The 208536-nt window shown below is 61.6% G+C and carries 172 protein-coding genes, 1 tRNA gene, 6 pseudogenes and 1 riboswitch; of the genes and pseudogenes, 79 read left to right on the plus strand and 100 right to left on the minus strand.

Annotated features, from left to right (window positions below):
• From repC to J2858_RS19720, 6 genes are all read right to left on the minus strand, one after another.
• The coding region (gene repC, locus J2858_RS19695) for a plasmid replication protein RepC (RefSeq protein WP_210106570.1) at positions 1 to 844 on the minus strand (844 nt) is incomplete at its 3' end.
• Positions 845 to 995: 151 nt separating this feature from the next.
• Positions 996 to 1967 carry a plasmid partitioning protein RepB gene (repB, locus tag J2858_RS19700; RefSeq protein ID WP_210106571.1) on the minus strand — a complete coding sequence of 324 codons (972 nt, stop codon included), beginning with the start codon at positions 1965 to 1967 and terminating at the stop codon, positions 996 to 998.
• Between the two features lie 70 nt (positions 1968 to 2037).
• Positions 2038 to 3249 carry a plasmid partitioning protein RepA gene (repA, locus tag J2858_RS19705; protein WP_210106572.1) on the minus strand — a complete coding sequence of 404 codons (1212 nt, stop codon included), beginning with the start codon at positions 3247 to 3249 and terminating at the stop codon, positions 2038 to 2040.
• A gap of 379 nt (positions 3250 to 3628) precedes the next feature.
• Complete coding sequence (locus J2858_RS19710) at positions 3629 to 6715, minus strand: efflux RND transporter permease subunit (protein ID WP_210106573.1); 3087 nt, start codon at positions 6713 to 6715, stop codon at positions 3629 to 3631.
• Positions 6716 to 6725: 10 nt separating this feature from the next.
• Complete coding sequence (locus J2858_RS19715; RefSeq protein WP_210106574.1) at positions 6726 to 7850, minus strand: efflux RND transporter periplasmic adaptor subunit; 1125 nt, start codon at positions 7848 to 7850, stop codon at positions 6726 to 6728.
• Between the two features lie 39 nt (positions 7851 to 7889).
• Complete coding sequence (locus J2858_RS19720) at positions 7890 to 9443, minus strand: efflux transporter outer membrane subunit (protein ID WP_210106575.1); 1554 nt, start codon at positions 9441 to 9443, stop codon at positions 7890 to 7892.
• Between the two features lie 114 nt (positions 9444 to 9557).
• On the opposite strand from J2858_RS19720, the gene J2858_RS19725 reads away from it, so the two are divergent.
• Positions 9558 to 10247 carry a TetR/AcrR family transcriptional regulator gene (locus tag J2858_RS19725; protein WP_210106576.1) on the plus strand — a complete coding sequence of 230 codons (690 nt, stop codon included), beginning with the start codon at positions 9558 to 9560 and terminating at the stop codon, positions 10245 to 10247.
• A 146-nt stretch (positions 10248 to 10393) separates the two neighbouring features.
• Complete coding sequence (locus tag J2858_RS19730; protein ID WP_210106577.1) at positions 10394 to 10660, plus strand: WGR domain-containing protein; 267 nt, start codon at positions 10394 to 10396, stop codon at positions 10658 to 10660.
• A gap of 32 nt (positions 10661 to 10692) precedes the next feature.
• Here the strand turns inward: J2858_RS19730 and J2858_RS19735 are convergent, their stop codons facing one another.
• From J2858_RS19735 to J2858_RS19805, 15 genes are all read right to left on the minus strand, one after another.
• Positions 10693 to 11652, minus strand: coding sequence for a sugar kinase (locus J2858_RS19735; RefSeq protein WP_210106578.1), 960 nt, complete (start codon positions 11650 to 11652; stop codon positions 10693 to 10695).
• Between the two features lie 2 nt (positions 11653 to 11654).
• Positions 11655 to 12716, minus strand: coding sequence for an ABC transporter ATP-binding protein (locus J2858_RS19740; protein WP_210106579.1), 1062 nt, complete (start codon positions 12714 to 12716; stop codon positions 11655 to 11657).
• Between the two features lie 37 nt (positions 12717 to 12753).
• On the minus strand, positions 12754 to 13575 hold the full coding sequence (locus J2858_RS19745) for a carbohydrate ABC transporter permease (RefSeq protein WP_210106580.1): 822 nt from the start codon (positions 13573 to 13575) through the stop codon (positions 12754 to 12756).
• Entirely contained in the window at positions 13575 to 14513 is a 939-nt protein-coding gene (locus J2858_RS19750) for a carbohydrate ABC transporter permease (protein WP_210106581.1), read from the minus strand. The genes J2858_RS19745 and J2858_RS19750 overlap by 1 nt, the downstream gene beginning before the upstream one ends.
• A complete protein-coding gene (locus J2858_RS19755) occupies positions 14513 to 15844 on the minus strand; it encodes an ABC transporter substrate-binding protein (protein ID WP_210106582.1) in 1332 nt (443 codons plus the stop codon). Before J2858_RS19755 ends, J2858_RS19750 begins: the two co-directional genes overlap by 1 nt.
• Before the next feature lie 47 nt (positions 15845 to 15891).
• Entirely contained in the window at positions 15892 to 16551 is a 660-nt protein-coding gene (locus tag J2858_RS19760; RefSeq protein WP_210106583.1) for a GntR family transcriptional regulator, read from the minus strand.
• Between the two features lie 22 nt (positions 16552 to 16573).
• Entirely contained in the window at positions 16574 to 17458 is an 885-nt protein-coding gene (locus tag J2858_RS19765; protein ID WP_210106584.1) for a dihydrodipicolinate synthase family protein, read from the minus strand.
• 179 nt (positions 17459 to 17637) lie between these two features.
• Positions 17638 to 18420 carry an ABC transporter permease gene (locus J2858_RS19770; RefSeq protein WP_245366821.1) on the minus strand — a complete coding sequence of 261 codons (783 nt, stop codon included), beginning with the start codon at positions 18418 to 18420 and terminating at the stop codon, positions 17638 to 17640.
• Positions 18420 to 19277 (minus strand): ABC transporter permease, encoded by an 858-nt coding sequence (locus J2858_RS19775; RefSeq protein ID WP_210106586.1) that lies wholly within the window; start codon positions 19275 to 19277, stop codon positions 18420 to 18422. The genes J2858_RS19770 and J2858_RS19775 overlap by 1 nt, the downstream gene beginning before the upstream one ends.
• The gene (locus J2858_RS19780) at positions 19274 to 20332 is read right to left on the minus strand and encodes an ABC transporter ATP-binding protein (protein ID WP_210106587.1); all 1059 of its coding nucleotides are present in this window, start codon (positions 20330 to 20332) and stop codon (positions 19274 to 19276) included. The genes J2858_RS19775 and J2858_RS19780 overlap by 4 nt, the downstream gene beginning before the upstream one ends.
• A gap of 107 nt (positions 20333 to 20439) precedes the next feature.
• A complete protein-coding gene (locus J2858_RS19785) occupies positions 20440 to 21477 on the minus strand; it encodes an ABC transporter substrate-binding protein (protein ID WP_210106588.1) in 1038 nt (345 codons plus the stop codon).
• A gap of 71 nt (positions 21478 to 21548) precedes the next feature.
• A complete protein-coding gene (locus J2858_RS19790; protein WP_210106589.1) occupies positions 21549 to 22511 on the minus strand; it encodes an isopenicillin N synthase family dioxygenase in 963 nt (320 codons plus the stop codon).
• A gap of 48 nt (positions 22512 to 22559) precedes the next feature.
• On the minus strand, positions 22560 to 23381 hold the full coding sequence (locus J2858_RS19795) for an enoyl-CoA hydratase/isomerase family protein (RefSeq protein WP_210106590.1): 822 nt from the start codon (positions 23379 to 23381) through the stop codon (positions 22560 to 22562).
• Positions 23378 to 26887: an indolepyruvate ferredoxin oxidoreductase family protein gene (locus J2858_RS19800; RefSeq protein WP_210106591.1), complete on the minus strand. Its 3510-nt coding sequence runs from the start codon at positions 26885 to 26887 to the stop codon at positions 23378 to 23380. Before J2858_RS19800 ends, J2858_RS19795 begins: the two co-directional genes overlap by 4 nt.
• Entirely contained in the window at positions 26887 to 28302 is a 1416-nt protein-coding gene (locus J2858_RS19805) for an FAD-binding oxidoreductase (protein WP_210106592.1), read from the minus strand. Before J2858_RS19805 ends, J2858_RS19800 begins: the two co-directional genes overlap by 1 nt.
• A gap of 199 nt (positions 28303 to 28501) precedes the next feature.
• Between J2858_RS19805 and J2858_RS19810 the strand changes: the two genes are divergently transcribed.
• The 3 genes from J2858_RS19810 to J2858_RS19820 all read left to right on the plus strand — a co-directional run bounded on the left by J2858_RS19810 (position 28502) and on the right by J2858_RS19820 (position 31938).
• Positions 28502 to 29245: a FadR/GntR family transcriptional regulator gene (locus tag J2858_RS19810; RefSeq protein WP_210106593.1), complete on the plus strand. Its 744-nt coding sequence runs from the start codon at positions 28502 to 28504 to the stop codon at positions 29243 to 29245.
• A gap of 55 nt (positions 29246 to 29300) precedes the next feature.
• Complete coding sequence (locus J2858_RS19815) at positions 29301 to 30296, plus strand: MDR family oxidoreductase (RefSeq protein WP_210106594.1); 996 nt, start codon at positions 29301 to 29303, stop codon at positions 30294 to 30296.
• Positions 30297 to 31170: 874 nt separating this feature from the next.
• Entirely contained in the window at positions 31171 to 31938 is a 768-nt protein-coding gene (locus J2858_RS19820) for a GntR family transcriptional regulator (RefSeq protein ID WP_210106595.1), read from the plus strand.
• A 102-nt stretch (positions 31939 to 32040) separates the two neighbouring features.
• Here the strand turns inward: J2858_RS19820 and J2858_RS19825 are convergent, their stop codons facing one another.
• The 15 genes and pseudogenes from J2858_RS19825 to J2858_RS19890 form a co-directional block, all read right to left on the minus strand.
• Positions 32041 to 32817, minus strand: a complete 777-nt coding sequence (locus J2858_RS19825) for an aspartate/glutamate racemase family protein (protein WP_210106596.1) — start codon at positions 32815 to 32817, stop codon at positions 32041 to 32043.
• Positions 32814 to 33587 (minus strand): aspartate/glutamate racemase family protein, encoded by a 774-nt coding sequence (locus J2858_RS19830; RefSeq protein ID WP_210106597.1) that lies wholly within the window; start codon positions 33585 to 33587, stop codon positions 32814 to 32816. The genes J2858_RS19825 and J2858_RS19830 overlap by 4 nt, the downstream gene beginning before the upstream one ends.
• 47 nt (positions 33588 to 33634) lie before the next feature.
• Positions 33635 to 35038: an FAD-dependent oxidoreductase gene (locus J2858_RS19835; RefSeq protein WP_210106598.1), complete on the minus strand. Its 1404-nt coding sequence runs from the start codon at positions 35036 to 35038 to the stop codon at positions 33635 to 33637.
• A gap of 47 nt (positions 35039 to 35085) precedes the next feature.
• A complete protein-coding gene (locus J2858_RS19840; RefSeq protein WP_281067751.1) occupies positions 35086 to 35979 on the minus strand; it encodes an isocitrate lyase/PEP mutase family protein in 894 nt (297 codons plus the stop codon).
• A 61-nt stretch (positions 35980 to 36040) separates the two neighbouring features.
• Positions 36041 to 36742: an ABC transporter ATP-binding protein gene (locus tag J2858_RS19845; protein ID WP_210106600.1), complete on the minus strand. Its 702-nt coding sequence runs from the start codon at positions 36740 to 36742 to the stop codon at positions 36041 to 36043.
• A pseudogene (locus J2858_RS24360) lies at positions 36735 to 36908 on the minus strand (ABC transporter ATP-binding protein); the annotation flags it as partial. The gene J2858_RS19845 and the pseudogene J2858_RS24360, both read right to left, overlap by 8 nt.
• A 93-nt stretch (positions 36909 to 37001) precedes the next feature.
• Positions 37002 to 37574: pseudogene (locus J2858_RS24365) on the minus strand (ABC transporter ATP-binding protein); the annotation flags it as partial.
• On the minus strand, positions 37468 to 38448 hold the full coding sequence (locus J2858_RS19855) for a branched-chain amino acid ABC transporter permease (RefSeq protein ID WP_210106602.1): 981 nt from the start codon (positions 38446 to 38448) through the stop codon (positions 37468 to 37470). The gene J2858_RS19855 and the pseudogene J2858_RS24365, both read right to left, overlap by 107 nt.
• Positions 38448 to 39314, minus strand: a complete 867-nt coding sequence (locus J2858_RS19860) for a branched-chain amino acid ABC transporter permease (protein WP_210106603.1) — start codon at positions 39312 to 39314, stop codon at positions 38448 to 38450. The genes J2858_RS19855 and J2858_RS19860 overlap by 1 nt, the downstream gene beginning before the upstream one ends.
• A gap of 65 nt (positions 39315 to 39379) precedes the next feature.
• On the minus strand, positions 39380 to 40597 hold the full coding sequence (locus J2858_RS19865; RefSeq protein ID WP_210106604.1) for an ABC transporter substrate-binding protein: 1218 nt from the start codon (positions 40595 to 40597) through the stop codon (positions 39380 to 39382).
• A 55-nt stretch (positions 40598 to 40652) separates the two neighbouring features.
• Positions 40653 to 41267, minus strand: a complete 615-nt coding sequence (gene leuD / locus J2858_RS19870; RefSeq protein WP_210106605.1) for a 3-isopropylmalate dehydratase small subunit — start codon at positions 41265 to 41267, stop codon at positions 40653 to 40655.
• A gap of 11 nt (positions 41268 to 41278) precedes the next feature.
• The gene (gene leuC / locus J2858_RS19875; protein WP_210106606.1) at positions 41279 to 42685 is read right to left on the minus strand and encodes a 3-isopropylmalate dehydratase large subunit; all 1407 of its coding nucleotides are present in this window, start codon (positions 42683 to 42685) and stop codon (positions 41279 to 41281) included.
• Positions 42686 to 42752: 67 nt separating this feature from the next.
• Positions 42753 to 43685 carry a polysaccharide deacetylase family protein gene (locus J2858_RS19880; RefSeq protein ID WP_210106607.1) on the minus strand — a complete coding sequence of 311 codons (933 nt, stop codon included), beginning with the start codon at positions 43683 to 43685 and terminating at the stop codon, positions 42753 to 42755.
• Positions 43685 to 44626, minus strand: a complete 942-nt coding sequence (locus tag J2858_RS19885; protein WP_210106608.1) for a polysaccharide deacetylase family protein — start codon at positions 44624 to 44626, stop codon at positions 43685 to 43687. The genes J2858_RS19880 and J2858_RS19885 overlap by 1 nt, the downstream gene beginning before the upstream one ends.
• A 1-nt stretch (position 44627) precedes the next feature.
• Entirely contained in the window at positions 44628 to 45305 is a 678-nt protein-coding gene (locus J2858_RS19890) for an isochorismatase family protein (protein WP_210106609.1), read from the minus strand.
• A gap of 434 nt (positions 45306 to 45739) precedes the next feature.
• Here J2858_RS19890 and J2858_RS19895 point away from each other — a divergent pair, with 434 nt between their 5' ends.
• The gene (locus J2858_RS19895; protein ID WP_210106610.1) at positions 45740 to 46639 is read left to right on the plus strand and encodes a LysR family transcriptional regulator; all 900 of its coding nucleotides are present in this window, start codon (positions 45740 to 45742) and stop codon (positions 46637 to 46639) included.
• A 24-nt stretch (positions 46640 to 46663) separates the two neighbouring features.
• Here the strand turns inward: J2858_RS19895 and J2858_RS19900 are convergent, their stop codons facing one another.
• The 4 genes from J2858_RS19900 to J2858_RS19915 form a co-directional block, all read right to left on the minus strand.
• On the minus strand, positions 46664 to 48001 hold the full coding sequence (locus tag J2858_RS19900; RefSeq protein ID WP_210106611.1) for an amidase: 1338 nt from the start codon (positions 47999 to 48001) through the stop codon (positions 46664 to 46666).
• Positions 47998 to 49545 carry an amidase gene (locus J2858_RS19905; RefSeq protein ID WP_210106612.1) on the minus strand — a complete coding sequence of 516 codons (1548 nt, stop codon included), beginning with the start codon at positions 49543 to 49545 and terminating at the stop codon, positions 47998 to 48000. The genes J2858_RS19900 and J2858_RS19905 overlap by 4 nt, the downstream gene beginning before the upstream one ends.
• Positions 49546 to 49555: 10 nt before the next feature.
• On the minus strand, positions 49556 to 50638 hold the full coding sequence (gene rutA / locus J2858_RS19910; RefSeq protein WP_210106613.1) for a pyrimidine utilization protein A: 1083 nt from the start codon (positions 50636 to 50638) through the stop codon (positions 49556 to 49558).
• Between the two features lie 349 nt (positions 50639 to 50987).
• Positions 50988 to 51752, minus strand: coding sequence for a GntR family transcriptional regulator (locus tag J2858_RS19915; protein ID WP_210106614.1), 765 nt, complete (start codon positions 51750 to 51752; stop codon positions 50988 to 50990).
• 180 nt (positions 51753 to 51932) lie between these two features.
• On the opposite strand from J2858_RS19915, the gene J2858_RS19920 reads away from it, so the two are divergent.
• From J2858_RS19920 to J2858_RS19950, 7 genes are all read left to right on the plus strand, one after another.
• Complete coding sequence (locus tag J2858_RS19920) at positions 51933 to 53153, plus strand: MFS transporter (RefSeq protein ID WP_210106615.1); 1221 nt, start codon at positions 51933 to 51935, stop codon at positions 53151 to 53153.
• 102 nt (positions 53154 to 53255) lie between these two features.
• A complete protein-coding gene (locus tag J2858_RS19925) occupies positions 53256 to 54008 on the plus strand; it encodes a FadR/GntR family transcriptional regulator (RefSeq protein ID WP_210106616.1) in 753 nt (250 codons plus the stop codon).
• A 69-nt stretch (positions 54009 to 54077) separates the two neighbouring features.
• Positions 54078 to 54422: a cupin domain-containing protein gene (locus J2858_RS19930; protein WP_245366823.1), complete on the plus strand. Its 345-nt coding sequence runs from the start codon at positions 54078 to 54080 to the stop codon at positions 54420 to 54422.
• A 160-nt stretch (positions 54423 to 54582) separates the two neighbouring features.
• The gene (locus J2858_RS19935) at positions 54583 to 55605 is read left to right on the plus strand and encodes an ABC transporter permease (protein ID WP_210106617.1); all 1023 of its coding nucleotides are present in this window, start codon (positions 54583 to 54585) and stop codon (positions 55603 to 55605) included.
• A complete protein-coding gene (locus J2858_RS19940) occupies positions 55605 to 56489 on the plus strand; it encodes an ABC transporter permease (protein WP_210106618.1) in 885 nt (294 codons plus the stop codon). The genes J2858_RS19935 and J2858_RS19940 overlap by 1 nt, the downstream gene beginning before the upstream one ends.
• Before the next feature lie 4 nt (positions 56490 to 56493).
• Positions 56494 to 57330, plus strand: coding sequence for an ABC transporter ATP-binding protein (locus J2858_RS19945; RefSeq protein ID WP_210106619.1), 837 nt, complete (start codon positions 56494 to 56496; stop codon positions 57328 to 57330).
• Positions 57330 to 58091 (plus strand): ABC transporter ATP-binding protein, encoded by a 762-nt coding sequence (locus J2858_RS19950; protein WP_210106620.1) that lies wholly within the window; start codon positions 57330 to 57332, stop codon positions 58089 to 58091. The genes J2858_RS19945 and J2858_RS19950 overlap by 1 nt, the downstream gene beginning before the upstream one ends.
• A gap of 27 nt (positions 58092 to 58118) precedes the next feature.
• Here J2858_RS19950 and J2858_RS19955 read toward each other — a convergent pair whose 3' ends face one another.
• From J2858_RS19955 to J2858_RS19970, 4 genes are all read right to left on the minus strand, one after another.
• Entirely contained in the window at positions 58119 to 58649 is a 531-nt protein-coding gene (locus tag J2858_RS19955) for a hypothetical protein (protein WP_210106621.1), read from the minus strand.
• 160 nt (positions 58650 to 58809) lie between these two features.
• On the minus strand, positions 58810 to 60408 hold the full coding sequence (locus J2858_RS19960) for an ABC transporter substrate-binding protein (RefSeq protein ID WP_210106622.1): 1599 nt from the start codon (positions 60406 to 60408) through the stop codon (positions 58810 to 58812).
• An 83-nt stretch (positions 60409 to 60491) separates the two neighbouring features.
• Positions 60492 to 61121 (minus strand): SGNH/GDSL hydrolase family protein, encoded by a 630-nt coding sequence (locus J2858_RS19965; protein WP_210106728.1) that lies wholly within the window; start codon positions 61119 to 61121, stop codon positions 60492 to 60494.
• A gap of 5 nt (positions 61122 to 61126) precedes the next feature.
• Positions 61127 to 62275 carry a mandelate racemase family protein gene (locus tag J2858_RS19970; protein ID WP_210106623.1) on the minus strand — a complete coding sequence of 383 codons (1149 nt, stop codon included), beginning with the start codon at positions 62273 to 62275 and terminating at the stop codon, positions 61127 to 61129.
• A 253-nt stretch (positions 62276 to 62528) separates the two neighbouring features.
• Between J2858_RS19970 and J2858_RS19975 the strand changes: the two genes are divergently transcribed.
• The 4 genes from J2858_RS19975 to J2858_RS19990 all read left to right on the plus strand — a co-directional run bounded on the left by J2858_RS19975 (position 62529) and on the right by J2858_RS19990 (position 66591).
• Positions 62529 to 63221, plus strand: a complete 693-nt coding sequence (locus J2858_RS19975) for a hydrolase (protein WP_210106624.1) — start codon at positions 62529 to 62531, stop codon at positions 63219 to 63221.
• 60 nt (positions 63222 to 63281) lie between these two features.
• The gene (locus J2858_RS19980) at positions 63282 to 63575 is read left to right on the plus strand and encodes a XapX domain-containing protein (protein ID WP_210106625.1); all 294 of its coding nucleotides are present in this window, start codon (positions 63282 to 63284) and stop codon (positions 63573 to 63575) included.
• Between the two features lie 308 nt (positions 63576 to 63883).
• Positions 63884 to 65497 (plus strand): MFS transporter, encoded by a 1614-nt coding sequence (locus tag J2858_RS19985; RefSeq protein WP_210106626.1) that lies wholly within the window; start codon positions 63884 to 63886, stop codon positions 65495 to 65497.
• Positions 65498 to 65754: 257 nt separating this feature from the next.
• Positions 65755 to 66591: an alpha/beta fold hydrolase gene (locus tag J2858_RS19990; RefSeq protein ID WP_210106627.1), complete on the plus strand. Its 837-nt coding sequence runs from the start codon at positions 65755 to 65757 to the stop codon at positions 66589 to 66591.
• A 79-nt stretch (positions 66592 to 66670) separates the two neighbouring features.
• Here the strand turns inward: J2858_RS19990 and J2858_RS19995 are convergent, their stop codons facing one another.
• On the minus strand, positions 66671 to 67285 hold the full coding sequence (locus J2858_RS19995; RefSeq protein WP_210106628.1) for a hypothetical protein: 615 nt from the start codon (positions 67283 to 67285) through the stop codon (positions 66671 to 66673).
• Between the two features lie 281 nt (positions 67286 to 67566).
• On the opposite strand from J2858_RS19995, the gene J2858_RS20000 reads away from it, so the two are divergent.
• The 4 genes from J2858_RS20000 to J2858_RS20015 all read left to right on the plus strand — a co-directional run bounded on the left by J2858_RS20000 (position 67567) and on the right by J2858_RS20015 (position 76467).
• Positions 67567 to 68385 (plus strand): helix-turn-helix domain-containing protein, encoded by an 819-nt coding sequence (locus J2858_RS20000; RefSeq protein WP_432443382.1) that lies wholly within the window; start codon positions 67567 to 67569, stop codon positions 68383 to 68385.
• Positions 68386 to 68846: 461 nt separating this feature from the next.
• A complete protein-coding gene (locus J2858_RS20005) occupies positions 68847 to 70235 on the plus strand; it encodes an efflux RND transporter periplasmic adaptor subunit (RefSeq protein WP_210106629.1) in 1389 nt (462 codons plus the stop codon).
• Positions 70232 to 73351, plus strand: a complete 3120-nt coding sequence (locus J2858_RS20010) for an efflux RND transporter permease subunit (protein WP_245366825.1) — start codon at positions 70232 to 70234, stop codon at positions 73349 to 73351. The genes J2858_RS20005 and J2858_RS20010 overlap by 4 nt, the downstream gene beginning before the upstream one ends.
• Positions 73348 to 76467, plus strand: a complete 3120-nt coding sequence (locus J2858_RS20015) for an efflux RND transporter permease subunit (protein WP_210106630.1) — start codon at positions 73348 to 73350, stop codon at positions 76465 to 76467. The genes J2858_RS20010 and J2858_RS20015 overlap by 4 nt, the downstream gene beginning before the upstream one ends.
• 616 nt (positions 76468 to 77083) lie before the next feature.
• Here the strand turns inward: J2858_RS20015 and J2858_RS20020 are convergent.
• From J2858_RS20020 to J2858_RS20075, 12 genes are all read right to left on the minus strand, one after another.
• Positions 77084 to 77857 (minus strand): SDR family NAD(P)-dependent oxidoreductase, encoded by a 774-nt coding sequence (locus J2858_RS20020; RefSeq protein ID WP_210106631.1) that lies wholly within the window; start codon positions 77855 to 77857, stop codon positions 77084 to 77086.
• Complete coding sequence (gene hisD / locus J2858_RS20025) at positions 77854 to 79164, minus strand: histidinol dehydrogenase (RefSeq protein ID WP_210106632.1); 1311 nt, start codon at positions 79162 to 79164, stop codon at positions 77854 to 77856. The genes J2858_RS20020 and hisD overlap by 4 nt, the downstream gene beginning before the upstream one ends.
• A gap of 54 nt (positions 79165 to 79218) precedes the next feature.
• Positions 79219 to 80154, minus strand: coding sequence for a 3-hydroxyacyl-CoA dehydrogenase (locus J2858_RS20030; RefSeq protein WP_210106633.1), 936 nt, complete (start codon positions 80152 to 80154; stop codon positions 79219 to 79221).
• A 5-nt stretch (positions 80155 to 80159) separates the two neighbouring features.
• Complete coding sequence (locus tag J2858_RS20035) at positions 80160 to 81050, minus strand: N-acyl homoserine lactonase family protein (RefSeq protein ID WP_210106634.1); 891 nt, start codon at positions 81048 to 81050, stop codon at positions 80160 to 80162.
• Between the two features lie 50 nt (positions 81051 to 81100).
• Complete coding sequence (locus J2858_RS20040) at positions 81101 to 81646, minus strand: hypothetical protein (protein WP_210106635.1); 546 nt, start codon at positions 81644 to 81646, stop codon at positions 81101 to 81103.
• Positions 81646 to 82698, minus strand: a complete 1053-nt coding sequence (locus tag J2858_RS20045) for a LacI family DNA-binding transcriptional regulator (protein ID WP_210106636.1) — start codon at positions 82696 to 82698, stop codon at positions 81646 to 81648. The genes J2858_RS20040 and J2858_RS20045 overlap by 1 nt, the downstream gene beginning before the upstream one ends.
• Positions 82699 to 82801: 103 nt before the next feature.
• Positions 82802 to 84013 carry a sugar ABC transporter substrate-binding protein gene (locus tag J2858_RS20050; RefSeq protein ID WP_210106637.1) on the minus strand — a complete coding sequence of 404 codons (1212 nt, stop codon included), beginning with the start codon at positions 84011 to 84013 and terminating at the stop codon, positions 82802 to 82804.
• A gap of 42 nt (positions 84014 to 84055) precedes the next feature.
• Positions 84056 to 85072 carry an ABC transporter permease gene (locus J2858_RS20055; RefSeq protein ID WP_210106638.1) on the minus strand — a complete coding sequence of 339 codons (1017 nt, stop codon included), beginning with the start codon at positions 85070 to 85072 and terminating at the stop codon, positions 84056 to 84058.
• Positions 85073 to 85074: 2 nt separating this feature from the next.
• On the minus strand, positions 85075 to 86016 hold the full coding sequence (locus J2858_RS20060) for an ABC transporter permease (protein WP_210106639.1): 942 nt from the start codon (positions 86014 to 86016) through the stop codon (positions 85075 to 85077).
• Between the two features lie 59 nt (positions 86017 to 86075).
• Positions 86076 to 87632 (minus strand): sugar ABC transporter ATP-binding protein, encoded by a 1557-nt coding sequence (locus tag J2858_RS20065; RefSeq protein ID WP_245366826.1) that lies wholly within the window; start codon positions 87630 to 87632, stop codon positions 86076 to 86078.
• Between the two features lie 184 nt (positions 87633 to 87816).
• Positions 87817 to 88890, minus strand: a complete 1074-nt coding sequence (locus J2858_RS20070) for a four-carbon acid sugar kinase family protein (RefSeq protein ID WP_210106640.1) — start codon at positions 88888 to 88890, stop codon at positions 87817 to 87819.
• A complete protein-coding gene (locus J2858_RS20075) occupies positions 88883 to 89656 on the minus strand; it encodes a DeoR/GlpR family DNA-binding transcription regulator (RefSeq protein WP_210106641.1) in 774 nt (257 codons plus the stop codon). Before J2858_RS20075 ends, J2858_RS20070 begins: the two co-directional genes overlap by 8 nt.
• 151 nt (positions 89657 to 89807) lie before the next feature.
• Between J2858_RS20075 and pdxA the strand changes: the two genes are divergently transcribed.
• On the plus strand, positions 89808 to 90821 hold the full coding sequence (pdxA, locus tag J2858_RS20080) for a 4-hydroxythreonine-4-phosphate dehydrogenase PdxA (RefSeq protein WP_210106642.1): 1014 nt from the start codon (positions 89808 to 89810) through the stop codon (positions 90819 to 90821).
• Between the two features lie 92 nt (positions 90822 to 90913).
• On the opposite strand, the gene J2858_RS20085 is transcribed toward pdxA, so the two are convergent.
• The 16 genes from J2858_RS20085 to J2858_RS20160 all read right to left on the minus strand — a co-directional run bounded on the left by J2858_RS20085 (position 90914) and on the right by J2858_RS20160 (position 109836).
• Positions 90914 to 92146: an MFS transporter gene (locus J2858_RS20085; RefSeq protein WP_281067753.1), complete on the minus strand. Its 1233-nt coding sequence runs from the start codon at positions 92144 to 92146 to the stop codon at positions 90914 to 90916.
• Positions 92143 to 93762 (minus strand): GMC family oxidoreductase, encoded by a 1620-nt coding sequence (locus J2858_RS20090; protein ID WP_210106644.1) that lies wholly within the window; start codon positions 93760 to 93762, stop codon positions 92143 to 92145. The genes J2858_RS20085 and J2858_RS20090 overlap by 4 nt, the downstream gene beginning before the upstream one ends.
• A 4-nt stretch (positions 93763 to 93766) precedes the next feature.
• Positions 93767 to 94615 carry a fumarylacetoacetate hydrolase family protein gene (locus J2858_RS20095; RefSeq protein WP_210106645.1) on the minus strand — a complete coding sequence of 283 codons (849 nt, stop codon included), beginning with the start codon at positions 94613 to 94615 and terminating at the stop codon, positions 93767 to 93769.
• Complete coding sequence (locus tag J2858_RS20100) at positions 94612 to 95283, minus strand: DUF4286 family protein (RefSeq protein ID WP_210106646.1); 672 nt, start codon at positions 95281 to 95283, stop codon at positions 94612 to 94614. Before J2858_RS20100 ends, J2858_RS20095 begins: the two co-directional genes overlap by 4 nt.
• Before the next feature lie 35 nt (positions 95284 to 95318).
• Complete coding sequence (locus J2858_RS20105) at positions 95319 to 96089, minus strand: ABC transporter ATP-binding protein (protein ID WP_210106647.1); 771 nt, start codon at positions 96087 to 96089, stop codon at positions 95319 to 95321.
• Positions 96086 to 96865 (minus strand): ABC transporter permease, encoded by a 780-nt coding sequence (locus J2858_RS20110; protein ID WP_210106648.1) that lies wholly within the window; start codon positions 96863 to 96865, stop codon positions 96086 to 96088. Before J2858_RS20110 ends, J2858_RS20105 begins: the two co-directional genes overlap by 4 nt.
• 69 nt (positions 96866 to 96934) lie before the next feature.
• The gene (locus J2858_RS20115) at positions 96935 to 97933 is read right to left on the minus strand and encodes an ABC transporter substrate-binding protein (protein WP_210106649.1); all 999 of its coding nucleotides are present in this window, start codon (positions 97931 to 97933) and stop codon (positions 96935 to 96937) included.
• A gap of 73 nt (positions 97934 to 98006) precedes the next feature.
• On the minus strand, positions 98007 to 99050 hold the full coding sequence (locus J2858_RS20120) for an NAD-dependent epimerase/dehydratase family protein (RefSeq protein ID WP_245366827.1): 1044 nt from the start codon (positions 99048 to 99050) through the stop codon (positions 98007 to 98009).
• A gap of 71 nt (positions 99051 to 99121) precedes the next feature.
• On the minus strand, positions 99122 to 99778 hold the full coding sequence (locus tag J2858_RS20125; RefSeq protein ID WP_210106650.1) for a TetR/AcrR family transcriptional regulator: 657 nt from the start codon (positions 99776 to 99778) through the stop codon (positions 99122 to 99124).
• A 338-nt stretch (positions 99779 to 100116) separates the two neighbouring features.
• Positions 100117 to 100968 carry a 2-hydroxy-3-oxopropionate reductase gene (locus tag J2858_RS20130; RefSeq protein WP_210106651.1) on the minus strand — a complete coding sequence of 284 codons (852 nt, stop codon included), beginning with the start codon at positions 100966 to 100968 and terminating at the stop codon, positions 100117 to 100119.
• A 3-nt stretch (positions 100969 to 100971) separates the two neighbouring features.
• Positions 100972 to 101757, minus strand: a complete 786-nt coding sequence (gene otnI, locus J2858_RS20135) for a 2-oxo-tetronate isomerase (RefSeq protein ID WP_210106652.1) — start codon at positions 101755 to 101757, stop codon at positions 100972 to 100974.
• A gap of 11 nt (positions 101758 to 101768) precedes the next feature.
• On the minus strand, positions 101769 to 103481 hold the full coding sequence (locus tag J2858_RS20140) for an ABC transporter ATP-binding protein (protein WP_210106653.1): 1713 nt from the start codon (positions 103479 to 103481) through the stop codon (positions 101769 to 101771).
• Positions 103482 to 103489: 8 nt separating this feature from the next.
• Positions 103490 to 104665, minus strand: coding sequence for an ABC transporter permease (locus tag J2858_RS20145; RefSeq protein ID WP_210106654.1), 1176 nt, complete (start codon positions 104663 to 104665; stop codon positions 103490 to 103492).
• Positions 104666 to 104674: 9 nt separating this feature from the next.
• A complete protein-coding gene (locus J2858_RS20150; protein WP_210106655.1) occupies positions 104675 to 105661 on the minus strand; it encodes an ABC transporter permease in 987 nt (328 codons plus the stop codon).
• A gap of 28 nt (positions 105662 to 105689) precedes the next feature.
• On the minus strand, positions 105690 to 107804 hold the full coding sequence (locus tag J2858_RS20155) for a family 10 glycosylhydrolase (protein ID WP_210106656.1): 2115 nt from the start codon (positions 107802 to 107804) through the stop codon (positions 105690 to 105692).
• Between the two features lie 103 nt (positions 107805 to 107907).
• Positions 107908 to 109836, minus strand: a complete 1929-nt coding sequence (locus J2858_RS20160; protein WP_210106657.1) for an ABC transporter substrate-binding protein — start codon at positions 109834 to 109836, stop codon at positions 107908 to 107910.
• Positions 109837 to 110046: 210 nt separating this feature from the next.
• On the opposite strand from J2858_RS20160, the gene J2858_RS20165 reads away from it, so the two are divergent.
• Positions 110047 to 111063: a LacI family DNA-binding transcriptional regulator gene (locus tag J2858_RS20165; RefSeq protein WP_210106732.1), complete on the plus strand. Its 1017-nt coding sequence runs from the start codon at positions 110047 to 110049 to the stop codon at positions 111061 to 111063.
• A 342-nt stretch (positions 111064 to 111405) separates the two neighbouring features.
• Here the strand turns inward: J2858_RS20165 and J2858_RS20170 are convergent, their stop codons facing one another.
• The 4 genes from J2858_RS20170 to J2858_RS20185 are packed head-to-tail and all read right to left on the minus strand — an operon-like array spanning position 111406 to position 116600.
• The gene (locus J2858_RS20170) at positions 111406 to 113028 is read right to left on the minus strand and encodes an ABC transporter ATP-binding protein (protein WP_210106658.1); all 1623 of its coding nucleotides are present in this window, start codon (positions 113026 to 113028) and stop codon (positions 111406 to 111408) included.
• 11 nt (positions 113029 to 113039) lie between these two features.
• Positions 113040 to 114572, minus strand: coding sequence for a gamma-glutamyltransferase (ggt, locus tag J2858_RS20175; protein ID WP_210106733.1), 1533 nt, complete (start codon positions 114570 to 114572; stop codon positions 113040 to 113042).
• A 43-nt stretch (positions 114573 to 114615) separates the two neighbouring features.
• Positions 114616 to 115401, minus strand: a complete 786-nt coding sequence (gene nagB / locus J2858_RS20180) for a glucosamine-6-phosphate deaminase (RefSeq protein ID WP_348635512.1) — start codon at positions 115399 to 115401, stop codon at positions 114616 to 114618.
• Positions 115398 to 116600 carry an ROK family transcriptional regulator gene (locus tag J2858_RS20185; RefSeq protein ID WP_210106659.1) on the minus strand — a complete coding sequence of 401 codons (1203 nt, stop codon included), beginning with the start codon at positions 116598 to 116600 and terminating at the stop codon, positions 115398 to 115400. Before J2858_RS20185 ends, nagB begins: the two co-directional genes overlap by 4 nt.
• Positions 116601 to 116816: 216 nt before the next feature.
• Here J2858_RS20185 and J2858_RS20190 point away from each other — a divergent pair, with 216 nt between their 5' ends.
• The 3 genes from J2858_RS20190 to J2858_RS20200 all read left to right on the plus strand — a co-directional run bounded on the left by J2858_RS20190 (position 116817) and on the right by J2858_RS20200 (position 120220).
• A complete protein-coding gene (locus tag J2858_RS20190; RefSeq protein WP_210106660.1) occupies positions 116817 to 118322 on the plus strand; it encodes an ABC transporter substrate-binding protein in 1506 nt (501 codons plus the stop codon).
• Between the two features lie 81 nt (positions 118323 to 118403).
• Positions 118404 to 119345 carry an ABC transporter permease gene (locus J2858_RS20195; protein ID WP_210106661.1) on the plus strand — a complete coding sequence of 314 codons (942 nt, stop codon included), beginning with the start codon at positions 118404 to 118406 and terminating at the stop codon, positions 119343 to 119345.
• Between the two features lie 14 nt (positions 119346 to 119359).
• Positions 119360 to 120220 carry an ABC transporter permease gene (locus J2858_RS20200; protein WP_432443384.1) on the plus strand — a complete coding sequence of 287 codons (861 nt, stop codon included), beginning with the start codon at positions 119360 to 119362 and terminating at the stop codon, positions 120218 to 120220.
• A 385-nt stretch (positions 120221 to 120605) separates the two neighbouring features.
• On the opposite strand, the gene J2858_RS20205 is transcribed toward J2858_RS20200, so the two are convergent.
• The 4 genes from J2858_RS20205 to J2858_RS20220 all read right to left on the minus strand — a co-directional run bounded on the left by J2858_RS20205 (position 120606) and on the right by J2858_RS20220 (position 124213).
• Positions 120606 to 122438: an adenine deaminase gene (locus J2858_RS20205; RefSeq protein WP_210106663.1), complete on the minus strand. Its 1833-nt coding sequence runs from the start codon at positions 122436 to 122438 to the stop codon at positions 120606 to 120608.
• A gap of 67 nt (positions 122439 to 122505) precedes the next feature.
• The gene (locus J2858_RS20210) at positions 122506 to 123138 is read right to left on the minus strand and encodes a glutathione S-transferase family protein (protein ID WP_210106664.1); all 633 of its coding nucleotides are present in this window, start codon (positions 123136 to 123138) and stop codon (positions 122506 to 122508) included.
• On the minus strand, positions 123138 to 123836 hold the full coding sequence (locus tag J2858_RS20215; protein ID WP_210106665.1) for a Rieske (2Fe-2S) protein: 699 nt from the start codon (positions 123834 to 123836) through the stop codon (positions 123138 to 123140). The genes J2858_RS20210 and J2858_RS20215 overlap by 1 nt, the downstream gene beginning before the upstream one ends.
• Before the next feature lie 41 nt (positions 123837 to 123877).
• Positions 123878 to 124213: a hypothetical protein gene (locus J2858_RS20220; protein ID WP_245366828.1), complete on the minus strand. Its 336-nt coding sequence runs from the start codon at positions 124211 to 124213 to the stop codon at positions 123878 to 123880.
• Positions 124214 to 124451: 238 nt separating this feature from the next.
• Between J2858_RS20220 and J2858_RS20225 the strand changes: the two genes are divergently transcribed.
• Positions 124452 to 125306: an aromatic ring-hydroxylating oxygenase subunit alpha gene (locus tag J2858_RS20225; RefSeq protein WP_210106666.1), complete on the plus strand. Its 855-nt coding sequence runs from the start codon at positions 124452 to 124454 to the stop codon at positions 125304 to 125306.
• A 78-nt stretch (positions 125307 to 125384) separates the two neighbouring features.
• Here J2858_RS20225 and J2858_RS20230 read toward each other — a convergent pair whose 3' ends face one another.
• Entirely contained in the window at positions 125385 to 126416 is a 1032-nt protein-coding gene (locus tag J2858_RS20230; RefSeq protein ID WP_210106667.1) for an L-idonate 5-dehydrogenase, read from the minus strand.
• 182 nt (positions 126417 to 126598) lie between these two features.
• Between J2858_RS20230 and J2858_RS20235 the strand changes: the two genes are divergently transcribed.
• Positions 126599 to 127621, plus strand: a complete 1023-nt coding sequence (locus tag J2858_RS20235) for a LacI family DNA-binding transcriptional regulator (RefSeq protein WP_210106668.1) — start codon at positions 126599 to 126601, stop codon at positions 127619 to 127621.
• A gap of 731 nt (positions 127622 to 128352) precedes the next feature.
• Here the strand turns inward: J2858_RS20235 and repB (J2858_RS20240) are convergent.
• A complete protein-coding gene (repB, locus tag J2858_RS20240) occupies positions 128353 to 129369 on the minus strand; it encodes a plasmid partitioning protein RepB (protein ID WP_245366829.1) in 1017 nt (338 codons plus the stop codon).
• A gap of 29 nt (positions 129370 to 129398) precedes the next feature.
• A complete protein-coding gene (gene repA, locus J2858_RS20245; protein WP_210106670.1) occupies positions 129399 to 130610 on the minus strand; it encodes a plasmid partitioning protein RepA in 1212 nt (403 codons plus the stop codon).
• A 355-nt stretch (positions 130611 to 130965) separates the two neighbouring features.
• Between repA (J2858_RS20245) and J2858_RS20250 the strand changes: the two genes are divergently transcribed.
• The 5 genes from J2858_RS20250 (at position 130966) to J2858_RS20270 (ending at position 136220) form a co-directional block, all read left to right on the plus strand.
• On the plus strand, positions 130966 to 131943 hold the full coding sequence (locus tag J2858_RS20250) for an ABC transporter substrate-binding protein (RefSeq protein ID WP_432443385.1): 978 nt from the start codon (positions 130966 to 130968) through the stop codon (positions 131941 to 131943).
• Between the two features lie 187 nt (positions 131944 to 132130).
• Positions 132131 to 132958 carry an ABC transporter permease gene (locus J2858_RS20255; RefSeq protein ID WP_210106672.1) on the plus strand — a complete coding sequence of 276 codons (828 nt, stop codon included), beginning with the start codon at positions 132131 to 132133 and terminating at the stop codon, positions 132956 to 132958.
• A 3-nt stretch (positions 132959 to 132961) separates the two neighbouring features.
• The gene (locus J2858_RS20260) at positions 132962 to 133750 is read left to right on the plus strand and encodes an ABC transporter permease (RefSeq protein ID WP_210106673.1); all 789 of its coding nucleotides are present in this window, start codon (positions 132962 to 132964) and stop codon (positions 133748 to 133750) included.
• A 7-nt stretch (positions 133751 to 133757) separates the two neighbouring features.
• Positions 133758 to 134816 carry an ABC transporter ATP-binding protein gene (locus tag J2858_RS20265; protein ID WP_210106674.1) on the plus strand — a complete coding sequence of 353 codons (1059 nt, stop codon included), beginning with the start codon at positions 133758 to 133760 and terminating at the stop codon, positions 134814 to 134816.
• A 9-nt stretch (positions 134817 to 134825) separates the two neighbouring features.
• Positions 134826 to 136220 carry a dipeptidase gene (locus J2858_RS20270; RefSeq protein WP_210106675.1) on the plus strand — a complete coding sequence of 465 codons (1395 nt, stop codon included), beginning with the start codon at positions 134826 to 134828 and terminating at the stop codon, positions 136218 to 136220.
• Positions 136221 to 136281: 61 nt separating this feature from the next.
• On the opposite strand, the gene J2858_RS20275 is transcribed toward J2858_RS20270, so the two are convergent.
• The 4 genes from J2858_RS20275 to J2858_RS20290 all read right to left on the minus strand — a co-directional run bounded on the left by J2858_RS20275 (position 136282) and on the right by J2858_RS20290 (position 140899).
• Positions 136282 to 138150 (minus strand): adenine deaminase, encoded by a 1869-nt coding sequence (locus J2858_RS20275; protein WP_348635513.1) that lies wholly within the window; start codon positions 138148 to 138150, stop codon positions 136282 to 136284.
• Between the two features lie 128 nt (positions 138151 to 138278).
• Positions 138279 to 138935: an SMC-Scp complex subunit ScpB gene (scpB, locus tag J2858_RS20280; protein ID WP_210106677.1), complete on the minus strand. Its 657-nt coding sequence runs from the start codon at positions 138933 to 138935 to the stop codon at positions 138279 to 138281.
• Between the two features lie 2 nt (positions 138936 to 138937).
• A complete protein-coding gene (locus tag J2858_RS20285; RefSeq protein ID WP_210106678.1) occupies positions 138938 to 139888 on the minus strand; it encodes a DUF1403 family protein in 951 nt (316 codons plus the stop codon).
• Positions 139889 to 139951: 63 nt separating this feature from the next.
• Positions 139952 to 140899: a helix-turn-helix domain-containing protein gene (locus tag J2858_RS20290; protein WP_210106679.1), complete on the minus strand. Its 948-nt coding sequence runs from the start codon at positions 140897 to 140899 to the stop codon at positions 139952 to 139954.
• 332 nt (positions 140900 to 141231) lie between these two features.
• On the opposite strand from J2858_RS20290, the gene J2858_RS20295 reads away from it, so the two are divergent.
• From J2858_RS20295 to J2858_RS20330, 8 genes are all read left to right on the plus strand, one after another.
• Complete coding sequence (locus J2858_RS20295) at positions 141232 to 142116, plus strand: carbohydrate ABC transporter permease (RefSeq protein WP_210106680.1); 885 nt, start codon at positions 141232 to 141234, stop codon at positions 142114 to 142116.
• A 4-nt stretch (positions 142117 to 142120) separates the two neighbouring features.
• Entirely contained in the window at positions 142121 to 143029 is a 909-nt protein-coding gene (locus J2858_RS20300) for a carbohydrate ABC transporter permease (RefSeq protein WP_210106681.1), read from the plus strand.
• Between the two features lie 4 nt (positions 143030 to 143033).
• Positions 143034 to 144149, plus strand: a complete 1116-nt coding sequence (locus tag J2858_RS20305; RefSeq protein WP_210106682.1) for an ABC transporter ATP-binding protein — start codon at positions 143034 to 143036, stop codon at positions 144147 to 144149.
• 22 nt (positions 144150 to 144171) lie between these two features.
• Positions 144172 to 145431, plus strand: a complete 1260-nt coding sequence (locus J2858_RS20310) for an ABC transporter substrate-binding protein (protein WP_210106683.1) — start codon at positions 144172 to 144174, stop codon at positions 145429 to 145431.
• 80 nt (positions 145432 to 145511) lie between these two features.
• Entirely contained in the window at positions 145512 to 147023 is a 1512-nt protein-coding gene (locus J2858_RS20315) for a glycoside hydrolase family 28 protein (RefSeq protein WP_210106684.1), read from the plus strand.
• A complete protein-coding gene (locus J2858_RS20320) occupies positions 147020 to 148141 on the plus strand; it encodes a glycoside hydrolase family 88/105 protein (RefSeq protein WP_210106685.1) in 1122 nt (373 codons plus the stop codon). Before J2858_RS20315 ends, J2858_RS20320 begins: the two co-directional genes overlap by 4 nt.
• A gap of 79 nt (positions 148142 to 148220) precedes the next feature.
• On the plus strand, positions 148221 to 148469 hold the full coding sequence (locus J2858_RS20325; protein WP_210106686.1) for a type II toxin-antitoxin system VapB family antitoxin: 249 nt from the start codon (positions 148221 to 148223) through the stop codon (positions 148467 to 148469).
• On the plus strand, positions 148466 to 148879 hold the full coding sequence (locus J2858_RS20330) for a type II toxin-antitoxin system VapC family toxin (protein WP_210106687.1): 414 nt from the start codon (positions 148466 to 148468) through the stop codon (positions 148877 to 148879). Before J2858_RS20325 ends, J2858_RS20330 begins: the two co-directional genes overlap by 4 nt.
• A 17-nt stretch (positions 148880 to 148896) precedes the next feature.
• Here the strand turns inward: J2858_RS20330 and J2858_RS20335 are convergent, their stop codons facing one another.
• Together J2858_RS20335 and J2858_RS20340 are read right to left on the minus strand one after the other, a co-directional pair.
• A complete protein-coding gene (locus J2858_RS20335; RefSeq protein WP_210106688.1) occupies positions 148897 to 152367 on the minus strand; it encodes an ATP-binding protein in 3471 nt (1156 codons plus the stop codon).
• A complete protein-coding gene (locus J2858_RS20340) occupies positions 152367 to 153635 on the minus strand; it encodes a metallophosphoesterase family protein (protein ID WP_210106689.1) in 1269 nt (422 codons plus the stop codon). Before J2858_RS20340 ends, J2858_RS20335 begins: the two co-directional genes overlap by 1 nt.
• A 130-nt stretch (positions 153636 to 153765) precedes the next feature.
• A riboswitch (TPP riboswitch) is annotated at positions 153766 to 153868 on the plus strand.
• Positions 153869 to 154009: 141 nt separating this feature from the next.
• Between J2858_RS20340 and J2858_RS20345 the strand changes: the two genes are divergently transcribed.
• The 14 genes from J2858_RS20345 to J2858_RS20410 all read left to right on the plus strand — a co-directional run bounded on the left by J2858_RS20345 (position 154010) and on the right by J2858_RS20410 (position 171585).
• Positions 154010 to 154798 carry an ABC transporter permease gene (locus tag J2858_RS20345; RefSeq protein ID WP_210106690.1) on the plus strand — a complete coding sequence of 263 codons (789 nt, stop codon included), beginning with the start codon at positions 154010 to 154012 and terminating at the stop codon, positions 154796 to 154798.
• Positions 154795 to 155739, plus strand: coding sequence for an ABC transporter substrate-binding protein (locus J2858_RS20350; protein ID WP_210106691.1), 945 nt, complete (start codon positions 154795 to 154797; stop codon positions 155737 to 155739). The genes J2858_RS20345 and J2858_RS20350 overlap by 4 nt, the downstream gene beginning before the upstream one ends.
• Positions 155740 to 155744: 5 nt before the next feature.
• Positions 155745 to 156482, plus strand: coding sequence for a hydroxyethylthiazole kinase (locus tag J2858_RS20355; protein WP_210106692.1), 738 nt, complete (start codon positions 155745 to 155747; stop codon positions 156480 to 156482).
• Positions 156469 to 157131, plus strand: a complete 663-nt coding sequence (gene thiE, locus J2858_RS20360; protein ID WP_210106693.1) for a thiamine phosphate synthase — start codon at positions 156469 to 156471, stop codon at positions 157129 to 157131. The genes J2858_RS20355 and thiE overlap by 14 nt, the downstream gene beginning before the upstream one ends.
• Complete coding sequence (thiD, locus tag J2858_RS20365; RefSeq protein ID WP_210106694.1) at positions 157128 to 157928, plus strand: bifunctional hydroxymethylpyrimidine kinase/phosphomethylpyrimidine kinase; 801 nt, start codon at positions 157128 to 157130, stop codon at positions 157926 to 157928. The genes thiE and thiD overlap by 4 nt, the downstream gene beginning before the upstream one ends.
• Positions 157925 to 159727: a TRAP transporter large permease subunit gene (locus tag J2858_RS20370; protein ID WP_210106695.1), complete on the plus strand. Its 1803-nt coding sequence runs from the start codon at positions 157925 to 157927 to the stop codon at positions 159725 to 159727. The genes thiD and J2858_RS20370 overlap by 4 nt, the downstream gene beginning before the upstream one ends.
• Before the next feature lie 14 nt (positions 159728 to 159741).
• Positions 159742 to 160734, plus strand: coding sequence for a TRAP transporter substrate-binding protein (locus J2858_RS20375; RefSeq protein WP_210106696.1), 993 nt, complete (start codon positions 159742 to 159744; stop codon positions 160732 to 160734).
• 68 nt (positions 160735 to 160802) lie between these two features.
• Positions 160803 to 161402: a recombination regulator RecX gene (gene recX / locus J2858_RS20380; protein WP_210106697.1), complete on the plus strand. Its 600-nt coding sequence runs from the start codon at positions 160803 to 160805 to the stop codon at positions 161400 to 161402.
• Positions 161403 to 161716: 314 nt separating this feature from the next.
• On the plus strand, positions 161717 to 162700 hold the full coding sequence (bcsN, locus tag J2858_RS20385) for a cellulose biosynthesis protein BcsN (RefSeq protein WP_210106698.1): 984 nt from the start codon (positions 161717 to 161719) through the stop codon (positions 162698 to 162700).
• An 11-nt stretch (positions 162701 to 162711) separates the two neighbouring features.
• Positions 162712 to 164901 carry a UDP-forming cellulose synthase catalytic subunit gene (gene bcsA, locus J2858_RS20390; RefSeq protein ID WP_210106699.1) on the plus strand — a complete coding sequence of 730 codons (2190 nt, stop codon included), beginning with the start codon at positions 162712 to 162714 and terminating at the stop codon, positions 164899 to 164901.
• 326 nt (positions 164902 to 165227) lie between these two features.
• The gene (locus tag J2858_RS20395) at positions 165228 to 167372 is read left to right on the plus strand and encodes a cellulose biosynthesis cyclic di-GMP-binding regulatory protein BcsB (RefSeq protein ID WP_210106700.1); all 2145 of its coding nucleotides are present in this window, start codon (positions 165228 to 165230) and stop codon (positions 167370 to 167372) included.
• Entirely contained in the window at positions 167369 to 168412 is a 1044-nt protein-coding gene (locus J2858_RS20400) for a glycosyl hydrolase family 8 (RefSeq protein ID WP_210106701.1), read from the plus strand. Before J2858_RS20395 ends, J2858_RS20400 begins: the two co-directional genes overlap by 4 nt.
• Entirely contained in the window at positions 168403 to 170664 is a 2262-nt protein-coding gene (locus tag J2858_RS20405; protein WP_210106702.1) for a tetratricopeptide repeat protein, read from the plus strand. Before J2858_RS20400 ends, J2858_RS20405 begins: the two co-directional genes overlap by 10 nt.
• Before the next feature lie 747 nt (positions 170665 to 171411).
• Positions 171412 to 171585, plus strand: coding sequence for a DUF1328 domain-containing protein (locus J2858_RS20410; protein WP_210106703.1), 174 nt, complete (start codon positions 171412 to 171414; stop codon positions 171583 to 171585).
• Between the two features lie 212 nt (positions 171586 to 171797).
• Here the strand turns inward: J2858_RS20410 and J2858_RS20415 are convergent, their stop codons facing one another.
• Entirely contained in the window at positions 171798 to 172259 is a 462-nt protein-coding gene (locus J2858_RS20415; RefSeq protein ID WP_210106704.1) for an Lrp/AsnC family transcriptional regulator, read from the minus strand.
• A gap of 132 nt (positions 172260 to 172391) precedes the next feature.
• On the opposite strand from J2858_RS20415, the gene putA reads away from it, so the two are divergent.
• Together putA and J2858_RS20425 are read left to right on the plus strand one after the other, a co-directional pair.
• Positions 172392 to 176093 carry a trifunctional transcriptional regulator/proline dehydrogenase/L-glutamate gamma-semialdehyde dehydrogenase gene (gene putA / locus J2858_RS20420; RefSeq protein WP_210106705.1) on the plus strand — a complete coding sequence of 1234 codons (3702 nt, stop codon included), beginning with the start codon at positions 172392 to 172394 and terminating at the stop codon, positions 176091 to 176093.
• 130 nt (positions 176094 to 176223) lie between these two features.
• Positions 176224 to 176781, plus strand: coding sequence for a DUF922 domain-containing Zn-dependent protease (locus J2858_RS20425; protein WP_210106736.1), 558 nt, complete (start codon positions 176224 to 176226; stop codon positions 176779 to 176781).
• Between the two features lie 95 nt (positions 176782 to 176876).
• Here the strand turns inward: J2858_RS20425 and J2858_RS20430 are convergent, their stop codons facing one another.
• Complete coding sequence (locus tag J2858_RS20430; RefSeq protein WP_210106706.1) at positions 176877 to 178208, minus strand: dicarboxylate/amino acid:cation symporter; 1332 nt, start codon at positions 178206 to 178208, stop codon at positions 176877 to 176879.
• Between the two features lie 220 nt (positions 178209 to 178428).
• On the opposite strand from J2858_RS20430, the gene J2858_RS20435 reads away from it, so the two are divergent.
• Complete coding sequence (locus J2858_RS20435; protein ID WP_210106707.1) at positions 178429 to 180285, plus strand: sensor histidine kinase; 1857 nt, start codon at positions 178429 to 178431, stop codon at positions 180283 to 180285.
• Positions 180282 to 181643, plus strand: a complete 1362-nt coding sequence (locus J2858_RS20440) for a sigma-54-dependent transcriptional regulator (protein ID WP_210106708.1) — start codon at positions 180282 to 180284, stop codon at positions 181641 to 181643. Before J2858_RS20435 ends, J2858_RS20440 begins: the two co-directional genes overlap by 4 nt.
• Before the next feature lie 14 nt (positions 181644 to 181657).
• Here the strand turns inward: J2858_RS20440 and J2858_RS20445 are convergent, their stop codons facing one another.
• The 5 genes from J2858_RS20445 to J2858_RS20465 all read right to left on the minus strand — a co-directional run bounded on the left by J2858_RS20445 (position 181658) and on the right by J2858_RS20465 (position 189075).
• Entirely contained in the window at positions 181658 to 184579 is a 2922-nt protein-coding gene (locus J2858_RS20445) for a PAS domain-containing protein (protein WP_210106709.1), read from the minus strand.
• 132 nt (positions 184580 to 184711) lie between these two features.
• Complete coding sequence (locus J2858_RS20450) at positions 184712 to 185128, minus strand: response regulator (RefSeq protein ID WP_210106710.1); 417 nt, start codon at positions 185126 to 185128, stop codon at positions 184712 to 184714.
• Entirely contained in the window at positions 185125 to 186255 is a 1131-nt protein-coding gene (locus J2858_RS20455) for a PAS domain-containing protein (RefSeq protein WP_210106711.1), read from the minus strand. The genes J2858_RS20450 and J2858_RS20455 overlap by 4 nt, the downstream gene beginning before the upstream one ends.
• 98 nt (positions 186256 to 186353) lie before the next feature.
• Positions 186354 to 187763: a phosphomannomutase gene (locus tag J2858_RS20460; protein ID WP_210106737.1), complete on the minus strand. Its 1410-nt coding sequence runs from the start codon at positions 187761 to 187763 to the stop codon at positions 186354 to 186356.
• A 124-nt stretch (positions 187764 to 187887) separates the two neighbouring features.
• Positions 187888 to 189075 (minus strand): AGE family epimerase/isomerase, encoded by a 1188-nt coding sequence (locus J2858_RS20465; RefSeq protein ID WP_210106712.1) that lies wholly within the window; start codon positions 189073 to 189075, stop codon positions 187888 to 187890.
• 290 nt (positions 189076 to 189365) lie between these two features.
• Here J2858_RS20465 and J2858_RS20470 point away from each other — a divergent pair.
• A tRNA-Pro gene (locus J2858_RS20470) sits at positions 189366 to 189442 on the plus strand.
• Between the two features lie 189 nt (positions 189443 to 189631).
• Here the strand turns inward: J2858_RS20470 and J2858_RS24150 are convergent.
• A pseudogene (locus J2858_RS24150) lies at positions 189632 to 189775 on the minus strand (MarR family transcriptional regulator); the annotation flags it as partial.
• A gap of 843 nt (positions 189776 to 190618) precedes the next feature.
• Here J2858_RS24150 and J2858_RS20475 point away from each other — a divergent pair.
• The 12 genes and pseudogenes from J2858_RS20475 (at position 190619) to dinB (ending at position 199235) form a co-directional block, all read left to right on the plus strand.
• Complete coding sequence (locus J2858_RS20475) at positions 190619 to 190798, plus strand: hypothetical protein (protein WP_210106713.1); 180 nt, start codon at positions 190619 to 190621, stop codon at positions 190796 to 190798.
• A 174-nt stretch (positions 190799 to 190972) separates the two neighbouring features.
• On the plus strand, positions 190973 to 191176 hold the full coding sequence (locus J2858_RS20480; protein ID WP_210106714.1) for a hypothetical protein: 204 nt from the start codon (positions 190973 to 190975) through the stop codon (positions 191174 to 191176).
• Positions 191177 to 191504: 328 nt separating this feature from the next.
• Positions 191505 to 192332 carry a MetQ/NlpA family lipoprotein gene (locus J2858_RS20485; RefSeq protein WP_210106715.1) on the plus strand — a complete coding sequence of 276 codons (828 nt, stop codon included), beginning with the start codon at positions 191505 to 191507 and terminating at the stop codon, positions 192330 to 192332.
• 73 nt (positions 192333 to 192405) lie between these two features.
• Positions 192406 to 193473, plus strand: a complete 1068-nt coding sequence (locus J2858_RS20490; RefSeq protein ID WP_245366830.1) for a methionine ABC transporter ATP-binding protein — start codon at positions 192406 to 192408, stop codon at positions 193471 to 193473.
• A complete protein-coding gene (locus J2858_RS20495) occupies positions 193466 to 194131 on the plus strand; it encodes a methionine ABC transporter permease (protein WP_210106716.1) in 666 nt (221 codons plus the stop codon). The genes J2858_RS20490 and J2858_RS20495 overlap by 8 nt, the downstream gene beginning before the upstream one ends.
• 179 nt (positions 194132 to 194310) lie before the next feature.
• Positions 194311 to 194547: a hypothetical protein gene (locus tag J2858_RS20500; RefSeq protein ID WP_210106717.1), complete on the plus strand. Its 237-nt coding sequence runs from the start codon at positions 194311 to 194313 to the stop codon at positions 194545 to 194547.
• Between the two features lie 209 nt (positions 194548 to 194756).
• Entirely contained in the window at positions 194757 to 195776 is a 1020-nt protein-coding gene (locus J2858_RS20505) for an ABC transporter substrate-binding protein (RefSeq protein WP_210106718.1), read from the plus strand.
• Positions 195776 to 196651: an ABC transporter permease gene (locus J2858_RS20510; protein ID WP_210106719.1), complete on the plus strand. Its 876-nt coding sequence runs from the start codon at positions 195776 to 195778 to the stop codon at positions 196649 to 196651. The genes J2858_RS20505 and J2858_RS20510 overlap by 1 nt, the downstream gene beginning before the upstream one ends.
• 1 nt (position 196652) lies before the next feature.
• Positions 196653 to 197000 carry an ATP-binding cassette domain-containing protein gene (locus J2858_RS20515; RefSeq protein WP_348635514.1) on the plus strand — a complete coding sequence of 116 codons (348 nt, stop codon included), beginning with the start codon at positions 196653 to 196655 and terminating at the stop codon, positions 196998 to 197000.
• Positions 196967 to 197380 (plus strand): annotated as a pseudogene (locus J2858_RS20520) (3'-5' exonuclease); the annotation flags it as partial. The gene J2858_RS20515 and the pseudogene J2858_RS20520, both read left to right, overlap by 34 nt.
• A 12-nt stretch (positions 197381 to 197392) precedes the next feature.
• Positions 197393 to 198071: pseudogene (locus J2858_RS20525) on the plus strand (SOS response-associated peptidase).
• An 84-nt stretch (positions 198072 to 198155) separates the two neighbouring features.
• Positions 198156 to 199235: a DNA polymerase IV gene (gene dinB, locus J2858_RS20530; protein ID WP_210106720.1), complete on the plus strand. Its 1080-nt coding sequence runs from the start codon at positions 198156 to 198158 to the stop codon at positions 199233 to 199235.
• Between the two features lie 360 nt (positions 199236 to 199595).
• Here the strand turns inward: dinB and J2858_RS20535 are convergent, their stop codons facing one another.
• The gene (locus tag J2858_RS20535; RefSeq protein ID WP_210106721.1) at positions 199596 to 199742 is read right to left on the minus strand and encodes a DUF1127 domain-containing protein; all 147 of its coding nucleotides are present in this window, start codon (positions 199740 to 199742) and stop codon (positions 199596 to 199598) included.
• Between the two features lie 206 nt (positions 199743 to 199948).
• On the minus strand, positions 199949 to 201184 hold the full coding sequence (locus tag J2858_RS20540; RefSeq protein ID WP_210106722.1) for an ROK family transcriptional regulator: 1236 nt from the start codon (positions 201182 to 201184) through the stop codon (positions 199949 to 199951).
• 151 nt (positions 201185 to 201335) lie between these two features.
• On the opposite strand from J2858_RS20540, the gene J2858_RS20545 reads away from it, so the two are divergent.
• From J2858_RS20545 to J2858_RS20575, 7 genes and pseudogenes are all read left to right on the plus strand, one after another.
• Positions 201336 to 202940, plus strand: coding sequence for an FGGY-family carbohydrate kinase (locus tag J2858_RS20545; protein WP_245366837.1), 1605 nt, complete (start codon positions 201336 to 201338; stop codon positions 202938 to 202940).
• 103 nt (positions 202941 to 203043) lie between these two features.
• Positions 203044 to 204057, plus strand: a complete 1014-nt coding sequence (locus J2858_RS20550) for a substrate-binding domain-containing protein (RefSeq protein WP_210106723.1) — start codon at positions 203044 to 203046, stop codon at positions 204055 to 204057.
• A gap of 181 nt (positions 204058 to 204238) precedes the next feature.
• Positions 204239 to 205225, plus strand: coding sequence for an ABC transporter permease (locus J2858_RS20555; protein ID WP_210106724.1), 987 nt, complete (start codon positions 204239 to 204241; stop codon positions 205223 to 205225).
• 26 nt (positions 205226 to 205251) lie between these two features.
• Positions 205252 to 206019, plus strand: coding sequence for an ATP-binding cassette domain-containing protein (locus tag J2858_RS20560; protein WP_210106740.1), 768 nt, complete (start codon positions 205252 to 205254; stop codon positions 206017 to 206019).
• A gap of 51 nt (positions 206020 to 206070) precedes the next feature.
• Positions 206071 to 207102 carry a hypothetical protein gene (locus tag J2858_RS20565; protein ID WP_210106725.1) on the plus strand — a complete coding sequence of 344 codons (1032 nt, stop codon included), beginning with the start codon at positions 206071 to 206073 and terminating at the stop codon, positions 207100 to 207102.
• Entirely contained in the window at positions 207099 to 208142 is a 1044-nt protein-coding gene (locus J2858_RS20570) for a carbohydrate kinase family protein (RefSeq protein WP_210106726.1), read from the plus strand. Before J2858_RS20565 ends, J2858_RS20570 begins: the two co-directional genes overlap by 4 nt.
• Positions 208143 to 208224: 82 nt before the next feature.
• A pseudogene (locus J2858_RS20575) lies at positions 208225 to 208536 on the plus strand (hypothetical protein); the annotation flags it as partial.

A 208536-nucleotide genomic window follows, 5' to 3' on the forward strand; every position in this document is an offset into this window, starting at 1 on the left:
TTGGCGCCGAGATTTCGCCCTGCTTCTTTTCTGAAGCGGGTTCAAGTTCATTAAGGGATTCGGGTTTTGAATTCTGTATGTGATAGCCAGAATGGATGTCACTGGCGTCTGTTTTTTGTGTTTTTAGCTGAAGTTCCAGATGGTTGAGTACCTCCTCACGCAACAAAGCCATCTCGTCCAAGATTGTGGTGATGGTTTTGAGGTCGGCGCGGCGCGGCAGCCTAGATACAAGCGCTATATAATGGCTCTCGATCCGCTCCCAATTGCCGGCAGCGCCCTCCTCCATCGCTGCGGTGATGAGCTTGCGCACATCACGACGGCAGATGGTGAGTTCCTCTTTGGCGCGGCGCAAGCGCTGGCGTTCGGCGGCGATATTCTGGGCCAGGAGGGCGAGTTCCGCTGCGCGCACCATAAGCGGTGAAAGATCAAAACCGTAGGCCAGTTCGATCGCGCCATCCTTTGCGCGGTGAACGTAACGCTTGCCGTTCGGGCTATCGCGCCGCTGAATGAGGCCCGCATCGACCAGTGTTGCCAGATGACGTCGAAGCGTCGTGCCGGCAATGCCATGGGCGCGCACGGAAAGCTGCATGTTGGACGGGAAGACGACGAGATCCTGTTCGCCATCCAGTTCGTTCTGCGGATAAAAGCTCAGCAGGGCGTCCAGAACCGTCAGCGCTCGGTCGGGAAGACCCAGCCGTTCCCGCGCTTCGCAGGCATCCCGAAACACTTTCCACTTCTCAACCGGCCGCACCGGCCGTGTCTCTGCGGCCTGCATCTGCTCTTTCACCAGAGCAAGACGCACCGGCCGCCGCCCGAAGGGCGTCGTCACACTCTCTCTTTGCATCTTCTTTCACCTTCGATTGGCAAAAGAAATCCGCTCGCCGAAACGACGCCAAGACTCTTGACTATGATTCGTGGAAATGCGATTCTCAGAGTGCTTAGTTCAGAGAGAGGCTTCCACGGGCAACCGTTCGGGGGCCTTTTTCTTTTGTCGTTCAGTCTCCCTTGTTCGTTTCATCCAGAAACCGCTCATACAGAGCGTCGAGGTTTCGCGACAGAAAGTCGCCAAAACGCGTTGCGTTTCGCGCCTTCATCGACAGCGAAAATCCCTTGTTGTCGTTTTGCATCTCGATGACGACGCTTCCGTCCTCCGGCGCCCACTTGGCCTTGGTGGCAGGCGACGCCTTCTTCACCGCCCGCGACGACCGGTTCAAGCCGCTATGGATCGCCAGGAAGCGCTCGTCAGAGGCAAGTTCCGCAAAGTCATCCGCGGCCATGATCTGGTGCAGCCGCACAGCGTTCGACGCCTTGCCGACCAGCAGCGACAGCTCAACCCAGCGCTCCCGCCCAATCGACGGCGCATCGCCGATCGCCTGGATGATGTCGGCCGGGATACGCTGCGTCACCGACATCATCTTGGAAACGGCAGAGGCGTCGGCAGCAAGCGCTGCCATGATGACCTCGCGATCATAGCCGAGCGTCTCCAGGCGACTTGCAAACAGCGCGCGCTCGATGAACGTCAAATTGGCACGGGCGGAGTTTTCCTGGCCCTGCGCAATCACATGGGCCCGGTCATCGATGGACTTGACCACCGCTCTGACCTTGCGGCCCAGCTCACGGGCGGCCCTCAGGCGCCGGTGGCCGAAGACGACCTGGTACAGTCCTTCGCGCAGCGGATGCGGCCGCACCAAGATCGGCGTGTCCTGTCCGCGAAGCCTGATGGCGTCCACCAGATCGCGCACATCCTGATTGTCGCTGGCAAGGCGATCCTGCACGAAGGACGCCTCGACCAGGTCCGGCTCAATCTCCACGACCACTTCGCCTTCGAGATATTTGTCGGCCTGCTTTGCCAGTTCATCCAGCGAACGCACCAGCGATTTCCCCGCCCCGCGCATCGGATAGGACACGACGGCAGCCTGCTCCTCGTGAAGAGCCGTCAAGCCTTCGAGCAGGTTCTTTCTTGCCATCCTGTTGTCCCCTTTCATCTCTATCCCGCTGAATATTCTTCAGAAATTATCCATTTTGTCGCCCGACAAGTCATCGTCCCCAGGAGCGGTGGATGAGATCGGCGATCTCGCGGTTCACCGCATCCAGAGACTCGATCACCCGGTCATAGGTCGCCCGGTTCATGGAGGCACGCTCCACTTCATAAAGGGTCTGCTTGGTAATGCCGGCATCCGAAACCGCGGTCGATTTCACCATCTGGTTCTTCAGCATGAATTCGTGGAACATGGTCGACATGAAACCCACCATCTGCGCCTGGGGCACATCCGTCGGCTCATAGCGGGTAATCAGATACCGATACCAGGACAGGTTCACCTCGGCGCCGGCAGCCCGGATCGGCTTCAGGATGCCGCCGAGCATCAACAGGAACTGCCCCATCGACATCACGTCGAGCATCTGCGGATGAATGGTGATCAGGACGCTGGTTGCTGCGGTCAGTGCCGTGAGCGTCAGGTAGCCGAGCTGCGGGGGGCAATCGACGACGACGACGTCATAGGCGTCCTCGACCTGCGCAAGCGCGCGCGAAATGCGCGTAAAGAAGGTCTTGCCGTCATTGGACGTCTTGTCGGCCATCGCAAGCGGCGTATCGTATTCGTATTCCTGCAGATCCAGATTGGCCGGCACGATGTCGAGGCCGGGAAAATTGGTCGGCTTGATGATGTCCGCCAGAGGCTTCTTGTCGCCATCATAGCGGATCGCATCATAGATCGAAGCGACCTGGTCAAGCTCCGGCTGGAAGCCATGCAGCGACGACAACGAGGCCTGCGGATCGAGATCGACGGCCAGCACGCGATGGCCGGTCAGGGCAAGATGCTGGGCAAGATGGGCCGCCGTCGTGGTCTTGCCGGACCCGCCCTTGAAATTGACCACGGCCACGACCTGCAGTTTCTCGCCTTCGCGCCGGTGCGGCACGTACATGCGGCTTTCCGAGCGTCCGTGCTGATCGAGATAGCGCCGCAATTCCAGCATCTGCTCGGCCGTATAGGAACGGCGCCCTGACGACGAAGTCTGGGGCAAGGGCCCCTTGCCTTCCAGATGCAGCTTCTTCAATGTGCTCTGCGAGACGCCGACATAGCTTGCCACCTCGGCAAGCGTGAAGGGCCGCAGTGTCTTCTTGGCGTTCGGGGGAAACCGCTGAACGCTGAGCAGATGCAGCTTCTTCGAAATGAGATCGCCCTGTTCGAGGATCTGATCCTCGAAGTGCATGGCGCTCTCCTTTGGCAGGAAGCCTATATTAGCGTTCATGGACCCGATGCCCTGGATATAACGGTTTTGAGGCCTTTGTTGCCTCTTAAGCGTTATTATCTGCGATTCGGCAATTGGAACAAGGCGCTTACCGGCGATGGGGTGTTGATAGCGCCACAAGTTTTGCGCCGCCCCCCGGTGAATCGGCGTTTAAACGAACCTTACCAATGTGTTGACGGGATTTAGAAAATCGCGCCTTGGCGCGCTCTATCCACTGTCTGATTGAAGCAAGGACGGCAAAATCGCCTGCGTCGAGGGAAATGGGGCTCCCAAATGCTCTCATTTGCCCCGACTCACCCGTTGCCGATTCTGCGGATAACGGATCGGCGCGGCGCGCAGATGGCCCCCGAACATTTCTGTCCGGAGGCCATTGGCATCCTCAGGAAGGCTCGGGCACGGCGGCGGGCATTGTCTCCAGTTCGGTGCTGGCGACACCGCCCTTGGCAATCAGCACATAGGCTGCCGGCACGACGAAGAGCGTAAACAGCGTGCCGATGGACAGGCCCGAAGCAATGACGAGGCCCATGTTGAAGCGCGACGCAGCACCGGCGCCGGACGCCGTGATCAGTGGAATGACGCCGAGCACCATGGCAGCGGTGGTCATCAGGATCGGACGCAGGCGGATTTCAGCCGCTTCGACAATGGCCTGCCGCTTCGACTTGCCGGCATTGCGATGCTCGTTGGCCACTTCCACCATCAGGATGCCGTGCTTGCTGACGAGACCCATCAAGGTGACCAGCCCCACTTGCGTGTAGATGTTGACGCTGGCGCCACCGAGGCCAAGGCTGATGAAGATCAGCGCACCGGCAAGCGACATCGGCACTGAGACGAGGATCACGATCGGATCGCGGAAGCTGTTGAACAGGGCAGCCAGCGACAGGAAGATAATGACCAGCGCGAAGGCGAAGGTCGTGACGAAGCCGCCGCCTTCCTGCTCCAGCTGTCGCGACTGGCCGCCGTAATCCACCGAATAGCCGGGCGGCAGGGTGTCGGCCGCCAGTTGCTTCAACGTCTGCAGCGCATCGCCCATGGCCACGCCCGGCATGGCCACGCCGGAAATGGTGGCGGAGTTGACCTGCTGGAAGTGATTGTAGGACTGCGGCGAGACCTTGGTCTCGATATGGGCGATGGTCGAGAGCGGGATGCTGCTGCCGTCGCTTGCCTTGATATAATAGTTCAACACATCCTTGGCGTTGAGGCGGGACATCTGCTGAACCTGCGGGATCACCTTGTAGGACCGGCCGTCGAGGCTGAAATAACCCGTGTAGCCGCCGCCCAGCATGGTGGCGAGCGAGCTGCCGACATCCGACATGCTCAGACCAAGCTCGGATGCCTTCTCGCGGTCGAACACGACACGCGATTCCGGCTGGTCGAACTTCAGGTCATTGTCGAGAAAGATGAACTTGCCGGTCTTCAAAGCGGCCGCGATGAAGGCGCCGGAGACATCATTCAACTGCGGGAAATCGTTGGTGGTGGTCAGCACGAACTGGATCGGCAGGCCGTTGCTGCCGGGAAGCGGCGAGGTCTGGAAGGCGACGGTGCGCACGCCGCTGATCTGGTTGAACTCCTGCTGCACCTGTGGCTGCAGCACCTTGGTGGTCTTTTCCCGCTGATCCCACGGCTTCAGCACCCAGCCGAGAATGGACTGGCCCGGCGCATCGATCTGGAAGACCAGATTGGTTTCCGGTTTCGGCTTCAGCACGTCATAAACCTGCTGCGAGTAGAACTGCCTCTGCTTCAGCGTCGAGGTCGGGGATGCCGTGGTCAGGCCCAGAATAACGCCCTGGTCTTCTTCCGGCGCAAGCTCGCTGGTGGAGGAGGCATAGAGCCAGTAGATGCTGCCGAGCACGATGAGCGCAAAGACGACCACCACCGACAGCGTGTTCAACGTGCCCTCCAGCGCCCGGCGATAGCCGCGGCTCAACCTCTCCATGAAATGGTCGATGGCATGAACGATGCGCGCTTCCATCGTCGTGCCGTGCTTGGGAATAGGCTTCAGCAGGTTGGCGCAGGTCATCGGTGACAGCGTCAACGCAATAACGGCAGAGACGGTGACGGCACCGGCAAGCGTAAAGGCAAATTCGGTAAAGAGGGCGCCGGTGAGCCCACCCTGGAAGCCGACCGGGACGTAAACGGCAATCAGCACCACCGTCATGGCGATGATCGGGCTTGCCAGATCCCGGGCCGCCTGGAGCGCCGCATTGAAGGGCGACATCCCTTCTTCCATATGCCGGTTGACCCCTTCGACGACGATGATCGCATCATCGACCACCAGGCCGATGGCCAGAACCAGTGCCAGCAGCGTCAGAAGGTTGATCGAAAAGCCCATCAGCAGCATCAGGCCGAATGTCCCGATGAGCGACAGCGGAATGGCAACGATGGGAATGAGAACCGACCGCCAGGATCCGAGGAAGGCAAAGACCACGATGGTGACGATCACGCCCGCTTCGAGAAGCGTGTGGATCACCTCATCGATCGAGCTGTTGACGAAGGCGGTGGAGTCGTAAATCACCGTGCCCGTCAGACCGGCCGGCAGCTGCGCCTGAATATCGGGCAGCACCGCTTTCACGCCATTGATCACATCGAGAAGGTTGGCGGTCGGTGCAACCTGGATGCCGACATAGATGGCCGACTGGCCGTTGAAACTCGTGACGCTGTCGTAATCGTCGCTTCCGAGGGTAACATTGGCGACATCCTTCAGGCGGATGATGGCACTGTTGGTCTGCTTGACGACGAGGTTCTTGTACTCGTCGAGCGAATGCAGGTTGGTCGAGGAGGAAAGATTGACCTGAACGAGCTGCCCCTTGGTCGTGCCAAGACCGGAGATGTAGTCGTTGCTGGTCAGTGCCGTGGACACTTCGGAAGCACTGAGCCCATAGGCGGCGAGTTTCACCGGATCGATCCAGGCGCGCAGCGCAAACTTCTTGGCACCGAGCAGTTCGGCCGTCTGGACACCCTTCACCGATTGCAGCTTCGGCTGCACCACACGGGTCAGATAGTCGGTCACCTGGTTGGGCGCCAGCACATCGCTCTTGAAGCCGATATACATGGAATCGATGGTCTGCCCGACAGACAGCGTCAGCACCGGCTGCTGCGCATTGGCCGGCAGCTGGTTGATCACCGAATTGACCTTGGTGTTGATTTCCGTCAGCGCCTTGCCGGAATCATAGTTGAGGCGAAGGTTGACGGTAATCGTGCTCGTGCCGGTCTTGCTGGTCGACGTCATGTAGTCGATGCCGTTGGCCTGCGCGATGGCATTTTCCAGCGGTGTCGTGATGAAGCCAGCAATGATGTCGGCGTCGGCGCCCGAATAGGTGGTCGTCACCGTCACGGTGGCGTTCTGGGTGCGGGGATATTGCAGGATGGAAAGCGACGTCATCGACTTCAGGCCGAGGACGAGAATAAGCGCGCTCACCACCAGCGCCAGAACGGGCCGGCGCACGAAGATATCCGTGAAGCTTTTCATGGGAGCTGTCCTATTGATCCGTGATCGCAGGCGCGTCTTGGGCTGGCGGTACGTGGCTGTTGTCGACCTTGACGGGCGTTCCGTTTCGAAGCTTGATCTGCCCCGCGATGACCACGCTATCGCCCGGCTGCACGCCATCGACGACCGCGACATTGTCACCGCGCACACTGCCGGTTTTCACAAAAACCTGGCGGACGACATCCTGCGGCTGATCGCTCTTGCTCTTGTCGCCGACGATGAAGACGCTGTCGCCATAAGGGTTGTAGACGATGGAGGTTTGCGGCAGCGTGACAAGCTGCTGCAGCGAGCCCACGGCAATGGCAACACGGCTGAACATGCCGGGCAGAAGCGCGCCATCGGAATTCTGGATGGTGGCGCGAACAAGCACGTTGCGCGTCGTGGTGTCCACCTTCGGATTGATCGCCGAGATCTCGCCCTTGAAGACGCGGCCCGGATAGACGTCGACCGAGGTGTTGACCTCCTGGCCCACCTTCAGCTGGCTAAGCGCCTGCTGCGGCAGGTAGACGTCGACGTAGAGCGGGTCGAGCGACTGGAGGGTAACGACCGTGGTGCCGGCCGTCAGATACTGGCCAAGATCGACCGAGCGGATGCCGAGACGTCCGCCGAAGGGCGCCGTCAGCGTCTTCTGCGCCACCACGGCCTTCTGCTGGTCGACCAGCGCCTGGGCGTTGCGCACATTGGCCGTATCGCTGTCGACGGTGGCCTGGCTGACGGCCTTGATCAGCTGCTGCGCCTTGTCGCGCTGCAGGGTGATGACATAGTTATCCAGCGTTGCCTGAAGCGAGGCAAGCTTTGCAACGTCTTCCTCTGCCGCCAACTGCAGAAGCGTCTGCCCCGCGGTCACGGTATCGCCGGACTTGAAGCTGATATTCTTGACGATACCGGACACTTCCAGTGCCAGATCGGCACCATTGGCAGCCTTCAGCGTGCCGACGGCATCGAGTTCGTCCTGCCAGTCGGTGCGGGCGGCAATCGCGGTCGAGACGGTCTGCGGCGGATTGCTCATGCTCGCCATGACCTGCTTGATGATGCCGGACTTGAAGTTCTGGAACCAGTAGAGCCCGCCAAAGACAGCGCCGGTGGCAAGCAGCATGATCACCATTCGCTTGATCATCGCGTTTGGACCTTCTTGTTCTAAAATACTGTTGAACGATTATCGGGAGGAGATCTGGTCCGGCCCGGCAAACCGGCCCGGCTTGACGCGGGGTTGCGACTGCTCGGTCTCGTCCTGCCGGTTCCACCAGCCTCCACCCAGCGACTGGTAGAGCGCCACGGTATCGGTGTAGCGGGTGGCCTGGGCCTTCACGCGAGAGATCACCGCGTTCTGGTAGGTCTGCTGCGCGCTGGAGACGGTCGGATAATCGACGGCACCGGTCTTGTACTGTTCTTCGGCCATGGTGAGGCTTGCCTTGGCTGCCTTTTCCGCCTCCGTCTGGGCCTGCAGAGCGTTGGCGTCGTACTGGATCGCCCGCAAGCTGTTGGCGACATCCTGGAAGGCGGTGATGACCGTGCTCTTGTACTTGGCAAGATCCTGCTCGAAGGTCGCAACACTCGCTTCCTTTGTGTGGAACAGCGATCCACCATCAAGCAGCTTCTGGGTGACGGAGCCCGCGACACTCCAGGCAATCGAATTGGCCGAGAAGAGATCGGACGGTGTCGCAGCGCTCGACCCATAGCTGCCGCTGAGGCTGATCTGCGGCAGCATATTGGCAATCGAAACGCCAACGCTTGCGGTGGCTTCATGCAATGTGGCTTCCGCCGCCCGGATATCCGGCCGCTGGCGCACGAGCGCCGAGGGCAGGCTGACCGGAAGCGCCTGCGGCAGATGCAGATCGGCAAGCTTGATGCTTTCGCCGCGATCCTGGCTTGGCAGGCGGCCGAGATAGGCCATCAGTTCGTTGCGGGTCTGGGCACGCTGCTTCTGCAGCGAGGGCAGCGTCGCCTCCGTCTGGGCAAGCGTCGATTGCTGCGACAGAACGTCGGAGGCGGGCACGGCGCCGAGGTTGAACTGTTGCTGGATACGCTCCAGCTGTTCCCGCTGGAGCCGGACGATATCCTGGGTGGCTTCAATCTGTGAACTGAGCGAGGCATCGGTGAGCGCGGACGTCACGACATTGGCGGTAAGCGCCAGATAGGTCGCCTCCAGTTCAAAGCGCTGGTATTCCGCAGCCGCCCATTTGGCCTCGACCTGCCGGCGCGTGCCGCCAAAGACATCCAGCGCATAGGACACATCGACCGAAGCATTGTGCAGGGTATAGAGGGAGGCAGAGGCGTTGCCGCTGGCGGCCGTGCGTTCTCGCGTCGAAGACGCGCTGGCACTCACCTGGGGAAACAGCCCGCCTTGTTCAGCAAGTGCTGTTTCACGCGCCGCCCTTAGCGCGTATTGTGCTGCCGCGACATCGGGATGGTTGCGAACGGCCTCTTCCACAAAAGCGTTCAGCTGCTTTGACTTGAACAGTGTCCACCAGGCCGGGTTCACATCGGTTCCCACCGCGAAACGCTGCGACTGCCCGCCGGCGGCGGACGTCTGGCTGGTTTTGCCGAGATTGTCACGGGTATAGCCGGTAACGTCAGGCGCATAGGGTACGTAAAAATCGGGTCCGACTGTGCAACCGGAAAGGGCCAGAAGGGTTGAAACGGCAATGATGCGATGCGGAACCCACGCAAAGTGTGGGCTTGGCAGGGAAAGGACCGGGGGCTTGACCATGTGCTGCAACCAAATTGAACCGAACCGTTCAGTTCATTTGCGTCAGATTGCAGGCCCATATATCAAAGTCAAGAGTGAACCGAACCGTTCAGTTCGAACGGAAAGAAAGCAAGCATGAAAGCCGTCGCGGACAAGCAGGCCGAAGAGGCCGAAATCTCACCGAAAATCGGGAAAAAAAAGAATGCGAAAGTGCGCCTTATTCTACAGGCTGCGCGATCAAGTTTTCTCGATCAAGGCTATGATCTGACCAGCATGGACATGATTGCCCAGACGGCCGGCGTCTCGAAGGCGACCGTCTATGCGCATTTCGAGAGCAAGGAAGTCCTGCTTTACGGCCTCATGGCGGAGGAGTTCGAGACCCACAGGCCACCGCCCCTTTGGGACAGGGACCAGCCGGTGACGGATATCGAAGCCGCTTTGCGCGCCATCGCGCGACGGTTCACCGCGATCTTTCTCAGCGACAAGAAACTCGCCTTCCATCGCCTCATCATGACCAATGCCTCGCGCTTTCCAGCCATTACCGAGATCTTCATGAATGGCGGCCCAAGGCGGGAACAGGCGGAATTGCGCGCCTTCTTCGAAAAGGCCATTTCGGATGGATATTTCCGCATCGACAATATCGATCTTGCGGTGAAGCAGTTTTCGAGCCTCGTGAAGGCCGACCTGCCGTTGAACTGGGCATTGTCGATAAAGCCGCCATCGCAGGCCGAGTATGATGCCCTGATCGAAGCCGGTGTTGCCGTCTTTCTGGCCGCCTATGGCACCGGCCTTCGGCATCACAAGGAAGAGCCGGCACGGTTGTAAAACCGGGCACGGGATCGTGGCGTCGGCGGGCTCAGCCCGCAAAGCGTCGTCCGTCTGCAGAATACGTCACCTTTATGAATCGGTGAGGCGCAATCGATTCATAAGTCTCGTTGGACGTTACCGGCAGGATGTCCGACTCTTTCGGCATGAGCACACAAACCTACAGTCTTTACGTCGAACGACGGGACGGTGCCCGAAACATGGCACGTTACTACGCGCTGGATATCACCACGACCCTGTTTGGCGACATCTGTCTGATCCGGACCTGGGGGCGCATCGGAAAGAGGGGGCAGTCCAGGCACCACCATTTCGTAAGGGAAGAGGACGCCGTGGACCTGTTTCTCGATCTGGCCCGCCGAAAACGTGCACGGGGCTATCACCTGCCCCCTGGCGCAGAAGCGGCACGCGGTTGAGCCGCCGCAGGCCGTCAGGCCTGAGCACCCGCCTAGGCCCGCTCCTGCGCCTGCAGAAGCGCATTTGCCTCCAGACGACTCGGCGCGCCCAGGCGTCCGCCGAAAACGGTGCATTTGAGGGCAGCAGCGGCGGAAGAGAGGCGAATGGCTTTGCGGGAGGCCATGCCCTCGGCAATAGCAAGCGCAAACGTACCGTGGAAAATGTCGCCCGCCGCCAGCGTATCGACAGCCGTGATCGGAAATGCCGGTTCAAAGGCGATACCGGACACACCGGGTTCTGCCCAGTAACAGCCGGCCGGACCCGCCGTCACGGCGATGAAGGTTTGTGGGTACCGCGCCTGCAGCAGAGAGACCATGGTGGCAACATCTGCAGCTCCGGTCAGGCTTTTTGCGGCCGGCTCCGAAAAGACGATATGCGTTGCAGCCGGCGCCAGCTTCTCCAGCGTTTCCACTGGTGCAACGTCGCCGTCCAGAATGGCGGGCTTGCCCAGGTGGCGCGCCATGGTCAGCACATCGAGCGCCATGGCCGGCCAGCGCACGTCCACGAGCACCGCGTCGAAGGCGGCAAGGTCCTTTTCGGTGCAGGAACGTTTCGTTGCGTGCAGCTTCTGATCGTAAAAGGGCACGATCAGCCGTTCACCCGCCGCATCAACGAGGATCGTCGACAAGGCCGAGCGGGCGCCATCGACAACCGTCATGCCATCGGTGTCGATGCCGCTCTCGGCAAGCTCCCGCACAATGCGGTGACCTGTCTCGTCATTGCCGACCGCACCCCAGAGGCTCGCGCGACCGCCCATGCAGACCACGGCATAAGCGGCACTCGCCGCCATGCCTTCGGCAATCTGCTCCATGGCATAGGGCAGAACCTTGCCCTCGCCACGCGGCATCTCGTGCACTCGAAACAGCGTATCGAGCACGGCCGCGCCGACGCACAGCACGCGACCGGGCGGCTGGACCGCCCGGATGCCGACCGGCTCCACACCCTTCGTCATGATCAGAGACGCCTGCCGGTTTCTGCATCGAACAAATGCATGCTGTCCGGATCGATGGCTATCTGGATGGTATCGCCAAACCGCACGTCGAGCCTTTCGCGAAACAGGCAGGCGATCTCATCGCCGCGGCAGGCAAGCTTGGCATAGATTTCCGAGCCGGTGCCTTCGACCAGTTCCACCCGGCCCTCGATGCCGCCGGACGTCACCGCCCGGATATGTTCCGGCCGGATCCCGCAGACGAGCTCGCGACCGCCGAGCGTTGCAGGGTTTGCCGCAGCCGGCAGCGGCAATGTCAGACCGTTCAGCGTGCGGAACACGCCCTCCTCCACCCGGCCATGGATGAAATTCATCGCAGGCGAGCCGATGAAGCCGGCGACGAAGAGATTTGCTGGGCGATCGTAAAGGTCAAGCGGCGCCCCCACCTGTTCGATAACCCCGTCATGCAGCACCACGATCTTGTCGGCCATGGTCATGGCTTCCACCTGGTCATGGGTGACATAGATGGTGGTGGTGCCGATCCGCTGGTGCAGCGCCTTGATCTCGCCGCGCATCTGCACGCGAAGCTTGGCGTCAAGGTTGGACAGCGGCTCATCGAACAGGAAAACCTGGGGATCGCGCACCAATGCGCGGCCCATGGCGACACGCTGGCGCTGACCGCCCGAAAGCTGGCGCGGATAGCGGTCCATCAGGCTTTCAAGGCCGAGAATGGAGGCGGCGCGATCGACCTTGACCTTGGTTTCCTCGGCGCTGACCTTCTTCAGCTTCAGCGCAAAGCCCATATTGTCCTTGACGGTCATGTGCGGATAAAGCGCGTAGTTCTGAAAAACCATGGCGATATCGCGGTCACGCGCCGGCAGGTTGCTGACCTCCCGCGCACCGATGCGGATTTCGCCGTCGGTCAGTTCCTCAAGCCCTGCAATCATCCGCAGCAGCGTGGATTTACCGCAGCCCGACGGACCGACCAGGGCGACGAACTCGCCATCCTTGATGTCGATGTCGATGCCATGAATGACGTTGACTGCGCCAAAGCGCTTCTGGACGTTCGAAATATTGACTGGTGCCATTGTGATGATCCCGTAATGAGCCCTGTCGGGCTATGTGTCAGCCGCCCTTGACGGCGCCGGCGGTGAGCCCCGCGACAATCTGTTTCTGCGCAAACATGGTGAGCAAGAGCACCGGCAGCGTGACGATCAAAGCCGCCGCCGCAAGCGGTCCCCAGCTGACCTGTTCGAAGGACAGCATGTTGTAGACGGCAACCGGAAGCGTGCGCGTTTCGCGGCTGGCCAGCACGATGCCGAAGACAAAGTTGTTCCAGGAGAAGATCACCGCCAGGATGAAGGATACGACGATGCCGGGCTTGGCAATCGGCAGCGCCACGAGGCGAAACACCTGCCAGGACGAGGCGCCATCGATGCTGGCGGCTTCCTCCAGTTCCTTCGGCGTCGTCTCGAAATAGCCGATCATGATCCACACCACGATCGGAACCGTGACGACGAGATGGATGATGATCTGCGGCCAGAGCGTGCCGAGCATGTTCAGCCATTGGAACAGCAGGAACAGCGGAATGAGGAAGGAAAGGCCGGGCGTCATGCGGGCGATCATGATGATCACCGCCGATTTTTCGGCCTTCAGCCGGGCGATGCCGTAGCCGGCCGGAACGCCGATCACCAGCGCCAGAAGCGTGGCAGCACCGGTCACCAGGATCGAATTCCAGAAATAGAGGAAGAAATTGTTCTCCTCGAAAACCTTCACATAGTTCGACCAGGCAAACCGTTCCGGAATAAAGATCGGCGGATAGGCACCGTTGTCGATCTCGTATTTGAGCGACAGCGAGATCATCCAGAGAAAGAACAGGATGACCGGCGAAATCATCACGAGCGACACGAAGAACAAGCCGATCCGGTTAAGGGTCTTGCGTTTCATCAGCGTTCCTCCATCTCGGACCAGTTGGCCCTCTGGCGCACCATCAACAGCACGAAGGAAAGCGCGATGATGGCGATGAAGAAGACGACGGCCATGGCTGAGCCGTAACCGATGTCGTAATAGGCAAAGGACGTGTTGTAGAGGTAGATATTGATCGTCTCGGAAGCCGTCCCGGGCCCGCCTTGTGTCATCGCATAGATGATGTCGAAGCTTTTCACCGCATCGATGGAGCGGATGATCACCGCGATCATCAGGAAGGGCGCGATCATCGGCATGGTGAGATAGCGGAATTTCTGCCAGGCATTGGCGCCGTCGATCTCGGCGCTCTCGTAAGGCTCACGCGGCACGGCGGCGAGCCCCCCGAGAACGATCAGCATGACGAGCGGCGTCCACTGCCAGGTTTCCACCAGCACCAGCGAGGGGATCACGGTCGACTGGTTGTAGATCCATTCGAGCGGGCCGATGCCGATGAAGGAAAGCAGGTAGTTGAGGACGCCGAGCTGGGGATGAAACATCATCGTCCAGACAAGGGCGATGGCAACCGGCGTTGCCATCATCGGCATGACGAACACGCCGCGCAGGAAGCCGCGCATGGGAAACTCGGCATCGAACACCAGGGCTGCAAGCGTTCCCAGAAACAGCGGCGCCACCACGGACAACACGGTGTAGATCAGCGTGTGCCAGAGAGATTCCCAGAAGCGCCCATCGCCTGCCAGCCGGATATAGTTTTCCAGCCCGATGAAGCTCTGCTCCTGGCCGAGCGTCCAGCGATGCGCGCTCATCCACAGGGTAAAGACCCAGGGGAAGACGATCACGGCCGAAATGACGACCAGGGCCGGAATGACGAACGGCCAGTAGTTGGGAGCAAGCCGCGCGGGCTTGCTCCTCTTGGCGCCGCGCGTGCCGGCCGATGTGTTTTCCATGCTCACGGAGACCATTATCCCTCGCTTCGCGCCAGAACAGGTGCGAACTGTTCCGTCGCCTTCTTCAGTTCTGCCGCCGGATCGGCACCGCCGATCATGTTGGTGAGACCAACGCCGTAGGTGTCGCGGAATTCCGTCACCGGAATGATCACCGGCAGCGCCAGCTGCGACACCTTGCCGGAGCCCACGACGGCATCGAGCCAGGCCGCCGGCATTTTCACGCCCTCGCGCACCTTCTGGTCTTCCAGGATCGACTGGCGGAAGGGAACGCCGGCACCGGCCTGCAGCAGGCGGGCGCCCATGTCATGCGAGATCGCCCACTGGCAGAACAGATAGGCGGCTTCCTTCTTGGCGCTGGCTTCCACAACGCCGAGGCCATCGCCGAACGTGCCGGCCGCCTGGACGGCAGGCCCCTTCGGCATCACGCCATAGCCGACCTTGCCGACGACGCGTGATTTTTCCGGATTCTCGATCGGTGGCGCGAAACCGACGCCATCAAACCACATGCCGATCTTACCCTGCAGGAAGGCCGATTGCGCTTCTGCCCAGTTGAAGCCGGAGACGCCGGGAGGGGCAGCCTTCGTCATCAGGCGCTGGTAGAGCTTGGCGGCCTCCACGGCCTCCTTGCTGTCCGTTGACAGTTTCCCGTCGGCGCCGATCGGCTTTGCGCCGTATCCGAGCATCAACGAAGTCCAGACCGGCGTATTGGCATTTTTCAGGCCGCGGGCGACGAAACCATAGGTATTGGTCGATGGGTCGGTGATCTTTTCCGCCGCCGTGACCATCTCCTCGAAGGTCTGCGGGTATTTGAGGCCCTTGGCGTCAAACAGTTCCTTGTTCCAGTAGACGATCCAGTAATCCACCGAGAAGGGAAGCGAGCGCAGCACACCGGCTTGATCCTTGGCAAACTGCATCCCGGCTTCGGCAAAATCACTTTCGACGAGCGACGGATCGGTCAGCGAGGGATCCTTGAGGAAGCCACTGATATCGGCCAGCCACTTACCCTTTTCGAACTGGCGCTTCTGCACGTGGTAGCTCAGATGCACGACATCGAAGCTCGGCTTGCCGGACGACAGCTCGATCACCACCTTCTGGCGCTGCTGCTGCTCGGGAGTTGCCTCCGCGTTGACCTTGATGCCGGTCAGCGCCTCGAATTCGGGCAGATACTTGATCAGCGTCTCGCTGCGCGGGCTCTTGACCAGATTGACTTCCAGCGTGGTGCCGGCGTGCTTCTTCCAGTTGACGGCCGCCGATGCCGGGCGGATGCCCAGAAGGGCGCTGCCGCCGATGGCCGTGGTGCCGGCCAGGAACCCACGGCGCGTGGGGTTGAGCCATGAATGCGTCATTCGTTTCTCCTCCTTTGAACCGGGATCTCCTCCCCCGGCTTTGTTTCCTATACGGCCAGCGCCCTGTCCCTCGCATTGCGGATATGGGCCGACAGCCGTTCCACGGCCTCTTCCACCGAGCGTCGCTCGACGGCTTCGAGAATGGCCAGGTGTTCCTTCATTACCGAGGCCACGTGGCCGGCAATGCGGAAACGCTCCTGGTTGATGAGGCGCATCTTGATCGAATTGACCCGGTAGGCGTTCGAGATGATCGAATTGCCGAGCCGGTCGATGAAGGCGTCATGCATACCCCAGTCGACCGCCTGGGCATGTTCGTCGAGTTCCGGTGACACCTTGCCGCTGGCAGCCGCTTCGGCGATATCGCGGTGATCCTTCAGCAGTTTGGCAATTTCCTCATCCGACACCGAGAGGGTAAACAGCGCCAGCGCTTCCTTTTCCAGGAACATGCGGAACTGAAAGGCCTCGCGGATGAGATTGAGGTCGATATGGGCAACCTGAAGGCCTCTCTGCGGCACGGTCTTGATCAGCCCGTCCGCCTCGAGCCGCGGGATTGCCTCGCGGATTGCGCCGAGTGGCAGGCCCGTCAACTCGACGAGGCGGCGTTGGGAGATGAACTGGCCGGGGCGAACATCGCGCAACAGAAGATGCTGCGTAAAGCTTTCATACGCACGCTCCCGAAGGCTTGTCTGCTCGCCCGTCTCGTCCATGCTCCCTCTCTCCCAGGCGACCTCAGGCCGCCTTCTGGTGAAACAGCCTGTCGAAGGCCCCTTCGATCCGGCTTTGATCTTCCGCGGAAAGCGAAACCAGCGGCGCGCGCACGTCACGCCATACGGCTTCTCCCGTCGTATGGGATAGCAGCACCTTGACGGCAGGCGTTACCGGAAATTTCAAAAGCTCCACAACAAGATCCTCGACCCGCTTGTCGTCGCGTCCTTCGACGGCCATGGCGCGCACATCCTGCGTGAGGAAATTGGCCACGCCGGAGATCGCCCCCTGCCCGCCAAGCCGCACGCCGCGGGCGAGATCGCGCTCGTCACCAATGAGGATGACGAGGTCGCCATGCTCCTTCAGCAGACGCTCGGTATAGGTCCAGGTCCCACCGGAATCCTTGACGCCGGTCACGATGCCCGGGAAGGCCTTTCGCAGGCGCCCGACGAGTTCCACCGACAGCGCCACCATGGTAACGGACGGGATGTTATAGACGAGGATATCGCGCGCGCCGGCACCGATCTTGGCAAAGACCGCCGAGAACCAGGCAAACAGCCCGTCATCGCTGACATTCTTGAAGTAGGACGGCGGGGCGAGCAGAATGTTGCGCACGCCGGCGGACAGCGCCTGCGCCGCCTGGTCTGCGGCATCCTCGACGGAATCCACCAGCACGCCGACAACGATATCGGAGGGTGCAATTCCGGCCTCGATAAACGCAGAAAGGATGTCCTGGCGTTCACGGCTGCCGACCGAGCAGCCTTCGCCCGTGGTGCCGAACAGGGTCACGCTGTTGCAGCCGTTCGAAAGGCAGCGGCGGGCGTGCGGGATCAGGGCATCGACATCAACCGCACCGTCTGGCGTGAATGGGGTGGTCAGGGCGGCCGAAAGGCCAAATTTCTGTGTCACGTGTGCGGCTCCTCCAACATGGTTGATTGTTGATAGCGCACTGACATGTTAGCTGTAAATAGCTGGTTTTAATTTTTTACGAAGACGGGCCGGTCGCAGCAAGCGGCCGGCCCGTCAGGAGATGATGGAGGCTGTCCACCCGCACATGGCGGCCGGACAGCGGGCACGATTTCAGCCGATCAGAACCTGTGGATTCTTAGGCCCAAGACCTTTTCCGAGATGATCACGACGGCAAGCGTCAGAACGATCGACACCGTCGAGACGGCTGCCGCCTCCGGCGTGAAGTTGGTGCGCAGATAATCGTAAAGCTGGATAGGCAGGGTGGCCGTGCCGATATTCTTCAGCATGAAGGAGATCGTGAAGATATCGAAGGAGATGATGAAGGCGAACAGGCAGCCGCCGATGACGCCGGGCTTGATCAGCGGCAGCATGATCCGGCGAAAGCGCGTGAACGGACCGGCCCCGAGGCTTCTTGCCGCAAGGCTCCAGGAGGGGTCATAGGATTCCATCGCCGCCGAGACATTGATGAACACGAAAGGCAGCGTGATCAGCACATGGCCAATGATCATCGCGGCAATCGTTTTCGTGCCGATGCCGATCGAATAGACGAAGAACAGCAGCGATATGGCGGTCAAAACTTCCGGCAGGAGCAGCGGCAGCAGCATGGCAAGCCGGACGCTTTCCTTCCAGCGACCGGAATGCTGGATATAAAACATCGCCGCCATGGTGCCGATGACGCCCGAAATGATCGTCGACACGGCAGCCACCCACAGCGATGTCCGGATGGCCCGCATGAAGACGTCATTGTTGAAGAACACGACATACCACCGGAAGGACAGGCCCTGCGGCGGGAATGTCAGGAATGCGCCGGCATTGAACGACGCGCCGACGACGACGAGGATCGGCAGGAGGAGAAAGGCGTAAATGATCAGGCAGTAGCCCGTCAGCAGGGGTTTCGACATCAGTTCGCCTTCCATTTCATGCGCGTGAGGCGGGCAAAGATCAGCACGACGAGCGCGCCCGTCAGCGACAGCAGCAAGGCCATGGCCGAACCGAACGGCCACTGGAACGTGTCGATGAGGGCATCGACGACGCTGACGGCCATCGTCTTCACCCTGAGGCCGCCAATCAGCGAGGGTGTCACATAAGCGCTGAGCGACAGGACGAAAACCAGGATGCAGCCGGCCTGGATGCCAGGCATGGCAAGCGGCAGCACGATGCGCCGGAACGCCGTGACCCGGCCGGCGCCGAGCGAACGGGCCGCCGCCTCGATGGAGGGATCGATGCCCTGAATGGCGCTCATCAGCGGCAGGATCATGAACGGCAGGAAGACATGGACGAGCGCAATCACGATGCCCAACGAATTATACATGAGGGCAAGCGGCCGATCGATCAGCCCCATGTTGATCAGCGTGCGGTTGATCATGCCATTGTTGCCGAGAAGGATCGTCCAGCCATAGCTGCGGATCACGATGCCGACGAGAAGCGGCGACAACACGAGCCCGTAGGCGAGGCCGCGAAACCGCATCTGGCTTCTGGCAAGCTGCCAGGCCACGGGAAAACCGAGAACGAGGCAGGCAAGCGTCGTGATGGCGCCGATCATCAGCGTATTGCCGACCTGCACCAGATAGAAACTGTCGGAAAACAGCCGCAGATAATTGCCGGTGGTAAAGCCCGGAGCATAAGGGGAGCCGTTGCCCGGATTGCGGAAACTCATGATGCCGATATTGATATAGGGCAGCACCAGAAAGACGCCGAGCAGCACGGCGGCCGGTGCAATCAGCAGGAACGGTTTTGCGGAGCGGGCGCTGATCGTCATGCGGACGCCCCAAGTGGCCAGAAGCGGTCACCATCGACCTTGATCGTGACGCGGTCTCCGGCGCTCCAGCGATTGCGGGGAAAGGTCTGCACATTGATCGTCTGGCCATTGTCCAGCGTCAGGCGATAATCAACCAGGCTTCCCGAATAATAGCTGGCAGAGACGGTGGCCTGCGTGCCGTCAGTGCCCGGGCCGGCAAGCTCGACGGCTTCGGGACGCAGGGCAAGCGTGACGGTTCCGCTCGCAGCCGCCGGGATGCCGCGAACCGCAAACTGACCGAGAACCGTTTCGACTGCCATGCGATCGTCGGCAGCGGCGGAGACGACCCGGCCCTCCAGAATGTTGACCTGGCCAACGAACTGCGCCACCTCGCGGGTGACGGGACGTTCATAGATATCCGCCGGCGCGCCGTGCTGGGCAATGCGCCCGCCGAACATCACGACAACCCGGTCGGACATGGTCATGGCCTCGGCCTGATCATGCGTCACGTAGACGGTGGTAATGCCGACGCGCTTTTGCAGGTCGCGGATGAACACGCGCATTTCCTCGCGCAGCTTGGCATCGAGATTGGCAAGCGGCTCGTCGAGAAGCAGGATACGCGGCTCGATCACCAGCGCGCGGGCAAGCGCCACGCGCTGTTGTTGACCACCGGAAAGCTGGCGCGGGTAGCGGTCCGCGTAACCCGACAGCTGCACCATCTCGAGGACGCGGGCCGTGCGCGTGGCAATGTCGGATCGGGAGACGCGTCGCATTTCCAGGCCGAAGGCCAGGTTTTGCGCCACGGTCATATGGGGAAACAGCGCATAGTTCTGGAACACCATGCCGATGTCGCGCTTTTCGGCGGGCACGTTGACCACATCCTGACCGTCGAAGCGGATGGCTCCGGCCGTTGCCTCCTCAAAGCCGGCAATCATCTTCAGCGTCGTCGTCTTGCCGCAACCGGAGGGGCCGAGCAGGGAGATGAACTCGCCATCGGCAATTTTGACGGAAATTCCGTTGACCGCCAGAGAGCTTCCATAGTCCTTGGTCAGCCCTTCAATGCTCACCTCTGTCATGATCGATCTTCCAAATTCTGCCCGCGATGGTGTTGCGCGTGCCTATGCCGGGATGTCGGGCCGCTGCTGCGCGGCCCGACCAGGGTGGTTCCGGTTAACGCCGGCGATCAGCGCATGACCTTTGCCCAGGTCTCGGCAAAGGCCGCCTGCTTCTCGTTCATGAAGTTCCAGTCCCAGGTTAGAACCTTGTCCATCATAGCGCCGGAAATCGGCACGTCCTTCTTCAGCTCCTCGGGCACGATCACCTTGGAATTGGTGGGCGACACGAAGAACTGCTTCATCAGCGGCAGCTGGCCTTCGGGAGACAAGAGGAAGTTGGCATATTCATAAGCCAGTTCCTTTTCCGGCCCGTTGGCCAGGATGTTCAGCGTCTGGTCGAACATGATCAGACCTTCTTCCGGCACCACGACATCGATCGGCAGGCCTTGCGCGCGAAGGCGTGCGACTTCGCCGAAATCGAAGGGAGCCACGACAAATTCGCCAGACGCAATGCCGGTCGACAGGTTGAAATCGGCCTGGATGACGGGACCGAGCTTCTCAAGCGCCTTGAAGCCGGCATCGATATCGTACTGGTCCTTGCCGAAGATCTTGGACGCAAGCATCAGTTCCATTTTGCCGGCCGTGTTGGCAAAGTTGTAAAGACCGATGCGTCCCTTGAATTCCGGATTGTCCCAAAGATCCTTCCAGCTTTTCGGTGGCGTCTTCACCATGTCGGTGCGGTAGGCGAGCCCGATGGGCGACACCATGGCGACCGCGCCCCAACCATCGGTCTTCTTGGCCAGCGGATAGAGATCATTGTAGTTCGACAGTTTGGTCAGGTCGAGCTTCTCGAAAAACCCTTCCTTGCGAAGGCTTGACGCAAAAGCCTCGTTGGTCATCAGGATGGAATAGGGCGGGTTCTTGACGCCTGCCGCGCGCAGATTGGCGCTCCACACGCGGCCATTGCCGGCGTCCAGCGTAACGGCCGCACCGCTCTTGGCGGTGAAGGCCGGCGCAAGCGTCGTGCGCCAGAATTGCTCCCACGCGCCGCCAAGTGTCGGCACAACAAGCGTCTTGCCTTCGGCACGGGTGGGCATGCCCATCAGGCCGGCAGCGGCAAAGCCGCCCATTCCGGCAAGAACATGCCGTCTGTTCATGGTCATCATTTCAGTTCCCCTTATCGTTGCGGTGTCATGGGTCGGTGCAATGGGCGACGGGCGATCTTTCGCTTCCGTCGTCAGGATGGCTTGCTGAAGGCCTGGCTGGTCTTCAGCGCGATGTAATCTCCATAAGTGATGGGCTCATAGCGCGGTGCGGCCTTGGCCGCGAACGGCGGCAGGCATTCGATCACGGTGTCGCGCGAGGGATTGAGAAAGAACGGGATCGACTGGCGGCGCGTCGTGCCCTTGAAGGCGCCGGGCGGATTGGCGACCCGGTGCGGTGTCGACACCCACTCGTCATTCGACCAGCGCATGAAGGCATCGGCAATATTGACGACATAGGCGCCTTCGATGTTGGGCGCGTCCAACCATTCGCCGGCGCGGTTGCGCACCTGAAGCCCGCCGGGAGAGGCTTCCGAGCGCAGAATGGTCATGAAACCATAATCCGTGTGCACGCCGGCGCGCAGCTGGCCGGGAAGCGGGCTCTCGCTCTGTTCGGGATAGTTGATCACCCGCAAGGCAGACAGATGGTTTTCAAACGCCGGCTCGAAATAATCCGGCGCAAGCCCGATTGCCTGGCAGAACGCCCGGCGCAGGTGCCGTGACAGCGCTTCCATCTCGGCGAAATAGGCATGAAAGGCGGCCTGCAGTCCGGGCGGTGTGGAAGGCCATGTGTCGCCGCCGAGCCGGTGACCGAAATTCAGGCTTTCCTTGTAGTCGCCCGGCGTCTTGATGCCGAGTGTGGCGCTCAGCGCCTCGTCGGCGATCGGCGAAAACGACACGCCCCCTTCAAGCGCCGTGCCGCGACCCTGCTGCTTTTTCCATTCCTCCGGCTCATCGAAGAAGGCACGGGCGAGGTCATAAAGCTTAGCCGTCACCTCTTTGGACACGCCATGACCGGTGACGAGAAAAAAGCCGGTTTCGCGGCATGCCGCCTCGATCGCCTTCACGACGGAATCGCTGCCCTCGGCGCCTGCGATGAAAGGCGCAATATCGATCACGGGGATCGCCTCTGCGGTGGTCGTTGACGCTGTCTGCATGGGTCTGCCCTTTTCGTTCTGTTCTGCCCGTCGCTTCGAAGGGTGGGATCAATCAAGCCCCTTGAAGGGCGCGTCGCGGAATTCGAGATATTCCTTGAGCGACATCTTCTGCAGATTGCGCATCCATTCCTGGCCCTTGGTGCTGACGTGCAGAGCGGCAATGGCGTGGACGTTGTAGTCGAAGGACGTGTAAAGGCCCGCGGCAACCTGCTGGTTGTTGATGGAGGCCTTGGCGAACTTGATAGCCGGAACCGGCATGCGGGCCAGCTTGCGCGCGAGGTTCTCGGTCTTTTCCTTCAGCTGGTCTGCCGGCACGATCTTGTTGATCAGATGCATGCGCAGCGCTTCTTCGGCGTCCACCAGATCGCCCGTGTACATCAGCCAGCGCGTGTCGCGCGTCGAAAGCAGCCACGGCATGAACAGCGCCGGCGGACCGGAGTTATGCCGTACTTCCGGTTCGCCGAACTTCGCATTATCGGCCGCGATCGCCAGATCGCAGGACATCATCAGTTCCAGCGCACCGGCCAGCGCATAGCCGTTGATGGAGGCGATGACCGGGATCGGCGCCTTCCAGATATTGAGAAGCGCCTGGGCGTTCTCGGTCATATCCGCCTGCCAGGATTCGATATCGACATCGTAATCGGCGCCCTGGAGATCGTAGCCGGAAGAGAAGGCCCGCCCGGCACCGGTGATGACGAGGGCATTGACGTCCGGATCGGCGACCGCCATGGCAACGGCCCGGTCGATCTCGCGCACCGTCGTCTTGTTCATGGCGTTGAGTTTATCGGGGCGATTGAGGGTGATCGTCGCGAACTTGTCCGTGCCGTCCTTCTCGTAGAGGATGGTTTCGAACGGGGCGGTCGTGCTCATACGGTCTTCCTTCTTGCGGTCATGTCTGTGGGCGTGTCTGCGGAAATGGCTGGCTTTGCCAGAAGGTCGGCCTTGCTCTTCTCGAACCTTGCGATCGCTGCCATCTTGACCGGGCCGAAGCCACGGATCTGGTCGGGCAGGCCGGCAAGTGCGGTGGCATGCTCGATCGTGGCCTGCGACAGCGATGCCGCAAGCCCGTCGATCAGGCTAAAATAGTCGGCCACCAGCCGGCGCTCGGTGCGGCGCTCTTGCGTATAGCCAAAGACATCGAGGGGCGTCCCGCGAAGCACCTTCATCTTTTCGAGCGCGGCAAAGGCCGGCAAGATCAGCTTGCCTGGAATGGCGATCTTTGCCGGATTGCCGGTGCGCTTGTCGATCCTGCGGGAAAACAGCGGTGGCGCGAGATGGTGCTTCACCGAAAAATCGCCCTCGAACTGCGCGGCGATCTTGTCCTGAAAGCTCCGGTCACGGTGCAGGCGGGCAACCTCATACTCGTCCTTATAGGCCATGAGCTTGAAGGCATTGCGCGCCACCGCCTCTGCAAAGGCCTCTCCCCCGTCCAGCTCGGAGGCTGCGGAGCGAGCGGTCTCCACCAGACGGCGGTAACGGCGCGCATAGGCGGCGCTCTGGTAAGACGTGAGGAAGTCGACCCGCCGTGCGACGATATCCTCAAGGGTTTCCGCCGGCTTTTCCTCCACCGTTCCGACACCGGCCGCCGCGTTGACGGCATCCGGATCAATCGCGGAGCGGCGGCCCCAGCCGAAAGCCGCCCGGTTCATGGCAACCCCGGTGCCGTTGAGATCAATGGCGGTGAGGATTGCCTCAAGCGAGATCGGCACCAGGCCGCGCTGAAAGGCGTGGCCAAGCAGGAACATGTTGGCGGCAATCGCATCGCCCATCAGGGCCAGTCCGAGCTTGGTGGCGGCGACCAGATTGACCGCATCGGGACCGGCAGCCTTGCGCAAGGCGTTGAGCGTCGCTTCCTGGCGAAAATCGAGCGCGGTGTTCTGCACAAACGAGGCTGTCGGGGCAAAGTGGTTGTCGAGGACAGCCTGCGTGCGGCCCGCCTTGAAGGTCTGAAGCGCGCTTTTTGCCGCAGAAACCACGATGTCGAAGCCCAGCACCAGATCGCTTTCGCCCGACCCGATGCGGATCGAGGAAATGTGCTGCGGATTTTTGGCGACACGAAGATGGGACACCACCGCGCCGTTCTTCTGCGCCAGCCCCGTCTGGTCCAGCGTCTGGACCGCAAGGCCGTCGAGATGCGCTGCCATCGACAGGATGGCGCTGACGGTGATGACGCCGGTGCCGCCGATGCCAGCCAGGAGCATGTTGTAAGGGCGCTCCGAGAGGGTCCGCATCATCGGCAAAGGCAGGTCATCGAACGAGACCTTGGCCGCCTTGGGCGCCGGCTTGCGGATCGCCCCGCCTTCGATGGTCACGAAGCTCGGGCAGAACCCCTTGATGCAGGAAAGATCCGTGTTGCAGCTCGACTGGTTGATGCGGCGCTTGCGGCCGAACTCGGTTTCCTGCGGCTCGACAGATATGCAGTTCGACACGGCGGAACAATCGCCGCAACCCTCGCAGACCAGCTCGTTGATGAAGGCCCGCTTGTCGGAGACGGCAAGGGCGCCGCGCTTGCGACGGCGGCGCTTTTCCGCGGCACAGACCTGGTCGTAGATGAGGACGGTGACGCCCTCGATCTCGCGCAGCTGCCGCTGCACGTCGTCCAGTTCGTCGCGGTGATTGACGCTCACCCCCTTGGGCAGGTTGCCCTGCCAGACTTCCGGGCGTTCGGCGACAACGGCGACACGGGCGGCACCTTCCGCCAGCATCTGGCCGACAATGCCCGGAACCGTGACCTCGCCATCGTGCTTCTGGCCACCGGTCATCGCCACGGCGTCGTTGTAGAGGATCTTGTAGGTGGCGTTGACCTTGGCGGCGATCGCCGCGCGGATGGCAAGAACGCCGGAATGGAAATAGGTGCCGTCACCCATGTTGACGAAAATATGCTTTTCGTCGGTGAACTGCGACAGGCCGATCCAGGCGCCGCCCTCACCGCCCATCTGGGTGAATGTCGAGGTATTACGCTCCTCGAGCCCGACCACCATCATGTGACAGCCGATGCCGGTGGAAGCGCGGCTTCCTTCCGGCAGGCGGGTCGAGACACTGTGCGGACAGCCGGAACAGAAATAGGGATCGCGCTTCAGCGCCGGGGTCTCGATCGCGCTTGACGCAAGGGCGGCTTCGATGTCGCTGGCCCGGGCGGCCAAGCCAGGATCGCGGTCCTCAAGAAGCGACAGGATCGCACCGGCCACCGATACCGCGTCGATCTCGCCGGCTGCCGGCAGCAGGGGCCGGCCGTTGATGCCGGTCTTGCCGAAGACGCGCGGTCGCTGGTCGGCTGCCATGTTGAACAGCAGGGATTTGATCTGGTCCTCGATGATCGGCCGCTTTTCCTCGACCACCAGCAATTGCTCCACGCCCGACGCAAACCGCGACAGCCCTTCCGGTTCGAGGGGCCAGACAAGGCCCACCTTGTAAAGCCGGATGCCGAGCGAGAGCGCCCGCTGCTCATCGATGCCAAGGCTCAAGAGCGCGCCCTTCAGATCAAGCCAGGACTTGCCCGTGGAGACGATGCCGAGCCGTGCCTTGCCCGCCGGGATGGTCCAGGGCGAGCGATCGATGGCATTGGCGCGTGCAAAGGCATGCACGCCCTCTATCTTGTTTTCCAGCCGCCGCTCCATGGCATGCGGACCATCCGGCCAGCGCAGCGAAAAGCCGCCCGCTTCCGTCGGGTAAACAATGGTCGAAGCGTCCGGGTCAAGGGTGACGGTGGCGGTGCATTCCACCACTTCCGTCTGGCACTTGAAACCGATCCAGGCGCCGGAATAGCGGCTCATGGCCCAGCCCAGCAGGCCGTAATCGATATATTCGCCGACGCCGGCGGGCGACAGAAGCGGCACCATGGCCGAGATCAGGTTGTGCTCGCTCTGGTGCGGCAGGGTGGAGGACACCGCGCCGTGGTCATCGCCCACCAGGAGCAGCACGCCGCCCTTGGCATTGGTGCCGACCGCATTGGCGTGGCGGATGACATCCATGGTGCGATCGACGCCCGGCCCCTTGCCATACCACATGGAAAACACGCCATCGTAACGGGCGCCGGGAAACAGCGAGGTCTGTTGCGTTCCCCAGACGGCGGTGGCGGCCATGTCCTCGTTGAGGCCCGGCTGGAAGCGAATGTGGTGTTCGGCAAGATAGCGCTTGGCGCGGGCCATTTCCCGGTCGAAGCTTGCCAGCGGCGAACCGCGATAGCCCGATACGTAACCGGCCGTGTTCAATCCGCGCGCCAGATCGCGCTGGCGCTGCACCATCGGCAGGCGCACAAGCGCCTGCGTGCCGGAAACGAGAATGGCGCCACGCTCGAGCGTGTAGCGGTCATCAAGCCCGGGAACCCGTTCGGACGGCGTGGGATCGGATGCGGGGGCGGCGCGCGTGACAGACATTATACGTACTCTGCTACCGCAGGCTTCATATCGAAGATGCGGCCGGGATTGAGAATGTTGTGCGGGTCGAAGGCTGATTTGAGACGGCGCATGGCCGCCATTTCCCCAGGCTTTCTGACCCAGGGGAGCCAACGCTTCTTGTCGAGGCCGATGCCGTGTTCGGCGGAAACGGCTCCGCCATAACGGGCAACGGCGGCAAAGGCGGCATCCGCCACGCGCGCGTGCTCGCGGGTGCGGATGAGGTAATGCAGGTTTCCATCCCCGAGATGGCCGAAGATATAGAACTGAGCACCCGGATCGGCGCTCAGCACGTCTTGCGAAGCCGCATCGAGGAAAGCCTGCATGACCGGGATCGGCAGCCCGATATCGAAGCCGATCATGTGATCCATGCTGAAGATGAACTGGCTTGCCCCCTCGCGCAAAGCCCAGATCGCCGCATAGTCGCGCGCGGAGGTGGAGACGGCCACATCGCTTAAAAGGCCATCGTCATAGGCTGCCATCAGGGCTTCGGCAAACCGGGCCTCGTCATCGGCTTCCGACTGGCCCTGGATCTCGACCAGCACATACATGCCGGCATCGAGGGGCACCGGCGGCGTAGCGCTCAAGTGGGCGATCACGCCGGCATAGACGTCCGGGAAGATCACTTCGAACGCCGAGAGAAGCGGACCAAGCTGGCTGCGAAGACGCTCCAACAGGAGGATGGCCGCCTGAAGCGACGGCAGAGCACAAAAGGCATTGGCTTGCGCGCGCGGCTTCGGGTGGAGCTTGAGGCAGGCCCGCGTCACCACGCCCAGCGTCCCTTCCGTGCCGATGAAACAGTGGCCGAGATCGTAGCCGGAATTGTCTTTCGGCAGGCCCTTCAGATTGGAAAGGATCGTTCCATCGGCCAGCACCGCTTCAAGCCCCAGCACCTGGGCGCGGGACATGCCATAGCGCAAGACACGAATGCCGCCGGCATTGGTGGCGATATTGCCACCGATGGTGGCCGTTCCGCGTGCGCCGATATCGACGCCGAACATCAGATCATGGTGGCAAGCCTTCTCCTGCACGGACTGAAGCGTGGCGCCCGCTTCGGCAAGGAGGGTTCCGGCCGCCGTATCGACGGCAGAAAGGGATGTCATGCGCTCCAGAGACAGCGATACTTCGCCCGCCTGGGGCCGCGCGCCGCCGGACAGGCCGGTGCGCCCACCCTGAACCACCACGGGCTGGCCGGCCGCATTGCAGGCCGAGAGAATAGCGGCAACCTCTGCCGTGTTACGCGGACGAAACACCATGGCCGGCGTCGCACCCCGCTCGTCGGTGGCATCCCCGCAATAGGCCGCGCCCACCGCCGCACCGGCAAGGATGGCGTTTCTATCGAGGACGCGCGCAAGATCTGCAGCAAGCGCGTCAAGTCTGCCGACTGAAGCCGTCATGAACGGCTGCCGGTGCAATGGATGGTTCTCGGGCACAAGATGCCCCGGTGCAGCGATCCCACCATTTTTGTTCCCCTGGTTATCTGGATCTGCGGGCAGGTTATCGCCAATCCAATATTTGTCAAACCTATATTTAAATGGTAATGGCTTTCTTGCTCGAGCCATGCAATCAATGCGTTCAAGCGAAGGAAGAGGCGCCATGAATCTGAGATATGATGAGGTCGTGCGATCGGGGATTGCCAAGCAGGTGGCGGAGAACATCCGCTCGGCCATCATGGACGGGCGCCTGAAGATTGACGAGCGCCTGCCGACCGAGGATGATCTGGCAAGAAGTTTCGGCATCTCGCGCCCGACCGTGCGCGAAGCCCTAAAGAGACTGGCGGCGCAAAACCTCATCCATTCGAGGCGCGGCCCGCAGGGCGGCAATTTCGTCAAGCGGCCGGATCCCGAGGGCCTGTCCAAGGCCATAACCGGGGCTGCAACGCTGCTGGTGGGCGTCGGCGCCTTCGATATCGACGAGATCGTGACGGCGCGGCTGGAAACGGAAACCATCTGCTGCCGGCTGGCCTGCGAGAATCGCCAGGAAGAGGGCTTGCAGGCGATGGCCGCAGAGATCCTCGTGCAGCAGGATGCGTCGATCAGCGACGAGGAATTCTGCGCCTCGGACGTGCGTTTTCACCGGGCGCTGATCGATTCCAGCGGCAACGGCCCGCTGAAGCTGATGATGTACACCGTCATCGAAGCCTTTATTCCGATCACCAACATGATCGTTTTCCGGGTGCGCGAGCGCCGTCAGGTCGTGGCATACCACACGCAGATCATCGATGCCGTAAGAGCCCGGGATGCAGGCGCTGCAACCGCCGCACTTTCAGAGTTGTTGTCTTACGTGCGCACCAGCTACTCGGCAGCGCTGGACGCCCGCGGCAAGCGCGAAAAGACCTGAGACAATCAGGGCTTCATCCAACGAATCACACAATAAAATCATACAAGGGGACAGCATGACCGGTTCATTCACAGCGATGGTTATCGACACCGTGGACGGCAAGCCGAAGAGCGCTTTCAGGCAATTGTCAGTGTCGGATCTGCCGGATCACGATGTCCTGGTCGAAGTCGCCTTCTCGACGCTCAACTACAAGGATGGGCTGGCGATTTCCGGCAAGGGCCGCATCGCCCGCCGCACGCCTCTGGTCGCCGGCATCGATCTCGCCGGTACGGTGGTTGAATCGCGCTCGCCCGCCTGGAAGGCCGGCGACAAGGTCATCGTCAACGGCTATGGCCTGTCGGAAACCGAATGGGGTGGCTATAGCCGTTTCCAGCGCCTGAAGTCCGAATGGCTGATCGCGCTGCCGGAAGCTTTCTCCCTGGAACAGGCCATGGCGATCGGCACGGCCGGTTATACCGCCGCACTCTGCGTCAACGCGCTTGAGGACTGGGGCATGATCGCAAGTTCCGACCTGCCGGTTCTGGTGACCGGTGCAGCGGGCGGCGTGGGCTCCGTCGCCATCAGCCTTCTGGCTGCGAAAGGCTATTCAGTGACGGCCTCGACGGGTCGAGCCGAAACCCATGACTATCTCGCCTCGCTTGGCGCCACGAATTTCATCGACCGATCGAGCCTTGCCGAAAAGGCAGGCCCGCTGCAGAAGGAAGTCTGGTCCGGAGCTGTCGATTCCGTCGGGTCCACCACGCTTGCCAATGTGCTGGCACAGACCGTTTATGGCGGCGGCGTTGCTGCCTGCGGCCTCGCCGGCGGGGCGGATCTGCCAGCCACGGTACTGCCGCATATCCTCAGAAGCGTCGCACTTCTGGGCGTCGATTCCGTCATGGCTCCGATCGCCAAGCGCAAGCGCGCCTGGCAAACGCTCGCAGACACTCTCGATCACGGCAAGCTTGCGCAGATGACCCGGGTCGAACCCATGTCGGCGCTGCCGCAGCTGGCGCAGGATATCATCGACGGCAAGGTGCGCGGCCGCGTGGTAATCGACGTGACGGCATAGCCCGCACGCCGCAGCCGTCCACAACTTGTCGCGTAGAACCCGCGGGGATCTTTAGAGCACTCCCGCGGACCTTGCACGATCGCAAATTTGCGTCATGAGACTGGTCCTCCCCTTCCAGCTTCGCAAGAGGGCAGGATCGAGAGGCAATGGCATTGTCGAGACGCGGCGGGGTTGGGACCAGCCTCTCACGCGCTGCCTTTCCGGGGCGACCGAAAGAGAACCCCGGCATCCTTGAACATCGCTCCCCCGGACGCATGTCCACGGAGACGATCGGTTACGAAGACGCCCCGCCAGTTCGTCGGCTGAAGAGGTGCGGCGCAGCGTGCCCTGCTGCATCGGGTGTCCGGATGGTCCGACCTGTTCAGTCCTTCAAAGACTCCATGAACTGCTTCACCCTGGCGCACGCGTTGACCGCTGTCCCCGGCGCCATGCTTGCCTTGTCGTCTACACAGGCTGCAGGCGCACCGTTGATGTCGACGCAACGTCGTGGATACCAATGGTATAAAAGACATAACCTTATGATCTTTGGATTGACCGCCTGTATCGGGCTGTGAGATTGTAGTCGCTGCAACTGAGGCAGACGGCGGCGGGCCATGTGGGCGGTATCTGGAGCGAATGGGAGGACGATCGCAGCGGCGGGCAGCGACCGCATCGACAGCCCCCTTCCGGTCCCGTTCAACATGGAAATTGTGCCTGTGTGGCGCGCTGACCATCCGCGCGGGTTCAGCATGACGCAAGCCGAAACTATCCGTAACGACTCCTTGATGGTGCTGAGGCGACCGATTGAGGGACGGCAACCGTGATCATTTTCTGCGCAGGCGGCAGTTCCGCTATTGGACCATCCAATTACTTCTCGCCCAGGGTCACATTCTAAATGGCAGGAAGCTTTTCACCAACGCCGCTCTATCATCGCGTCTATGCGGTGATGCGGGAACGCATTACCAAAGGCTACTATCCGAGCGATGTGCCCGTGCCGAGCGAGGCTGAGCTATCCGAAAGCTTTTCGGTCAGCCGTATTACCGTGCGGCGCGCCATGGAAATGCTGACGGCGGAAGGCCTTGTGACGCGCACGCGCGGACGCGGCACCTTCGTCAATGATCGCAGCAGGGAAAACCAGTTCAACCGCGCAGTGGTCTCCAATATCAATGGCCTGTTCAGCTATCTGAATGCCGTGGGCCAAAGCACGCGGCTGAAGGTCGTGAGCCTCGATCTCGGGGAAGCCCCGCCGCGGATCTGCGCGCAAATGGGCGTGGCCCCGACAACGCCGCTTGTGCGGGCGGTCCGGGTCCGCTCTCTGGACAAGCGCCCCTATTCGCTCTCCATCGCCTACCTTCTCCCGGAGATCGGTGAGACGCTGAAGCGCCAGGATCTAGCGACGACCAACATGATCGATCTCGTGCAGCAGGCGGGCGCAAGCGTCGAGCAGGTGGAGCAGACGCTGACGGCAACCCTTGCCGACGACTATGCAGCCAAGCACCTGGAAATCCCGGTGGGAGCGCCGCTGATGCTGGTCAACCGGGTCTTCTTCAATGCGGATCTTAAGCCGTTTTACGTGGCGGAAATCTTCTACTGCGCAGACCGCTACGAATACCGCGTCTCGCTGAAGCGGGAAGACGGCAAGGATTTTTCGCTCGGAAGCTAGTGGCCGACCAGGAACCCCACGCCAACCCGCCGCCGAGACCACCGGATGGCGAGATAAAGCTGCGCCGACCGGTAAGCCGGCGCAGATGCGTAAACGTGCCGCTCAACCTTTTCCGGCGCGTTCTGCTGCAGCTCCCGCCATCATCATGGCGTTCAGCATGTCGAGGCGCGGCTCCACAGGGGCGGGATAGACATCGCGGCCGTGGGTGAGGCCGAGCGCCAGGAAGGTTTCCACCAGCTTGTAGGTGAGCGGACCGGGGTTGACGACCGGAACCGGCAGGTTCGCCGCCAGATATTCGCCCGCCTGATGCATGGTGGTGGAGCCGAGGCAAATGACGTCTGCGCCGTCTTCCTCGATGCAGCGCATGGCAACGTCGCGCATGCGCGGGAAGACGCTGTCTTCCTTGCCGTCGAGAAGATTGGAAAAATCCGGCGGCTGGTCGAAGCTGCGCACCGAGGCGCATTGCCGGTCAAAGCCGTATTCGCGGATGGCCTTGCGGTAGCGGGCAAGCGCCGGCTGCCATTGCGCCAGAACGGAAAAACGGGCACCGAGCGTCAGGGCATAGAGCATCGATGCCTTGCCGGCGCCAATGACGGGAATGGAGAGCACGGACCGCAGCATGACCATGCCGCTATCGGACATGGTGTCGATGCAGACCGCATCGAAGCCTTCGGCCTCTGCCTTGCAGCCGGCTTCGAAGATGGCGAGATCCATCAGCCCCCAGTCATGCGGCGACATGAAGGAGGTCGGCCCGCAGGTGACCGGGCGATAGGTCAGTTGCCAGCCCGCCGGCAGCGGCACATGGCGCGACTGCGCCTCGCGATTGCGCACGCCTTCCTCGTCCAGCGCGAAGGGAACGATCACCAGAATGCGCGTCATCGGCTTGCCTCCAGATAGTCTTGTCCCGCAGCGCCAATGGCGCGGATCATCTCGTGTTTGGGAGACAGCGGCGCGGGCCACGTCGTCTTGCTGTGCGTGAGGCCAAGGTCGAGCGCGATGGAGGCCAACTTGTATGTCAGCGGGCCGGGGTTGATGACCGGAACGCCAATACGCTCGGACAGCCAGGCATGGGCCTCATGCATGGTGGTGGAGCCGAGGATCAGAACCTGCGCTCCGTCCTCCTCCACACACCGGCGCGCGGCTTCAAGAAGCAGCGGGAAAACCTCGTCCTCCTTGCCGGAAAGCAGGCTCTTGTTATCCGGCGTCACGCCGATCGAGCGCATAGAGGCGCATTTGTGCTCCATGCCCAGTTCGCCGAGCGTCTTGGTATAAAGCATCTTCCATCGGTCCCACATCATCAGGATGGAGAACTTCTCGCCCAGCATCTGCGCCACCAGCATGGAATGCCGACCGGGCGCGATGACGGGGATCTTCAGCACGGAACGCAGCATGGCCATGCCGCTATCCGACATGGTGTCGATGCAGACCGCATCGAACCCCTGTATTTCCGCATCGAGACCGGCGTCGAGAATGGAGAAATCCGCCAGCGCCATATCGTGCTGGCTGGAGTAGTTTTTCGGGCCGACCCGCACCGGGCGGTAGTGAAATTCAATGCCGGGACCGAGATCGACGGCCTGCATCTGGGCCTGCCTGCGGGCGAGATCATCCTCTCCCATCGGAAATGGCACGATGACCAAAACCTTCTTCATCTGCTGCTCCTCCTGTTTCGCCGGGGGCTTGTGCTGTGGTGGATCTGTCAGTCGGCCGTCTCGGCAATACGAGCCGCGCTGATGCCGGCAAGCCTGCCGAAGGCCGTGGCGCTCAAAAGGCCATTGCCGGACAGGTAGCCATAGTTGGAGTGGCCGGAGAGACCGCGCGCGGCACCGCCCCCGGCCATCAGGTTCGGCAAGGGCGTTCCGTCTTCGCGCAAGACCCGCGCCTCGGCGTCAATCACCAGTCCGCCCTGGGTGTGAAACAGGGCGCCGTTCACCTTCACCGCCCGGTAAGGCGGCGTCAGCATGTCCTCGGTGGTGAAATACCGGCCGAAGCGGTCGGGTTCACCGGTCTTTGCAGCCTGCTCGATGGCCGACAGTTCCTGCCCGATGACCTCGAGGGGAAGCCCGGTGACGGCCGCTAGTTCTTCGATGCTGTCTGCAGACTTCACCACGCCGAGCTTTCTAAGTTCGCGGTAGTCGTGGAAGCCCATGGCTGCGTATTCGCCGGCCAGACCGAAAACATCCCAGGCGACATGGGCGGGCTGCGCCGCCACTTCCGCCGCATGCTCCGAATAGCCACGCATCTCGTTGGAGAAGCGCTTACCTTCCATGTTGAACAGCACGCCACCCTTGGTGATGACGGCCCAGGTCAGCGGAAGACCGTGCGGATGGGCAACGGACCCGTGGCCCTGATAGGCGCCCATGTCGGCCAGCCCCGCACCCAGAGCAGCCCCCCATTTCATCGCGTCTCCGGTGTTGGAGAGATGGCCGCAGCATTCCGCATCGGCAATCTCGGGAATATGCCGGCGCACCATGTCCGCATCGCCGGCAAAGCCGCAGCAGGCAAGAACCAGCGCCTTGCAGCCGAGCATTTCCCGGGCGCCATCCGGCCGCTTGAACCGCACGCCGGTCACCTGGCCGGATCCATCCACATAGAGATCCTCGACGGAGGCACCGGTGATGAGATCGATCCCGGCATTGGAGACGGCAGACAGCAGGTTTTGCTCCAGATCGGCGCCCGTGCGGCTTTTCGGCCCGTGCATGCGAAGGCGAGAATGGCCCGGGTAGAGAAAACCCGTGACCAGTTCAAACTCGATCTGATGCTTTTCCATCAGCCAGTCGATCATCGGGCCCGCCGCCCTCGCGGCCGCAAGCGCCTGATCATAGGGCGTGTGATCATGGGTCTTGGCCACCAGATCCCGGGCAAACAGTTCCGGGCTGTCGTCGATGCCCGCCTCCTTCTGCAGCCGCGTGCAGGGAGCGGGAATAAGCCCCGCCGAAAGCGAGGTGGAGCCGCTCGGGTTTTCGTCCCGCTCCAGCACAATCACCTCCTGGCCCTCATCATGGGCGGCAAGGGCGGCCACCAGACCGCAGGCCCCTGCCCCCACCACGACCACCGGCACCACGAAATCGAACTCGACGCCGTCAGCGGAAAGTACTGCCATGTTCATTCTCCTCCAGACAGAAAGCGGCGCGCCGTTTTAAGGCGCACTCAGTACGTCGTGCGATTTTCTTCCGGTGTGCCGTAGCGTGCTTCCAGTTCCTGGATTTCCGGCATGCGGGCCATGTCGAAGAACTGCTTGAAATTCATGACATTGGGCGCGATCGAAGCGATCGTCTCCTCAGTCTTCAGCACGTCCAGCGTCTTGCGCGCCGCCTCGCAGGCCGACAGCAGCAACCAGTTGGGATAGATGATGAGCTTGAAGCCCAGCGCCTCGATTTCCGTGCGGGTGAGGAAGGGCGTCTTTCCGGATGTCGCCATGTTGTAGAGCAACGGGATCCCCGGAAAGCGCGGTGCAATATGCGGCAGATCGTCGGGACCGGGGCTTTCGATGAAAATCACGTCCGCGCCGGCTTCACGGTACATTTCGGCGCGGTCGAAGGCGGCGTTGCGTCCCTGCAGGGCCAGCGCATCCGTGCGGGCGATGACGACGAAATTCTCGTCGATGCGGGCATCGACCGCAGCCTTCACCTTGGCCACCATGTCCTGCGCCGAAATCAGCTGCTTGCCGGCCAGATGGCCGCAACGCTTCGGCAGAACCTGATCTTCCAGATGCACGGCTGCCACGCCGCCGCGTTCGTAAAGCTGGATCGCGCGACGCACGTTCAAGGGGCCGCCAAAGCCGTTGTCGGCATCGGCGATCAGCGGCACGTCGGAGGCATCGGCAATGCGCGTGGCATTGTCGACCATTTCGGTCATCGTCAACAGGCCGACATCGGGATAGCCGAGACGGGTCGCAGACGTGCCGGCGCCGGTCATGTACATGGCCTGGAAACCGGCTTCCGCGACGAGGCGCGCATACATGGCGTCAACCACGCCTGGAGCCATGAGGGCTCGTTCACCTGCGAGAGCCTGTCGCAGGCGTTGGGTCCGGGTAAGAGACATCGTATTCTCCGTTTCTGCGTAAATTCGGGCACTTCCGGCCGGAGGACGGCCGGAGCGCTGTTCACATTCCGAGATAGGCCTGACGCAACTGCGGATCGGCGAGCAATTCTGCCGCCTCCCCCTGCATCACGAACCGTCCTTGCTCGATGACATAGGCGCGCTTGGCAACCGTGAGCGACTGCATGACGTTCTGCTCGACCAAAAGCACCGCCACACCTTCGCCATTGATCCTGGTAATCAGGCTGAACATTTCCTCGACCATCAGCGGCGAAAGCCCGAGCGACGGCTCGTCGAGGATGATCAGGTCCGGCTCCGACATCATGCCGCGACCAATCGCCAGCATCTGCTGCTCGCCGCCGGAGAGCGTTCCGGCCAGCTGGCCCAGCCTCTCCTTCAGCCGTGGAAAGATCGTGCAGATATGGTCGAAATTGCGCGCCCTGTTGGCCGAGGCCCGGCGAAAGGCGCCAAGCTTCAGGTTTTCGGCCACCGAGAGGTTCGGGAAAATCTTGCGGCCTTCCGGGACATGCGCGAGACCGAGCGCCACAATATCGCGCGGCTTCTTGCCGGAAAGCGGCACGCCCTTGAAGGATATGCTGCCGGCACTTGGCCGGATGAAGCCGGAGATGACATTGTTGAGCGTCGTCTTGCCGACACCATTGGAGCCGAGGAGCGCCACGATCTCACCGGCCTCGACGCGCATGTCGAGGCCTTGCAGCACGGCCATCGAGCCATAGCCTGCCTTGATGCCGGAAATCTCAAGCATGGTGTGCCTCCTGCAGGCGGGTGGCCGCACCGTGACCGAGATAGGCCTCCACGACGGAGGGATCCCGTACCAGCTCTCGCGGCGGTCCGTGGGCAATCATCTTGCCCTGGTTCAAAACATAGGCCGTCTCTGCAAGGCTCATCACGGCCTGCATCACGTGCTCGATCATCAGGAAGGTGTGTCCCTCGTCGCGGATCTGGCGAATGATGCCGACGATCTCGGAAATCTCCGAGGGGATCAGCCCCGCCATGACCTCGTCGAGCAGCAGGAGCTTTGCGCCGGTTGCAAGCGCGCGGGCAAGCTCCAGCCGCTTTCGCCCGGCAATCGTCAGCGACGAGGCGGGCCGGTCGAGCATGCCGCCCATGCCCAGCCGCTTACCGACATCGCGCGCCACCGACATGGCCTCATGACGGTTGTGATGATGCAGATAGGCGCCGACCGCAATGTTTTCCTGCACCGTCAACCCGGCAAAGGGCTGCACGATCTGGAAGGTGCGGATCATGCCGAGCGCGCAGATGCGATGCGGTGCAAGGCCGGTGATATCCTGCCCTTTGAAGCGCACGGAGCCTTCGTCCGGCTTGGTAAAGCCGGCAATCATCGTGAAGCAGGTCGTCTTGCCGGCACCGTTTGGTCCGAGAAGCCCGACGATCGAGCCTTCCGCCACATCGAGCGTGGCATCCGTCACCGCCTTCAGGCCACCGAAGCTTTTCGAGAGATTGCGAACCTCAAGCATCCCCGCTCTCCTTCTTCTTCTTGGAGGCACCGATTTTGCCGGCAAGTCCCACCAGCCCCTGCGGCAGGAAGCGCAGCGCGCAGATGAGCACGACCGCATACAGCACGAAGTTGAGACCCGGCGCGTTGGGAAGCAGATGCTTGGCGCCCTCGCCCAAGAGGTGCAGGCCGAGCGTGCCGAGCAGCGGCCCCCAAACCGTGCCGGCGCCGCCGATGATCGGACCGATCAGGGCCTCGATGGAAATCCCGCTGCCGTAGACGACGGTGCTGTCGATAAAGAGCCAGAGCTGCAGGTAGAGCACGCCGGCCAGACCGCCGAACGCCCCGGAAATCGCCATGGCCTGCACCTTGATGCGATAGGTATCGATGCCGAGCGCACGCGCCGCATCCTCGTTTTCGCGCACGGCAATCAGATAGGCGCCGAAGCGGGAATATTTGATGAGAGCCGTCAGCGCCATCACGGCGGCCACGACCACCAGAAGGGCCGTATAGACGACCGTCCGGTCGGCAAACTGCAGGTTGGCAAGGCCGGGTGCGAGCTTCAATTGCAGGCCGCTGCCGCCACCGGTAAAGGCAAAGGAGGAGGCGCAGATGCGCAGCACTTCGGCGAAGGCGAGCGTCACGAGGGCAAAGTAGGAGCCGCGCAGACCGTAGCGAAAGGCAAGCGCGCCGATGAAGGCGCCCATGGCGGCACCGGCGAGAATTCCGGCCGCAAAGCCGATCCAGGCACTTACCCCGTAATTGACCTGCAGGACGGCAGAGGCATAGGCGCCCGTGCCAAAAAGCGCGGCGTGACCGAAGGACGACAGTCCGCCAAAGCCGCCGGTTATGTTCCAGGACATGGCAATGACGGCGATGACCAGGGCATTGATGGTAAAGCCCATCCAGACGGGCGATGAGGCGAAGTAGACGCCGATGAGATAGGCGACAGCCGCTGCGGCAAGTGCAATCTGGCCGATGGATTGGGATTTCATCAGCGCGCTCTCCCCAGAAGTCCTGACGGTTTAAACAGAAGGATGAGGATGAAGGCGAGGAAGATGCCGATCTGCCCGAGGCTTTCGCCCAGGAAGAGGCCGCACAGCGACTCGATCACCCCCAGAAGCAGGCCGGCAATCAGCGCGCCCGGCAGGCTGCCCATGCCGCCGAGAACCACGGTGGTGAAGGCAACGAGCACGAAGGTGTAGCCAACCTGCGGCGTGATGTAGAAGGTCGGCAGAAGCAGACAGGCGGCAAGCGCCACGCAGGCCGTGCCGATACCAAAACACACGGCATAGGTATGGTTGACGTCGATCCCCACCAGTTCGGCACCGCGCTTTTCGATGGCGACGGCGCGGATGGCGGAGCCGGTGCGCGTATAGGCCATGAAGCACCAGAGCAGCGGTGCAACGGCAAGTGCCGCGCAAAAGGCGATGACCCGGCCAAGCGGCAGGAAGGCGCCCAGCACTTCCACCGTATCATAGGCATAGGCGATATCGGCCGTGCGGGTATTGGACGTCCAGAAATAGAGCGCGAGGTTGTCGACGATCATCGAGACCGCAAGCGTGATGAGGAGGACATTCTGCTCCGAGCCGCTGCTCATCGGAGCAATCAGCCCGCGCTGCAGGGCATAACCCAGCGCAAAGAAGACCGGCAGCACGATCGGAATGGCGAGATATGGATCGATACCGAGATGATACCAAAGGAAGTATGCGGCATAGAGCGCCAGCATCAGCAGGCTTCCATGGGCAAAATTGATGATGTGGAGCACGCCGTAAATCAGGGTCAGGCCAAGCGCGACCAGCGCATAGACTGCTCCCATCATCAGGCCGCTCAACACAGCGGGAATGATCAGACTCGACATCAGGGCTTGCCTCTCCGTCTCAGGAAGAACGCCTCCGGGATTATCGTCCCGGAGGCGGGATCACATCACTTCTTCGCCGGGATCGGGAAGACGGCTTCGGCGCTCGCATACTGCTTCGGGAACACCAGTTCGATCTTGTCGCCGCGGATCTGCGTGTTGACCGGCTGCGAGTTGACGTTATCGCCGTTGACGAACTTGGTGGCACCATAGGGCATGATCGACTTGTCAAAGGTCGAGGCGGCCAGCGCTTCGATCATCTTCTGGCGATCGTCGGAAGCGCCGCGTTCCAGAGCATCGGCGATGACCTGAATGGTCGCATAGGAGACCATGATGTCATAGGTCATGTCGAGCTTGGCTTCGGCAACCTTGGCGGCAAGCGCCTTCGATTCATCCTTGGTGGGGTCGTACCAGTGATTGCAGTCCATCACGTACTGGGCGACTTCGTTGTTTTCGCGCACGAACTTGATGTTGGAAGCAGCGCCGCCCAGGATGGAATAGATCGCCTTCAGTTCCACGCGCTGCTGGTTGAGAGCCCGCGCCATCAGCGTGTATTCGTTGAGGTAGTTGGACGGGATCAGGATATCGGCCTTTGACGCCTTCACGCGCAGCGCGATGTTGGAGAAGTCACGCTGCGGGGTGGGGTGGGAAATGGTCTCGACCACCTCAATACCCTGCTTCGGCAGCTGTTCGGCCAGGATCTTGGCCATATTGGAGCCGAAGGGGCCGTCTTCATGGACGATGGCAGCCGTCTTGACGACATTCCCGGCGCCCTGGTTCAGGAGCTTCAGGTTTTCGAGCGCGACGCTCGTGCACTTGTTGACGCCCGGCGTGAAGCGGAAGACGTTCGGCAAGCCGCGCGATACGACCGTTTCGGCCGTGCCGATGGAGAAGACCTGGGCCAGATTGTACTTGGCCGCGGCTTGCGAAGAGGCCAGACCAAGCGCCGAGGCGGTTGCACCCGTAAACGCGCAGGCACCAGCCTGTACGAGCGTATCAACACCGGCTGCCGCGGATTCCGGACGGCTCTGCGCATCGACGATTACCAGTTCGATCTTGCGACCGCCCATGCTCTTGATGCCACCTGCCGCGTTGATGGCTTCGGCGGCAAATTTCGCACCGGCTGCACTCTGCGTGCCGTTATAGGCGAGGTTGCCGGTCAAAGGCTCGATGACACCAACCTTGATGGTGGATGTCTGCGCCCGAAGGATGGTCGGCGCGGCAAGACCGGCCACCATAGCGCCGGACACCTTCAACAGGTCGCGGCGATCAATCTTGTAGGTCATCTTTTTATGCTCCCAGTTTTTTTGTGACGGCGATGGTTTCCTGCTGATCCGCCCGTCAACGGGCCAGCCAGGCATGCGAAGCCATTCGATCGCTCTCGAAAGCCTTGATTTTGTCCATGTAGGTGAATGTCATCTCGATCTCGTCGAGACCCTGCAGAATGCACTCGCGAGCGAAAGCATCGATGATGATGGGATGCCGGCCGAGATTGCCGGGCAGGATCAGCTCGGAAGCGGCCAGATCGACCGTGACTTCGGCATCCGGAAAGCGGTTGAGATGCTCTGCGAGACTTTGGCACTGGTCCGCTGCCAGCCGAACCGGCACGAGACCGTTCTTCAGCGCATTGTTGAAGAAGATGTCGCCAAAACTCGGCCCGATCAGCGCGCGGATGCCATGATCGACAAGCGCATAAACGGCGCCTTCTCGCGATGATCCGCAGCCGAAATTGTCTTCGACCAGAAGAACGGTCGAGCGCTCGGCGCCCGGCCGGTTGAGCGGGAATGCCGGGTCCAGTTCGTGGGCATCCGTGCGGCGGATATCGTGAAACAGGAATTGTCCGTAGCCCTGCGCCCTGTCGGCCTTCAGAAAGCGGCCGGGAATGATCTGGTCGGTATCGCAATTGACACCGGGAATGACGGCGACGGTGGATGTTTCGCGGGTAAAGGCTTTCATTATCGCGTCCTTCAAATCCTGCGCACGTCGGTGAGACAGCCATGGATGGCCGCTGCCGCCGCCATGGCGGGGCTCACCAGATGGGTGCGCGCGCCCGGCCCCTGGCGGCCGACGAAATTCCGGTTGGAGGTCGAGGCACAGCGTTCGCCCGGGCCGACGACGTCGCCATTCATCGCCGCGCACATGGAACAGCCCGAATCGCGCCATTCGAAACCCGCATCGCGGAAGATGGCCGCCAGACCTTCGCGTTCCGCCTGTTCCTTCACCTGGGTGGAGCCCGGCACGACAATGGCTGGAATGGTCGCCTTGCGGCCCTTCAGGATGGCGGCGGCCGCGCGCAGATCCTCGATACGGCTATTGGTGCAGGAGCCGATGAACACCTTGTCGAGCTTCAGCCCGGACAGCGCCGTGCCGGGAGCAAGCTCCATATAGTCCAGCGATTTTTCGACCGCCTTGCGCTTGTCGGCACTCTCGAAGCTTGCCGGATCCGGCACGCGGTCCTCGATCGAAAGGGCATCTTCCGGGCTTGTGCCCCAGGTGACCATCGGCGCGATATCGGAACCATCCATGACGATCTCGCGGTCGAACTCGGCATCCGCGTCGCTCACCAGACTGCGCCAATGGCTGACCGCACCCTCCCATTCGCCATCGTTCGGTGCATAATTGCGGCCACGGACATAGGCAAAGGTCGTCTCGTCTGGTGCGACCATGCCGAACCGTGCCGCCGCCTCGATCGACATGTTGCAGAGCGTCAGCCGCCCCTCGATCGACATGTCCCGCACGACCTGCCCGGCAAATTCGATGGCATGACCGCCGGCACCGGCAGCGCCGATGCGCGCAATCAGCGCCAGCATGACGTCCTTGGCGGTAACCCCGTGGCCCAGTCTGCCATTGATCGTCACCCGCATGGTCTTCGGGCGCAGCTGCCAGATGGTCTGCGTGGCAAGCACATGGGCATTTTCGGACTGGCCGATGCCGAAGGCGATGGCCCCGAGCGCCCCTTGCGTCGAGGTATGGCTGTCGGAACAAACGATGGTGAGGCCCGGCAGCGTGATCCCCTGCTCGGGGGCCACGACATGCACGATGCCCTGCGCGCGGCTGGTGAGGCCGAAATGGCGCACGCCACCCCATTCCATGTTTTCGTCGAACGTGTCGATCATATGGGCAATGGCCGGGCTTGCCGCCGCGCTCGATGTACGCCCAAGCGTCGGCACATAATGATCGGCCACGCCAAAGATCTGCTTCGGGCGGCGCGGCTTCATGCCGCGACGCTTCAGATCCGCAAAGGCATGGAAACTGCCTTCGTGGATCATGTCCCGGTCGATGTAGAGCAAGGATGGGCCGGAGGGATGGCGCAATATCTCATGCTCATCCCAGATCTTGCCCAGCATTGTTCGTGGTGCATCAACATGCGCCATGGTGTTTCAGTCTTTCCGTTCGATGTCGCTGCCGAGGGCGAAGGGTTCAGGGCCCTTGCCCGCGCGGTCAGGCCGGCTGGCCGGCCTTGCGAAATGCGGCGCAGATGTCGCCCGTCGATGCGGTCCACACGCCCTCATGCGACAGGATGTAATCAAGCACGTCACGCAGATATTCGATGCGGTAAGGCATGCCGGAGACCCAGGTATGGATGGGCAGGCTCATGATTCGGCCGCCATAATCGGCGCTTTCGCGGTAGAGCACGTCGAAGCGGTCCTTCACCTGCTGCGCCCAGTCCGCCTCCGACTGGAAATATTCGTCCGCAACCACCCGGTCATCCGTCTCATAGGCCATGGGCATGGCCATCAGCGGGCCGTTGTCCGTGCGCATTTCATAAGGAAGATCGTCGTTTGCCCAGTCGAGGCCGTAGCTCACACCGTTTTGCGCAAGCAGGTCCGGCGTGTTGAAGCCCTGCGCGCGGCCGGGCGACAGCCACCCCGTGACGGCCTGCCCGGTCTTTTCCCGAAGCAGGGACAGAGCCTCGGCGATAATGGCGTTTTCCTCGTCCCGCGACAGGCCGGAATGGTGAACCTTGCCCATATCGAGCCCGTGGGCGACCACCTCATGCCCGCCCTCTGTCACCGCATCCACCAGCGCCGGATAGCGGCTGGCAATAATGCCGTTGATGGCAAAGCTCGCTTTCAGACCCTTTTCGCCAAGCAGCCTGAGGATCCGGAAGATGCCGACGCGATTGCCGTAATCGCGGTTGGTGTAATAGCGAAAATCAGGATAGGGCATCGACAGCGCGCCCGGCGCCTTGAAGGGCTTGGACGGCATGTCGAGCGGGAAGTGCTGCACATGCGTGACGATAGACAGGGCAATCCGCGCACCGTTCGGCCAGGCAATCGGCGCACGCTGGAACAGATCGCTCCAGGGGTAACGGTCCTGGTCCATGCCGTGATGGCGTTCGGGATATTTCAGGTAATCATCGGGCATGGACATCAGCGTGCCTCCTTGCCGGCATTGTGGGCAGCCATCGCCGCACTCATGGCGTCATAGGCGCCGCTTGCATGATAGGCCGCAGCGATTTCGCGACCGGTGGTCTGCCACACACCGTCATGGCCTGCGATATATTCGATGGCTTCGGCAAAGGCATCGATCCGGTGTGGCTGGCCCACCAGATAGGGATGCAGCGGAATGCACATCACCGTGCCGCTCTCATCGCCTTCCTTGTAAAGCTGATCGAACTGCCGCTTGATCATTTCGCCATAGTGGCGCGGCGTGACCTTCTGCGTGTTGTAGACGATGACGTCGTTCATCTCGAGCGAATAGGGCATCGAGATCAGCTTGCCGGACTTCACCTTGACGGGCATCGGCTGGTCGTCATGGAACATGTCGCAGGTATACTGGATGCCGGCTTCCGACAGGATGTCCATGGTCCAGAAATTGTTGGACAGCGCCGGAGAAAGCCAGCCGGCAAGCTCCTGCCCCGTATGCTTGTGCACGGTATCGAAGGCATCGCGAATGATTTCGCGCTCCTGTTCGATGTCGAGATTATAGACATAGCGTGTGTTGTAGATGCCGTGGGAGAAGAACTCCCAGCCGCGATCGGCGCAGGCCTTGATGATCTCCGGATGGTGATCGCAAAGGGCGACATTCAGCGAAACCGAACCGCGAAAGCCGGCGCGATCCATCGCCGCCATCATCCGCTGCCAGCCGGCCCGGTTGCCGTAATCGCGGTGCGAATATTGCAGCACATCCGGGTTCGGCCGCGCCCAGGGCGTGCGTGTCGGGTTGTTGGGCGGATTATACTCGTAAAACTCGATATTGGGCGCGATCCAGACGGCGATCTTCTTGTTGCCCGGCCAGACGATTTTCGGACGGTTCGGCCAGGGCAGATAATCGTAAAGCCCAAGATCCGACTTCATGGGTTCGCCGGCCATCTCAGCGAGCCTCCGGCTGATAGGCCTCGTACCAGGCAATCGCGTCGGCGACCGGAATGACGTCGCCATACTTGATCGCGATATCATAGAGGTTGGCGAAATGCGGGCTCTCATGCTTGTCGGCCACGCATTCTTCGGGGACGATGACGCGGTAGCCACGCGATATGGAATCCACGACACAGGCCCTGACGCAGCCGGATGTCGAGCCGCCGGTGATCACCACCGTGTCGCACTGGTGCCAGACCATCAGCGACTGCAGATTGGTTTCATGGAAGGGCGAGGCCATCCGCTTGTTGATGACCACATCCTTGACGTGATCGATCTTGAGGCGCGGATCGAACTCGGCGCGGCGCGAGCCAACCTTGATGTTCTGCAGCGAGTCCGGCGTATTGGTTCGCGTGCCCCAGACGCCGCAGTCCTCGCCCGATTCCATATAGGCCACATAGGTCCAGGTGACCGGCAGGCCCTTGTCCCGCGCCAGCTGGGCAAGCGTATTGACGTAATCGAGCTGCTTCGGATCCGTCTCGTAGGCCGTGACGAATTCGCCGAGCGATGTATAGGCACACTGCAGATCGATATTGATCAACATCGGCTTGCGGCCGAAGCCGAAGCGCTTGCGCGTGGGGTTGGCCTTGGCCTGCTCATACAGCTGACGAGCGGTAAGCGACGACATTTCCATTTGGGCCTCCAGTATCTCATCCGCCGTCCGCTACATTGTCCATTCGGACTTATCCCCAGCGGCAACGGGTTTCTTCATTGCCTATTGTTATCACTTTATATCATTTGTAAAGGCCATTGACGGGGCCTGTCCGCACCTTTTTTCACCACTGCGCCAGACAGGGCATTTGCCGAAAAAATGCGCCGGAACATGACGCCGACTTGCGCAGATTCGCGGTGGCGTGCGCGCGCAGCGTGGACAGATCTCACCGGTCTTATCGTCAAGCGGCCCGTCGCCGGGGCCACCCAGCCCTCTTTGCCACGCCGGACCATCCGCCTCGCCTGCCTCTGTCCAACGACTGCCTGCCCATACGGACGCATCTTCCGGCCGCGCTTGCGGCGATAGCGAAACTGCAATAAAATTTCACGATAAATTATCGCAGATGAAACAATGCCATGAACGATTACAAGGCGCTAAAGACGTTCCTTCTGGCGGCTGAAAAGCGCAGCTTCGCCCAGGTGGCGCGTGAATTGGATATGACGCCGGCTGCGGTGACCCGCGCGATTGCCGCCCTCGAAGCGGATCTGGGAGTTCAGCTTTTCGTGCGCACCACGCGTCAGGTATCGCTGACCACCGATGGCGCGGTGTTCGCCGCCCAGATCCAGCCCGCCATCGCAGCCCTCGACAGCGCGCGCAAGGATGTGCGCAATGCCCACAAGGCCGATCAGGGCCGCCTGAGGATCAGCGCGCCGACCTGGTTCGGCAAAGCGGTTCTGCCACCGATCCTGTCCGGCTTTCGCCAACTCCATCCGTTGATCAGTTTCGAGATTTCCCTCTCGGATGCGCTGGTCGATATCGTCGACGACGATTTCGATCTGGCGATCCGCATCTCCTCCCAGCCCTCGGACAAGTTCACGATCTGGCGAAAGATCCGCATCGTGCCGCGGATCCTGGTGGCAGCCCCGAGAAGTCGCTTCGTCGACATGCAGCACCCCGGCGAACTGGCACCGGACGACTGCCTGGCCTATAGCGGCGAAAGCCGCCGCGAAAACTGGATCCTGTCGGACGGCGCCTCGACCCACACCATATCGGCAGGCCGTGCCTTCAGCGCCAATAGCGGCGAAGTGCTGGCCGACATGGCGGCGGATGGCGCGGGCGTCGCCCTGTTGCCGGGCTTCCATATTGCCGAACATCTGAAGACGGGGCGGCTGGTGCATGTCCTTCAGAACTGGTCGCCCCCGGATCTTTGGCTGACCCTCTATTATCCGCCCTACCAGACATTGCCGCCCCGCATCGCGTCGTTTTCGACATATTTCGAGCAGCAGATCCCAGCGCTGATGACGACCGGCCTGTAACTCCGGCGACCCAAGTGCAGCTGGCTACGTCGCCGGGCCATGCACGTCGTCCGCAGGTTGTGCCTGAAGAACGGGGGCAAGGCGGGCGGCGTTTGCCAGCAGGTGGCTGTCTGAAAAACGGGGACCGATCAATGTCACACCCACCGGCAGCGAGGGCTCGCAGAGAGGCAGCGGCACATTCAGGCACGGCACGCCAAGCAGTGTCCAAGAGGCGTTGAAGACCGGATCTCCGGGGATCCGTCCGACCGGCGCAAAGCCCGGTGCGCTTGGCGCAATGAGTAGATCGTAAGAGGCCACCAGCCGGTCAAAATCGATCCGCGCGAGCGCCATGGCGTCATAGGCTTGCCTCAGATCGGACAGCGTCGATCCATCGCGATTGTCTACCCGGTGATGGAAATCATCGTGAAGCGCGGCGCCATGGCGAAGGGCAAGATTGCGAAACGCAGCCTGCCCTTCCCGGTGCAGGATCACCCGGTGATGGTGGTCAAGCATGGCGAAATCTGCAGGCAGATCCAAAAGATTGACCTGATGGCCGGCAGCCCGCAGGCGTCTCGCCGCAAGATCCAAAGCCTCCAGGCTTTCCGGCTGCAGGCGATCGCGATAGGGGCCAGTGGTAAGGGCGATGCGCAGAAATGTTTTGTCCTGCACCACGTCAAGCGGCTCGTCGAGCCCTAAAACAGAAGCAAGGACCGCCAGATCCGCCACGCTGCGCGCGTACCAGCCCACCGTATCGAAGCTGATTGCGTAGAGCTTGACGCCTTCGCGACTGACACGGCCGAAACTCGGCTTGAAGGCAAACACGCCGCAGAAGGAACCGGGACGGATGGTCGAACCGCCCGTCTGCGTGGCAAGCGCCAGGGGCACGTGGCAATCGGCAACGGCGGCCGCCGATCCGGCCGAAGACCCGCTGGAGGTCCGCGTCAGGTCATGCGGATTGCCGGTCAGCGCGTTGCGCCCGGCGGCTGCAAATTCCGTCGTGTCGGTCTTGCCCAGAAGAATGGCGCCCTCGGAACGCAGAAGATCGACAACGGCTGCATCGGCAGCCGGCTGGAAGCCGTCATAGAGCGGCGAATTATAGGTCGTCGCCAGATCGCGGGTATCAAACACATCCTTCACCGCAATCGGCAGCCCATGCAGGCGCCCGCGCATTTCCGCAGGCAGACGATCGAGACGGCCAGCCTCCGAAAGGGCCTGGGGGTTGATGGCGAGCCACGCCTTCACATCGCCATCGCGTTCGCGGATGCGGCGCAGACACGCTTCCACAAGCTCACGGGCCGTCAGGCGATCCTCGCGCATAAGGGCGAGCGCATCGGACGCACTGAGTTCATTGAAACCAACTGTTGGAAGGGAGGGTCGGTTCATGACAGGAGCCCCGGTGGCGTCTGTCTGTGGAAATCCGTGGCCTCCTGGAAGGCAGCCCCCAGCCGCAGGCACAGAGCATCGGCCCGAGGCCGGCCGACGATCTGGATGCCGGTGGGCAGGCCGCACCGGCCAAAGCCCGAGGGCAGCATGAGCGCCGGCAGCCCGGTCACATCAAAAATCATGGTATTGCGGGAAATCACCTCCTGGAACGATTTCGCCATGCCATTCACATCAACCGTCAGGCTGTCGAACCGGCCGGCCTCGCCGCCGATGCCGGGCGTCACCACCAGATCCACATCGGCCATGGCTTTCAGGAAACCGGCCTGCGCCTCAGCGCGCACCTGCAGCGCCCTGATATAGTCAAGCGCCAAGACCTGAAGGCCATTGTTCAGCCGGTGCAGCAGGCCCTTGTCGAACAGGTCGGATCGATCGAGCCGAGGCGAATGCAGGGCGGCCAGTTCGCATTGCAGGATCACCCAGCCCGCCTCGTGGCCCGCACCGATATCAAGGGCCGGGAGCGGCACCAGAGTGCATCCCAGCCCTTCCAGGGTCTTGAGCGCGCTTTGCCAGTTGGCAAGAACGGCATCATCGACCTCTTCGATGAACCAGTTGACCGGCACACCGAGACGAAGCCCATCCACGGACGCATTGCCGAGAACATCCCGACACTGGTCCGCAAGTACCTGATCCGGCTCAGCCGTCATAAAAGGCAGGACGCGGGCGATATCGCGCGCAGAACGGGCCATCGGGCCGATATGATCCAGCGTCCAGGAGAGCGGCGCGACGCCCCGGCGCGAGACCCGTTCACGGCTGGGCTTCAACCCCGTCGTTCCGCACCAGCAGGAAGGAACGCGGATCGAGCCACCGGTATCGGAACCAAGCGCAAGCGGCATCAACCGGGCCGCCAACCCGGCACCCGATCCGGTGGACGAACCACCTGTCCAGCGCGTTTCGTCCCAGGGATTGGTCACGGTGCCGAAACGCGGATTGTGCGGCGAGCCCGTGGCAAATTCCGTGGTTGCCGTCATGCAGAAGGGAATGGCGCCGACCGCGCGCAGCTCCGCAACCGCTGCGGCATCGGCAGGCGCAATGCGGTTGCCGGTAAAATGCGAACCGGAGGTCACCGTGGCATCCGCGACGTCGATGATGTCCTTCACGCCGAAGGGAATGCCCTCCAGGGGGCGCGCCGTGCCGCGGCGGAAGCGGAGATCACTGTCGCGCGCAGCCTCCAACGCGCCGGGCACGAGACGCAGTACCGCCTCATGCCCAGCCCTCGTCGCCGAGATGGCGCTCGACAATTCGCCGAGAACGTCGGACGGCGTCAGATGTCCGCCCGCATAGGCCGATAGGAGTTCATCGACACCCGCCTGCCGTGGCGGCATGACAGACGCGGCGGCTTCAATCGGCGCCGCCTCCAGCGTGCAGGATACGACGGCGGCATAATCAAAGCGACGATCCGCCGCTCCCGGATCGATCAGGGTCAGTGGATCCAGTGCCTCGCCCGCTGCGAGATGCGATTGAACGGACGCCTCGGCAGCGGGCATGCTCATATCCTTACTCGGCTGCGATCTGGCCCATGGTGCGCGATGCCATCAGAGGCTGGATGCGCTCACCGAACTGATCGAGGCCGACCAGGAAATCGTCGAAGGTCAGCATGATGCCCTTCGTGCCGGGAACGCTGCCGGCTTCATCGAGCATGCGGGCAACGGAGGCATAGGAGCCGACAAGGGTGCCCATGTTGAAGTTGACCGCACCCTCGGGCAGGTTGATGTGCTTGGCGGTGGACGTGCTGTCGGCTGCAGCGTCCTTGCTGCCCTGATCGGCCATCCAGGCTAGAGCATCGACATCAGCGCCGGCACGGTAGCTTTCCCACTTGGCCTTGGCCAGTTCGTCCGTCTCGTCGGCGATCACCATGAAGAGCACGTAGGCACCGACATCGCGGCCGGTCTTGGCAGCGGCATCCAGCAGCTTGGCATTGTTGGGGGCATAAGCTGTCGGCGTGTTGATGCCCGAGCCCATGACGAAATTATAATCGGCATATTCGGCGGCAAATTCCATGCCGCGCGGGCTCTGGCCCGCCGCCACGATCTCGATCTTGTTGGCTGGCGTCGGCTTCATCATGCAATCCTTCATGGTGAAGTATTTGCCGTCGAAACTGCAGGCGCCGTTGGCCCAGAGTTCCTTCATGATGTGGACGTATTCGGTCGAATAATCATAGCGATAGCCGAAATAGTCATTGCCCGGCCACATGCCCATCTGGTCATATTCCGCCATCTGCCAGCCGGAGACGATGTTGACGCCAAAACGACCCGGCGCCACGCTGTCGATCGTCGTGGCCATGCGCGCTACAATGGCCGGGGGCAAGGTCAGAACCGCGGTGGAGGCAAATAGCTTGATCCGCTCGGTCACGCTGGCAAGGCTCGCCATCAGGGTAAAACTCTCGAGATTGTAATCCCAGAATTCCGCCTTGCCGCCGAAGCCGCGCAACTTGATCATCGAAAGCGCGAATTCCAGCCCGTATTTTTCCGCCTTCTGGACGATCTGCTTGTTCAGTTCAAAACTCGGCATGTATTGCGGCGATGTGGTCGAGATCAGCCAGCCATTGTTTCCGATGGGAATGAAGACGCCGATATCCATTGTGAGTTCCCCTTTTTAGACCCGTAATCCGCGTAATATGTACGAACTAATGCAAAATTTTCCGGACCTGTCCAGCCGAAAATGGCGCAGGTTTGGGCATGCACAAATTCGATGCAATTGACGGAAACACATGCAGGGGAAATGTGCAGAAGCGCGGTTCAAACGCTGAAAACGCAGGCAAAGGCCGCCGCAGCAGAGGCACAGCAAACCAGCCGCGACAATGGCGGCGACAGGATGGCAGAACAGGCTACGCAGCAGCACCAAAGGTCTGGCCAAGCTGAAACCAGGCGCGACCACCCAGCAAGCTCCGGCGAGAGACACCCTGAGGATGCTCGATCAGGAGCGAACCTTAGTCCTCGGCGCGCAATGTCGTGGTAAAGGTAAAGCGCTCGGCCGGCAGGACCTGAAACGCATATTCGAGCAGCCGCCTGCCGGATCCGTAGTAACGCCGGCTGACCATCAGGGCCAGATCGCCGGCCTTCACCTCAAGCTTTGCCGCCACATCGGCCTCGAGGATCATGGGGCGAATTTCCTGCTGTATTTCCTGGATCTTTTCGCCGGTATACTGTTCGATATAGTGGAAGATAGCGCTTCTTGCGACCGTGAGATCCTTGACGGCCGCCGACAGCTTGGCATCGACATAGACCTCGTTCCAGGAAAACGGACGGCTGCGGTTTCCGGGGTAGCGAATGCCGGCCATATGCAGGAACTTTCGCCCCGGCCGGCAGCCGAGATCCACCGCCAGCTTGCCCTGCGCCGATATCTCCTCTTTCGTGTCGATCACCAGCTCGGTTTCGGCGGCAATCTCGAACAGTTCGGAGCGGGAATGCGCGATGAAACGTTTGCGCTCCGGGTCAAAGCCCGCCTCCACCCGCGTGCCCACGCCCTTGCGGGCAGAGAGCCGGCCTTTGTTTCGCAAGGTGCCGATCGCCTGGCGCACCGTCTGCCGGCTGACGCCAAGAGCCGCCGCGATCTCGTTTTCCGTCGGCAGCAGTGAACCAACCGGATAATCGCCACTGCCGATCCGCGCCTCCAGGTGATGGGCAACCTGGAGATAAAGCGGCGCCGTATCCACTTCCGGCTTCCAATTCGTGCGCTTGCTCTCCAAGTCCATCAACGCCTCTGGCGGCACAGCGGCCGCGTTCATCCCATCGCATGTGTTTCCCCTTCTTTATCGGGAAAGGCAAACAAAAACCGCCAAATCAGCGCAAGCCGACCGGATGCTTGCGGTCTGCGGACAAATCAATTAGTACGTACATATCCTTCTTATGAGTCTCCCAGGATCGAATGAAGCATGTCTGATCTGACCGCGGCGTCGCAACCGCCAGCGCGCCACGCCTCCTCGCTTGCCCAGACGCTTGCCGCAGCAACCCTCATCCAGATCGTGGCCACGGCGAGCGTGCTGGCGCTGACGGCCATTGCCCCCACGGTCGCCACCGATCTCGGCATCGGCGCCTACTGGATCGGGTACCAGATCAGCCTGATCTACACGGCGGGAATGTTTTCCTCGGCGATTGCCGGAACCCTGGTGCAGCGCTTCGGGCCGATCCGCATCGAGCAGGCGGCACTTGTCTGCTTCGTGATCGGCTTTGCCGGCATCGCGACCGCCAGCATCCCGCTCATCGTTCTTGCCTCGCTGTTCATCGGTATCGGCTACGGGCTGAACAACCCTGCCGCCTCGGAAATGCTGTCGCGCGTGACACCGCACACCAAACGCAATCTGGTTTTCTCCCTGAAGCAATCGGGCGTTCCGCTCGGCGGCATATTGGCAAGCTTTGCCTTTCCCTTCCTGTCGCGTTTCATCGACTGGCATCTTGCGCTTATGATAGGGGCCTTTGCGCCACTTCTGACCATGGGCCTCCTCTCCCTGACCCATGCCGCCGAGCCGGTGACGGCTTCCGCCTCGCGCTCCCTGCTGCGCGGGCTGATCGAGGAGCAATCGGCAATCTGGCGCCACACGCGGCTTCGCGCGCTCTCGGCGCTCGGCTTTGCCTATTCGGCCATGCAGCTGTCGGTCTCGGCCTTTGCCGTGGTCGCACTGGTCCATGATGCCGGATGGTCGCTGCTTTCGGCAGGCACGGTTGCAGCCGCCATGCAGCTTGCCGGTGCGATGGGACGCATTTTCTGGGGCGTCGTCGCAGACCGCATCGGGGGCGGCTTCGTCACTCTCTCCCTGCTCGGCCTGCTGGGCGGGCTCGGCTATGCGCTCCTCTTCTGGCTCAGCGATCTGCCAACCGCCGTGCAGGTCATCGTGTTTGTCGCCATGGGTGCCGTCACGATCGGATGGAATGGCGTGCTTCTGGCCGAAGTCGCCCACAATGCGCCCGAGGGCCGGGTCGGCGCCATCACCGGCGGGGTGCTGGTCTACACCTTCATCGGCGTCATCGTCGGCCCCTCCTCCTTCGCCGCTCTCTACGCGATTACCGGTCATTATGGCGCAAGCTTCCTCATCTTCTCCCTGTTCGGCTTTGGCGGCGTGATCGTCGCCTGGCAGGCCCATCGCTCCGGCGGGTAGATCGTTGGCAGTTTTCCCGCAAGTTCATGCCCGCCACCCTCTTGGCAGACTTTCGCGAACTCGCTAACCTTGCCTGACAAGTATCGACGTTGCGGGGTATGAATGGTGAACGAGGCCCAGGCAGAGGTCCAGCAGGGGCAATCCCTGGCATCCAGGATCAGCGCTGCGCTGCGGCAGGACCTCGTGTCGGGCGCCTTTCGTCCCGGAGACCGCCTGCCAAGCGAAAGCGCCTTGACGCGGGAATATTCCGTCAGCCGAACCGTGGTGCGCGAAGCGATTGCCATTCTGCGCGCCGACGGGCTGGTCGAGGCCCGCAAGGGTGCCGGCGTTTTTGCCCTGGAAATCCGCCCCGAGGCGGAGCGGCCATTCAACGATCTCGCCACGCAGCGCATCTCGTCTGTCATCGAACTACTGGAGCTTCGCACGGTTTTCGAGGTCGAATCGGCAGCACTTGCAGCACTTCGGCGGTCGGCCACCCAGATCGAAGAGATTCTCGAGGCACATCGCCGTGTCGGCCAGTGTCTCGCGGATGGCGCCCCCACACGCGACGCCGACTTCAATCTGCATTTGGCCATTGCGGAAGCGACCCAGAACCGGCGGTTTCCAGAATTCCTGCAATTGATCCGTACCGGCATCATCCCGCGCGGCGACCTGCAGGGAGAGGCGCCGGGCTCGCGCCCGAAGGATTACAATCTTCATCTCCAGGAAGAACACGGCCTGATCGTTGACGCCATCATCGAGGGCGATGCGGAGGCGGCGCGTCTCCATATGAAGGCCCATTTGCGCGGCAGCCTTGAGCGCTACAAGGCACTTCTGCGGTCGCAACGGGCGGAACGCGCGCAGCAACCGGCATGACGGCCGATCTTGTCAGGCAGATTTACTTTCATGTATGATATGATTGTCGAACATCATAAGGAGACAGTCATGTCGCTACCGATCTTTCCCGCCATCCACCCCGATCCGGGCGTTACGCGCCGCGTGCTGTCCGACAGTCCGGAACTGATGGTCGTGTCGTTTCGCTTTGAAACCGGCGCCGAAGGAAAGCTTCACAGTCATCCGCATGTTCAATCGACCTATGTGGCGGCCGGGCGCTTCGCGTTCTTTCGGGACGGCATCACCTATCAACTGAAAACTGGGGATAGTCTCGTCATCCCGGGCGGGGTCGAGCACGGCTGCCGGTGTCTTGAGGCTGGCGAACTGATCGACAATTTCACGCCCCGCCGCGATGATTTTCTGGTTGCGCAGCCGACAACGCCGGCGACAGCCTGAAACAGGCCTGGCCGAAGTCGGTGGGCCAGAATGTCTGGAGACGTCACGCCCCCCCCGACATATCCTCGGACAGACTTGACACACCCGGAAGCTTGTGACAGGTTCCGCTTAGTTGTCTGACAGGATGGGAGCCTGTGTGCAGTCGATGTCTGGAGGAACCATGCTATTCCGCCGCCTGCGTGTGGCCGGCTTTGCCGGCCAGCTCGGCAGTATCGCGATCACCCTTCTTGGTCTGTTGATGCTGACATTCTTCATCGGGCGCCTGATGCCAGTCGATCCGGTGCGCGCCATGGTGGGCGAAGATGCGACGCGCGAGACCTATGAACAGGTCTATGCGTCGCTCGGCCTTGATCGACCGCTCTACGAGCAATTCGTCTATTACCTCGGCGATGTGCTGACGGGGGATTTCGGAACCTCGATCCGCACCGGCCAGCCGGTCATCCAGGATATCCTGCATGTCATGCCGGCCACCATCGAGCTTGCCACATTTGCCATCATCATCGGCGCGCTGCTGGGCGTGTCGATGGGCGTCCTGGCGGCCGTCAACAAGGATCGCTGGCCCGATCACCTCGTGCGCGTCTTCAGCCTGTTCGGCCATTCGATGCCGATCTTCTGGACCGGCATGATCGCGCTCATCGTCTTTTATGCGCATCTCGGCCTTGTCGGCGGCAGCGGGCGCATGGACCAGTTCTACATCGGGCTCGTCGAGGACCGCACCGGCTTCCTTCTGATCGACAGCCTGATGGCCGGCGAAATGGATGTCTTCTGGTCGGCCCTCAATCACCTGATCCTGCCGGCCGCCCTGCTCGGCTATTCGTCCTCCGCCTATATAACCCGCATGACCCGCAGCTTCATGCTCGACCAGCTGGGGCAGGAATATGTGACGACGGCCCGCGTGAAGGGCCTGTCGCAGCGACAGACCATCTGGCTGCATGCCTTCGGCAATATCCGCGTCCAGCTGGTCACCATTATCGCGCTTGCCTATGGGTCGCTGCTGGAAGGTGCCGTGCTGATCGAGACGGTGTTCGCCTGGCCGGGCTTCGGCCAGTATCTGACCAGCAACCTGATCATCGGCGACATGAACGCGGTGATGACCTGCGTGCTGATCGTCGGCGTCATCTTCATCGGGCTCAATCTGCTGTCCGACATTCTTTATCGCATCTTTGACCCCAGGACCCGCTGATGACTGCCGACACGCACACCCGCAGCCTGCCCGGCTGGCTGATCGCGCTGAAGAATATCGTCGTCTTTCTGATGCGCAGCCCGACCTCCCTGTTCGGCCTTGCCGTTCTGGCCATCCTCGTCCTCACAGCGGTCTTTGCACCGCTGATCGCCACCCATGACCCTTACGTGCAGGCACTCGGCAATGTGCTGCAGCCGCCGGGCAACGGCCATCTGTTCGGCACGGACGAACTGGGCCGCGACATCTTCAGCCGCCTTGTCTATGGCGCCCGCATCACGCTCACCATCATATTCCTGGTGTCGATCGTCGTCGGACCGATCGGCCTCGTGATTGGCACCTCGGCCGGCTATCTGGGCGGCAAGTTCGATACGGTGATGATGCGCATCACCGACATCTTTCTGTCCTTCCCGAGCCTCATCCTGTCGCTGGCCTTCGTGGCGGCCCTCGGCCCCAGCCTCAACAATGCGATCATCGCAATCGCGCTCACCTCCTGGCCGCCGATTGCGCGGCTTGCCCGCGCCGAGGCGATGACCTTCCGCAAGGCCGACTATATTGCAGCGGCCCGCCTGCAGGGCGCCTCGACCAGCCGCATCATCGTGAAATCGATCATGCCCATGTGCCTGCCTTCGGTGCTCATACGCCTGACGCTCAACATGGCAACCGTCATCCTGACGGCAGCGGGCCTCGGTTTCCTGGGTCTTGGCGCCCAGCCGCCCATGCCAGAATGGGGCGCCATGATCGCGACTGGCCGCCGCTACATGCTGGACAGCTGGTGGCTCGTCACCTTCCCTGGCGTTTCGATCCTGTCAGTCAGCCTTGCCTTCAATCTCTTGGGCGATGGCCTGCGTGATGCACTCGATCCCAAGCAGATGAACCGGAGGTAAGGCGATGGAAAAGACCATACTGGACGTCCAGAACCTGCGCATCCGCTATGGCGGCTCAACCACTGAGGCGGTGCGGGGCGTGTCCTTCACGCTCGGGCGCGAACGGCTGGGCATTGTGGGCGAATCCGGCTCCGGCAAATCCACCGTCGGGCGTGCCTTGCTGCGGCTGCTGCCGGGCGCCACGATCACGGCAGACATGCTGCGCTTCGACGAAGTCGACCTTCTCTCCTTGAGCGAGAAGGAGATGCTGAAAGTTCGCGGCCGGCGCATGTCAATGATCCTGCAGGACCCGAAATTTTCGTTGAACCCCATTCGCCGCGTGGGTGATCAGGTGGCGGAAACCTATCTGCGCCACTTCAAATGCAGCCGGCGCGAGGCGCATGAGAAGGCCGTTGCGATGCTGGAAGCCGTGAAGATCCGCGATGCCGAACGGGTGTTCAAACAGTATCCGCATGAAATTTCCGGCGGCATGGGCCAGCGGGTGATGATTGCCATGATGCTTCTGGCCGATCCCGATCTGGTGATTGCCGACGAGCCGACCTCGGCGCTCGACGTCACCGTGCGTCTCCAGGTTCTGACCATTCTGGACAGCCTGGTGCGCGACCGCGGCATCGGCCTGATCATGATCAGCCATGACCTCAATCTGGTGCGCAACTTCTGTGACCGCGTGCTGATCATGTATGCCGGCAAAGTGGTCGAAACCTTGAAGGCAGTCGAGCTCGATCAGGCCCGGCATCCCTATACGCAAGGACTTCTGGCCGCCCAACCGCGCATCGGTGGCACGCGTCAACCGCTGGCGGTGCTCGACCGCAGACCCGAATGGCTGGAGGAGAACGCCTGATGTCCGTTTCCGTCGAGGTGCGCAATCTCTCCATCAGCTTCGGGGCGGGCGCTCACGCCGTCAAGGTTCTGCCCGGCGTGACGTTCAGCGTGGAGCGTGGCGAATGTTTCGGGCTCGTCGGCGAATCCGGCTCGGGCAAGTCCACGGTCCTGCGCTGCCTGTCGCTTCTCACCGACTTCTGGAGCGGAGAGGTCCTGATCGATGGCCGCTCCGTGCGCGACATGCCCCTGATCGAGCGCTGCCGCACGCTGCAGATGGTGTTTCAGGACCCCTATGGATCGCTGCATCCGCGCCAGTCTGTCCGGACCGTGCTCAACGAACCGCTCGTCATCCACAAGCTGGGTGATCGCGAGGAGCGGATGCGCCGGGCCATTACCGATGTCGGCCTGCCGATTTCCTTTCTCGACCGGTTTCCGCACCAGCTGTCCGGCGGCCAGCGCCAGCGCGTTGCCATCGCCCGCGCGCTGATCCTCGAGCCGTCGCTGCTTCTTCTCGATGAGCCGACCTCGGCGCTCGACGTATCGGTGCAGGCCGAAATCCTCAACCTGCTGCAGCGCCTGCGGTACGAACGGGGTTTTACCTATATCATGGTCACCCATGATCTGGCGGTGGTCGATCACATGTGCGACCGCTTTGCCGTGATGCTGCGCGGCGAGGTGACCGAGATCCTGCCACACGAGGCAATTGCCAGGAATGGCGCAAGCCATCCTTACGCGCGCGAACTGATCGGCGCATCGCTGGACTATGAAGGCATCCGCTAGGCTGCCCTCTCCCGCCAGAACACCGGATCAGGAATCGGGAGCGGCAAATGGCTCCAGTTCCGCATCGAAAGGAACTTCAACCACATTGTTGAAGACGGCCGTCGCCAGCATGATGCCGGCAAGCGCCACGAGGTCGACCAGGACCTTGTGGCTGTAGCGCGCCTTGAGCTCCGTCCAGATGTCGGGTGGAATGGCGCGCGAATTTTGCACCACGGCACGGCCAAACCGATCCAGAAGCCGGTCCTCGTCCCGCAGGTCCAGCGCATCAGGGTCCGCGCCTGACAGCGCGATGGCCCGACGAAAGAAGGTGACGGCGATTTTTGATCCCGTCTCTTCGGAAATCGCCCGGCAAAACACCTGGATTGCCCGGTCGTCGACGTGCGGGATCAGCTCTGCGCGGAGCGTGAACCATTCGGCATAGATGCGATGGGCCTGCGGCGAATGGAGAAGCGTGCGCTTCATATTCGTCATGCGCCCGCGCAGACGCAACTCCTCGTCATGCGCCTCACGGATCTCTTGAGATGCAGTTTCGTAGTCGATCATGGGAATGTGCGGCATTGAGACGTCCGGCCCGTTTGCGTGTGCTGCGGCAAGACTTAAAGCGTCTTTGAGCGCATGCAAGGCCGATCCATGCCGGGGCTGCGGATCCTCACGGAAAAAGGGACGCCTGTCGCCACGCGTCCCTTTCGACAACCACCGAGCAGAAGGAAACGGTGGTCTATCTGTTCTTCGTGACACCCTCAAAGCGCGACAGCCAGGGGCTGACGATCATGCCGCCGACATCGCTTCGGTATGCGGCCGTATCCACCACTTCCGAGAAGGGCTGGATCGGCATGACGATCTCTTCCATGTAAGCCTGCAGATCTTCATAGAGTTTCGTCTGCTTGGCGCTGTCGCGCTCCACCAGCGCTGCCTCGATCATCTTGTTGAGCTTTTCATCCTGAAAACTCGTGCGCCAGCTCTGGTAGTTGGTGAGCTTTGCCTCGTCCGCATTGTTCGGATTGTAGGCCATGGAGCGCAGGTTGTTGTCCGGATGCGGCTGCTGGCCCCCGCCGCCGCGCCCGACCAGAAGTTCGAACTTGCGCTCGCGCATCGCGCCGTAGATCTGGTCGCCCGAACCGCTAATCAGGTTGGCCTTGATGCCGGCCTGGGCAAGCGTGTTCTGGATGGCGGTTGCCGCCTTCAGGAAAGGGTCTTCGGAAAGGACACGCAGGGTGGTTTCGAAGCCGTTCGGGTATCCAGCTTCCGCCAGCAGTGCCTTGGCCTTTGCAATGTCCAGCGTATAGCCCTGGTCTGGCAGCGCCCCCATCACGCCGGTGCTCAGCGACCGCTGGTGCAGCTTGCCGTAAAACGGCATGACGGCTTCATCGAGCCCCTTGTAATCAATGAGATTGCGCAGCGCCTCGCGCACCTTCCTGTTGGCGAACCGCTCATCCTTCATCGAGACCGCCAGATAGTAGAAGCCCGACCCGGGAACGGACGCAATCGAGACGGCCTTGTCGGCCTCAAGCGCCTTCAGGTCCGGCGCCTGCAGAGAATAGGCAACATCGATGTCGCCCTTCTCGATCATCAGGCGCTGCGATTGCGATTCCGGCAGATGCCGCATCAGCACGCGCCGCATGGCGGGCTTCTGGCCCCAGTAGCCGTCGTTTCGGGTGAGGATGATGAATTCGTTGGACTTCCACTGCGTCAGCGTAAACGGACCGGAGCCTGCCGAATTGGTGGTGAGCCAGGCGCCGCCGAGATCGCCATCCTTCTCGTTCTTCAGCGCCGTCTTGCTGTCGATGATCGAGCCGGGACCGTTCTGCGCAAGGATCATGAGGAGCAGGTTCGGATCGTCCGCGCCCGGCAGGTTAAGGACGAAGGTATGGGCGTCCTCGGCCACGAAAAGCTTGTCGGCGGCTTCCAGCTTGAAGCCGCGCGTCTTGAGGAAGGAAGACTGGGCGAGATTGCGCGTCAGCAGGCGCTTCAGGCTCCAGGCGACATCCTGCGCCGTAACGGGGTTGCCGGAGGCGAACTTGGCATCGGCGCGCAAATGGAAGCGGATCGACTTGCGATCCTCGGCAATCTCCCATTTTTCCGCCAGTCGCGGCTGGATGTTGCGGTCCTGCGGCGAGAGGCTGACCAGCGTATCGTAGACATTGTTGAGCACCTGCACCGTTTCCCGGCCGGTGATGGCGGCAGGATCAAGTGTGAGGATGTTGCTCATGGTGGTGGCGACCACCAGCTGATCCTTCGGCGTTTCGGCAAGGCCGGTCAGCGGCGACACGCCCGACAGAAGTATGGCAAGCGCTGCGGATATGACAAAAGTCTTCATGCTTCCTCCCTTTCGGCCCCACTCCCTGATGGCGGCCTTTGACATAGTGATCCGGCGGCTACTCCTCCTCGGATGTGGCCGGATCAGGCGAATATGGCTCTGACGGGCGCGGCAAGTGCCTGCCCGAGAGCACGCGTGCTGTCGGCGCTCAAGTGCACGCCATCGATGGGCGAGGCGCTTGCATGGCGGCCGGCATCGAAAAAGACATGGCCGAGCTCCTCGGCAAGCGCCTGGTAGAGCGGGGCAAGCCGTTCGGATTCGTCGATCCTGCGGCCGGCAGCCGGGGTCCCGGCGGGGCCGGCGACGCAAGGCGGCGGCGCCACGATCAAAAGCTTCGGAATGGCCGATTTCGGCTTGTACGGAAAGGTCTCGACGATCTGTACCAGCCGCCGAATGCCCGAAACCGCCGGCTCCGCCTGTCCTCCATAGACCGGCTTCAGGTCATTGGTGCCGAGCATGATGATGACGAGATCGAGCGGCATGTGGCTTGCAAGCGCGACCTGAAGCGCCTTGGCGCCGTTGCGGCATGAGGGGCCGGTATGATCGTCATAGCAGGTGGTGCGCCCGCCAAGCCCTTCGCTGATCACCTTCGCCTGCCCCTCGAGCGCCCCCTCCAGCACATCCGGCCAGCGCGCATCCGCCGGATGGCGAAGACCCGTTGCAGGATCGGCGCCCCAGGTCAGGCTGTCTCCGAAGGCAAGGATGGTCCTCATCACGCTCATCCGATCCGGTTGTTCTCGATGAAGTCGAAATCGATATCCTCGCCGAGACCGGGACGATCGGGCACATGCACGTAGCCGTCGGCATCCATCGGGTCGGAAAGCGATTTCAGATAGTCGTGGCCGTCATCATATTCGAGGAAGGGATGCAGCAGGCCGCGCTCGTACCAGCGGCAATTCTTCGAGGCCGCCACCACATGCAGGTTCATCGCCGTATTGCCATGAACCTCGCAATCCATGCCGAAGCATTCGGCCATGCGCATGGTTTTCAGCGCAGGCGTGATCCCGCCGACATCGTTGACACCGGTGCGCAGAATATCGCAGGCGCCTGATTTCACCCATTCGGCGCGGTGCCAGTGCTTGCCGGCTGCACTTTCAGGACCGACGACCGGGATATCGAGATTGTCCGCCAGCCATTTGTAGGAGGACATGGACTGCTCATCCATGGGCTCCTCGATCCAGTCGAAGCCAAGCTTTTCCAGCCCGCGGCCGAGCTCCAGTGCATCGGTGCGCGAATACCAGTGGAAGGCGTCGATCATCAGCCGGATATCGGGACCGACCGCCTCGCGCACGGCGGCACAGGCCTTGAGGTCCATCTTCACATCCGGCGCCCAGCTGACGGGTGGCATCCAGGTGTGCAGCTTGATGCCCTTGTAGCCACGCTTGACCAGCGTTTCTGCAAAACGGCCATAATCCTCCGGGGTGGCAAGGCCGCCTTCCAGTTCGTCGCCGCACATGACGGACCCATAGGCCAGCACCTTGTCGCGATAGGCCCCAATCAACTTGTACACGGGTGTGGAGAGCGTGCGGCCTGCCAGATCCCAGAGTGCGCAATCGACCACGGCGAGCGTCCGATCCGTCAACTGGGCGGCCGAGCCGCGTTGCCAGTGGGCAAGATCCTGCCACAACCGCTCGCGATCCCGATGATCCTGTCCGACCAGAACCTTCTTGACGAATTTGTCGATCACATGCGGGCGCACAATCTCCGATGCCGTGAAGGAATGCCCTTCGTGTCCATCTTCCGTGCGGATCGTCAGCATGGCCTGCTCCACCTGATGCGGCGGACCAGGATGCGCATGGCCGGCGCTATCGGAGTGGCGGCGCGTGGTCGTGCGGAACCTTCGCACGAAGACATCGGTAATGATCATGAGACTTCCTGTTCACCTGCTACGACAGCCCATCACAAGCATGTCTGATAGGTTTAAGCCACAATCACTAAAAATGTCAAATCTGTATTACAGATTTTCAAAATCCAGGCGCTTTGTGGATGAAGTGCCGAAAAACCCGCATACCATTCCCGGCGAATGTCACTTTCAGACAATTGGCCGGAAGAACGTTCAAGACGGTGCGGGCGCCCTGCGGCATTTCCTTTCCTCAGTTCAATCAGAAGGAACAGGCACGATGTCCAGCAAGCTTCAGGTTCTCACCCCTCAGAACAGCCAGATCATCTTCATCGATCAGCAGCCGCAAATGGCGTTCGGCGTTCAGTCGATCGACCGCCAGGTTTTGAAGAACAATGTTGTCGGCCTTGCCAAGGCAGCGCGCATCTTCGGCATCCCGACCACCATCACCACCGTCGAAACCGACGGTTTTTCCGGCAACACCTATCCGGAACTGCTCGCTGTCGTCCCGGACAATGACATCCTCGAACGCACCTCGATGAACTCCTGGGACGACCAGAATGTGCGCGACGCACTGGCCCGACATGCGGCCAATGGGCACAAGAAGGTCGTAGTGTCGGGCCTCTGGACGGAGGTCTGCAATACGACCTTTGCCCTCTCCTGCATGAAGGACACCGATTACGAAATCTACATGGTCGCCGATGCGTCCGGCGGAACGTCCGCCGACGCGCACAAATATGCCATGGACCGTATGGTGCAGGCGGGTGTCGTTCCGGTCACCTGGCAGCAGGTTCTCCTCGAATGGCAGCGGGACTGGGCCCGCAAGGAAACCTATGACGCCGTCACGGCGCTGGCGAAGGAGCATTCCGGCGCCTACGGCATGGGGATCGATTACGCCGTCACGCATGTGCATGGTGGCGCCGAGCGCGTCAGCCACGGCAAGCGGATCGGCCCGAGCCCCGCGGCAATCTGATCACGACGCCCCTGCCGATACGCCTTCGGCAGGGGATTTTTCTGGGAAAGGAATGCTCGGATGAAAATCTATCTGCTCTCGCTTGCGGTCGGACTTCTGGTCGGCGTCATCTACGGGCTGCTCAACGTCCGCTCACCGGCTCCACCGATCGTGGCCCTCGTCGGCCTGTTCGGCATTCTTGTCGGCGAGCAGATCGTGCCGCTCGCCAAAAATCTCTGGAGCCGGGAGCCTACCGCGGTGTCCTGGCTTCATCAGGTAAAGCCCCACATGTTCGGCCATCTGCCGAAAGGAACACCCGTGGTCAGCGACGCGACGGCACGTCCGAAGGATCAGTCGCCCGGTCAGAGCGGATGACGACACCTCACTTGAGGGGCAGAAGCGCCCTGCCCTCTCCGCATGCACGGCAATATCGGGATGCAACGGCGCCAGTGACCGCAGCGTCCATGGACATGACCATGCGGCAACCTGAACCGCGAAATTTTCGATTGCCGATGTCAGGGGCTTTTCGGTGCGCGCTGCGCTCCCGCTGGGCCGTCTGAGGAAAACAACATGACAGTGACACCAGCAGGACAAGGCGTCCTCACCTCACCCCTCCTCCGGTTCCTGGCGCTCCTTGCCTGCGTTCTGGTTGCGGGCCTCGACACGATAATGGGAGGAAGACGATGACCGTTTCCAAATCCACCGGCGGCAGCTTTGCGCCGCTTCGCCAACCGGTATTTGCCGTCCTCTGGGCGGCGACCGTCCTTGGCAATACCGGCAGCTTCATGCGCGATGTCGCCAGTTCCTGGCTGATGACCGATCTTTCGGCCGCACCGGCCGCCGTCGCCATGGTCCAGGCAGCCGGCACGTTGCCGATCTTTCTGCTGGCCATTCCAGCCGGCGTGCTGACGGATGTTCTCGACCGGCGCAAGTTCCTGATCACCATCCAGCTGCTGCTGGCGAGTGTCAGCGTCACGCTGATGATCCTCTCCCATACGGGTCTGCTCTCCGTCAGTTCCCTTGTCGGGCTGACCTTCCTCGGCGGCATCGGCGCCGCGCTGATGGGGCCGACATGGCAGGCCATCGTGCCGGAACTCGTGTCGCGGCAGGAGGTGAAGAGTGCGGTTGCCCTGAATTCGCTCGGTATCAACATCGCCCGCTCGATCGGGCCGGCCGTCGGCGGTCTGCTGCTTGCGGCCTTCGGGGCGGCCGTGACCTATGGGGCCGATGTCGCAAGCTATATCGTTGTGATCGCAGCCCTCGTCTGGTGGCCGCGCGCCAAAGATGCCGACGATACCCTGTCGGAGGGGTTCTTCGGCGCCTTTCGCGCGGGGCTTCGCTATACACGGGCAAGTCGTCCGCTGCATGTGGTGCTGCTGCGCGCCGCCATCTTCTTTTGCTTTGCGAGCGCCGTCTGGGCGCTTCTGCCGCTTGCCGCAAGGCAGCTCCTCAACGGTGACGCCGGCTTTTACGGCCTTCTTCTCGGTGCGGTCGGCGCCGGAGCGATCGGTGGTGCGCTTGTGATGCCACGCCTGCGCGAGCGTCTTGATGCCGATGGGCTGCTGCTGGGTTCGGCGATCGTCACGGCGCTTGTCATGGCGATCCTCTCCCTGTCACCGCCACAGTGGCTGGCCATTCTCGTCCTGCTCTTCCTCGGCGCGGCCTGGATCACCGCGCTCACCACCTTGAATGGCGCAGCGCAGGCCCTGCTGCCAAACTGGGTGCGCGGGCGCGGCCTTGCCGTCTATCTGATGGTGTTCAATGGTGCGATGACGGCAGGAAGCCTTGGATGGGGTGCCGTCGGCGAAGCGGCAGGCGTGCCGGCAACCTTGCTGATCGCGGCTGCTGGACTGCTTGCGGCCGGCATTCTCATGAACCGGGTCAAGCTTCCGGCCGGCGAGCCTGATCTGGTGTCATCCAACCACTGGCCCGAACCGCTTGTCGCCGAGCCCGTCGCACACGATCGCGGCCCGGTGCTTATCCTGATCGATTACCATGTGGGAAAGCACAACCGGTCGAAATTCCTGCATGCGCTCCATGGCCTGTCCTTTGAACGGCGCCGCGATGGCGCCTATGGCTGGGGCGTGACGGAAGATGCGGCGGACCCGGAAAAGATCACCGAATGGTTCATGGTGGAATCCTGGGCGGAACATCTGCGTCAGCACCGGCGCGTGTCGAAAGCCGATGCTGATTTGCAGTCAACGGTTCTGCAGTTCCACTCGGGCGATGAAAAGCCGCTCGTGCGGCACCTCATCTCGATTGCGGGACGCGAATCCTGGGATGGAGGTGCCACCTGATAAACCATCCACTATTGCAAAAATCGCAATAGACTTGGAATAAATATTTCACTTGTGAAAACCTCTGCCGGCCGCACTATGCCTGCAGACACACAAACACAAGACGAAGATCGCTTCCAGGCGCCGGAGCCGATATGCCGCCCACGCGTTGACGCAGTGCCCTGCCTGTAGGCGCTATCGTCACTGCAAGCGTGGCACTTCCGATCCGGACCATCACCGCAGCATCCTCAACCCTTAGAACGACAGGAGAAAAGACCATGGGCTTCGTTACCACTGCAGACGGCACTGAAATCTTCTACAAGGACTGGGGTCCCAAAGATGCTCAGCCGATCGTATTTCACCACGGCTGGCCGCTCTCATCCGACGATTGGGATGCGCAGATGCTGTTCTTCCTCTCCAAGGGTTTTCGCGTTGTCGCCCATGACCGCCGTGGCCATGGCCGCTCCACCCAGGTCGCGGACGGTCACGACATGGACCACTATGCCGCCGATGCCTTCGCTGTTGTTCAAGCGCTCGACCTCAAGAACGCGGTTCACATCGGCCATTCGACCGGCGGTGGCGAGGTTGCCCGCTATGTGGCAAAGCATGGCGAACCGGCCGGACGCGTGGCGAAGGCCGTTCTCGTTTCTGCAGTCCCACCGCTGATGCTGAAGACCGCAGCCAACCCGGAGGGCCTGCCGATTGAGGTGTTCGACGGCTTCCGTTCCGCTCTTGCGGCCAACCGGGCCCAGTTCTTCCGCGACGTCCCCGCCGGCCCCTTCTACGGCTTCAACCGCGAAGGTGCCACGGTCCATGAAGGTGTAATCCAGAACTGGTGGCGCCAGGGCATGATGGGCGGTGCAAAGGCCCATTACGACGGCATCAAGGCCTTTTCGGAAACGGACCAGACCGAGGATCTGAAGGCGATCGGCGTGCCGACCCTCATCCTGCATGGCGAGGACGACCAGATCGTGCCGATCGCGGATTCCGCCCACAAGGCCATCAAGCTCTTGAAGAACGGGACGCTGAAGACCTATCCGGGCTTTTCGCATGGCATGCTGACCGTCAACGCCGACACGCTGAACGTCGACCTCTTGTCGTTCATCAAAGGCTGATGATCGGCTGAATGCCCCTTTCGAAGCACCACCTGCAGACGGTCGCACCTTCCGCAGGTGGCCTCCCGGCCTTAAAAATTCAGTCTGCGCCGGGACCTTTCGCACGACGCGCCCGCACCGTGATCGGTTGATCGGGTTCCGACAGGGGCCGGATTGGAGGCTGCCCGTAGCGGTGTGCCAGATGCGCGACCATGGCGAGTCCGACATGGGGAAGAAGAACGTCTTTGACTTCATCGGGCAAGTCGAACATCGGCAGGAGCGCCGAACCCAGGTTCCAGATCACCGGGTCCTCCGACCCGCGACAGGTTTGGAGGTAATCGACAAGTGGTTCTCCCGCCTCTCGGCTGAGTTCAACGAAATGCGCGCTCGGAATATGGAAGGCCAGTGCGTCAAGATATCCCCGAACGGAGATGCTCGCGCCGCCTTTCAGGCTGACCAGGCAGATCGTTCCTTTCTCATAGGTCTTCAACGGCGACGGTGGGCGGTCCGGCCAGAGATCGGAATGCTGAACATCGACGAGATACAGCATCACCAGAAAGGCATCCTCTGGCGGAAGGACAACCGGAGCGTCATCGTCCTCGTACACGCGTTCCAGATGGACGACCGAGAGTTGCGCATCCTGTAGCGGCCTGACGACCAGTGTTCTTGCCGATTGTATACCGAAACCTGCCGCAATTCTGTCGCATGCTGTCAAGCCGCCATCCTCAATCGTTTGACCCGGACTGATTGTTCAGCCAAAATGGTTCCGCATCCAAGATTGTCCTATCGTTCATTCCAGTTTCGATCTTGTCGAAAAGCATCGTGATCGCCTGAATTTGCCAGCACGCACAGGCTGGAGGCAGCCGACAAGATCAAACGGATGGCGTCGCGCCGTGTGGAGGCCACATGAAAGAAACCGTCGTGGACCAAAATCCCGTGAAGACTGCCACGGATGCGTTCGGCTGTACGCTGAAGCAATTGTCGATGGATCAATCCATGTCGACCACAGACATGGCGATCTTTCGAAAAGGAACGTCAGGCGACAAGCTGGATCAGGTCAAGACGCCCGCAAGCGATCGAGGCTTTGTTCTCGGGGTCTCCACGCTCGGCGGCCACAAGCGGCAGATTTTCCACAAACACCACATGACGAGCCACATCTTCACCGAAAGCTCGATCTATCTTCGCGACCTCTCCGAAGCCTACAAGGCCGATCTGCACAGTTCCTTCGATTTCCTGCTGTTCGAAATATCGCCCGCCTCGCTGATGAAGTTTGCCGAAGAGGCCGAACTTCCGGGTGTAAACTCGCTGTCTGCCGAAACCGCATCCAAGGATCTCGTCCTTTCCAATCTGGCGCGGGCGCTGATGCCGGCACTGGAGAGACCGAAGGAGGCAAGTGCGCTGTTTGTCGGGCAGATGACCACGGCCATCGGAACCTATCTTGTGCAACGGTATGGCGGACGGGCCGCGGTGGACGCGGTCCGGGCAGGAATGCTGTCGCGCAGCCATGAAGCGCTTGCCAAAAACATGCTGATTGAGAACCTGGGCGGCGAAATCTCCATTGCGGACGTGGCACAGGCCTGCAATCTGTCGCGAGGCTATTTCATCCGCGCCTTTCGGGAAACAACCGGGATGACACCGTATCAATGGCTTCTCGGCGAACGGGTAAGGCGTGCCCAGAAATTGCTGCAGGCATCGGACACGCCGCTTGTCGAAGTGGCCATGGCCTGCGGCTTCGCCGACCAGAGCCATTTTACCCGGGTGTTTTCGACGCTGGTCGGCGCATCGCCCGGCAACTGGCGGCGAAACGCACACTAGCGCCTTCCAAGTTTTACGGAAGCGTATCCAGTGTTCCCGCGGTAATTCTCGCACCTGATCTGGTTGATATGACGATCGGGATCGACACCATGCGCGCGACAAGGTCGCTCCGCACCATCCGCGTCTCGGCATGCCTGCTGCAGTTCCTCAATGTCGAGCTATCCTTCGGGCGCTCTTCGAAGGCGCAAGTGTCGAGGCATGCAATCTTGATGTGCAAGCCCAGTCCAAATCAAGACGGCCCATCCACCGGACGGCCCAGAACGAATTGGATGTCAGGGCACTATCGACGAGACTAAACAGGCCAATCAATGTCGGCCTACATTACTTTCTTGTAAGTGGTTTTTTTTAAAACTTGTGTTTGGTTGGTCGTCTGCCCATCAGGGAGCAAGGTTTCCTGATGCCAGTGCGCATGCATCTTAACATGCACGCATCTTCTCCATACCTCGCTTGAGCGGTCGCCGATGAAAAGAAGTACGAAGATCACCCTGTTCGGCCTCGTGCTTGCCGGCTGCGGAATTGTCTATGCCGCTCGACTGCCGCAGGTGCAAACGCAGGTCCAGGCCATCACCGGCACCTGGTTCGGGACGAAGCAGAACGACCGCCAGAGCGGGCGCGACCGCGCCATCCCCGTTGTCGCCGCAACGGCTGCAATCGCTGATGTGCCCGTCTACGTCACCGGCGTTGGCAGCGTGAAGCCATTGAATACGGTGGTCGTGCAGCCGCAGGTGAGTGGGCGCATTACCCGCATCGCCTTCCAGGAGGGGCAGGATCTCAAAGAGGGCGACCTGATCGCCACGCTCGACGATGCGCTTTACAAGGCCCAGCTTGACCAGGCGATCGGCAAGAAGGCGCAAGACGAGGCACAGCTCAACTATGCTGTCCTGGAAATGCAACGCCTGCAGCGCCTGATGGGCAATTCCGCGACCACGCAGCAGCAGCTCGACAACCAGGTGGCGCTTGCCGCGCAATACAAGGCGCAAGTCCAGTCGGACCAGGCCTCCATCGAGGCCGCTCAGGCGCAGCTGAACTACACGGTGATCAGGGCGCCGATCAGTGGCCGCACGGGCATCCGTGCCGTCGATGTCGGCAATATCGTTTCGACGGGCGACGCGAACGGCATCGTCACCCTCTCGCAGATCCGGCCTATCACCATTCTGTTCTCCGTTCCCCAACAGGATCTTGTCCGTGTCAACGCCGCCAATGCGAGAGGACCACTTGCCGTCGATGCCCTCGGCGACGACGGCAAGACGGTGGTGGCGAAGGGCAGACTGATCGTCGTGGACAATCAGGTCGACACCACCACCGGAACGGTTCGGTTGCGGGCCGAATTTCCCAATGACACCCTGCAGCTATGGCCGGGCGCCTTCGTCAATGCGCGGCTTCTGGTCGAGACGAAGAAGAATGTGGTGACGGTTCCCTCCGCCGCCGTGCAGCGCGGCCCGGGCGGCACCTATGCCTATATCGTCGGGGACGACCAGAAGGTCAGATTGCAGGCGATTACTGTCGGCCTGCAGGATGACCAGACCGCCGTGATCGACAAAGGGCTGTCGGCGGGCGAAAAGGTCGTCACAACCGGCTTCGCCCGGCTGGAGGACGGCGCGCAGGTGCGCGTTTCGACGCCGGAAGAGGCAGACCCCGCCAATATCGCAGTGCCGCTTACCGATGACCAGAAGCCGCGCGGCCAAAGACGCGGCGGCAACCGCGGCAATGGCCAGAACAAACAGCCGCCGCGCGATGCGGGCGCTGAGCATCCCGCGGCAGCACAACCCGGCGCGCCCGGTTCTCCAGCGCCTGCCGAAGCCGAAAAACCCTCAGCGGACGCAAAGCCCTCGGCTGGCGTGTCCAGATGAGCATCTCCACCCCCTTCATCGCGCGACCGGTCGCCACCTCGCTTCTGGGCATCGCGACGCTGCTCGGAGGGCTTCTGGGTTTCGTCTCGCTGCCGGTTGCGCCGCTGCCGCAGGTGGATTTTCCGACGATCCGCGTCACTACGCAGCTGCCGGGGGCCGATCCGGACACCATGACGGCGCTGGTGACGGCGCCGCTTGAGCGGCCGCTCGGCCAAATTCCGGCGCTCGCATCCATGACCTCGTCCAGCGCCTTCGGCATCAGCCAGGTGACGCTGCAGTTCAATCTCGACCGTGACATCGATGGCGCCGCGCAGGATGTGCAATCGGCCATCAATTCCGCCAGCGGCAGCCTGCCGAAGACCCTGCCCTATCCGCCGACCTACGCGAAGGTGAACCCGGCCGATACGCCGACCATTACGCTGGCGCTGCATTCGGACACCTACCCGATCCGCAATCTCAGCGATTTTGCCGACACGATCATGTCGCAGCGCCTGAGCGAAGTGTCCGGCGTCGGCGACGTGCGCGTCCAGGGCGGCGTCAGGCCGGCGATCCGCGTCCAGGCGGATTTGACCCGGCTCGCATCCTACGGGCTGTCGCTCGAAGACCTGCGCAGCACCATCACCAATGCCAACGTGTCCGGCGCCAAGGGTGCGGTAGACGGAACCTTTCAGTCGTTCACCCTGTCGGCGAACGACCAGATCCATGATCCGGACGTCTACCGCGACACGATCATCGCCTATCGCAACGGGGCACCCGTGCGCCTTAAAGATGTCGCCAGTGTCGTCGAGGGGCTGGAAAACAGCCGTGTCGGCGCCTGGTATCAGGGCCGGCCTGCGGTCATCATCGATATCATGCGACAGCCGGGCGCTAACGTCATCCAGACAGTCGAGGATGTGCGCAAGCAGCTGCCGAGGTTGAAGCTTGCACTGCCGGCCGGCGTATCGCTCGATATCGTCAACGACCGGACGGAAACCATCCGGGCCTCGATCCACGACGTCCAGTGGACGCTGGCACTCAGCGTGGCGCTGGTCATTCTCGTCGTCTTCCTGTTCTTGCGAACGCTGACGGCGACCATCATCGCCGGGGTGGCGCTGCCGCTCTCACTCATCGCCACCTTCGGCATCATGTGGTTCTGCGGATTCAGCCTCGACAACCTGTCGCTGATGGCGCTGACCATCGGCACCGGTTTCGTGGTCGACGATGCCATCGTGATGATCGAGAACATCGCCCGCCATATCGAGGAGGGCGAAAGCCCGATGCAGGCGGCGCTCAAAGGAGCCGGTGAAATCGGCTTCACGATCATCTCGCTCACCGCCTCGCTGATCGCAGTCTTCATTCCGCTCTTGTTCATGACCGGCATTGTCGGGCGCATGTTCCGGGAGTTTGCGCTGACGCTCACGATTGCCGTGGTGGTGTCTGCCGTCATTTCGCTGACGCTGACGCCGATGATGTGCGCCCGCATTCTGCGCGCACCGAAGGAGCGCAATTCCGGCGTCCTCGGCCTGGTCGATCGCGGCATGGACTGGATGAACGAAGGCTATCGCCGCAGCGTCATCTGGGCCGTCAATCGCGGCTGGCTGATGCTGGCACTGACGGGGGTGACGCTTGCGGTCACCATTGTTCTCTATGTGACGATCCCCAAGGGCTTTCTGCCGGTACAGGATACGGGCCTGATCTCTGCCGTGGTGGAAACGGAGCCGACAAGCTCCTTCGACGTGATGAAAGACACGCAGAAGCGCGTCGGAGACCGGTTCCGGGCCGATCCTGCCGTCGAGAGCGTGATCGCCGTCATCGGCACCAGCGCGTCCAACCTGACGCTGAACACGGCAAGCTACAGCATCGTGCTGAAACCCCGCGATGAGCGCGAGGTTTCCGCGACAGATCTCATCGACCGGCTGCGTGCCTCCGTTGCCGACATTCCCGGCATCCGCCCGACATTCCAGAGCATCCGCGACATCTCGATCAGCACGCGTGCGAGCCGCGCGCCCTACCAATACACGCTGACGGGCACCAACACGGCAACGGTCGCCGGCTGGGCCGACCGGCTGGCGAGCCGCCTACAGCAGAACCCGCTGCTAGTCGACGTCTCCTCGGAAGTGGAAATGGGCGGGGGGCGCCTCCTGATCACCGTCAACCGCGAGACGGCAGCCCGCCTCGGCGTCTCCATGCAGGCGATCAGCGACACCCTCTATGACGCATTCGGCCAGCGGCAGATCAGCACGATCTACGGCCAGGCGAACCAGTACCGCGTCATCCTGGAAGCTGGCGAGCGGTTCCAGGGGGATCCGAAATCACTGGAACAGCTCTATGTCAGCGGCGCAAACAGCGCCATGGTGCCGTTGAATGCCGTGGCCTCCGTCAAATTCGGCACGGCACCGCTGGTAATCAGCCGCAGCGAGCAGTTCCCCGCCGTGACGCTCAGCTTCGATCTTGCCCGCAACGCGTCGCTCAGCGAAGCGATCGAAGCGATCAAGACCGCCGAGCAGGACATCGGCATGCCGGCCAATATCCAGCGGCACTATAGCGGCGACACGGAAGAATTCGACCGGTCGCTGGCCGGCGAACCCTGGCTGATCCTTGCTGCGATCATCACCATCTACATCGTTCTCGGCCTGCTTTATGAAAGCGCTATCCACCCGATCACCATCCTCTCCACCCTGCCGTCTGCAGGGGTCGGCGCGCTTCTCGCGCTGATGCTGTTCGGGCAGGACCTGTCGATCATCGCGCTGATCGGCATCGTGCTCCTGATGGGCATCGTCAAAAAGAACGCCATCATGATGATCGACTTTGCGCTGGATGCCGAACGCCGTGACGGATTGCCGGCGCGCGAGGCTATCGTCCAAGCGGCGGTCATGCGTTTTCGCCCGATTATGATGACGACGCTCGCCGCCCTTTTCGGCGCGCTGCCGCTTGCCTTCGCTGAGGGCACCGGTGCCGAACTGCGCATCCCGCTCGGCATTTCTATCATCGGCGGTCTGCTGCTCAGCCAGTTGCTGACGCTCTACACGACGCCGGTAATTTATCTGGCGCTCGATGGCCTTCGCGCACGGATGCACGAGAAGAAGCCGGCCGGCGCCGCCGACCTTGAGGAACGCGATGCCGGAGGCGCGGCATGAATATTTCCGGCCCTTTCATCAGCCGTCCGGTCGGCACGACACTTCTGGCGATCGGCCTGATGATGCTCGGGCTGGTCGCCTACCGTTTCCTGCCCGTGGCAAGCCTGCCTGCCGTCGATTTACCCACCATCCGCGTCAATGCCAGCCGTCCCGGTGCGGACCCGGAAAGCATGGCCTCCAGCGTTGCGGCACCGCTTGAGCGGCATCTGGGGGCGATTGCCGGGGTAACGGAAATGACCTCCACAAGCGGCCTTGGCACCACAAATATCTTCCTGCAGTTCGATCTCGCCCGCGATGTCGATAGCGCCGCGCAGGATGTGCAGGCGGCCATCAATGCGGCGGTGGCGGATCTGCCGAGCGACATGCCGAACCTGCCCAGTCTGCGCAAGGCAAATCCGGCCGCTGCCCCCATCCTGACGCTGGCGCTCACCTCGGACACGGTGCCGGCGAGCGCTATCTATGATGCCGCCGATACGGTGGTGGTGCAGCGCATCTCGCAGGTGGAAGGCGTCGGCGATGTCTCGGCCAGCGGCGCCGACCAGCCCGCCGTTCGCGTCCGGCTTGATCCGGACCGGTTGGCGGCAATCGGCCTCACCGCCAATGACGTGCGCAATGCCATCGTGAACGGAAACGTATTGGCTCCGGTTGGCGCCATCGATGGACCAAATTCCTTCTATGCGATCTCGGTCAATGCGCAGCTTGTGACCCCGCAGGACTACGGTCGACTTGTCATCCATGCCTCAAACGGAACCGCCGTGCGGCTGGCCGATATCGCCTCCGTCGAGCCCGGTGTTCGCAACCGTCGCTCGGATGCCTGGTTCAACGGCAAGCCCGCCGTTCTGCTCAACATCACCAAGGCAGCGGATGCCAATGTGGTGGCGACCGTCGATGCAGTGAAGGCTCTCATTCCCGAGGTGAAGCAGTTGATCCCGGCCGGCGTCGAAGTGGATGTGTTGAACGACCGCACGACAACCATTCACGCCAGCGTGGAAGACATGCAGTTCACGCTGCTTGCCACCGTGACGCTGGTGATGGCCGTGGTCTTCGTCTTCCTGCGCCGGCTGGTGCCGACACTTGCAGCGGGCCTCACCGTGCCCTTGTCCTTTGCCGGCGCGTTTGCCGCGATGTGGGCCACCAATATTTCCATCGACAACCTGTCGCTGATGGCGCTTGCGGTGGCCAGCGGCTTCGTCGTCGATGATGCGATCGTCATGATCGAGAACATCTATTCCAACCTCGAAAAGGGCATGAAACCCATCGAGGCAGCACGCGAAGGGGCACGGCAGATCGGGTTTACCGTGATTGCCATCAGCGTCTCTCTGATGGCGGCGTTCATTCCGCTGTTCTTCATGGGTGGCGTTATCGGCCGCTTCTTCCTCACTTTCTCGCTGACGCTCGCCTATACGATTGCCGTTTCCACCGTGGTGTCGCTGACGCTGACGCCCATGATCTGCGGACATCGCATCAAGGGTCATGATCTCGAGGCGCGGCGCAGCCGTTTCGATCGCCTCGTCGAAAACAGCCTGGATGGCATGGTCGCCTTTTACGACCGCACGCTGAAAGGCGTGCTGCACCACCGCATCCTTGCGGTCATCACTACTGCCGCCTGCGTGATCCTGACCGGCTACCTCTACACCAAGCTGCCGAAGGGTTTTGTGCCGCGCGACGACACCGGCTTCGTGATGGGCAACAGCCAGGCGGCCAGCGACATCTCCTATCCGGCAATGGTCGCCCTGCAAAGGCGAGCGCTGGCCATCGTCGAGCAAGACCCGGCGGTGCAGAACATCGGTGCCAGCGTCGGCGGCGGTTTCCTCGGCACCGCCAATCGGGGGCAGATGCAGATCTCACTGAAGCCGCCGGGAGAGCGGGATCAGACGGACGTCGTGATCGAACGGCTGCGGCGGGCGACCGCCGTCATTCCCGGCCTCGACACCTCGTTCTTTTCCCCGAGCGATATCCGGATCGGCGCGCGCTCGTCGGATTCGCAGTTCCAGTTCACGCTGTGGGATGCCGATTACAACGAGCTGATCACTTGGGCGCCCCGCATTCTGGCCCGCCTGCGCCAGGAACCGCTGCTGACCGACGTCAACAGCGACCGGCAACCGAACGGGCTGCAGGCGAATGTCGTGGTGGACCGCACCGCAGCATCCCGCCTCGGCGTCAAGATCACCGCCGTCGATACGGCACTCAACAATGCCTTTGCACAACGGCAGGTGACCATCGTCTACGGGGAGCGCAACCAGTACCGCGTCATTCTGGAAGCCTATCCTGATTTCGCCAAGGACCCGGAACATATCCTGAAGATCTACGTACCCGGCAGTGGCAATACGCAGGTCCCGCTCGGTGCCTTTGCCAAGGTTGAGCGGACGCTGGCGCCAATCGGCGTCAACCATCAGGGCCAGTTTCCGGCCGTCACCATTTCCTACAATGTCGGGCCGGAAACGACCCTGTCGCAGGCCAATGACGCCGTGAAGGCCGCCGTGGCCGGGATGCATCTGCCCGATACGCTGCATGCGGAATTTGCCGGAGACGCCGCCAGTGCCGCCAAATCCTCCGGTAACCAGCCGATGCTCATTCTCGCGGCACTGCTCGCAGTCTATATCGTGCTCGGCATTCTCTATGAAAGCCTGCTGCACCCGTTGACCATCATCTCCACCCTGCCCTCCGCCGGGCTCGGCGCGCTCCTGGCGCTTTGGGTCAGCGGCACTGAACTGACGATCGTCGCCTTTATCGGCATCATTCTGTTGATCGGTATCGTCAAGAAAAACGGCATCATGCTCGTGGACTTCGCGCTGGAGGCCGAGCGCCATCGCGGCATGTCACCGGAAGATGCCATCCACGAAGCCTGCCTCAAGCGTTTCCGCCCGATCATGATGACCAGTCTTGCCGCCTTCATGGGCGCGCTGCCGCTAGTGCTGGCCACAGGCCCCGGTGCCGATCTTCACCGCCCGCTCGGCATCACCATCATCGGCGGACTGATCGTGTCGCAGGCTCTGACCCTCTACACGACGCCGATCATCTACCTGATCTTCGCCCGGCTTTCGGCGCGCTTTGGCAGACGTGGTAATAGAGCGGCAAATGGAAGGGATTTCTCATTTCCCATGCGGGTGGAATAAGGAGACGGCCACGGCGGCTTCAACGCCACGACGGTCCTAGCCGCCCGGGAGCTGGAGAAATTCCGCCCTTACTGGTTCGAGGCAGTCCAGACACCGCATGTCCATCTCATGCACAATCGTCGGTATAAGAACTTCCGTCGACCGTGCCAATTAATAATCCACGCTCCGAGCCAATATGGTCGTCCGCTTCGGATGGGTGCAAAGCTCCACGTAATCGGTACGCGGCTCATAGGGTTTTCTGTACTCCACCTGCAGAACTGCGCAATCACGAGCAGGCGCCACCACGTAGTAACGGTGCTTGTGCTGTGGGGCCGCCCGATAGCCTGCAATCATGTCTGCCGCGTGAGAGGGTGCTGCAACGGCGCACAGAGCGGTAAGCGACATTACCCAAAACGACAATTTCTTCATGTTTATCTCCTCGTTGGCGCAACAGCATCTAGGGCGCCCTCTGCATAAGTCGAGTATCGAGACCAAGCGACTTAAATAGAGTGACCTTAGAATGTTCGATCCTGAAGAGTCGACCTTTGGGAGATCAGGTCGGCCCGCGGCATCCCGTTACGGCCCGAGACGAGATACGGGCGCAGCCGCGTCAGGCGTTCGTATTTTTCGCTTGCCGTCAGTCTGCGGTCCAGCCGCCGTCGACCATCAGGGCCGTGCCGGTGATCATGGCGGCGGTATCCGAAGCGAGGAAGGTCACCGGGCCCATGATGTCCTCCACCTCGCCGACGCGGCCGAGCTTGATCTTTTCCTTGATCCAGCGAACCCGATCCGGATTGGCGAAAGTCTGTTCGGCAAGCGGCGTGCGGATGAAGGTGGGGCAGATCGTGTTGACCCGAATGCCGTGGCTTCCCCATTCAATCGCCATTGACTTTGTAAAGCCTTCCACCGCGTGTTTGGTGGCGCTGTAGACCGCCCGGTCGATGCCGCCGACATGCGCCATCTGCGATGAAATGTTGATCAGGGAGCCTGGGCGCCGCGACGCAATCAGCCTCTTTGCCACTGCCCGCGTGAGGAAATAGGCCCCCCTCAGGTTGATCCCGACGACGGCATCGAAGTCGGACGGCACCGTATCGACAGCGGGACCGTGGCGGGCAAGGCCCGCGCTGTTCACGAGAATATCGAAGGGGTCGAGCGAGGCCACGATCCGTTCGGTCGCCTCGACGTCCTGCACGTCGAGCATCAGTGACCGGGCCGAGAAGCCGAGGTCCGCCAGTTGCCTCACCGTTTGGTCGAGCTTGTCCGCTGAACGGGCGGCAAGCGTGACTTGCGCCCCCGCTTCGGCAAGCGCGACTGCTGCCGCCTGCCCTATGCCCGAAGACGCACCGACAACGAGAGCCGTCTTGCCCTCCAGGCGAAAGGAGGGTGTCCGCGGCAGGGTGGCGGCCGTCATTCTGCGGCCTGCCCGTAACCGACATTGCGGCGACCATAGCGGCGGACGCGTACATTGCACTGTTCCGCGTGGCCGACGAAGCCTTCAAGAATGCAGAGCCGCGACCCAAAAGCGCCGATCATTGCCGCTGCCTCGTCGGTCAGCACCTTCTGGTAGCTATGCGTCTTCAGGAACTTGCCAACCCAGAGGCCGCCAGTGTAACGCCCGGCCTTCTTGGTCGGCAGCGTGTGGTTGGTGCCGATCACCTTGTCGCCATTGGCCACGTTGGTGCGAGGACCGAGGAAGAGCGCACCGTAGCTGTGCATGTTTTCGAGATACCAGTCGTCGCGATCGGTCATCACCTGCACGTGTTCGCTGGCGATGTCGTTGGCGACGTGGAGCATTTCGTCATGGGTGTCGCAGACGATGACCTCGCCGTAGTCTTCCCAGCTCCGCCGCGCCGTCTCGGCAGTCGGCAGTATGGCGAGAAGGCGTTCGATCTCTTGCAGCGTGGCTTCGGCAAGCTTGCGGCTGGTGGTGAGCAGGACCGCTGGCGAGTTATACCCGTGTTCCGCCTGGCCGAGCAGGTCGGTGGCGCAGATTTCCGCATCGACCGTGTCGTCGGCAATCACCATCGTTTCTGTCGGACCCGCGAAAAGGTCGATGCCGACACGGCCGTAAAGCTGGCGCTTGGCTTCGGCGACGAAGGCATTACCGGGGCCGACGAGCATATCGACCGGCTTGATCGTTTCGGTTCCGAGCGCCATGGCACCGATTGCCTGAATACCGCCCATGACGAAAATCTCGTGCGCACCGCCAAGCTTCATCGCGGCGATGACGGCCGGGTTCGGCTCGCCTTTGAAGGGTGGTGTTGCAGCAATGATGCGCGGTACGCCGGCGACCGATGCCGTGGCGACCGACATATGCGCAGAGGCGACCATCGGAAACTTGCCGCCCGGCACGTAGCAACCGACCGACTGCACTGGAATGTTGCGATGGCCCAGAATGACGCCGGGCAAGGTCTCCACTTCAATATCCAGCATGGAATCCCGCTGCGCGCGGGCGAACTTGCGGACCTGCTCCTGGGCAAACTTGATGTCTTCCATGTCACGCGGCGCGACCTTGTTCATCAGCGCCTCGATCTCCCCTTCACTGAGGCGGAAGGACGCCGGCGAATACTTGTCGAACTTCTCCGAAAGTTCGCGGACAGCCGTGTCGCCGCGCGTCTCGATATCGGTGAGAATACCTTCGACGGTCGTGCGAACCTTCGCATCGTCTTCAGAACGGGCATCCGCCGGCTTCCCGCGCTTGAGATAGGTGACAGTCATGGGTCATGATCCTTTATAACAAGAATGTTGGCCCTGCCCGGTGGGCAAGGGAATTCAGGTGCCGAGGCCGGCATCCTTCTTGAAGGCAGCAAGTCTGGTCAGCATGCGGTCCCGCCAGTCGCGGCGCTTGGCAAGGTCACCGGCGGCGATCGCCGCGCGCCGCTCTGTCTCAGCGCGGGCAACTGTCTCTGCGGCCCAGGGTCCCGGCGGCGGATGACGGACCTGCCCGGCATACATGGGGCCGAGACGCGACGCGTAATCGGAGATGCCACCCGGCGCATTGAGATCGATCGTTTCGAACGGCCCCATGAAGCTCCACCGAAGGCCAAGACCGTGAGAAATGGTCGCGTCGATATCGGCAAGGCTCGCATAGCCGTCGTGATAAAGCGCCCAGGCTTCCATCAGCAAGGCGCCCTGCAGGCGGTTGAGGATGAAACCGTCGATCTCGCGCGTCAGCGTCACCGGCGCCTGCCCGACCGCCTGCATCAGATCGCGCGCTGCAATCGTTGCATCGGCATCGGTCCAGGGAGCCGGCACCAGTTCGACCACCGGTACCAGATGCGGCGGATTGACCGGATGGGCGATGAGAAACCGGCCACGGTTGCGGCAGCCTTCGGTAAACCGTGAGGCCGGAATGCCTGAAGAGGAAGAGCCGACGACCGCGCTCGGCTGCATCACCGCATCGATCGCAAGGCTCACCTTCTTTTTGGCTTCCACCGTTTCGAAGACAGATTCCTGAATATAAGAGGCTCCATCCAGAGCCTCCTCAAGCGTATCCGTCACGGTCAGGCGGGAGAGCACATCGGCCGGATTTTCGATGAGCCCGGCCTCTGCCAGATCGCCGAGACTGCGTTCAGCCCAGGGAAGGATGCCGTCGCGCACAGAGGCCGAAGGATCAAACAACCGGGTATGATAGTTGGCTCTTGCAAACACTATTCCCCAACCGGAGCCGACGAGGCCGGCCCCAACAACCGCAACGGTCTTCTTCATATACGTCACCCCGCGACTCGTGAGGTTTCGCCATCAGCCAGGCAGATCTCGGTGATCCGCAGGCCTTCCTTGGTGATGCGTGACGGGAAAGTGTCGCGCAGCCGCTCCTCGTGGACAGGAATGACGCGATGGGCGTCATATCCCGCCTGTTTCATCATCTCTTCGGTCGCCAGAACGAGGTTCGTCTGGCTGCCGACAGCAAGGCCCACCGGCACGTAAATTTCCTTTTCGCCGACGGCAGCGCCCGGCCCCTTGATGTTTTCGAAGACATAGACGAGGTCACCCGCCAGCACCCACGGATCCTCTGACTGGGTCTTGCCGTCATTGCGAACGGTCACCCACATCGAGCCCCAGGTATGGCTGTCGTCGGCGGCATGCAGATCAATGCCGGGCAGCACGTCGGTGACCGAACCGTTCACCGTCGTCAGCCGCTTTTGCTGGGCAAGCTCGACACCGCGTACGATATCGCCCGGATCAACGGCGACCATCATCCAGCGCAGCCGGTCGGGCAGCGACATGGCCCAGACCCATTTCGAAATCTCGCGCTCCTGGATGTAGAACTTGGCTTTCGGGAAATCCTCGACATTGCCGAAATGGTCGAAATGCGCATGGGTGATGAAGCAGGTATCAACGTCCTCCGGCTTCACGCCGATCTCAGCCAGCACCGTCGCCGGGCTGCGCCAATTCTCGACTGCGAAGCGGTCAGCAAGCGTCTTGCCGTAAGCCTTGTCATTATATCCGACATCGACCATCGCGATATGATCGCCGCCTTTGATGACGACGTAGCAATAGGGAAGCTTCACATATCCTTGATTGTGCGCACCGTAAAGCACACCGCTCTTGTGGTAGTTCGGCACGAAGGAATATTCGCAAACCCAGATAGAATAATCAGCCATGTTGTCCTCCCGTTTTAATTCCTCATGTCGCCGGTCCTCGTCCGGCGGTTTCAGTGCCTGCAACTGCAGCAGGCATGGGTGAAATCGACCATATTCAGGCCGGCCTTCTCTGTGCTTGCCGCCGAAAGATGGGCGTAGGCCCGCTTTGTCAGGCCCACCATCCGGTCAAAGGCCGCGTTGTTGTCAGCCCTCTGCCCCAGGGCTGAGAACGTTTTCAGTGCCAGACCTGAAAAAAGGCATGCGGCGGCAAGTTGCTCGCGATGGGGCTGGGCAGCCTGAGGCGCCGCAAGGGCAGCCGTTCGCTCGTCGGCATCGTTCCAGCGTGCCTGGCAGGTGGCAAGTTCCGGCAGATCGGCAACCTCGATGCGCCCGGTCAGGCGGGCGAGAATCATCAGACCGGAAATCTGACCTATGACGCGGCGCAGGTTTTCGTAGATCGGCTGGCAGTCCCCCGCATAGCGCGCCAAGGCGTCCGACCCGAGCGTGACGGCAAGCGTTGCCGGATCGGCGACCGGCTCGGGCGCAGGCCCTTCGGCAATCGCCACGCAGTCCGGTTTATGGACTGTCGCCAGGCGCATGAAAAGGTCGTTCGTCATCAGGCTCCTCCTTCCTCATGTCTCAGACGGTTGCGGGTGGTATTGCGCACCACGAGCCTGCCGGGCGCAATGCGCAGCACGCGTTTGTCCGCATCGCCATTGCCCGCAAGCTGGCGCGCCAGCGCCACGGTCGCCTCCATCATCTCCTCCAGCGGCTGCGCCACCGTGGTCAGTCGATGCGAGGGCCACGCGGCCATCGAAATATTGTCGAAACCGACGACCGATATGTCGTCGGGTACCCGAAGCCCGAGCCGTTCCTCGACGCCTTCGATAAAGCCGATCGCCACGATGTCGTTGGCGCAGAAAACACCGTCAGGCTTGCGCTGCAACTGGGCGACGCCCAGTCCTGCCGCATAGCCGGCCTCATAGGAGAAGCGGCCTGCCTCGATAATCTGCGGCCGCGGCAATCCGCGCTCCACAGCCCGTTCGCAGAACCCCTTCTGGCGCTCGACATTGGTGGAGGCACCCGGAAAGGCCGAAACATACAGAAGGTCCCGGTGTCCGAGATCAATCAGGTGATCGGCCGCGTTACGGCCGCCCTCGCTATTGTCGCAGGTCACGCCGAAGCCACCACCATTGGCCGCCAGGCGATTGAAGAAGATGCAGGGCGCCCCGGCGCTTTCGCATTTCTCCTGGGCGTGGGAATCGAGATTGGTGGCAAGCACGATCATGAGATCAGGCTGGTAGGTCAAAAGCAGTTCCACTGCCTCGTCGATCCGGTCCGGCTGTTCGGCACAGGCAAGCATGACATTCATGCCGACGCCCTGCAGCATCGCCGTCAGCCGGGTCATCACTTCGGGATAGAAGGGGTTGGTCAGGTCGGATACGACCATGCCGGCGATCTGGGTCTTCTTGGTGATGAGGCTCTGGGCAAAAGGGTTTGGCCGATAGCCGATCGTGGTCGCCCTTTCGAGAACCAGGCGTCGCGTCTCGGAGGCGATCACGGCATCCGGATAAAAGGCGCGCGACACCGTCGAAACCGACATGCCGAGGTCGCGGGCCAAGTCCTTGACCGTCACCTTCCTCTTCGTTGCTCGTTTCTGTTCGCTCACCACATTCATCTCCGCCGGGTTCTCCGTTTGAGGCCACAGCAAAACCGGTCCTGCCGGTGTGGGAGCCCGGATCGGGGCGGGCTCCCACACTGTCATGGTCATTTCAGGGCTTTACCGTCGCTTCGACCTTCGTCAACTTGTATTGATCCGCCGCCGGTTGGCAATTATTGCAATTGATCCCCGGCTCGTTTGCGGCCTGTTTCACGTCGGCCGGAAGCGGCTGGATGGTTGCACCGGCAACCGGCGTCCCGTTCAGTGCAGAGTCGATATTGAGTTCCGGCAGCAGGTCGGGGTTGAGCACTTCCGTCACGAAGGACGACGGAACACGCTTTTCCGAGAAGACATTGCAGCCATTCTCGAACTTATCGCCCTGGCACACCTTCACCTTGTCGGCCGGCACCCACGGCAACGGATATTCGATGTTCATCGGCTTCATGGTGCGCTTTTTGGTGAGAATTTCCATCATCAGCTTGAACGCATAGCCGGACTGCGCTGGCGGGGAGCCTGCAGAGACACCCTTCAGGCCCTTTTTCTGCATGGCCGGATCGGCAAGTGCCAGACGAAAACCATTGGAGTTTTCGCCGGTCATCGCAACGAGATCGCCCCCACGGTCGAGCAGCGCCTGGATCGCGCCGTATTCGCCGGCCTGCGCCCAGATGCCGTTGACGTCAGGATGGGCGGTGAGAGCCTTGGCGGTTTCCTGCTGGGTCGTGCGGTCGTCCCAATAGGAGTAATATTCGGAGACGACCTGGATGCCGGGATACTTCTTGAAGACGCTCATGGCGCCATCGGTGTGGCGCTGATCGACCGAATTGCCGGGCACGCCGCGCGACAGGAAGATCTTGCCCTTGCCGCCAAGCGCGTTGACCAGCGCCTGGGCCGAATTTTCGCCGAAGCCGGACGAAAGATAGCTGACATTGTAGGCGCATTTTTCCGTCACGGTCGCATCGTACATGAAGAACAGCACGCCTTCGTCGCAACCGCGCTTGATCGTGCGGTTGAGCGCGTTGGAGGAGATCGGGAAGCTGATGATGCCGGCGGCCCCGTCATCGATCATGCTTTCATACGCCGATATCTGCGCCTGCGGATCGGTGCCGGTGATGACTTCCTTCAATTCGACCGTCTGGTCGTAAGGCGGGGTCTTGGCCAGCGCCTTTACGATGTTGGCCGCTTCGGACTGCCAGGCGTTGCCGGAATAGCTGAGGCTCAAGTAGATCTTGAATTTCTTGCTGTCAGCAGCCTGCGCCGTGCCGGCAATCAGCCCGGTCGCCATGGCAACGCCGGCAAGCGCTGCAAAGAGATTCTTCATTTTCATCGGTATCCTCCTCCCAATGGATAATCGTGAATGACAGTTCGTTCAGCGCAGCATGGAGCGCAGCCGCTGAAACAGTTCTTCGCGCAGCAGAAGCAGGGCCACGAGAACGATGGAGCCTTCGATGATGGTGCGAAGGCCAAATTCCAGCCCGAGGGCCGAGATGATGGTGCCGAGTGTTGTCAGCAGGATTGCCCCGCCGACAGTCCCGAGAAAGGTGCCGCGCCCTCCGAGGATCGATGACCCGCCGATGACGACGGCCGCGATCGAGGGCAGCAGGTAGCTGTCGCCCATGCGCAGTGTCGCGCCATTGGAATAGCCGACCAGCATGATGCCGACGAACCCGCCACAGGCTGCACTGACCGCGTAAGGCAGGATGCGCGCGAGGTTTACCGGAACTCCGGCGATGCGGGACGCTTCGACATTGGTGCCGACGGCATACAGATAGCGACCGAAGATCGAACGGCTCTGAAACAGCCAGCCCAGGATGACGAAAACAATGAGGAAGATCACCGGCGCCGGCATGCCCAACAGGCGTTCCTTCATCAGCGCCACTGCGGCTTCCGGTGCAGCACCCCGGGGCGTGCCCATGGTGTAACCGAGCAGGCCGGAGGTGATGATGATCGACATCGCCATGGTCATGATGAAGGGGGGCACGTTCAACCAGACGATGCCGACGGCCGAGACGATGCCGGTCGCCGCACAGACCATGAGGATCGCCGGCAGCAACCACCAGGCCTCCGGATTTCCCGATCCGACGATGCTCGTCGCCAGAATGCCGCCAAGCGTGATGGTTGCCGGAAGCGACAGATCAAGACCGCCCGACAGGATCACCAGTCCCTGGCCAAAGGACAGAACGACCAGGAATGAACTGAGGACCAGCACCGTTTCAACCTGTGCCCAGGAGCCCAGCGAGGCGCTGACGAACCGGGCGCTGATGAGCAGGATCATGCACAGAATAGCGACCGCAATGGCGCTGATCGTTTCCCGGCTGACACGGGCGCTGCCGCGGCTATCGCCTTGCTGTGCAAAGCGCGTTTCAGGGGTCTGTTCCTGGGTCATGGTCATTTTCCTTCTCCGATGCGGGTCAGCAGGCCGCTGACGACAACGGCAAGAATGAGGATGACCCCCTGGAAAAGGCCGGTGTAGAAAGACGAGACGCCACTGGAAAACAGAACTTTCTGGAGGAGCATCAGGACAGCGGCGCCCACGATGGAGGCAAAGACGCCGCCGCGTCCGCCAGAAAGTGAGGTGCCCCCCAGGGCCACGGCAGCGAAGGACAGGAGGAGAAGCGGCGTGCCGGCCGTCGGATTGCCGGTTGCCGTCTGCGCGCTCAGCATGAAGCCCGCGACACCATAGATCATTCCAGCCCCGACGAAGGTGATCAGCCGAACACGGCGGGTGTTGATGCCGGACAGCGCGGCAGCATGCTCATCCGCGCCGATGGCATAGAGCGAGGCGCCGAAATTGGTTCTCAGCGTAATCGCCCAGACCACCGCCAGGGCCGCGATCACCAGACCCGACACCGGGATTATATGCCACAGCCGATCCGTCATTTCGTAGGAGATCCATTCGGACACCTGACCACCGGGCGCATCGAGGATGACAAGCGCAATCCCCTGACAAATGATCATGACCGCAAGGGTCGCAGCGATCGACTGCAGTTTCAGATAGGCGACCAGCCAGCCGTTGACGGCGCCCACGAGACCGCCGATCGCCAGGCAGATCAAAAACGACAATAGAGCACCGCCCGGCCCTTCGATCGGATAGACTGCCAGGACGACATTGCAGATCGAGATCACCCCGGCGAGCGACAGGTCAAACCCGCGGCTCAGGACGACCAGCGTCTGGCCGGCTGCGGCAATCGCCAGCGGCACGGAATTGTTGAGCAGCGAGGCAATCGCCGAGGCGGAAAGAGCTTTGGGCTGCTGCAAGGCGTAAAGCCCATAGAGCAGGAGATAGATGCAGATGATCAGGCTCGGCCCACGCGTCAGACGCTCGACCATGGACATAGCCTGAGAACGTTCTCTTTGCGGGGCAGCATGTGTCTGGGGAACGGTCGTCATCATGCCACCTCTTCTGTTTTACCACGATGGCCGACCATGGCTGCGACGATATCCTGCTCGTTGATCGCCGCGCCTTCGAAGCTGTCAAAAATCTGGCCGCCGTAGAAGGCCATGCAACGGCTGGCGAGCTGGACGATTTCGGGAAGCTCCGACGAATAGAACAGCACCGAGCCGCCCTCCTCGGCAAAGGCACGGATGGCCGCATAGATCGATTGCTTGGTGCCGACATCGACGCCACGGGTCGGGTCGAACAGCAGCAAGGTCTTGGCGCCGGTGGCCAAGCATCGTGCAATGAGCACCTTCTGCTGATTTCCGCCCGAGAGATCCGAGATCGCAAAATTGAGATAGCGCTTGTTGAACTCGACCTTTTCGCCGGTTTCGCGCGCCAGCTTCTGTTCAGCCGACGAACTGATGAGCGTCAGACGGGACACGCGCGGCATGACGGGCAATGCCACATTGGTGGCCGCCGTCAGACCGGCGAGAATGCCTTCGACTTTGCGCTCTTCCGGCAGGTAGGCAATGCCGCTTCCGGATTTCAGCGCCTTGCGCGGATTGCTGAGCGAAACCGTCCGGCCATCGAGCGCAATCGAGCCCGCTGCCGGCTTATCGAGCCCGGCCAGCATGCGAAAGAGATCGCGTTGCCCCTGCCCCTCCAGCGCCGCGACGCCGAGAATTTCTCCCGGGCGCAGTTCGAAGGAGACGTTGCGCAATGCGCCGCCGGCCAAACCATCAACGACGAGGCGCGGCGCGGCCTCGGCAAGCTTCGGCGCCACGCGGGCGGCATCGCGTTCCGCATGGGCCCGCCGGCCGACCATCATTTCGAAAATATCATTGTCGCTTGCGTTGGCGAGGTCGACCGAAGCGATGCTGCGGCCATTGCGCAGCACGGTTGCCTCACTGCAGACTTCCCGCACTTCGGCCAGCCGATGCGAAATGTAGAGGACGGCAACACCCTTGGCCGTCGCCTTGCGGATACGCTCGAAAAGCCAGTCGGTTTCGGCAAGTGATGCGGTGGGCTCATCAAGGACCAGCACCTTTCCGGCATATTCAATCGCGCGGACGATTTCGATCCGCTGGCGGTCGGCAAGCGGCAGCGATGAAATCTGCACATCCGGACGGACGCGCGACAAACCATGTTTTTCTAGAATTGCCGCACCGGCTTGGTTGCTGAGGCGCGTGGAAGCCAGTCCGAGCCGGCCCCGCGGCAAACGCGGCATCAGGAGGTTCTGGGCGACCGTCAGATTGGAAACGAGGCTGAGCTCCTGAAACGCGGTCGCCACCTGCAGTCTGCGCGCGTCAAGAACCGAATGCGGAACATAAGGCTGGCCGTCGAGATAAATCGCGCCTTTGTCGGGGCGAACGGCGCCCGTCAGGATGCGCACCAACGTGGATTTCCCAGCACCGTTTTCGCCCACCAATGCATGCACCCTCCCCTTCTTCAGGGTGATGTCGGCATTCTCGAGCGCGACCGTTGCGCCATAGGCTTTGCCCAGGCCGCTGGACACCAGCATACTCGAGCCGCCATGGCTGGCAGCTTCTTCAGCAATGTTTAGCAATGTCTCCTCCCAAGCTCTCAAGTCGTCAATGAAAACGTTCCCTGAGAACGTTCCCATACTTGCACAAGCGTTTTCACTGTCAAGCCTCCGTCTCTATTTTTTTGCCGGAGGAAAGTGATGATGGGCCTCAATCGCAGGCGGGTACGTGCGCCCGTTCCAGCAGAACCCCGTCCAAGCGCGGGGCTTATGGCGCGGATCGGGATACCGACAAAAGATGGGCAAGAAGGTCATCCCCGCCAAAACCGCCGGATTTGGTGAGGAGTGTTACCCCGTCGAGGCGACCGCCACGCACTTGGCTGATCGGAACGCCGCGCGCGGCCTCGCCGATGCAGAGCAGATCGCAGGCCTCAGCTGCCACCAGCACTGTCACCAGCGAATCGCCACCAATCACGACCACCGCTTCATCCCTCCCGGGGATGGCAAGCGACCTCGCGAGTTCACCAAGACGTCGTGCAGTCTGCGCAGGCGACGTGCTTGTCACCGATGGAGAATGGATGGTCAATCTCGAATAGGGATCGCGCCCGGCGGATAAACGCTCAAGCTGGCGAAGCGTGACCGGATGCCGCGTTCCCGTAATGACGGTCGTTATCGGTGGGATCGGGATCGACGGTCGTGCACCGGCATTGGCAAGAGCGAGCGCCAGGCCGCCGCTGCCGGACCAGAGAACGCGACCGGGAAGAGATCCGGCAATCCGCGCTGCAGCCTGTTGCAAGTCCTGCTGGGTCTTCGCGTCGACAATCCAGACGCATCCACCGGTCCGCGCTTCGTTTGCAAACATTTCATAGGGAGGGCGAAGAAGATGCGCCTTAAGGCCGTGACCGGCAAAGGCTGTGACGAGGGACGGACCTTCGGCGCGGCGAAAGTTGCCGACGCCTTCCTGCAGCATCTGCCATCCATCGATGGTGAGGCGACCGAGATCGGGGAAAGCGGGCGCGAAAACCAGATGATCAAATCCCCCTGCCCGATAGAGAGCAATGGTTTCGCCGACCGGATGGCCGCGCAGGACGCTGTCGACCTTCTTGAACCACAGGGTCGCGTTGCATGTCTCTTCGTTCAGCAAATGGAAGACGTTTTCGACCGCAAGCATGCTCTCGGCTTCTAAGAGGTGGCGGCTTTCGGTGCTGATGGCCATGCGATTGCCTGAGGGCTGAGGTGTGGTCCATCCAACCGGCACGGGCCACTCAGGCGAGGCGAAGGCGCAGGCACTGTCGAGCGCGCCCGTCAGATCGTCCGCGATAATCCGCAAACCGCTATGCATTGGCGATTTCCACCGTCGCGCCAGCCGACTCGATACTTGCACGATGGACGTCGGAAAGGCCGCTATCGGTGATGACGAGATCGATATCGGCCATACGCCCGAAGGCGCAGAAGGCGCGCAACTCAAATTTCGAACTGTCCGCCAGAAGCACGATGCGATCGGCCGCGGGCAGGACAAGGCGTTTGAGATCGGCAATCTCGGGCGTCGTGTCGGTCAGCACCGTGTCGAAAATGCCATGCACGCCAATGAAGGCAATATCGGCATGCAGGCGGGAGAAGAAATCCGCCGCGCCTGCACCGTAAAGCGTCGCCGAGCCCGGCCGCACCTGCCCACTCGCGACCGATACGCCGATATGCGGTCTTTGGCCAAGAATAAGCCCGATCCTCAGGTCGTTCGTTGCGGCATAGAAGGGCGTGTCGCGCTCGCCGGCAGCGGCGGCGGCCGCCGCCGTGGTCGAGCCGCTGTCGAAGATCACCGATTGCCCGGGCGTTATCAAGGTCGCCGCATGGCGGCCGATCGCCCGTTTCTGCTCGCTGGCCATCGCCTCGGCAATATCCTGCGCGGGCTCGAAGCCGGCGCGCATCGTCGGTTTCAGCATCGCGCCACCGTGGGTGCGCTCCAGATGTCCGGTTTCGCAGAGATAGTCGATGTCGCGGCGGACGGTGGAAAGAGAAATACCGATTCGCTCACTGAGATCCCGGACAGTGGCGGCGTCCTGCAGGCGCAGGTGCTCGATGATGCGCGCGCGTCTCTGGGCTGGAAACATGCCGGTATCTCCTGTCGGGCAATTCGGCGATGCTAGGGTGCGCGCCACAAAACGTCAACTACCTTCACAAAACACCAATAATAGGTGTAAATATGTTGCCGCCCTGGTGTTTTCTGGTAGAATTTTGGAAAAGCTGAATTCTGGAGCCACGATGACCGTCAAGACGATTGCAATCACGATGGGTGATCCCGCCGGTATCGGCCCGGAAATCTGCCTCAAGGCGGCACAATTGCTCTCTGAAAGACTGCAACGCGAGAGCCTGCGCCTGCTGATCGTCGGAAATCCGGAGATCCTGAGCAGGACCGGAACGGCGCTCGACCTGCCGGTGCCGACGGTGACAAGCCTCGATGCGCTGGAAGACGCGAGCGTCACCGCCATCTTGCCGGTGCCCGCCGCGGCCGCCGTTCAAACCGGTTGCATCGATGCAGAGGGTGGCCGACAGGCCTACGAGGCGGTCCGCATCGCCGTCGAGCTCGCACTGGCTGGGCGCATTTCGGCAATCGTCACCGCACCGCTGAACAAGGAAGCCATGCATCTCGCCGGGTATCACTATGCCGGCCATACGGAACTGCTCACCGAACTGACCGGGTCGAGCGGTGGCGTGATGATGCTGGCCCATGATGCTTTCAGGGTGACCCACGTCACCACCCATTGCGCCCTCGAAGACGTCCCTCGCCGCGCCACTGCCGACCGCGTCGGCCGGGTGATCGAATTGACGCATGAAGCGCTGGTCAGTCTGGGGATCAAAAGGCCGCGGATCGCCGTCGCGGCCCTTAACCCCCATGCCGGCGAAGGCGGTGCTTTCGGCCGGCATGACATCGACATCACGACCCCGGTGGTTGAAAGCTGGCGCGCCCGCGGGCACGATGTCGAAGGTCCTGTTGCGGGCGACACGGTTTTTGTCAAACTGCGCGCCGGCCAATACGATGCGGTGGTCGCCATGTATCACGACCAGGGACACATCCCCGTCAAACTGCTCGGCTTCCAAGTCGATCCGAAGACCGGGCAATGGGTCGGATTGTCCGGGGTCAATATCACGCTCGGCCTCCCGATCATCCGCACCTCCGTGGACCACGGAACGGCTTTCGATATTGCCGGCAAGGGGATCGCTCACGCGTCCAGCCTGGTCGAAGCCATCGACTACGCCGTCAAGCTTGCCCGCTGAACGGAGCACCAAAATGTTTGCCGCGAACCTTTTTGCGTCGGGCTTCTATGTGGGTGCCCATGCGCCCTCCCCGATATTCTGAACGCTCAGGCCTATCTATCGGGCAGAATGTTTGAATCGCCTCGATGATTTAATCGTCCTTGCAACTCTGGCACAGCTGCTGCGCCCTCTCGATCCTTCAGCAACAGGGCCAAACAAACGCCCAGAAAACTGCATGGCCCTATAAGGCCAAGGCTTCCTGTCCAGGTGCCGGTGACATCCACGGCGGCGGCGGCGAGAAGCGGCCCCGCCACCTGCCCGATTCCGCCGGCCTGATAGTAAAGGCTGGCGATAAAGGGCGCGCTGCGGCCCGAGCGCTGCACGAGGAGCGGGACCTTTGCCCAGAGCACACCGGGTACGATGCCGACGCAGATCTGGAAGCCTGTTCCCCCGACAATCCGGCTCCAAACCGGCAGGCTCGAAAGGAGGAACAATGCGGAACAGAGCCCCATGCCGAGGAAACCCAGGGCCAGCAGCCGGCGGGTGGACATTCCGCGGGTGAGACAGACGACAGCCAGCATGTTGCCGGCAATGATCAACAACGCCGCGAACCCGCCATAGAGAGCAGCATATCGCTGGCCAAGGCCGAGATCCGCCTCGGCAATGCTTGGCAGGAACCCGGTCACAATCAGGTTGATACCTGAAAACAGCAGAAAGGCCGCCGCCATCATCCAGACATCCGCCTTCAGCCGGCCGCTGCGCGCAGATTCCGTCGCGGCGGGTGCGGATGGCTTCGCTACCAGAAGTGCGCCGATTGCAAGGAGCGGCACGATCCCGCACCACAGGAACAGGTCACGCCGCCCGCTGGCATGGCCCACCAGCGACATGGACAAGAACAAAGCAAGCGCCACACCGAGGGGTAACCAGGCCGCCCAAATGCCGCCGACCAACTGGCGCCGCTCGGGACCAGCCGCCGCTTGAACGAGAGCCGGCATGGTCGTCACCACCAAAGGCAGACCAAGCGATTCAACCGCCCGGCAGGCAAGAATGACCGGCCAGCTGTCGATCATTGCCGCGGTCAGGCTCGCGCCGGCAATGAGCAAAAGGCCAAGAATGCCGGCCCGCAACACCCCGAACCGCCGGGCCGCGATCCCCAGAGGCACGCCCAGCAGCGCCGCTCCCAAACTGAACAGGGCGAGATAGAGGGAGGCCTCGGTCAGCGTCAAAGCGAATTCGCTGCGCAGCAGAGGTATGGCCGCGCTTGCCTTGCCGATCTGCATGGATGCTGCGGCCCCGCCGCACAAAGCCGACAGGACGACCGGCCATCTCACTCCGGACGCTGTCATTCCGCTGCCCGTTGCAGGATCATGTCTGCTGCCTTTTCCGCAATCATCGTCACCGGCGCATGGGTATTGCCGCTCGGTATAGTGGGCATGATCGAGGCATCGGCAATGCTGATGCCCTGCAGCCCTCTGACCCGCAGCCGATCGTCGACCACCGCCATTGCATCCTGCCCCATTCGTGCGGTGGAGACCGGATGAAAGATCGTCGTCGAGATATTGCCGGCAGCGTGGGCCAGTTCGTCGTCGGAGCCTAGGGCCGGCCCTGGCAGGATTTCGGTCGGCGCGTATTTTCGCAAGGTCTCGGTTGCCATCAACCGCCGCGCATGACGGATGCTCTCTACGGCGACCTCTCTGTCGACCGCATCGGCGAGATAGTTCGGCCGGATCGCCGGTGGCGACCGCGGATCGGCGTCCCGGATATGGATAGAGCCCCGACTGCGCGGCCGCAGGTTACAGACCGAAACCGTCAGGGCGGGAAACCGATGCAGTGGCTGGCCGAAGGCGTCCAGCGACAGCGGCTGCACGTGATATTCGATATTGGCGGTGTCGTGTCGATCCGACGATCTTGTAAAGATGCCGAGCTGGCTTGGCGCCATCGCCATCGGACCGTTGCGCGCAAAGAGATACCGTGCGGCGATGCCGAGCCGCCCGGCGAGGCTCGCGTTGATGTCGTTGAGCGTCTTTGCCCCGGTGATGCGAAAGACGGTGCGGATTTGAAGATGATCCTGCAAGCCTTCCCCGACGCCCGGCAGATGATGGCGGACATCAATGCCGTGGCTGGAGAGAAACGCGCCGTCACCGATCCCGGACAGTTCCAGCAGCTTGGGCGTGCCCACGGCGCCGGCGCTGAGCACCACTTCCGCTCCGGCCTTGGCGTGATGCAATTCGCCGTTTCTGCGGAAGGTGACGCCCGTGGCGCGCGTTCCCTCCAGTGTCACACCGGTCACTTCCGAATTGGGGAGCACCGTCAGATTGCGCCGTCGCCGAACCGGATCTAGGAACGCCTTGCGCGCATTCCAGCGGATCCCGTCCCGCTGGTTCACCGGAAAATAGCCCACGCCTTCATTGTCGCCGCGGTTGAAATCGTCGTTGGCCGGTATGCCCAGTTCGATGGCCGCTTGCCGAACGGCATCGAGGATCGGCCAGTTCAGGCGCTGGCGCTGGACATGGAGCTCGCCGCTGTCGCCGTGCATGTCGTCGGCGCCGCCCTGATATCGTTCCGATCGCCGGAAATAGGCCAGCACGTCGCTCCATCCCCAGCCTTCATTGCCCATCTGGCGCCAGATATCGTAGTCGCGCGCCTGGCCGCGCATATAGATCATGCCGTTGATGGAAGAGCAGCCGCCGAGCACCTTGCCGCGGGGATAATTCAACGCCCTTCCGTTCAAGCCGGGCTCCGCCTCCGTCTTCAGGCACCAGTCGAGCCGCGGATTGCCCATGGCATAGATATAGCCGACAGGCACATGAACCCAGATGTGATTGTCGCTGCCGCCGGCCTCGAGCAGCAGCACGCGCCGGCGTGGATCCGCTGACAGGCGGTTGGCCAGCACGCAGCCGGCAGACCCCGCGCCGATGATGATAAAATCGTAGCTGCCAGCATCGCGCGGGGCGCTCGTCATGGTCTTAACGCCCTTCCACGCGGACATGCTGCTCCTGATGGCCAAGCCCTTCGATTTCCAGGCGCATCACATCCCCATGCTTCAGCCAGACCTGCGGGCGCATGCCAAGCCCAACGCCCGGGGGCGTGCCCGTCGTCACGACGTCGCCCGGCTCAAGGGTCATGAACTGGGACAGATAGCTGACGAGATAGGCAACGCCGAAGATCATCGTCCTGGTGCTGCCATTCTGCCTTCTGACCCCGCTCACATCGAGTGTCATTGCCAGCTGGCCCGGATCGGCAATCTCGTCCGCCGTCACAAGCCATGGCCCGAGCGGTGCGAAGCCATCATGGCTCTTGCCCTTTGTCCACTGTCCTTCGCGTTCCGCCTGCCAGTGGCGGTCGGAGATGTCGTTGCAGATCAGGTAGCCGGCGACATGAGAAAGTGCCTCGGCTTCTGTGACGCGCTTGGCCTTTCGACCGATGACAAAAGCCAGTTCCACTTCCCAGTCCGGCTTGATCGCATCGGCCGGCAGCACGACGGCGTCATAAGGGCCGGCAATCGCCGATGTCGCCTTCATGAAGACGATGGGCTCCTTGGGTATCGGCAGGTTGGATTCCGCCGCATGATCCGAATAGTTCAACCCGATCCCGATCAGTTTTCCCGGACGTGCCAGCGGTGGGCCAAGGCGTGGATTTTCGGGCGCAAGCGGCAGTTCCGCAAGGTCGATCGCTGCGAGCCTTGCCAGCGCGTCCGGCTGCAGGGCATTGCCATCTATCTCGGACAAATGGCCCGAGAGGCTGCGAATGCGGCCGTCCTTATCGAGGATGCCGGGCTGTTCCGCCCCGATTTCACCATAGCGGACCAGTTTCATTGCATGCCTCCATAAATCGCCTGGGAATGATGATAGAGTTCCAGCCAATACTGGCCTTTGACCTCGCCCTTGCGGGCCGCAAGCGGGGGCGCTGCCCTGTCTCCAGCGTGCAGCGCATCACCCTGTTCTGCGTGCGGCAGCATGGATTCGATCAGCAGTAGCAGGTGGTCACCGGCGGCGGACCCACCATAAATCTTGCGTTCAGCTGTCGCGAGGCCGGAGGTTGCGACATCCGCCCGCCAGAGCTGGACGCGCCCGATGCCTGCCTCCGCCGCCATCGCGCCCAGCCAGTCCCGCACCGCATCGGCTCCAGCCTCGCCAGTGAGTGTGAAGCGTAGCGCGGTGATCCAGGTGGCGCAGAATGGCCCCTCCTCTCCCTCCTGATGGGCGATCGAGTAGATCCCGCGATTGGGATTGCGGAAATGGGTCAACGCCTCCTTGGTCCACGGGGTCGGTGCGTTGAGCTTGGCCATATAGGCATCCGATGCCAGGGTGCCCGGGTTCTCCGTCTCGTACATCATCAGGAAATGCGGGGCACCGGTCACGCAACGATAGCGCCGGCCGCGGCGAAAGCCGGGCGTTGAAACGCGCTCCGGCACATGCTCGCAGTTGTGCCATTGCTGGTAACGCATCAGATAGTCGTCATCGATGTCGGACCAGAAGGCCATGAGCCCGGTCCCATAATCGGGTCTTGTCATCAGGATCACTCCATACCGAGAAGCGAATAGACCCGGCGCGTATAGACGCCAAAGTCCTCGTGGGTCTTCATCTCAAGCCGCCGGGGGTACGGAAGCTTCACATCGATCATCTCTGCCAGCCGAGCCGGGCCTGCCGTCATGACCGCAATCTTCGAACCGAGCAGCACGGCCTCACTGATGCCGTGGGTCACGAACAGGATCGTCTTGCCACTCTCTTCCCAGATCCGCAGCAGTTCGAGGTTCATCTTCTCGCGCGTCAGCGCATCCAGCGCGCCGAACGGCTCGTCCATCAGCACCAGCTTCGGGTCGTGGATGAGCGATCGCGCGATCGACACGCGCTGCTGTTGTCCGCCCGAAAGCTGCTTGGGATATTTCTCCCCATGCTCAGAAAGCCCGACCAGCTGGAGCAGGTAGCGTGCGCGTTCACGCGCTTCCTTCATCGGCAGACCGAGAAACTCCGCTGGCAGCAAGATGTTCTCGGTGACTGTGCGCCATTTCAGCAGCAATGCCTGCTGAAACACCATGCCGATATGCCGGTGTGGATCGAAATCACCCTGCGCAGTGCCGATCTGCAACTCTCCGGCTGATGCCTTCTGCAAGCCGGCAATGATCATCATCAACGTGGATTTGCCACAGCCGGATGGTCCGACGATCGAGAGAAGCTCTCCTTCGTTGACGGTCAAGGTGACATCGGACAAGGCCACATAGGGCTTGGCACCGCCTTCGCCATAGACCTTGCGAAGGCCCGATATCCGGATGAACGGTTGATCTGTCATGCCTGCCCCCCGCGATTGACCAGCAGCCATTCGAGCAGCGCCACGGCACCATAGAGCGCAACACCGATCAGCGTTATCAGCAGGACGGCCATGAACATGGATGCCGTATCAAGATTGACCTGCACCTGAAGCATCAGATAGCCCAGCCCCTTGTCCGAGCCGATGAATTCACCCACCACCGCACCCGCCACCGCCAGCACGGCCGAAACCTTCATGCCTGAGAAGATATAGGGAAGCGCTCCGGGAAACTGGATCTTGCGGAAAATCTGCCAGCGCGAGGCCCGCACTGTCCGGGCCAGATAGAGAAGTTCCGGCTCGATCTCGGATAGCCCCTTGGCGGTCGTAATCACGACGGGGAAAAAGCAGATGGCGAAGGCGATCATCATGTTGGTGATCAGGCCATAACCGAACCAGACGATGATGAGCGGACCAAGCGCCACCTTTGGAACCATGTTCAGCGAGACCAGCAGGGGCATGAAAAGCAGGAGCGCCGTCCGGCTCCAGCTGAACACCAGCGCCAGCGCGACACCAATGACGACGGCCAGCGCAAAGCCGCCGACGATCTCGATCATGGTGACGACGGCGTTCTGCGCCCACCGGTTGCCGGTCTCGGAAAGGGTCGCGAGCATCTCCGTGGGCGACGGCAGCATATAGGGGGGCAGCCCGCCATAATCGGCAACCAGCTGCCAGATGAGGATCAGCAACAGATGGATCAGGACGGCTCCGCCATAATCCTGGAGAAACCCGGCCGCTGTGTTTTTGAGAAATTGGCTCATGGCGGTCGCCGCCGACCCTGACGATGAGCAAGGGCATCCCTTGGCATCGTCAAGCTCAGCGGTGCTCCTTCACTGTTTCGGGGCGATCATCCGGACCGCGGGGTCGATGAACTCGTTCGAATAGAAGGTTGCCGGGTCAAAAGGCTGCGCAACCTTGAAATAGGTGCTCACCAGCTTGTAGTCGGCAGCCACCCGATCCGGATCGAAATAGCCGAGCCCCTTCGTCGTGGAGAATTTATCTGCCATCAGATCGACGGTGACGTTCCAGTTGGCCTGCTCGTTCTTGACCACCAGCCCAGACGCATATTCAGGCAGGATGGCGACGCATTCCTCCCGCTTCTCGGCACAATGAAGATAGGCGCGCTGCAGGATCTTGACGGCCTTGCCGACCAGTTCCTTGTGAGCTTTGAGGAAAGTGCCATTCGCCAGGATGGAATTGCCATAGGGGTTCAGTCCCTTGTCCGACCAGTCGAACCAGCGCAGATCGTCGCCAAAAGCATTGGCCATCACATGGTGGTAGTTGGCGAAATAGGTGGTGCCCTGGATCGCGCCGGAAGCCATCGAACTCGCCTTGGCATTGGCGGCGATGTTCACCCATTCGATCGAATTGGCGTCCATTTTGTTGACGCCCGCGAGCGCCGGCCACATGGCCCGGGCGGCATCGCCCGGCGGGTTGCCGAATTTGTGGCCGGGGAAATCCGCCAGATCCTTGATGCCTGAACTCGCCAGCCAGTAGAACCGGTAGGGTGTTTTGGCATAGACGCTCATGACCGCCGTCAGATCCGCGCCAGCCCCCTTTGCCACCATGGCCGTGCCAAGATCGGCAATACCCATGTTCGATGCGCCGGCACCGACGCGTTGCGCCGCCACACCCGAGCCCTGCCCCTGCTCGATGACGAAATCGATGCCCGCTTCCTTGAACCAGCCGGCGTGTTTCGCCCAATAGATGGCCGCATGCTCCCCGGCCGTCACCCAGTTCAGGGTGAATGTAATGCGCTCCTCGGCCGCAGCGGGTGCTGCAAACATCGCGGCAAGCGCGATGGCCGTCACTCCAAGAGCTACCCTCATGCTCATTCCTCCCGTAAGCACCCTCCTCCGCAACCAAAGGGGGCGGGCGCACCTCCCCCATCGGGCATTTCAATCAGAATGCGCCCTGCCGCTCCTCATAATGCGTAGGTTTTCCATGGCTTGGCATGTCGCGCTCGATCCAGTCCGCGACCCAATCGATCATGACCGCCAGCGGGATGGAGGGGTAGCCGAACAGCCGCTGCGCGTTCAGCGTATTGTTGTACCAGCCGTCGGACTGCACCTCACCAGCAAAGACGGGCTCCTTGCCGAAACGCCGCCCGAATTCCCGGGCGGCCAGAACGACGCTCATATGTTCGGGACCGCCAATATTGAGCGGACTGGTGGGAACGGTTGCATGGGCAAGCGCGCCTAAGATCTGCGCATTGGCATCCCCCTGCCAGATGACCGAGGCAAAGCCGGTTCCAAGTGGAATGGGCGTGCCCGTGCGCACCCAGTTGGCGATATCGTGCAGCACGCCATACCTGAGATCGATGGCATAGTTCAGCCGCGCCAGCCGGCCTGGTGTCTGGTACTTGCGCGAGAAATAGCCGAACATCCGCTCGCGTCCGACGCAGCTGGTCGCATAGTCGCCGGTCGGACCCGGTTCGACCTCTTCACCGAAACCTCCCTCGGCGATCGGCGCAAAGGGATAGACGCACAGAGTGGAAAAAGCGACGATCCGCGACGCACGATACTTTTCGGCCACCAGCGCAGGCACATGGGTGTTCATCGCCCAGGCGAAGCTGCGGTCACCGTCGGTGCCGAATTTCTTGCCAGCCATATAGACCACGTTCGCGGCGTCAGGCAGAGCCTGCACCGCATCGCGGTCGAGAAGATCGCAGGACACTGTCTCCACCCCCCAGCTGTCCAGCCGGCGCCGCACATCGGCGTCGGAAAAGCGTGCGACGCCGGTTACTTTCTTTTCCGGCGCGGCGCGCTTTGCCATGCGAGCAAGGGTTGGCCCAACTTTACCGGCCACGCCGAGAACAAGAATGTCGCCCTCAAGGGAGCGCAGCTTGTCGGAGAGCCACGAGGGCGGCGTGGACAGCAGATCCTCCAAGGTTTCTTCGGATTCGATGGATGCGGGCATGCCGCCGGCAGCAACAAGATGTGTCATGGGCCTCCTCCAGAAATTAAGTAAACACTTAACGCAGGCTCCGCAGGCAGTCAATCTTTTTAAGTGTCCTATTAATTTTTTGAAGGAAGCCGGAGATAGGAAAGGACCACGTCGAGAACATGCGCTTCCCGCCGCGCCAGGGCTTCGTCCGTCATGAGGTCCTGCTTGAGGACAAAACCCATCGTGTGCCTGTTGGAGAGATGAAAATAGCTCTCGGCATTGATCGTCAGGAACAGTTGGACTGCATCGACATTCGATCGGAAGATCCCGGCTGCGACCCCGCGCTCCAGCGTCTCGGCGATCAGATCGAGAAGCGGATCGTAGAGGGTGCGGATCTTCTCCGACTGCTTGATATGGCAGGCCTCATGCATGTTTTCGGAATTCAGAAGCCCGATGATATAAAGATTGCCGGCAAAGAAGCGGAACGTCGCGCGCACCAGTTCCGCCATTGCCTCCTCTGGGCCCAAGTTCCGGACATTGGTGTCGTTATGATGGGTCCGGATACGGACATAGGCCTGCTCCATCACTGCGATGAACAGCGCCTCCTTCTTCCCGAAATAGTGGTATACGAGATTGATGTTGACGCCCGCGGCCCGCGAAATGGTTTCCACCCGTGCGCCATCGAAACCCTTTGTCGAAAACTCGTGCGTCGCAGCCGCCAGGATAACACCGCGCAGATCGTCGCCATCCTCTTTTAGAATCCGCCCTCTGCTTCTTTTCTGCTGCATCGTGATCGACACCTCTCCCAAACATCAATTAAGTGATATTTTAATTGATTGCCTATTGCTAGCCTGTTGTCGAGGATCCACGTGCGGATGCCTGGAGCGCTTTCGCTGAGTTCGAGGCTGGTCTTCGCAGAGAGCGGCAAGGTGGAAATGGAACCAGCCGTGAAGCGGGAGGCCCATCGGGTCGCGGCGGGCCTCTTTGCAATGGAGACGTCGATCGTCCACGCATCAGGCCATTGTGAAAATAGCTTGGCATTCCCATCGAACGAGGCAAGGGAAAATTCGGAAGAACGGCACGACACAAAAGATTGGGATCAGCGATAGCGCGCCGCAGACCGGCCTCATATTGCCTTGATCAGCGCCGAGTGGTCCTTGTCACCCAGCCCCTTTTCCAGGGCAGCGTTCATCAACTGGTGTACGATGGCTGTGTTGGGCAGCATAAGCTCCAGCAGCCGTGCCGATTCGAGCGCCAGGGACAAATCCTTGTGATGCAAGCGTATCCGGAAGCCGGGCTCGAAGGTTTCGTTGATCATTCGCTCTCCATGGACGTCGAGAACCCGCGACGCTGCAAAACCGCCCATCAGAGCCTTGCGGACAGTGGCGGGATCGGCGCCCGCTTTGGTGGAAAACCTCAGTGCTTCCGAAACGGCCTGGATGTTGAGGGCAACAACGATCTGGTTGGCGACTTTGGCGATCTGGCCATCACCGACGCCGCCGATCAGCGTGATGTTCTTGCCCATCTTTTCAAACAGCGGCCTTGCCCGATCGAACACCTCGGGCTTTCCACCGGCCATGATCGTCAGCGACGCAGATTTTGCGCCTACTTCTCCACCCGACACCGGCGCATCGAGGTAGTCACAGCCGAGAGCCTCGATGCGGGCGGCGAATTCCTTGGTCGCCAGCGGCGAGATCGAACTCATGTCGATCACCAGTTTTCCGGGGTCGAGCGCCTGCGCAACCCCGTTCTTCCCGAAAAGCACGTTTTCGACATCGGGCGTGTCGGGCAGCATGAGAATGACAACTTCGGCGGCCTGCGCCACCTCCATGGCAGAATCGCAGGCTTGAGCGCCATGCTCGACGAGATGCGCCGAAACAGGCTTCACCCGATGCAGGTAAAGCTCGTGGCCTGCTTCGATCAAATGCTGCGCCATCGGGCGCCCCATGACGCCCAGTCCGATAAATCCGATTTTCAACGCTTACACTCCTCGCTGATATGCCTTCATCCAACCCAGTCCCTCGCGGGTGCCGGCCGCCGGCCGATACTCGCATCCGACCCAACCCTCGTAACCGAGCGCGTCCAGACGCTTGAAGATGAAGTCGTGGTTGATCTCTCCGGTGCCCGGCTCATGGCGACCGGGATTGTCGGCGATCTGGACATGGCCGATTTTGTCCTGCAGCCGCTCGAAACCCGCGACGAGATCTCCCTGCATGATCTGCATGTGATAGAAGTCGTACTGGATGCGCAGGTTGGCGTGTCCGACCCGGTCCATGATGCGCTCGGCCTGATCGGTTGTCGTCAGAAGGTATCCCGGAATGTCGCGGGTATTGATCGGCTCGAAGACCAGCGCAATGCCGGCCTCGGCCAGCCGTTCCGCGGCATAGCGCAGATTGCCGACAAGCGTGTCTTCGAGGCTGGAGAGGTCGAAACCGGCAGGCGCAATCCCGGCAAGGCAATTGACCTTGCGGCATCCAAGCGCGTTGGCGTAGGCGATCGCCCGGTCGACCGATGCCTCGAATTCGGCGGTCCGGTCCGGAAGGCAGGCGATCCCACGTTCGCCGGCCGCCCAATCGCCCGCAGGGAGATTGAAGAGGGCCTGTTTCAGTTCATGGCGCGCCAGTTCGGCAGCGATCGCCTCAGGGGCGTGCTCATAGGGACTGACATATTCCACTGCCTTGAAGCCATCGGCGGCGGCAGCGGCAAAGCGATCGATGAACGAATGCTCCGTGTAGAGCATGGACAGATTGGCTGCAAATTTCGGCATGCTGGACGGCCTCAGGCTTGATCTGCGCGCAGGCGGTGAAGCATGCGCTTGTTGCGGGGATCCGGATTCGGAACGGAGGAGATCAGCCGCTTCGTGTACGGCTGCGACGGCCTCGTGCAGATGATCGCGGCATCGCCGACTTCGACGATCTTGCCCCTGTGCATGACGGCCACCCGATCGCAGAAATAACGGACGACCGAGATATCGTGCGAGATGAAGATGAAGCTCAGTTGCAACTGCTTCTGGATGTCGATGAGGAGATCGAGGATCTGACTGCGGATCGATACGTCGAGAGCGGAAGTCGCCTCGTCTGCAACGATGACTTTCGGGTTGAGGGCAAGGGCCCGAGCAATGCCGATCCGCTGGCGCTGGCCGCCCGAAAACGCGTGGGGATAGCGTTCCATCACGAGCGGATCCAGGCCCACCTTGCTCAGAAGTTCGGCAACGCGCGCCTCCACTGCCTTGCCGGACATGTTCCCGGATATGACAAGCGGATCGCCAATGATCTGCTTGACGGTCATGCGCGGATTGAGGGAAGCGAACGGATCCTGAAAGATCAGGCGGACGTCCTGATGATACCGTCGCAGATCGGTCTTGCCGAGCGCGGTGACGTCGATCGGGTCGGCGTCGGTTTGAGGGTGATACGCGATCGTGCCGGACGTCGGCTCGACAATGCGCAGGATCATCCGTCCGAGTGTGGTCTTGCCGGAGCCGCTCTCACCGACAATGCCGAGGTTTTCGCCGGGATAGAGATCCAGGCTTGCATCATCGACAGCCACCAGCCCACGACCACTGGTGCGGGAGAACAATCTGGAGGGTGCGCCGTAGATCTTGGTAAGATTGCGCAGGGAAAGAAGCGGCTCGACGGATGGGGAAAGCGAGGTCGGCAGCGCGCGCACGGCTGCTGCGCCCTCGAGCTTGACGGTGGCATCGAGAAGCTGGCGCGTATAAGGGTGCTGGCTGGCGTGGAAGATGTCGTCGACCGGCCCCCGCTCTACGATCTTTCCGAAGCGCATGACAGCCACTTCATCCGCCACTTCGGCGACAATGCCCATGTCGTGGGTGATGAGCAGCATCGCCATGCCGCGCTCGTCCTGAAGCCGCTTGATGAGGTCCAGGATTTCGGCCTGGGTGGTGACATCGAGCGCGGTCGTGGGCTCGTCAGCGATCAGCACTTCGGGATCACAGGCCAGGGCCATGGCAATCATTGCTCTTTGCCGCATGCCGCCTGAAAATTCGAAGGGGTAACGGCGGGCCATCAGCTCCGGTTCTGGGATCTCGACCTGGCGCAGCAGTTCGATGCAACGCGCGCGCGCCTCCTTCTTCGAAACCCGGCGGTGCAGGCGAACCGCTTCGACGATCTGCGATTCGATCGTATGGACAGGCGACAGAGAGCTCATCGGCTCCTGAAAGATGAGACCGATCCGGCCTCCACGCATTGCGAGAACCTCGCGGCTACCTTCCGCAAATGTCGCGACATCCACCTGTCCATTCGGTCCGTCGAGCAGGATCTGGCCGTCGGTCATGCGTCCCGGCTTGTCGATGATTCGCATCAACGCCCTTGCCGTCACCGATTTGCCAGAGCCGCTCTCCCCGACGAGCGCCAGCGTCTTACCACGGTTAAGGTCGAAGCTGACGTCGCGGACGGCATGCAGCACATGCGTTCGCAGACGGAAGTCAATGGACAGGTTTCGCACGGACAGCAATGTTTCGGGCTTCATCATAGTCCCTCTCAATTGTCGTAGGGATCGGCTGCATCACGCAGTCCGTCGCCGAAGAAATTGAACGACAGCACGGCCAGAACCACAGCGAGGCTCGGCCAGATCAGCAGCCACGGCGCGGTGGCGACCGTCCGGACGTTCTGGGCATCCTGGAGCAACACGCCCCAGCTGACGACCGGCGGCTTGAGGCCAACGCCAAGGAACGACAGCGAGGTTTCCGCGACGATCATCGTCGGGATGGCGAGTGTCACGACGGCAAGGATGTGGCTGGTCAGCGACGGCAGGATGTGGCGGAAGATAATCCGGCGTTCTCCGGCACCGTCGAGCCTTGCAGCCGTCACGAAGTCATCGCCGCGCAGCGCGAAAAATCGTCCCCTGACCTCGCGCGCCAAGCCCGTCCAGCTCAAAAGCGAAACGATCAGCGTGACCATGAAGTAGACCGAGAGCGGAGACCAGTTGAGCGGGATCGCGGCTGCCAGCCCAAGCCAGAGCGGAATGGTCGGCATGGCGCTGACGATCTCGATGATCCTCTGAATGAGGGTATCGACCCAGCCACCGTAGTAGCCAGATACCGCTCCCATGATCACGCCGAGCGACAGGGAAATCGCCACACCCACAAGTCCGATCGACATCGAGACCCGTGTTCCATAGATCAGGCGGCTCATCAGGTCGCGACCGAGGCGGTCGGAGCCAAGCAGGTACATCGGCTCGCGGGCATCCAGAGGACCAACCAGATGGGTTTCCATCGGAAGGATGCCCCAGAGCTTGTAGGGAGCGCCTTTGACGAAAAAGCCGATCGGAATGATCTTTGTCTCGTCAACGACGAAGCTGCGGCGCAGCGCCTTGGGCTCGATTTCGATCTTGTAGCCCTTCACGTGTGGCAGAAAACCGGTCCCGCCATCAGCCTTCTGGGCAAACAGCGCGATCCTCTGCGGCGGCGCGAAGGTGAACTGGGGTCGGGACATGTTGGGCAGGCCCGGCGCCAGGAATTCGGCGAAGGCGCCGATCAGGTAGAGAACCAGAATGATGCCACCGGCGAAGGCTGCGACCTTGTGGCGGAAAAAGCGCTGGCGGATCAGCGTCCATTGCCCGGCGGCCTCCAAGGTCTTCACCTTGCCGTTTGGCTTGAGCGGGCTGATGGCGGGGCCAGTCTCGAGGACGGCAGTTGAATTCCTATCGGTCAACATAGCTACTCCTCAGTTGAACCGGATCCGCGGATCAAGCACCGCCAGGAGAATGTCGGAGATCAGCATCCCGACCAGCGTCAGCACACCCATCAGCAGAATGAAACTGCCCGCCAGGTACATGTCCTGTCCGACCAGCGCACGGAGCAACAAGGGGCCGGCTGTCGGCAGATTGAGGACGATTGCCGTGATGGTCACCCCGGAAACAAGGTCCGGCAGCACCCACCCGATCGAGCTTACGAACGGATTGAGGGCGATGCGGACTGGATATTTCAGAATGACCTTGCGCTCAGGCAGTCCCTTGGCGCGCGCCGTGATTACATAAGGCTTGCTCAGTTCATCGGAGAGGTTTGCCCGCAGGATCCGTATCATGGCGGCGGTACCCGACATGGCGATGACAATCACTGGGATCCACATGTGGCTGAGGAGATCCGTGAGCTTGGCGAGGCTCCAGGGAGCATCAACAAAGTCGGGCGAGAAGATGCCGCCGACACTTTGTCCGAGGAACCGGTAGCTCGCATACATCAGGGTGAGTGCCATGATGAAGTTCGGCACCGCGAGCCCGATAAACCCCAGCAGCGTGAAGGCGTGATCGCCGAACGAATGCCGCTTGACCGCCGAATAGATGCCGATCGGCAGCGAAATCGCCCATACGAGCAGAAGGCTTGCCAGCGAGATCAGCAGCGTCGATCCCATCCGGTCCCAGATAAGAGTGGAGACCGGTTGGTTCCATTCGAACGAGTAGCCGAAATCGCCGCGGGTCAGGATCCCGCTGATCCAGACGAAATACTGAACATAGACCGGCTGGTCGAGGCCATATTGGGCGCGCAGCCGCGCGATCGTCGCCTCGTCGAGGTTCTGTCCGCCGTCAGCCATGGTGGACAGAAGCGATGTCAGATAGTCGCCCGGCGGCAACTGGATGATCATGAAGGCGATCAGCGACATGCCGAACAATGTCGGTATCATGTACAGAACGCGCTTCGCCACATAAGCCAGCATGGTTTCCTCCCGCTGCGTACGACCTGGCTTACGACTGCCAGGTGAGATGAACCGTTTCCAGCGCATCGACCGAGGGCACCAGGACCTCCACCCGGCCCCCCACGACACGACATGAAACGACTTCATCTTTCACCAGCAGCCTTGCCGCCGCCGATGTGCGTCCCTTCGGCAATGCGATCGAAAAGGTCTGCTTACCGATTGGATAGACCTCCCTCAGGGGACCTTTCATCATCATCGGGTTGGTGAGGTTGACCAGGAAGATCGCCATGGCGTCGTCGCTTTCGTAAACGGCGATATCGATGATCCCCTTGCCTTCGACGCGGACGCGATGATCCTTGCCGATCGCCCAGTTCACCGCATTGGCGATCAGCCGGCCATGATCAGGGGCAAGCACTTTCCAGAAGACCTCGCCGATGTTCCATGGGATGTACACGACACGGCCGCCCTGTCCGGTCTCTCGGGCAATGACGGCGGCGCCCGTCGGCGCCTGTCTCGGATAGACCTCTTCCATCGGCAGATCGGGAAAGTCGGGAACGTAGAGGAACGGGGTCTCGGCCGCGGCATCCGCATCGACGGCGATCAGATGGGTTCCGCCAATGATGCGGGTGGCGCCTTCGTAACCTTGGTTCACCGGATGCGGCGCATACAGCGCCACATAGGTGTTCTTGACCGGACCGCGGGGCGCCGCCGTCAAGGATGCGCCGAAAACACGCGACAGACCGAAATCCTCCCGTCGCGTCCCGACTTCGTCGTAAAGCGAGGTTTCGTGCGCCGCCACGACTGATCCGCCGCGCTGCACATACTGCTCGATCGCCGTGCATTGCTCGTCCGACAGATATGTCGCATTGGCCAGCACGATCAGCTTGAAGCGATCGAGCGCTTCCGGCGTCATCACCTGGTCGGACAGGAATTCAAACGGAATGCGCGCTTCCACCAAGGCATGGTAGAAACCAAGATCGTTATGCTCGGCGATATGCCTTTCCTCGGGTGCCCAGTGGCGCAGGGTCGTGGACGGATCGATGATGGCGATCTCGGCTGTCGGCTGCATTCCCTCAACCTGCGGCTCAAGCGAGGCATGCAAGTTGAATGCGTCGACGACAGGCTGAACCCAGCGATCGTCAGGAACGCAGGCATTGAACTTGGTGAACCAGGGAAACAGACCCTGGGCGATGCCATCGTGGATCCACAGTTTGATCTCCTCGCCGCTCTGAACGGAATCCTTCCAGCGATATTCTTCCTCCGGCCCGATCGAGGTGATCAGTCCGACCGGGCGGTCACGGAACGTCCCGCGAATGCGCTTGCCGTTGCGGCCGGCCGACCAGCCGACCTCCACGCCCTGACGCGCCTGATGATCGACGAACAGGATTGGGCAATGCTTCTGGATGAGCGAAAGGTCGAATTCCATCAGAGACGAACCGCTCATGTTCGGGATGAAACTGGCATGGGGGCGGACGGCCTTGACCGTTTCGTCCCAATACACCACGAGTTCGGTCAGTATTCGGCGACGCCATGCGGCCCATGCCTGCCAGGCCGGGTCGCTGGCGTCCGCCTTGGCCGGCAGGTCGAAGCCTGTTTCGTTCCTGAACCGCCTCTGATTGTCCTCGCTGTAGGAAATCCCGTGCCCCTGCCATCGGTTGGCAAAGACCGCATCCACGTCGTATTTCGTGATAATCTCGCGGATCACCTCGGTGGTGAAGTCGCGATTGTAGCTGCCCAGCGCATCGGTGACGAAAATGCCCGGAAAGGCCCAATGCTCACGGGGACGTCCGTCGCGGTTGATCGCCACCCATTCGGGATGTGCCTCAGCCGCATCCGCATGGATCGCATGCGGATCGACACGCGCCATCACGTGCATTCCCAGTTTGCGCGCCCCCTCGACGATGGTCCCGAACGGATCGGTGCCGCCGATGAATTTGGACACGTAATGCAGCGGGATCTCGCTGGGGTAGTAGGCGATATAGCCGCCAGCCGAGAGGCACACCGCATTCGACTTGGTGCGCCGAAACACGTCGATCCAGAATTCCGGATCGTATTTGTCCGGATCGTCTTCCGCGAACGTCAATTGCGTCCATCGGGTGGCTGACTTGTACCATTCGGGAGAGCGGGCGGTGGAAACGACGGATGCGTCTGGTCGATGCAGCATATGGGCTTTCCATGGCAATAGAGTGCCTTCGCGCCGTGAGGTGCGTGCGACAGGTTGAAGTACCCGCCGCAATCCCTGTCGGGTTGGGGACGGGACGGTGTGATCAGGCCTTGAAGAAGGTCTCGGGGTTGGCGGGCCCCGGCGTCGGATATCCCCAGGAGTTGGGCATGGTCTTGGGGACGTTCTGCATGTCGTTTCTCACCACGCCATAGCTGTCGCTCGGCAGGCAAACGCCGAAGACGTAGAACTGGTCGGCAGCGATTTCGAGGATTTCCGCCATCAACTGGCGCTGCACCTCCGGATCCGGCGAGCCGAGCACACGGTCGTATCGTTGCAAGGCGTCCTTCACCGGTTGGGGTGGTTCGACCGCTCCCTTGGAGGCGGGATCGCGGTACCACAACTGCCACCCCTTGGCGTAAAGAGCTTCAGTCGTGTTGGGGATGAAGTAGCGCGGGTCGAGGATGGCCGCAATGCCGCCATTGCCACCGAAGCGATGCGCCGTGCCATCGTACTCGATGCCCTGGCGCACCCGAACCTCCCACAGCGACCGGTCCATGCTGCGCATCTGAACGTCGACGCCGACCGCCCGGAACATCGGCAGCGCCAGCTGGAAGATATCGAGGAATGTCGCGCGCGCCTGATCGATCTCGAATATGATCGTGGCCCGTTTGCCGCTCTCATCCAGCCGGAAACCCTCGCTGTCCTTGTTCGGCAGGATCTTGTCCAGCAGCGCATTGGCAGCATCGGGATCGTACTGGGTGAACTGCGTGGCAAGACGCTCGTTGTAAAGCGGATCGCCCGCCCGAACAGCGGGTTGCGAAATCGTTCCCTGACCGATGAACACCGTATCGATGATCGCCTGCCGGTCCAGCGCCATCGATAGCGCCGCCCTGAACTCCTTGTTGTTGTAGAGCTTGCGCTTGGCTTCGTTCGGATGGTTGAGATTGAGCTGGAAGACCATCTCGTTGGTTTCGGTCGAGGTCAGCGTGTAGAGCCCGAACTTGCCCTGCTCCTGGGAATCGTAAAGGACTGCACGATTGGCCGGTGTGGCAATATACTGGTCCATCAAATCGATCTCGCCCTGCATGGCCTTCAGCAGCAGGACCTGCGGGTCGGCGACCATCTGGTAGACGATGCGATCCAGATAAGGCAGCTGATTACCCTCGGTATCGACCTTCCAGTAGTAGGGGTTGCGCTCGGCAACGGCGCGGTCGGTGCTTTGCCCCGGCGCGATCGCCATCTTCCAGGCGTGGATCACAGGACGCTGCGAATTCTGGAAGAATTCGTTGTCCACCACAAGACCCGCTTCCCGCTGGAACAGCTGGATCCATCCGGACGCCCCCTTTGTCTTGGCTTCCTGTTCGGCGTTGGGGTTATATTTGATGTGGAACTGCTTGAGGTAATGTTTCGGCGCCCGTGTCGTCTGGTCGTCATTCGCCCATGCCAGGCGCAGCGGGAAAAGTCCGTTGGGCGCTGCGAAGATCACCTTGAATGTGACGTCATCGATGGCTTCAAAGCGGGCCTTCTTGCCGCCGGCACGCAGATGGTTCTGACCGACATCGTTCAACCCCTCGTAGTTGAAGATATCCTCATACCAGAACATGACATCCTCGGTGGTGAAGGGCTCCCCATCCGACCATTTCATGCCCTTGCGCAGCCTGAAGGTGAATTCAGTCGCGTCGGCATTACTCTCGTAATGTTCTGCGACGTTGGGCACCACGCCCGACCAGTCCGGTGCATAACGCACAAGAGGCTCGTAAGCCTGGTAGCGGAACAGCATCGACAGCGAGCCGCCGCCGACGATCGCACTGTTCCAGTCTCCGCCATGGGTGCCGACACGATCAAGCGGCGTGACGATCAGCGGGTTTATCGGCAAACGATCCGCGACGGCTGGCAGGCTGCCGGCCTTCACCAATGCATCCAGCATGGCCGGCTCTTTGGCCGGGGCTGCCCGCGCAAGTCCTGGCATTGCGGGCATGATAACGGCAGCCGTGCTGGCCGCCAGAAATGCGCGGCGACTAAATCCTTGCATGTGTTTCCTCCTCCACTCATTGCATCGCCGGATGGCCTCCCCTCCTCAGGATCGGTCCCGCGACGTGTCTTCCGAACGGTCTTCTAAATCTGATTAGCCTCCATGATCGCGTTATTGATAGCTTGTATTATGTAATTTGTTAGGTAAAGCGTTATGTTGAATTTTGTTTGCATCACCGGGCAGGCCCCGGTCTGACGGAGAGCCATGGCCATGGGCCGCATCACATTGCAGGATATCGCCAACCACACCGGCCTTTCCAAATTCGCGGTCTCGTGCTCCCTCTCCGGAAAGCCGGGGGTTAGCGAAGCGACCCGCAAACGCGTCGAAGACGCCGCCGCGAAGCTCGGCTATCTTCGGCAGAAACCCGCAGAAGAACCGCGCGAGATCACGCTGATTTTTCATGATCGGGTCGACGCCGTCAGCTACGAACTGCGCACCATGCTTCAGGACGGCATGCAGCGGGAAGCGCATCGCCTCGGCCAGCCTGTTCGTCTTCAGTGGACCCACGACGCAAACAGGGTGGAGAGCATGGTCAAGGACAGCGCAGGGATCATCCTCGTCGGCCCCCATGAGCAGAGAACACTGGATATCCTCGCTCTATCCGGCGTTCCCGTCGTCCGGTTGGGCTGGGTTACGCCGCTGGAGCAGGCCGACCATGTTGGCGGCACGGACCATGAGGCGGGGATCGCGGTCGGCGACTATCTGATCGGGCTCGGCCATCGGGACATCGCCTTCGTACAGGGCGAGGAAGGCTATCGGGGCCGCATGGAGCGCTATCGCGGCCTGCGCGAGAGCCTCGAGCAATATCCCGATGCGCGACTGCATGATTTGCGGTTCGAAGAGGATGGCGGCTTCATTCCCGCGCTGCAAAGTCTTCACGATGCCGGGATTGGCCCGACGGCCTTGTTCTGCGCCCATGATGGGCTTGCGCTTACTGCCGTTTCCGAACTTCTGGCGCGGGGCTACCGTATCCCGGAGGATATGTCGGTTGTTGGCTTCGGGGACTTTTCAGCCGCAACCCAGATCTCTCCACAGCTGACGACGATCAAAGTCCAGGGTGTGGAGATGGGGGCGACCGCGATGCGGCTTTTGCTGGAACGCATCGAAACGAAGGGCCAGTCGGTGCTGGCAAGACGTATTCTCATTGCTTCGACCTTTGTCGAGCGGCGATCATCCGGGCCGGCCCCGAAACAACCGAAGCGCCTGGGGGAGACGAAAGTTGGTTGAAGCGGTTATGCGATCATCGCGGTCTCCCATCGTGGCCGCAGCGTCGAGACAGCCGATGCGCTGAATGCCAACTCGAAGGCGGCAAAGCTTGCCATCACCAAGGATCCTGACAGCCCGCTCGCAAAGGCCGCCGGCCTCCATCGCGCGTGCCATCCTCGACATCCTCGCCGCTCAGCTTCTTGCGGCTAAACTGTCGGACGCGGCGGGACTGACGGACACCAAAATCAAGGCTGCCTGATCTCTGGAGCGCCCGCCTTCACTTCAAGGCGGGCGCTCTTTCAACGAACGCATGCAGGGCGATATCGTCGCAGTCTTGAAGCGATCTGAACCACCCGCCCGTACTCAAAGAACGGGGTGCTGGATGTCCCCGGACTTGCCCGGTATCGCGGCCAGCAAGAGCTGCGTATACGCATTTTGCGGATCGTTCAGCAGCTCTTTCGTCGGGCGCAGCTCGACGATTTCTCCCTGCCGCATCACCGCGATCCGGTCGCAGACCTGCGCTGCGACATGCAGGTCATGGGTAATGAACAGCATCGCCAGATCCAGCTTGCCCTTGAGTTCCTCCAGAAGTTCCAGCACCTGCTTCTGGATCGTGACATCCAGCGCCGAAACGGATTCGTCGGCAATCAGGACATCCGGCTTCAGTGCAAGCGCCCTTGCCAATCCGATACGCTGGCGCTGACCACCGGAAAACTCATGCGGCAGACGATCGATCGAACGGGGATCGAGGCCCACCAGTTTCAGGAGATCGGCAGCCTGCTGCAGCGCCTCGCGCTTCGACACGCCATGGGCGATCGGACCGTCGGCAATGCTGAGGCCAACCTTCCGACGCGGGTTGAGCGAGGCAAAAGGATCCTGAAAGACCATCTGGATGCGCTTGCGTGCCTCTCGCAGGCTACCTGCCGGAAGTGCGCCGAAATCCTCGCCTCCCAGCATGATCTTGCCACCATCCGGCTCAACCAGCCTTGTCACGAGCCGTGCCACTGTCGACTTGCCGGAACCGGATTCACCGATGATGCCGAGCGTCTCGCCGCGACGGATCTCGAAACTGACATCCTTCACCGCATGAACGGTGCGCTTCGGCTTGAACAGGCTGCCGCCAGTGACATAGGTTTTTCGCATATTGGCGACGGAGATTGCCACCGGCTTGTCGCCCAAGCCCGGGCGAAACGGCGGGATGCCGCTCGGCACAGCGGCAAGGAGCGCTTTCGTGTAGTCGTGGCGCGGCCGGCGCAGCACGTCGCCCGACGTGCCCTGCTCGACGACCACGCCTTTCTGCAGCACCAGCACCTCGTCGGCAATGTCTGCGACCACGCCGAAATCATGGGTGATGAAGATCACCGACATCCCGCGCCGCTGCTGGATTTCGCGGATCAGCTTGAGGATCTGCGCCTGTGTGGTGACGTCAAGAGCGGTCGTCGGTTCGTCGGCGATCAAGACGACAGGTTCTAACGCCAGTGCCATCGCGATCATCGCGCGCTGGCGCTGACCGCCGGACAACTGGTGCGGAAAGCTCTGGATGATGCGCGCGGGATCGGGCAGACCGACTTCGGTCGCCAGCTTGACCGCCTGCGCCTGCCGTTCCTCCTGTGTCAGCAGCCCATGGGCTTCGAACACTTCCACGATCTGGTCGATTATCCTCATCGACGGGTTGAGGGCCGTCATAGGCTCCTGAAAGATCATCCCGATCTGTCGACCGCGCAGGCCACGCAGGCCCTCCTTGTCGGCCTTCAGGAGATCACGGCCACCGAACAGGATTTCCCCGCCGTCAACCCGGATCGCCTTCGGGAGGAGGCCCATCACAGTCTGGGCACACAGCGATTTCCCCGACCCGGATTCTCCGACGATGCAAAGGATCTTGCGTTCCTGAAGATGGAAGGTCAGGTCATCGAGTGCATATCTGCGATCTCCCCCGTCCGGAAGAGCAAGCCGAAGATTTTTGACCGACAGGATAGACGTGGACATGCTGATTTACCTCAATATCCGAGCGCCATCCCGTCCTTGCGGTGGTCGGATGCCCCCAGAAGAACGCCGCGCTCGTAGTCGATCATGATGGCCTGGCACCCGCCGATCGGCTCGTCCGCCCATTGGGTGTCGTGGCCGCGCCGTTCCAGATCTGCCTTCACATCCGGCGAAATGGTCGACTCCAGGCTCAGCTTGCCATTGTGGCAGAAGCTGCGCGGCTGGTCGCTTGCCTGCTGAGGATCGAGATCCCGGTCGAGAATCTGGCTGACGATGTGCGCGTGGCCGGTGGCCTGATATTGGCCGCCCATGACGCCGAAGGCCATTCGGGTGCGTCCGTTTTCGGCAAGTTGCGCCGGAATGATCGTGTGGAACGGCAGCTTGCCCGGCCCGATCGCATTCGGATGACCTTGCTGCACAACGAAACCGGCGCCGCGGTTTTGCAGCAGCACACCGGATTTCGGCGCGTAGATGCCGCTGCCGAAGGCAAAGAACACCGAATTGATCAGCGACATGGCATTTCCGTCGCGATCGACGACCGACACATAGACGGTGTCCTTGTGTTCAGGTCCATCCCACACGGTGGGAGCGCTTGCCTTATCAAGGCTGATCTTCGCCCGCATCGCCTCGATCGACCGATCGGACAGAAGCTCGGCAACATCGAACGTGGTATGCTCTGGATCGGCAATCAGCTGGTCGCGCCTGGCATAGGCGGCCTTGCTGGCTTCGGCGAGGAGATGAATACGATCCGCTTCGGAGAGTTTCGGATCGCGGAGATCGAAACCGTCAAGGATACGGGCGATCAAAAGCGCTGCCAGACCCTGCCCGTTCGGAGGGCACTCGATGAGATCCATGCCACGATAGCCGGCGCGGATCGGGGCGGTTTCGAATGCATAGTAGGATGAAAAATCACCTTCCTCGTGCAGGCCGCCGAGCGACTTCAGCAATGCTGTCATTTCCTCGGCAACCGGTCCGGCATAGAAGGCGTCACGGCCCTGGTCGGCAATCCGGCGAAGGGTGGCGGCCAGCGCCGGGTTGGCCATGCGCTCACCGGTCTTCGGCGCTCGGCCGTTCGGCAGAAAATAGGCGGCGGCATCCGGATATTTCTGCACCCGGCTGGCATAGCGCACCCAATCGAGTTCGACACGGGGCGTGATGCAGTAGCCGTGCTCGGCAGCCTCGATCGCCGGCGCAAGCACACGGCCGAGGTCCCGCCCGCCATAGGTTGCAATGAGGTGGCACCAGGCATCGACCGCGCCCGGCACGGTGACGGCGTGGGGGCTGTCGTCAGCGATCGTGGTGATGCCCCTTTCGAGGAAGTAATCAAGCGCGGCTGCCCTCGGCGCACGGCCGGAACCGTTCAGCGCAATAGGCTTTCCGCCCGCCGGCGTATAGAGGGCGAAACAATCGCCGCCAATGCCGGTCATATGCGGGTCGATGACCGATTGCAGGGCGACGGCCGCCACAGCCGCGTCCACGGCATTGCCACCGGCGCGCAGGATATCGACGGCGGCAAGGGTTGCCTGCGGATGAGACGTTGCCGCCATGCCACGATCGGAAATCGCAACCGACCGGCCTGGCTTGAAGAAATCACGCTGCTGCACTGGCACTCCCCCTTCCCTTCAATGTCTCGATGTCCAACTTTTCAGCCGCAGCTTCGTCGCAGAAGACCGAGACCGCACCATGCCGCCACAGAGCCGAGGCTGGACAATCAAGACTGACCGGACCTTGCAATGCCGCAGCCAGAGCTTCGGCTTTCGCGGATCCCGTCGCCAGCAGCACAATTTCGCGCGCTTCAAGGATCGTGCCGATCCCCATCGTCAGCGCGGTCGCCGGAGGTGTCTCGCCCTCCGGAAAATCACCGCGATTGGCGTCGATGGTCGATTGCGTCAGCAGAACCTCGCGCGTGCGGCTGTCATGCGCAGAGCCTGGCTCGTTGAAACCAATATGGCCGTTGCGGCCGATGCCGAGCAATTGCAGGGCAATCCCGCCATTGTCCGCGATCTTCTTCTCATAGGCGCCTGCGGCCGCCTCGACATCGGATGCGGAACCGTCGGGGATATGCCCCTGGCCGGGGTCGATGTCGATGTGGTCGAACAGGAGGTCGCGCATGTAATAGGCGAAGCTTGCAGGATGATCCGGGGCAAGGCCGACATACTCATCAAGGTTGAAGCAGCGCACGGCGCGCCACGACACGTCGGCTCTGCCGATCAGCGATTTGTAGACCATACGGGGGGTCGCGCCGGTTGCAAGCCCCAGCGTGACGTTTGGCTCTCTACGGATACGCCCTGCGATCAGCTCGGCCACAGCCTCGCAGGCAAGGTCGGCAGTCCGGTGGATCTTCACGGAAGGACGCCGCATGTCGTTCGCGCTCACGCCGCGCCCTCCAGAGATCTGGAGGCGGCCGCATCGGGCCACCGCAAGGTCAGACCGAATAACGACTGGTAAAATGCTTCCTGCGCGACGGCGATGGCCCCCAGGATCCCCGCGCGGTTTCCAAGCGAGCTGATGACGCATGCGGGCGGCACCGGCATGCACCGCGCAAGATGAAATTCCACACGACCGATCAGCTCGGCACGCGATCCGACGCTGCCGCCAAAGATGACCCGTTCCGGATCAAGAACGGCGGCGATTGCGGCAATCGCGACGGCCACGACGCGCCCTACTTCGTCGATTACGGCGTCTGTTGCCGCATCGTTTCGCTCAAAGATCTCACGAACCGTCAGCCCGTCCCCGCCGCCGTTGCCGGCATGGCGCGAGCGGATGGCCGCACTGCCGACAGATGCCTCCAGCACGCCCTGGCCGAATGCGGCGGAGTTGAAGGGATCGCCGCCGATCGGCAAGGTCGAGATCTCTCCGGCCGCGCCCCGGGAGCCGCGAATGAGCCGCCGCTCGCTGATGATGCCCATGCCGACCCCGGTGCCGAGCGCCACAAAAACAAAGTTGTCGATGTCCTGCCCGTCTCCGAGCGCCTGCTCGCCCTTGGCCGCGACATTGACGTCGTTTTCGAGAACCACCGGAAAGCCGAGGCGGTCAGCAAGCGCACCCTCGAAATCGAAATCGGCCATGCCGGCAATATTGGGCATCATGGTGATGCGCCGTGTCTTGGGATCGACAGCCCCCGGAACGCCGATTGCGCCCATGCGCACCTGCTTCGGATCGATGCCGCTCTTTTCGGTCATATTGACGAACAGCGACGACAATTGCGCGACCAGATCCATGCCCCCGCGGGTATCCGTCGGCTCGATCCGGTCCTCGATGACCGCACCCGAGAGATCGGCGATGGACGCGTGGACCTTGGTTCCGCCAACGTCGACGCCCAAGAGGAAGGCTTTACGCGGATTGAGTTCATAGTTGACCGCGCTGCGCCCAACGCCACCTTGCGTGCGGCCCGTCTCGCGTACCCAACCCTCTACTTCCAGGTCTCGGACGATCTCCGACATTGCCTGCTTCGACAGTCCGGTCACGCGTGCCAGCTCGGCACGCGAAATCGGCGAGTTATCGATGATCGTGCGGAGCACGGTGCGCGATGTGATCTGTCGCGTCAGCGGTGCCAGTCCAGAAATATCGGTCATGGGTCCATTCAATTAGTCATTTTCGCAGACCAATTTAACTCGCTTCTGCACGCTGTCAATCGCTCAAGATCTAAAATCGATTGAATTTAGGGCCCATAGACAGCGTAGAAAATTATTTAGTCACTCTGCTTTACAATCGATGCGTTCTTGTGCATCACTGACCAAGGTACAAAACCTGGGCAAAACGCGTTGATGGCGCGGATTTGAGGATGAATAATGGGAACGCAGATCAAACTGGCGATGATGGCGACCGCCATCGCAATGACTTTCACGTCTGCTCAGGCAGCAACACTGCGCGTCGGCATGCAGGACGATCCTGACGCACTGGATCCGGCAACGTCCGGCACCTATGCCGGACGCATCGTCTTTGCCGCAATGTGCGACAAACTCGTCGATATTGATGCCAAGCTCGGGATCGTTCCGCAGTTGGCAACCGCATGGACCTGGAACGCCGAGGGCACCGAAGTCACCCTCACCCTGCGCGATGGCGTCAAATTCCAGGACGGCACGCCGTTCAACGCGGAGGCCGTGAAGTTCAACATCGAGCGGATGAAATCGCTGAAGGATTCCAAGCGCAAGGGTGAACTCGCGCCGATTGACAGCGTTATCATCGTCGATGCGAACCACGTGTCCTTCAAGCTGAAATCCGCCTTTGCCCCGCTGCTCGCGGTTCTCTCGGACCGAGCCGGCATGATGGTATCTCCGACGGCGGCTGCCGAAGGCAAGGAATTTTCCGCCAATCCGGTCTGCGCCGGCCCCTTCAAGTACAAGGAGCGCCGCGCCCGTGACGTGATCTCGCTCGAGAAATTCGACGGATACTGGAATGCCGCAGCGATCGGCTACGACGCCGTACAATATCTCTACATCCCGGACTCGACCGTCCGCCTTTCCCGCCTCCAGGCAGGTGACCTCGAAATCGCCGAGCGCATCGCGCCGACAGATCTTGCTGCAGTGCGCAGCAGCAAGGCGCTGGCGCTGCACACCTCGCCCGGCCTTGCGGTCTCGCACCTGATGATCAATGTCGGCAATGGCGAAAAGGCTGGAGCGATCGGCAAGGATGCAAAGCTGCGCCAGGCCCTCGAGCTTTCGATCGACCGCAACGTCATCAACAAGGTCGCCTTCGCCGGCGAATTTGTTGCCGATAACCAGATGATCCCGCCGTCCAGCATCTTCTATGACAAATCCAAGCCGGCACCGGCCCGCAACATCGAAAAGGCAAAGGCCCTGATCGCCGAAGCGGGCGGTGCTGCACCTGTCGTTGAGATCACCTATGAAAACTCGCTCGCCGATGGCCGCGTGGCGCAGATCATCCAGTCAATGGCTAGCGAAGCCGGCTTTAAAATCGAGCTGGTCCCGCTGGAAACGGCCTCTGCCGTAGAGCGCTATCTCGCCGGCAACTTCCAGGCCTATATCGGCAACTGGAGCGGCCGTGCCGATCCGGATCCGACGCTCTTCTCCTTCTTCGGCAAGGAGGGCAGCCAGAACGTCAACAAGTACAGCAATCCCGACATGGACAAGACGCTGGGCGAGGCGCGTGCCAGTGCCGACGAGGAGCAGCGCAAGGCTCTTTACGCAAAGGCAACGGACATCTATCTCCGCGACCTTCCCACGATCCCGCTCTACCACCCGAACTGGTTCTACGCGTCGCGCGCCAATGTCGACGGCATCACCATCTTTCCCGATGGCCTGCTGCGCCTGACCGACGTCAAGCCTGCGAAGTAAGCCGATCCACGCCTCTTCAGCCATTGCGTCAATCATCCCGCCAGCTGCCGATTCAGCTGGCGGGACTACACGAGAAAGCTCATGCTCTCCTACGTCCTGCGTCGCCTGGCGATCGCCATACCCACACTTCTGCTCGTCTCGATCCTGGTTTTCAGCCTTCTGAAATTCCTGCCGGGCGATCCGGCAATGGCGCTCGCCGGTGAGGAACGGGATCCGGCTGTGATCGAGTTCCTGCGGCAGAAGTACAGCCTCGATCAGCCTCTCTACATACAGTACGGGAAATGGCTTGCAGGCATCGTGCAGGGCGATTTCGGGCTGTCGATCCGAACGCGGCTCCCCATCGGCGAGATGATCGCGCAGAAGCTGCCGGTCACGATCCAGCTGTCGGTAATGGCCATGTTTCTTGCGACCCTCATCGGCATTCCGGCCGGCATCATCGCGGCCCTGAAGCGAGGCACAGTGGCAGATTACGGCGTCAGCATGATCGGCCTTACCGGCCTTTCGGTGCCAAGCTTCTGGCTCGGCATCATGCTGATCCTGCTGTTTGCCGTGACGCTTGGATGGTTCCCGTCCGGTGGTTATGTCGCCTTCTTCGATTCCCCGCTCGATAATCTGCGGCACACGCTTCTGCCAAGCCTCGTGCTGGGCACAGCTGCTGCAGCCATCGTCATGCGCCATACCCGCAGCGCCATGCTGCAGGTGATGAAGCAGGATTATGTTCGCACCGCCCGCGCCAAGGGCCTGAAGGAGCGCATCGTCGTCGTCCGTCACGTGTTGCGCAACAGCCTCGTACCCGTCGTCACCATGAGCACGCTGCATCTCGGCGAGCTTCTGTCCGGAGCGGTTCTGACCGAACAGGTGTTCGGAATTCCGGGCTTCGGCAAGATGATCGTCGATGGCGTCTTTAGCCGCGATTATGCCGTGGTCCAGGCGGTGGTTCTCTGCTCGGCGGCACTGTTCCTGCTGATGAACCTTCTCGCCGATATCGCCTATGTCATTCTGAGCCCGAGGTTGCGCGGATGAATACCTCCAATGCCATGCTTCAATTGCCGAGCACATCCGCAAGGAAGCAGTCCGTCCTCTCGCGATGCCTGCGTCAGCCCGGCGTGATGATCGGCGGAACGATCATCCTGTTCTTCGTGCTGGTTGCAGTCACGGCCCCACTGATCGCGCCTTACCAGCCCAATGCGTCGGACTGGATGGCGATAAGGCAAGGTCCGACAGCGGCTCACTGGTTCGGCACGGACGATCTCGGTCGCGATATCCTGACGCGCATCATCTATGGCACGCAGGCGTCGCTGCTGGTCGGCATCCTGTCCGTCACCATCGCCATTGCCATCGGCGTTCCACTCGGAATGATCGCCGGCTATTTCGGCGGTGTCGTCGACATGGTGATCTCGCGCGTGACCGATGCCCTGCTCGCCTGCCCCTTCCTGGTGCTGGCCATCGCCTTCGCCGCGTTTCTTGGCGCAAGCCTTGAAAACGCGATGATTGCGATCGGCATATCCGCGATGCCGATCTTCGTGCGCCTGACGCGCGGACAGGTGATGACGGTCAAGGCGGAGGATTATATCGACGCCGCACGCCTGCTCGGTGTGCCGCATCGCAAGATCATGCTCACCTACATCCTGCCCAATGCCATGGCGCCGATCATTGTCCAGGCGACGATCACCATGGCGACTGCGGTTCTGGCGGAGGCAAGCCTTGCCTTTCTCGGTCTCGGCCAGCGCCCTCCGGCCCCCTCCTGGGGCACCATGCTGGATGTCGCAAGACAATTCCTGACGGAATCGCCCTGGATGGCCATCTGGCCGGGTGTCGCGATCATCTTGCTGGTGATGGGCTTCAATCTGCTCGGCGACGGCCTTAACGACGCGCTCGATCCAAGGCGCGACGACTGACGTTCGTCCGCAATCACCCTGATCAGAGGGTGACGAAGATTTCAAACACGATGCGGCGAAATGCAATCGAGGGGTCGATCTGAGCGTCTTTCCCGCTCGTCACAAGCAGCCCGATCTCGCACTCTGAGAGTCCTACGCCTGCGCAAAAGATTTTCGATGCGATAGACTTTTGCGACGAACGCCTTGAAGCTTAAATGTGTCATGGCGTGACGACCGACGGCGCGTTGGTGGAAGCCCGACACCTGCTTGAGGGAAAAAGAAGCGGCGGCCTTTCAGCCCCTGCCCGTTACCTGAGGCGATGCCTGCATCGTGGCTCGACCGGCTTTTGAAGGAGCCGGCCGGTGATACCACATCCAATGTCCTCGTCCCCGGAACGCCCAAAGTGTCAGCTTGCGCTTACCACACCACCAGTCGGCGCGGAGGCTGCCTCGAAGGGCGGGACAATGACCATTTGCGGCACCGTGACGAGGCCCTTGTCGGTGATGCGGATTTCCGGAATGACTGAGAGCGGAATGAGGTTGAAGCCCATATAGGGAATGGTGCAGCCGGCCTTTTCCCACTCCACCTTGAGCGCCTGCACTTCGGCCGAGACCTCATGGACGCGCTTGTCGGACATGAGCCCCGCAACCGGCAGCGGCACCATGGCCGTCACCACGCCATCCTGCACCACGCAGACACCCCCCTGATGGTCCTCGATGGCGCGCAGCGCCACCTGCATATCGGCCTCGTTGGTGCCGGCAATGATGATGTTGTGGCTGTCATGGCCGACCGACGAGGCAACCGCGCCGCTCTTCAGCGCAAAATTAGACAGCAGCGCATGCGCAACATTGCCGTCCGATTTTCCGTGCCGCTCGATGACTGTCACGAAGCACAGTCCGTGGCGGGAAAATTGGGTTTCCCAGTCTTTTGCGGGCTCCAGCGTGATCTTCTCGTGGACGAGGACGATGCCCGGCAGTTCGGTGCGGATGGTATTGGCCACCACCGTCCCCTCCGGCAGATCCGGGGTCAGTTTCACGGCCTTCGGCAGCTTGACCGTGTGATAGGCCGTGTCCGGATAGCGCCAACGATTGGAGAGCGCGGCGTCGAGAACCGGCGTGATCGCCTTCTGGTCCACCACCAGTTCGCCACCATACCAGGTGCTGATCGGGTTCAAATCGTCGTCCAGCATCACCAGATCGGCGCGGCGCCCGCCCCCGAGACCGCCGATATCGTTTTCCATGCCAAACCGGGTCGCGCCGTGCAGCGAGCCCATCGCCCAGGCCTGTTCCGGCGTCATGCCGGCGCGGCGGGCTTCGCGCACCACCCAGTCGAGGCCAAAGGCCAGAAGATCTTCCGCGTCGCGGTCATCAGTGCACACAGCGATACGCTTGTGGGAGGCACCAAGCTCGGTCACCGTGCGGATCGCATCCGGCAGCGAGTGCCACGGGGTCGTCGGCGGCCCGCCACGCAGGAAGAGCCATATACCGGCTTCCAAGAGATCGTCGGCAATATCGCGGTCGATGGCTTCATGGGTATCGGTCACACCCGATGCTGCATAAGCCGAAACGAATTCGCGACCATAGACATGGCCGGAGACCGGCCGTCCGCGCGAAAGGGCGGCAGCCAGGATGGCATGCGAGCGCTCGTCTCCCATGGTCACGGGCACAAAATCCATTTTTTCGCCGAGCGCCACGGCTTCCGGCCAGGCGTCGAACAGCGCTGCGATCTTCTGCGCCGTCAGATCGCCGCCTGCCGTTTCGAGGTCGGGCGATGTTGCCGGAACCGTAGAGGGGACCGTGAGGAAGATGGAGAGCGGTGCATGGCGGGCATCCTCCAGCATGGCCTCGACGCCGGCGACATCCATGACATTGCCGATCTCGTGGCTGTCGCAAAAGATCGTCGTCGTGCCGTTGAGAAGCGCCGCCTCGGCATAGGCGCAAGCCGTGACCATGCTCGATTCGATATGGATGTGCGGATCAACGAGCCCCGGTGCGAGAATGCCGCCTTTGGCATCATAGCGCAGAGCGCTTTGGCTTTTCGACGTGCCGGACGGCTTGACGGCTGCGATGCGGCCGCCGGCAATCCAGATTTCGCGATCCGGCAGGATGCGCTCGGAATAAGTCGAGAGAACCCGGGCTCCGGTGATCACCAGATCCGGGCTGGCACGGCCGGACGCCACATCGGCCAGCCGGCGTGTCATGCCGGCAAGCGGGGCTACGGAAAATCGGGTTAGCGCCATGGGTCGTCTCCTTTGCGTGCCGCAGGACGGCGCGCCATACCGGCGACACCTTCATGCTGCGAGGTCTTCAGTGATAGTCAGGGATGCCCGGCATGGTGTGAAATCCGGGCAGCAGGCGAAAGCGCCGCAGCCAGCGGCGAAGGGCGGGAAATTCATCATGGTCGATGCCGTAATCGCGGCTCAATGCAAAGCTTGGCAGCAGCGACAGATCGGCAATCGTCGGGCCATCCGTCTCAAACCATTCAAAGCCTTTCATGTGGCGCAGCACCATGTGGTCATCCATGATGCGCAGGGCATGGCGCGCCTCGCGCCTCAATGCGTAAAAATCGCGCTCCTGGCTGAACAGCGCCAGGCGGCGTGCCTCGATGGCGCTGGAGAGTGCCGTTGCGGAAAAGAACGTCCACTGCATGACAGCGGCAAAGGCGGCCGGTTCGAGCGGCAGCCAAGTGCCCGCCGGATCATTGCGTCGGGCAAGATGGACAAGGATGGCCTGGGCGCCGGAAAACACTTGGTCGCCATCCTTGAGGACGGGCAGGCTGCCGAGCGGATTGAGCGCCCGCATCGCCAGCCCTTTCTCCTCCTCGCCGGGCACCATGTCGATGGCGACGGTGTCATACGCAAGGCCGAGAAACGACAGCATCAGCCGTACCCGGTAGCAGTTCTCGTCAAGGGCGTGCGCGTAGAGGGTGAGTGCGGCCATCACATAACCTCGGCGAGGACGACAGGCGCTTCAAGGGTAAGGCGCAAGGCCACCGCCCATTGCGCAACATCCGCAATCGTCTCTTTCGATCCCTCGTTGACCAGGATATGCAGCCCGACATTCTGCGGGCCGATGACCTGGATGGCAATCGACAGGCGCAGCGCATCGCCTTCAAGCGTCCAGACATGCGGGGCAACGGCCTGCAGCTGCCCGACAACCGTCTTGCCTTTGCCGCCCGGCAGATACGTCTGCTTCAGGACGGCGAGGGCATGGGCCAGAGAACAGTCCGCATAAAGACTGCGCACGGGAAGAGTATTCCCAAAGTCCGGCGGCGGATGGCCCGTCTCTGCAGCGCCGGCGAGCCGTGCCCAGATCATGCCGCCCGCTTCACCGGCATCGTAGGTGGTGATCCTGATCGTCTTTGGCACGTCCAGATCGGGATGGGCCGGAATATGGCGGCATTGTCCGGCCGCATCATAGGACCAGCCATGATAGAGGCAGGCGATATGGTCGCCACGCACGAAACCAAAACTCATGCGCATGCCGCGATGGGGACAGCGGTCTTCCCAGACATGCGCCTTGCCCGCGTCATCGCGCCAGACCACGAGTTCGAGCCCCTCGACCACAGCGCCCGCCGAGGTGCCCGGCTCGATAGAGGCCGAGAGCGCCACCGGTACCCAATCTGCTTCACCCGACATTGCTCATGTCCTGAAATCCCTCCGTCGCGCACCCGCCCGCATCAGCCATCGCTGCGTGTCACATCCCTGACGATACAGTCGGCGGGGCCAAGGCTGCAGGCCATTTCGAACATGTCGATGAGGGCGTCCTGTCCCGCAACAGAAAGCGAAATGCGCGTGCGGCTGCAGGCGGTGACGTCGAGATCGACATCAAGCCTGCCGGCCCGGTGACGGGCAAAGCCGACAAAGCTATCGCAATCGAAGGCACCCTCGAAGAGGAAGTGGACAGGGCCGCTCATCGGACGGAATTGCGGCGCAAGGCTTACAGGGTTGATGCGCCCGCCCTCCCCTGCCGGTTCACGGGGCCGACACGCATTTTCGCCTCCGGTGATCTGCATCTTTATGATCTGTCTATATTTTGGTCATGCTGTGAATTTATTCAGTTTACCCATGCGGAATGCCCGGTATCAAGCAATTTCTGAGCGTCGATCGGTTGCTTTTTGCGCTCCTCCCGTGGTCTTTTCCTCTCTCTTGACTGTTGCGATTGAAAAAGCTGCGTACCGAAGCGGTGAAGGGGCAGTCGCCAGCAGACAGAACTCCGCCTGAACGGGAACGGACAAAGACGGGAAATCGCTCATGAAAGCCATCGACAGGGCCAGTCTTGACCAGTGGTATCCGATCGAGACGGAGGCCGACATCCCGTATGGCCGAACGACCAACCGACTGCTTGGTACCGACCTTCTGGTGATCCGTGCGGATGACGGCACGGTGACCGTCCTTGCCGAAGGACAGGGCTTGCCGCTTCCGCTCAAACGCCGTTACGGCTATCTCTGGACGACGCTCGGCGCGCCGGAGAAGGACATCTTCGCCATTGCGGAAGCCGACGAGCCGGATCGGCGCTATGTGCCCTGCGGCGCCGTCACCGTCCGGGCGTCCGGTCTGCGTATCATCGAGAACTTTCTCGACATGGCGCATTTTCCCTTCGTGCATACCGACATTCTCGGCTCCGAACCCCATACGCAGGTCGAGGAGTACAATGTCGAGATCCGCCGCGATGTGGACGAGGTCTGGGCGACGAACTGCCGGTTCTTCCAGCCGCAGGCCGCCCTTTCGGCGACAGACGGGCTGATGACCCGCTATATCTATCGGGTGATGACACCGTTCACCACGCTGCTCTACAAAACCTGCCCGAATTCCGAAACACGCTGGGATGTGATCTGCCTGTTCGTGCAGCCGCTCGACCCGGATCGCTGCCGTGCCCATCCAGTGATGTATCTTCTCGATGATCAGTCGACGACCGCCTCGTTGATCCAGTTCCAGCAGTTGATCTTTCTGCAGGACCGCATCATCCTGGAAAATCAGCGCCCGGTTCTCCTGCCCATGGAACCGCGCTCCGAAATTCCAACACGCGCGGACGCCAGCTCGATTGCCTATCGCCGCTGGCTGAAGGAGAAGGGAGTGACCTACGGCACCTCCCTGCAGGCGGCCTGACGGATCTTTGCTGAGGCGGCATGGAGAGCGAGAGACCATCTCCGCTGCGTCCGCCAAAGCGGAAGTCGGATACCCCGGTCAAGAAAAGGCGATCTGCGCCTTCATCGCCCGGCTTCGATCGGAGGCAATCTCGAACGCCGAGAGCGCATCCGCAAGCGGCACCGTGTGGGTAATCAACGGTTTCACGTCGATGAGCCCCTTGCGCATCAAATCGACGCCGGTCGCAAACTCCTCGTGGAAGCGGAAGGAGCCGCGCAGCTCAAGTTCCTTGGCCGTGATCGCCATCATCGGCAGGCTCATGTCACCGCCAAGGCCGAGCTGGACGATGACGCCGCGCGGACGCAAGGCCGCGATACCGCCGGAAAGAGCAGCGGCCGCCCCGGAGCATTCGTAAAGAACATCGAAGGTTCCCTTGTCGGCGGAATAGGCGCTCAACGCATCCGGCTCGGTCTTCGTGTTGATCACGCGGTCCGCGCCGGCAGATTTTGCCAGGGATAGGGTGAAGTCCGACAGGTCCGTCGCAACGATCTCGCCGGCGCCGGCCCGGCGGGCCGCAAGAATGGACAGCACGCCGATAGGACCGCAACCGGTCACCAGCACCTTCTTGCCGAGCATTTCGCCGGCGCGGCGGGTGGCATGCAGTGTCACCGCTAGCGGTTCTGCCATGGCAGCCTCCCCGGCCGTCAGCCCGTCGGCTGCCACGCACTGGATTGCATCGGCGACGAGACTTTCCCGGAAGGCGCCCTGAATATGGGGAAACGGCATGGCACTGCCGTAAAAGCGCATATTGAGGCACTGGTTGTGCAGCCCCTCCTGACAGTAACGGCAGGTCCGGCAGGGGCGCGATGGCGACACCGCGACAAGCTGACTGATCTCGAGCCCGCTGACGCCCGGCCCGAGTTCTTCCACGATCGCCGAGACTTCGTGACCGAGCACCATAGGCTCCTTCAGCCGCACCGCCCCGAAGCCGCCATGGTTGTAGTAATGCAGATCGCTGCCGCAGATGCCACCCGTGGCAAGACGCAGCCGCACCTCGCCCTGCCCCGGCTCCGCATCGTCGATCTCCTCGATGCGCACGTCCTTGGCCGCATGGGCTACAATGGCTTTCATATTTGTCTCCTCAGATTGGCGGCGTCCAAGGCACTGAACCTTGACACGAAATGTTATCGATAACATAAACAGCGTGAGATTTGTTGTCGAGGTGAAACCACACTTCAATGGACCTTCGGCAAACGGACGGGATCGGCCATGCGCAACGAAATCACCTTGATCGGCGATCACACTATGACGCCATGCCCATGACGCGCAAACCACCCACCATGGCCGATGTGGCGAGGAAAGCAGGCGTGTCACCAATGACGGTGTCGCGTGCCTTCAAGCGGGACAGTTCCGTCAGCCGGGAAACGCGTGATGCCGTACTGCGCGCTTCGGAAGACCTCGGCTATGTTTTCGACAGCACGGCGGCGAGCCTGAGATCCCAGCGAACGGATTTCGTCGCCGTCACCATTCCCTCGCTCAACAATGCCAACTTCGCCGATACGGTGCGTGCCCTTTCCGAGGGGCTGTCCGCTCGCGGCTTACAGATCCTGCTCGGATACACCAATTACGACATTCACGAGGAAGAGCGACTGATCGAGCAATTGCTGCGCCGGCGCCCCGAGGCGATTGTCGTCACCGGCGGCAAACATACGGACCGGGCGCGCCAATTGCTGCGCAATGCCGGTATTCCGGTGATCGAGACCTGGGACTGGCCGGATGAACCGCTGGGCCATGTCGTCGGCTTTTCCAATGCCCAGTCGGTGCGGGAAATGGTCGATCACTTTGTTACGGCCGGCTATCGGCGCATCGCCTTTATCGGCGGCGATGACGACCGCGATACGCGGGGCGTCGAGCGGCGCGCCGGCTTCATTGCGGCCATGAAGGCGCATGGACTGGATGCCTCGCGTCTGATTGCGGCAGGCGCTCCGCCCATTTCCATGCGCGAGGGCGCCGATGCCATGGGCCGGCTTCTGGACAGCGCGCCGGATACCGAAGCCGTCATCTGCGTATCGGACCTGCCTGCCTTCGGGGCGCTTTCGGAATGCCAGCGCCGCAGCATCCGCGTGCCCGACCAGATGGCCATCGGCGGGTTCGGCGATTACGAGATCGGCGCCGTCTGCGTTCCAAGCCTCACCACGATCAACGCCTTTGCGTACGACATCGGGCGGAAAGCGGCCGAGCTTATTCTCGCCATCCGGGACGGCAAGCCAAACGTGGACGCACCTGCCCGCATCGTCATTCACCCCGAGCTTATTCTTCGCCAGAGCAGCCGATAGGGCAGGCGGGCGGGCGACGACAGCAGGGATCCGGAAGTTAAGCGCAGTCAAAAGTGTTGGGGTGCGGACTTTGCGTTCTTGATAACTGGCCGGACGGTCTGTAAAATCTCGCGCATATGCTAGGACAAGCCGTTCAAAGGCATACGACCTCCAACAGCACCGTGCAGTTTGGCACCACATAGTAGCTTCAAGCGCACAGCCCGCCGCAGTAAAGCAACGTCCGATAAAGTGGCTACGGCACATCCTCAAGCTTAGACGAGCGAAATTCGACATAGCTGAGCGGCATGCGAGACGGCTTGTTTCGGTGCGCCCGATCCAAAACAGGGCGCTTCACCTTCTCGTAACGCCCCCTATTGGCGCTCCCAATGCAGGTAACAGCTGTTACTTTCCCCTCCTCGCCTTACCATGCTTTTGACAGCGCCACCCCTAACGCTGCGCTGCGGATGGCCAGGATTAATGCACTCCTCATGCAAGCGCGATGACTGCATTGGCCGAGACCGATGCCAAGGGCTTCCGCTACTGGGTATCGTCTATGTCGGCGCGATCAATGCTCTCGCCGAGCAGCATCAGGAAGTAACAGTTGTTACACTTCTCGTCGCCACCACCCCAGCAGCCCGCAGCCTGCAACCCGGGCATAGACTGATCGGGACCCGTCGACCATGGGCACAGCAAAAAGGCCTGCCGATCGCTCGACAGGCCTTTCACACTTCTCCAAAGCCGGCAGGGCTGATCTACTTATTGCCGCCCGCCTTGCCGGTCTGATCCTGAAAATCCGCGATCAACTGCGGCAGGCGTTCCAGCAGCCAGTCGGAAAGACCGGGCAGGCGCTTGTCGGGGATCGACAGACGGGTCGCTCCGTCAGTGCGCTTCACCCCAATGGTGATCCCCTCGCCCAGCACGACATCGGCAATCTCGGCCTTCGAGCGGGTCGACCCGTCGAAAGCAGTCAGCACCAGCGCAAAGCGACGGTCGCTGCCGGCCTGCGCCCAATCGGGAGCGCTCGTAACCTTAGACAGGATCCGTGCCTGCCGCTCATCCAGCTGACGATCCTTGATGAAGGCGCCGAGCTTTTCCCATTTCGGCCTGCCGACCGAAGGCGCCGGGCCGATCAACCGGATGAGGTCTTCAGGAATGAGCATCACGGTGTTGGTAAGGATCGAGATATAGGCGAGGCGTTGACCGTCCTTGCGTCCAAGCGCTTCGGAAATCGTCTCGCGCGAATATTTGAGTTCCTTCAGCTTCAGGGCAAAGAGAGCCTGCTCGATGAAGGACAGATTGAGGCGCGCGGCATTTTCGATGCCCTGCGAGACGGCCAGCTCCTCGTCGCTCATCTCGCGCACGATCGCTTTCACCGGCCTTTTGAGGATCTGACAGGCGCGCAGGCGGCGATGGCCATAGGCCACCTGATAATGGCCCGGCTTCCCGGAAAGTGGCCGTACGAGGATCGGCAGTTTCTGACCGGCCTCGCGGATACCCTCGACAAAGGCCTCAAAGCTTTCATCGCCGTCGATGTCGAGGCGGTCGCTGACGAAGGAAGGCACTATGCGGTCGGGATCAAGCTCGATGATCGTCTCGGCCGACAACAACTGGTCGTGAAGCCTGCGGTTTTCGTCCTCGATCGAGACGAAGGCGCGGTCCATCGACTTCACCGCCACGGAGCCGACCCGACGCCGTTCCAGTTCCTGGGGAGAGGGAGGTGTCTGTTTTTCCAGCGCCTCGGCATCGACATTGCCGAACAGGCTTCGCATGCGCTGGTTTCGTTCTTTTGGATTGACCATCATCGGCCCCACACGGTCTTGATGTGAAGAAAGATTTCGCGGTTGACTGCGTCCATCGATTCAAGCGCGCGGCTTAATGTATCACGCCCAACGCTGCCGCGCGTCAACTCATAGAGACTTTTCTTCTCGAGACCCGCACTGGCGATGGCCGTCGTTTCAACCACGGCCGGAGCCAGCACATCCTCCTTGAACAGGGATCGCAACAGGGTCACCACGTTCACCTGAGGGCCGTCATTCGGATTGTGGCGGGTGATCAGGTAGCGGATGAAATCATGGCTCAGCGTGCCGCCTCGCTCCTCGATCACACTCATCAGATCGCTCATCATCGCCAGAAACTGGTTCATGCTCGCCACATCGATCATGGCCGGGTGAATGGTGATCAGAAGGCCGGACGCCGCGCAGAGGGCGGCAAGCGTCAGATAGCCAAGCTGCGGCGGGGCATCGATCAGAACGACGTCATAATCCGCCTCGACCTCGGCAATGACGGCCGAGAGCCTGCGGAAAAAGATCTCGTCGCCACGGCCATAACCTTCGGCAATCGCCTGCGGCGTCTCGTGCTCATATTCCATCAGTTCGAGATTGGCAGGGATGAGATCGACGCCATCGAAATATGTCTTTCGGATCACCTCCCGCACAGGGCGCCGTTGATCGTCGTAGCGAATGGCCGCGTAGACCGTTTCGTTCTCGGCAATATCAAATTCCGGCTGATAGCCGAACATGGCAGACAGCGAGGCCTGCGGGTCGAGATCGATGGCGAGCACGCGTAGCCCCTGAACAGCAAGATAATGCGCCAGATGCAGCGTCGTGGTCGTCTTGGCCGAGCCACCCTTGAAATTTGCAACGGCCAGGACCTGCAGCTTTTCGTCTCCGCGGCGACGGGGCAGAAAATCCAGCGCCTCCGCCGGCCGCTTGTTTGCCAGATGCGCACGGATCTGGTTCACCTGGGATAGGGTGTAGATCCGCCGCCCGTTATCCTGTCGATCGGGAATCACGCCTTCGCCATCGAGCGACATCTGTCTGAGCGTCGATTCTGCGATGCCGAGAAGCTGCGCCACCTCGCGGGAGGTGAAGGTCTTCAGCGTCTTGGCCGATTCCGGCTCGTAAAGCCGCTCCCGGATCGATTGAAGCTGCGCGGACAACAGTTTCGACTGGCGGCTGATCTTGAGGGCAGACGATTCGGGCGGTTCGGCGGGGTTAAGGCTGGTTTTCATGTGTTCCTCGCGACGGTTTTTTCACAATCATCGGCATATTTCCGTCGCGGGACAGTCGCCTAATTCCCGCACCCCGTCAAATGATACTTGGTTAACCGGACCTTAACGCGACGCTCGTCCCGGCGTGATCACCGTCCTTCGACGGACATGCGTGAGGAATGGCTGCATCAATAATGTGCATGCATCATTGTTGTGCTTGAAATTGGCGATACCACCGTTAGTATCGCCGGCGTCGAAGGGAGCGATCCCGCGCGAGACCCCCGGCACATTTCCCCGAAGAAGGACCGTACCCATGACCACAGCAATCCGCCTGCGCGCCTCAGCCCTGGCGATCGGCGTTGCCCTTGCCGCTTCCATGTCTGCAATGGCCGAAGCCAAGACGCTCACCATTTCCTGGTGGGGCTATAATGGCGAGAAGCTGAACGCCAATATCGTCGAGCCGTTCAAGAAGATCTGCGGTTGCAACATCGTTTTTGAAACCGGCAACAATGCGGACCGCCTCAACAAGCTGAAGCTGCGCGGCGGCAAGGGCGTCGACGTCATCTATCTGACCGACAGCTATTCGCAGATCGGCATCGCCGAGGGCCTTTTCCAGAAGGTGGACGCCACCAAGCTTTCGAATCTGGCCGACCTCTACGATCTGGCAAAGGATCCGCAGGGCGGCTATGGCCCGGCCTATACGATCGGGCGCGTCGGCATCGTCTATGATGCTGCCAAGGTCAATCCGGCAATTTCCTCGTGGAACGATCTGTGGCGCGCCGACCTGAAGAGTGCCGTCACCCTTCCCGGCATCACCACCACCGCCGGCCCGATGGTCGTCCTGCAGGCGGCAAAGCATGCCGGCGCAGACGCCTTTGCCGATACTGACAAGGCGTTTGCCTCGATCGAAGCGCTGAAGACGAATGTCGCCAAGAACTACAACACGGGCTCCGAACTGGTAAACCTCATCTCCACCGGTGAAGCCAAGGTTGCCATCGCGCAGGATTTCACGCTGGTCTCGATGAAGGCCGCCGTCCCGACCATGACCTGGGCCAGCCTCTCCGATGGCGACATCGCAACGCTCAACACGGTGAACATTCCGGCGGGGTCGGAAAATGTCGAACTGGCCCACCAGTTCATCAACTTCATCCTGTCGAAGGAAGTGCAGCAGCTTGACGCGGAACAGGGCGTCGATGCGCCGGTGTCCACGAAGGTAACCCTGACGCCCGAGCAGGCCAAGATCTGGACCTATGGCCCGGACATGATCGCAAAGCTCAACCGCCTCGACTACGTCAAGCTGAACGACGCCAAGACCGACTGGATCGATCGCTGGAACGAAATCTTCAGCAAGTAAACGCGATTATCCGTGCATGAACAGGCCGGCCCGGCAGCAATCCGGGCCGGCAGACTTGATTGAAAAGGCCGGTTGCGCCATGCTGCCGCCAGATGGGCGTTCAACGCCCGCGACCATTACCCCAGCGATAGTGAGATCAGGGCTCCGTCCGCCGTCAAAGACCCCGGACAAGCCGTTTGAGCAAGATATGATAAAACGTTTAAGCCCCTGGATTTTGGCCGGACCGGCAAGCCTGCTCGTGCTGGTTTTCCTGATCCTTCCCGTCGGCTCGACGCTGATTGCGACCTTCACCGATGCAAAGGGCTGGGCGGCCCCCTATGCGACCTTCTTCAACAGCGGCTTTCGGCGCACCGTGCTTTACCGCACCATCGAGATTTCGCTGATCACGACGGTGATCTCCGTCATCCTCGGCTTCATCGCCGCCTATGTCGTGGCGCAGATGCCGGGGCGGCTGAAAAGCATCATGATCATCGCTGCCGTCTTTCCGCTGCTGACGGGCGTCGTGGTGCGCTCCTTTGCCTGGCTGATCCTGCTCGGCAAGAACGGCATTCTCAACTCGGCACTGCTATCCATGGGGATAATTTCAGAGCCGATCTCCATGCTTTACACCGAAGGTGCGGTGATCGCTGCCATGGTCTATCTCTTCGTGCCGCTGATGATCCTGACGCTAGCCGGCGTTCTGGAGGGCATCCCGAAAGACGTGGTGGAAGCGGCAACCTCGCTTGGTGCGGCGCCCTTTGCAGTGTTTCGCCAGGTCATCCTGCCGCTTGCCATGCCGGGGCTCATCGTCGGTGCGGTGCTCGTGTTTACCGGCAGCTTCACCTCCTACGCCACCCCGCAGCTGCTCGGCGGCGAGCGGCAGATGATGATGGGAACGCTGCTTTACCAGCGCGCCATGGTCACCTTCGACTGGACAGGCGCTTCGACCGTTGCCGCCATCATGGTGGTGGTCACCATTGCAATCGTCATGCTGATGACGCGGCTTGCACGCCGCCTGAACCCGATGGCGGGCTAAACTATGCGCACCACTCTTCATCCCGCCCTGATTGTCATCGCCTCGATCATCTTCATCATTCTGATCGCGCCGCTCTTCATCATTCTGGGGGCAGCCGTCAGCGACACCAACTATCTGACATTTCCGCCGCAGGGTTTCACCATGCGCTGGTTCACCAACATCTTTGAGATCAGCGCCTTTCGCACCACTGCCATCACCAGCCTGCAGATCGCCTTTTTCGGCACGTTCCTGGCTCTTCTCATCGGCATTCCGGCCGCCTATGCGCTGAACCGCTTTCGCATCCGGCTGCCGTCCTGGCTGTCGAACGTCTTCGTACTGCCCATCCTCGTGCCGGAGATCGTTCTGGGCTTCTCGCTGATGAAGTCGGTCACGATCAATCTCGGGCTTCCGGTCTTTGCCACGCTGATGCTGGGCCATGCGCTGCTCGTTCTGCCCTATGCGGTCAGGGTGGTGGGAGCAAGCCTTGCTTCCTTCGACTTTTCCATCGAAGAAGCGGCGATCAGCCTCGGCTGCCCGCCCTTAAAAACCTTTCTGACGGTGGTGCTTCCCAATATCAGCGCCGGCGTCATCGCCGCCTTCATTCTGGCCTTCATCACCTCGATCAACGACGTGTCCATTTCACTGTTTCTGACCGGCCCCGGCATTTCCACGCTGCCGATCCAGATCCTGGCGCATATGGAACAGTTTTTCGATCCGACGATTGCCTCCGTTTCCGTGCTGCTGATGCTCCTGACGGTTGGCGTCATGGCCATCGTCGAAGCCACCCTTGGCCTTACCTTCCTGACAAAGTGAATTTGCCGTGACCGTTTCGCTGACACTCGACCACATCACCGCCCATTACGGCTCCACACAGGTGCTGGAAGACCTGTCGCTTGCCATCAAGGCCGGCGAACTGGTCTCGCTGCTCGGCTCGTCCGGCTGCGGCAAGACGACGACGCTGCGGCTTGTCGCGGGCTTTCTGGAGCCGACGAGCGGCACCATCCGGCTTGGCGAGCGTGATCTTACCCGCCTTGCAGCCCACACACGCGATATCGGCCTGGTGTTTCAGAACTATGCCCTGTTTCCACACCTCTCCGTGCGCGACAATGTCGCCTTCGGCCTGAAGCAGCGAGGACTGGGGGCGGCCGAGCGCACGGCGAGGGCCAATGCCATGCTGGAGCGCGTCGGCCTGTCGTCCTTTGCCGATCGCATGCCAGCAGCATTGTCGGGCGGGCAGAAGCAGCGTGTGGCGCTTGCTCGCGCGCTTGTCATCGAACCGCCGCTCCTGATGTTCGACGAGCCGCTGTCCAACCTCGATGCCAAGCTGCGCGTCGATATGCGCGTCGAAATTCGGCGCCTACAACGCGCCAATGGCACGACCTCGCTTTATGTGACGCACGACCAGGAAGAGGCGTTTTCGATTTCCGATCGCGTCGCGATCATGAATGCCGGCAAGATCATGCAGCTTGACCGGCCGGAAGTGCTCTACCAACGCCCGGCCAACGCCTTTGTCGCCCGCTTCGTCGGCTTCGAAAACCTGATCGCGATGAGCGTCACTGCCCGCGAAGGCGAAATGGTAACAGCTGTGACCCAGTCTGGCGCTACACTTCAGCTGTCGCAGACTGTGTTTGGCGCCATCCCCGATCGCTTCGTTCTGGCAGCCCGGCCGGAAGGGCTTGCCGTCGCCCGAGAAGGGGAGGGGATTCCCGTCACCCTCGGCATCCGCACCTATCTCGGACGCGCCTACCAATATCAATGCGCAACGGCTGAAGGGAACTACCTGGGCAATGGTCCGCTGACGGACCTGATGGAGCCGGGCGCTGCCGCGGTCCTCATTCCCGTTCCCGAACAGTGCTGCATCCTGCCCTCCGACGCCTGAGGAAATCCCATGTCGCTCTCTCCCGCTGAACTCGACGCCGTCCTTGCGCAGGCCGATGCCACACTGCCCCAGGCGCTTGACCGCCTGTTTGCGCTCATCCGCATCCCGAGTGTTTCGACTGATCCGGCTTATGCGCAAGATTGCCGGCGCGCCGCGGAATGGCTGGCGCAGGATCTTACCAATATCGGCTTTGACGCGTCCGTCCGCGACACGATCGGCCATCCGATGGTGGTTGGCCATGCGCGAAAGGAAGAGGGGGCGAATATCCTCTTTTACGGCCACTATGATGTGCAGCCGGTCGATCCGCTGGCGCTCTGGGAAACCGATCCGTTCGAGCCTGTGATGAAGCCGCTCGCCAATGGCGATACGGCGATCGTCGCGCGCGGCGCCTCCGACGACAAGGGGCAGATGATGACCTTTGTCGAGGCCTGCCGCGCCTTCAAGGTGGTGACCGGCGGGCTGCCGGTTGGCATCAGCATTCTCTTCGAGGGCGAAGAGGAGGCGGGCAGCCCAAGCCTTGCACCCTTCATGGAAGAGGCCGCAGCAGAGCTCAAGAGCGACGTCGTCTACGTCTGCGATACCGACATGTGGGACCGCGAGACACCGGCCATCACCACCATGCTGCGCGGCCTCGTCAGCCAGGAAATCGAGATCACCTGCGCCGACCGCGACCTGCATTCCGGCATGTTCGGCAATGCCGCGCGCAATGCGCTGCAGGTGATGGGTGATGTGGTGGCAAGTCTGCGCCGGCCGGACGGCAGCGTGGCGGTCGAAGGATTTTACGACAGCGTCAGCGAACTTTCCGATGAGGTGAGGGCACTCTGGCAGCGGCTGCCGTTCGACGAGAAGGCGTTCCTCGGCGATGTCGGCCTGAAAATCCCGGCAGGGGAGGAAGGGCGCTCGATCCTCGAACAGGTCTGGGCACGACCCAGCTGCGAGATCAACGGCATGACGGGCGGCTATACCGGCGAGGGGTTCAAGACCGTCATTCCCGCCAAGGCCACGGCGAAGATTTCCTTCCGCCTCGTTGCCGGCCAGGACCCGGACAAGATCCGCGACGCGTTTCAGGCGCATGTGCGGGCAAAGGTCCCGGCCGACTGCCAGGTCACCTTCAAAACCTATGGATTGGCACCGGCCATCACCATGCCGCTGGACAGTACGTTTTTACGCGCGACAAGCAGTGCGCTTTCTGCGGAATGGGGACGTGAAACCGCACTCGCCGGAACAGGCGGTTCCATCCCGATCGTTGGTGCCTTCAAGGAAAAGCTCGGCGCCGATACGCTGCTGGTCGGCTTTGCCCGCTTCGACAATCGAGTGCACAGCCCGAACGAGAAATACGACCTGTCGAGCTTCCGCCACGGCATCCGGTCCTGGATCCGCATTCTGGCGGCCCTTTCGGCCTGAGCGAAAAAAAGGACAATCCGGCAGGCGATGACCTGCCGGACATTGTCCAGAGCGCCCGGTTTTAAAACACGACCTTCTGCACCGCGCCCGTCTGGACATTGACAAGCCCCTGCGGCGCATAATCGGAAGGCGCCACCAGCACCCAGCGCCACGGCGCGCAGGTGAGGGTCGCAAAGGCGAGGCGCTCGGGAAAGCCCGGGAACCAGCGCGGGCTGAAGGTCGGCTCATACATCCAGTCGATCTTTTCACCCTCGGCGTACAGCGCCTGCATCTCCTCGTGCAGAACCTCCGGTGCGCGGCAGGTCATCAGGCCAGCCACCTCGTAGCGCACAGTTGCGACCACTTGTCCCTCGCGCACCAGCGCCCATCCGCCGTCATTGTCGGCAATGGCGTTAACGGCCATGGCCATGGCCGCATCGGAGGAGCCGACGCACCAGATATTATGCTTGTCATGCGCCATGGAGCAGGCAAGCGCGGTGTCGGGCGTCTTCGGTCCGCAGCCGATCCAGAACATCTTTGACACGGCAGCCTTGCCGGAGAACCGGTCGATCACCGAGAATTTCGTGATGTTGCGGCTTTCGTCGCGCTGCACCAGCCCGCCTTCGACCGGCAGTTCATAGGTCAAAAACTCGTCGGACCAGTGGAAGGGGCGAAGCACAGCCGCCTGCATCGTCTGGCGGTCCGGCGCGGCAAAAATGGCAAAATCCGCCTCGGTCAATGGCCGGCCGATGTTCACCGTCTTCGTCGCCCACTGCGGCCAGTCGATCTTCGGCACGTCGGGCAGATAGGTCTTGCCCTCTGAAACCTGCCGTCCATCGGCCCAGACCTTTGCGATCTTAAATGTCTCAACATCCGACAGCAACACGATATCGGCATAGCGCCCCGGCGCAATCGACCCCACCCAGGGGGTAAGACGCATGTGGCGGGCCGGATTGATTGTCACACACTGGATGGCGATTTCCGGCGCAAGACCCGACTGGATCGCAAGGCGCACATTGTAATCCGTCGCCCCCATCTTCAGCGTATCGGAGGCGCTTCGGTCGTCGGTGGTAAAGGCAATCTGCGACCAGTCGCCAAGGCCCCTTTCCAGAAGCCCCTTGATCACCTCCGGCAGGCTGTGCGGGCGAAGCTCCATGAACAGCCCATGGGTCAGCTTGTCCCAGAATTCCTCGAAGGTCCAAGCCTCGTGATCGGAGGCAAGGCCGGCAGCGGCAAAGGCATTGATGGTCGGAAGATCCCGGATGCCGGCCGCATGCCCCTCGACCACGCCGCGCTGCTCGAAGGTGGCGCGGATCATGCCCCAGAGGCGGGCGTGCGAGGGATTTTCCGCATTCCAGACGGCCGGCCAGTCCATGACCTCGTCGAGGCCTGCCACCATCAGACTCTCCTTCAGGAAAGCCTTCTGTTCGTCATACCCTAAATAGCCGCCGCCATGTTCATAACCGGTCGGCGGAACAGCCGAGCCGGGGAGGGGGAAGATTTTGAGCGGCGATCCCGCCTCGCGCGCCTTCAGCCAGAACTCCAGCGTCTTTGCCCCATTGACGTTGGAGAACTCGTGGCTGGCCTCGCAGGTCCAGGTATTCCCGCGCGGCAGGACCAGCGCTGCCTCCCATTCCGGCGTCAGATGCGAGCTTTCGATATGCTTGTGCACTTCGCCCAGTCCGGGGACGGCGGAGAGATCCGGCTCATGAACCCTTATCGTCACTGTTCCCGGATAACTGCCGGCCGGACCGACATAGGCGATGCGCCGGCCCTTGATGATGATTTCCTGATCTTCTGCCCAGGTGCGGGTCGCCACATCGAGCAGGCGCCCGACGCGCAGCGCCACATCCGCAGGCTCCTTGCCCAGCGCCACCAGCGTCAACTGCTGGCGGATTGCAACTTCGGTGGCGGAATCGGGATTGATGTCGATGAGGGCGGGGCGCGTCACGGGCCACTCCTTGGAACTGCGAATGATCGGGCTTTGACCGGGCCGGCCGGTCGGCCATACGGACATGGTGCCGCAATGGTGCCACTGGGCTTAAACCCGCTCCCGCCTGATCGCAACCGGCGTTTTCGTTAGTCCTCGTCTTCTCCAGCGCCTTCCAGAAGCGGGCTCAACTCGTCCTTCTGCATCTGGTGGCGGCTGAGCAGGCCCGCATCCTCCAGCATGTCGAGATCGGGCAATTCGCGCAGCGTCGCAAAGCCGAAGGCGGCAAGAAAAGCCGGCGTCGTCACATAGGTATAAGGAGAACCGGGGCCGGTGCTGCGCGGGCCAGACGTGATGAAACCAAGGCGCTTGATATTGGCAATCGTGTCCCTGTTTACCTCGCGGCCGAAAATGCGCGACAACTCGCTGCGCGTGACCGGCTGGAAGTAACCGATCACCATCAGCACCATGGCCTCCTGCTGCGAAAGCTCGGCCGGAAGCTTGACCGGTGCGCCGGAGCTTCGAACCACCTGGGCATAGGCCGGGCGCGTGCGATACTGGAAACCTCCTGCCACTGAGACCAGATCGAAGGGGCGGGTGGCAAGCTCGGCGCGGATATCATCGATGATGAGATCGAGATCACAGTTGCGCCCGACCACCCGCATCAGCACGTCACGCCCAACCGGCTCGGAGGAGGCAAACACGACGGCCTCGACCCGGTTCATCCATTCGCGCCAGCGCGCCGGCGGTGCAAGCCCTAAAAGTTCGGTATCGAGAGGTGCCGGCGGTTTCGGGGTGCGCGCCATGATCAGAGCCCGAAGACGCGAGAATTGGGCCGACCGGACAGCTCCCGGATCGCGCCGAACTCTAAAAGCCGCTCGAACAACCGGCGCGAAGCAAAGCGCGACAGTTTTGCGGTCGCCAGCGAGCCGGAGACGGCATCCTCGCTCAACAGGAGATCGATCGCGTCACCGGCGCCTTTGGCACGAAGTTTCGGCACGACGTCCATGAGGCGTTGCGCCCGCCGGTCGATGTCGCCGGCAAAGCGCACCGCGTCGATGGCAGCATCGGCAAGCGACAGGGTGAGGGCGCGGGTAAAACCGTCCGCGTCCGGAGACAGGCGCTTCTGGCTGCGCTCGGCGCGAAAATAGGCGGACTGGCGCTGCGCCATCATCAGCGGCAGTGCCACCGGCCAGCCCATCATTTCCTTCAACAGCTGATCGGCCACCCACCAGGCCAGAAGCTCATAAGCGGCACCGAGCGCCATGATGCGCGAAACGATCTGCGCCATCGCATGGGGCGGCGAGGCTGTTTCGCGCGCTGCGGCCTCGCCCCAGTGCGGCACCGCCTCAAGCTCATCGAGCCAGCGCAGATCGAGCAGTCCCACCACGCCTTTCAGCGTCTCGGCCTCCAGAAACAGCGGCCGGGCGGCAAGCCGCTTCCAGGCGCCGTACATGTTGCCGGAGGGGCCGGCATCATCGCCCGGACGGCGCAGCACCCAGGCATCGCGCAGTTGCGCCTCCTCTTCGCGCCGCCCCGACAGGCGAACGGCAGCGACCGCACATTTCAAGCCCTGGCGCTGACGCCACGCACCGGCCCAGGCATAATCGGCACGCATCACGCGGTCGAGCGCCAGAAGGGCGCCACCGGCCAGAAAGGCTGCCTCCGCATCGCTTTCGACAGCGGCACGCCGGATTGCCCAGGCAGGGACCTGGAAAACAGGTAGATCAGGCTGACGGGATGGTCGCGCAGGAATCATGGGAGGATCATAACGGCTTTGCGCGCTTAGGAAAGAGCAGGGCCCGCGAACCGCACAGTTCTTCTAGCTGGCATCGCCCTCGCCGCTGTCATCCCGAAGTCGGCGCGAAAGCAGGGGATAGACCACCAGTCCGTCCTCCTCGCCGCGCGGAAACTGCCCGTCACGGTGTCGCCGCTCGGCCGCCTTGTAGCCGGCGGGACTGACACCGATGTAATGCTTGAACATGCGCGAGAAATAGTAGCTATCGCCATACCCCACCTGTTCTGCCGTCTGCTTGACCGAGCGCCCGCCGGCCAGCAATCCCATGGCACGCTCCATGCGCTTGAACTCCTGATACTTGGTCGGCGTCAGCCCCACCTGCCGGCGAAAGATGCGGCGAAAGTAATCCTGGTTATAGGGAATGGAGGCGAGCACCGTGCCGACGATCCCGTCGTCCAGCGGGTCTGCCGCAATGCGGCTTGCCGCCACCATGACGGCGAGCGATAGGGCGTCGGGATTGTCCACCGACGCCTCCTGCTGCTGGCGCCAGCCGATAAAGGCTGCCTCGATATATTCGGTGAGAAACACCATGAACATGTGATGCTGGGCAAGCGTCGTCGAAGACAGCGGAACGCTCTCGCGGTAATGCCGCACCAGGGGTTGCAGCATCGGCCACCGCGGCAGCGCAACCGACCGCTTGAGCTCCATCTGCGAGATCAGATCCATGCGCCCGAACACATCGAGCGTAAAATGCTGGGCAACGCCCGTATAGAGATCGCTCGACACCGCGCGCCCGACAAACTGACGGTTGGCCTCGATCAGCATGGCGCAGCCGGGCTCCATCACCACCCGTTCACCGGCGATCTCATACTCTCCGCCTCCCGTAAGACATATGACAAGATCGTGAACGGAATTCGTCTTGTCGATCCGCCAGCTCGGCGAATGCTGCATCTTGATAGTCGAGCGCGTGAGGTTGAGCGTCAGCGCCTGCACGGGAATGGCAGCAAGCGGACCTTGTTCGTTTTTCTCCATCTTTTTGTCCGGAAGCCTCTATTCTCTTCGGTGTCCATGCGGAAGATAGTAGCGCCCATCGATGGAAAACGCCAGTTTTCATCGCCTGTTCAATGGGAGGAGCGGGGCAAGCGGGGAGGAGAGGACGCGTGATGGCGCCGAATATCCCTTTGCCTCGAGATCAAGATGCAGAATTCGGACTACCCGGAATTCCCTCGACCTGTCGCCGGGACCCCGAGCGCCGCCGCATTTAAGCCGCGGCAGGGACGCCCTGCCCGCCAGCGCGACGGCCGCCACAACATGTATGACATGATGGTGGATGCCACAAACACATGGCCCGTTGGAGGTCGTGCATGAGTGGCGACAACCGCTTTCTCGGGCTCTTCTACCTGTCGCCCTATATCATCGGGCTCCTGGTGTTCACGGCGCTGCCTTTTGCCGCCTCGTTCTATCTGAGCTTTACCGATTACAATCTGATGTCCTCGCCGGTGTTTACCGGGCTCGACAACTACTGGAAGCTGTTTACCGGCGACCGCACCTTTCGCAAGTCGCTATGGGTCACGCTCGTCTACGTGTTCACCACCGTACCGCTGAAGCTCGCCTTTGCGCTCTTCATCGCGGTCATCCTGAACTACAAGCTGAAATTCATCAATTTCTTCCGCACCGCCTTCTACGTGCCCTCAATCCTCGGCGGCTCCATCGCGATTGCCGTGATGTGGCGGTATCTTTTTGCCGATGTCGGCATCGTCAACATGGGGCTGGCAACGCTTGGGTTCGAGCCGGTCAACTGGTTCGGCGATCCCACAAACGCGCTCTTCACCATCACGCTTTTGCGCCTCTGGCAGTTCGGCTCGGCCATGGTGATTTTCCTTGCGGCGCTTCAGAGCATCGACAAGTCGCTCTACGAGGCAGCCTCGATCGATGGCGCGGGCAAGTTCTCAACCTTCTGGCACATCACCATGCCGTTGATCACGCCGGTCATCTTCTTCAACCTGATCATGCAGATGGTCCAGGCCTTCCAGGAGTTCAACGGCCCCTACATCATCACGCAGGGCGGGCCGCTCAAATCCACCTATCTCCTGCCGCTCTACATCTATGAGGAAGCCTTCCGCCGTTTCGACATGGGTTATGCCTCCGCCATTGCCTGGGTGCTCTTCGTCATCATCATGGTGCTCACCCTCATCGCCTTCTGGTCCTCGCGCCATTGGGTCTATTACGCCGGCGACAAGAGGAGCTGATCCGATGGCAAACCATATCCTTTCAGAAAACCTCGCGCTCGATGAGGAAGCAGACCGCATCCTGAAGGCGCAGCGCCGCCGCCAGTTCATCAGCGCCACCCTGCGATACGGCGTGCTGACGCTCGTCGGCCTCGTCATGCTCTATCCGCTGATCTGGCTGATCGGCGCCTCGTTCAAGACCAATTCGGAAATCTTCGCCGGCGCCGGCTTCATCCCGAACGAAGCCACCATTTCCGGCTATGTGCAGGGCTGGCAGACCTCGACGCCCTATACGTTCGGGCGGTTCTTCTGGAACACGTTTCTGATCGTCGTGCCAAAGATGATCGGCACGGTGGTGTCCTGCACGGCGGTCGCCTACGGGTTTGCCCGCTTTGATTTCCCGGGCAAGAAGGTCCTGTTTGCCTCGCTGATTGCCACGCTTTTGCTGCCGAACGTCGTCACCCGCATTCCGCAATATCTGCTGTTTCGTGATCTCGGCTGGCTCGATAGTTTTCTGCCGCTCTGGGTGCCCTCGGCCTTTGCTGGTGATGCCTTCTTCGTCTTCATGCTGGTGCAGTTCCTGCGCGCCATTCCGCGCGACATGGAAGAGGCCGCCCGCGTCGATGGCGCCAACACCTGGCAGGTGCTGCTGTTCATCGTCGTGCCGCTTCTGACGCCGGCGCTGATTTCGGTCTGCCTCTTCCAGTTCATGTGGACGATGAATGATTTTCTGGGTCCCCTGATCTACCTCTCCTCGGTCGACAAGTTCCCGGTGTCGCTCGCCCTCAAGCTCTCCATCGATACCACCGAAGCCTTCGAGTGGAACCGCATCCTCGCCATGTCGGTACTGACCATCATGCCGGCGCTCATCGTGTTCTTCGTGGCGCAGAAATATTTCATCGAAGGCATCTCCGCCGGTGGCGTGAAAGGATAAGACAATGGCTCGCCTGCAGCTTAGAAACCTCGAAAAAGACTATGGCGGCTTCAAAGCCGTCCACGGCATCAACCTGGACGTCGCAGACGGCGAGTTCATGGTTCTGGTCGGCCCCTCCGGCTGCGCCAAATCGACGACGCTGCGCATGATCGCCGGCTTGGAGCGCATCACCGGCGGCGAGATCCGCATCGGCGACAACCTCGTCAACGACAAGGCGCCGGGCGAACGCGGCATCGCCATGGTGTTCCAGAACTATGCGCTCTATCCCCACATGAAGGTGCGCAAGAACCTCTCCTTCGGGCTTCGCCTGAAGCGCCGGCCGGCCGAAGAGATCGAACAGGCAACGCAGGACGTCTCCAACATCCTTGAAATCGGCGACTATCTGGAACGGCTGCCGAAGCAACTATCCGGTGGCCAGGCGCAGCGTGTCGCCGTCGGGCGCGCCCTCATCAAGAAACCGCAGGTCTTTCTGTTCGACGAGCCGTTGTCGAACCTTGACGCCAAGCTGCGTGCCTCCATGCGCGTGCGCATCACCGATCTGCACAAGCAACTGAAGGCCGACGGGTTACAGTCCACTGTCGTTTATGTCACGCATGACCAGACGGAAGCCATGACCATGGGCGACCGCATCTGCGTGATGAAGGAAGGCCGCATCATGCAGGTGGCCGATCCGGTGACGCTTTATAACCGCCCGGCCAATGCCTTCGTGGCCGGCTTCATCGGCAGCCCGGAAATGAACCTCATCGATGCGGAATTGTCCGGCAGCCGTCTGGCGATCGGCACCCAGACCTATGACCTGTCGCCTGAGATCATGGCGCGTCTCAGCCCGAAGACGCCGAAGGGTGTCACGCTTGGCGTGCGCCCGCAGCATTTTGCCGTGGTGGGGCCAGAGGCAGGGAACGCGCTCACGGGCCGCGTCTCGCATGTCGAGTTCATGGGCCACGAGGTCTACCTCTACATCCATGTCGAGGGCCAGCAGATCATCGCGGTCGTCTCCGCCAGCAATTACGACCGCAGCAAGATCAACGGCGATCTCGTGCGCCTTTCGCCGCAGCCCGAGGCCGCTCATCTGTTCGATCGCCAGTCCGGGGAAACCATTTCCCTGGCCGCCATCCAGTAACCACCGTTCGGGGAGGAACGACATGAAACTGACCAAACTTCTTCTGGCCACGGCATTTGCCGCAACCAGTCTTGCGCCACTTGCCCACTCTGCCGATCTGCGCATGTCCTGGTGGGGTGGCGACAGCCGCCACAAGGCAACGCAGGCAGCGCTGAAAGCCTGCGGCGAAAAACATGGCCACACCATTGCGCCGGAATATACCGGCTGGGACGGGCATCTGGAAAAGGTCACCACCCAGATTGCCGGTGGCACCGAAGCCGACATCATGCAGATCAACTGGCCGTGGCTGCCGCTGTTTTCCATCAAGGGCGATGGTTTTGCCGATCTGTCCCAGTTCAAGGACGTGATCGACCTCAGTCAGTGGACGAAGGAAGAATTGGCCGCCGGTTCGATGAACGGCAAGCTGAACGGTCTTCCCGTTTCCACCACCGGCCGCGTCTTCATGTTCAACAAGACAGCTCTCGACAAGGCAGGCGTTGCCATTCCCAAAACCTGGGATGAACTGTTTGCGGCGGCAAAAACGCTGAAGGAAAAGGTCGGGCCGGGCGCTTATCCGATGAATGCGGTGAAGGAAACCGCCGTGCTCTTGATCTCGCTTAACGCCACGCAGGCGACGGGCAAGGATCTTGTCGATCAAAAGACCGGCAAGGTGGCCTGGACCGAGGAAGAGCTGACATCGGCCATCGACTTCTACGGCAAGATGGTGAGCGAAGGCGTCGTGATCTCGCAGAAGGACAACGCCGCCGAGGGCAATCTCAACCTGTTTGAAAGCCCCAAATGGGTCGATGGCCGCATCTCCGGCTCCTATGAGTGGGATTCGACCTATTCCAAATATGCCGACCCGCTGAAGGGCCAGGTGCTGGAACCGGTGGCGCTTCTGAAGAATGCCGATGCCAAGACCGAAGGCGTCTACCGCAAGCCCTCCATGGTGTTTTCGATCTCCAAGCGCTCAAAGAACCCGAAGGCGGCCGCGGAAATCGTCAACTGCCTGCTGAACGAGCCGGAAGGTATCAAGGCGCTCGGCACCTCGCGCGGCCTCCCGGCGAGCAAGGTGGCGGCAAAGACACTGCTGGATGCGGGCGTCATCGAACCGGAACTGGCAGCCGCCAATGCCATCATTCTCGCCGGCACCGGTCCGACCGTGTCTCCGCTGAATGAGCATCCGGAAGTGCGGGCCGTCTTCATCGATACGCTGGAGCAATATGCCTACGGGCAGATGACGTCAGCGGAAGCGGCCGAAGAAATCATCGACGGCGTCAACGACGTCCTGAAGAAGTTCTGACGCATTTGCCGGCCGCACTGCCTTTGCCGCGCGGCCGGCCCTTTCTTCCGGCAGCACTGGATGTGATGAGGACACGACCCATGACCAGCCTTTTGCCGCTCTGCGCCAGCGCGCGGACCGCCAGTTTCAGCCTCGACGCCGGGCGCCAGTTCTTTGTATTGGAGCGTCCGCAGCGCTGGCAACTGGCCGACAGCGACGGAACCGTTCAGGCTGAAGGCTCGACCGCGACGGTGGTGTTCACCATTACCGGACTTATGCCTGCAACAGCCTATCGCCTGATCATCGACGGCGCACGGCTTGACTTTGAAACCGCGCCGGAAAGCACCTTGATCGACATTACGACGCGGGGCGCCTCACCGGAGGCGGATAACAATGCGCCGGCCATCCAGTCTGCCATCGACCAGCTGCCGCCGGGGGGAACCCTGAAAATCCCGTCTGGCACGTTCCGCACAGGCCCGCTTTTCCTCAAGAGCGATATGACGCTTCTTCTGGAAGAGGGCGCCTGTCTGCTCGGTCATCCGGACAGGAGCCTCTATCCGGTGCTTCCCGCTCACCACGGCGACGGGCGTGTGCTTGGCACCTGGGAAGGCGTCGCCGAAGCCTGCTTTGCCAGCCTTATCACCGCCATAGACTGCAGAAATCTTAGGATTACCGGCGCCGGCACCATCGATGGCGGCGGCGATGCCGGTGACTGGTGGACATGGCCGAAGGAGACCCGTGAAGGCGCACGCCGTCCGCGCACGCTGTTTATCTCGAACGGGCGCGAGATCACCCTTTCCGGCATCACCGTGCGCAACTCGCCCTCCTGGACTATCCACCCGGTCTTTTGCGAAAACCTGCTGGCTGCGGATTTGAAAATCGAGAACGACCCGCTGTCGCCCAATACCGACGGCTTCAACCCGGAATGCTGCCGCGATGTCACGCTGACGGGTCTGTCTTTTTCTGTCGGTGACGACTGCATCGCCATCAAGGCCGGCAAGCGGGATCCGAAAGGTGGGCTCGACCAAAGCTGCGAGCGCATCACCATCGAAAATTGCCGCATGGAGCGCGGCCATGGCGGCGTTGTCATCGGCAGTGAAATGAGCGGCGGCGTACGCGACGTCACCGTTCGCCGCTGCATCCTGTCCGAAACCGACCGTGGATTGCGGGTGAAAACCCGGCGCGGGCGCGGCGGAGCGGTGTCCAACATCACGCTGGAGGATTGCGTGATGGACCGGGTCGCCATGCCGCTCGTCATCAACAGCTTCTATTTCTGCGATGCCGACGGGCGTTCGGATTATGTCCAGTCACGCCAGCCGATTCCCGTCGACAATGCAACCCCGCGCATTTCCGGCATCACCATCCGCAATGTCGTGGCCCGAAATGTCGGCGTGGCGGCCGCAGCCTTCTACGGACTGCCGGAGGCGCCGATCACCGGCATTGTCATCGACAATTACCAGGTCACCTACGATCCGGACGCGCGGTCGGACGTGCCGGACATGGCGCTTAATTTCCAGCCGATGCGTCATGGCGCGATCATTGCCGAACATGCCGAATTTACCCGCCGCAGCGGTATCCGCCTTCCTTCCCCCGATCAGAGTATTGCCGTATGACTGCACGCCTCACCGACTATTTCGACGCCTATGCGGCAGACTACGCGCCTTACAAGGGTGGCGCCTGGTGTTACGAGGATGGCTGCCTCTATCGCGGGCTGATTGCGCTGTTCGAGGCGACCGGCGAACAGCGCTGGTTCGATCACCTGAAGCGGCTGATCGACAAGCAGGTCAGCGCCTCGGGTGAACTTGCCGGCTATACGGTCGAAGAATACAATATCGACAACATCCTGCCCGGTCGCGCGCTGGTCACTCTGGCACGCCAGACCGGCGACGAACGGTATCGCAAGGCCGCACATCTCCTGGCGCGCCAGTTCGACACCCATCCGCGCATCGCAGCCGGCCCGCATTGGCACAAGCTCCGCTATCCCCACCAGGTCTGGCTGGATGGGCTTTACATGGCGCTGCCGTTCAAGCTGGACTATGCAGCTCTCGTCCGACGGCCGGCATTGGCCGACGAATCCGTGCAGGAGCTTCTGACGGCGCTCGACCTCACCTTCGATACGGCAAGCGGGCTTTACCGGCACGGCTATGATGAAAGCCGCCTGCAATCCTGGGCCGACAAGGAAACCGGCCTTTCCCCGGCCCATTGGGCGCGCTCCATCGGATGGATGGCGATGGCCATGATCGACATGCTGGACATGCTTGAACCTGCACCAGCAAGAGATGACTTGGCCGCCCGGCTTTCTGCCCTTCTTTCAAAGCTTGAGACGCTGCGCACCGAAGATGGCCGCTGGCTGCAAGTGATCGACCAGCCGGGCCTTGCAGGCAATTATGCGGAAAGCTCGGCCACGGCCATGTTCGCCTATGTTTTTCTGAAGGCTGCACGTCTTCAGCTTACGCAGGCTGACGCAAGCGTTGGCCTGCAGGCACTCGATGCCCTTCAACAATTGTCCCTGCGGCCAAATCAGCAAGGGCGAACGGTGCTGCAGGACATCTGTTGCGTTGCCGGTCTTGGCGGGTTCGACGGCCATTACCGGGATGGCACGCCTGCCTATTACGTGTCGGAAGTCCAGCGCGATGACGATATCAAGGGCGTCGGGCCGTTGATGATGGCCTATGCGGAACAGGTTGTCGGCGCAAAGACGGCTCTTACCAAAGAGACTGCCGTTGCCTGACATGCTATCAAGCCAGCATCTGCCATCTTGATGGCATGTGCTGTTGTCCCTATACTCCTTGGCACAAGGAGATGAAACCATGGTCGAACCCCAGCTATCCGTGCGAAGTGCCAAGGCGCGTGATCTTGCCCATCGGCTGGCCCGGAGGGAAAACCGGTCGATTGCCGATATCGTCGAGCGCGCGCTCGAATCCTATGAAGTGCGCGAGGCGGGCCGTGAACCGGCCCTGCAATTTTATGCGCGACTGGCCGAGACAGGCAGCAGCGACATCGATCTTGACGACATCATCCGCACCGGACGCACGCCGCATGCGGGGCTCGATCTTTGATCTTCATCGATACCAATGTGATATCGGAAACGCTGAAAAAAGCGCCGGCGCCAGCCGTCATCGCCTGGCTGGTGCGCCATGATGCCGAGATCGCCCTGTCGTCGATTGCGATTGCAGAAATTGCTTATGGCATCCAGAAAATCCGGCCGGACGAGCGTGCCGACCGTCTGGAGCAGGGTCTTTCCGATTGGCGCCGCCGATTTGCCGACCGCATCTTCGCCTTCACCGAAGAGGCAGCCCTTGCCTATGGCGATATCATGGGACAAGCAGCCCGAAAGGGCCGCACGATGTCGGCACCCGACGGCATGATTGCCGCTGTCGCAAAAATCCACGGCGGCCGGTTTGCCACCCGCAACACCGGTGACTTCCTGACCACCGGACTTGCCCTCACCAACCCCTGGGACTTCTGAACCGGCTTCAGATGATCCTAAAGCGCGTGGATCTTCACGCCCGGCACCACGGACTGTGCAATCTCGCATAGGTGACGGTGGTGGGTGAGGTAAATCACCTGCCCGAGGCCCGCCATCTGGCCGAACAGCCGAAACACTTCCTCGGCGCGGAATTCGTCGAAGGTTTCCATGATATCGTCGGCCACGAACGGCACCGAGGGCCGAACGGCGGCAAATTCTTCGTAGCCCGCCAGACGCAGCGCCAGATAAAGCTGGTAACGGGTCCCGGTCGACATGGCGTCCGACAGCTTGGACGCACCGTCTCGCGCAACACCGATGAGGATTTCGCGATCCTTGTCCGGTTGCGCGGCAAGGCCGGAATAATCGCCGCGCGTGATCTGGGCAAAGGCCTGCGAGGCCCGCTTCATCATCGAGCTTCGATGCTTTTCCCGGTAAAGCGACAGCGCGCTTTCGGCGGCAAGCGTTCCGGCGCGAAGCCTCAGATACCCGACGGCCAGTTCCTCGATCTGCAGGAGAAGCGTTGTGCGCTCTGCCTCGATCTTGGCCACGGCATCATCGCCGCCCACGGCATCGACCCGGTCTTTGGCGCGGGTGAGGTCGGCAAAGACGATGCGGCTGCGCTCGGCAAGATTGTCGATCCGCCCGGAGACCTCTTCTGCCGCCCGTGCCGTCTCTTCGGCATCGGTTTGCTGCAACAGCTGCTCAGCCTCCGTCACGGTGGCAACCTTCATTTCGGCCAACAACTGCTCGCGAAGCTCCGCCATCCGCCGCTCCATCCGGTCGCGTTCCGCCGCCTGCTCCAGCCGCTGGCTGACTTCGGCAAGGGTATCGACAGAAAAGAAGGACGTAAGCGTCGCCTTCCGCGCCTCGTAGTCTTCGATCTGCCGCTCCAGGTCCTGCAGCTCGTCGCGAGCGGCATGGAGATCAGCCTGCTTGGCGGCTTTCTGCGCGGCATGCCGCTCGGCCTCGGTCACTCGGCGCACCAGCTGATCCGCCTGAGCCAGAACCGGAAGGTCGGATGCGTCCAGATTCGTCTGAAGTGCAAGCTTTGCGACATCGGTTGCAAAGACGCGGCTATCGCGCTCCATCAGATCGATGCGATGGGCAAGCTGGTCGCGCTCCTTAAGGACAGCCGGAAGATCGGCAAGCACATCCAGAATGGCGCGCACGGCCGCCGGCTCCGTCTCCCCGGCAAACCATGTGGCAGACAGTGCCTCGCCCCAAGCCTTCTGCCATGCGCCGTCGCTGCGGCTGGCAGCCTCAAGCACCCTTTGCCGCTCGTTCACATCCTGCTGCAGCTCGACAAGCCGTGCGACAAGATTTGCCTGCTGCTGCACCCTGTCCCGCGCCTTGGCCAGACGGTCCGCCGCCTGATTGACCATCTGACGCAGAGGAGCCTCCTTGTCCGCCGCCCAGCCGAGATCGGCAAGAGCCAGCATCAGTTCGGCCACCTCATCCTGAAGCTCGGCCTCCACCGCCTGCCGACGCAGCTTTGCCTTGTCCAGTGCATCGGCAGCCAGGAGGCACTCCGTGAGCTTGTCGGCAAAGGCTTCGAGCAAAGACAGCAGGCTATAGATATCCGGCTGTTTAACACCGGCGATCAGCCGGGGAGCGGCCTCCTCCACGGTTCGGATCAGGGCCTGCAGATCCCGCTCGGCCGTGCCGGCGCCTGCCGCTTCGCGCGCGAGACTTGCCTGTGCGACCTGCTCTTCCTGGCGAAGCTGGCGCAGTTCGGCAAGTTCGCTCGCATGACCAAGCCGGGTCTCGGCAAGCCGATCATCCAGGACGAGGCGCTCATGGAATGCCTGCGCCGATGGCAGATCCAGCGCCTGAAGATGCGCCTGCCAAGCGGCATCACGGCTCTTGCGGCTTTCTGCCGCCGTCTCGTCGTCAAAAACGTCCCCGCCAGACAGAGCTTTCGACCGGGCTTGAAGTTCGCCAAGCCGGGCGCCCAGTTCGGCACGCCGTTCCGTGTGGCGTTGAAGGCGGCGGTTGATCTCGTCGGCCTCGACGCGCCAACGATCCAGCTGGCGATGACCCGGCAGAATGGTCTCCCGCAGAGCCCCAATATTGTGAATGGGCGGCTGCAGACGTCCCATCATGCGAAGAAGGTCGGCCTCCATCTGCTCGGTGGTGCGGGTCTCGATGGCCAGAAGCGTCTGTTTCTCGCCCTTCTGCAGTCGGGAGACGACAGCTTCCAGCCGGCTGAGCGGCCCGGCTTCCACAGCGGGCAGATCGCCTTGCTGTTGCTGCGCGGTGATCTCCTCAACACCCCGGCGCGCCCGCTCCAGTTCGCGCTCCGCGGTCTCGATCCTTGCCGCAATGCCGGATCGGGCCTCGATCAGGTCCCGCAATTTTGCGCCAAGTGCTGCCGGCAGAACAAGCGCCGAGGCGTCCTTGTGATCCTGCTGGCCAAGTGATTTCAGGATCGCGCCGAGAGCGGCTTCCTGTTCGACAAAGGCCAGGCGGCGCTTGGGCAGATCGTCTTCGGCCGTCAAATACCGGGCGCGGCCGGCCCCCAGAGCCGCGATCGCGCTTGCCGCCGCCAGCACATCCTCATCCACGGCAATCACCGCGATGTCCGCCTGAAGCCGGTCGACCAGCGCCTCAAGCCCGGCCTTTTGCGTCTGCAAGCGCGTTTCGTCGCGCATCAGGTCCGCCAGCAGCGAAGCCCATTCGCGCGGCGGACGTGGCAGATCACCATATGCCGCAAGCTGAGCCTCCAGCCGCGCCAGATCGCGCGCCAGCGGTCTTGCCCGCATCAGCGACGAGAGACGGGCCTGCTCGGCCCGCGCCGAAGACAGCTCGGCCAGCGTCTCCTCATAGGCCTTTTCGGCCTGTGCCTTCGCCGCCACGAGGCCGGCATAGGTGGAGGCATAGGTATCGACCCGGTCGCGCTCGCCCTTCAGCCCCGCCAACTGCTGCTTCATTTCGGAAAGCTGCGTGTTGCGGGCGCGCTTGCGGTGAAACTGATGCGCTTCGTCGGTTGCCGTCGTCAGCACCCGGCTGACATCGGCAAGGCCGGAACTCGCCGAAAACAGCATCTCGCCCAGATCGCCGCGGCTTTCGACAATCGCGGCACCGCCGTCGCGCAGCGAGCGCTCGTCGAGCGAGAACATGGTGCGATAGGCCTCGCGCGTCAGCCCGCCGAGCGCCGATGACAACAGGATTTCATTGACCGGCTGGCCCCGCCCATCAATCAGCGCATTGGTCCGCTGTTTGAGCCGCACGAGTTCATGGTCGCCTCCGTCAAATTCCAGCACGCCGCCCACCTGCATGGCATTATAGGCATGCAGGAAATTGTAGCTGCTGCGCTCAGGGATGCCGAACAGCAGATCGAGATAGCCCGAAAAGGCCGTCGACTTGCCGGCCTCGTTCAGACCATAGACGATATGCAGATCCGGACTGCCGGCGCTCGCCGCACCGAAATCGATCGTATGGTCGGTAAACTTGCCGTAGCGGGTGAGATCGAGCCGACGAAGCCGCATCAGCCTTCCTCAGCCGGGACGGCGGCAAGCCGCGCCAGAAGGTCCTCGCCTCCCTCGCGGATAAGATCTTCCAGAAAGCGCTCGAAGGCTGCCGGGTCACTGCCGGCAAATCGCCGGCTCTCCGGCGGCAGATCGTCCAGAAGCCCCTGCACCATGTCACGCACCTGCGCGCGGTAACCGTGCGCCGGCATCACGTCATCGCGCATCAGTGCGCCAAGCTCATGAACCGGATCGCTCGTCGTCTGTTGCGGGCGCACCGATAGTGCCTGAACGTCCAGCTCCAGTTTTTCGATCCAGGCACGGCCGGTGCGTTCCGCCCGCTGCTCGGCTTCGCTAAGGAGAAGATCGGCATCGCGCCGCATGGCAAAGGAAAGCGGCGTCATTCCGACCAGCCGCAATCGCGCCACCAGATGGTCGGAGCGGGTGCGTAGGCGTTCCTCTTCGACGGCGTGGCCGATGAGGTCGACAAGGCCGCGCCAGTCTTCGGCCGGCGAAACATCCACCGTGACGCGGGCAAACTGCGCAAGGCTCGTCAACCGCTCCTCGACGCTGACCGTTCCGTCATCGCCGACAGTCACCAGCGACACGGTCTTCTCCCCCGCTTCGTTGATGTCGCGGCCCTGCGGCATGCCGGGCATGATGACGGTCCTCGAGCCCGCATGATGCGTGCGCTGATGGATGTGGCCAAGCGCCCAGTAGTCGAAGCCCGAGCCGTGCAGATCGGCAACCGAGCAGGGGGCATAAAGGTCATGGCCGGGGGCACCGGCAAGGCTGGTGTGCATGATGCCGAGATTGACGGCCCCGGATATCGGCGCCTTGTATTTGGGCAACAGGCTTTCCGGCGCCTGCGGCTTTGCAAAGCTGAGGCCGTGGATGGCAACATTCAGCCCGCCGCGCGCAAGCTCGATAGCCTCTGCGCGACCGGAAAACACTTTCACCGACGGCGGCAGCACCAGTTCCTGGGTGATTTTCGACAGGGCGTCATGGTTGCCGCGTATCTTGAAGACGGAAAGGCCGGCCTCATGCAGCCGCTGCATCTGGCTCGCCAGAAAGCGGGCCGTCTTCATCGACGTCTGATCGCCATCATAAAGATCGCCGGCGATGATCAGCGCGTCCACCTGTTCGTCAAGGCAGAGATCGACAATGCGCACCAGCGCCTGTCGTGTCGCATCGCCGACAAGGGTGGCAAGATCGGCGTTTCTGAGCGAGAGCGACCGCAGCGGGCTGTCGAGATGCAGATCGGCGGTGTGAACGAACCTGAAGGCCATGGCCGAGATTTACCGCCCTTGAGGGCCGCGTGCAATGGCGCCGGTCCATTCCAGCCACTCTATCCCCCGCGCAGATACCCCAACATTCATGACAGGCAATTGACATCCGGAGCAAATTCCACAAAGGTCGCGACATTCCGAGGGGAGCATCGAACGATGCTGAGATGGCGCTGAGCCGGACCCTTGAACCTGATCCGGGTCATGCCGGCGTAGGAACGGAAAACGCGCCTGTCCAGCGCCTATTCTCTTCTCCGCTTCACCTGGATCTCCCTGCTGCAAGGTTTGGAGATCGCGATGCCATTGATGAAAACCGCAGCTTTGCGCTGCCCAAGACGGTTTATTGCCCATCGACCTGCCGCTGACACCTGACGGCGATGCATTTCCGGCAGACGGGCTATGCCCTCCTTCTCCTTCTTGGCGCGTGGCAGGCTGTGATCCTCGCCTTTTCGCCGCCGCGCTACATCCTGCCGTCGCCTCTCGCGGTGGCCATGAGCTATGGCCGCCAGCCGCAATTCCTCATGCACCATGCCCTGATCACCGCCGGTGAAATCCTCATCGGTCTTGTCGTCGGCTGCGGGCTTGGCGCGCTGACGGCGCTCTGCGTTGCGGCTTTCCCGAAGACAGGCCGGCTCGTCTGGCCGCTCGTCGTGGTGCTGCAGGCTTTTCCGGTCTTCGTGCTGGCGCCCATTCTCGTCATCTGGCTGGGTTTTGGCATGGCCTCGAAAGTAGCGATGACGGTGATCATCATCTTCTTTCCAGTCGCCTCCGCCTTTGCCGATGGCCTTCGCCGCACCGAACCGGTGCTGATCGATGCCGCCTCGCTGACGCCAGCCAGCCATTTCCAGATCCTGCGCCACATCCGCCTGCCGCTGGCACTTCCAGCCCTTGTCTCGGGACTTCGGGTTGCCGCACCGCTTGCGCCGCTTGGCGCCATTGTCGGCGAATGGGTGGGTGCTGCCGGCGGCCTCGGCTTCGTCATGGTGCAGGCCAATGCCCGCATGCAGACCGACATGCTGTTTGCCGCCATGGTCATCCTTGCCCTGTTTACCGTTCTCCTGCGGCTTGCCGTCGATCGCCTGACGAGGGGCCTTGCGCCCTGGGCCCGGGAAGCAACGGACACATCCCGCCACCCATCCTTTCCACCAAGGAAACTCTCCGCATGAAACGCTTAACAGCAGCGCTCGCCACCGCTCTTGCCCTGACCCTTGCTCCCGCCGCCTCGCAGGCGGCCGACAAGCTGAGCGTGCTCCTCGAATGGTTCGTCAATCCCGATCACGCTCCCATGGTGATTGCCGTAGAGAAGGGCTATTTTGCCGAGGAGGGGCTTGAGGTGGAGCTGATCCCGCCATCGGACCCGTCGGCCGTGCCGCGCCTCGTCTCCACCGCGCAGGCCGATATCGGCATCCACTATCAGCCGAACCTCTATCTCGACCATGCCAACGGCCTGCCACTCGTGCGCTTCGGCACGCTGGTCGAAACGCCGCTGAACACCGTTACCGTGCTGGCCGACGGCCCGATCAAGACGCTGAAGGACCTGAAGGGCAAGAAGGTCGGCTTCTCCGTTTCCGGCTTCGAGGATGCCATGCTGAAGCGCATGCTGGCCTCCGAAGGAGTGGACCTGCAGGAGGTCGAGCTGGTCAACGTCAACTTCTCCCTCTCGCCCTCACTGATCGGCGGACAAGTGGATGCGACGCTTGGCGGCTTCCGAAATTTCGAGCTCACCCAGATGCAGATCGAGGGCCATAAGGGCCGCGCCTTTTTCCCCGAGGAGCATGGGGTGCCGCTCTATGACGAACTGATCTTCGTGACGCGGCCGGAGCTTCTCTCGGACAGCCGCCTGCCGCGCTTCCTGCATGCGGTGGAAAAGGCCGCAGTTTACCTGACGAACCATCCGGACGATGCCTGGCAACTGTTCATCAAGGACTATCCGAACCTTGACGACGCGCTGAACCGGCAGGCCTTTACCGATAGTCTGCCGCGATTTGCCAAGCGCCCGGCAGCCCTCGATCATGCCCGCTACCAACGCTTCGGTGCCTTCATGGCCAAAAGCGGTCTTATTGCAAAGGCGCCGCCGGTCGCAGATCTGGCCGTGGAGCTGAAGTGACGGACATGAGCAGGCTTCCCACAAAAGAAGACGCCGCAGACCTGATCGCGCGCGTGCGCGCTCGGCGCCCCCGCGTGCATTGCCTGATGAACACCGTCGTGCAGAAATTCACCGCCGATGGCATCAGCGCGATCGGCGCCATTCCCTCGATGACGTCGTCGATGGAAGAAATCGCCGATTTTGTCGCCAAGGCCGATGCGCTGACGATCAATCTCGGCACGCTGGATGCGGAACGCAAGAAGGTAATCCGGCTTGCCGTCGATGTCGCAACGACCGGCGGTAAACCCTGGATCCTCGATCCCGTCCATTGCGATTACTCCCCGACGCGGCTTGCCTTTGCCCGCGAACTCATCACGCTCGGCCCGACGATTGTGCGCGGCAACCGGGCGGAGATGGAACTGATCGGGGAGACCGGCGCCAGTCTTCTCATCATGACTGGTCCCGTCGATCATCTGAGCGATGCGGAGAAAAGCGTCCGCGTGGAAAACGGCCATGCCTTCATGGCGGTGGTGACGGGCACCGGCTGCCTTTCCGGCGGCGTGATCGCCGCCTTCATGGCGGTCGAAAAGAATGCGCTGACGGCCGCGACCGCCGCCCTCTGCACAACCGGCGTTTCAGCGGAACTTGCCGCCCCATCTGCGCGAGGTCCCGGCAGTTTCGAGCCGGCATTCCTCGATGCACTGGCAAACCTTGGCCCCGGCGACCTCATTTCCCATGCAAGGATACACCATGAGGCGACTTGATTACCGGCTGAATGCGCTGGTGGATGCCTCGCTTCTCGATGTGGCGGATCTCGCCGTGCTGGCAAAGCTTGCCGCCGACCACGGCGCAACGCTGATCCAGTATCGCGACAAGACCGCCTCGACGCGGGTGATGATCGAGCGCGCCGAGACCATCAAGGCGGCGCTTGGCGCAAGCAGCGTGCCCTTCGTCGTCAACGACCGGGTCGACGTGGCGCTTGCCGCCGGCGCAGACGGCGTGCATCTCGGCGCAGACGACATGGATCCCGTCACAGCGCGCCACCTGCTGGGGCCGGATGCCATTATCGGTGTGACCGTGAAGACACCCGCCGATGCCAAGCGGGCCGGAACGGGGCCTGTCGATTATGCCTGCATCGGCGGCGTGTTCGAAACGCTCTCCAAGGTCAACCCGGATCCGCCGGTAGGCCTTGAGGGCCTGAGGACGCTTCGCGCAACGATCCGGGCGCTCAATCCGGCGCTTCCCGTCGGTGCCATCGCCGGCATCACACTGGAAACGGCTCCCTCCGTCATCGCTGCCGGCGCCGATGGCATTGCTGCCATTTCGGCCCTGTTTCGCGCGCCGGACATCGCCGCTGCCGTGCGCGATTTCCGTACCGTCATCGATAACAGCCTGAAAGGAGAGGGGGCATGACCGCCATAGCGCTGACCATTGCCGGTTCCGACAGCGGCGGCGGCGCCGGGATCCAGGCCGATATCAAGACCTTTTCGGCGCTCGGCACCTATGCCGCAAGCGTCATCACCGCCGTCACCGCGCAGAACACTCGGGGCGTCACGGCCGTCGAGGATATTTCACCCGGCGTTATCGGCGCACAGATGGATGCCGTCTTCAGCGATCTTTCCGTCAACGCCGTCAAGATCGGCATGGTCTCGCGCAGCGAAACCATCGCGGTCATCGCCGACCGGCTTCAGGCCATCCGTGCTCCGATCGTGGTCGACCCGGTGATGGTTGCCACCTCCGGCGATCGCTTGCTGCAGGAAGATGCCATAGCGGCGCTCACCCACCTACTGTTGCCGCTTGCCCATGTGGTGACGCCGAACCTGCCGGAAGCAGCACTTCTGACCAGTCAGCCGATCGCAGAGAACCGGAATGAGATGATCGCGCAGGCCCGCATCGTTCTTGGGTTCGGCGCGCGGGCGGTTCTCATGAAAGGCGGGCACGGGGAGGGAGCGGAAAGCGTCGATTACCTGGTCACGACCGACGAAGTGCTCCCCTTGTCTGCCCCGCGGATCGATACCCGGAACGATCACGGCACCGGCTGCACCCTTGCCGCAGCGGTGACTGCAAACCTTGCAAAGGGACTGCCCCTGGCTGAAGCCGCACGTAAGGCAAAGGCCTATCTGCAGGCCGCACTGGAAGGCGGCCGCGAGCTTGCCATTGGCGGGGGCCGGGGGCCGGTTCACCATTTCCATGGGTGGTGGCAGGCATGACGCAGAGGGCAGGGAAGCGTCGCGTTCAAAGCATGCTGGCAGGCTTCGAGTCCGTTCTTTCGGGTCTGGCTGCCGTGCTGCTTTTTGCGCTGCTTGCCCTCGTGCTTATCAATGTCACGCTCCGCTATGTCTTTCAAAGCGGCTTTATCGGCGCGGAAGATCTCGGCATCTGGCTGCATCTGGCGCTGATTTCGGTCGCCGCCCCGCTGTCTCTTTCGGGCCCGCTTGCCATGCGGTTCGATGTCGGCCTGCGGCTTTTGCCGTCCAAAGGGCGGGCGGTCGCCGAAATGCTGGCGGATGCGGTCAGCGTCGTCGCGGCCCTCACGCTCATCTTCGGTGCTGATGAAACAATCGCCATGCTCGGCGGTATCTCGCCAACGCTTGGGCTTCCGGAATGGCTGCGTTTTGCCCTGATCGGCAGCGGCGGCTTTATGCTGCTTGCGGTTCTCGGCTTGCGACGCCTTGCAGACACCAGAGGATTGCCGCTCCTGGCGTCTCTCGTGCTGGGCGGCGGGCTTTATGGTCTGGCCACCCATATGGATCTCAGCGGAAATTGGCCGCCAAGCGCCTTTCTCGCCCTCATCGCCGGCATCGGCCTCCTTGTCTCGGCACCATTGTCCCATGCATTTCTGGCCGCAGCCTCGCTCAGCCTTGCCTTCGGAAGCAGCCTGCCGGAACCGGCCATCGTCGCCACCGCCGTCAATGGCATGTCGAAATTCCTGCTGCTGGCCATTCCCTTCTTCCTGCTGGCCGGCGGTCTTCTGACCGCCTCCGGGGCTGCCGAGCGCCTCGTGCGCTTTGCCGCAACGCTGGTCGGCCATCGCCGGGCGGGGCTTGCGCAAACGGTGCTGCTGACCAGCGTTATCTTTTCCGGCGCGTCGGGCTCCTCTGTTGCCAACGCCGCCTTCGGCGCCTCCACCTTCCAGCCGCAACTGGTCAAGAACGGTTATCCACCGGCGCAGGCGGGCGCGATCATTGCCGCCTCTTCAGTGCTTGATAACGTCATTCCGCCCTCGATCGCCTTCCTGCTTCTCGCCGCCGCCACCAACCTGTCGGTCGGCTCGCTTCTGGCCGGTGGCTTTGTCGCCGGCGGATTGATGGCCGTGTGCCTGGCCATCGCCATCCACGTCTCGGTCAAGGCCCGGCCGGAAGGACGGCCCGCCTCGGGCAGCGAACGCATCGCCGCCACTCTGTCTGCATTGCCGGCCTTCGGCCTTGGCGTCATCGTGGTCGCCGGCATTCGCTTCGGCGTGGTCACCACGACCGAGGCCGCAGCCCTTGCCGCAGCTTACACGCTGGTCCTTGCACTGGCAGCGCGCCTTTCCATCACCTCGCTCACCGCCGCCTTCCGACAGGCGGCAGCGGAAGCAGGCGCCATCGGGCTGCTGATCGGTTCGGCCGGACCCTTTGCCTTCCTGCTTGCGGTGGATGACGTGGCAGGTCTGATCGCGGACGCCGTCAACGCGTTCGGACATCATCCCGCACTCGTCCTCCTGATGGCAAACCTCGTGCTGCTGGTCGCGGGGCTGGTGCTGGATATCGGCGCGGCGATCCTGCTGCTCGGGCCAATCCTGCTTCCGGTTGCCGTGTCTGCCGGGCTCGATCCCATCCATTTCGGCGTCATCCTGGTGGTGAACCTGATGATCCACGGCCTGACGCCGCCGCTCGGCATTCTGATCTTTGTCGTATCGGGCGTTACCCGCGTGCCGGCCGCGGAGCTTTTTCGCGCAGTGCTACCCTATCTTGCGGCGCTGCTCACCGCACTCTTCATCCTCTCTGTTGCAACACTGATGGTCTGAAAGGTCTAAACCCCATGTCCCAGTTGAAACGCCGCTCCTTTATGGCCGTGACCGCGGGTGCGGCCTTTGCTGCACCGGCCCTTCTGCGACCGGCCGCGGCGCGCACAACGACGATCACCGTCGCCTCGCTTCTCGGCGAAGACAAACCGGAGACAAAAATCTGGCGGCATGTGGCCGAACAGGTGGAGCAGAAACTGCCCGGCCGGTTCCGTTTCAACGTGGTAGCGAACGGGGCGCTCGGCGGCGAAAAGGAAGTGGCGGAGGCGACCCGGCTCGGCTCTGTCCAGGCAAGCCTTTCCACCGTCTCGGCCCTGTCCGGCTGGGTGCCGGAGCTGCAGATTCTCGATCTGCCCTTCCTCTATCGGGATGCCGCCCATCTGCGCCGCGTGGTGACGGGCAGCACCGGCGAGGCGCTTTCGGCAAGGCTTGCGGCGCAGAACTTCATCTCCTGCGGCTTTATCGATTACGGCGCACGCCATCTCCTGACGAAGACCCCCGTCACGCGGCCGGAGCAGCTCAAAGGCCAGCGCATCCGCGTCATCCAGAGCCCGCTCCACACAAAGCTCTGGAGCGCCTATGGCGCCGCCCCAGTCGGCATTCCCATCACCGAGACCTATAATGCACTCTCGACCGGCGTGGTGGATGCCATGGATCTCACCAAATCCGCCTATGCCGGCTTCAAGCTTTATGAAGTCGTCCCCTCGATGACGGAGACCGGCCATATCCGTGCCTCCGGCATCGTGTTCTTTGCGGCAAGCTTCTGGAAGACGCTTTCGCCGGAAGAACAGGCTGTGCTGCAGACGGCAGCCGGTGAGGGTGCACTTTATTTCAACCAGTTGATCGTCGAAGACGAGGCGCGCTCGATGGAAACGGCAAAGGCCCATGGCGGCAAGCTTCTGCAGCCGGAAGCGTTCGAAACCTGGCAGGCCGGCGCAAAAAATGTCTGGCAGGATTTTGCGACGGTGGTCGGCGGCATGGATCGCATCGAAGCAGTCCAGCAGGCCTGACATCGCGCCGCGTCTGGCCCTTCGCTGCGTTTGCCTCTATGAGGGAGCCGAGGACCAGAAGACTGCCGATGACCGACAGCAAGACACCGACGGACAACCCCACCAAGACCGGACCGCATGAAAATGCCGGTGACGAGAGCGACCGGCCGACCCCGCGCATGCTTTCCTGGGCGCGCAATTCCGCCGCCTACCGGCTTTCCAAGCGCATGATGACGCAACGGCAACTCTCGGACGCCATCAGCCGCAAGGCGCGGCAGAAATTCGAAGGCATCAGCGAAGCGCAGGTCAAGGCGCTTGCAGCCTCCGCGGTTGCCTTCGGGCTGGATGTGAAAGCACTGGATGACACCGCCTATGCGGAAATTAGGACCCGATCCTCGGCCCGCGCCGGCAAATCAAAAAAGGCCATTGCCCAGACGCTTGCCCAGAAGGGCGTCGACCGTCAGATCGTCACAGAGGCCCTCTCAGACGCCGACGACCTGCGCGCCGCCGTCATCTACGCCAGACGCCGCGCCTTCGGGCCGTTTCGCCGGATAGACCTCGATGACAAGCAGAAGGCCCGAGAACTTTCCGCCTTCGCCCGCCAGGGTTTTTCCTACGACATCGGCGCGCGGGTGTTTGCGATGGATGTCGATGAGGCCGACGAAATTCTGGGTGGCGATAGCTGGTGAGGTTCAGCGCCATGGTGTGGCAGCCGGCAGCGGCGGCAACCTCGTCCAGGCCCGCACCGCGGAACCGGACGCGTTCGAGGCCTTACACGTGAAGGATGCCTGTGCGCCGTTATATCCTATAAGCGCAAACCGCTCGCGATTTTCGACTTTTGACATAATCTCAAACTCGCCGCCGGTCGCGATAGATGCTCACTGCGATCCAGTAAAACTGGGGAATTTTAGACATTGTTAACCAAACATCCCGCTACGTGGGGGTATGGAAGACTGCTTCATGATTCGAAGCGGCCGTGGAAAATGTTTCGGGAAACGATATAATGAGGGCGGCCTCCTTATATAACGTCGTAGCAGGCGTGCTGGCGTCTACAATCCTTGCGGGTTGCCAGACGGCGGCTGCCGTCAAGACACCGGCCGCACCAGAACTCGTGGCACCGGAAAAGGCGCTGATCATGCCTCCCCCGGGCGGGCTTGCCATGGTGGGCGTGGTGGAGCATGCCTATGGCAACGGCATCGAGCAGACCGTGTTGCTTGCCACATCGTCCTCCGTCATCGGGCAGAATTACCTCAAGATCCGCTACAACGGCGGCAATTCGGGCGAAACCGGCAGCGTTGCCTACCGTCCGATCACCGAGAGCAGCCTTCGCAGCGAGAGGGCGGCGGCCCTTCCCGGCATTCGCCTGACCCCATCCATGAATTTCCTGCGCAATGCCTACGGGCCGATCGGCTATGCGTCCGGCAAAAGCGCCGGCGGCGATACCTGTCTCTTTGGCTGGCAGCAGATCCGTTCGCGCTCGACCGGCAGCGGAATGGGACGCGATTTCGGCATGATCCAGGTGAGGGTGCGGCTTTGCGATCACGCTGCAAGCGAGCGGGAACTGCTCAATTACATGTATGGCTATACCATCACCGGCACGTTCCAGGGGCAGATCTGGAACCCCTATGGCGCGCCTCCGCCAGTATCCGACAGCCTCGCCTATGCTGGACCGCAGGTTCTGCCGCCTGCCGATACGACCCCGGCATACTATTCCTTCGGCTATCGCCCGCAGGCGCCAGCCGCCCTGCGGGCGCCGGTCAGACAGGCGCTTGCACCCGTTGCCAAGGCACCCGATCCGGGTCCGGCCGTGGTTGTCGTTCCAGGCCCCGGCGCAACACTCGCTCCCGTCACCGCCACACCGGCCTCATCGGCGCCGCCTTCCCTGGCGACAACGGCGCCATCATCCCCACTCCTGGTCCCTTCGCCGCAATGCCTTGGTTCCACCCCGGCCCCCAACGGCAGCGCATGCGCCGCCAACGATAAGTGAGGTTGCAGTCCATGAACACCTCATCAGCAAGGGACACCAGGGGCGTGGTCTCCAGCATCGTCTTCTGGGCCTTGATCTCGGTCCTTACCCTCGTCGTCATCACCCTGCCGGTCAGCATGCAGACGCAGCTGGTGCTGAGCCTCACCGTCGTCGTCATGCTCGGCATCCTGAAGGTCACGGCAGCCGGCGGGCGCTGGCGGCTGATCACGCTGGCGCTCGGAACCTCCATCGTGCTGCGCTACGTCTACTGGCGCACCACCGAAACCATTCCGCCTGTCAGCCAGCTCGAAAACTTCATTCCCGGCATCCTGGTCTATCTGGCCGAAATGTACAGCGTGGTCATGCTCGGCCTCAGCCTGTTCATCGTCGCCATGCCGCTGCCGCCGCGGCCGGCACCCGATCTCGACCCGGACTACCTGCCGACGGTCGATGTCTTCGTGCCGAGCTACAACGAGGGGGAGGATCTGCTGTCCAACACGCTTGCGGCTGCAAAAGCGATGGATTATCCGGCGGACAAGCTGCAGATCTGGCTGCTTGACGATGGCAGCACGCAGCAGAAGCAGAATTCGACCGATGTCCGCGAGGCCGAAGTCGCCATTGCCCGGCACCATACCCTTACCGCGCTGTGCGCCGAACTTGGCATCAACTACCTTAGCCGCGAACGCAACGTGCACGCCAAGGCCGGCAACCTCAACAACGGCCTCTTGCATTCGCAAGGGCAGCTGGTTGCCGTATTTGACGCCGACCACGCACCGGCGCGCGACTTCCTGCGGCAAACCGTCGGCTACTTCAACAAGGATCCGAAGCTTTTCCTCGTGCAGACGCCGCATTTCTTCATCAATCCGGATCCGCTCGAGCGCAATCTGCAGACCTTCGAGACGATGCCGAGCGAAAACGAGATGTTCTACGGCATCATCCAGCGCGGGCTGGACAAATGGAATGCCGCCTTTTTCTGCGGCTCGGCGGCCGTGCTGCGGCGCGAGGCGCTGAAGCAGTCGAACGGCTTCAGCGGTCTCAGCATCACCGAAGACTGCGAGACCGCCCTTGCGCTGCACTCCACAGGCTGGAACAGCGTCTATGTCGACAAGCCGCTGATCGCCGGCCTGCAACCGGCCACCTTTGCAAGCTTCATCGGACAACGCAGCCGCTGGGCACAGGGGATGATGCAGATCCTGCGATTCCGCTTTCCGCTTCTGAAGCGCGGCTTATCGCCGGCCCAGCGCCTCTGCTACATGTCGTCGACGCTGTTCTGGCTGTTTCCCTTTACCCGCGTGATCTTTCTCTTTGCGCCCCTGTTCTACATCCTCTTCGACCTGGAAATATTCACGGCCTCCGGCGGCGAGTTTCTGGCCTATACCAGCGCCTATATGGTGGTGAACCTGATGCTGCAGAACTACCTCTATGGTGCGTTTCGCTGGCCCTGGATCTCCGAGCTTTACGAATATATCCAGACGGTCCACCTGCTGCCGGCGGTCATTTCGGTCATGCTCAACCCGACCAAGCCGACGTTCAAGGTGACGGCCAAGGACGAAAATGTCTCCTCCGACCGTCTTTCGGAACTCAGCCGGCCGTTTTTCGTCATCTTCGCCGCTCTCCTGGTCACGCTGGTCATCGCCGGATACCGGATTTATACGGAACCCTATAATGCCGACGTGCTGCTGGTGGTCGGCGGCTGGAACCTGCTCAACCTGATCATCGCCGGCTGCGCGCTTGGCGTCGTGTCCGAGCGCAAGGATCGGGCATCATCGAGACGGTTCAGGGTACGCCGCCGCTGTGAACTGGGCTTCGACGACGCCTGGTATCCCGCCTCCATCGAGGATGTGTCCGTCGGCGGCCTTCGCCTGCAGGCCTTCGGCCGCGACCTGAAGGCATTGCAACAAAATGCGCCCGCGCAGATCCGCTTCCAGCCGCATGGCGGCGCCATGGAGCCGGTGGTGCTGCCCGTCAAGGTGCGCAATATCGAGACGACCAGCGACATCGCCATGCTTGGTTGCCAGTATCAACCCCAGAACGCCAAGGATCGCAGCTCGATTGCCGATCTCCTCTTTGCAAACTCCGCGCAATGGGAAGAATTCCAGCGCGGAAGGCGCCACAATCCGGGTCTCATCCGCGGCACCGTCTGGTTCCTGGGTCTGGCCATGTATCAGATGAGCCGAGGCTTGCTCTACCTCTTCAAGGGTTTGAAGGGGGCTGCGGAATGACCGGGCACCCAAAGCTGCTTTTTGCCGCAATGAACTGCCTTCTGGCGCTGGCTGTACCGGCAGGGGCGCAGACGCCCTTCGACATGTCACCGGAGCGGCCGCCGGCTCCCGCCAGTCCCGTGATCCCGCCATCCCTGCCGGTGCCGGGGGGGGCGGAGACCCGCAAGCCCCCGCTCCCGACGCCGGCTCCTGCTAGAGCGCCTGTGCCACCCGCCTCACAGCCGGCGGTCCAGGCTGTCCAATCGCCGCCCTCGCCAGTCCCGACAGCGCCCGTGTCACCCGCGCCGGCCCCTGCTCAGGCTCCGGCTCCTTCTCCTGTCCAGACCATGCGCCACTACCTCGTGCCGGGCGCAAGTCTGGTTCTCGAGGGCGAATACGCTCGCAAAGGGTGGAGCTTCTACCTGATGGACGCGGAAGCCAATGCGCCGGCCAAATTGCGGATGAGCTTTCGCAATGCTGTTGTCATTGCCCCGGAAGTGTCGGAACTGCAGGTCCTGATCAACGGTCATCCCATTGCGCAGGAGCGGATTGCGGCTGCCGATGCACCCGGCACGCTCCTCCTCGACATTCCGACGGGCGTCCTGCAGGCAGGTGCCAACCGCATCGAGATCATCGCCTCGCAACGTCACCGGACCGACTGCGACATCCGCTCCACCTATGAATTGTGGACGGAAATCGACCCGAAGGAGACCTATCTTTCGTTTGCCAGCGCCTCGATCGCGCCTCTGTCGGTTGCCGAGGCGATCCGTGCCGTGGGCGTCGACGAGACGGGACGCACGCAGTTCAAGATCTGGATGCCAGGCGTTGGCCAGACCAATGCAGCCACCAATGCCATTCGCCTCGTGCAGGGCATCGCCCTGCTTGGCTCGATGCCCAACCAATCCTTCCAGTTTTCCACCGTCGATGATCTGACGCCGGGACCGGGCCAGTTGTTGATCGTCATGGGCACGTGGAGCGAGTTGCACCCGCTCGTTGCCGACCTTCCGGAAACGGCCCGCGCAGCAGCGGTTGCCACAGTCCTGCCCGCCAAGGATGGAAACAACCGCAGACTGCTGATCGCGGGCCCCACCTGGGAAAGTATCGGGCCTGCCATCGAAAGCCTCGTGGCCTCCGTGGACCGACCTCTCAACGTGCCGCGCGATGTCATCGAGACCCAGCGCTGGAGCGCCCCGAACGCTCCAATTCTCGTCGGCGGTGAACAGATTCCGCTGTCGCAGATGGGAGTCGACACTGTCGAGTTCAGCGGACGCCGGCTGCGGACGGGCTTCAACATTGCCGTACCGCCGGACTTTTATGCCAATGCCTATGGCGAGGCGACGCTGCTCATTGATGCAGCCTTCACCGCGGAGGTGAGGCCTGGCAGCCATATCGATGTCTACATCAATGGGAATATCGCGTCGACCTTGCCGATCAAGACGACGAGCGGGGCGATCTTCAACAAGTTGCCCATCAAGGTCCCCCTGCGGCACATCAAGGCCGGGGTCAACGAGATCGTCATCGAGGTCCTGCTCGAGACGGAGGCCGATCTGGCCTGCATGCCCGGGACACCCGCGGGCCAGACTCCGCGTTTTGCACTGTTCGATAGTTCCGAATGGGTGATGCCGAACTTTGCGCGGCTGGGCCAAGTGCCAAACCTTGCCACGTTGACAAGCTTTGGCCGATTCTCCGCTGATGCGACGATACCTGTTCTCCTGTCGATCGATCATCTGGAACCGGACACGCTGGCGGCAGCCGCGACTTTCATCGGCAAGGTCGCCTTGTCGCTCGGACGCCTGCAGCAGGTTGATATGGTGATGGCGGCGCAGGCGCTTGGCGAACGCCCGGCACTCTTTGTCGGAACAATCGGCCAGATACCTCCGAAAGTCCTGTCGCAGCTTGGGGTATCGTCCACCGCTGTCAACACCTGGCGGCCGCAGATCGGAGCGCCCGCCACACAGACGGTCGGCACCCCCGACGCAATGATCAAGTGGCGCCAGCAGGTGAGCGGCGGCGAGATTTCCGAAGGGCTTGCCAGATTACGACACTGGATCGGTCGCCGGTTCGATATTTCGCTGGAATCGCTGAGCCTGCTGCCGGAGCGCGACGAGATTTTCCAGCCTTCACAGAACGATACGCTGCTGGTCGGGCAGGGGCAGAGCCCCGATCGCTCCGCGCGCTGGACCGCTCTCATTGCACCAACGCCTGCAGAGCTCCGAGAAGGGCTGGCGGGGCTGGCACAACAGGACAAATGGCAGGCCCTGAGTGGCCGCATGACATCCTACCGCGCCAAGATAGACGAAATCACCAATCGACCGGCGCACAGTGTCGTCTTTGTCCAGAGCACCACCCCGTCGATTGCCAACTACCGATTGATTGCGGCCAACTGGTTCTCTACTAATATTCTAATTTATGCAGGTCTTGTCGTCGTCGTCTGTGCATTCCTGGGTACTGCGACGATGGTCATGCTTTCCAGAATGGGCCGGCGGCCATGAAAACGTGGTTTTCTCTTCTCTTTGCAGCGCTCTTTATTGCCTATGTGCCACCGGCGCGTGCGCTTGCAACATCGGTCAGCCCAGCCGAATGGAGCCTTTACAAGGCTCACTTTCTCGATCGCGGTGGTCGCATCATCGACAATGGCAATGGCGGCATCAGCCATACCGAAGGGCAGGGCTATGGCTTGCTGCTCTCCTACCTTGCCGGAAATCGCGCTGATTTCGAACTCATCTGGAGCTTTACAAGTGCCGAGATGCTGCTGCGCAACGATGGTCTGGCCGTCTGGAAATGGGACCCGGCCTCCAAACCGCATGTGACGGACGTCAACAACGCGACGGACGGTGACCTGCTGATTGCCTATGCACTGGCCCTTGCAGGTACCACCTGGAACAGGCCGGACTACATTGCCGCTGCAACGCGCATGGCAACGGCAGTGTTGAAGGACGCCGTGGTCGTCTACGGGGGGCGAACGCTTCTGATGCCCGCTTCCACCGGATTTTCGGCCAAGGATCGCGCCGATGGTCCTGTCATCAATCCGTCCTACTGGATCTTCGAAGCCTTTCCGGTGATGAACGTGCTTGCGCCATCAGAGAAATGGCAGAATCTGACGGATAGCGGGCTCGATCTCCTGCAGTCGCTGCAATTCGGGCCGGCGCGGCTGCCCGCCGAATGGGTCAGCCTCAAGCGAAGCCCACAGCCGGCGGCAGGCTTTGCGCCTGAATTTTCCTATAACGCCATCCGTATCCCGCTTTACTTGGCACGCGCCGGCCTGGGCGATGCCGCGTTCCTGCGCCATCTGATGGGCGCGATGGCACCTGTCGACCGTCCCATGGCAACGGTCAACCTCATCACCGGTCAACCGCTCGATCCGTTGGTCGACAATGGATACCGGATTGTCACCAGCCTGCTCGATTGTGTGGTGAATGGCACCCAGGTGCCGGCCGAGTTGCAAAGCTTCCGACCTGAACTGTATTACCCCTCGACGCTTCAGCTTCTTGCGCTTTCATTTCTTCGGGAGGAACACCCGGCATGTCTTTGAAACCGGCGCATCGCTATTGGCCCGTCGTCTTCGTAAGCCTGTGCGTGCTTGGCGCTGGCACCTCATACGCTGCCTCGTCCAGCCAGGGTGGCGACACGGAGCCGTCGCTGGTGCCGGTGGAGCGTCAGGGACGCCTGCGCCTGGCCAAGGAGGCCATGGGTGTCACCACGGGACCGCGTCTCGCACAGGTTCCCGAAGCGCCCGCCGCTGCCCCCCAGTCCGCCCCCGCGCCTGCCGGACGCGTGCAAAGAGATCCGCCGCCGACCGCAACACCGGCCCCGGCGCAAGCGTCTGTGCCACCGTCTCAACCCACGACGAATGCTGCGGCACCGGAGCCGGATCTGAGTGCTTTGCGCTATTTCGCCAGCCGGGGCGATACCGCACGGCTGAAGGTTGAGATCGCCCGGCTGCGCAGCCTTTATCCCGATTGGTCCCCGCCGGACGATCCACTGGCCATCCCGCGCAACGGCGATCCGCAGCTGGAAGCCATGTGGAAGCTTTACGCGGAAGGCCGATATCCGGAGATCCGCCAGGCCATCGCGGAACGGCAGGCGGCAGACCCCAACTGGACGCCGCCGGCGGATCTGCTGAACCGGCTCGCCATGGCCGAGGCGCGCAGTCGTCTCGTCAACGCCTCCAACCTCAAGCAATATGCCACCGTCATCTCCCTTGGCGCGAGCAACCCGAACCTGTTGAACTGCAGTGACGTGGATGTGCTGTGGCGTATCGCAGAGGCCTTTGTGCGCACAGATCGCCCGCAGCGTGGCGTCGACGCCTATAGCTATATTCTCAGGCAGTGCGAAAACCCGCAGGAACGCGTCGCGACCATTCAGAAAGCAGCGGAACTGTTGCCGGCAACAGATCTTCGCGCGCTTCTTTCCCTGGAGAAACCGCTCGCGGACGGCCAGCCGGAATTTGCCGCCCTGCGCGACGATCTGGCCCGCCGCTTCATCGCCGATGCCAACAAGAATAACCGGATGGATGTTGCGCCGGAAGACGTCCAGCGGCTTGAGGCCGTGGCCGAGCGCGACAAGCTCGCCTCGGACAGCCTTCAGCTCGGCTGGCTGTTCCAGCGGCGCGGCGATCTCGTCAATGCCGAAAAATGGTTCCGTGCCTCGCGCGACAAGGAACCGTCGGCCTCGGCCTCGCAGGGACTTGCGCTGGTCCTGATTGCCCGTGGCCTGCCGATGGAGGCCGAAGACATCATGTACCAGTGGCGCGACACGTCCGACGACAGCAAGGCGACCTATCTTGCCGCTGCGGCGAACCTCTTGGCGCTCAACCCGGCGCCGGTGCTGGCCGAACCGGTGCTGCGCCGCATCGCAGTGGAAGTCATTGCCGCCAAATATGTGCCAGCCGCCCAGCAACTGGGGTGGTATGCGCAGACGCTGCGTCAGCCACAGACGGCGATGCAGTGGTTCGAGACCGCCCTGCAATGGAAACCGGATGACGAGCCCTCCGCCTATGGCCTCCTGATCGTGCGGCAAAGCCTGAACGACCGCGCCGGTGTGCTGGCCATCCAGAAGGAATGGGCAGGGCGCTCACAGCGCATCGCCGATGCGGGGGAAAAAAGCCCGCCGCAGACCCCGCCACTTGCTGTCCAAACGCCGCGCCAGGAGGCCACCAAGCCCGCTCCCTTGTCCTTCACCGCGCCGGACCGCGGCGCGCCCGTCGCCGCGCCCCAGCGGATGACCGCCACGACGACAGCAAGAACCGCCACGGCCCGTCGCAGCGCCTGCGCTTCGCGCACCGGCACCGCGTCCCAGCGCGTCGAGGACACCACGCTGACGAATGGCTGGTGCCTGATGGATCTCAACCGTCCGCTGGAAGCGGTGCAGGCCTTTGAGGCCGCACTGAAAAGCCCGTCAGCGGCCATTAGGGAGGATGCAGCCTACGGACAGTCGCTGGCCTATCTGCGCCTCGGCCTGACCGATAACGCTGCCGTTGCCGCCACTAAGGCACCCCAGCGGCCCGCCCGCGCCGCCGAGCTTCAGGTTTCCATTCTCGGCAACCGCGCGCTGTCGGCTTTCCAGGCCGGACGCTATAGGGAAGCCTTGGTCTATCTTGACCAGCGTGCTGCACTGAAAACGGAGACAACCGATCTCATGGTGCTGCGTGCCTATGCCTATCAGGAACTGGGCATTTCGGCAGGAGCGCGGCAGATCTTCGAGGTGCTGGCGGAAACCGGCAACAAGGATGCGCTGCGCGGCGTCGAGGAAATTCGGTCCATGATGAACGACCGGGGTGGCTGATAGTCACCCCAGACGGCAGTTGCCCGTCCGTAATCGTTGATCAAGAGAGAATGGCGCCTGGTTCAGACGCGAAGCCGGCAGCGCGCGCCTGCGCGGCAACCGCTTGAGGCCTTGCAGAGGCTACAGCAGGCTACCCGTTACAAACAGGTAAGCGACACCCACTGCCGCCAGGACGGCAAGACCAATCATGTGATAGTTCGGCGTTGATTTCATACCAGGCCACAACTCATTCGAAATTTAATATTCTACTGCGTCTTATCCAAACATACGTTCATGATAAGTTAGAAAAAATCTATTTTCACAAGATGCACCATGTTGCCAGCATCCAGCAGTTAGGAGAATTCAAATCGACACTTTATGAGTGCGGACGAGTACGCCGTGGCAGGCATTCGCCGCATGTATGGAATAATCACCCCGAAGGTGATGCCCTTATGAAAGTTCAAAGTAATCTGACTGTCAATTAGAAGTTTAGTTGTTTTTCGAAGCGCGAAAATTGTGATCGTCAGACATTATATATTTAAATGTATATAAGCATTGAGCGGATTTAAATTTTTCTTTTCGGAATAGTTTTACGCGTCAGCTCCTAGACGAGCGGCCCCTCGGGGAAAGCCGCGCCGGCAGCGCCCGTCATCATGATCTTTTCCAAGTTCCCGCCGCAGCCGCGGACGGAGGCTCCCTCCGCACCCACCATGGAACCCGGTTGAGGCTTTTGCGTTGAGGGGAACACACGATATTTAAGGAACGATCATGCTGAAGTGGGCTCTTATTTTTCTCGTCATCTCCCTGATTTCCGGCTTCCTCGGTTTTTCCGGTGTATCGGCCGCAACCGCCACGATCGCGCGCGTGCTGTTCTTCATCGCGATCATCGTATTTCTGGTTTTTGTCGTCCTCGCCTTCATGGCAGGCAGCGTTGTCTTATAATCCAGACGCAGGCGTCTCAGGCGCTTGACGGCCCGACAAACGAAAAAAGCCCTGCCAAACGGCAGGGCAAATCTGGGGGAAAAACTCGCACGCCCTTTGGGTTGCGAGCACCTCATACAGACAGAGTTTTGCGGTTCTCGCGAGGGCGACTTGCCCAAAAACGGTACGATCTGCAGAAAAAACGACAGCACCCTTGCCTGTTTTTTGCCAAGTCAGCTTTCCTTGACGGACTGCATGGCGACCGATGTGGAGGTGCTTGCCACGTGCGGCAGGCTTGATATCTTTTCGCCGAGCACCTCCCTGTAACGGCGGATGTTTTGGGTGCGTACTTTCAAAAGATAATCAAAGCGGCCGGCAATCATGTGGCACTCCTCTACCTCCTTGATGCGCCGCACCGCCTGATTGAATTCGCTCAGCGCCTTTTCCCGCGTATCGGACAGCTTGACCTCGGCAAAGGCCACGTGATCGAGACCGAGTTTCTGCGGGTTGATGACAGCGCGGAAGCCGAGAATGTAGCCAGTTTCCATGAGGCGTTTCAGTCGTGCATTGCACGGCGTCTTGGAAAGACCAATGCTGGCCGCGAGATCCGTGACCGAGATGCGGCCGTTTTCGCGTACAGCCTCGATTATCTTCATGTCAAACATATCCAGTTCGTCTTCCAATGGCGAGTTCATGGTATTTTTCTCCAGAAAATTACGCTATTTCTAGCCAAATTCACTTCCATTGGCCATCATTAAAGATCACCTCCCGATCGGGATTCATGTACACTCGGGTAAATGTCAGCCCTCGTGATCGAGATCGTTCCGATGACCTTTCAAGGCGCCTCCTCCGTATCCACCGCAGTCCCGTCCTCCGAACCGTTCGCCGATTTTGCGCCGCCCATCGGTGCGCAGTCGCAGCTGCGGCAAGCCATTACCGCCGCCTATCGCCGTCCGGAGGCCGAATGCCTTCAGCCGCTGCTCTCGGCTGCAAGCCTGCCCGACACGGACAAGCTGAAGATCCGGGAAACGGCGCGTGCGCTGGTCACAGCCCTTCGGGCAAAACATCGCGGCAGCGGCGTCGAGGGGCTGGTGCATGAATATTCGCTCTCCAGCCAGGAGGGCGTGGCGCTGATGTGCCTTGCCGAAGCGCTGCTGCGCATTCCCGATACGGCCACCCGCGACGCACTGATCCGCGACAAGATTTCCGCCGGCGACTGGAAATCCCATATGGGCGGCGGGCGTTCGCTCTTCGTTAATGCCGCCACCTGGGGGCTCGTGGTCACCGGCAAGCTGACGGCGACCGTCAACGATCGCAGCCTGTCTGCGGCGCTCACGCGGCTGATTGCCCGTTGCGGCGAACCGGTCATCCGGCGCGGCGTCGACATGGCCATGCGCATGATGGGGGAGCAGTTCGTCACCGGCGAAACCATTGATGAGGCACTGCGCCGCGCTCGCACGATGGAAGACAGGGGCTTTGGCTATTCCTACGACATGCTCGGAGAGGCGGCCACCACCATGGCCGATGCTGAGCGCTATTATCGGGACTACGAAACCGCCATCCATGCGATTGGAAGGGCGGCTGCCGGTCGCGGCGTCTATGCGGGGCCTGGCATTTCCATCAAGCTGTCGGCGCTCCACCCGCGCTACGCCCGCACGCAAGCCGCACGCGTCATGGATGAGCTTCTGCCGCGTGTGAAGGCGCTGGCGCTTCTCGCCAAGACCTATGATATCGGTCTCAATATCGACGCGGAGGAGGCCGACCGGCTGGAGCTGTCGCTCGATCTTCTGGAAAGCCTCTGCCTGGATGCCGACCTGTCCGGCTGGAACGGTATTGGCTTTGTCGTCCAGGCCTACGGTAAGCGCTGCCCCTTCGTGCTCGATTTCATCATCGATCTGGCCCGTCGCTCCGGCCATCGCATCATGCTGCGTCTCGTCAAGGGCGCCTATTGGGACGCCGAAATAAAGCGCGCCCAGCTGGACGGCCTCAGCGATTTCCCCGTCTATACGCGCAAGGTTCACACCGACGTCTCTTATCTCGCCTGCGCGAAAAAGCTTCTTGACGCGCGCGATGCGGTCTTCCCGCAGTTTGCCACCCACAATGCCCAGACGCTGGCGAGCGTCTATCACATGGCCGGGCCGGAATTTTCCGTTGGGTCCTACGAGTTCCAGTGTCTGCACGGCATGGGTGAGCCGCTGTATGAGGAGGTCGTTGGGCAGGACAAGCTGGCGCGACCGTGCCGCATCTATGCGCCGGTCGGTACGCATGAAACGCTGCTGGCCTATCTCGTGCGCCGCCTTCTGGAAAACGGCGCCAACTCCTCCTTCGTCAACCGCATTGCCGATGAGACGGTCACGGTCGAGGAAATGATAGCCGATCCGGTCGATGCGGTGCGCGCGATGGCAGAGCCCGGCGCGCGTCACGACCGCATCGAGCTTCCCTCCGGCATCTTTGGCAAGGGTCGTCGCAACTCAAAGGGCCTCGATCTGTCGAACGAGACGGTGCTGGCCGATCTGTCCCATACTCTGACGGCAAGCGCCGTCATCCCTTGGACCGCCGTGCCGCTGATTGCCTTCGAGGCGACAGCGGCCGACGCACAGCCGGTGCTGAACCCCGCCGACCATGGCGATACTGTTGGCCACGTCCGGGACGCGACCGAAGACATGGCGCAACAGGCGGTGGCGCTTGCCGCAACGCAGGGCATCTCCTGGGCCGCCACGGCGCCCGGCGAGCGGGCCGCCTGCCTCGAGCGCGCCGCAAACCGGCTGGAGGAGCGCATGCTAGAGCTTCTCGGGCTCATCATGCGGGAGGCTGGAAAATCCGTCTTCAACGCCATCGCCGAAGTGCGCGAAGCGGTGGATTTTCTGCGCTATTACGCCGAGCAGGCCAAGCGCACACTGGGGCCTGCCCATAGGCCGCTTGGGCCCGTCGTCTGCATCAGCCCGTGGAATTTCCCGCTTGCCATCTTCACCGGGCAGGTGGCCGCAGCGCTTGTGGCCGGCAATCCGGTGCTGGCAAAGCCGGCCGAGGAAACGCCCCTCATTGCCGCCGAAGCCGTGCGCATCCTGCATGAGGCGGGCATTCCGGTCACCGCCCTGCAATTGCTGCCGGGCGGCGGACAGATCGGCGCGGCACTTGTCGCAGCCCCGCAGACGGCAGCCGTCATGTTTACCGGTTCGACGGAAGTCGCCCGGCTTATCCAGAAGCAACTGGCCGGACGGCTGTCTTCCTCAGGCAAGCCGATCCCGCTGATTGCCGAGACCGGCGGGCAGAACGCCATGATCGTTGATTCCTCGGCGCTGGCCGAACAGGTGGTCGGCGATGTCATCGCCTCTGCCTTCGATAGCGCCGGCCAGAGATGTTCGGCGCTGCGGGTTCTCTGCCTGCAGGAGGAGGTCGCGGACCGCGTTCTGGTGATGCTGAAGGGCGCGCTTGCCGAATTGTCCATCGGCCGCACCGATCGGTTGAGCATCGATATCGGGCCGGTCATTACACCGGAAGCACAGGAAACCATCGAGGCGCATGTGCACCACATGGCCTCGCTTGGGCGTTCCATTCACCGCGCGGACCTGCCGCAATCGGCCGCCGCCGGGACCTTCGTCGCGCCGACGATCATCGAGCTTTCATCGCTTGGCGAGCTTCAGCGCGAGGTGTTCGGCCCTGTCCTGCATGTCATCCGCTATCGGCGCGCCGATCTCGACCGGCTGATCGATGATATCAATGCCACCGGCTATGGCCTGACCTTTGGCCTCCATACTCGCCTCGACGAAACCATCGCCCATGTGATGAGCCGCATCCGCACCGGCAACCGCTATATCAACCGCAATGTGATCGGCGCCGTTGTCGGCGTTCAGCCGTTTGGCGGGCGCGGCCTGTCCGGCACCGGCCCGAAGGCGGGCGGCCCGCTCTATCTTGGCCGCCTCGTGGACGTGCCGCCAGAGCCGCCGCAGCTCAGTTCGGTTCATCTTGATCCGGCACTCACCGATTTTGCCCGCTACCTGGATGATCGGCAGATGCCGGAGGCGGCGGAACGGGCGCGCACCATCGGCCGCCAGTCGGCACTGGGGCTTGAGCTGCAATTGGCGGGGCCGGTTGGCGAACGAAATCTCTATGCCCTTCATCCCCGCGGCCAGATCCTTCTCGTGGCAGAGAGCTTCCAGGGGCTTCTGACGCAACTTGCCTGCGTGCTCGCGACCGGCAACAGTGCCGTCATCGATACGGCTGCCGGCCTTGGCCCGCAGTTGCAGGCTTTGCCGGCAAGCCTTTCGCCGCGCGTCCGCTTTACCGGCGACTGGGAAACGGCGGGCCCCTTCGCTGGCGCGTTGATCGAAGGGGAGGGCGACACCGTCACCGCCGCACTCACGCGCATCGCCGATCTTGCCGGCCCGCTGGTTCTCGCGCAGGCCGCCTCGCCACAGGATGCCGGGCGTGCCGATGCCTATTGCCTCAACTGGCTGCTGGAAGAGGTCTCCACCTCGATCAACACGGCAGCCGCCGGTGGCAATGCCAGCCTGATGTCGATCGGCTGAGGCTTGCTCCCGGATCACCGGACCGTATGATGCGCCGCCGGTCGGTTTCACCGGCGGTGTCACAGGGTGTTCGAAAGTGCAGGGTTTGAATTACAGGTTCCATGTCGCCCGCGGGCTGGCGGCCGTTCTCATGATGGCCCCGGCGGCCGCTGGGGCTGCCGATTGGCAGCCGGTCGAGCAGGTCAAGACCTATGCCATCTCGGGCACGACGGGGGCCGCGCTCTATGAAGCCATCGGCAAGCGGGCGCCGCAGGCAGGCGGCGGACTTGCCATTGCCCATACCGGCTTCAAGTTGACCTGGACGCGCACCTACGAGCCGCAGGGATCAGCCTGTGCGATCACGGTCGCAAAGCCCAGGCTCATCATCACCTACACGCTGCCCAAACCCTCAGGCCGGCTTGCGCCGGATGTGGCGGCCAGTTGGACTCGCTTCATCTCCGGTGTCGAAAAGCATGAACGGGTTCATGGAACCTTTATCAAGGACCTCGTCCAGCAGATCCAGGATTTCAGCCTCGGCCTTCGTGTCGAGAACGACCCGGACTGCCAGAAAATCCGCCAGGTGCTGACGGCCCGTCTCGGCGAGCTTTCGAAGGCGGAGCGGGCAAAGAATGTCGAGTTCGACCGGGTGGAGCTGAACCCCGGCGGCAATGTCCACCAGCTGATCCTGTCGCTGGTCAACGGACCCTAATATCCTGCGCTGCCGCCTCAAACCGAAAAGGCCCGCCGAACAATCCGGCGGGCCTTCCGATGAGACGCATGCGGTCTCTTTCCTTGGGAGGAAACCTATTCGGCGGGCTGAAGGCTTGCCGGAACCGACGGCTCCGCCGGCAGGCGCCCGGCCATGGCTTCGGCAAGCTTTGCCGTATCCAGTTCGTTCTCCCAACGGGCAACGACGATGGTTGCCACCGCATTGCCGACGAAATTGGTGAGCGCCCGGCATTCCGACATGAAGCGGTCGATGCCGAGGATCAGCGCCATGCCGGCAACCGGAACGGCAGGGACGACCGAAAGCGTGGCGGCAAGCGTGATGAAGCCTGCACCGGTGATGCCGGCCGCACCCTTCGAACTGAGCATGGCGACGAGCAGCAGCAGGATCTGGTCGCCGAAGGACAGATGAATGTCCGTCGCCTGGGCGATGAACAGGGCCGCCAGCGTCATGTAGATGTTGGTGCCGTCGAGGTTGAACGAGTAGCCGGTCGGAATGACGAGGCCGACGACCGAGCGCTTGCAGCCGGCGCGTTCCATTTTCTGCATCAGGCCGGGAAGTGCGGCTTCCGACGAGGACGTGCCGAGAACCAGCAGCAGCTCTTCCTTGATGTAGCGGATCAGGGCGAGGATCGAGAAGCCGTTATAGCGGGCAACCGCACCCAGAACGATGAAGACGAAGAGGAACGAGGTCAGGTAGAAGGTGCCGATCAGGAAGGCGAGATTGGCAATCGAGCCGATACCGTATTTGCCGATGGTAAAGGCCATGGCGCCGAAGGCACCGAGGGGTGCCGCCTTCATCAGGATCGCCACCAGCTTGAAGATCGGAGCGGTTACGGCGTGCAGGAAATCGGTGACCGGCTTGGCGCGATCGCCGACCATGGCGAGCGAAATGCCGAACAGAACCGAGAAGAAAAGCACCTGCAGGATATCGCCCTGCGCGAAGGCGCCGACGATGGTTTCCGGGATGATGTTCATCAGGAAGCCGACGACCGAGGTCTCATGCGCCTTGGTCGCATAGGTCGAAACGGCCTTGGCATCGAGCGAGGCCGGATCGATGTGCATGCCGGAGCCGGGCTGCACCACATTGGCGACCAGCATGCCGACGGCAAGCGCCAGTGTCGAGAAGATGAGGAAGTAGAGCATGGCCTTGCCGGCCACGCGCCCGACCTTCTTGAGGTCCGACATGCCGGCAATGCCGGTTGCGACCGTCAGGAAGATCACCGGGGCAATGATCATCTTGACGAGGCGAATGAAGGCGTCTCCCAGCGGCTTCAGCGCAGCGCCGAATTCCGGGTAAAAGTGCCCGAGCGTGATGCCGGCGGCAATGGCCACCAGAACCTGCACATACAGCTGCCGGTACAGGGGAATTTTGCCGCGCGAAGTCGCAGCATCATGAGTCATGTCCATGCGATAGATCCTCCATCGCGCCCCAACCACTATGGCTCTCCCGGGGCGATATTTTTGACGATATTCAACGATAGCAAGGGCCGTGCCACTCTCCTGTCAGCATGCAACCAGCTGAAGTTAAAGAGCAATTTTCTCTGCCCCCTAAACCCGCACTGGAGAATGTGCGGTATTTCGCACGCACCGCCTTGTTGTCCGGGCGGATTTATGCACAAATCGGCTGATGGAACCTGCACTCTCCGAAACTCAGGATCGCGCGCCACGGCCTCGGGTGGCACGCCGGCCGTGGCTGATCTTCACGGCGCTCGCGACGGCCTGTCTTGCTGTCGCGCTGTCTTTGGTCCACCACCATGTCAGCGGCTCCGTGATTGCGGATCTGCAGCGGCAGGGCAGGGTGGATGCGGGCTTGAAGGTGGCATTGCTGCGCGCGGTGCTGGAGCGTCCACGCTCGCTGCCCCTGATCCTGGCGCAGGACCGGGATGTTGAGGAGGCGCTGTCTGCCCCCGCACCGGCGCGGCTCGATGCGCTGAACCGCAAGCTGGAAGCCCTGATCACCGACACGAACGCCTCGGTTCTTTATGTCATCAATCACAACGGCCGCGCCATTGCCTCCAGCAACTGGCGCGAACCTTCAAGTTTCGTCGGCAGCGATTATGCTTTTCGCGCCTATTTCTCCCGCGCGATCACCGATGGCGCAGCAGAGCATTTCGCACTCGGCAGCGTCAGCAACAGGCCGGGCCTTTATATCTCCCAAAGGGTCGGCCCGGCGGATAATCCGCTTGGCGTGGTGGTGGTGAAGGCGGAGTTCGATCAGTTGGAGGAAGACTGGCGAAATGCGGTGCGCCCCTCTTTCGTCACCGACCCCAATGGTGTTGTGCTGATCACCAGCATTGCCTCCTGGCGCTTCATGACACTTGCCCCCTTGCCGGCGCCGAAACTGAAAGCGCTGCATGAAAGCCTGCAGTTCGGCGATACGCCGCTTCTGCCCTTGCCGGTCAACGTGCTGGACGCGCCGGACGAGGATACGAGGCTTATCGAGACGGTGCTGCCGGGAGAACGGCAGGCCCTTTATCTTGAAGTGGCTGTGCCGGTCGGTTCCACCGCCTGGCGGCTGCATTACCTGTCGCCGGTGGAGCCAGCGCTGTCTGCCGCCGTCCGGCAGGCGCAACTGTCCGTGCTCCTCATCCTCGTTCCCTTGCTGGCGCTGGCGGCGCTCTGGATATGGCGGCGACAGGCCACGCTTGCGCGCATTGCCATGGAGCAGGCGGCGCGCACGGAACTGGAGCGCAGGGTCCGCGAGCGCACGGCCGACCTCACCCGCGCCCGCGACCGGCTGGAAGCCGAAATCACCGATCACCGTGTCACGGAGGCACGGCTCCAGGGCGTGCAGCAGGAACTGGTGCAGGCAAACCGGCTGGCCATTCTTGGCCAGGTCGCTGCAGGCGTGGCGCATGAAATCAACCAGCCTGTCGCGACCATCCGTGCCTATGCCGACAATGCGCGCACCTTTTTGTCCCGCAGCCAGCTCGCACCGGCCGAAGAAAACCTGAACGAGATCGCAAGCCTGACCGAAAGGATCGGCACCATTACCGAGGATCTGAAGGCGCTGGCGCGCAAAGGCCGTTCCGCGGCCGAACCGGTCAGCCTGAAGGACGTGTTGAACGGCGCCGTGATGCTCCTCAAAACCCGCTTTTCCGGTCGCCTCGATCTCCTGAAGATCACGATGCCGCGGGAGGATCTGCGTGTGCTCGGTAACCAGCTGCGGCTGGAGCAGGTGATGATCAACCTTTTGCAGAACGCACTTGAAGCCATCGAGCAGCATCCGGAAGGGCTGGTGCATGTCGACGTGGACGAGGGGCCGACCACGGTGCTGATCCATGTCGTGGATACGGGGCCAGGCATTGCGCCGGCCATTCTCGATCAGCTTTTCTCGCCCTTCAACACGTCGAAGGAAGGCGGTCTCGGCCTCGGCCTCGTGATTGCCAAGGATATCGTCAGCGACTATGGCGGTCACATCCGCGTCGACAGCAGCTCTGAAGGCACCCGTTTCACGATCGAACTGAAAAGAGCAGAGCCATGAGCCGTCCGCTTCCCGTCATTCTTATAGACGACGACCGCGACCTGTTGCGCGCCACGGCCCAGACACTCGATCTCGCCGGCTTTTCCGTCTCGGCTTTCTCGTCTGCCGGTGAGGCCTTGCCGATGATTTCGGCGGATTTTGCCGGCGTCGTCATCTCGGATATCCGCATGCCGCGCATCGACGGGCTGGAACTGTTTGCGCGGGTGCAGGCCATCGATTCCGATATTCCCGTCGTGCTGGTAACCGGCCATGGCGATATCCCGATGGCAGTCGGCGCCATCAAGGACGGCGCCTATGACTTCATCGCAAAGCCCTATGCAGCCGACAGGTTGGTTCAATGTGTTGAGCGGGCCGGCGAAAAGCGGGCCTTGATCCTAGAAAACCGGAGCTTGCGCGAGGTGCGATCGGGCGATGACGACGGCCTGCCGCTGATCGGCCAGACGCCGGTCATGCAGCGCCTGCGCCACACGCTGCGCCAGATCGCCGATACGGATGTGGATGTGCTGCTGACTGGCGAAACCGGCACCGGCAAGGAGGTGGTGGCAAGCCTGCTGCACCGCTGGAGCCGGCGGGCAGCGGGAAATTTCGTCGCGCTGAACTGCGGCGCCCTGCCGGAACAGATCATGGAAAGCGAGTTGTTCGGCCATGAGCAGGGGGCCTTCACTGGCGCGCAGAAGCGCCGCGTCGGGCGCATCGAGCACTCGAGCGGTGGCACGCTGTTTCTCGATGAAATCGAAAGCATGCCGACGGGCACGCAGGTGCAGATGCTGCGCGTGCTGGAAATGCGCGAAGTCACTCCGCTTGGCACCAACGAAGTCCGCCCGGTGGATTTGCGCGTCGTTGCCGCGGCCAAGGTGGATCTCGGCGATCCAGCCGAGCGGCGGGATTTTCGCGAAGACCTGTATTATCGGCTGAACGTCGTGACGCTGTCCATTCCGCCGCTTCGCGAGCGCCGGGCCGACGTGCCGCTTCTGTTCCGCTATTTTACGCAGCGTGCTGCCAATCGCTTCTCGCGGGCGCTGCCTGCGTTGACGCCTGCCGTTTCACACCATCTGGCGAGCCATGACTGGCCGGGCAATGTGCGTGAACTGACCCATTATGCCGAGCGTTTCGTGCTGGGGCTCGAACCATCGCTGGAAGCGGCAACGCCCGGTGACGCGCCGCGCATCATCGACAGCGGGCAATCCCTGCCCGACCGGCTGGCCCGTCTGGAAGCGGAGATCATCCGCGAAACGCTCGCCAAGAACGGCGGGGATGTGCGCCTGACGCTGGAAGCCCTCGGCATTCCGCGCAAGACATTCTACGACAAGCTGCAGCGCCACGGCATCGTGCGGGGCGAATTTTCCGGCCGTGTCTGAAAAATCTTGGGCTGTCAGGGCTCGGCAATCAGCTGGCGGATGCGGGTGGCCATGGCCTCCATGGCAAAAGGCTTGGTCATCACATGCATGCCAGGCTCCAGATTGTTCTGGTTGAGCACGGCATTTTCCGCATAGCCGGTGATGAACAGGATTTTCAGCCCCGGACGCCGCGCCCGCGCCGCATCGGCAAGCTGACGCCCGTTGATGCCGTTCGGCAGCCCGACATCGGTCACCATCAGGTCGATGCGATCGCTGGCTTCGAGGAAGGGCAGGGCGCTTGCGGCATCCTCGGCTTCCAGCGCGCGGTAGCCCAGTTCCTCCAGCACCTCGACGATGAGAACGCGCACCAGCGGCTCGTCATCCACCACAAGAACAGTCTCGCCAGCACCCTGCACCATGCCGTTTGCGGCAGCGGGCAGGGGTTCTGCAGGCGCTTCCTGTCCGGCGTGGCGCGGCAGGTAGAGAAGGACTTCAGTGCCCGCGCCGGGGGCTGTCACGATCACGGCCCGTCCCCCCGATTGGCGGGCAAAACCGTAGATCATCGAAAGGCCAAGACCGGTGCCCTGGCCAATCGGTTTGGTGGTGAAGAACGGATCGAAAGCGCGGCTTGCCACATCAGGCGTCATGCCTGTTCCCGTATCGCGCACCGAAAGCACCACGTAATCGCCGGGGCTCAGGTTCCTTTCGGCCGCAAGATCGTCGGAATACGGTTGCTTGAAGGTGCGGATGGTCAGGCGCCCGCCATTCACCATCGCGTCGCGCGCGTTGATGGCAAGGTTCAACAACGCGTTTTCCAGCTGGCCCGGATCGACAAGAACCGACCATAGTTCAGGATCGAGCGAGGTCTCGATGGAAATTTCCGGACCGACCGAGCGACGGATCAGTTCCTCCATGCCAAGCACCAGGGCGTTAGCGTCAGTGGTGCGCGGATCGAGCGTCTGGCGACGGGAAAAGGCCAGCAGACGGTGGGTGAGGGCGGCTGCCCGCTTCGTTGCCCCTTGCGCGGCACCGACATATTTTTCGGCGTCCGCAATACGCCCCTGTCCGAGCCTGAGGTTGATCAGCTCGAGGCTGCCGCTGATGCCGGCGAGAATATTGTTGAAATCATGCGCGAGCCCGCCAGTTAGCTGGCCGACGGCTTCCATCTTCTGCGCCTGGCGCAAGGCCTCCTCGGAGGCCGCAAGCGCGGCTGCAGCTTTCTTTTCCGCCGTAATGTCGCGACCGCTGCCATAAATCAGCGCGCCGTCAGCCGCCGCAACCCAGGAAATCCAGCGATAACCGCCATTCGAGCAGCGGTAGCGGTTTTCAAACGGGGGGAATGTGCCGGACAGGTTCCGCGCGAACGTGGCCTTTGTGGCGGCGACGTCCTCGGCGACGATGAAGTCCAGAACGGAGCGATTGAGCATCTCGTCCTCCCGCCAGCCGAGGATCTTGGTGACGGCGGGATTGACGGCGCGAAACCTGCCCATCTGGTCGATGACGACGTTGATATCCTGCGTGTTGCGCCAGATCTGGTCGCGTTCGCGTGTGCGCTGCTCAACTTCGGCTTCAAGCGAACTTGCGAGCTGCTGCAGCGCCTGTTCGGCCTTGATGCGTTCGATGGCGGTGTGGGCGCGTGAGGCGACCTCCCGGATGAAATCGATGTCATCCTCGGCCCAGGTGCGAACCTTGGCACAGTTGACGAAGAAGGCCGCAACGATCTCGTTCTTTTCCACGACGCCGACATTGACAAAGGAGCGGGCACTGCGGGCAATCAGCGCGTCTGCAGCTGCGCTCACGCGCGGATCGAGCGTGACATCCGAGACCGCAACCACCTTGTCACGCAGCACGTCTGCGACAAGATCGGGAAGCGGGCGAAGATCCATATCGGCGCGGATATCGACAACACCCCGGGCATTCCAGGCCTGCAGGATGGTAAAGGCGGTAAGGTCCGGTGCGACCATGCCGTAACCCACACGGTCGGCCTCCAGCGTTTCACCGAGGATGCGGGACGCTGAAAGAGCAATCGCGTCGACATTCCACAACGACTGGATCTCCCGCGTGAGACGCACCAGAGCATCGCGCCGCGAATCGGATCGGCGACGTTCGGTCACATCGCTTGCCGCGCCGAACCATTCGGTGATCTCGCCCTTTGCATCGAGAACCGGCACGGCACGGGAAAAGACCCAGCCGATCGACCGGTCGGCCTTGCGGATACGATGCTCCATCTGGAAAGGCCGCTTGGTGCGGATCGCCCGTCCGATGGCAGCCCCGATCGGCGGTTGGTCTTCGGCGGGCAAATAATCCTCGATCCAGCGAGAACTGGGGCGGTCGAGATTTTCCAGAAATCCCCGTCCATCGAGCTGGCGCATCTCGATCCAGTCCGGGCTGACGCGGAAAATCGCATCGGATGTTGCAAGCGTCAGCGCCCGGAACTGCTCCTCGCTTTCGCGCAGCCGTCTCTGGCTAAGAACCATCTGCGTCGTTTCCACCACGATAGCGATGACGCCGGCGGGTTTGCCGCTTTCGTCCATGACAGGCGAATAATCGAGGTTCATCCACACCGGCTCGGGCACGCCATTGCGCACGAGCGTCAGTTCCTGGTCGCGGTAGTGCAGCGTCGAGCCGGAAAGACCAACTCGCATCACATTATCGTTGAAATCTGCAATTTCTGCCCAGCCTTCGCGCACCTTGGAGCCGAGAAGCTGCGGGTGGCGATTGCCTGCAAAGACCGAATAGGCGTCGTTATAGATCATAATGCCGTCTTCGCCCCATAACAGCACGATGGGGACGGACGAGCCAAGAAGCATGCTGGTGACGGATTTCAGGCTCTGGGGCCATTCCTCCAGGGGGCCGAGACGGGTCTTTGACCAGTCGAAGGCGCGAATAAGCGCACCCAGCTGGCCACCGCCAACGGGGAAGGGGATATTGGCCGTTACCGTTCCGTCCGCTGCCATGCGCCATCCATGCTTTTGCCACTGACGCCACGGCGACGACTGTCATGGCCGGTCATCCATTGGCGATTGCGCGAACCATTTAGCGTCAACAGAGGCACTCTATCAATCACTTCTACACAACGTCTTCCTACTTTAGTGCGCCATCTTGAGCCATGGCGCCGGCACGAGGCTGGGCGGAAAGGCACCGCGTCTTTCGCCCTCCACAAACCGTTCGATAAAGGCCAGCGCGTGTTCCAGCCCGTTCATCGTATAGGGTTTTTCAATCGCGCCCAGCGCACCGGCAAAATCCTCCGGAATGCGCTTCAGGTTGCCGGTCATGAAGACGTAAGGCACACCCTTTTCGCGCAGGTGATAGCCGACCTCGATGCCACTCGGCCCATCGAGAAGCTGGATATCGACAAAGGCGAAGTCCAGCGCCTGATGATCGGCAAGCACCTTTGCCTCTTCGCTCGACATGGCCTGACCGATGACCGCATGGCCCGCCGCCTGCAGCTCGCTTTCCAGCTCCAGCGCCAGCAGTGCCTCGTCTTCCACGATCAGTATATTCACGATGTCTTGCCCTCCCCATGGCTGTCTACCGGCAGAAGCACATCCACCACCGTCTCACTTCCATTGATTTCGCGCGTGATCGTCGCGCCGACCTGCCTCGCACAGGTCTCAAGGATCATCCGGCTAAAATCCTGCTCTTCGCCGCCTGCATCCCGCGCAACGGCCGTATCGCGCATCTCGATATGAAATTGGCCATTCAGCCGTTCCACGCAAAGGTGAAGCTTGCCGCCACCGTCGCCGAGGCCCCGGCGCACCGCGTCCGCCACCAGTTCGTGGAGAATAAACGCCAGCGGGGAGGCCTTGGCGGCCGGAATGAGGACCGGTGACAGGTTGAACGTCAGCTCGATATCATCGCGCCGCACGGCGCCAATCATGTCGGTTGCCAGATCGCGGGCGAAGTCTGCCCCGTCGAAATGCTCCACATCGGCGGTGGTAAACAGTTTCCTCTGCACGGTGCTCAGTGCCTCGACCCGGCCAAGCACCGAGTGCAGGGTTCTGCGAACCGTATCATCCCGGGTGAGGCGCGCCTGCAGCTTCAGGATCGAGGCAATGGTCAGCAGGTTGTTTTTGACGCGGTGGTCCACTTCGTGAACCAGAAGCGTCTTTGCCTCAAGCGCATCCCTCAGATCCTTCGTGCGCCGGGCCACTTCCTCTTCGGCAAGACTGCGGGCCGCGGCAAGCTCCGACTGCCTTTCCTTCATCCGGGTGAAATCCAGCTGCGAGGCAAAGAAATAGATCACGTCGCCCGCCTGGCTGCGCACCGGGCTGAGGAACAGCGCATTCCAGAAGGGCGTGCCATCCTTGCGATAGTTCAGAACGTCGACGGCAAGGCTCCGTTCGTCCTCGACGGCCGCCCTGATCTGCGCAACCACGGCCTTGTCTGTTTGCGGCCCCTGCAGCAGTCGGCAATTGCGACCGATCAGTTCTTCGCGCGCATAGCCGGTCAGCGTCGAAAAAGCGGCATTGGAAAAGATGATCGGATTGTCCGCCTGCCGCGGATCGGTAATGATCATCGGCATGCGGGTCGCCTTGAAGGCGGCGGCAAAGGGATCGTCGGAACGATGTTCCGCAAGCAGGCGCTCACCTGCTTCCTCTGCGTCTTTGATGGAACGGTCACTGACAGTCATGGGCGACGATTTCACTCCATTCCAAGCGAAGGAGCCAAACGGGGTTGCCCCCGCTTGGTTCCTTTGATGGGTTGAAAAACCGACCCGGAAGAGCAGCCTCAGGCGGCGGCGCGAATGAGCGCAAGCCCCTCCTGCAGCAGGGCAAGTGCGGCTTCCTCACTCTCAGCTTCCACGTAGCACCGCATTTCCGGCGCATTGCCGGAGGGGCGCAAGTGGATGATGCGGCCATCCTCGAGCGTGACGCGCAAACCATCCACATCGCTCACCGAACGCACGCCGCCCAACGGCTTCAGGAACAGCGCCAGATTATCCGGCGAGGCGCGCAGACGTGCCATCAGGGCAGCGCTCGTCTCGACAGGAAAGTTTTCCAGCCGGTCGGCGGCGGCAACCGGGAGCCGGAAGTCCCCCGCCAGAGCCGAAAGAGATTTGCCTAGGCTCTTGGCAAGATAAAGCGTTGCCAGCACCGGCAGGAAACTGTCGCGTGTCGGAAGCGCCGTCAGCGCCTTCCCGTTCTTGTCGAAGCTAGAGGCCGTCAGCAGCCCGCCATTGGCTTCAAAACCCATGACCGCCGTCTCACCGGCATCCAACGCCTGCTGCATGCCCTCGATCACGAAGGGCGAGCCGACGCGGGTGCGGATGACGCGGAAATCTCCGGTCGCCTCGATGCCCGAATTGGAGGTAACCGGCGTTACCACGACCTTTGCGCCGAGAAATCCGGCTGCAATCAGGCCAAGCAGATCGCCGCGCAGCGGCAGGCCCGTCTCATCGGTCACCAGCGGCCGGTCACCGTCACCATCGGCGGAAACCACGGCATCGAGCGCATGTTCGGCAGTCCAGGCCTTGAAGAGAGCGATCGAATCTTCGGAGACCGCCTCCGTATCGACCGGAATGAAGTGATCCGACCGGCCGAGGGCCAGGACTTTGGCGCCATAAAATTCAAGGATCGAGACAAGCCAATCGCGCGCCACCGTGCTGTGCTGATAGACACCGATGGTAAGACCAGCCAAGGCACCGGCCGGCAGGATATGTTCATTGCGGGCGCGAAACATCGCCTCGGCCTCGGCCGCTTCGCTCGGCGCCGTCCCCGGCGTCAGCTCCAGGTTTTTGTCCGCCATCTGCTCGGCGAGCGCCGTGATGGCCAGTTCGTCCCGTTTGTCGATCTCGCCATCGGGCCGGTAGAACTTGATGCCGTTGCGATCGGCGGGAATATGCGATCCGGTGATCATCAAGGAGGCGGCGCCATGCGTCATCGCATAAAGCGCAAGCGCCGGCGTCGGGATGGCGCCGCAATCGATCGGTGCAAGCCCCGCGCGCTTAAGCGCGCCGATGCAGGTTGCCATGATATCGGGCGAGGAGGGGCGAAAATCGCCGGCCACGAAAATCCGCGCGCCGGGCTTTGCCTTGCCGCTTTCCAGCAGATACTGCGCATAGGCCGTTGCATAGAGCGCCGATGCGCGCCCTTCCAGTTCCGTCACAAGGCCGCGCAGGCCGCTGGTTCCAAACTTCATCATCGTTCCTTCCATGAAGGGCCGCGATCCTTGTCGGGAAAGGAGCGCGCCCAAGGTCTTGGGGCATATTGGCGGGAAAGGGGCTAAACGCATCCTCTGGCGGGCAGAGCGTCCGGCGAGGCCGTCAGGCTGCTTTGGATGTTTGCTCCGAAAGTGTCTGAAAGCAGTCCCTCAGTTCATAGATAGCGCAAAGGATATGGTAAAAGGAACTGGCCGGAGCAGGCTCCTCGACAAACTGACCATCGGCGCTCAGTTTGTCGCGCCAGAGGCCGGGGAGGGGCACCTTCAGGAAAACATCGAGCGCTGCGCAAGCCGCAAGCACCGAGGCGAGATACCGCTCCCGCTCGGCGCCGCTCGAAAGAACCGCAAGCTTTGCCGCGCTCTTGATCCATTCCGTCTGCGGCCACAGCCGCGCCAACGGATCGGCGACGGAAAAATCATCGTTCAAGGCCATGATTGCCACCTTGCGGGTGGCACAGATGCCGTACTGCTCGCCGATCTCGAACAGCCGACGCGCCTTGGCAAGGGCGCCCGTGTCGCCGCGCCGTTCTGCCCAGCGCGCCAGAAGCCAGGCCCATTCGAACTGGTGGCCGGGCTCCATGATGCGGCCTTTCGCGCCCTCGAACGGGGCCCATTCGCCATTGAAGAATTCCCGCAACCCGCCGCTTGTCGCATCGATGAAGCGGCGCATGCAAAGCCCGGCAATTTCATCCGAGAGCGCGCGCCAGGCGGCTTCGTCAAAGCCCGCCTGTGCCTCGCAGGCAAGGCTTGCCTCAAAGAGGTGCATATGCGGATTGGAGCATAAGGGCAGGCGGCGCGGAACGGCCTCTTCAAAGCCCGCTTCCGCATGTGCATAGCCGGCCTTCAGCCGGGCAAGCATCTGAGAGGCGCGCTGCGCCATCGCAGTTGTCGTGTCCGGAAATGCCTTGGCCGTGTAGACGAAGGAGAGGATCGCAAACGCCTGGTTATAGAGATCAAAGCTGTCGTCGGTCATCTCCCCCTCGGCGGTGGCAAGGGCGCCGTAGAAGCCATTCTCCAGCAGGTAGACACGATCAAAGAACTTAAGGCCCTGCTCAGTCGGCGTCTGCCAGTCCCCATCCCAGCCCCGGCAACCGGCCTCGGCAAAACAATAAACCTGGCGTGGCTGGACGCGGGAGCGGCGTGGAACGCTTGTCGCCAGACCGGAAAGATCGATGGTTTCGACAAACCCTCCTGCCTCTCCCTGAAAACCTTTCGCACGCCAGAGCGGCAGGGCCTCCGCATGCAGCCAGTGTTCGAGTTTATCCTGGGCCTGGGTAAGTTCTTCGAGCATGGCGCTTGTCATATCCACAAATGCAGGGGCGACAGGATGTTCCGCAGAGCAAAACACTGTTCGATCCATTGGCAAATCAACCCGGTAGGGGTCACGAACTCATAGGCATGAAGCATATTTCTTTCTTATGACCATGGGAAGACTTGATGTTGCATCGCAACGCAACTGCTGCGACGCTGGTTAAAGCCAATCAACTGCCATGGGCGCAGCGCCCGGATAAATCCGATAAAAAATTTGCCAAAGGTGCTTGTGTAATAAAATCGCCTCGTCTATACGGGCGCCACTGGTCACGGAGTGTAGCGCAGTCTGGTAGCGCACCACGTTCGGGACGTGGGGGTCGAGTGTTCGAATCACTCCACTCCGACCAGTCGAAAAGCCCGCATTTGCGGGCTTTTTTCGTTTTGGGTGAATTTCGCCTTGTGAGTTCCTCATGACGAAACGGTAGCCTCAGGGGCCAAAATGGCCCTGTTTTGGTCATCGCTCTCACCAGATGCAAATCCATGACTCCTGGAGGCGACCAATGTTGAGACTCAATTGAGCGACCGACAACAACCACGACAGGGGCCATTCGGCGAATGTGTCGCAAAAGGCTGAATTGCGCAACATTGATGCCCAGGGGCGCGAGCACCCCATTGTAATGGGAAGACACCCGTCTTCCAGCTTTCCGCAAGGCAATGCAATGACAAGCTTCCCGTGACATGGTTGCGGGTACATACCCCCAACTGGCGAGATGCAAGTGGTTTGACCGGGGTCGACCCTCATTGACTGATGAGAAGGCTGGCAGCAGACCGGATTACCGGAAACTGTTCACCACCTCAAAGCTGGGACACTGGCCACTGCAAGTCGCACTTTATCTTTGAACGCACCCAGCTACACGTTAAAGCCACATAACTCCGCTTATGGAACCATCACACCCTAATCCGTCGTCAGCGATCGCCAAATCTGGCGATTGATGGTGATGATTTCTGGGTCAAGTGAGGCTCTGGAGGGTGAATATCCGTGGCGATCCTCGGCAACGTGATCATGACCTCGTTCGCTATGAACGTCTCCAAGGGCGGCTTTTGTTCAATGCCCTTGGCGAGATCTATAGGTTGACGCACGAGCGTGATGGCGGTTGCTGACGCGGCAGCAGACTGTTTCCTTTGCCATTGATGGAGCGGTGAGCTGCCTTGCCTGCGGAACCTAGTTCCGCGAACCTTATCCGTACCGCACACTCCTCGCCATCATTGCCGTCACGCCTGGGATGCGCTCAGTTGCGGAATGTCTCAGGCTAACGGTTTGCCCCGAGACAGAAAACGAGTTGGGTCGCATGTCCGCCCCCTCCAAGCTTCGCGCGCAAATTCGCGTTGCTCATTTCCGCGGAACAAACGCATCCACGCAAAAGCAGCCAAATTTCAAAGCCGGCTGGATATTGCGGTCATATGCGCAAACCCGGAAAAACCTGCCCTCTGCAACCACCAATTTAGTACATCAATTTAATGGATTAAATTGACGCCCGGGGGGCCTTTGTTAGATTATGGTGACGGAAAAGTCAGGGACAGACATGACGCCATTTTCTCTGCCGCATCTGGGAATTTTCGATTTTCTGGCTTTCAGGACGCTGACGCACCGCGTCGCTGATAACAACGGCCGCAAAGATGTAGCACATATTTTCCAGAACAATTCAAACAACGGTGAAGAACGTCCTCAGATTTATATTCGGATTTTCTTTCCACTCTTTTGAACCCCATTAGTTTCGGCGAGCGATGTTTGAAAGGATATCCGATGTCGCGAATTGGCCAGCATTCCGCCACTCGATCATTTCCGCGAACGCACATAGCACATATGCGCTGTTGCTGCCTCATCAATGCAAGAGGTTGAAAATAATCGAAAAAAATCCAAAGACAGAGGTTTCGTCATGGAAAAGAGTATTGTGGAGTTTGGAGGCTTGCCCGTCGGGATAGCCATCAACGAAGGCAGTGTATTTCGCTTTATCGCCGTGAAATTTCATGTCATCGACCTGGATAATCAGAGGTTTTCAAGTCTCGGCGATCTGCGCAGAGCCATATTGCGTCACGTCGGTGACAACAGCCAGCTGGCGGCTTTACGCCCGGCTGGCTAGAATATCTCACCTCTTTATATTCGAAAAACTTCTTGGTCAGGCCGTTTAGCCTGACCTTTTGCTTTTGCGGGTGTCCATCATCACTCATTCATGACGATGAACGCAGGGTGGCGATCCACCTATGTCCTTTATCATCTCACTGCATAAAATTACATCGAAATGCTGGATTGTTTTGCCTGAACTTGCCCAAAATGTCGGCACTATTTTTCCCTTTAGCAGTTGAAAAGAAACATGCCTTCTTCGAAACCGGACCGTGATCCTGCGATGCTCTGAACGTGACGGAAGTCGCAATGAACGCTTCCGCAAGCTAACTCGCTAGGGACACACAATGAGCAAGAAAATCGGAAACACCTTCTCCTGGACCCGTCGTGCAAGCCTCGCCGCCATGATTGCAGGTGCGATTGCAGGCCTCAGCGTTCCAGCTGCCCATGCCGCCGACAAGACCATCAAGGTCGGCATCATCAGCGGTGAAGACGAAGACGTCTGGCGGGCCGTAACGGCCGAGGCCGCGAAGAAGGGCCTCACCATCAAGACCGTTGTCTTCAACGACTACACCCAGCCCAACGAGGCCCTGGAACGCGGCGATATCGACGCCAATGCCTTCCAGCACAAGCCTTACCTCGACAACCAGATAAAGCAGCATGGTTATCACATTGTTTCTGTCGGCTACACCGGCGTCTGGCCGATCGGCCTGTACTCGAAGAAGCACAAAGGCCTAGCCGACCTTCCGAAGGGCGCTCAGGTTGGCGTACCGAACGACCCGTCCAACGAAGGCCGCGCACTGCGCGTGCTGCAGAACGAAGGCCTGATCAAGCTGAAGGACGGCACGGGCATCCTGGCGACGATTGCCGACATCACCGAGAACCCCAAGGGCCTCAAGATCAAGGAACTGGACGCCGGCGTCGTTGGCCGCGCCATCGATGATCTGGATGCCGCCGTCGTCAACACGGACTGGGCACTGAAGGCAGGTCTCAGCCCGGCACAGCGTATCGCGCAGGAGCCGATCAAGGACAACCCCTACCGCAACTTCATTGCCGTCAAGCAGGGTAGTGAAAACGAGGAATGGGTGAAGACGCTCGTATCGTCCTACCAGAATGACGCCGTGAAGGCCGTCTTCGAGAAGGTCTACAAGGGCACCGGCCTGATCGCCTACTGAGGCCTGACAGAGATTGATTCTTTTGCGGCGGCGGGCAATACCCGCCGCCTTTCGCTATTTGGAGAAAATGGTCATGAACAGCCATTCTGCCGTGGACATCACTCAGTCCCAAGCACTTGGCCTCGATGAGGTGGTGCGGCTGGCCGATGTGCGGCGCCGCTTCAACCAGACCGTCGCGCTGGATGGAATTTCGCTCACCGTTCGCAAGGGGGAGATCCTTGGCATCATCGGACGCAGCGGCGCGGGCAAATCCACACTCATCCGTTGCCTGAACGGACTGGAACGCCCCGATAGCGGCGAAATCATTATTGAGGGAACACGGATTGACCACCTGGCCGAGCGACAACTGCAGCCGCTTCGCCGTCGCATCGGCATGATCTTCCAGCACTTCAACCTGCTTTCGAGCAAGACGGTGGAGGCAAATGTTGCGCTTCCCCTGAAGATCGAAGGCTCGCCCAAGGCGGAACGTCTTGCGCGTGCGCGTGAACTTCTGGATCTGGTGGGCTTGTCCGACAAGGCTAAAGCCTATCCGGCGCAATTGTCTGGCGGGCAGAAGCAACGCGTCGGCATTGCCCGTGCGCTTGCGGCGCGCCCTGCGCTGCTGCTTTCCGACGAGGCAACCTCGGCGCTTGATCCGGAGACGACCCGGTCCATCCTTGCTCTCTTGAAGGAGATCAACCGCAAGCTTGGCCTCACCATCGTTCTGATCACCCATGAAATGGACGTGGTGCGAACGATTGCCGACCGTGTGGCGGTGATCAATGCCGGGCAAATCGTCGAGGAAGGCGATGTGCGGTCTGTCTTCGCAGCCCCCCGGCAGGAGATCACCAAAAGCCTCCTGTCCGGCAACAGGCCCCATCTGCCGGAACACCTGCAGTCGCGGCTCGGCTCTTCTGGCAACAGCATTGTGGCGAGCATCGATCTGCTCGGCCCCTACGGACAGCAGCAGTTCTTTGCAGACCTGTCCGAAACATTGGCCCATGGCGGCTCGCTTGTGCAGGGCGCCCTTGACCATATCCAAGGCGAACCGGTTGCGCGCTTCTTCATCACCATTCCGGCAGAGCAGCAGGCGGTCGTTGAACGTCTGCGCGCAAAACTTGACGCTGCCGGCGCTCACCTGGAGGTTCTGGGCCATGTCTGACATCATGATCGAGCTGTTGATCGGCGCCATCTGGGAAACTCTGCTGATGACAGTGGCTTCCGGTCTCATATCACTTTTGGCCGGCCTTCCTCTCGGTCTGGCGCTAGTTGCCACCGCGAAGGGCGGCCTTGCGGAAAATCTGTGGGTCAACAGATTGCTCGGGGCCGTCATCAACGCCTTCCGCTCCGTCCCCTTCATCATCCTGCTGGTCGCGCTTATTCCGGTGACGCGCTTCATCGTCGGCACTGCACTTGGCACCTGGGCCGCGATCGTGCCGCTCGCAATTGCCGCAACACCCTATTATGCCCGCATTGCCGAGGTGTCGCTCCGGGAAGTGGACAAAGGGCTGATCGAGGCTGTTCGCGCCATGGGCGGCAATCGCTGGACAATCATCAGCGAGGTCCTCATCCCGGAGGCTCTGCCGGGCATCGTCGCCGGCTTCACCGTCACGCTCGTAACTCTGATCGGGGCGTCTGCCATGGCCGGTGCGATTGGCGCAGGCGGGCTGGGTGATCTTGCGATCCGCTACGGCTATCAGCGTTTTGAAACCGGTGTCATGATCGCAGTTGTGATCGTGCTGATCATCCTGGTCTGCGGCATCCAGTGGATCGGTGATCGCCTCGTTGCACAGCTGGAACGCCGACAGGCGCACGGTTAAGCGTTACAAGCCTGTGGAGCCTTGGTGCTCCGCAGGCTTCTCGCACCTTCTGCGACACTGGTCGCCGCGCAGAACCGTCGATGCGTGCCTCGGCCCCCGGCCTTGTCGAAGACATGAAGCGTCAGCGAAGTCAGAGTAAAGCGGCAAAAAAAGATTGAAGGTCTTGGCCCAAAACTCTGTTGGCCGCTTATATCAAAATGGCCAAGCAGCGCTTCATCAGATCGGCAGGGCAAACCGATGCCGGTCGCCCAGGTGAACGCCTCTTCGACATAGTGGGTGACGATCGCGATGGCGGCATCCTGCGCCATTCCGCCCGACAACTGCCGGGGATTGATTGGCTTGGCGAATCCGAAGAAACCGACGTGTGCGAGGTCGTGACGAAGCTTCCCATACTTCTGCCTGAGCGTGAATTATGACGAAACGCAAAGGTGGATCAAATTCGAACGTTAATCCAACCGTCGCCCGCCAGTGCGCGGAATGAATGAATGGGAATCCATGCTCGCATCTCTGGGCGGAAAACTCTTCAGAAGTCTACTTAGTCTATAGATTATAATTCCTTATTTAACCGCAGCGATGGGCGTACGGTTTGTCCTCGACGATCCGACTATTCAGGGGCTTATCCGCAATGGCATCGAACGCTTTTTCCAAAACCATTTTCAAACTCGCGAGTGGACTTTTTTTGACGCTAGGCCTTGCGGGCGCTTCTTGGGCGCAGGGCGCTCCCGATCTCTCCGGCGTCACCGTAACGGTTGGGACGCCGAACAAAACCGGGCTCCATCGCCAACTCTTGGCATCCGGGGAAGCGAACGGCACACCCTATAAAATCGAATGGGCCGACTTCGACTCCACTCCGCCTCTGGTCGAAGCGCTGCGCGCCGGCCACGTCGATATTGCCGCCGGCGGCGATACTGGTGTTCTCACCGCAATCGCCAATGGTGCCAAGATCACGATCCTTGCGGGTTTGGTGGAGCGCAAGGAGGGCGGAAGTGCGATTTTGGTGCGGGCTGACTCGCCGCTGAAGACTGTCGCGGACTTGAAGGGCAAGAAAGTCGCTTTGCCGCATTTCACCAAGCAGCACTACCAGTTTGCCAAAGCTCTCGATGACGCTGGCCTTGCCTGGGACAAAAATCTCATTCTGAACCTCAACACAACCGACGGCCTCTCTGCCTTGGTCAATGGTCAGGTCGATGCGTTTGTGGTCTGGGACCCCAATACCGCCATCGCTCAGAAGCAGCACGGCGCTGTGATCCTTCAGAACTTGGCGAAAGTGGTCGATACGCCGAGCGTCCTCTACGCTCCAACATCAGGTTATACGGACCCTCTCAAGCGTGCAGCACTCGAAGACCTGACGCGGCGCATCATCCGGGCACAGGCCTGGGTCAACAATCATCCCAAGGAGTGGTCTGAACAGGTGGCGAAACTCTCGCAGATTTCCCTGGATGCAGCCGAGCTGCAAGCGAGTCGCTCCTCGGTAGCATTCATCCCTGCGACGACGGGTGAAGCGGTTGCTGGCTGGCAGAAAGAGGTCTCGTTTTTCTACAAGGGCGGCCAGTTCCGCAAGGAATTTGACGTGAAGGATATCGTCGCCAAGGACTTCGATGTCATCGTCTACAGCGAAAACAAAAAGCTGGCGAAGACAAACTAATGGCATCGACCGCGACACAATTGCCGGTGCGCACGACGTCCATGTCCGCGCGACCGGAGCTAGTGGAAGCCTACAGCCTCCAGCGTATCGTGCCGGGGCGTGGCAAATCCTTGGTCATCCCGTGGGGAGCCCGAAAGGGCCTGGGACCCGTCTTCCTTGCCCTCTTATGGTGGTACACCACAACCACAGGCGCGATATCGGAAGACTTTCTTCCCGGGCCAGCCGCTCTATGGAGCGCTTTGCAGGAGCTCTATACGTCAGGCGATCTTGGTGAGGCATTGCGGCTATCGCTTAAGCGTGCATCGATCGGGTTTGGATTTGGATTTGTGACGGGCGTGGGTCTTGCATTGATATCCGGCCTGCTTCGCATCGGTGAAGATCTGGTCGATGCTCCGATGCAAATGATGAGGACCTTGCCATGGGCGGGCCTGGTTCCGCTTCTCATCATCTGGCTTGGCATCGACGAGACGCCGAAGATCACCCTCGTAGCCTTCGCGGTCTGCTTTCCACTTTACGTCAACACCTTTGCGGGGATCCGGAATGTCGATCGCAACCTTATCGAGGCTGCAAAGACACTCCAATTCAGCCGCACGGCCATGATTTTTGAGGTTGTATTGCCGGGTGCTCTCCCTGGTCTACTCGTCGGCCTACGCTACGCCCTCGGCTCTGCCTGGCTTGCGCTGGTGTTCGCCGAAACCGTCAATGCTCAGGGCGGCGTCGGCTATTTAATTACGCACGCCCGCGAGGTCTATCGCGTCGATATCATCATTCTGTGCCTCTTGATCTACGCGCTTCTGGGGCTGAGCGCCGATCTGATTGTGAGACTTCTGGAAAGAGTCCTGCTGGCTTGGCGTCAGGGCTTTGAAGGGGAATAGGATGGCGGACGCCCGAACAGCTGTGGCAGTGAAGGTCAAAGGTCTTACTCGTCGCTTCGGGGACCGGACGGTCATCGCCAACCTTGACTTGGAAATACGCCGCGGCGAGTTCGTTGCACTTCTCGGCGCGAGCGGATGCGGCAAAAGCACGCTTCTTCGCATCCTCGCAGATCTCGATCACGACCTGGAGGGAGACGTTCTCGTTTCTCCTCATCGTGGCGTGGCGTTTCAGTCCCCTCGCCTATTTCCCTGGAAGAGGGTCTGGCGGAACGTCGTTGCCGGAACGGAAAACCGGCGCGACAGGGCAAGGGCGCAGCCGGCGTGCCGCTACTCGATGAGGACTATCTGATCCTGTCGACCATTCATTCGGCCAAGGGGCAGGAATGGCGCGCGGTCTTCATACTCAACGTCGTCGACGGCTGCATGCCCTCAGATCTTGGAACCGGCACGACACAGGAACTCGAGGAAGAGCGCCGGCTGCTCTATGTCGCCATGACCCGCGCCCGAGACAGTCTTTCGTTGATAACCCCGCAGCGTTTTTTTACCCACGGGCAGAACGCTCAAGGGGATCGGCACATTTATGCAGCAAGGACGCGGTTCATTCCGGCAACGCTGCTGCAATTCTTCGAGACGACGACCTGGCCGAAGGTCTCGGCAGTTGCATCTGAGCGCAGCGCCCAGCAGATCCGCATGGATGTCGGCGCACGGATGCGGGCCATGTGGAAATAGGGAGGGGATCGAATGTGCAATCTCTACAATGTGACCACCACCCGTGACGCGGTTCTGCAGTTCACGAAAGCTTTTAGAGATCGCGCTGGCTGGAACGAAGCGAGCTTCGATGTCTATCCAGGCTATCAGGCACCCGTTGTCCGGGTGGGTGACGACGGAAACCGAGAGATTGCTCGCGCCACCTGGGGCATGCCGTCGCCACCACCCTATCTGAAGAACTACGATCCCGGCGTCACCAATATCCGCAATGTAGGTTCCCCGCATTGGCGTCGCTGGCTTGGAACCACAAGCCGATGCGTCGTGCCGTTCGCCTCCTTTACAGAGCCTGATCCGGCGAGCAAGGTGGAAGGCGGACGTGTGCCGAATGCCTGGTTTGCCGGCAATGAAGACCGGCCGCTGATGTTCTTTGCGGGCTTCTGGACGCCATGGAAGGGGGTACGCAAAGTCAGGGACGGCGAGCAGGAATACGAACTGTTCGGGTTTCTGACCACGTCGCCGAACGAGATCGTCTCGCCCCATCCATGAAAAGGTTATGCCGGCCATTCTCACGACGCCGGAGGAAGTCGATATCTGGCTGACCGCCCCTTGGGACGAGGCCCGGCATCTGCAACGCCCCCTTGCTGCCAATATGCTGGTGATCGTGCCGCCCCAGCCAAAGGGCACTGCAGATGATGAAGGTCTGTTGCTGTGATCATCGGCCACCGCCGCTACCAACACGACCAAGCGCCCCAACGCGACGCGCCGACTTGGCCGCGCCACTTCGTGAGCCGAACCGATGGATAGCGCACCTATGCGCAAAATCATCCATGTCGATATGGATGCCTTTTATGCCTCGGTCGAGCAGCGCGACAATCCCGACTTGCGCGGACGACCACTGGCCGTCGGCGGATCCGCCGCACGCGGTGTCGTGGCGGCGGCAAGCTATGAGGCGCGAGCCTTCGGCGTGCATTCGGCTATGCCGTCGGTGACGGCGAAGCGCAAATGCCCTGATCTGATTTTCGTGCCCCCGCGCTTCGAGGTTTATCGGCAGGTATCGCAGCAGATCCGGGAGATCTTTGCGGACTATACACCGCTGATCGAGCCGCTTTCACTCGACGAGGCTTATCTCGATGTGACCGAGAACCTGAAGGCCATGGAGATCGCAACCGAGATTGCATTGGAGATCAGAGCGAAGATCAAGGCCGTCACTGGCCTCAACGCATCGGCCGGTATTTCCTACAACAAATCCCTGGCCAAGATGGCGAGCGACCTGAACAAGCCGAACGGCCAGGCGGTCATCACGCCGAAGAACGGCCCGGGCTTTGTTGAGGCCCTCCCCGTCAAGAAATTCCATGGGTTGGGACCGGCTACAGCTGAGCGGATGAAACGGCATGGCATCGAGACCGGGCTTGATCTGAAATCGAAGTCGCTTGCCTTCCTTCAGCAGCATTTTGGAAAGTCTGGTCCGTATTTCTACGGCATCGCGCGCGGCATAGACGAGCGGCAGGTCAGGCCCGACCGGATCCGCAAGTCCGTTGGCGCCGAAGACACGTTTGTCGACGATATCGATGATCTCGATCTCGCCAAAGCCGAACTGCGGCCATTGGCCGAGAAAGTCTGGAGGTATTGCGCGGCGCACGACATCACGGGGAAGACCGTGACGGTCAAAATCAAATATTCGGATTTCAGCCAGGCGACGCGCAGCAAAACACTCTCTGGCCCCGTCGCGGATATCGACATGGTGCTGGAGATTGCTGAGATCCTGATCGCCTCGGTATTCCCGTTCAAACGGCCCGTGCGGCTGCTGGGGATCACTTTGTCATCGCTGAACACCGACGAGAGTGAGCAGACACCGCAGCTGGTTCTTGGCCTTTGATGCGACGGCCCTGAAAACGAAAAAGCCCGCCGCGGGAGGAGGTGCGGCAGGCTTTCCGAAATCATTGAACAGCGGCCGGGAGGAGGAGTGCCGATGTTCTGACAGACGCCCCATGGGAGGAGGAGTGGGCCGTCCGAGGTCGAAGCTATGCGGGAGGAGGTGCATCGCTTCGGTGAAAACAAGATACCAAATCTCAGCGCACATTAAATGGACTTTGCCGCACTGCAGCCATGCACAAAACGCAAGGCCGTTTTCCAGAGGAGAGAAATCTTTCATTCAGCGCTTCGGGGCAGGCCAGATACAGAAACGCCCGCGTCTTCGGCGGGCGTAGTGTCATCAGTATGGGCAGGAAAAGGCCGCTTAGCGAGCGACCGACTGGCGCGCAACGTTGTAGATGTCAGCGCGATCGATACCCAGGTCCTGCAGTTCGCGCGAGCTCATGCGGCCGAGTTCGGTAATGGTCTGACGGTACTTGCGCCAGTTGTTGAAAGAGCGTGCTACGTTCATGATGATCCCCTTTCGTGAGGTCTCTTGACGCCAGCAACCTTGCCTTGGTTCCAACGTCGTTTCGATGATTGGAATATAGGCTTTCGGCCAACGGGCGATAAGGCACAAGGTCTCAGGTCGGCCATGCGTCCACAGCATGGGTCCACTCAAAGGATTAGCTGAAGGTGGCAATCAGGCTCGGAGGCATTGAGGCGCTTGACGGGAGGTCAGCCTCTGGATTTTGGCCTTCGCTGCTTCTGCTCTAAGCTTGATGCCCGTGCAAGCAGTTGATGGACCTTGGCCGGCGCATAGAGATCATCCAGCAGCAGATAGGCTGCGCCAAAAAGCGCCGTGTCCTCATGGACTGAGGAAAGTGTAATTGTGAGTTCGCGCGTGGCAAGGGGAAGACAGCGTTGGTAAACCAGTTCTCGGATGCCTGACAGCAGGGTTTCTCCCGCCCGCGCCAGGGTTCCGCCGATAACGATCACGCCCGGATTGAGAATGCTGACGGCATCGGCAATGACTTCGCCGATGATTCGGCCAGCCTCTCGCACCAGCATCAGCGCCTCAGGCTTGCGCTGCTCGACGAGATCGATGACATCGCGGGCTGTTTCGGTGGGGATGCCGCGCTGCGTCAGGTCGCGGGCAATTGCCCAGCCCGCGGCGCGGGCCTCCACGCAGCCGAACTTGCCGCAACGGCACAGCGGAGCGTCGTTGGACACAAACTGGATATGACCGATATCGCCGGCCGCCCCCTGGGCGCCGCGAAAGAGGCGTCCGCCGGCAATCATGCCGCTGCCGATCCCCGTGCCCACCTTGACGAACAGCATGTCGTCCTCGGCTGGCAGCCGGTGCTTCTGCTCGAACACCGTCATGAGGTTCACGTCATTTTCGACGAAGACCGGAACCCCGAAGCGCGCACCGAGCCAGCCGATGATATCGAAATCGTCCCAGCCCTGCAGAACGGAGGGGCCAGCGACACGACCACGCTTGAAATCCACCGGGGTCGGTAGGCTGAGGCTGATGCCGAACAGGAGCCCGCGTGCGCTGCCCGCTTCTGCCGCCAGGGCCTGAAAGGCGCTGGCGATCGCCTCCAGCGTTGCCTCCGGGCCGGCCGGAAGCGCAAAAGGCACGGTTGCCTGGGCAAAGATGGCCGGTGACAGGTCCATGGCTGCGAGGTGGATATGGGTTTCGCCGATATTGGCCACCAGCACGAAGCCGCTTGCGGGATTGATCTCGAGAATGCGTGTCGGGCGCCCGCCGCTGCGCAGCGTCTCCTCCGTTTCGCGCACGAGGCCGTGCGCCAGCAAGGCCGCCAGCCTCTGCGTCACCGTCACCCGCGAAAGGCCCGAGGCCTTGAGCAGCTCCGCGCGCGAGGCGGCGCTCTGTGACGCGATCAGTGACAGAATGGCCCCTGCCCCGTCGAGCGACGGCAGACCACGCCGACCTTCGTGCATTTTCATCCCGATCTCCCCTCACGGACAGGCTGTAGCGCGAACCCCGGCGAAGATAAAGCACTGCGCGACAAATTCACATCTTATGTAAAGAAAAATACATAACCTATTGCACTTGACGTGCTTGCCTGTACCCTTTGCGCTGTTTGCGGGAGGCATCATGGCAACCTATCTCATAGGACTGGATTTCGGTTCCGAACAGGCGCGTGGCGTGCTGGTGGATGTGGCGACAGGCGTCCAGGTCGCCGATCACGTCCATGCCTATCGTCATGGCATCCTGACGTATGCGCTGCCCGATGGTCGTCCGCTGCCGGCCGGCTTTGCGCTTCAAGTGGCGGATGATTACCTGGAGGCGGCACGCGCTATCCTGTCGGCCATAGGGCGCGGCCGCGTGGTGGAGGGGATCGGGGTCGGATTTACGGCCAGTTCACCGCTTCCCGCCCGCGCCGACGGCACGCCGCTGTCGTGCCTTCACCCCGAGGCAGCCCACAGCTATGTGAAACTGTGGAAGCACAATGCCCAAGCCTATGCCGACGCTATTACCGCCTCCCATGGACCGTCACTGGCAAATTTCGGCGGCAAGGTATCCGGCGAATGGCTTCTGGCCAAGGCGGCCCAAATGGCCGCCGAAGCGCCGGATCTCTGGGCGCGGACCGACCGCTTTATCGAAAGTGGTGACTGGCTGGTCTGGCAATTGACGGGCAGCGAGCGGCGCAGCCTTGGCTTTGCCGCCTACAAGGCGCAGTATGCACCGGGCCTCGGCTATCCTGAGGGTTCGGTGCCGGGTCTGGCAAGCCGCCTCTCGCAGCCTTTGCCCGTTGGCTCCCCTGCGGGTGGCCTGTCGGCCGCATGGCGGGAGCAGACGGGCATTCTGGGCTCCGCCAGCGTGGCCGTTGCCGTGATTGATGGGCATGTCGTCCTGCCGGCCATTGGTGCGGTGTCGTCCGGCTGTTTCGTCGGAGCCTTGGGCACATCGGCCGCCTATCTCTATCTGTCGGATGTCGAGCGGCCGCTTCCGCCTGGCATCGAGGGGATGGCCTTCGATGGTTCGGTGCGCGATCTCTGGTGCTATGAGGCGGGTCAGCCGAGTTTCGGTGACACGCTGGCCTGGTTCGCCAGAACCTTTTCGCGCGGGGAGAGCTTGGAGGAGAGCTTCCGGGTCTACAATGCCGAAGCCGCAAAGCTTGCGCCCATGGCCGGGCGGCTCGTAGCGCTCGACTGGTGGGGCGGCAACCGCGTGCCGTTTGCCGATGGCAATCTCAGCGGCCTCCTCGCCGGCCTGACGCGTCAGACGACATCGGCCGAAATCTATCTCAGCCTGATGGAGGCGCTCTGCTTTGGGGCGCGTGCGGTGTTTGATCTTATCCGCCAAAACGGCCTTGTGCCCGAGCGCGTGCTGATGGCAAGCGGCCTCGCCCGCGCCAATCCGCACCTCATCCAGATCCTCGCCGACGTGCTCAATCGGCCCATCGACGTTCCGCAGATGGAACATGCCACGGCCGTCGGAGCAGCGATCCACGGCGCGGTTGCTGCCGGAACCGTTTCCACCTATGCCGAAGGGGCCAACCGATTTGGCGCGCGCCAGATCGCACGGATTTTGCCGCGGCTGCCGGCTGTCGAACTCTATGAGGCAGGCTATGGCATCTATCAGGCGCTCGCGCGTCAGGACACAGTGCACGACGCCCTGCATGCTCTGCGCGCACTGCCTGCGCTTCCGACTCCTTTTTTGCAAGAAAATATACAAAAGTCTGCTTTTCGTGTTTGACAATAGACCTATCCGGTGTCCTAATCCCCTCAGCCTTTGAGGAGAGGCAGGCCGTATCGAAGCTGGGAGGCTCGGCGGCATTTTGGAACTTTGGGAGGAATTCATGTCGCAGAATTGCAGTCGCACCCCCGTGCGCGCCCACGGGCTCAAGCTTGGCGTTGCCGCCCTTGGGCTCGTCATCGGCGCCTCGTTCGGCGCCGGACAGGCCGCCGCCGAGGATGTCATTGTCGGCCTCGTCACCAAGACCGAGGTCAATCCCTTCTTTGCCAAGATGCGCCAGGCGGCCGAGGCTCGCGCCAAGGAAAAGAAGGTCAAGCTCATCGCCCGCGCCGGCAAGTTCGACGGCGACAATGAGGGCCAGGTGGCTGCGATCGAGGATCTGATCAGCGCCGGCGCCAAGGGAATTCTCGTCACGCCGAACAATTCGTCCGGCATGCTTGGCGTCATCAAGAAGGCCCGCGCTGCCGGCGTTCTGGTGATCGCGCTTGATACGGCAACCGATCCCGCCGATGCCGTGGATGCGACCTTTGCGACGGACAATTTCGAGGCTGGCGTCCAGCAGGGCACCTATGCCCGCAAGGCCATGGGTGACAAGAAGGCCGTGGTGGCCATGCTGGACGGAACGCCGGGCGGCACAGTCGATACGTTCCGCCACGACGGCTATCTGAAGGGCTTCGGCATCAAGGCCGGCGACCCCTCGATTGCCGGTGCCGCCATCACCAACGGGGCGCAGGACAAGGGCCAGGTGGGCATGGAAAACCTTCTTTCCAAGAATGGCGACATCAACGCCGTCTACACGATCAACGAGCCGGCCGCGGCCGGCGCCTTTGCCGCGCTTAAATCCTTCGGCAAGGAAAAGGACGTCATGCTGACCTCGATCGACGGCGGCTGCGCCGGCGTGCGGGATGTCAAGGATGGCAAGATCGCCGCCACCGTCATGCAGTTCCCTTACAAGATGGCCTCGATGGGTGTCGATGCCGTGGTGGAATATGCAGCGACCGGCAAAAAGCCGAGTGGCTTCGTCAACACCGGCTCCTTCCTCATCACCGACAAGCCGGTCCAGGGGCTGGAATCCAAGGACACCGCCTGGGGCCTCAAGAACTGCTGGGGCGACTGATCCGCTTCCTCCCGGCGGGATCACGTTTCGCTGCTGCCGCCCTTTCCCGCTGCTCCGATCCGGCGGGAAAGACCGGCACGGATCGTGATCCCTGCCGGAGGGGCGCCGCCCGCCCCCGGTTGCCCGCCGTGCCGCCGATCGTGGCAAAGCGGCGTGCGGCATCTCCCAGCACGAGGTATCCATGAGCACCGTCATTCCCTCTTCCCCCGAGCCGAAAGCGAGCTTGAAGGCGCGCATCCTCGGCACGCCGTCGGCAGGGCCCTTCCTTGTCCTCCTGGCGTTCGGCCTGATCTTCGCGCTCACCAATCCGCGCTTCCTTGCCACCCACAATCTGTCGATCATCCTGCAGCAGACCGTCATCATCGGCGTGCTCGCTATCGGCCAGACGCTTGTCATCCTGACGGCGGGCATTGATCTTGCGGTCGGTGCCATCTGCGTGCTCGGCACCATCATTGCCGGCAAGATGGTAAATCTCGGCTATGATCCGGTGCTTTCCATGGGCTTTGCCATTCTGGTCTGCACCGCGGCCGGGCTTTCCGCCGGAGGCCTGATCAGTGCGCTGAGGCTTCCGCCCTTCATCGTCACGCTCGGCATCCTCGGCATTCTGACGGCCGCCCTGCGGCTGATTTCCGCCGGCGGCGCCTTTGCAGTGCGCGATCCCTTCCTCGCCTGGACCGGCAACACGCTGAAGCTTGGCGGCTTCGTTTTAACCTATGGCGTCCTGATCATGGTCGCCCTCTACGCTATCGTCTGGTACCTGCTCAACGAGACCAAGTGGGGCCGCCACGTCTATGCCATCGGCAACAGCCCGGAGGCGGCCCGTCTCGTCGGCATTCCGGTGCGCCGGCATCTCCTGTCGGTCTATCTCGCCGCCGGTCTCATCTACGGGATCGGCGCCTGGCTGGCGCTCGGCCGCATCCCCAATGCCGATCCCAACGCCATGCAGACCGCCAACCTGGATTCCATCACGGCCGTGGTCATCGGCGGCACCAGCCTGTTCGGCGGCCGCGGCGGCCTCATCGGCACGCTGATCGGCGCCCTCATCGTCGGCGTGTTGCGAAACGGACTGACACTCGCCGGCATCGACCCGCTCTGGCAGGACCTCGTCACCGGCATTCTCGTCATCATTGCCGTGGCGCTCGACCAGATGTCCCGGAGGAGGAACTGATGTCGGACGTAAACAATTCCCAGTCAATGGCTACCACATCAGCGCCCATCGTGCTGGAAGCCCGCAACGTCACCAAGACCTATGGCCATGTCACAGCACTTGCCGGCGTCGATTTCGAGCTGCGCGCCGGCGAGATCCTGGCCGTGGTCGGTGACAATGGCGCGGGAAAGAGCACGCTGATCAAGGCGCTGACCGGCGCGCTGCACCCGACCAGTGGCGAGATCCTGCTCGACGGCAGGCCGGTGAACTTCAAGGGGCCGCTCGATGCCCGCCATGCCGGCATCGAAACGGTCTACCAAGACCTCGCCATGGCGCCGGCGCTCGATATTGCCTCCAACCTGTTTCTCGGCCGCGAACTGCGGGCACCCGGTATTTTGGGCCAGGTTTTTCGCCGGCTCGACAAGAAGCGCATGCGCGAGGAAGCCAGGCGCGCCATGAGCGAGCTGAAGTTCCGCCTTCCCTCCATCGACAACCCGGTGGAAGCTCTGTCCGGCGGCCAGAGGCAGGGGGTGGCCGTTGCACGCGCTGCCCTCTTTGCCCGCAAGCTGGTCATCATGGACGAGCCGACGGCAGCCCTTGGCGTGCGCGAAACCGGGCAGGTGCTGGAACTGATCCGCTCCATCCGCGAGCGCGGCCTCGCCGTCGTCCTCATCAGCCACAACATGCCCAACGTTTTCGACATCGCCGATCGCATCCACATCATGCGTCTTGGCCGGCGGGCTGCCGTCGTCACCCCGAAGACCCATTCCATGAACGATGTCGTCGCCATCATGACCGGCGCAGCCACGGCCTGAAGCGCCGTCTGCCGCTGCGGACCGCGCACCCCCACGAACGGAGCCTCATCCATGTATCGTCTCGACCAGAAACTTTCCCGCATCCGCGCTGGCCAGTATACCCGCTCGGATTTCATCATTGCCGATGCCAAGGATGGCGACATGGGGCCGAGCATGACCTCCTGCGGCCCGAAGCGCGAAAAGGACGGCAGTTTTGCGCGCCATTACACGCGGCCGGAATTTCTCGACAACATCCGCGCCGTCATTCGCCAGGATATCGTCGATATCATGCTGACCTCGGCCTCCAACATGGAAGCCTTGATCGACAGCGGCGCCTATCGCGACAGTGCGGTCAAGCCCGCCATCCGCGCCAATGATACGACCGATGTCTGGGTATGCCGTGGTGCCACCTACGCCAAACAGGCGTCGCGGCCGTTTCGCACCGCCTCGCTGTCGCGCGTCAAGACCGGAACAATCGATCCCGCGCCCGGCGCTCCGATGACCGGCACCGACCTTGGCCTCTACTCGATCACTTTCAACAATGACCTGACGCAGGATTACGCAGCCCTCGAAGCCTTCCATGCCTTCCGCGAGGATGCCGCCCGCAACGGCTTCAAGTATTTCCTCGAAGTGTTCAATCCGAACGTCGACAGCGGCGTGCCGGCAGACATGCTGCCGCATTACGTCAACGACGTCATGATGCGCTGCCTGGCCGGCGTGATGAAGGCCGATCGACCGCAGTTCCTGAAAATTCCCTTCAACGGCGCCAAGGCCATGGAGGAACTGGCATCCTACGATCCATCGGTGATCGTCGGCGTGCTGGGCGGCGGCGCCGGCACCACGCGCGATTGCTTCGAACTTCTGTCGCAGGCGGAGCGTTTCGGAGCGCGGGTGGCCTTGTTTGGACGCAAGATCAACCTTGCCGAAGACCCGCTCGCCATGGTGCGCTTCATGCGCGAAGTGGTTTCCGGCACGATCTCGCCCTCAGAAGCCGTCAAGGCCTATCACGATGCGCTTGCCAAGGCGGGTATCACACCCAATCGCAGGCTGGATGCCGACAATGAGGTGACCGAAGCTGTCCTGAAGCCGGAGCAGACCAGATGACACAGGCACGGCGCGGATTCTTGACCGGCGGAACCTGGTGCGTCGATTACAACCGCAGCATCAGCCATTGGCCCGAGGAGGACGGCATTGCCGAACTGTTCGAGGAAGAGCGCCATGGCGGGGGCCCGAGTTGCAACCTGGCGCTTGACCTGAAGCGCCTCGATCCGTCGATCCCGGTCGAGACCGTAGGCCTCGTCGGGGACGATGACAACGGGCGCTACCTTTTGGGCGTCGCGCAGGAGGCCGGCATCGACACCCGCCAGATGGCTGTCTTGCCGACCGGTGCCACACAATACTGTGATGCCTATGTGTCGCGCAGCTCGCACCGACGCACTCATATCTTTCATGCCGGCACGGGTGCCTCCCTGACGCCAGACCATTTCGATTTTTCGACCACTCGCATGCGCTTCCTGCATCTGGGGCTGCCCGGCGTCCACAAGACGCTGGACAGTCCGTGGCGAGACGAGCCGAACGGCTGGGTGGCGGTGCTGAAAAAGGCGCGCGCGGCCGGACTTCAGACCAATCTGGAACTTGCCAGCATCGACAGCCGGCGCATGGCAGCGCTTGTGGCGCCCTGCCTGCCGCATCTCGATTACCTTGTCGTCAACGATGCCGAGATCGGCGCAATTGCAGGCGTCGAGACCGTGTCGGCGGCAACAACGGACAGGGCGGCGTGCGAACGGGCGGCGCGGGCGGTGCTGGAGCGCGGCGCCATGAGAATGGTCGCCGTCCACTGCCCGGCCTTCGCCCTGGCCGTGCTGCGCGGTGAGGACACCGTTATCGTGCCGCCTGTTGCCATTCCGGCCGATGAAATCAAGGGAGCAAATGGCGCGGGCGATGCCTTTGCGGCCGGCCTTTTGTACGGGATACACGAAGGCTGGGACATTGCCGATTGCCTTCGCCTTGCCCACGCCACGGCCGCTGCATCGCTGCGGAGCATATCGACGACGGGATCTGTCGTCGGCTGGCAGGACTGCCTTGCGCTAGCGCAAAGCTGGGGACAAGCCGCTTTTGCAGTCAAGACCGCGCCCATGGAATAAGATGTTGATCGAGGTGAATGGTCGGACAGATCAGGAAACGGGCGATGACTGGAAACTGTAACCGCTACTGGATCAGATCGACATGAAACCGATCCGTTCACAGACGCTGCAGCCTATGATAGCGATTTATCCTACACGTTTTTCCTCCCCGTACCAACTTCACTCGACCTTGAAATTTGATCCCGGTACAATTCCAACCAGAGTTTTTAGCGCCCGCAGCCTGAGAGTGGCCGCAAATCGTGGTGCTATTGACCTGCCACTGAACTTTCATCCAGCAGCGATTAGAGCCTCGGCGGTTTTGAACTGCTCCCAGACATTGGGCCAGCGGAGGCTGGAGTTTTCCGGCTTCAGTCAGGGAGGCGGACTGGTTACGCTTCCCGGATTCATCAGTGCG

This window comes from Neorhizobium galegae (assembly GCF_017877135.1).
Lineage (GTDB): Bacteria > Pseudomonadota > Alphaproteobacteria > Rhizobiales > Rhizobiaceae > Neorhizobium > Neorhizobium galegae_A.

Coding starts and splice junctions, on each gene's coding strand:
- repB (WP_210106571.1), bottom strand. CDS start 1,967: ATGGCAAGAAAGAACCTGCTCGAAGGCTTGACGGCTCTTCACGAGGAG.
- repA (WP_210106572.1), bottom strand. CDS start 3,249: ATGAACGCTAATATAGGCTTCCTGCCAAAGGAGAGCGCCATGCACTTC.
- J2858_RS19710 (WP_210106573.1), bottom strand. CDS start 6,715: ATGAAAAGCTTCACGGATATCTTCGTGCGCCGGCCCGTTCTGGCGCTG.
- J2858_RS19715 (WP_210106574.1), bottom strand. CDS start 7,850: ATGATCAAGCGAATGGTGATCATGCTGCTTGCCACCGGCGCTGTCTTT.
- J2858_RS19720 (WP_210106575.1), bottom strand. CDS start 9,443: ATGGTCAAGCCCCCGGTCCTTTCCCTGCCAAGCCCACACTTTGCGTGG.
- J2858_RS19725 (WP_210106576.1), top strand. CDS start 9,558: ATGAAAGCCGTCGCGGACAAGCAGGCCGAAGAGGCCGAAATCTCACCG.
- J2858_RS19730 (WP_210106577.1), top strand. CDS start 10,394: ATGAGCACACAAACCTACAGTCTTTACGTCGAACGACGGGACGGTGCC.
- J2858_RS19735 (WP_210106578.1), bottom strand. CDS start 11,652: ATGACGAAGGGTGTGGAGCCGGTCGGCATCCGGGCGGTCCAGCCGCCC.
- J2858_RS19740 (WP_210106579.1), bottom strand. CDS start 12,716: ATGGCACCAGTCAATATTTCGAACGTCCAGAAGCGCTTTGGCGCAGTC.
- J2858_RS19745 (WP_210106580.1), bottom strand. CDS start 13,575: ATGAAACGCAAGACCCTTAACCGGATCGGCTTGTTCTTCGTGTCGCTC.
- J2858_RS19750 (WP_210106581.1), bottom strand. CDS start 14,513: ATGGTCTCCGTGAGCATGGAAAACACATCGGCCGGCACGCGCGGCGCC.
- J2858_RS19755 (WP_210106582.1), bottom strand. CDS start 15,844: ATGACGCATTCATGGCTCAACCCCACGCGCCGTGGGTTCCTGGCCGGC.
- J2858_RS19760 (WP_210106583.1), bottom strand. CDS start 16,551: ATGGACGAGACGGGCGAGCAGACAAGCCTTCGGGAGCGTGCGTATGAA.
- J2858_RS19770 (WP_245366821.1), bottom strand. CDS start 18,420: ATGTCGAAACCCCTGCTGACGGGCTACTGCCTGATCATTTACGCCTTT.
- J2858_RS19775 (WP_210106586.1), bottom strand. CDS start 19,277: ATGACGATCAGCGCCCGCTCCGCAAAACCGTTCCTGCTGATTGCACCG.
- J2858_RS19780 (WP_210106587.1), bottom strand. CDS start 20,332: ATGACAGAGGTGAGCATTGAAGGGCTGACCAAGGACTATGGAAGCTCT.
- J2858_RS19785 (WP_210106588.1), bottom strand. CDS start 21,477: ATGATGACCATGAACAGACGGCATGTTCTTGCCGGAATGGGCGGCTTT.
- J2858_RS19790 (WP_210106589.1), bottom strand. CDS start 22,511: ATGCAGACAGCGTCAACGACCACCGCAGAGGCGATCCCCGTGATCGAT.
- J2858_RS19795 (WP_210106590.1), bottom strand. CDS start 23,381: ATGAGCACGACCGCCCCGTTCGAAACCATCCTCTACGAGAAGGACGGC.
- J2858_RS19800 (WP_210106591.1), bottom strand. CDS start 26,887: ATGTCTGTCACGCGCGCCGCCCCCGCATCCGATCCCACGCCGTCCGAA.
- J2858_RS19805 (WP_210106592.1), bottom strand. CDS start 28,302: ATGACGGCTTCAGTCGGCAGACTTGACGCGCTTGCTGCAGATCTTGCG.
- J2858_RS19810 (WP_210106593.1), top strand. CDS start 28,502: ATGAATCTGAGATATGATGAGGTCGTGCGATCGGGGATTGCCAAGCAG.
- J2858_RS19815 (WP_210106594.1), top strand. CDS start 29,301: ATGACCGGTTCATTCACAGCGATGGTTATCGACACCGTGGACGGCAAG.
- J2858_RS19820 (WP_210106595.1), top strand. CDS start 31,171: ATGGCAGGAAGCTTTTCACCAACGCCGCTCTATCATCGCGTCTATGCG.
- J2858_RS19825 (WP_210106596.1), bottom strand. CDS start 32,817: ATGACGCGCATTCTGGTGATCGTTCCCTTCGCGCTGGACGAGGAAGGC.
- J2858_RS19830 (WP_210106597.1), bottom strand. CDS start 33,587: ATGAAGAAGGTTTTGGTCATCGTGCCATTTCCGATGGGAGAGGATGAT.
- J2858_RS19835 (WP_210106598.1), bottom strand. CDS start 35,038: ATGGCAGTACTTTCCGCTGACGGCGTCGAGTTCGATTTCGTGGTGCCG.
- J2858_RS19840 (WP_281067751.1), bottom strand. CDS start 35,979: ATGTCTCTTACCCGGACCCAACGCCTGCGACAGGCTCTCGCAGGTGAA.
- J2858_RS19845 (WP_210106600.1), bottom strand. CDS start 36,742: ATGCTTGAGATTTCCGGCATCAAGGCAGGCTATGGCTCGATGGCCGTG.
- J2858_RS19855 (WP_210106602.1), bottom strand. CDS start 38,448: ATGAAATCCCAATCCATCGGCCAGATTGCACTTGCCGCAGCGGCTGTC.
- J2858_RS19860 (WP_210106603.1), bottom strand. CDS start 39,314: ATGTCGAGTCTGATCATTCCCGCTGTGTTGAGCGGCCTGATGATGGGA.
- J2858_RS19865 (WP_210106604.1), bottom strand. CDS start 40,597: ATGACCTACAAGATTGATCGCCGCGACCTGTTGAAGGTGTCCGGCGCT.
- leuD (WP_210106605.1), bottom strand. CDS start 41,267: ATGAAAGCCTTTACCCGCGAAACATCCACCGTCGCCGTCATTCCCGGT.
- leuC (WP_210106606.1), bottom strand. CDS start 42,685: ATGGCGCATGTTGATGCACCACGAACAATGCTGGGCAAGATCTGGGAT.
- J2858_RS19880 (WP_210106607.1), bottom strand. CDS start 43,685: ATGTCCATGCCCGATGATTACCTGAAATATCCCGAACGCCATCACGGC.
- J2858_RS19885 (WP_210106608.1), bottom strand. CDS start 44,626: ATGGCCGGCGAACCCATGAAGTCGGATCTTGGGCTTTACGATTATCTG.
- J2858_RS19890 (WP_210106609.1), bottom strand. CDS start 45,305: ATGGAAATGTCGTCGCTTACCGCTCGTCAGCTGTATGAGCAGGCCAAG.
- J2858_RS19895 (WP_210106610.1), top strand. CDS start 45,740: ATGAACGATTACAAGGCGCTAAAGACGTTCCTTCTGGCGGCTGAAAAG.
- J2858_RS19900 (WP_210106611.1), bottom strand. CDS start 48,001: ATGAACCGACCCTCCCTTCCAACAGTTGGTTTCAATGAACTCAGTGCG.
- J2858_RS19905 (WP_210106612.1), bottom strand. CDS start 49,545: ATGCCCGCTGCCGAGGCGTCCGTTCAATCGCATCTCGCAGCGGGCGAG.
- rutA (WP_210106613.1), bottom strand. CDS start 50,638: ATGGATATCGGCGTCTTCATTCCCATCGGAAACAATGGCTGGCTGATC.
- J2858_RS19915 (WP_210106614.1), bottom strand. CDS start 51,752: ATGGACTTGGAGAGCAAGCGCACGAATTGGAAGCCGGAAGTGGATACG.
- J2858_RS19920 (WP_210106615.1), top strand. CDS start 51,933: ATGTCTGATCTGACCGCGGCGTCGCAACCGCCAGCGCGCCACGCCTCC.
- J2858_RS19925 (WP_210106616.1), top strand. CDS start 53,256: ATGGTGAACGAGGCCCAGGCAGAGGTCCAGCAGGGGCAATCCCTGGCA.
- J2858_RS19930 (WP_245366823.1), top strand. CDS start 54,078: ATGTCGCTACCGATCTTTCCCGCCATCCACCCCGATCCGGGCGTTACG.
- J2858_RS19935 (WP_210106617.1), top strand. CDS start 54,583: ATGCTATTCCGCCGCCTGCGTGTGGCCGGCTTTGCCGGCCAGCTCGGC.
- J2858_RS19940 (WP_210106618.1), top strand. CDS start 55,605: ATGACTGCCGACACGCACACCCGCAGCCTGCCCGGCTGGCTGATCGCG.
- J2858_RS19945 (WP_210106619.1), top strand. CDS start 56,494: ATGGAAAAGACCATACTGGACGTCCAGAACCTGCGCATCCGCTATGGC.
- J2858_RS19950 (WP_210106620.1), top strand. CDS start 57,330: ATGTCCGTTTCCGTCGAGGTGCGCAATCTCTCCATCAGCTTCGGGGCG.
- J2858_RS19955 (WP_210106621.1), bottom strand. CDS start 58,649: ATGCCGCACATTCCCATGATCGACTACGAAACTGCATCTCAAGAGATC.
- J2858_RS19960 (WP_210106622.1), bottom strand. CDS start 60,408: ATGAAGACTTTTGTCATATCCGCAGCGCTTGCCATACTTCTGTCGGGC.
- J2858_RS19965 (WP_210106728.1), bottom strand. CDS start 61,121: ATGAGGACCATCCTTGCCTTCGGAGACAGCCTGACCTGGGGCGCCGAT.
- J2858_RS19970 (WP_210106623.1), bottom strand. CDS start 62,275: ATGATCATTACCGATGTCTTCGTGCGAAGGTTCCGCACGACCACGCGC.
- J2858_RS19975 (WP_210106624.1), top strand. CDS start 62,529: ATGTCCAGCAAGCTTCAGGTTCTCACCCCTCAGAACAGCCAGATCATC.
- J2858_RS19980 (WP_210106625.1), top strand. CDS start 63,282: ATGAAAATCTATCTGCTCTCGCTTGCGGTCGGACTTCTGGTCGGCGTC.
- J2858_RS19985 (WP_210106626.1), top strand. CDS start 63,884: ATGACCGTTTCCAAATCCACCGGCGGCAGCTTTGCGCCGCTTCGCCAA.
- J2858_RS19990 (WP_210106627.1), top strand. CDS start 65,755: ATGGGCTTCGTTACCACTGCAGACGGCACTGAAATCTTCTACAAGGAC.
- J2858_RS20000 (WP_432443382.1), top strand. CDS start 67,567: ATGTCGACCACAGACATGGCGATCTTTCGAAAAGGAACGTCAGGCGAC.
- J2858_RS20005 (WP_210106629.1), top strand. CDS start 68,847: ATGAAAAGAAGTACGAAGATCACCCTGTTCGGCCTCGTGCTTGCCGGC.
- J2858_RS20010 (WP_245366825.1), top strand. CDS start 70,232: ATGAGCATCTCCACCCCCTTCATCGCGCGACCGGTCGCCACCTCGCTT.
- J2858_RS20015 (WP_210106630.1), top strand. CDS start 73,348: ATGAATATTTCCGGCCCTTTCATCAGCCGTCCGGTCGGCACGACACTT.
- J2858_RS20020 (WP_210106631.1), bottom strand. CDS start 77,857: ATGACGGCCGCCACCCTGCCGCGGACACCCTCCTTTCGCCTGGAGGGC.
- hisD (WP_210106632.1), bottom strand. CDS start 79,164: ATGACTGTCACCTATCTCAAGCGCGGGAAGCCGGCGGATGCCCGTTCT.
- J2858_RS20030 (WP_210106633.1), bottom strand. CDS start 80,154: ATGAAGAAGACCGTTGCGGTTGTTGGGGCCGGCCTCGTCGGCTCCGGT.
- J2858_RS20035 (WP_210106634.1), bottom strand. CDS start 81,050: ATGGCTGATTATTCTATCTGGGTTTGCGAATATTCCTTCGTGCCGAAC.
- J2858_RS20040 (WP_210106635.1), bottom strand. CDS start 81,646: ATGACGAACGACCTTTTCATGCGCCTGGCGACAGTCCATAAACCGGAC.
- J2858_RS20050 (WP_210106637.1), bottom strand. CDS start 84,013: ATGAAAATGAAGAATCTCTTTGCAGCGCTTGCCGGCGTTGCCATGGCG.
- J2858_RS20055 (WP_210106638.1), bottom strand. CDS start 85,072: ATGACCCAGGAACAGACCCCTGAAACGCGCTTTGCACAGCAAGGCGAT.
- J2858_RS20060 (WP_210106639.1), bottom strand. CDS start 86,016: ATGGTCGAGCGTCTGACGCGTGGGCCGAGCCTGATCATCTGCATCTAT.
- J2858_RS20070 (WP_210106640.1), bottom strand. CDS start 88,890: ATGCATAGCGGTTTGCGGATTATCGCGGACGATCTGACGGGCGCGCTC.
- J2858_RS20075 (WP_210106641.1), bottom strand. CDS start 89,656: ATGTTTCCAGCCCAGAGACGCGCGCGCATCATCGAGCACCTGCGCCTG.
- pdxA (WP_210106642.1), top strand. CDS start 89,808: ATGACCGTCAAGACGATTGCAATCACGATGGGTGATCCCGCCGGTATC.
- J2858_RS20085 (WP_281067753.1), bottom strand. CDS start 92,146: ATGACAGCGTCCGGAGTGAGATGGCCGGTCGTCCTGTCGGCTTTGTGC.
- J2858_RS20090 (WP_210106644.1), bottom strand. CDS start 93,762: ATGACGAGCGCCCCGCGCGATGCTGGCAGCTACGATTTTATCATCATC.
- J2858_RS20095 (WP_210106645.1), bottom strand. CDS start 94,615: ATGAAACTGGTCCGCTATGGTGAAATCGGGGCGGAACAGCCCGGCATC.
- J2858_RS20100 (WP_210106646.1), bottom strand. CDS start 95,283: ATGGCCTTCTGGTCCGACATCGATGACGACTATCTGATGCGTTACCAG.
- J2858_RS20105 (WP_210106647.1), bottom strand. CDS start 96,089: ATGACAGATCAACCGTTCATCCGGATATCGGGCCTTCGCAAGGTCTAT.
- J2858_RS20110 (WP_210106648.1), bottom strand. CDS start 96,865: ATGAGCCAATTTCTCAAAAACACAGCGGCCGGGTTTCTCCAGGATTAT.
- J2858_RS20115 (WP_210106649.1), bottom strand. CDS start 97,933: ATGAGGGTAGCTCTTGGAGTGACGGCCATCGCGCTTGCCGCGATGTTT.
- J2858_RS20120 (WP_245366827.1), bottom strand. CDS start 99,050: ATGACACATCTTGTTGCTGCCGGCGGCATGCCCGCATCCATCGAATCC.
- J2858_RS20125 (WP_210106650.1), bottom strand. CDS start 99,778: ATGCAGCAGAAAAGAAGCAGAGGGCGGATTCTAAAAGAGGATGGCGAC.
- otnI (WP_210106652.1), bottom strand. CDS start 101,757: ATGCCGAAATTTGCAGCCAATCTGTCCATGCTCTACACGGAGCATTCG.
- J2858_RS20140 (WP_210106653.1), bottom strand. CDS start 103,481: ATGATGAAGCCCGAAACATTGCTGTCCGTGCGAAACCTGTCCATTGAC.
- J2858_RS20145 (WP_210106654.1), bottom strand. CDS start 104,665: ATGTTGACCGATAGGAATTCAACTGCCGTCCTCGAGACTGGCCCCGCC.
- J2858_RS20150 (WP_210106655.1), bottom strand. CDS start 105,661: ATGCTGGCTTATGTGGCGAAGCGCGTTCTGTACATGATACCGACATTG.
- J2858_RS20155 (WP_210106656.1), bottom strand. CDS start 107,804: ATGCTGCATCGACCAGACGCATCCGTCGTTTCCACCGCCCGCTCTCCC.
- J2858_RS20160 (WP_210106657.1), bottom strand. CDS start 109,836: ATGCAAGGATTTAGTCGCCGCGCATTTCTGGCGGCCAGCACGGCTGCC.
- J2858_RS20165 (WP_210106732.1), top strand. CDS start 110,047: ATGGGCCGCATCACATTGCAGGATATCGCCAACCACACCGGCCTTTCC.
- J2858_RS20170 (WP_210106658.1), bottom strand. CDS start 113,028: ATGTCCACGTCTATCCTGTCGGTCAAAAATCTTCGGCTTGCTCTTCCG.
- ggt (WP_210106733.1), bottom strand. CDS start 114,572: ATGGCGGCAACGTCTCATCCGCAGGCAACCCTTGCCGCCGTCGATATC.
- J2858_RS20185 (WP_210106659.1), bottom strand. CDS start 116,600: ATGACCGATATTTCTGGACTGGCACCGCTGACGCGACAGATCACATCG.
- J2858_RS20190 (WP_210106660.1), top strand. CDS start 116,817: ATGGGAACGCAGATCAAACTGGCGATGATGGCGACCGCCATCGCAATG.
- J2858_RS20195 (WP_210106661.1), top strand. CDS start 118,404: ATGCTCTCCTACGTCCTGCGTCGCCTGGCGATCGCCATACCCACACTT.
- J2858_RS20200 (WP_432443384.1), top strand. CDS start 119,360: ATGCTTCAATTGCCGAGCACATCCGCAAGGAAGCAGTCCGTCCTCTCG.
- J2858_RS20205 (WP_210106663.1), bottom strand. CDS start 122,438: ATGGCGCTAACCCGATTTTCCGTAGCCCCGCTTGCCGGCATGACACGC.
- J2858_RS20210 (WP_210106664.1), bottom strand. CDS start 123,138: ATGGCCGCACTCACCCTCTACGCGCACGCCCTTGACGAGAACTGCTAC.
- J2858_RS20215 (WP_210106665.1), bottom strand. CDS start 123,836: ATGTCGGGTGAAGCAGATTGGGTACCGGTGGCGCTCTCGGCCTCTATC.
- J2858_RS20220 (WP_245366828.1), bottom strand. CDS start 124,213: ATGCAGATCACCGGAGGCGAAAATGCGTGTCGGCCCCGTGAACCGGCA.
- J2858_RS20225 (WP_210106666.1), top strand. CDS start 124,452: ATGAAAGCCATCGACAGGGCCAGTCTTGACCAGTGGTATCCGATCGAG.
- J2858_RS20230 (WP_210106667.1), bottom strand. CDS start 126,416: ATGAAAGCCATTGTAGCCCATGCGGCCAAGGACGTGCGCATCGAGGAG.
- J2858_RS20235 (WP_210106668.1), top strand. CDS start 126,599: ATGCCCATGACGCGCAAACCACCCACCATGGCCGATGTGGCGAGGAAA.
- repB (WP_245366829.1), bottom strand. CDS start 129,369: ATGCGAAGCCTGTTCGGCAATGTCGATGCCGAGGCGCTGGAAAAACAG.
- repA (WP_210106670.1), bottom strand. CDS start 130,610: ATGAAAACCAGCCTTAACCCCGCCGAACCGCCCGAATCGTCTGCCCTC.
- J2858_RS20250 (WP_432443385.1), top strand. CDS start 130,966: ATGTCTGCAATGGCCGAAGCCAAGACGCTCACCATTTCCTGGTGGGGC.
- J2858_RS20255 (WP_210106672.1), top strand. CDS start 132,131: ATGATAAAACGTTTAAGCCCCTGGATTTTGGCCGGACCGGCAAGCCTG.
- J2858_RS20260 (WP_210106673.1), top strand. CDS start 132,962: ATGCGCACCACTCTTCATCCCGCCCTGATTGTCATCGCCTCGATCATC.
- J2858_RS20270 (WP_210106675.1), top strand. CDS start 134,826: ATGTCGCTCTCTCCCGCTGAACTCGACGCCGTCCTTGCGCAGGCCGAT.
- scpB (WP_210106677.1), bottom strand. CDS start 138,935: ATGGCGCGCACCCCGAAACCGCCGGCACCTCTCGATACCGAACTTTTA.
- J2858_RS20285 (WP_210106678.1), bottom strand. CDS start 139,888: ATGATTCCTGCGCGACCATCCCGTCAGCCTGATCTACCTGTTTTCCAG.
- J2858_RS20290 (WP_210106679.1), bottom strand. CDS start 140,899: ATGGAGAAAAACGAACAAGGTCCGCTTGCTGCCATTCCCGTGCAGGCG.
- J2858_RS20295 (WP_210106680.1), top strand. CDS start 141,232: ATGAGTGGCGACAACCGCTTTCTCGGGCTCTTCTACCTGTCGCCCTAT.
- J2858_RS20300 (WP_210106681.1), top strand. CDS start 142,121: ATGGCAAACCATATCCTTTCAGAAAACCTCGCGCTCGATGAGGAAGCA.
- J2858_RS20305 (WP_210106682.1), top strand. CDS start 143,034: ATGGCTCGCCTGCAGCTTAGAAACCTCGAAAAAGACTATGGCGGCTTC.
- J2858_RS20310 (WP_210106683.1), top strand. CDS start 144,172: ATGAAACTGACCAAACTTCTTCTGGCCACGGCATTTGCCGCAACCAGT.
- J2858_RS20315 (WP_210106684.1), top strand. CDS start 145,512: ATGACCAGCCTTTTGCCGCTCTGCGCCAGCGCGCGGACCGCCAGTTTC.
- J2858_RS20320 (WP_210106685.1), top strand. CDS start 147,020: ATGACTGCACGCCTCACCGACTATTTCGACGCCTATGCGGCAGACTAC.
- J2858_RS20325 (WP_210106686.1), top strand. CDS start 148,221: ATGGTCGAACCCCAGCTATCCGTGCGAAGTGCCAAGGCGCGTGATCTT.
- J2858_RS20335 (WP_210106688.1), bottom strand. CDS start 152,367: ATGCGGCTTCGTCGGCTCGATCTCACCCGCTACGGCAAGTTTACCGAC.
- J2858_RS20340 (WP_210106689.1), bottom strand. CDS start 153,635: ATGGCCTTCAGGTTCGTTCACACCGCCGATCTGCATCTCGACAGCCCG.
- J2858_RS20345 (WP_210106690.1), top strand. CDS start 154,010: ATGCATTTCCGGCAGACGGGCTATGCCCTCCTTCTCCTTCTTGGCGCG.
- J2858_RS20350 (WP_210106691.1), top strand. CDS start 154,795: ATGAAACGCTTAACAGCAGCGCTCGCCACCGCTCTTGCCCTGACCCTT.
- J2858_RS20355 (WP_210106692.1), top strand. CDS start 155,745: ATGAGCAGGCTTCCCACAAAAGAAGACGCCGCAGACCTGATCGCGCGC.
- thiE (WP_210106693.1), top strand. CDS start 156,469: ATGAGGCGACTTGATTACCGGCTGAATGCGCTGGTGGATGCCTCGCTT.
- thiD (WP_210106694.1), top strand. CDS start 157,128: ATGACCGCCATAGCGCTGACCATTGCCGGTTCCGACAGCGGCGGCGGC.
- J2858_RS20370 (WP_210106695.1), top strand. CDS start 157,925: ATGACGCAGAGGGCAGGGAAGCGTCGCGTTCAAAGCATGCTGGCAGGC.
- J2858_RS20375 (WP_210106696.1), top strand. CDS start 159,742: ATGTCCCAGTTGAAACGCCGCTCCTTTATGGCCGTGACCGCGGGTGCG.
- recX (WP_210106697.1), top strand. CDS start 160,803: ATGACCGACAGCAAGACACCGACGGACAACCCCACCAAGACCGGACCG.
- bcsN (WP_210106698.1), top strand. CDS start 161,717: ATGAGGGCGGCCTCCTTATATAACGTCGTAGCAGGCGTGCTGGCGTCT.
- bcsA (WP_210106699.1), top strand. CDS start 162,712: ATGAACACCTCATCAGCAAGGGACACCAGGGGCGTGGTCTCCAGCATC.
- J2858_RS20395 (WP_210106700.1), top strand. CDS start 165,228: ATGCGCCACTACCTCGTGCCGGGCGCAAGTCTGGTTCTCGAGGGCGAA.
- J2858_RS20400 (WP_210106701.1), top strand. CDS start 167,369: ATGAAAACGTGGTTTTCTCTTCTCTTTGCAGCGCTCTTTATTGCCTAT.
- J2858_RS20405 (WP_210106702.1), top strand. CDS start 168,403: ATGTCTTTGAAACCGGCGCATCGCTATTGGCCCGTCGTCTTCGTAAGC.
- J2858_RS20410 (WP_210106703.1), top strand. CDS start 171,412: ATGCTGAAGTGGGCTCTTATTTTTCTCGTCATCTCCCTGATTTCCGGC.
- J2858_RS20415 (WP_210106704.1), bottom strand. CDS start 172,259: ATGAACTCGCCATTGGAAGACGAACTGGATATGTTTGACATGAAGATA.
- putA (WP_210106705.1), top strand. CDS start 172,392: ATGACCTTTCAAGGCGCCTCCTCCGTATCCACCGCAGTCCCGTCCTCC.
- J2858_RS20425 (WP_210106736.1), top strand. CDS start 176,224: ATGATGGCCCCGGCGGCCGCTGGGGCTGCCGATTGGCAGCCGGTCGAG.
- J2858_RS20430 (WP_210106706.1), bottom strand. CDS start 178,208: ATGGACATGACTCATGATGCTGCGACTTCGCGCGGCAAAATTCCCCTG.
- J2858_RS20435 (WP_210106707.1), top strand. CDS start 178,429: ATGGAACCTGCACTCTCCGAAACTCAGGATCGCGCGCCACGGCCTCGG.
- J2858_RS20440 (WP_210106708.1), top strand. CDS start 180,282: ATGAGCCGTCCGCTTCCCGTCATTCTTATAGACGACGACCGCGACCTG.
- J2858_RS20445 (WP_210106709.1), bottom strand. CDS start 184,579: ATGGCAGCGGACGGAACGGTAACGGCCAATATCCCCTTCCCCGTTGGC.
- J2858_RS20455 (WP_210106711.1), bottom strand. CDS start 186,255: ATGACTGTCAGTGACCGTTCCATCAAAGACGCAGAGGAAGCAGGTGAG.
- J2858_RS20460 (WP_210106737.1), bottom strand. CDS start 187,763: ATGAAGTTTGGAACCAGCGGCCTGCGCGGCCTTGTGACGGAACTGGAA.
- J2858_RS20465 (WP_210106712.1), bottom strand. CDS start 189,075: ATGCTCGAAGAACTTACCCAGGCCCAGGATAAACTCGAACACTGGCTG.
- J2858_RS20475 (WP_210106713.1), top strand. CDS start 190,619: ATGACGCCATTTTCTCTGCCGCATCTGGGAATTTTCGATTTTCTGGCT.
- J2858_RS20480 (WP_210106714.1), top strand. CDS start 190,973: ATGGAAAAGAGTATTGTGGAGTTTGGAGGCTTGCCCGTCGGGATAGCC.
- J2858_RS20485 (WP_210106715.1), top strand. CDS start 191,505: ATGAGCAAGAAAATCGGAAACACCTTCTCCTGGACCCGTCGTGCAAGC.
- J2858_RS20490 (WP_245366830.1), top strand. CDS start 192,406: ATGAACAGCCATTCTGCCGTGGACATCACTCAGTCCCAAGCACTTGGC.
- J2858_RS20495 (WP_210106716.1), top strand. CDS start 193,466: ATGTCTGACATCATGATCGAGCTGTTGATCGGCGCCATCTGGGAAACT.
- J2858_RS20505 (WP_210106718.1), top strand. CDS start 194,757: ATGGCATCGAACGCTTTTTCCAAAACCATTTTCAAACTCGCGAGTGGA.
- J2858_RS20510 (WP_210106719.1), top strand. CDS start 195,776: ATGGCATCGACCGCGACACAATTGCCGGTGCGCACGACGTCCATGTCC.
- J2858_RS20515 (WP_348635514.1), top strand. CDS start 196,653: ATGGCGGACGCCCGAACAGCTGTGGCAGTGAAGGTCAAAGGTCTTACT.
- dinB (WP_210106720.1), top strand. CDS start 198,156: ATGGATAGCGCACCTATGCGCAAAATCATCCATGTCGATATGGATGCC.
- J2858_RS20535 (WP_210106721.1), bottom strand. CDS start 199,742: ATGAACGTAGCACGCTCTTTCAACAACTGGCGCAAGTACCGTCAGACC.
- J2858_RS20540 (WP_210106722.1), bottom strand. CDS start 201,184: ATGAAAATGCACGAAGGTCGGCGTGGTCTGCCGTCGCTCGACGGGGCA.
- J2858_RS20545 (WP_245366837.1), top strand. CDS start 201,336: ATGGCAACCTATCTCATAGGACTGGATTTCGGTTCCGAACAGGCGCGT.
- J2858_RS20550 (WP_210106723.1), top strand. CDS start 203,044: ATGTCGCAGAATTGCAGTCGCACCCCCGTGCGCGCCCACGGGCTCAAG.
- J2858_RS20555 (WP_210106724.1), top strand. CDS start 204,239: ATGAGCACCGTCATTCCCTCTTCCCCCGAGCCGAAAGCGAGCTTGAAG.
- J2858_RS20560 (WP_210106740.1), top strand. CDS start 205,252: ATGGCTACCACATCAGCGCCCATCGTGCTGGAAGCCCGCAACGTCACC.
- J2858_RS20565 (WP_210106725.1), top strand. CDS start 206,071: ATGTATCGTCTCGACCAGAAACTTTCCCGCATCCGCGCTGGCCAGTAT.
- J2858_RS20570 (WP_210106726.1), top strand. CDS start 207,099: ATGACACAGGCACGGCGCGGATTCTTGACCGGCGGAACCTGGTGCGTC.